At 42.7% G+C, this 225,383-nt stretch carries 186 protein-coding genes, 5 tRNA genes and 13 pseudogenes; 85 read left to right on the top strand and 119 right to left on the bottom strand.

The features are described 5' to 3' along the window. Positions 1-386 precede the first annotated feature (386 nt). From hemG to pepQ, 4 genes are read right to left on the bottom strand one after another with little or no spacing between them, the layout of a single operon-like run. The gene (gene hemG, locus C6H66_RS04340) at positions 387-923 is read right to left on the bottom strand and encodes a menaquinone-dependent protoporphyrinogen IX dehydrogenase (RefSeq protein WP_046397222.1); all 537 of its coding nucleotides are present in this window, start codon (positions 921-923) and stop codon (positions 387-389) included. A gap of 23 nt (positions 924-946) precedes the next feature. Continuing rightward, positions 947-2,398, bottom strand: a complete 1,452-nt coding sequence (trkH, locus tag C6H66_RS04335; RefSeq protein WP_046397221.1) for a Trk system potassium transporter TrkH — start codon at positions 2,396-2,398, stop codon at positions 947-949. Positions 2,399-2,435: 37 nt separating this feature from the next. Beyond that, a complete protein-coding gene (locus tag C6H66_RS04330) occupies positions 2,436-3,047 on the bottom strand; it encodes an IMPACT family protein (protein WP_105394886.1) in 612 nt (203 codons plus the stop codon). Beyond that, entirely contained in the window at positions 3,047-4,381 is a 1,335-nt protein-coding gene (gene pepQ, locus C6H66_RS04325; protein WP_046397219.1) for a Xaa-Pro dipeptidase, read from the bottom strand. Before pepQ ends, C6H66_RS04330 begins: the two co-directional genes overlap by 1 nt. Before the next feature lie 272 nt (positions 4,382-4,653). Between pepQ and fadB the strand changes: the two genes are divergently transcribed. Both fadB and fadA read left to right on the top strand, forming a co-directional pair. Next, entirely contained in the window at positions 4,654-6,840 is a 2,187-nt protein-coding gene (fadB, locus tag C6H66_RS04320) for a fatty acid oxidation complex subunit alpha FadB (RefSeq protein ID WP_105394885.1), read from the top strand. Between the two features lie 11 nt (positions 6,841-6,851). Then, on the top strand, positions 6,852-8,018 hold the full coding sequence (gene fadA / locus C6H66_RS04315; RefSeq protein WP_105394884.1) for an acetyl-CoA C-acyltransferase FadA: 1,167 nt from the start codon (positions 6,852-6,854) through the stop codon (positions 8,016-8,018). A gap of 80 nt (positions 8,019-8,098) precedes the next feature. Here fadA and fre read toward each other — a convergent pair whose 3' ends face one another. Together fre and ubiD are read right to left on the bottom strand one after the other, a co-directional pair. Then, positions 8,099-8,800 carry an NAD(P)H-flavin reductase gene (gene fre, locus C6H66_RS04310; protein WP_036778280.1) on the bottom strand — a complete coding sequence of 234 codons (702 nt, stop codon included), beginning with the start codon at positions 8,798-8,800 and terminating at the stop codon, positions 8,099-8,101. Positions 8,801-8,810: 10 nt separating this feature from the next. Further along, positions 8,811-10,283 carry a 4-hydroxy-3-polyprenylbenzoate decarboxylase gene (ubiD, locus tag C6H66_RS04305; protein ID WP_046397216.1) on the bottom strand — a complete coding sequence of 491 codons (1,473 nt, stop codon included), beginning with the start codon at positions 10,281-10,283 and terminating at the stop codon, positions 8,811-8,813. Between the two features lie 611 nt (positions 10,284-10,894). Between ubiD and rfaH the strand changes: the two genes are divergently transcribed. Further along, a complete protein-coding gene (rfaH, locus tag C6H66_RS04300; RefSeq protein WP_040153298.1) occupies positions 10,895-11,383 on the top strand; it encodes a transcription/translation regulatory transformer protein RfaH in 489 nt (162 codons plus the stop codon). Between the two features lie 49 nt (positions 11,384-11,432). On the opposite strand, the gene hemB is transcribed toward rfaH, so the two are convergent. From hemB to udp, 11 genes are all read right to left on the bottom strand, one after another. Beyond that, positions 11,433-12,446, bottom strand: coding sequence for a porphobilinogen synthase (gene hemB, locus C6H66_RS04295; protein ID WP_046397215.1), 1,014 nt, complete (start codon positions 12,444-12,446; stop codon positions 11,433-11,435). A gap of 109 nt (positions 12,447-12,555) precedes the next feature. Continuing rightward, complete coding sequence (gene tatC, locus C6H66_RS04290) at positions 12,556-13,338, bottom strand: Sec-independent protein translocase subunit TatC (RefSeq protein ID WP_036778273.1); 783 nt, start codon at positions 13,336-13,338, stop codon at positions 12,556-12,558. A 21-nt stretch (positions 13,339-13,359) separates the two neighbouring features. After that, positions 13,360-13,803, bottom strand: a complete 444-nt coding sequence (tatB, locus tag C6H66_RS04285) for a Sec-independent protein translocase protein TatB (protein WP_105394883.1) — start codon at positions 13,801-13,803, stop codon at positions 13,360-13,362. Between the two features lie 3 nt (positions 13,804-13,806). After that, the gene (tatA, locus tag C6H66_RS04280; RefSeq protein WP_036778270.1) at positions 13,807-14,067 is read right to left on the bottom strand and encodes a Sec-independent protein translocase subunit TatA; all 261 of its coding nucleotides are present in this window, start codon (positions 14,065-14,067) and stop codon (positions 13,807-13,809) included. 97 nt (positions 14,068-14,164) lie between these two features. Continuing rightward, positions 14,165-15,805, bottom strand: coding sequence for a ubiquinone biosynthesis regulatory protein kinase UbiB (gene ubiB, locus C6H66_RS04275; RefSeq protein ID WP_105394882.1), 1,641 nt, complete (start codon positions 15,803-15,805; stop codon positions 14,165-14,167). Beyond that, positions 15,792-16,442 (bottom strand): ubiquinone biosynthesis accessory factor UbiJ, encoded by a 651-nt coding sequence (locus C6H66_RS04270; protein ID WP_105394881.1) that lies wholly within the window; start codon positions 16,440-16,442, stop codon positions 15,792-15,794. Before C6H66_RS04270 ends, ubiB begins: the two co-directional genes overlap by 14 nt. Before the next feature lies 1 nt (position 16,443). Then, positions 16,444-17,199, bottom strand: a complete 756-nt coding sequence (gene ubiE, locus C6H66_RS04265; RefSeq protein ID WP_105394880.1) for a bifunctional demethylmenaquinone methyltransferase/2-methoxy-6-polyprenyl-1,4-benzoquinol methylase UbiE — start codon at positions 17,197-17,199, stop codon at positions 16,444-16,446. A 72-nt stretch (positions 17,200-17,271) separates the two neighbouring features. Next, on the bottom strand, positions 17,272-18,567 hold the full coding sequence (gene rmuC, locus C6H66_RS04260) for a DNA recombination protein RmuC (protein WP_422615633.1): 1,296 nt from the start codon (positions 18,565-18,567) through the stop codon (positions 17,272-17,274). Positions 18,568-18,732: 165 nt separating this feature from the next. Then, the gene (locus C6H66_RS04255) at positions 18,733-19,269 is read right to left on the bottom strand and encodes a DedA family protein (protein WP_377312254.1); all 537 of its coding nucleotides are present in this window, start codon (positions 19,267-19,269) and stop codon (positions 18,733-18,735) included. Between the two features lie 194 nt (positions 19,270-19,463). Beyond that, positions 19,464-20,246, bottom strand: a complete 783-nt coding sequence (locus C6H66_RS04250) for a tyrosine-protein phosphatase (protein ID WP_036778263.1) — start codon at positions 20,244-20,246, stop codon at positions 19,464-19,466. Between the two features lie 94 nt (positions 20,247-20,340). Next, positions 20,341-21,096: a uridine phosphorylase gene (udp, locus tag C6H66_RS04245; RefSeq protein ID WP_036810294.1), complete on the bottom strand. Its 756-nt coding sequence runs from the start codon at positions 21,094-21,096 to the stop codon at positions 20,341-20,343. Positions 21,097-21,801: 705 nt separating this feature from the next. On the opposite strand from udp, the gene pcp reads away from it, so the two are divergent. After that, positions 21,802-22,458 carry a pyroglutamyl-peptidase I gene (pcp, locus tag C6H66_RS04240; protein WP_105394878.1) on the top strand — a complete coding sequence of 219 codons (657 nt, stop codon included), beginning with the start codon at positions 21,802-21,804 and terminating at the stop codon, positions 22,456-22,458. 244 nt (positions 22,459-22,702) lie between these two features. On the opposite strand, the gene C6H66_RS04235 is transcribed toward pcp, so the two are convergent. Both C6H66_RS04235 and metE read right to left on the bottom strand, forming a co-directional pair. Beyond that, positions 22,703-23,536, bottom strand: coding sequence for an intradiol ring-cleavage dioxygenase (locus C6H66_RS04235; protein WP_105394877.1), 834 nt, complete (start codon positions 23,534-23,536; stop codon positions 22,703-22,705). A 244-nt stretch (positions 23,537-23,780) separates the two neighbouring features. Continuing rightward, positions 23,781-26,057: a 5-methyltetrahydropteroyltriglutamate--homocysteine S-methyltransferase gene (gene metE / locus C6H66_RS04230; RefSeq protein ID WP_105394876.1), complete on the bottom strand. Its 2,277-nt coding sequence runs from the start codon at positions 26,055-26,057 to the stop codon at positions 23,781-23,783. A 108-nt stretch (positions 26,058-26,165) separates the two neighbouring features. On the opposite strand from metE, the gene metR reads away from it, so the two are divergent. After that, positions 26,166-27,122, top strand: a complete 957-nt coding sequence (gene metR, locus C6H66_RS04225; RefSeq protein WP_105394875.1) for an HTH-type transcriptional regulator MetR — start codon at positions 26,166-26,168, stop codon at positions 27,120-27,122. Between the two features lie 194 nt (positions 27,123-27,316). Here the strand turns inward: metR and C6H66_RS04220 are convergent, their stop codons facing one another. Together C6H66_RS04220 and C6H66_RS04215 are read right to left on the bottom strand one after the other, a co-directional pair. Beyond that, complete coding sequence (locus C6H66_RS04220; RefSeq protein WP_046396333.1) at positions 27,317-28,966, bottom strand: Na+/H+ antiporter; 1,650 nt, start codon at positions 28,964-28,966, stop codon at positions 27,317-27,319. 273 nt (positions 28,967-29,239) lie between these two features. After that, positions 29,240-30,586: an NCS2 family permease gene (locus C6H66_RS04215; RefSeq protein WP_105394874.1), complete on the bottom strand. Its 1,347-nt coding sequence runs from the start codon at positions 30,584-30,586 to the stop codon at positions 29,240-29,242. 492 nt (positions 30,587-31,078) lie between these two features. On the opposite strand from C6H66_RS04215, the gene C6H66_RS04210 reads away from it, so the two are divergent. Both C6H66_RS04210 and C6H66_RS04205 read left to right on the top strand, forming a co-directional pair. Then, complete coding sequence (locus C6H66_RS04210; protein ID WP_046396331.1) at positions 31,079-31,315, top strand: type II toxin-antitoxin system CcdA family antitoxin; 237 nt, start codon at positions 31,079-31,081, stop codon at positions 31,313-31,315. 2 nt (positions 31,316-31,317) lie between these two features. Further along, positions 31,318-31,632, top strand: coding sequence for a CcdB family protein (locus C6H66_RS04205; protein ID WP_046396330.1), 315 nt, complete (start codon positions 31,318-31,320; stop codon positions 31,630-31,632). A gap of 50 nt (positions 31,633-31,682) precedes the next feature. Here C6H66_RS04205 and C6H66_RS04200 read toward each other — a convergent pair whose 3' ends face one another. The 4 genes from C6H66_RS04200 to C6H66_RS04190 all read right to left on the bottom strand — a co-directional run bounded on the left by C6H66_RS04200 (position 31,683) and on the right by C6H66_RS04190 (position 35,462). Next, positions 31,683-32,879, bottom strand: a complete 1,197-nt coding sequence (locus C6H66_RS04200; protein ID WP_046396329.1) for an MFS transporter — start codon at positions 32,877-32,879, stop codon at positions 31,683-31,685. 108 nt (positions 32,880-32,987) lie between these two features. Beyond that, positions 32,988-33,740 (bottom strand): sulfite exporter TauE/SafE family protein, encoded by a 753-nt coding sequence (locus C6H66_RS04195; protein WP_105394873.1) that lies wholly within the window; start codon positions 33,738-33,740, stop codon positions 32,988-32,990. 784 nt (positions 33,741-34,524) lie between these two features. Beyond that, positions 34,525-34,668 carry a hypothetical protein gene (locus C6H66_RS25790; protein ID WP_181150141.1) on the bottom strand — a complete coding sequence of 48 codons (144 nt, stop codon included), beginning with the start codon at positions 34,666-34,668 and terminating at the stop codon, positions 34,525-34,527. Positions 34,669-35,132: 464 nt separating this feature from the next. Next, positions 35,133-35,462 (bottom strand): hypothetical protein, encoded by a 330-nt coding sequence (locus C6H66_RS04190; RefSeq protein ID WP_105394872.1) that lies wholly within the window; start codon positions 35,460-35,462, stop codon positions 35,133-35,135. Between the two features lie 125 nt (positions 35,463-35,587). Here C6H66_RS04190 and C6H66_RS27580 point away from each other — a divergent pair. Further along, a pseudogene (locus C6H66_RS27580) lies at positions 35,588-35,812 on the top strand (IS4 family transposase); the annotation flags it as partial. 78 nt (positions 35,813-35,890) lie between these two features. Here C6H66_RS27580 and C6H66_RS04185 read toward each other — a convergent pair. Continuing rightward, on the bottom strand, positions 35,891-36,838 hold the full coding sequence (locus tag C6H66_RS04185) for a 2OG-Fe(II) oxygenase family protein (RefSeq protein ID WP_105394871.1): 948 nt from the start codon (positions 36,836-36,838) through the stop codon (positions 35,891-35,893). 211 nt (positions 36,839-37,049) lie between these two features. Between C6H66_RS04185 and C6H66_RS04180 the strand changes: the two are divergent. The 18 genes and pseudogenes from C6H66_RS04180 to C6H66_RS04090 form a co-directional block, all read left to right on the top strand. Continuing rightward, positions 37,050-37,227 (top strand): annotated as a pseudogene (locus tag C6H66_RS04180) (transposase); the annotation flags it as partial. A gap of 39 nt (positions 37,228-37,266) precedes the next feature. Further along, positions 37,267-37,377 (top strand): annotated as a pseudogene (locus tag C6H66_RS04175) (hypothetical protein); the annotation flags it as partial. 559 nt (positions 37,378-37,936) lie between these two features. Then, entirely contained in the window at positions 37,937-38,668 is a 732-nt protein-coding gene (locus C6H66_RS04170; protein WP_105394870.1) for a coiled-coil domain-containing protein, read from the top strand. A 2,010-nt stretch (positions 38,669-40,678) separates the two neighbouring features. Beyond that, on the top strand, positions 40,679-41,206 hold the full coding sequence (gene fecI, locus C6H66_RS04160; RefSeq protein WP_046395763.1) for a ferric citrate uptake sigma factor FecI: 528 nt from the start codon (positions 40,679-40,681) through the stop codon (positions 41,204-41,206). Position 41,207: 1 nt separating this feature from the next. After that, positions 41,208-42,173, top strand: coding sequence for a ferric citrate uptake sigma factor regulator FecR (gene fecR, locus C6H66_RS04155; protein WP_105394869.1), 966 nt, complete (start codon positions 41,208-41,210; stop codon positions 42,171-42,173). Positions 42,174-42,258: 85 nt separating this feature from the next. Continuing rightward, the gene (gene fecA, locus C6H66_RS04150; protein ID WP_105394868.1) at positions 42,259-44,619 is read left to right on the top strand and encodes a TonB-dependent Fe(3+) dicitrate receptor FecA; all 2,361 of its coding nucleotides are present in this window, start codon (positions 42,259-42,261) and stop codon (positions 44,617-44,619) included. Between the two features lie 59 nt (positions 44,620-44,678). Next, a complete protein-coding gene (locus C6H66_RS04145) occupies positions 44,679-45,587 on the top strand; it encodes a Fe(3+) dicitrate ABC transporter substrate-binding protein FecB (RefSeq protein ID WP_046395760.1) in 909 nt (302 codons plus the stop codon). After that, positions 45,584-46,582, top strand: coding sequence for an iron-dicitrate ABC transporter permease FecC (fecC, locus tag C6H66_RS04140; protein WP_105394867.1), 999 nt, complete (start codon positions 45,584-45,586; stop codon positions 46,580-46,582). The genes C6H66_RS04145 and fecC overlap by 4 nt, the downstream gene beginning before the upstream one ends. Beyond that, positions 46,579-47,535 (top strand): Fe(3+) dicitrate ABC transporter permease subunit FecD, encoded by a 957-nt coding sequence (fecD, locus tag C6H66_RS04135; protein ID WP_105394866.1) that lies wholly within the window; start codon positions 46,579-46,581, stop codon positions 47,533-47,535. Before fecC ends, fecD begins: the two co-directional genes overlap by 4 nt. Continuing rightward, a complete protein-coding gene (gene fecE / locus C6H66_RS04130; protein WP_105394865.1) occupies positions 47,536-48,303 on the top strand; it encodes a Fe(3+) dicitrate ABC transporter ATP-binding protein FecE in 768 nt (255 codons plus the stop codon). 528 nt (positions 48,304-48,831) lie between these two features. Beyond that, positions 48,832-52,140 carry a DEAD/DEAH box helicase gene (locus tag C6H66_RS04125; RefSeq protein WP_105394864.1) on the top strand — a complete coding sequence of 1,103 codons (3,309 nt, stop codon included), beginning with the start codon at positions 48,832-48,834 and terminating at the stop codon, positions 52,138-52,140. 155 nt (positions 52,141-52,295) lie between these two features. After that, a pseudogene (locus C6H66_RS04120) lies at positions 52,296-53,183 on the top strand (DEAD/DEAH box helicase); the annotation flags it as partial. A gap of 155 nt (positions 53,184-53,338) precedes the next feature. Further along, positions 53,339-53,545 carry a helix-turn-helix domain-containing protein gene (locus C6H66_RS04115; protein ID WP_105394863.1) on the top strand — a complete coding sequence of 69 codons (207 nt, stop codon included), beginning with the start codon at positions 53,339-53,341 and terminating at the stop codon, positions 53,543-53,545. Beyond that, positions 53,542-56,658 (top strand): type I restriction endonuclease subunit R, encoded by a 3,117-nt coding sequence (locus C6H66_RS04110; RefSeq protein WP_248000603.1) that lies wholly within the window; start codon positions 53,542-53,544, stop codon positions 56,656-56,658. Before C6H66_RS04115 ends, C6H66_RS04110 begins: the two co-directional genes overlap by 4 nt. Continuing rightward, positions 56,652-58,286 carry an HsdM family class I SAM-dependent methyltransferase gene (locus C6H66_RS04105; protein WP_105394862.1) on the top strand — a complete coding sequence of 545 codons (1,635 nt, stop codon included), beginning with the start codon at positions 56,652-56,654 and terminating at the stop codon, positions 58,284-58,286. The genes C6H66_RS04110 and C6H66_RS04105 overlap by 7 nt, the downstream gene beginning before the upstream one ends. Further along, positions 58,279-59,526, top strand: a complete 1,248-nt coding sequence (locus C6H66_RS04100; RefSeq protein ID WP_105394861.1) for a restriction endonuclease subunit S — start codon at positions 58,279-58,281, stop codon at positions 59,524-59,526. Before C6H66_RS04105 ends, C6H66_RS04100 begins: the two co-directional genes overlap by 8 nt. 2 nt (positions 59,527-59,528) lie before the next feature. Next, the gene (locus tag C6H66_RS04095) at positions 59,529-60,083 is read left to right on the top strand and encodes a hypothetical protein (protein WP_181150140.1); all 555 of its coding nucleotides are present in this window, start codon (positions 59,529-59,531) and stop codon (positions 60,081-60,083) included. 2 nt (positions 60,084-60,085) lie between these two features. After that, positions 60,086-60,919 (top strand): ATP F0F1 synthase synthase, encoded by an 834-nt coding sequence (locus C6H66_RS04090; protein ID WP_105394860.1) that lies wholly within the window; start codon positions 60,086-60,088, stop codon positions 60,917-60,919. Positions 60,920-61,119: 200 nt separating this feature from the next. Here the strand turns inward: C6H66_RS04090 and C6H66_RS04080 are convergent. The 4 pseudogenes from C6H66_RS04080 to C6H66_RS04065 form a co-directional block, all read right to left on the bottom strand. After that, positions 61,120-61,719: pseudogene (locus C6H66_RS04080) on the bottom strand (IS1634 family transposase); the annotation flags it as partial. Between the two features lie 15 nt (positions 61,720-61,734). After that, positions 61,735-62,904, bottom strand: a pseudogene (locus tag C6H66_RS04075) (IS3 family transposase). 70 nt (positions 62,905-62,974) lie between these two features. Beyond that, positions 62,975-63,997: pseudogene (locus tag C6H66_RS04070) on the bottom strand (IS1634 family transposase); the annotation flags it as partial. A gap of 131 nt (positions 63,998-64,128) precedes the next feature. Beyond that, positions 64,129-65,114: pseudogene (locus tag C6H66_RS04065) on the bottom strand (IS256 family transposase); the annotation flags it as partial. Positions 65,115-65,195: 81 nt separating this feature from the next. On the opposite strand from C6H66_RS04065, the gene C6H66_RS04060 reads away from it, so the two are divergent. Continuing rightward, positions 65,196-65,288, top strand: coding sequence for a helix-turn-helix domain-containing protein (locus C6H66_RS04060; RefSeq protein ID WP_422615632.1), 93 nt, complete (start codon positions 65,196-65,198; stop codon positions 65,286-65,288). A 126-nt stretch (positions 65,289-65,414) separates the two neighbouring features. Here the strand turns inward: C6H66_RS04060 and C6H66_RS04055 are convergent. Together C6H66_RS04055 and C6H66_RS04050 are read right to left on the bottom strand one after the other, a co-directional pair. After that, positions 65,415-66,666, bottom strand: a pseudogene (locus C6H66_RS04055) (tyrosine-type recombinase/integrase). 164 nt (positions 66,667-66,830) lie between these two features. Beyond that, positions 66,831-66,915: transfer RNA gene (locus tag C6H66_RS04050), tRNA-Leu, on the bottom strand. 490 nt (positions 66,916-67,405) lie between these two features. Between C6H66_RS04050 and ampH the strand changes: the two genes are divergently transcribed. After that, positions 67,406-68,623, top strand: a complete 1,218-nt coding sequence (gene ampH, locus C6H66_RS04045) for a D-alanyl-D-alanine-carboxypeptidase/endopeptidase AmpH (protein ID WP_105394858.1) — start codon at positions 67,406-67,408, stop codon at positions 68,621-68,623. An 85-nt stretch (positions 68,624-68,708) separates the two neighbouring features. On the opposite strand, the gene lptG is transcribed toward ampH, so the two are convergent. After that, positions 68,709-69,785, bottom strand: a complete 1,077-nt coding sequence (gene lptG, locus C6H66_RS04040) for an LPS export ABC transporter permease LptG (RefSeq protein WP_105394857.1) — start codon at positions 69,783-69,785, stop codon at positions 68,709-68,711. Continuing rightward, positions 69,785-70,885: an LPS export ABC transporter permease LptF gene (gene lptF / locus C6H66_RS04035; RefSeq protein WP_036782442.1), complete on the bottom strand. Its 1,101-nt coding sequence runs from the start codon at positions 70,883-70,885 to the stop codon at positions 69,785-69,787. Before lptF ends, lptG begins: the two co-directional genes overlap by 1 nt. 286 nt (positions 70,886-71,171) lie before the next feature. Here lptF and pepA point away from each other — a divergent pair, with 286 nt between their 5' ends. From pepA to C6H66_RS03990, 8 genes are all read left to right on the top strand, one after another. Then, complete coding sequence (pepA, locus tag C6H66_RS04030; protein WP_036782446.1) at positions 71,172-72,692, top strand: leucyl aminopeptidase; 1,521 nt, start codon at positions 71,172-71,174, stop codon at positions 72,690-72,692. A gap of 66 nt (positions 72,693-72,758) precedes the next feature. Next, positions 72,759-73,208, top strand: a complete 450-nt coding sequence (locus C6H66_RS04025) for a DNA polymerase III subunit chi (RefSeq protein WP_046395764.1) — start codon at positions 72,759-72,761, stop codon at positions 73,206-73,208. A gap of 13 nt (positions 73,209-73,221) precedes the next feature. Beyond that, positions 73,222-76,119 (top strand): valine--tRNA ligase, encoded by a 2,898-nt coding sequence (locus C6H66_RS04020; RefSeq protein WP_105394856.1) that lies wholly within the window; start codon positions 73,222-73,224, stop codon positions 76,117-76,119. Between the two features lie 428 nt (positions 76,120-76,547). Beyond that, a complete protein-coding gene (locus tag C6H66_RS04015; protein WP_046395746.1) occupies positions 76,548-77,321 on the top strand; it encodes an amino acid ABC transporter substrate-binding protein in 774 nt (257 codons plus the stop codon). A 399-nt stretch (positions 77,322-77,720) separates the two neighbouring features. Next, positions 77,721-78,422, top strand: coding sequence for an amino acid ABC transporter permease (locus C6H66_RS04005; RefSeq protein WP_046395625.1), 702 nt, complete (start codon positions 77,721-77,723; stop codon positions 78,420-78,422). After that, positions 78,400-79,164 carry an amino acid ABC transporter ATP-binding protein gene (locus tag C6H66_RS04000; protein ID WP_046395624.1) on the top strand — a complete coding sequence of 255 codons (765 nt, stop codon included), beginning with the start codon at positions 78,400-78,402 and terminating at the stop codon, positions 79,162-79,164. Before C6H66_RS04005 ends, C6H66_RS04000 begins: the two co-directional genes overlap by 23 nt. Positions 79,165-79,251: 87 nt before the next feature. After that, the gene (locus tag C6H66_RS03995) at positions 79,252-80,025 is read left to right on the top strand and encodes an amino acid ABC transporter substrate-binding protein (protein WP_105394855.1); all 774 of its coding nucleotides are present in this window, start codon (positions 79,252-79,254) and stop codon (positions 80,023-80,025) included. Between the two features lie 389 nt (positions 80,026-80,414). Then, a complete protein-coding gene (locus C6H66_RS03990) occupies positions 80,415-83,225 on the top strand; it encodes an RHS repeat domain-containing protein (protein WP_105394854.1) in 2,811 nt (936 codons plus the stop codon). A gap of 114 nt (positions 83,226-83,339) precedes the next feature. On the opposite strand, the gene rraB is transcribed toward C6H66_RS03990, so the two are convergent. Beyond that, positions 83,340-83,747, bottom strand: coding sequence for a ribonuclease E inhibitor RraB (gene rraB / locus C6H66_RS03985; protein WP_046395621.1), 408 nt, complete (start codon positions 83,745-83,747; stop codon positions 83,340-83,342). Positions 83,748-83,911: 164 nt separating this feature from the next. Here rraB and argF point away from each other — a divergent pair, with 164 nt between their 5' ends. Then, positions 83,912-84,928 carry an ornithine carbamoyltransferase gene (argF, locus tag C6H66_RS03980; protein ID WP_105394853.1) on the top strand — a complete coding sequence of 339 codons (1,017 nt, stop codon included), beginning with the start codon at positions 83,912-83,914 and terminating at the stop codon, positions 84,926-84,928. Between the two features lie 306 nt (positions 84,929-85,234). Further along, positions 85,235-86,158, top strand: coding sequence for an aspartate carbamoyltransferase (gene pyrB / locus C6H66_RS03970; protein ID WP_036810183.1), 924 nt, complete (start codon positions 85,235-85,237; stop codon positions 86,156-86,158). Between the two features lie 303 nt (positions 86,159-86,461). Here the strand turns inward: pyrB and C6H66_RS03965 are convergent, their stop codons facing one another. Beyond that, positions 86,462-87,682 (bottom strand): DUF819 family protein, encoded by a 1,221-nt coding sequence (locus C6H66_RS03965; RefSeq protein WP_105394852.1) that lies wholly within the window; start codon positions 87,680-87,682, stop codon positions 86,462-86,464. Positions 87,683-88,615: 933 nt separating this feature from the next. Here C6H66_RS03965 and pyrI point away from each other — a divergent pair. From pyrI to nrdG, 4 genes are all read left to right on the top strand, one after another. Beyond that, positions 88,616-89,080 (top strand): aspartate carbamoyltransferase regulatory subunit, encoded by a 465-nt coding sequence (gene pyrI, locus C6H66_RS03960; protein WP_036810179.1) that lies wholly within the window; start codon positions 88,616-88,618, stop codon positions 89,078-89,080. Between the two features lie 92 nt (positions 89,081-89,172). After that, entirely contained in the window at positions 89,173-89,559 is a 387-nt protein-coding gene (ridA, locus tag C6H66_RS03955; protein ID WP_036810177.1) for a 2-iminobutanoate/2-iminopropanoate deaminase, read from the top strand. Between the two features lie 249 nt (positions 89,560-89,808). Continuing rightward, positions 89,809-91,947 (top strand): anaerobic ribonucleoside-triphosphate reductase, encoded by a 2,139-nt coding sequence (gene nrdD, locus C6H66_RS03950; protein ID WP_036810175.1) that lies wholly within the window; start codon positions 89,809-89,811, stop codon positions 91,945-91,947. A gap of 18 nt (positions 91,948-91,965) precedes the next feature. After that, positions 91,966-92,430 carry an anaerobic ribonucleoside-triphosphate reductase-activating protein gene (gene nrdG, locus C6H66_RS03945; protein WP_105394851.1) on the top strand — a complete coding sequence of 155 codons (465 nt, stop codon included), beginning with the start codon at positions 91,966-91,968 and terminating at the stop codon, positions 92,428-92,430. A 2-nt stretch (positions 92,431-92,432) separates the two neighbouring features. On the opposite strand, the gene C6H66_RS03940 is transcribed toward nrdG, so the two are convergent. Beyond that, entirely contained in the window at positions 92,433-92,864 is a 432-nt protein-coding gene (locus tag C6H66_RS03940) for a YhbP family protein (RefSeq protein WP_105394850.1), read from the bottom strand. A 123-nt stretch (positions 92,865-92,987) separates the two neighbouring features. Further along, positions 92,988-93,239 carry a multiple stress resistance protein BhsA gene (gene bhsA / locus C6H66_RS03935; protein ID WP_036776459.1) on the bottom strand — a complete coding sequence of 84 codons (252 nt, stop codon included), beginning with the start codon at positions 93,237-93,239 and terminating at the stop codon, positions 92,988-92,990. A 274-nt stretch (positions 93,240-93,513) separates the two neighbouring features. Here bhsA and C6H66_RS03930 point away from each other — a divergent pair, with 274 nt between their 5' ends. Further along, positions 93,514-93,828, top strand: coding sequence for a GIY-YIG nuclease family protein (locus C6H66_RS03930; RefSeq protein WP_036776461.1), 315 nt, complete (start codon positions 93,514-93,516; stop codon positions 93,826-93,828). Here C6H66_RS03930 and C6H66_RS03925 read toward each other — a convergent pair. Together C6H66_RS03925 and C6H66_RS03920 are read right to left on the bottom strand one after the other, a co-directional pair. Further along, complete coding sequence (locus C6H66_RS03925) at positions 93,797-94,300, bottom strand: GNAT family N-acetyltransferase (RefSeq protein ID WP_036776462.1); 504 nt, start codon at positions 94,298-94,300, stop codon at positions 93,797-93,799. The two genes, C6H66_RS03930 and C6H66_RS03925, sit on opposite strands and share 32 nt — an antisense overlap. Beyond that, on the bottom strand, positions 94,294-94,590 hold the full coding sequence (locus C6H66_RS03920) for a hypothetical protein (RefSeq protein WP_051560659.1): 297 nt from the start codon (positions 94,588-94,590) through the stop codon (positions 94,294-94,296). The genes C6H66_RS03925 and C6H66_RS03920 overlap by 7 nt, the downstream gene beginning before the upstream one ends. A gap of 618 nt (positions 94,591-95,208) precedes the next feature. On the opposite strand from C6H66_RS03920, the gene C6H66_RS03915 reads away from it, so the two are divergent. The 8 genes and pseudogenes from C6H66_RS03915 (at position 95,209) to C6H66_RS03885 (ending at position 105,404) form a co-directional block, all read left to right on the top strand. Next, complete coding sequence (locus C6H66_RS03915) at positions 95,209-96,153, top strand: prenyltransferase (protein ID WP_036810167.1); 945 nt, start codon at positions 95,209-95,211, stop codon at positions 96,151-96,153. A gap of 20 nt (positions 96,154-96,173) precedes the next feature. After that, complete coding sequence (locus tag C6H66_RS03910; protein ID WP_105394849.1) at positions 96,174-98,699, top strand: phosphotransferase; 2,526 nt, start codon at positions 96,174-96,176, stop codon at positions 98,697-98,699. Between the two features lie 166 nt (positions 98,700-98,865). After that, positions 98,866-101,610, top strand: coding sequence for a phosphoenolpyruvate synthase (locus tag C6H66_RS03905; RefSeq protein WP_248000602.1), 2,745 nt, complete (start codon positions 98,866-98,868; stop codon positions 101,608-101,610). Beyond that, entirely contained in the window at positions 101,603-102,658 is a 1,056-nt protein-coding gene (locus tag C6H66_RS03900; protein ID WP_105394847.1) for a hypothetical protein, read from the top strand. Before C6H66_RS03905 ends, C6H66_RS03900 begins: the two co-directional genes overlap by 8 nt. Further along, positions 102,655-102,918 (top strand): hypothetical protein, encoded by a 264-nt coding sequence (locus tag C6H66_RS26600; protein WP_248000601.1) that lies wholly within the window; start codon positions 102,655-102,657, stop codon positions 102,916-102,918. The genes C6H66_RS03900 and C6H66_RS26600 overlap by 4 nt, the downstream gene beginning before the upstream one ends. Further along, a pseudogene (locus tag C6H66_RS03895) lies at positions 102,818-104,239 on the top strand (fatty acid CoA ligase family protein); the annotation flags it as partial. The gene C6H66_RS26600 and the pseudogene C6H66_RS03895, both read left to right, overlap by 101 nt. A gap of 9 nt (positions 104,240-104,248) precedes the next feature. Next, positions 104,249-104,872, top strand: a complete 624-nt coding sequence (locus C6H66_RS03890; RefSeq protein ID WP_105394846.1) for a CDP-alcohol phosphatidyltransferase family protein — start codon at positions 104,249-104,251, stop codon at positions 104,870-104,872. Then, on the top strand, positions 104,862-105,404 hold the full coding sequence (locus C6H66_RS03885) for a CDP-archaeol synthase (RefSeq protein WP_105394845.1): 543 nt from the start codon (positions 104,862-104,864) through the stop codon (positions 105,402-105,404). Before C6H66_RS03890 ends, C6H66_RS03885 begins: the two co-directional genes overlap by 11 nt. Positions 105,405-105,514: 110 nt before the next feature. Here C6H66_RS03885 and C6H66_RS03880 read toward each other — a convergent pair whose 3' ends face one another. The 4 genes from C6H66_RS03880 to C6H66_RS03865 all read right to left on the bottom strand — a co-directional run bounded on the left by C6H66_RS03880 (position 105,515) and on the right by C6H66_RS03865 (position 109,363). Next, on the bottom strand, positions 105,515-105,802 hold the full coding sequence (locus C6H66_RS03880) for a helix-turn-helix domain-containing protein (RefSeq protein WP_011148593.1): 288 nt from the start codon (positions 105,800-105,802) through the stop codon (positions 105,515-105,517). Between the two features lie 291 nt (positions 105,803-106,093). Next, positions 106,094-107,239, bottom strand: coding sequence for an ABC transporter permease (locus tag C6H66_RS03875; protein WP_105394844.1), 1,146 nt, complete (start codon positions 107,237-107,239; stop codon positions 106,094-106,096). Continuing rightward, positions 107,239-108,384, bottom strand: a complete 1,146-nt coding sequence (locus C6H66_RS03870) for an ABC transporter permease (protein WP_105394843.1) — start codon at positions 108,382-108,384, stop codon at positions 107,239-107,241. Before C6H66_RS03870 ends, C6H66_RS03875 begins: the two co-directional genes overlap by 1 nt. A gap of 7 nt (positions 108,385-108,391) precedes the next feature. Further along, positions 108,392-109,363: an HlyD family secretion protein gene (locus C6H66_RS03865; protein WP_105394842.1), complete on the bottom strand. Its 972-nt coding sequence runs from the start codon at positions 109,361-109,363 to the stop codon at positions 108,392-108,394. Positions 109,364-109,600: 237 nt separating this feature from the next. On the opposite strand from C6H66_RS03865, the gene C6H66_RS03860 reads away from it, so the two are divergent. The 3 genes from C6H66_RS03860 to C6H66_RS03850 all read left to right on the top strand — a co-directional run bounded on the left by C6H66_RS03860 (position 109,601) and on the right by C6H66_RS03850 (position 113,990). Beyond that, positions 109,601-111,298 (top strand): sensor histidine kinase, encoded by a 1,698-nt coding sequence (locus tag C6H66_RS03860; protein WP_105394841.1) that lies wholly within the window; start codon positions 109,601-109,603, stop codon positions 111,296-111,298. Positions 111,299-111,300: 2 nt separating this feature from the next. Beyond that, on the top strand, positions 111,301-112,017 hold the full coding sequence (btsR, locus tag C6H66_RS03855; RefSeq protein WP_105394840.1) for a two-component system response regulator BtsR: 717 nt from the start codon (positions 111,301-111,303) through the stop codon (positions 112,015-112,017). A gap of 170 nt (positions 112,018-112,187) precedes the next feature. Continuing rightward, entirely contained in the window at positions 112,188-113,990 is a 1,803-nt protein-coding gene (locus tag C6H66_RS03850) for a carbon starvation CstA family protein (RefSeq protein WP_105394839.1), read from the top strand. A gap of 138 nt (positions 113,991-114,128) precedes the next feature. Here the strand turns inward: C6H66_RS03850 and C6H66_RS03845 are convergent, their stop codons facing one another. The 17 genes from C6H66_RS03845 to rlmE all read right to left on the bottom strand — a co-directional run bounded on the left by C6H66_RS03845 (position 114,129) and on the right by rlmE (position 132,033). Continuing rightward, complete coding sequence (locus C6H66_RS03845; protein WP_105394838.1) at positions 114,129-116,030, bottom strand: DEAD/DEAH family ATP-dependent RNA helicase; 1,902 nt, start codon at positions 116,028-116,030, stop codon at positions 114,129-114,131. Beyond that, entirely contained in the window at positions 116,020-116,094 is a 75-nt protein-coding gene (gene yrbN, locus C6H66_RS27575) for a protein YrbN (RefSeq protein WP_350385507.1), read from the bottom strand. The genes C6H66_RS03845 and yrbN overlap by 11 nt, the downstream gene beginning before the upstream one ends. 107 nt (positions 116,095-116,201) lie before the next feature. Continuing rightward, entirely contained in the window at positions 116,202-117,086 is an 885-nt protein-coding gene (gene nlpI, locus C6H66_RS03835; RefSeq protein ID WP_036776503.1) for a lipoprotein NlpI, read from the bottom strand. A gap of 125 nt (positions 117,087-117,211) precedes the next feature. Then, positions 117,212-119,341: a polyribonucleotide nucleotidyltransferase gene (gene pnp / locus C6H66_RS03830; protein ID WP_105394836.1), complete on the bottom strand. Its 2,130-nt coding sequence runs from the start codon at positions 119,339-119,341 to the stop codon at positions 117,212-117,214. 247 nt (positions 119,342-119,588) lie between these two features. Continuing rightward, positions 119,589-119,858: a 30S ribosomal protein S15 gene (gene rpsO / locus C6H66_RS03825; protein ID WP_036776507.1), complete on the bottom strand. Its 270-nt coding sequence runs from the start codon at positions 119,856-119,858 to the stop codon at positions 119,589-119,591. A gap of 122 nt (positions 119,859-119,980) precedes the next feature. After that, positions 119,981-120,928 carry a tRNA pseudouridine(55) synthase TruB gene (gene truB / locus C6H66_RS03820; RefSeq protein WP_036776510.1) on the bottom strand — a complete coding sequence of 316 codons (948 nt, stop codon included), beginning with the start codon at positions 120,926-120,928 and terminating at the stop codon, positions 119,981-119,983. Further along, positions 120,928-121,338 carry a 30S ribosome-binding factor RbfA gene (rbfA, locus tag C6H66_RS03815; RefSeq protein ID WP_036776512.1) on the bottom strand — a complete coding sequence of 137 codons (411 nt, stop codon included), beginning with the start codon at positions 121,336-121,338 and terminating at the stop codon, positions 120,928-120,930. The genes truB and rbfA overlap by 1 nt, the downstream gene beginning before the upstream one ends. A 65-nt stretch (positions 121,339-121,403) precedes the next feature. Then, positions 121,404-124,115 (bottom strand): translation initiation factor IF-2, encoded by a 2,712-nt coding sequence (gene infB, locus C6H66_RS03810; protein WP_036776516.1) that lies wholly within the window; start codon positions 124,113-124,115, stop codon positions 121,404-121,406. A gap of 24 nt (positions 124,116-124,139) precedes the next feature. Further along, positions 124,140-125,648 carry a transcription termination factor NusA gene (gene nusA, locus C6H66_RS03805; RefSeq protein ID WP_011148606.1) on the bottom strand — a complete coding sequence of 503 codons (1,509 nt, stop codon included), beginning with the start codon at positions 125,646-125,648 and terminating at the stop codon, positions 124,140-124,142. A gap of 21 nt (positions 125,649-125,669) precedes the next feature. Beyond that, on the bottom strand, positions 125,670-126,122 hold the full coding sequence (gene rimP / locus C6H66_RS03800; RefSeq protein ID WP_023043415.1) for a ribosome maturation factor RimP: 453 nt from the start codon (positions 126,120-126,122) through the stop codon (positions 125,670-125,672). Positions 126,123-126,333: 211 nt separating this feature from the next. Next, a tRNA-Met gene (locus tag C6H66_RS03795) sits at positions 126,334-126,410 on the bottom strand. Between the two features lie 58 nt (positions 126,411-126,468). After that, positions 126,469-126,557, bottom strand: a tRNA-Leu gene (locus C6H66_RS03790). 56 nt (positions 126,558-126,613) lie between these two features. Further along, on the bottom strand, positions 126,614-126,952 hold the full coding sequence (gene secG / locus C6H66_RS03785; RefSeq protein ID WP_046395599.1) for a preprotein translocase subunit SecG: 339 nt from the start codon (positions 126,950-126,952) through the stop codon (positions 126,614-126,616). A 176-nt stretch (positions 126,953-127,128) separates the two neighbouring features. Then, positions 127,129-128,466: a phosphoglucosamine mutase gene (gene glmM / locus C6H66_RS03780; RefSeq protein WP_046395598.1), complete on the bottom strand. Its 1,338-nt coding sequence runs from the start codon at positions 128,464-128,466 to the stop codon at positions 127,129-127,131. Next, entirely contained in the window at positions 128,463-129,308 is an 846-nt protein-coding gene (folP, locus tag C6H66_RS03775) for a dihydropteroate synthase (RefSeq protein ID WP_046395597.1), read from the bottom strand. Before folP ends, glmM begins: the two co-directional genes overlap by 4 nt. An 85-nt stretch (positions 129,309-129,393) precedes the next feature. Further along, a complete protein-coding gene (gene ftsH, locus C6H66_RS03770) occupies positions 129,394-131,355 on the bottom strand; it encodes an ATP-dependent zinc metalloprotease FtsH (RefSeq protein ID WP_036810131.1) in 1,962 nt (653 codons plus the stop codon). 48 nt (positions 131,356-131,403) lie between these two features. Next, positions 131,404-132,033 (bottom strand): 23S rRNA (uridine(2552)-2'-O)-methyltransferase RlmE, encoded by a 630-nt coding sequence (rlmE, locus tag C6H66_RS03765; RefSeq protein ID WP_046395596.1) that lies wholly within the window; start codon positions 132,031-132,033, stop codon positions 131,404-131,406. Positions 132,034-132,173: 140 nt separating this feature from the next. Here rlmE and yhbY point away from each other — a divergent pair, with 140 nt between their 5' ends. Continuing rightward, a complete protein-coding gene (yhbY, locus tag C6H66_RS03760) occupies positions 132,174-132,467 on the top strand; it encodes a ribosome assembly RNA-binding protein YhbY (protein WP_036776529.1) in 294 nt (97 codons plus the stop codon). 133 nt (positions 132,468-132,600) lie between these two features. On the opposite strand, the gene greA is transcribed toward yhbY, so the two are convergent. After that, positions 132,601-133,077, bottom strand: a complete 477-nt coding sequence (gene greA, locus C6H66_RS03755) for a transcription elongation factor GreA (protein ID WP_036776530.1) — start codon at positions 133,075-133,077, stop codon at positions 132,601-132,603. 261 nt (positions 133,078-133,338) lie between these two features. On the opposite strand from greA, the gene dacB reads away from it, so the two are divergent. Then, positions 133,339-134,787 carry a serine-type D-Ala-D-Ala carboxypeptidase gene (gene dacB / locus C6H66_RS03750; RefSeq protein ID WP_105394835.1) on the top strand — a complete coding sequence of 483 codons (1,449 nt, stop codon included), beginning with the start codon at positions 133,339-133,341 and terminating at the stop codon, positions 134,785-134,787. Positions 134,788-134,841: 54 nt separating this feature from the next. Here dacB and cgtA read toward each other — a convergent pair whose 3' ends face one another. The 3 genes from cgtA to rplU form a co-directional block, all read right to left on the bottom strand. Next, positions 134,842-136,017 carry an Obg family GTPase CgtA gene (cgtA, locus tag C6H66_RS03745; RefSeq protein WP_105394834.1) on the bottom strand — a complete coding sequence of 392 codons (1,176 nt, stop codon included), beginning with the start codon at positions 136,015-136,017 and terminating at the stop codon, positions 134,842-134,844. 127 nt (positions 136,018-136,144) lie between these two features. After that, positions 136,145-136,402: a 50S ribosomal protein L27 gene (gene rpmA, locus C6H66_RS03740; protein ID WP_046396592.1), complete on the bottom strand. Its 258-nt coding sequence runs from the start codon at positions 136,400-136,402 to the stop codon at positions 136,145-136,147. Between the two features lie 19 nt (positions 136,403-136,421). Then, positions 136,422-136,730: a 50S ribosomal protein L21 gene (rplU, locus tag C6H66_RS03735; RefSeq protein WP_011148618.1), complete on the bottom strand. Its 309-nt coding sequence runs from the start codon at positions 136,728-136,730 to the stop codon at positions 136,422-136,424. A 251-nt stretch (positions 136,731-136,981) separates the two neighbouring features. Between rplU and ispB the strand changes: the two genes are divergently transcribed. Then, the gene (gene ispB, locus C6H66_RS03730; protein ID WP_046396593.1) at positions 136,982-137,953 is read left to right on the top strand and encodes an octaprenyl diphosphate synthase; all 972 of its coding nucleotides are present in this window, start codon (positions 136,982-136,984) and stop codon (positions 137,951-137,953) included. Between the two features lie 38 nt (positions 137,954-137,991). Here the strand turns inward: ispB and C6H66_RS03725 are convergent, their stop codons facing one another. Further along, on the bottom strand, positions 137,992-138,372 hold the full coding sequence (locus C6H66_RS03725) for a DNA-binding protein (RefSeq protein WP_036776545.1): 381 nt from the start codon (positions 138,370-138,372) through the stop codon (positions 137,992-137,994). A gap of 76 nt (positions 138,373-138,448) precedes the next feature. Beyond that, positions 138,449-138,796, bottom strand: coding sequence for a DNA-binding protein (locus C6H66_RS03720; RefSeq protein ID WP_036776546.1), 348 nt, complete (start codon positions 138,794-138,796; stop codon positions 138,449-138,451). 183 nt (positions 138,797-138,979) lie between these two features. Between C6H66_RS03720 and C6H66_RS03715 the strand changes: the two genes are divergently transcribed. Then, positions 138,980-139,246, top strand: a complete 267-nt coding sequence (locus C6H66_RS03715) for a helix-turn-helix domain-containing protein (RefSeq protein WP_011148622.1) — start codon at positions 138,980-138,982, stop codon at positions 139,244-139,246. Between the two features lie 101 nt (positions 139,247-139,347). On the opposite strand, the gene mdh is transcribed toward C6H66_RS03715, so the two are convergent. After that, positions 139,348-140,286, bottom strand: a complete 939-nt coding sequence (gene mdh, locus C6H66_RS03710) for a malate dehydrogenase (protein WP_040151153.1) — start codon at positions 140,284-140,286, stop codon at positions 139,348-139,350. Positions 140,287-140,743: 457 nt separating this feature from the next. Here mdh and argR point away from each other — a divergent pair, with 457 nt between their 5' ends. Next, the gene (argR, locus tag C6H66_RS03705; protein WP_036776550.1) at positions 140,744-141,214 is read left to right on the top strand and encodes a transcriptional regulator ArgR; all 471 of its coding nucleotides are present in this window, start codon (positions 140,744-140,746) and stop codon (positions 141,212-141,214) included. A gap of 45 nt (positions 141,215-141,259) precedes the next feature. Here argR and mpl read toward each other — a convergent pair whose 3' ends face one another. Further along, complete coding sequence (mpl, locus tag C6H66_RS03700) at positions 141,260-142,630, bottom strand: UDP-N-acetylmuramate:L-alanyl-gamma-D-glutamyl-meso-diaminopimelate ligase (RefSeq protein ID WP_046396594.1); 1,371 nt, start codon at positions 142,628-142,630, stop codon at positions 141,260-141,262. A gap of 165 nt (positions 142,631-142,795) precedes the next feature. Between mpl and fbp the strand changes: the two genes are divergently transcribed. Continuing rightward, positions 142,796-143,800, top strand: coding sequence for a class 1 fructose-bisphosphatase (gene fbp, locus C6H66_RS03695; RefSeq protein ID WP_105394833.1), 1,005 nt, complete (start codon positions 142,796-142,798; stop codon positions 143,798-143,800). Between the two features lie 161 nt (positions 143,801-143,961). Here the strand turns inward: fbp and C6H66_RS03690 are convergent, their stop codons facing one another. Together C6H66_RS03690 and C6H66_RS03685 are read right to left on the bottom strand one after the other, a co-directional pair. Then, positions 143,962-144,261 (bottom strand): helix-turn-helix domain-containing protein, encoded by a 300-nt coding sequence (locus C6H66_RS03690; RefSeq protein ID WP_046396596.1) that lies wholly within the window; start codon positions 144,259-144,261, stop codon positions 143,962-143,964. Continuing rightward, a pseudogene (locus tag C6H66_RS03685) lies at positions 144,248-144,629 on the bottom strand (type II toxin-antitoxin system RelE/ParE family toxin). The gene C6H66_RS03690 and the pseudogene C6H66_RS03685 overlap by 14 nt, the downstream one beginning before the upstream one ends. Positions 144,630-144,943: 314 nt before the next feature. Between C6H66_RS03685 and ppa the strand changes: the two are divergent. Continuing rightward, positions 144,944-145,474, top strand: a complete 531-nt coding sequence (gene ppa, locus C6H66_RS03680) for an inorganic diphosphatase (protein WP_036776561.1) — start codon at positions 144,944-144,946, stop codon at positions 145,472-145,474. A 100-nt stretch (positions 145,475-145,574) separates the two neighbouring features. Here ppa and C6H66_RS03675 read toward each other — a convergent pair whose 3' ends face one another. From C6H66_RS03675 to tamA, 3 genes are read right to left on the bottom strand one after another with little or no spacing between them, the layout of a single operon-like run. Beyond that, positions 145,575-145,922 carry a gamma-glutamylcyclotransferase family protein gene (locus C6H66_RS03675; protein ID WP_036776564.1) on the bottom strand — a complete coding sequence of 116 codons (348 nt, stop codon included), beginning with the start codon at positions 145,920-145,922 and terminating at the stop codon, positions 145,575-145,577. A gap of 2 nt (positions 145,923-145,924) precedes the next feature. Beyond that, positions 145,925-149,698: an autotransporter assembly complex protein TamB gene (gene tamB, locus C6H66_RS03670; protein WP_105394832.1), complete on the bottom strand. Its 3,774-nt coding sequence runs from the start codon at positions 149,696-149,698 to the stop codon at positions 145,925-145,927. Next, complete coding sequence (gene tamA, locus C6H66_RS03665) at positions 149,695-151,437, bottom strand: autotransporter assembly complex protein TamA (RefSeq protein WP_105394831.1); 1,743 nt, start codon at positions 151,435-151,437, stop codon at positions 149,695-149,697. Before tamA ends, tamB begins: the two co-directional genes overlap by 4 nt. Positions 151,438-151,548: 111 nt before the next feature. On the opposite strand from tamA, the gene msrA reads away from it, so the two are divergent. Next, complete coding sequence (msrA, locus tag C6H66_RS03660; protein ID WP_046396599.1) at positions 151,549-152,196, top strand: peptide-methionine (S)-S-oxide reductase MsrA; 648 nt, start codon at positions 151,549-151,551, stop codon at positions 152,194-152,196. 155 nt (positions 152,197-152,351) lie between these two features. Further along, entirely contained in the window at positions 152,352-153,683 is a 1,332-nt protein-coding gene (paeA, locus tag C6H66_RS03655) for a polyamine export protein PaeA (RefSeq protein WP_105394830.1), read from the top strand. Positions 153,684-153,797: 114 nt separating this feature from the next. On the opposite strand, the gene C6H66_RS03650 is transcribed toward paeA, so the two are convergent. Then, positions 153,798-154,004 carry a DUF1107 domain-containing protein gene (locus C6H66_RS03650; RefSeq protein ID WP_011148633.1) on the bottom strand — a complete coding sequence of 69 codons (207 nt, stop codon included), beginning with the start codon at positions 154,002-154,004 and terminating at the stop codon, positions 153,798-153,800. A gap of 290 nt (positions 154,005-154,294) precedes the next feature. Here C6H66_RS03650 and C6H66_RS03645 point away from each other — a divergent pair, with 290 nt between their 5' ends. Next, positions 154,295-154,849 (top strand): YtfJ family protein, encoded by a 555-nt coding sequence (locus tag C6H66_RS03645; RefSeq protein ID WP_105394829.1) that lies wholly within the window; start codon positions 154,295-154,297, stop codon positions 154,847-154,849. A gap of 109 nt (positions 154,850-154,958) precedes the next feature. Here C6H66_RS03645 and cysQ read toward each other — a convergent pair whose 3' ends face one another. The 4 genes from cysQ to bamJ form a co-directional block, all read right to left on the bottom strand. Then, positions 154,959-155,702: a 3'(2'),5'-bisphosphate nucleotidase CysQ gene (cysQ, locus tag C6H66_RS03640; RefSeq protein WP_036776574.1), complete on the bottom strand. Its 744-nt coding sequence runs from the start codon at positions 155,700-155,702 to the stop codon at positions 154,959-154,961. 258 nt (positions 155,703-155,960) lie between these two features. Then, positions 155,961-157,334 carry an MFS transporter gene (locus C6H66_RS03635; protein WP_036810100.1) on the bottom strand — a complete coding sequence of 458 codons (1,374 nt, stop codon included), beginning with the start codon at positions 157,332-157,334 and terminating at the stop codon, positions 155,961-155,963. A gap of 124 nt (positions 157,335-157,458) precedes the next feature. Then, positions 157,459-158,562 carry a hypothetical protein gene (locus C6H66_RS03630; protein WP_046396604.1) on the bottom strand — a complete coding sequence of 368 codons (1,104 nt, stop codon included), beginning with the start codon at positions 158,560-158,562 and terminating at the stop codon, positions 157,459-157,461. Between the two features lie 566 nt (positions 158,563-159,128). Continuing rightward, complete coding sequence (bamJ, locus tag C6H66_RS03625; RefSeq protein WP_040151139.1) at positions 159,129-159,749, bottom strand: BamJ family beta-barrel-assembly machinery protein; 621 nt, start codon at positions 159,747-159,749, stop codon at positions 159,129-159,131. Positions 159,750-160,019: 270 nt separating this feature from the next. On the opposite strand from bamJ, the gene C6H66_RS03620 reads away from it, so the two are divergent. After that, the gene (locus C6H66_RS03620) at positions 160,020-160,736 is read left to right on the top strand and encodes a helix-turn-helix domain-containing protein (protein ID WP_036776580.1); all 717 of its coding nucleotides are present in this window, start codon (positions 160,020-160,022) and stop codon (positions 160,734-160,736) included. 36 nt (positions 160,737-160,772) lie between these two features. Here C6H66_RS03620 and C6H66_RS03615 read toward each other — a convergent pair whose 3' ends face one another. From C6H66_RS03615 to tsaE, 22 genes are all read right to left on the bottom strand, one after another. Continuing rightward, positions 160,773-162,068, bottom strand: coding sequence for an ATP-grasp domain-containing protein (locus tag C6H66_RS03615; protein WP_105394828.1), 1,296 nt, complete (start codon positions 162,066-162,068; stop codon positions 160,773-160,775). A 10-nt stretch (positions 162,069-162,078) separates the two neighbouring features. Next, entirely contained in the window at positions 162,079-163,209 is a 1,131-nt protein-coding gene (locus C6H66_RS03610) for an MFS transporter (protein WP_248000600.1), read from the bottom strand. Between the two features lie 181 nt (positions 163,210-163,390). Further along, entirely contained in the window at positions 163,391-165,088 is a 1,698-nt protein-coding gene (locus tag C6H66_RS03605; protein ID WP_046396608.1) for a carbamoyltransferase family protein, read from the bottom strand. A 23-nt stretch (positions 165,089-165,111) separates the two neighbouring features. After that, entirely contained in the window at positions 165,112-165,915 is an 804-nt protein-coding gene (locus tag C6H66_RS03600; protein WP_046396609.1) for a dimethylarginine dimethylaminohydrolase family protein, read from the bottom strand. Next, complete coding sequence (argG, locus tag C6H66_RS03595; protein ID WP_046396610.1) at positions 165,912-167,102, bottom strand: argininosuccinate synthase; 1,191 nt, start codon at positions 167,100-167,102, stop codon at positions 165,912-165,914. The genes C6H66_RS03600 and argG overlap by 4 nt, the downstream gene beginning before the upstream one ends. Continuing rightward, positions 167,092-168,291, bottom strand: coding sequence for a PLP-dependent cysteine synthase family protein (locus tag C6H66_RS03590; protein WP_248000599.1), 1,200 nt, complete (start codon positions 168,289-168,291; stop codon positions 167,092-167,094). Before C6H66_RS03590 ends, argG begins: the two co-directional genes overlap by 11 nt. Before the next feature lie 666 nt (positions 168,292-168,957). Then, entirely contained in the window at positions 168,958-169,410 is a 453-nt protein-coding gene (gene rplI, locus C6H66_RS03585) for a 50S ribosomal protein L9 (RefSeq protein WP_105394827.1), read from the bottom strand. 38 nt (positions 169,411-169,448) lie between these two features. Continuing rightward, the gene (gene rpsR / locus C6H66_RS03580; protein WP_000135199.1) at positions 169,449-169,676 is read right to left on the bottom strand and encodes a 30S ribosomal protein S18; all 228 of its coding nucleotides are present in this window, start codon (positions 169,674-169,676) and stop codon (positions 169,449-169,451) included. Between the two features lie 4 nt (positions 169,677-169,680). Next, positions 169,681-169,998 (bottom strand): primosomal replication protein N, encoded by a 318-nt coding sequence (gene priB, locus C6H66_RS03575; RefSeq protein ID WP_011148645.1) that lies wholly within the window; start codon positions 169,996-169,998, stop codon positions 169,681-169,683. A gap of 5 nt (positions 169,999-170,003) precedes the next feature. Then, entirely contained in the window at positions 170,004-170,399 is a 396-nt protein-coding gene (rpsF, locus tag C6H66_RS03570) for a 30S ribosomal protein S6 (protein WP_036776597.1), read from the bottom strand. A 178-nt stretch (positions 170,400-170,577) separates the two neighbouring features. Further along, positions 170,578-171,306, bottom strand: coding sequence for a 23S rRNA (guanosine(2251)-2'-O)-methyltransferase RlmB (gene rlmB, locus C6H66_RS03565; RefSeq protein WP_181150143.1), 729 nt, complete (start codon positions 171,304-171,306; stop codon positions 170,578-170,580). A 130-nt stretch (positions 171,307-171,436) separates the two neighbouring features. Next, complete coding sequence (gene rnr / locus C6H66_RS03560; protein ID WP_105394888.1) at positions 171,437-173,881, bottom strand: ribonuclease R; 2,445 nt, start codon at positions 173,879-173,881, stop codon at positions 171,437-171,439. A gap of 44 nt (positions 173,882-173,925) precedes the next feature. Beyond that, a complete protein-coding gene (gene nsrR, locus C6H66_RS03555; RefSeq protein WP_046396614.1) occupies positions 173,926-174,351 on the bottom strand; it encodes a nitric oxide-sensing transcriptional repressor NsrR in 426 nt (141 codons plus the stop codon). A gap of 190 nt (positions 174,352-174,541) precedes the next feature. Next, the gene (locus C6H66_RS03550; protein ID WP_046396615.1) at positions 174,542-175,840 is read right to left on the bottom strand and encodes an adenylosuccinate synthase; all 1,299 of its coding nucleotides are present in this window, start codon (positions 175,838-175,840) and stop codon (positions 174,542-174,544) included. 142 nt (positions 175,841-175,982) lie between these two features. Beyond that, a complete protein-coding gene (gene hflC, locus C6H66_RS03545) occupies positions 175,983-176,993 on the bottom strand; it encodes a protease modulator HflC (protein WP_065392153.1) in 1,011 nt (336 codons plus the stop codon). A gap of 5 nt (positions 176,994-176,998) precedes the next feature. Further along, complete coding sequence (hflK, locus tag C6H66_RS03540) at positions 176,999-178,219, bottom strand: FtsH protease activity modulator HflK (protein ID WP_046396617.1); 1,221 nt, start codon at positions 178,217-178,219, stop codon at positions 176,999-177,001. 105 nt (positions 178,220-178,324) lie between these two features. Further along, a complete protein-coding gene (gene hflX / locus C6H66_RS03535; protein WP_049585057.1) occupies positions 178,325-179,605 on the bottom strand; it encodes a ribosome rescue GTPase HflX in 1,281 nt (426 codons plus the stop codon). A 96-nt stretch (positions 179,606-179,701) separates the two neighbouring features. Further along, the gene (hfq, locus tag C6H66_RS03530; RefSeq protein ID WP_011148654.1) at positions 179,702-180,010 is read right to left on the bottom strand and encodes an RNA chaperone Hfq; all 309 of its coding nucleotides are present in this window, start codon (positions 180,008-180,010) and stop codon (positions 179,702-179,704) included. Positions 180,011-180,120: 110 nt separating this feature from the next. Further along, positions 180,121-181,062 carry a tRNA (adenosine(37)-N6)-dimethylallyltransferase MiaA gene (gene miaA / locus C6H66_RS03525; RefSeq protein ID WP_105394825.1) on the bottom strand — a complete coding sequence of 314 codons (942 nt, stop codon included), beginning with the start codon at positions 181,060-181,062 and terminating at the stop codon, positions 180,121-180,123. Further along, complete coding sequence (gene mutL, locus C6H66_RS03520) at positions 181,055-182,956, bottom strand: DNA mismatch repair endonuclease MutL (protein ID WP_105394824.1); 1,902 nt, start codon at positions 182,954-182,956, stop codon at positions 181,055-181,057. Before mutL ends, miaA begins: the two co-directional genes overlap by 8 nt. Before the next feature lie 9 nt (positions 182,957-182,965). Next, a complete protein-coding gene (amiB, locus tag C6H66_RS03515; protein ID WP_046396621.1) occupies positions 182,966-184,249 on the bottom strand; it encodes an N-acetylmuramoyl-L-alanine amidase AmiB in 1,284 nt (427 codons plus the stop codon). 14 nt (positions 184,250-184,263) lie between these two features. After that, positions 184,264-184,728 carry a tRNA (adenosine(37)-N6)-threonylcarbamoyltransferase complex ATPase subunit type 1 TsaE gene (gene tsaE, locus C6H66_RS03510; RefSeq protein ID WP_046396622.1) on the bottom strand — a complete coding sequence of 155 codons (465 nt, stop codon included), beginning with the start codon at positions 184,726-184,728 and terminating at the stop codon, positions 184,264-184,266. Positions 184,729-184,899: 171 nt separating this feature from the next. Here tsaE and queG point away from each other — a divergent pair, with 171 nt between their 5' ends. Both queG and C6H66_RS03500 read left to right on the top strand, forming a co-directional pair. Further along, positions 184,900-186,057, top strand: coding sequence for a tRNA epoxyqueuosine(34) reductase QueG (queG, locus tag C6H66_RS03505; protein WP_046396623.1), 1,158 nt, complete (start codon positions 184,900-184,902; stop codon positions 186,055-186,057). A gap of 774 nt (positions 186,058-186,831) precedes the next feature. Further along, complete coding sequence (locus C6H66_RS03500) at positions 186,832-187,263, top strand: flagellar protein FlhE (protein ID WP_105394823.1); 432 nt, start codon at positions 186,832-186,834, stop codon at positions 187,261-187,263. Positions 187,264-187,404: 141 nt separating this feature from the next. Here C6H66_RS03500 and C6H66_RS03495 read toward each other — a convergent pair. Next, positions 187,405-187,799 (bottom strand): annotated as a pseudogene (locus C6H66_RS03495) (helix-turn-helix domain-containing protein). Positions 187,800-187,952: 153 nt separating this feature from the next. Between C6H66_RS03495 and C6H66_RS03490 the strand changes: the two are divergent. Both C6H66_RS03490 and C6H66_RS03485 read left to right on the top strand, forming a co-directional pair. Next, entirely contained in the window at positions 187,953-188,228 is a 276-nt protein-coding gene (locus C6H66_RS03490; RefSeq protein ID WP_036810053.1) for a type II toxin-antitoxin system Phd/YefM family antitoxin, read from the top strand. Then, positions 188,228-188,560 (top strand): type II toxin-antitoxin system RelE/ParE family toxin, encoded by a 333-nt coding sequence (locus C6H66_RS03485; protein ID WP_036810050.1) that lies wholly within the window; start codon positions 188,228-188,230, stop codon positions 188,558-188,560. Before C6H66_RS03490 ends, C6H66_RS03485 begins: the two co-directional genes overlap by 1 nt. Before the next feature lie 11 nt (positions 188,561-188,571). Here C6H66_RS03485 and C6H66_RS03480 read toward each other — a convergent pair. The 5 genes from C6H66_RS03480 to uvrY form a co-directional block, all read right to left on the bottom strand. Beyond that, positions 188,572-188,647, bottom strand: a tRNA-Gly gene (locus C6H66_RS03480). 65 nt (positions 188,648-188,712) lie between these two features. Then, positions 188,713-188,788: transfer RNA gene (locus C6H66_RS03475), tRNA-Gly, on the bottom strand. A gap of 144 nt (positions 188,789-188,932) precedes the next feature. Beyond that, positions 188,933-189,481, bottom strand: a complete 549-nt coding sequence (pgsA, locus tag C6H66_RS03470) for a CDP-diacylglycerol--glycerol-3-phosphate 3-phosphatidyltransferase (protein WP_036775416.1) — start codon at positions 189,479-189,481, stop codon at positions 188,933-188,935. Between the two features lie 57 nt (positions 189,482-189,538). Continuing rightward, a complete protein-coding gene (gene uvrC / locus C6H66_RS03465) occupies positions 189,539-191,371 on the bottom strand; it encodes an excinuclease ABC subunit UvrC (RefSeq protein ID WP_105394822.1) in 1,833 nt (610 codons plus the stop codon). Further along, on the bottom strand, positions 191,355-192,020 hold the full coding sequence (gene uvrY, locus C6H66_RS03460) for a UvrY/SirA/GacA family response regulator transcription factor (protein ID WP_036775516.1): 666 nt from the start codon (positions 192,018-192,020) through the stop codon (positions 191,355-191,357). Before uvrY ends, uvrC begins: the two co-directional genes overlap by 17 nt. Before the next feature lie 434 nt (positions 192,021-192,454). On the opposite strand from uvrY, the gene C6H66_RS03455 reads away from it, so the two are divergent. The 9 genes from C6H66_RS03455 to phoH all read left to right on the top strand — a co-directional run bounded on the left by C6H66_RS03455 (position 192,455) and on the right by phoH (position 201,406). Continuing rightward, complete coding sequence (locus tag C6H66_RS03455) at positions 192,455-192,679, top strand: DUF2594 family protein (protein WP_036775413.1); 225 nt, start codon at positions 192,455-192,457, stop codon at positions 192,677-192,679. 575 nt (positions 192,680-193,254) lie between these two features. After that, positions 193,255-193,683 (top strand): universal stress protein, encoded by a 429-nt coding sequence (locus C6H66_RS03450; protein ID WP_046395184.1) that lies wholly within the window; start codon positions 193,255-193,257, stop codon positions 193,681-193,683. 307 nt (positions 193,684-193,990) lie between these two features. After that, positions 193,991-194,428 carry a universal stress protein gene (locus C6H66_RS03445; RefSeq protein ID WP_046395185.1) on the top strand — a complete coding sequence of 146 codons (438 nt, stop codon included), beginning with the start codon at positions 193,991-193,993 and terminating at the stop codon, positions 194,426-194,428. Between the two features lie 366 nt (positions 194,429-194,794). After that, on the top strand, positions 194,795-195,490 hold the full coding sequence (aqpZ, locus tag C6H66_RS03440) for an aquaporin Z (RefSeq protein WP_105394821.1): 696 nt from the start codon (positions 194,795-194,797) through the stop codon (positions 195,488-195,490). Positions 195,491-195,823: 333 nt separating this feature from the next. Further along, a complete protein-coding gene (locus tag C6H66_RS03435; protein ID WP_046395186.1) occupies positions 195,824-196,543 on the top strand; it encodes a phage tail protein in 720 nt (239 codons plus the stop codon). Positions 196,544-196,564: 21 nt separating this feature from the next. Beyond that, positions 196,565-197,191 carry a tail fiber assembly protein gene (locus C6H66_RS03430; RefSeq protein WP_046395187.1) on the top strand — a complete coding sequence of 209 codons (627 nt, stop codon included), beginning with the start codon at positions 196,565-196,567 and terminating at the stop codon, positions 197,189-197,191. Between the two features lie 227 nt (positions 197,192-197,418). Beyond that, a complete protein-coding gene (locus C6H66_RS03425; protein WP_105394820.1) occupies positions 197,419-198,708 on the top strand; it encodes a phage tail fiber protein in 1,290 nt (429 codons plus the stop codon). 371 nt (positions 198,709-199,079) lie between these two features. Next, positions 199,080-200,081 carry an endonuclease gene (locus C6H66_RS03420; protein WP_105394819.1) on the top strand — a complete coding sequence of 334 codons (1,002 nt, stop codon included), beginning with the start codon at positions 199,080-199,082 and terminating at the stop codon, positions 200,079-200,081. 533 nt (positions 200,082-200,614) lie between these two features. Further along, complete coding sequence (phoH, locus tag C6H66_RS03415) at positions 200,615-201,406, top strand: phosphate starvation-inducible protein PhoH (RefSeq protein ID WP_046395189.1); 792 nt, start codon at positions 200,615-200,617, stop codon at positions 201,404-201,406. A gap of 374 nt (positions 201,407-201,780) precedes the next feature. Here the strand turns inward: phoH and C6H66_RS03410 are convergent, their stop codons facing one another. From C6H66_RS03410 to C6H66_RS03380, 7 genes are all read right to left on the bottom strand, one after another. Beyond that, a complete protein-coding gene (locus tag C6H66_RS03410; RefSeq protein ID WP_088776107.1) occupies positions 201,781-202,122 on the bottom strand; it encodes an addiction module antidote protein in 342 nt (113 codons plus the stop codon). Between the two features lie 7 nt (positions 202,123-202,129). After that, positions 202,130-202,471 (bottom strand): type II toxin-antitoxin system RelE/ParE family toxin, encoded by a 342-nt coding sequence (locus C6H66_RS03405; RefSeq protein ID WP_036814197.1) that lies wholly within the window; start codon positions 202,469-202,471, stop codon positions 202,130-202,132. A gap of 391 nt (positions 202,472-202,862) precedes the next feature. Further along, positions 202,863-203,696, bottom strand: a complete 834-nt coding sequence (locus C6H66_RS03400; protein WP_040152623.1) for a siderophore-interacting protein — start codon at positions 203,694-203,696, stop codon at positions 202,863-202,865. 138 nt (positions 203,697-203,834) lie between these two features. Then, positions 203,835-204,923: a histidine kinase gene (locus C6H66_RS03395; RefSeq protein WP_236548197.1), complete on the bottom strand. Its 1,089-nt coding sequence runs from the start codon at positions 204,921-204,923 to the stop codon at positions 203,835-203,837. Positions 204,924-205,131: 208 nt separating this feature from the next. Next, entirely contained in the window at positions 205,132-205,290 is a 159-nt protein-coding gene (locus C6H66_RS03390; protein WP_071647063.1) for a DUF2474 domain-containing protein, read from the bottom strand. After that, the gene (gene cydB / locus C6H66_RS03385; protein ID WP_046395192.1) at positions 205,271-206,278 is read right to left on the bottom strand and encodes a cytochrome d ubiquinol oxidase subunit II; all 1,008 of its coding nucleotides are present in this window, start codon (positions 206,276-206,278) and stop codon (positions 205,271-205,273) included. Before cydB ends, C6H66_RS03390 begins: the two co-directional genes overlap by 20 nt. Continuing rightward, positions 206,268-207,605: a cytochrome ubiquinol oxidase subunit I gene (locus tag C6H66_RS03380; RefSeq protein WP_046395193.1), complete on the bottom strand. Its 1,338-nt coding sequence runs from the start codon at positions 207,603-207,605 to the stop codon at positions 206,268-206,270. Before C6H66_RS03380 ends, cydB begins: the two co-directional genes overlap by 11 nt. 130 nt (positions 207,606-207,735) lie before the next feature. Between C6H66_RS03380 and C6H66_RS03375 the strand changes: the two genes are divergently transcribed. Both C6H66_RS03375 and C6H66_RS03370 read left to right on the top strand, forming a co-directional pair. Then, positions 207,736-209,157: an aminotransferase-like domain-containing protein gene (locus C6H66_RS03375; RefSeq protein ID WP_105394818.1), complete on the top strand. Its 1,422-nt coding sequence runs from the start codon at positions 207,736-207,738 to the stop codon at positions 209,155-209,157. 37 nt (positions 209,158-209,194) lie between these two features. Further along, positions 209,195-209,395 (top strand): AbrB/MazE/SpoVT family DNA-binding domain-containing protein, encoded by a 201-nt coding sequence (locus C6H66_RS03370; protein WP_046395195.1) that lies wholly within the window; start codon positions 209,195-209,197, stop codon positions 209,393-209,395. A 114-nt stretch (positions 209,396-209,509) separates the two neighbouring features. Here C6H66_RS03370 and C6H66_RS03365 read toward each other — a convergent pair whose 3' ends face one another. Together C6H66_RS03365 and C6H66_RS03360 are read right to left on the bottom strand one after the other, a co-directional pair. Beyond that, positions 209,510-210,352: a hypothetical protein gene (locus C6H66_RS03365; protein ID WP_105394817.1), complete on the bottom strand. Its 843-nt coding sequence runs from the start codon at positions 210,350-210,352 to the stop codon at positions 209,510-209,512. Positions 210,353-210,771: 419 nt separating this feature from the next. Continuing rightward, positions 210,772-211,578, bottom strand: a complete 807-nt coding sequence (locus C6H66_RS03360) for a hypothetical protein (RefSeq protein ID WP_105394816.1) — start codon at positions 211,576-211,578, stop codon at positions 210,772-210,774. Between the two features lie 592 nt (positions 211,579-212,170). On the opposite strand from C6H66_RS03360, the gene C6H66_RS03355 reads away from it, so the two are divergent. Continuing rightward, complete coding sequence (locus tag C6H66_RS03355; protein ID WP_105394815.1) at positions 212,171-213,367, top strand: phage tail protein; 1,197 nt, start codon at positions 212,171-212,173, stop codon at positions 213,365-213,367. A 165-nt stretch (positions 213,368-213,532) separates the two neighbouring features. Here C6H66_RS03355 and C6H66_RS03350 read toward each other — a convergent pair whose 3' ends face one another. Further along, the gene (locus C6H66_RS03350) at positions 213,533-214,105 is read right to left on the bottom strand and encodes a nuclear transport factor 2 family protein (RefSeq protein ID WP_105394814.1); all 573 of its coding nucleotides are present in this window, start codon (positions 214,103-214,105) and stop codon (positions 213,533-213,535) included. Positions 214,106-214,544: 439 nt separating this feature from the next. Here C6H66_RS03350 and C6H66_RS03345 point away from each other — a divergent pair. Both C6H66_RS03345 and C6H66_RS03340 read left to right on the top strand, forming a co-directional pair. After that, positions 214,545-214,726: pseudogene (locus C6H66_RS03345) on the top strand (IS1634 family transposase); the annotation flags it as partial. A 499-nt stretch (positions 214,727-215,225) separates the two neighbouring features. Then, entirely contained in the window at positions 215,226-215,648 is a 423-nt protein-coding gene (locus tag C6H66_RS03340) for a hypothetical protein (RefSeq protein WP_046395201.1), read from the top strand. Positions 215,649-215,910: 262 nt separating this feature from the next. On the opposite strand, the gene ychF is transcribed toward C6H66_RS03340, so the two are convergent. Both ychF and pth read right to left on the bottom strand, forming a co-directional pair. Beyond that, positions 215,911-217,002, bottom strand: a complete 1,092-nt coding sequence (gene ychF, locus C6H66_RS03335; protein WP_105394812.1) for a redox-regulated ATPase YchF — start codon at positions 217,000-217,002, stop codon at positions 215,911-215,913. Positions 217,003-217,136: 134 nt separating this feature from the next. Beyond that, positions 217,137-217,727 (bottom strand): aminoacyl-tRNA hydrolase, encoded by a 591-nt coding sequence (gene pth, locus C6H66_RS03330; RefSeq protein ID WP_046395203.1) that lies wholly within the window; start codon positions 217,725-217,727, stop codon positions 217,137-217,139. Positions 217,728-218,005: 278 nt separating this feature from the next. Between pth and C6H66_RS03325 the strand changes: the two genes are divergently transcribed. Continuing rightward, the gene (locus tag C6H66_RS03325; protein WP_105394811.1) at positions 218,006-219,949 is read left to right on the top strand and encodes a phage tail protein; all 1,944 of its coding nucleotides are present in this window, start codon (positions 218,006-218,008) and stop codon (positions 219,947-219,949) included. Positions 219,950-220,198: 249 nt separating this feature from the next. Next, positions 220,199-225,383 (top strand): inverse autotransporter beta domain-containing protein (locus tag C6H66_RS03320; protein ID WP_146111017.1); only part of this gene is annotated, 5,185 nt, incomplete at its 3' end.

Here is a 225,383-nt window from a genome sequence, read left to right as displayed (position 1 = left end):
TCAATTCAAAGCTTGATGCTCAAAGAATTCTGACTAATTAGTTCGTAATGAATTAACTGTTGTTCACTCTTCAAGACTTTAAAACGTATTTTTTTGTGATACGGTCTTGTGAGTGCCCACACAGATTGTCTGATTAATTGTTAAAGAGCAGGCTGAATCAAAAAATCACATTCTCGTTCAGCCGGGCTGCGTATACTACGCTGTTCGCCCGCAGAGTCAAGCGCTTATTGGCTTTTTCTCTGCCCGACCTCACAATGTTTATCAGCGTTGTGTCGGTCAGTGGTGGCGCATTATAGGGAGTTCTTTGACGTTGGCAAGTATTTATTGAAAAAAAACAGCCATTCGCGGATTTTTTCAACAAAACACTGACAAAAAGAACAAATCAGTTATTTTTCACTCACTATTTCAAGGAAATCATTAGCAAAATGATCGACTTGCTGCCAGTCGGTATATTCAATTTCTTTGGTTGTATCAGTTTCCCCACCGGTCATCTTCATAATCATCTTCACCATTATCCGATCCAACCAATGATAACGGGGATAAAGTAATGCACCAGCAAAAACACCACATAAATCTGGCTTCCAGGGAGTATTAAGCAGAAATTTACGAACATACACATTCGTTTCTGGTGTACGTTTCTCCGGCTTCCTTGCTGTCAGATTTACACCAAAAAACGCGGTTGGCATTTTATTAAGTTGTTGTTGATGACAGATTGCAAACTTTTTCAATGCCGAACTGAAATGACCATATCTGATCGAAGCTCCAATCATAACCTTGTCATAAGATTCCAAATTGATCGTTTTGGCTGTTGCTAAATCTCTGAGCTCGCATACCTCCCCTGATCTGCGTAGATTTTCAGCAATGCGGGTAACGATTTTCTTAGTCTGCCCATCCCGACTAGAATAAAGTAACAAACAATTCATAGCCATATTCCTCTCCCAATAGACTATTCACGCCAGAAGGTTGGTGTAAATAAAACTAATAAAGTGAATACTTCCAAGCGACCAAACAACATCGTTATAACTAATATCCATTTGGCTGCCGGATTCATTGCAGTGAAGTTATCCGCAACAACACCCAACCCAGGCCCTAGATTATTTAGTGTAGCGGCTATTGCAGAAAACGCAGAAAGTTCATCTACACCAGTTGCAATAAGTAATAACAAGCTAATGATAAATACCAAAGCATAAGCAGAGAAGAATCCCCAAACAGCTTCAATAATCCGTTCAGGTAATGCTCTTCGCCCTAGCTTGAGGGTATAAACCGCATTTGGATGAACCAATCTCTTCAATTCACGGGAACCTTGCAGGAATAGTAATAAGATACGAATGACTTTCAGTCCTCCTCCCGTTGAACCCGCACAACCACCAATAAACGCGGAACACAACAATAATATTGGCAAAAATGATGGCCAACGTGCAAAGCTATCTGTGCTGAATCCTGCCGTTGTCGCCATTGAAACAACCTGGAAAAAAGCTTGATTTAGTGTCTCCATCCCCGATTTATAAACAGAGTGATTCCATAAGATCAGAGTGCAAATAATAACAAGCACCAATTGAATGGAGATAAACATGCGGAATTCAGGGTCCCGCCAATATACTGTCAGGCTACGTCCCGTTAATACCGCGAAGTGCAAACCAAAGTTACAACCAGAAATCAGCAGAAAAATCGCAATAATGGTATTTATCGCGGGGCTATGGAAATAACCAATACTCGCGTCATGTGTAGAAAATCCACCAATTGCGATAGTTGAAAAACTATGAGAAATGGCATCAAAAACTGACATCCCCGCAGCCCATAATGACAAAGCACAGGCAATTGTCAGTAATACATAAATCAACCATAAGGTTTTTGCCGTTTCAGCAATTCGTGGGCGCATTTTATTATCTTTCAAAGGGCCAGGCATTTCAGCCCGATAGAGTTGCATTCCCCCAACCCCGAGTAGAGGCAATATTGCAACAGCCAGCACAATAATCCCCATACCACCTAACCATTGCAGCATCTGCCGGTAGAAAAGAATCGCTTTAGGCAAGGAATCAAGCCCAATCAGGGTCGTAGCACCCGTTGTTGTTAAACCGGAGAAAGACTCAAAAAATGCATCTGTAATAGAAAGGTTTGGCTGTTCAGAAAAGATGAAAGGTAAAGCCCCAACACTACCAAGTACAATCCAAAATAAAGCAACGATAAGAAACCCTTCTCGGGGCTTTAATTCATGTTTTTGCTCCCGATTTGGTATCCAAAGCATCAAACCAATAATTAAGGCAAAAATAAATGTCTGACTAAATGCACGCCCAGCGCCATCACGATAGATAAGTGCTACCAATCCTGGAATTATCATGGTGACAGAGAAAAGAATGACAAGCAGCCCAACAATACGGGTTATGGCACGAAAATGCATTTAGCTGGTTCCTTAGAAATCCAGTTACAGAGAATATTTACAGATCAGGTGTTAAATGCAGTACACCACGACTTAGATCACGTAATTTATCACCGACTTCCCCCACTAAGGTAGTTGGAAGTGAAATCCGCAAAGTAACATTCTCTGCATACTCACTGGAAATAATTTGCCCTGATGATTTCTGTAATAACTGTTCAATCATAGAGATATGGGCATATTCACACTGCAAGGAACAGAGTTTCTGTGGAACCTTATATTTTGTTTCCAGCAATTTCAGCGCCTGTTGAACACCACTTCCATATGCCCTTACTAACCCCCCGGTACCTAATTTTATTCCACCAAAATAACGAACAACGACCGCGGTTATTTCACCAACATTATTTCCCATAAGCTGGGATAGCATCGGTTTACCTGCGGTCCCTGAAGGCTCGCCGTCATCTGAAAAACCCAACTGTTGTGAATCATCCGGCGCGCCAGCAACAAACGCCCAGCAGTGATGGCGGGCATCAGGGTACTGAGCTTTGATTTGCTGGATAAACTCCTTGGCCTCATCCACCCCACAAGTATGCTTCAGCAAGGTAATAAAGCGACTTTTTTTAATCTCTTCAGTAAAATTCACTGAAGCTGCGGGTATCAAATAAGGCTTCATTATGGCAATTGAAGATCCCTAGTCATGTTTTCCACTTTATTTGCATGGATCACAATATTGTCTTCGATACGAATACCACCGAAAGGTTTAAGCATCCCAATTTTATTCCAGTCAAAATGTTTGTTGAATTCACTTTCACGCCAAGGTGCAAGCAGCGATTCGATGAAATAAAGGCCAGGCTCGATAGTCAGCACCATTCGGGGTTCCAGAATACGGGTACAACGCAGATAAGGATACATATCCGGAGCTGCTAAATATGCACCTGTATCATCCTGCATAAACCCTGCCGCATCATGGACTTGTAATCCAAGAGGATGACCAATACCATGTGGAAAGAATGGCGTTGTCAGCCCTTTCTCAACCATAACCTCTTCACTAATATCTTTCACAATACCATATTTTTTCAATAACTTAGCAATACGATGATGCATCTGAACATGATATTCGGTATAGCGAACTCCTGCTTTAATTGTACTGATTAGTGCTTTTTGTTCAGCATTCATATCTTTAATTAAAGAGGAAAATTCGTTATTGCTTTTTGCTGAATAAGTACGGGTGATATCTGCTGCATAACCATTATATTCAGCACCGGCATCAATCAGGAAACTACGTATCTCTGAAGGTACATTGTGCTGCAATACAGTGTAATGCAAAACAGCCGCATTCTCATTCATAGCAATAATATTGTCATAAGGTACATCTGTATCACGATGACCTGTTGCCGTAAGATAAGAGATATTAATATCAAATTCACTCATCCCAGCCTGAAATGCTTCATAAGCGGCCAAATGCCCGACAATAGCCGTTTTTTGTGCTTCACGCATACAAGCTAATTCATAATCTGTTTTGTATGAACGATAGAAATGCAAATAATCAAGGACAGGCTTTGGATTAATATTGTGTTCAGAGAAACCAATCTCTTTTGCTCTTTGTGGTGAACAACCAATGTAAGCAACATTCTGTTTCACATAAGTGCTTAACTCTGCATTGATATCTCCAGCATTTGCCAGATGGATCATTTCAACTTCTTTAGTCCAGTAGCTAGTCGGTAGCGGTTCTACGCTGTGCCAATAATCTACCGGTGAGTAAAACCATAATTTAGGCTTATTAATACCATCTACCCACAACCAGCAATTAGGCACTTTGGTTACTGGCACCCAAGCTTTGAAGTGAGCGTTAACTTTGAAAGGGTAGTCTCTATCATCAAGAAAAATACGCTGTAACTCACCAGAGTGAATCAGCAAAGCATCGAATTGATTACGGGCCAATGCTTCACAGGTACGTTGCTGCAATGTAGAGATATGTTCGTGGTACAGAGATGCCAACTTTTCCATTTCAATTGACCTTTTTTATTTTATGGCTAGACCATTAGCTTATCACAGCCATTGATATTTGCAGGTATCACGCAAAACCCTCTCAATTTATCGGCTCCCGCTAACACCTTATTTATCAAAATATAAAAACAATTATTGTCAATGAGATACAAATCTCACTTGTGATCACCCTTGCAAAAAACTAATCACTCATTTGCATTTACTTAACATAATAACCACAATCAAACCCATCTGGTCATACCAGATGGTATGCGCTCATTTAGGAGAACGACATGCTCTATCAAAGTGAAACAATTCAAGTAAGCTGGCTGAAAGATGGCATTGCTGAACTGGTTTTCAATGCCCCAGCCGCGATTAATAAACTAGATACCAAAACCGTTGCATCTCTCGATAAGGCTGTTGCTAGCCTGGAGCAACAAACTGGACTGAAAGGCGTTTTATTACGTTCTGAAAAAGCTGCATTTATTGTTGGTGCAGATATTACTGAATTCCTCTCTTTATTCGATTCACCTGTAGAAAAACTGCAAGAATGGCTTAACTTTTCAAATAGCATTTTAAACCGGATAGAAGATTTACCTGTACCAACCATTTCGGCAATAAACGGTTATGCTCTTGGTGGTGGTTGTGAATGTGTTCTATCTACAGATTTCCGTGTGGCCTCCCCGGATGTACGCATTGGGCTGCCAGAAACCAAACTTGGTATTATGCCTGGTTTTGGTGGCTCTGTTCGCCTTCCACGCTTGATCGGGACTGATAATGCTCTAGATATCATTGCAGCAGGTAAAGACATTGGTGCAGAAGATGCATTGAAAAACGGTTTGATTGACGCTGTTGTTCCCAAAGAAAAATTGGTTGACTCCGCAGTATCAATGCTGGAACAAGCAATTGCAGGGAACCTTGACTGGAAAGCCGCACGCCAGCCGAAATTAGAGCCTTTGAAACTCAATGAAATTGAACGAAGCATGAGTTTTAGTGTGGCAAAAGGTATGGTGATGAAAGTCGCCGGTCCTCATTATCCAGCTCCCATCGCCGCAGTTAAATCCATAGAAAAAGCCGCTACACTTGGTCGCGATGAAGCGTTGAAACAAGAAACCGCCAGCTTCATTCCTCTAGCACAGACAAATGTTGCCCGTGCCTTAGTGGGCATTTTTCTTAATGATCAGTATGTAAAAGGGCTGGCAAAAAAACATCTGAAAGAAGTCACAACACCTGAGTATGCCGCAGTTCTAGGTGCAGGAATTATGGGTGGTGGTATAGCCTATCAATCTGCCCGCAAAGGGATGCCTGTCATGATGAAAGACATCAGCCAGCAAGCCCTTGAATTAGGTATGAGTGAAGCCGCGAAACTTCTAAACAAGCAGTTTGAACGTGGCCGTCTAGATGCCATAAAAATGGCGAAAACCCTCTCTTCTATTCAACCTACCTTAAACTATGCCGGTATCGAACAGGCTCAAATCGTGGTTGAAGCTGTAGTAGAGAATCCTAAGATCAAAGCGGCTGTACTATCAGAAACTGAAACTCTGGTTAATGAAGATTGTGTCCTAGCTTCCAATACATCAACAATTCCGATTTCAGAATTGGCTAACTCCCTAAAACGCCCGGAAAACTTCTGTGGTATGCATTTCTTCAACCCGGTACACCGCATGCCGTTAGTTGAAGTAATTCGCGGTGAAAAAACGTCTGAAAAGACAATTTCAACCGTAGTCGCCTATGCCAGCAAAATGGGTAAAACTCCGATCGTCGTTAACGACTGTCCAGGGTTCTTTGTAAACCGGGTACTGCTTCCTTATCTCCTTGGCTTCGGTCTGCTATTGCGTGATGGTGGTGATTTCCGCCAAATAGACAAAATCATGGAGAAAGAATTTGGTTGGCCAATGGGTCCTGCCTATCTTATTGATGTTATTGGTCTTGATACTGCACATCATGCTCAATCAGTCATGGCCCAAGGGTTCCCAGATCGAATGGAGCGTGATTATAAAGATGCCATTGATGTTCTATATGACAATCAACGTTACGGGCAGAAAAACGGCCTTGGTTTCTACAAGTACACTCAAGATAAGAAAGGTAAGCCTAAAAAAGAGCAGGACGAGCAAACAGACCAACTGCTGGCAACTATCTGCCAACAGAAGAGTAATTTCTCCGGTGAAGAGATCATTGCTCGTACTATGATCCCGATGATCAACGAAGTTGTCCGTTGTCTGGAAGAAGGAGTCATTGCCAGCCCGGCAGAAGCAGATATGGCTCTGGTTTATGGCCTTGGTTTCCCTCCATTCCACGGTGGTGTTTTCCGTTATCTGGAAACAATGGGAACAGCAGCTTACGTAAAAATGGCTGAAAATTATGCTCACCTCGGTGCTCTTTATCAGGTACCACCTGGTCTGAAAGCCAAAGCTGAACGTAATGAAAGTTACTATCCTACAGCAGCAACGATTGCTGTCAGCACCGGAAAAACAGCGTGAGGTCTGGAAACATGGAAAATGTAGTCATTATTGATGGCATCCGCACCCCAATGGGGCGCTCAAAAGGTGGTGCATTCCGTCAGGTCCGGGCTGAAGATCTCTCCGCTCACCTGATGAAAGAGCTATTTAAACGTAATCCGGCAATACAGCAACATGAAATTGATGACATCTACTGGGGCTGTGTACAGCAAACTCTAGAACAAGGTTTCAACATTGCCCGTAATGCAGCTTTACTGGCTGATATCCCTCACTCTGTACCAGCCGTGACTGTTAACCGGCTATGTGGTTCATCAATGCAAGCGCTGCATGATGGCGCTCGTATGATCATGACCGGAGAAGCCAATGTCACACTGATCGGTGGTGTAGAGCACATGGGCCACGTTCCAATGACTCATGGCGTGGATTTCCACCCTAAAATGAGTCTGAGCGTTGCCAAAGCCGCAGGAGTCATGGGTTTAACCGCTGAAATGTTGGCGAAGATTCACCATATCAGCCGTGAAATGCAAGATGAATTTGCACTTCGTTCGCACCAACGTGCAACACAGGCAACACAATCAGGCGCATTCTCCAATGAGATATCAGCAAGTTATGGTCACGATGCCGATGGCATATTGAAGCTGTTTGATTACGATGAGGTAATTCGCCCGGATACTAATCTGAAAGATCTAGCCGCACTGCGTCCTGTATTCGATCCAGTAACAGGCTCAGTCACAGCAGGCAGCTCTTCTGCTTTATCCGATGGTGCGTCTGCAATGTTGATAACCAGTGAAAGTTATGCCAAGAATCTGGGGCTGAAACCTCGTGCCCGCATCCGTTCTATGGCAGCTGTTGGTTGTGATCCTTCCATTATGGGATATGGCCCGGTCCCTGCTACACAAATGGCGCTCAAGAAAGCAGGTTTAGAACTGGGTGATATTGGTGTGATGGAATTAAACGAAGCATTTGCTGCTCAGTCACTTGCCTGCCTGAAAGGTCTGAATTTGCTGGATAGTATGGATGACAAAGTTAACCTAAATGGTGGCGCAATTGCTCTCGGTCATCCTCTAGGCTGCTCAGGCGCTCGCATCACAACAACATTGTTGAACTTAATGGAACGCCGCGATGTTCAATTTGGGCTAGCAACCATGTGTATCGGTTTAGGTCAAGGTATCGCCACCATTATAGAAAGAATGGATTAAGAACGTATCTGTAAGAATTATTATAACTGAGTCGTTGTTGCCGTAATTCCCGCCTGTCAGGGGCGGGTTTTTTTATTATTTTAAATAAATTCGAAAGCATCACCATACATGTTGTCAGCAGAAGCATCACGCTCACCACAAAAGCGCTCACGAGCAATTTTTGCCATTTCAAATCGCCCTGCAATGTAAATATCATAATTGACCAAACTACCAAAATCCTCTAGTACTGCTTTAAGCACTGTTCCTGTACGTCCACACCAACCATTCTCTGACTGTTCAACAACCGGAACAACCTTCAAATTAGGATAGCGCTCTGTAAGTAACTGTAATTCAGCAAGATCATATAAATGTTGTAATTCTCTGCCTCCCCAATACATAGAGATCTGACGTTCAGGTTGTTCTTCTAACGCTGTCAGTAATATTGAACGGGTGTAAGAAAACCCCGTACCGCCGGCAATTAATAACAGAGGATTAGCACTGCTTTGACGGAACCAAGCTTTACCATGAGGGATATCAATATTGATCATTTTCTGATCCAGAATTCTATCCATCACAGCCATTGCATACAAATTCAGTTCAGAAGCGCCAATATGTAATTCAATAAATTCCTTTTCTGAAGGCGTTGATGCCATTGAAAACGGACGTTTATCTCTCTCATCCATTACCACCATCAGATACTGACCGGCGCGGAATGAGAACGGAGAATCGGGAAGTAACCGTACCCGATAAACCGTATCAGTAATAGCCTCTACAGAGGTTACTTTGCAGCTCAGTGTTGTCATGCGTTCCCTCTTATGGTCCTAAAATATCTAATTCATCCCAGATTTTGTCGACGCGGGTACGCACTTCTTCACTCATCACAATAGGACGTCCCCATTCCCTCTGCGTCTCTCCCGGCCACTTATTCGTTGCATCCATTCCCATTTTCGAACCTAATCCTGAAACTGGCGATGCAAAATCGAGATAATCTATCGGAGTATTCTCCATTAATACTGTATCTCTTGCCGGGTCCATTCGCGTAGTGATTGCCCAAATGACATCGTTCCAATCTCTGGCATTGATATCATCATCACAAACAATAACAAACTTTGTATACATAAATTGCCGTAGATATGACCAAACCCCCATCATGACCCGCTTGGCATGGCCCGGATATTGTTTCTTCATAGTCACGACGGCAAGACGATAGGAACAACCTTCAGGAGGCAGATAAAAATCGACAATTTCAGGAAACTGTTTTTGTAAAATCGGTACCAGCACCTCATTCAATGCAACCCCCAACACAGCAGGTTCATCTGGCGGGCGGCCAGTATAAGTCGAATGATAAATAGCATCATGACGCTGAGTAATATGTGTCACAGTGAACACCGGGAACATATCGACTTCATTATAATAGCCCGTATGATCACCATATGGCCCTTCTGGAGCTAACTCCCCAGGCTCAATATACCCCTCCAATACAATCTCAGCACTGGCTGGCACCTCCAAGTTACTTGAAAGACATTTCACAACTTCTGTTTTATATCCTCTTAATAACCCGGCAAATGCATATTCCGATAATGTATCAGGAACCGGCGTCACAGCCCCCAATATTGTCGCAGGATCAGCCCCCAAGGCAACAGCCACCGGGAAACGTTCTCCTGGATGTGCCTGACACCATTCCTGAAAATCAAGCGCACCACCACGATGAGATAACCAGCGCATAATGAGTTTATTTTTACCCAGTACCTGCTGGCGATAGATACCAAGATTTTGCCGCTCTTTATTCGGTCCACGAGTGACTGTCAGCCCCCAAGTAATCAATGGCGCAGCATCCTCTGGCCAACAGTGCATGATAGGAATACGGGTTAAATCTACATCGTCACCAACCAAAACATGTTCCTGACAAGGTGCAGTATTAAGTCGCTTAGTTGGCATATTAAGGACTTGCTTAAATTTCGGTAGCTTATCCAATAAATCACGAAAACCTTTCGGAGGATCGGGTTCTTTCAAAAAAGCTAATAGCTTACCTACATCATGCAAAGCTTTAACATCTTTCTGCCCCATCCCCATAGCAACACGTTCAGCAGTACCGAACAAATTACACAATACAGGCATCGAATAACCTTTGGGATTTTCAAACAACAAGGCAGGCCCACCAGCGCGAAGGGTACGATCTGCAATCTCAGTCATCTCCAAATAAGGATCAACTTCAACACTGATGCGTTTCAACTCACCTTTATGCTCCAATAAGGCTAGAAAATCTCTTAAATCACGGTATTTCATACTATTCATTTATGCCGGTTTTTAAGGGGGAAAACATTATAAGCCATCCCACTCAGCTTTTTTGTGTTTTTTTCAGAAGACTACAAAGTAAACCAATAAGTTACTAAAAAGCAACGGGGTTAATTCAACCTTGCGACCTTAAAGTCAAATACAAAGCAATGGAGCCTAATGAGTTAATATTTGAGCATCAAATTACTCAGTAAGATGCTTAGTTGGAACATCTTGCTCTGGTACATCTTGATACCTTCACTCTTACCACAGAAATAATGCTATAACTATCTCCTCTGGGTTCACAGCACAAAATATAGCCAGTCGTTCATCACAGATTTTCCATATGACGACTCAATAACTATCAAATTTTGCAATTACTCAACAGAAATACTGATATTTTTCTTTTATTAATATCTATTGAACAAATAACAATCGATTTTATATTAATTACTTTATCTGTCACTTATCAAAATATTACTTATCGCTTTTTTACTGAAAAACATAAGATCTACTCATAACAATAAATATGCATCATTAAACAATTATCACTAAGATAATGCCTGTAACGCCCTTTTCTATTTTGCTATGCTTAATAGTCATTGGATCAAGGTTAAATAAAGATGGAAAACTGGTACCTCATTTACTGTAAGCGTGGGCAAATTTCACGAGCAATAGAAAATCTGGAACGACAGGATGTTGCTTGCCTGACTCCTACCGCGAGAATTGAAAAAATAACCCGTGGTAAACGTACTGTGAATATAGAACCACTTTTTCCTAATTATCTGTTCGTTCAGTTTGACCCTGAAGTTATTCATACTACAACTATCAATTCAACACGCGGTGTTAGCCATTTTGTCCGTTTTGGCGTACACCCGGCTATCGTACCGGAAACGTTGATTAAAGAGATCGTATCAGCAACTGAGCAAGAATATGTCTCACCAGACACACCTGTGGCGGGCGATACCGTATTAATCACCGAAGGAATTTTTGAAGGATTGCAAGCTATCTACAATGAGCCAGATGGAGAAACCCGTTCTATTCTGTTACTTAATATTCTGAATAAACAATTACCTAAGGCACTTGATAATAAGCAGTTTGTGAAAATTTAACCAAATAAAAAACGGGCGGAATTTACATTCGCCCGTTTTTTATCAAATATTAACGTTTCTGTTCATATAACTGTTGAGCAACCTGTTTCGCAAAATAGGTCAGTACACCATCTGCTCCTGCGCGTTTGAAACATAGCAGAGACTCCACAATTACCTGTTCCTGTAACCAACCATTCTGAATAGCAGCCATGTGCATGGCATATTCGCCAGATACTTGATAAGCAAAGGTTGGTACACCGAATGTATCTTTTACCCTGCGGATAACATCCAGGTAGGGCATACCTGGTTTTACCATTACAGTGTCAGCGCCTTCCTGCAAATCCTGTGCAATCTCCTGCAATGCTTCATCACTATTCGCAGGGTCCATCTGATAGGTTTTTTTGTTACCCCCTTTCAGATTACGATTTGAACCGATTGCATCACGGAATGGACCGTAATAACCAGAAGCATACTTAGCGGAGTAAGCCATAATTTGAGTATTTACATGTCCTTCCGCTTCAAACAGTTCACGGATTGCACCAATACGCCCATCCATCATGTCGCTCGGCGCTACAATCTCAGCACCAGCTTCTGCATGTGACAATGCCTGTTTGACCAAGATCTCTTTGGTGACATCATTCATTACATAGCCATCCTGGTCGATGATCCCATCCTGACCATGTGTAGTGAATGGATCTAATGCCACATCAGTTAGCAACCCTAGTTCAGGAACAGCATCTTTCAACGCACGAACCGTACGTTGAATCAACCCATCAGGGCTATAAGCTTCTTCCGCACCCAGAGATTTTTTATCTGCTTCAATCACGGGGAACAGAGACAATACAGGAATCCCCAATCGGGCAATCTCTTCAGCTTCTTTCAGCAAAAGATCCATCGTCAGACGATACACCCCTGGCATAGAGGGCACTTCTTGACGACGATTAGTGCCTTCCATCACAAATACAGGGTAGATTAAATCATTAACAGTTAATTGGTTTTCAGCAACCAGACGGCGGGAAAAATCATGACAGCGCAACCGGCGCATACGTCGACCAGGGAAAGTTCCTGGAAATGCATAGCTCATATAGCTCTCCTAACTCAAACCCAGCGCACTCGCGCTGGGTTAATTAATATGCTATCGCTTCGTGTTAATTATCTTAGCACTACAAAACAACATGTTAAGATTACTATTATCACTTTTCCGTATTCACTTCTGGCGTTTCCTGTTCATCTTCCTCTGAACGATCTCCCAATTTCCGCTGTCCGGTATAAAAACGGGAGAGCAAAATCCCCAGTTCAAACAGCAGATACATAGGAATAGCCAACAAGGTTTGCGAGAAAACATCCGGCGGCGTTAACAACATGCCAACAACAAAAGCACCGACCAAAATATACGGACGCTTTTTCTTCAAGGACTCAGGAGTAACTACCCCACTCCAGCATAATAAAATAATGGCAACAGGTACTTCAAAAGAGACACCAAAGGCCATAAACAGTGCCATAACAAAGCTTAAGTAGTTGCTGATATCCGTTGCAATCAGCACCCCTTCTGGTGCCGTTTTAGCAAAGAATCCAAAAGCAATCGGAAATACAACAAAATAAGCAAATGCCATCCCTAAATAAAACAACAAGCTACTGGAAACAAGCAGAGGGATCATCAAGCGGCGTTCATGTTTATATAACGCAGGTGCAATAAATGCCCATACTTGATAGAGAACCATAGGCGCAGATACAAATATCGACACCATAATGGTCAGTTTTATTGGCGTAAAAAAGGGAGAAGCGACATCTGTCGCTATCATACTGGCACCTTGAGGCAATTGCTTAATCAAAGGAGCAGAAATCATTTGATAGATGTCGTTAGAAAAATAAACCAATGCTAAAAAAACCACTAATACAGTCAATAAACTGTTTAGAATTCGCTTACGCAGTTCAATAAGGTGACTGATAAGTGGTTGGGTATCATCAACAGCCATGTTTTAGTGTTCACCATTAACTTAATCAGAAGTTTTTTTCTTCGTTGCAGAAGCCGTTTGATCATCAACTGGAGCTGAAAGCTTAGATGAAGCCACAACCTGAGATGCTGCCGGCTTTTGTGCTGCCTCATTTATTCCTGATGCTTTCATATTCTCTGCGTCAGGTTCATTTTGGTATGCTTTTTTCAAAGACTCAGCAGCTTCTTTTAGCTCATCCATCGAAGCTTTTAGTTCCGGGGATAAATTCTGTAACCCCGCTTCTTCTTGAACTTTTTTCAGGCTTTCCTGGAGCTCCTGCAACTTCAACTCTTGTGCCAGCTCATTTTGGACGTTAGTAGCTAAAGAGCGCAGTGCCCTGATCCAACCAGCAACTGTTTTTACCGCCACCGGTAGCCGTTCTGGCCCCAAAACCACCAAGCCAATGACCATAACCAGCAGCAGCTCGCTAAAACCAATGTCAAACACGGTTTATACCTGCTCTTTGTTTTTGCTCTCAGATGTTTCAGACTGAGCTACAGATTGTTTTTCAGTAATATTTTTCGTCTCAAAATCGGCATCATTACTGGTTTTTTGAGCCTGTTGAGGCTGATTATCATCCCCTATCGCCTTTTTAAAACCTTTAATAGATGCTCCAAGATCAGAACCCAAAGTACGGAGTTTATTCGTGCCGAACAACAGCACCACAATGACCGCAATAATGAGTAATTGCCAAATGCTTATACCGCCCATTCTGATTTACCTCCATTAATAGGGATTATTTTAATAGCTCATTATACATACCACGAACTATAACCGACCTTCAAAAAAATCTGTCATAAGACAAATTTTACTCAATCTTACTCAGACGACACCAGCCAAACAACCATGAAACGGTACCCGCGCCTATAAACAACCAAGGAATATTTGCCAAGCCAGACAACAAAAACAAGCTGCCACAGAGAAACAATGTCGCACCAACACCAAGCAAATACTGAGACTGTCGCTGTTTTATCTGTTGCCCTTTCAAATGACCTGATAACTTCTCAATGCTCACTTGCAAATGTTTATGCTGCTGAAGACTGTCATACACTAATTCAGGTAGTTCTGGCAACTTTTCTGCCCAATAAGGCGCTTTTTCTTTCAACGCCCGAATAACAGCCGGTAATCCAACCTGGCTATGCAACCACTCCTCCAGAAACGGTTTTGCTGTTTTCCACAAATCAAGCTGCGGATAGAGCTGCCGTCCTAAGCCTTCTACATACAAAAGCGTCTTTTGTAGAAGAACTAACTGAGGCTGCACTGCCATATTAAAACGACGGGCAGTATTAAATAGATTCAGAAGTACATGACCAAATGAAATTTCAGCAAGTGGCTTCTCAAATATTGGCTCACAAACTGTACGGATTGCAAATTCAAAATCTTCAACATTGGTATCACTAGGAACCCAGCCTGAATCCACATGAAGTTCAGCAACTTTCCGGTAATCACGATTAAAGAAAGCAATAAAATTCTCAGCCAGATAACGTTTATCATCTTTATTAAGAGAACCAACAATACCGTAATCAATACCAATATAAAACGGATCTTCAGGACGTTCATAGCTGACAAAAATATTTCCCGGATGCATATCCGCATGGAAGAAACTATCGCGAAAAACCTGCGTAAAAAAGACCTGTACTCCCCGTTCGGCCAGCAATTTCATATTGGTATTCTGCGCTTCTAATGCTTCAATATCAGAGACAGGGATACCATAAACTCGCTCCATCACCAGAACATTTTCACGGCAATAATCAGAATAAATTTCCGGTACATACAGCGTTGAGCTATTTTCGAAATTACGGCGGAGTTGAATTGCATTAGCCGCTTCACGCAGCAAATTCAGTTCATCAATTAACGTCTTCTCGTATTCCCGCACAACTTCACGAGGACGTAAACGGTGTCCATCGGGCAATAACATTGGTACCCAATTAGCCAGACGGTACATTAACCGGATATCCGCTTTGATAATCGGCAGAATATCAGGACGAATGACTTTGATAACAATTTCCTGTCCATTCTCTTTTAACCGAGCTGTATGGACCTGAGCAATTGAAGCAGAGGCCAGAGCAATGGGTTCAAAATCATCAAACCAAGTTTCCAACGGTCCGCCTAAAGCAGTTTCAATATATTGACGCGCCAGAGCACCATCAAAAGAGGCAACTCGGTCTTGCAATAATGCCAGTTGATCCGCTATCGCGGGAGGAAACAGATCACGCCGCGTTGAAAGCATCTGTCCAAATTTAATCCAAACAGGCCCTAATTCCTGTAAGGCAAGTCGCAGTCTCTCTCCAAGTGATTTATCTTTATGTCTATTCGGGAGCCAAAACAATAAATAACGACCAAAACGAAGAGGCCAGGTTAAGCGAATCCGAGGAATGAGTTCATCCAATCCATAAGAAAGAAAAACCCGTATGATCAAATAAAGGCGCCTCAATTCACCTGGAGTCATATTTTCCCTCTAATACTGCCAATCGTTGTTCTATTTGCTCGATATCTTTGGCTAACATACTAACTTCTTCACTGAAATAAGCCACTTCAAGCTGATTTGGGGCCAATTTCCATTCTTCTGTTAACGCTTCCGCCAGACAATTTTTCTGGCATTCCATTGAACCAGAAACAAATTGAAATCCCTTTTTAAGGAGTTGACTAATACTTTCGGCAGCGATATCCCCGAAATAAGAGGAAAGATAATGGGCTAAATCCCATTCAACCATATCTAACAAAGCAGACCATTGCTGAACAACCTGCATATCCCCTTCAATAACCATTTCACCGCTATTGAGCAATTTGGAAATTTGTTGGCGATCCCGTAGTTTAAGCAAAGCAGCAAAGTGAGTTTTAACCGTGCAATCGGCAGATTCGCCCCATTGGCTTAATACGTCCACCTGTTTCTCACTGAACACCAATGTAAGTGGCGTGTTCATCTCTTTTAATTCGATCGACAAAACTTTGTCTACCAACCGCATACGGACTGGCCTTAACACCGGTTCACGGTACAACAGGTAATTCAACGATGTTTCCATCACTGCGGTTAAAACCGGCGTAAGTGTGGAATTAATGGCTGTACTCAGTGATGGTCTTTCCATCTCAGAATTTAAAACCTCTGTGTAGTGCAACAATGCCGCCAGTCATATTGGTATAAGTCACCTGTTCAAAGCCAGCCTCTTCCATCATCGTTTTAAGCGTTTCCTGATCAGGATGCATACGGATGGATTCCGCCAGATAACGATAACTGTCAGCATCCCGCACAAAAACCTGACCAATTTTTGGCAGCACATGGAAAGAATAAGCATCATACGCTTTGCTTAACGGTGCGAACAAAGGTTTAGAAAATTCAAGTACCAATAAACGCCCACCCGGCTTCAACACCCGAAACATAGAATGCAGGGCTTTTTCTTTTTCGGTAACATTGCGCAAACCAAAAGAGATAGTGATGCAATTAAAATAGTTATCAGGGAAAGGCAACGCTTCCGCATTGGCCTGCACATAGCTAACATTGCCAACAACACCAGCATCACGTAATTTTTCACGCCCAACTTTCAACATAGATTCATTGATATCAGCAAGAACAACTTCGCCTTTTTCACCAACTATACGAGAAAATTTAGCAGTCAGATCGCCGGTACCACCCGCTAAATCAAGTATCCTCTGACCTCTGCGCACACCACTGGCATCAATAGCCACACGCTTCCAGATACGATGGATGCCAAACGACATTAAATCATTCATTAAATCGTATTTTGTCGCAACAGAATGAAACACATCAGCCACCATGCCTGCTTTTTCATCCTTTGCTACAGTACGGAAACCAAAATGTGTGGTTTGTTTCGTGTGGTCTACCATGTTATTTGCCCATTTTTTATTCAAAGCGTTATAAAAGTGTATCAGCCTTTCAGGTAAAACCCTATCCTGGTATTAATCATTAGCACAGAATGGTTGGCTGGCCTTATCAACCAATTCGGGATCAATCGGCCGTTTCACCTCAACACCTAAATTACGAAAACTTTCTGCCTGACTTATCAGGTTGCCACGTCCCTCAATCAGCTTTTTCATTGCCAGTCGATAATTAAGTTGAGCCTTATCCAAACTTTGCCCCAAACCTTGCATGTCATCGACAAACAAACGCATTTTATCGTACATACGGGCAGCCTTATCGGCGATTAAACGCGCATTTTGGCTTTGATACTCATAGCGCCACAAGTTATTAATAGTACGTACAGCAACCAACAATGTTGATGGACTAACTAGCATAATATTGTATTTAAGTGCTTCATCAAGCAACTCAGGCGCCTTGTTAAGCGCAACCAGATAAGCGGGTTCAACCGGAATAAACATCAATACATAGTCCAACGATTTCAGCCCAGGCAACTGTTGGTAATCTTTGCGGCTCAAACCACGAATATGGCCTTTAATTGAGTCGATATGTTCTTGAAGGGCTAACTCCTGCTGATGCCGATCGCCACTGTTGAAATAACGCTCATAAGCGACCAGCGACATTTTGGCATCAATGACCACATCTTTCCCTTGTGGCAAATGAACAATAACATCGGGTTGGAAACGGCGGTTACCCTCTACCTTGATACTTACCTGAGTACAAAATTCATGCCCTTCTCGTAAACCAGAGGCTTCCAGAATACGGGATAACACAACTTCGCCCCAATCTCCCTGAATTTTATTATTACCTTTAAGGGCATTCGTCAGATTGATAGCTTCCTGCGCCATCTGGACATTCAGTTGCTGTAAATTACGGATTTCATGTGCAAGAGTATGACGTTCACGGGCTTCCTGACCAAAACTCTCCTGTACCTGCCGATGAAGGCCATCAAGCTGTTCGCGAAATGGCGCTAAAAGCGTATTGAGACTCTGCCGATTTTGTTCATCAGTACGGCGACCCGTTTGTTCAAAAATACGGTTAGCCAAATTCTCAAATTGCGTATTCAAACGTAGTTCACTGTTGATCAGCAACCGCTGTTTCTCTTCAGCCGCAAAGCGACTCTCTTCCAAGCGTGTCGTCACTTCCCGCAGTTCAGATTCTTGCACGCTATTGACTTCTCTCTGAGCCCGCAATTCCTGGTTCAATTGTTCACATTCAACCCGCCAATAAGCGGATTGTTCAAGTTTCTCATTAGCAACGGCAAGCTGGCTATCCAATTTCCGTAACTCCAGCTCTTGCTGTTGAATACGTTGATGAACGGAGAACCAAACAAGAATACCACCGCCCAACAGGCCGCCAAGTGTACCTATCAACGTATATAACAACTGGATACCCACCGGTACTTCCTCTATCTAATGCTTAGACCAGATAAACTAAATTGTCACTGTATAGATGTCCAGAATGATTTATACAGATGGTTCAGTCTGCGAAGCCGCTCCCAATTAACTCACCCATTTCACTAACCATTGCAAACCAAACGCGCCTGGAGCTAATACGCCAAAAGACCAGATAAGTGCGGAACAGATATTCGCTATCTGGAAATAACGCAATGGCATGGCACAAATACCCGCGACCAATGGCACAATTGCCCGGAATGGCCCAAAGAATCGCCCGAAGAAAATGCTCCAGATACCCCAACGTTCAAAGAAATGGTGTACTCGTGTCAGTAATTGCGGTTTACGGGAAATCGGCCAAATTTTACCAACATCACCTTTAAAATGGGCGCCTACAATATAAGATACCCAATCGCCCAAAAAAGCCCCCGCTGCGGCTGCCAACCAAATTGGCCAGAAATTAAGGCCACTTTCACCTATTAATGCCCCCAATCCAAGCAATATTATCGTTGCAGGTAATAACAAGGAGAAAAAAGCCAGAGACTCACCAAAAGCGAGCAAGAAAACAATCGGCATGATCCAAGTATCATGAGCTTTAACAAAAGCGATTACCAGATCAACTATTTCATGAAGACTCAAATTCATATTCCTATATTGATTAATATACCCTATGGATTTCAAGATGCATCGCAACGGCAAGGGAGTGAATCCCCGGGAGCATGGCGAACTATGTGACTGGGGTGAGCGAGCGCAGCCAACAAAGAGGCAACTTGAAAGATAACGGGTAATACCACATTCAATTTAACCACCACTGCATTAACCAGAATTAAACCAACTTTTTATTCAAGGAAATAACCTTGTAATTTCTTACGAGCAGCAAAATCAAGGCCAAGATCTTTCTCCAGCCATATATCTACACTGCCATAATGCTGATTAATACTGTTTAATGCCGTCATTAAAAACTCTTCTCTCACGGAATAAACATAAGCGAATTTATCCACCAGATCATCACTCATGGTTTTCGCATGCTCATTTAACAAATATTCACGGTAAGGAGCCAAAGTAGAGTGAGTCACTAAATAATCTTCCATTACCGTATCCAAATCAGCCCCCAATGCAAATAATACCAGAGCAGAGCCTACACCGGTTCTGTCTTTACCTACCGCACAATGCTGGACGATTCCCCCTTTTTCCGGTTGTTGCAGTAACTTAACCAATGTCTTATAGGCTGAGTTTTTTAGAGGCAATAATTCATAAAGACGGAACATAAATGCCTGAGGATTAAATTGTTCCAACATCTCGGACGCTAATTTTTCCAAATTCGCATTCACTTCATCAGATAAGGGGTTGGCTGGGGCGTGATAATAATTAGCGCCATTCCATATCAAATCAGGCTTATCCTCTACTTCACTGATATCACGATAATCTATGATTTGAAAGAGATTTTTATTTGCCAGAAAAGATTGATCTTTTTCTGTTAAGCGATCCAGAGAACCAGAACGGAAAAGTAAACCTGATTTGATTTTTCCACCATTCGCGACTTTTTTACCGCCTAAATCACGAAAATTAATCCCTCCATTGAGTGGAAGCACTGATGGATGCAATAAAGATGTTGTGATCATGATGACTCTTAATTAATTGTTAGGTGTTAAGACATTAACAGATTTCTCTTTAAAATAAGAGTGAGCCGGAATACTCCGGCCCAAAAAGTATGATTTACAACAAACGGCGAGCAGCTTCTACTACAATTCCTAATGCGTTACTTTCTGTTTTCTCAAGTAATTCAACATTAGGAATCTCCTGCTGAGTACGGTTAACAATAACACCGGCAACCATCCCCGCACGCAGTCCTTGGCTTGCACACATTGTTAATAAAGTTGCCGATTCCATTTCATAATTCATGACCCCCATCGCCTGCCATTCAGCCATTGAACCTTTGAAACGGCTCACAACACGGCCAGAATAGGTATCGTAACGTTCCTGACCAGGATAAAAAGTATCGGAAGAAGCCGTTACCCCCACATGTACTGTTGCACCTAAATCTTTTGCTGCTTCGTACAAAGCAGTCGTACATTCAAAATCGGCAACCGCCGGGAATTCCATCGGAGCAAAATGCAGACTAGCGCCATCCAAACGAACAGCCGCAGTAGTCACCAACACATCACCAACATTGATATTTTCTTGAATTGCACCTGTTGTGCCGATACGCAAAAAAGTACGCACACCCAATTGCGCTAATTCTTCAACAGCGATAGAAGTTGATGGGCCACCGATACCCGTAGAGCACACAATGACAGCTTTACCATCAATTTCTGCCCGCCATGACGTAAATTCACGTAAAGAGGCAAGATGAACTGGGTTATCCATCAATCTTGCGATTTTTTCCACACGTTTCGGATCACCCGGAACAATAGCTAAAGTTGCGCCTTGTAGGTCGTTTTTGGTCAGACCTAAGTGAAATACATCAGACATATCAGACTCCTCAGCAAGAAGAATTTATAATGAAATTAGTTGGGATCTACTGTATTGAGCATTTAGACATCTTTTAGTGATAAATGTCACTTCAAAGTAATATAAAAAAGAAAAACATACATTATTTTGAGATATAAATCACAAAATAGACATGAGATGGGTAAAAAACAGGGTGTTTTCTTCCACCCACAAACTAACTGGAATTAGGTTTGTATTATGGAAAAAACAATCTATTGTTTAGTTATTTTTATATATCAAACATGCTGAGAGAAATATATCACGGATTATCTCATTGAAATATTTTCTCCCTGAGAGTTAATAGAGGCTAATATCCATCCCATCAATAAAGAAAAAATTATCGTTTCACCACCCGGACATAAAAAAATACTTACAACAAACTATCAACTTAACCAAATATAAGTCACTGTCGTTATTAAAATATTCTCCTAACATTTATAAATCAACAACGCAATAATCTTGGATATTTTAAAAATAACTTTTTCTTATGATGAACATATTAAAAAATTAACTGTATTTTACTTCCATAACTAATAAAAAATTTTCTTGCTTATTTACCAATATATTACAATTATATTTTCAACAAAAATAAAACAATTACCAAATATAAATATCACAGTTATCTTTTTATAGAATGCATATTGTTTAGATATCTTAGACTCTTTCTATCATATAAGGGCACTATCGATGACGACACAAAAAACAGTTTTAATTACAGGTTTCGAGCCTTTCGACAAAGAAACGATTAATCCATCCTGGGAAGCAGCCAAACAATTACAGGGACGAGAATTATGTGGAGCCCGCGTTGAAGCGCGTCAGCTTCCATGTGTGTTCGACGTCTCCCTAGCCTGTCTGTATGCTGCTATTGATGATGTACAGCCTAATCTGGTCATTGCCGTGGGACAGGCAGGCGGTAGACCAAATATTACCGTGGAACGCGTGGCAATTAATATCAATGACGCTAGCATTCCTGATAATCAAGGCAATCAACCTATCAATACACCCATAGTCGCAACAGGTCCTGCCGCCTACTTCGCCACGTTACCGATCAATGCGATAGTCAAGGGTTTGCGTGAAGCAGGAATCCCTGCCTCCATTTCACAAACCGCAGGCACTTTTGTTTGTAACCACGCCATGTACGGCTTGTTGCATCATTTAGCATGCTCCAATCCTGAAATACGCGGTGGATTTATCCATATTCCTTATCTGCCTGAACAAGCAGTTCGGTATTCAGGTGCTCCGAGCATGGCCCTAGAAACAGTTATAACCGCACTGGAAATTGCTATCGATGAAGCATTAAAAAACAGTGAAGATATCACCGTTAATGGAGGCGCAACTCATTAATTTGATATTCCGCTTGTGGGACTGAAAGTTTTCCTCTGAGAAAATGACAGGCACAGACAGTATGCTCTACTGATAATATCAATCAAACAGTAAAGATAATCCTCTCTGTGCCTGCACAATATCCGTATGCAAATATCAAGTACCTGATACTTTATTAAATTATTAATCAGCACACCATTTACATAGGTTATTTTATAATTTCGACTGTTATTACATTGAAATTTAGTTTATTCAATAAAACCGGTCATACCGTATGGGAATATAAATCATCTTTAGTTATGAAATTAGATATATTATCCAAGTCTATTGATAGAATTATTTCACCTAGTATCCCACGGTTAATATCAGATTCGTCTATTTTTGTTACTTTTATTTCTGAAAGATGACCATTCATATTTTTAAAATATGTATCCTCATTATTTTTAGTTCTGATTACCCTCCGTTTTGAATACAGATCATATTTATAAACCTCTGTATTGATCTCTTCTGGAAAATACATCTGACCAACAAAAGCAAAATGCTCTTTGTCAGTTACATTTGTGCTCAATTTTCTAATTCCAATATGAATATGAGTTGCTCTACCAGCATAAAACCCAGGATAAATAGTCGTAAAATGAACTATCCCATTTTTATCCGATGGTTGAGCTCCTCTTAGAAAACTTTTATCATCAGTTCTATTGGCAGAAGCTATTCCCGCAACGTTAGGTACTACATCGGGGCTGATATAAGTCCAACCGGAATATTTCCCCCGACTATTACAATGCCAGATATCAACAAATAAATTATCAACGGGTTTACATGTTTTTTCATCCATGACAGTAATTTTCAATAAAAAAGGTATTCCTAATTCTGAATCAGTAATATCCCTTCTTACAATTTTGTCATTTCGGAAATATGGCCCTGATATCTGCTCTGGCGCAAGCGTACATATGCCTATTCCATGTTGTGATGATAATTTTGCTTCCGCACGAGCTAAACTCATCGGAGCAAGCGCAGCAGTCGCCGTAATAGCAGCGCTACTTTTCAAAAAATTTCTTCGAGAGCTACTTTTCTTACCTTGCAACTTATTAACATCCATATAATCCTCTCTTTAATTATTAAGTTTCTATTACAATGCTTCCATCTTGTTAATACCCGAGTTATTTTGTTAATAAAATGTACTTTTACAAATACCAATATGGCATATATAAGTTACTAAAAGTTTGGTAATAGAAAAGATCCCGGCTAAGCTCGCATCACTATGCACTACTGCAAGAAAAAAAGATTATTTTATGAAAAATGCCTATCACCAATTAAAGGTGACAGGCAAATTGTTGGATGAGTTATTTCACTGATTCACGAAGACGTTTCGCCGCTTGTACCATGTTTGCCAGTGACTGGCGAGTTTCAGTCCAACCTCGGGTTTTCAAACCACAATCCGGGTTAACCCACAAGCGTTCGACCGGAATACGATCAGCCGCTTTACGTAGCAGTGCTTCAATCCATTCAACACTAGGTACGTTAGGTGAATGAATGTCATAAACACCCGGCCCGATCTCATTCGGATAAGAGAAGTTTTCGAATGAATCCAACAACTCCATATCTGAACGGGAAGTTTCAATGGTAATCACGTCCGCATCTAATGCTGCGATGGAAGGCATGATGTCATTGAACTCGCAATAACACATATGAGTGTGAATCTGTGTGTCATCTTTAGCAATTGCAGCATTCAATTTAAATGCCTCTACTGCCCAATCAAGATAAGCCTGCCACTCTTCCCGGCGCAGTGGTAAACCTTCCCGCAATGCTGGCTCATCGATCTGGATGATACCAATACCCGCTTCTTGCAAATCGTCCACTTCATCACGCAGCGCCAATGCAATCTGCTTAGCAATCGTCTCGCGGCTGACATCCTCCCTTGGGAATGACCAGCAGAGAATTGTCACCGGACCGGTTAACATCCCTTTGACAGGTTTCTCCGTCAGTGATTGAGCATATTTAGCCCATTCTACCGTGATAGCTTCAGGACGGCTGACGTCACCAATAATCACCGGTGGCTTAACGCAGCGGGAACCATAGCTCTGAACCCAGCCATTTTGCGTAAAGACAAAACCGTCGAGGTGTTCACCGAAGTACTCCACCATGTCGTTACGTTCAGCTTCGCCATGAACCAATACATCTAATCCTAAACGTTCCTGTTCGTTAATTGCCTGCTTAATATGTTCACTGATATTGGTGCGATAGCTGGCGCCATCTACCCGGCCTTTTTTGAAATCCAAACGCAAGCCACGAATTTCCGTCGTTTGCGGGAACGATCCAATGGTTGTTGTCGGCCACAATGGCAAGTTATAGCGCTGACGCTGTATTTCCGCACGCTGTGGATATGGCTGATTACGCTCGCTGTCCTGTGGATTAATTGCTGCAAGGCGTTCAGTAACAGCCTGATTATTTACCCGTTTAGATTCACGACGGGCACGGATTGGCGCACTGTAAGCATCCAATTCCGCTTGTTTACCGCCTTCTGGCTGATTCAATGCCGCAGCCAGCAGGGCTAACTCTTCACATTTCTGCAATGCGAACGCAAACCAGCTTTTCACCTCGGCATCAAGCGCAGTCTCATCATTCAGATCAATAGGACTGTGCAGAAGAGAACAGGAAGAACCGATCCACAATGTACGGCTATCTACCAATGGCTTAATCAACTGATGTTTAGCGGTTAAATCAGCACGCCATACATTACGACCATTAATCACACCAAGGGAAAGCACCCACTCTTTTGGCAATGACTCATTCAGTTGCGCGATATCATCTTGACCAGCAACCAGATCCACATGCAGCCCTTGTACCGGCAAGGATTTGATCGTTTCTAGATTGTGACCAACGCTATCGAAATAGGTAGTCAGCAATAATTTAACCTGTCCTTGAAGCGCCTGATAAGCAACCGGATAAGCGGCTAACCACTCTGCTGGCAGTTCCAGTACCAACGCAGGTTCATCAATCTGAACCCACTCGATACCACGTCTAGCTAACTCAGCTAATACTTGCTGATAAACAGGAAGAATATCTTTCAATAAAGAGAGACGATCAAATACCTGACCTTTCACTTTACCCAGCCACAGGTAAGTTACCGGCCCCAGTAAAACTGGTTTCACTTGATGACCCAGAGCCAACGCTTCATCTACTTCTTCTAATAACTGAGTCCAACTCAGTTTAAATTCCTGCCCTTGCTGAAATTCCGGCACGATATAGTGGTAGTTAGTATTAAACCATTTAGTCATTTCCGCGGCGGCGGCAGGTTCACCCGTCGGCGCACGACCGCGAGCAATACGGAACAGTGTATCTAGATCAATCGTGCCATCTGGATTCTGGTGACGCGGCGGCACATTACCGAGCAGTAAACTAGTGGTTAGAACATGATCATACCAAGCGAAATCACCAACCGGCACTAAATCAACACCAGCCTGCTTTTGTTGTTCCCAGTGACGGGCACGTAACTCTCGGCCAGTTTCCAATAATTCTTGCTGAGAAATTTTCCCTGCCCAATAGTTCTCCTGAGCCTTTTTGAGTTCTCTTTTCAAACCGATACGTGGAAAGCCAAGTGTGTGATTAATAATCGTCATTTCATTATCCCGTCATTTTTAGCCGTCTAGATGTTTACACATCCATAATCAACAGGTAAGGTATAAACCACAAGCGCAATTTATTCATTATCATCCTGAAGGTTTCTCATGATCGAAATAAAACATCTAAAAACACTACAATCATTGAGTCATTGCGGTTCATTAGCAGCGGCAGCCAATCATCTGCATCAAACACAATCCGCTTTGTCTCATCAGTTCAGCGATCTTGAACATCGCCTTGGCTTCCGGCTGTTCATCCGTAAAAGTCAACCGCTTCGCTTCACGCCACAGGGTGAAATTTTATTACGACTAGCAGAACAAGTGCTTCCTCTGGTTCAAAATGCACTCCGCGAATGTAAAGAGCCGGGCCAAACAAATCTACGTATCGCCATTGAATGCCATAGTTGTATTCAATGGCTGACACCAGCACTCAAGCATTTCCGAGAAACCTGGCCCCAAGTCAATGTGGATTTCAAATCCGGCGTTACTTTTGATCCACAGCCATCATTACTGCAACGGGAATTGGATGTCGTTTTAACATCAGATATTCTCCCGGAGAGTCATTTGCACTACACACCGCTATTTGATTATGAGGTCAAACTGGTTGTCGCTCCGGATCACCCTCTGGCAAATAAATTGCACATTCAGCCAAAAGATTTAATTGATGAAACCTTGATGATCTACCCCGTTCAGCGTCAGCGATTCGATATCTGGCGGCGTTTCTTGCAACCTGCGGGGGTTGCCCCTACGTTGAAAAATGTGGATAACACGCTGTTACTGATCCAAATGGTCGCTGCCCGCATGGGAATCGCAGCCCTGCCACATTGGGTTGTTGAGACATTTGAAAGGCAAGGGTTAGTGGTAACTAAAACACTGGGAGAAGGTTTATGGAGCAGACTGTACGCTGCCGTTCGTGAAGGCGAGCAGTATCAGCCTGAAACTGATGCATTTATCCATTCCGCTCGTCAACACGCGATGGATAATCTGCCATTCGTAAAAGGAATTGCAAAACTAAACGTTGATGATCCCAGAACAACACAGCAACCAACCCCCCTCCAATGGTAAATTTTGCCAACCATTCCACCGGAACCAACGTATGATTCATTATTGCCAGGGGGTTCCGGTATCCATGATGGAAAAACTCATGCCACCAGCCAGACACGAGTAAACACCACAAATCAGCTATCAACCTGACAGGTGAGATATTCACCGATCAGGCTGAATAAAGTGATTCGCAAGATTGTCATGACAACCAAATATCAGTGCTCTTTCTGTACCAGTAGAGCTTCCAGTAAATCCAAATCATGCAGTAAGGTTTGCAGTGTCTCATTACTGATTTTTCTGGTTGCACGCAGATGATACAACTCACCACGCTCTGCCCTTAATGCAGTCAGACGAAAACGACGTTCCAAATCTTCCACTAGCAGATTATGTTCTATCTCATCCTGCCCCACAGTACGGCGACGCAAATAACCAATTACCCTGGAAGCAACTTCAGTAATAACCTCAGCATCCAATTGCTCTTCGGGACTAGCAGAAAGACGCTCTTCCATCTTATTCATACTGACAATCGCCACTTCTGCCATCGCTGCCCGCGCCATTCGTACCTCACTGACATCTGCCTCTTTATCAGAAGCTTGAATGCCCCGTAACAGGAATGGCAAAGAGAGAACTCCAATTAACAACGAGAACAGAATGACTCCCGCGGCAATAAAGATAAGCTGATAACGGGCCGGGAACGGCGTACCATCCGCCAGAAACAGAGGTACAGACAGTGCACCGGCAAGCGTGATTGCTCCACGAACTCCGGCAAAAGATGCCAGCCATAATTCACGAGTGGTATAAGTCGCAAAATTCAGTGGATTTTTTTTCATAAAAACTTTGCTGATATTCTTCATCAGCCATAACCAGCAGAAACGCAGCAGTAGAAGAGCGCCATAAATCACTGCGACCGCGGCGAACAGCATCCAGGTTTCAACGGTCGGATCAAGTTCTGCCTGTACAACGGAAGTTTGCCAGATCCCCGGCAATTGCAGGCCCAACATGATAAACACCAAACCGTTAAACACGAACGCCAGCATTGACCAGACACTATCAGCGCGTAAACGCATCGCTAATGGCGCATTACGGATAACCCCAGATTTACTGATAGTCATACCCGCGGCAACCGCAGCCAAGATACCGGAAACGCCAATATGTTCCGCAATCAAATAGGAAGCAAACGGCAACAGCAACATGAAAACAATTTGGGTTGCTGGATCGCCACCGCTCCAACGATTCATTAAACGCAGGGATTTACTGTACAACCAGGTTACTGCAATACCGGATAACAAACCGCCAATAGCAACCTTGACGAATTCTATGGTCATGCCAGTAACAGAAAATGCCATCGTTCCCATTGCTATCGCTACAGCGAACTTTAAGGCTACCAGGCCGGAAGCATCGTTCATTAACGCTTCCCCTTCCATCACATTCATCATGCGCTTAGGCATGCGCCTTTTTCCGACAATGGACGATAAAGCCACCGCATCCGTTGGCGATAGCACAGCAGCAAGGGCAAAAGCAGCAATTAACGGAATGCCTGGCATCAGCCAATAAATCAGATAACCAATACCGACAACAGTAACCAGCACTAATACCAGCATCAGTATGAAAATTTCCCGTCCGTACTGGAAAAACTCTCTGGTTGGCATTTTCCAGCCATCAACGAATAACAAAGGAGGAATTAGCAGAACGAGGAATAGCTCAGGATTAAAAGTAACATGTAAGCCAAAGTGTGGCCAAGCCAGCAATGCTCCCATTGCAATCTGCATTAACGGCAGAGGTATGCGGAACGGAATCACTTTAGTCAGAACACCAGAAACTGAAACCACCAAAATCAAGATCAGAATAGTAAAGAATATTTCCATGTTGCCCTTACAATTTACCTAAGAACCGTTGGTATACAGATTGAAACTCTCTTTCTTCCCGTTAACACAAAAACAGTGAGAATAAATCTTAAGACTAAAATAACTGAATCAATCGAAAAAGGTAGATACACACGGAGCCGTATCCGAAAGAATTGCAGGAATATTGTAAACTAATCAGATAAATAGCGGGGGAAATAATTGAGAATTTAAAAGTAATCGCAAGAAATGGCAAAGTGCGCAGGAGTGAACACCGCTTACGCACTTTTTAATCAATCAAATAGCCCAATCACCAGCATAAAATGCTACTAAAGCGATAGTAATTACCACTGTACCGATATTCAATTTGCGCCATTCACCGGAACAGACACGCCCAACAACCAGCGAACTGAAACCCAACATAATACCGGTTACAATATTGCAGGTCAGAACAATAAAGACCGCACAAAGCATACCGGACATCGCCCCAACAAAATCGTCGAAATCCAGCTTTCTGACATTACTCAGCATCAGCAAACCAACATACATCAGCGCTGGCGCAGTGGCATACGCCGGTACAAGATAGGAAAGTGGAGAAAAGAACAAAATTAACAGAAACAGGATACCGACAACTGTTGCAGTTAAACCTGTTTTACCGCCGGCTGCGGTACCCGCGGCTGATTCAATATATACCGCAGCCGGAGAAGCGCCGATAGCACCGGCAAAAATACTACTAACCGAATCGGCAGTTAGCGCTTTACTGCCATTAATAATCTGCCCGCCTTTATCCAACAGATTCCCTTGCCCTGCTACCGCACGGATGGTACCGGTGGCATCAAACACCGCAGTCATTACCAACGCCAACACACTAGGTAACACAATTGGCTGCAAAGCCCCGATAATATCCATACTAAAAATCAAGGACAGACCGTCATCGCCCAGACTTGGTACCTTAAAAAACCCTTGATATTTCACTGCCGGATCAAAAATCAGCCCAATAACAGAAATCACCACGATCACTAACAACACACCACCGGGAACTTTCAATTTTTCCAGGCCAAAAATAACAGCCAGCCCAAGCAGAGTCATCACAACCGGAAAAGAGGTGAACGATCCCAGAGCAACAGGCAGACCTTCCAGTGGATTCTTAATGACCAGACCAACACCATTTGACGCAATCAGTAACAAAAACAGCCCAATACCAATCCCTGCACCATGCGCAATACCCATTGGTATATTGCGTAAAATCCAAGAACGAATACCGGTAACAGAAATCACCGTAAACAAGCACCCCATCAGAAATACCGCACCGAGTGCAACCGGGATAGTGATTTGCTGCCCTAAAACCAAGCTAAAGGCAGTAAATGCAGTCAACGAAATTGCACAACCAATTGCCATTGGCAAGTTAACCCACAACCCCATTAACAAAGAACCAAAACCGGCAACCAGACAAGTCGCAATAAAGACAGCAGTATGGGGAAAACCAGCTTGCCCTAACATCCCCGGTACAACGATGACTGAATAAACCATCGCCAAGAAAGTTGTGATCCCTGCCAGAATTTCACGGCGTACCGTTGTGCCACGTTCGGTCAATTTAAAATACTTATCCAGTTTGCATTTAACTGGTGCCTGAATGCCTGACATGTCATTCCCCTGCATTATGTTCATAGTACTTCTTCTGCTTCCTAATCAAACGAAAACGATTACCTTGCTTAATAACGCAACACTTAATGAATATTGCACCAATCGGTTCAACAAAACATAAAAGCAATCGTTTGGCTTTCAGAATAGAAAACAGAGAGAGAATTTAAGGCGAAAGATTATCCAGTGATCATAGTGTCGAAATCAATAGCTAACAGTATTATTTCACCAAACATTAGAAGAACGACTTCTGGAGATTAAACTTTTTACGATAGTTAATCACAATGTTTCAGCCTTAGACGACAAGGAAGATCCAACAGTTTCACCATGAAATGAATTTCATTTGCAGTTATTGTGAGCCGGACGAAATGAAATGCGAGCCGTTACAAGTAACGAATGGTAACGCTGAACAAGCCGAAAAAACCGACATTCAGAACTACAATTCGTGTCCATATACGTGTAAACTACACGCACACTCAATACCGGAGATAAATCATGACAGTAAGACAACGCAACACACAGAGCGTCACAATGACTGTAGAACGAGGCTTACTGAACCGGGCGCGTGAAGCAGGTATTAACTTTAGTGCCACACTGACCGCCGCCTTGGATGCCGAATTACGCCATCGCGAGGCGCTGAAATGGCAGGAAGATAATAGGGAAGCTCTGGAGGTATTAAACCGTTTCCATGACGAACATGGTTGTTTCAGTGATGAATACAGGACATTTTAGCGATGCAATTCACCGTTTATCGTAATACTGGGAAAACTGTTGTTTATCCCCTGTTGCTGGACGTCACGAGTGACATTATCGGGCAGTTAAACCGCCGAATTGTGATCCCACTGCTGCCAATTGAAAAATATCCTGACAGCAGTCGCCCTGTTCGAATGATCCCTCTTATCAGGCTGATAGACGATAAAGAATATGCTGTCATGACTCACGAACTAGCCAGTATATCTGTTCATGCTTTGGGTGCTGAATTTTGCGATGCATCGCAATACTGTAATCAGGTAAAAGCGGCACTCGATTTCCTCTTTGACGGTATTTAAGTTGGATAAGTGCTGACTGCCATTCACAGCCAGCTTTTACACCGGTACAACTATCGACTGAACACTTCACTTTTATTACTTTTATCACTTTGTGGATTAAACCGATCCATCGTTGAAATCAGAAACAGTGCTGCAATGATGACAAGCAGAACAGGTAAACCTGATGACGTCATTGAACTCGCTATACCGGCAAGCAGCGGCCCAAACAAACTCCCAATCCCCCACAACATAGCCGCCGCCGCATTAGCCACTATCAGATCATTTCCTGAAAAATACTGACCAATTTGGACCAATGCAATGGTGTAGATAGCCCCCGCAGTTGCCCCTAAAGCAATCAACAGAGGCCAGATAAGATAGTGATGCGCCATAGCGAATGGCAGTAACGTACTTGCTCCGAGCGTTGCTACACCACAAATCTGGTACAAACGCATACGATTCATATGATCCGCCAGCCAACCAAACGGGAGCTGCATCAATGCATCGCCAGCAAGAACAACACTTATCATTAGTGCAGCTACGGCTTCGGCATACCCACAACTCATTCCGTAGATGGGTAGCATCGAAAGAATGGTCCCGTCGAAAAAGGAAAAAAACAGCACACCACCACAGATCGCCGGTGCAACCCTCACAAATTGCACAATAGAGAAATTGGATTGCTTACTGTGTTGCGGCAATTTATCGCCTTTCTTCTGATCTACCATGACAAAAAGCACCAGAGAGAAGATATGAATCAGAGTACAAATCAGTATCGGCGTTTTATCTGCAATACCATAAAAAGCAATGATAGAAGGGCCAAACAACTGACTGATAGTAAAAACCGTCGTATAAACAGCCAATACCCTGCCTCGTTTATTCTCTTCAGAGAGTTCATTAATCCAGGTTTCACCTAGACAGATCATTAACCCGTTAGCAGCGCCAGTCATTAGCCGCAGAGGAAAAAGCAACTCCATCGGCAACGAACCCAAAAGTGGGAGCAAACTGCCGGCAGAAACCCCTGTTGCAATCATCATGGCGTGTTTCTTACCTACCAGAGCTACAATTTTCTGGACTACCGGAGCACTCAAAAGAACCCCCAACGCCGGAGCCGCAGAAATTAAACCAATGTACAACTCATCAATACCTTGGCTATTCAAGCGTAACGCTATCATTGGGATCGTCAAACCAATGACAATGCCAATAACAGCGACACTCGTGGTAATAGTAAAAATGGCAAAAAAATTATTATTTCTATAATCACGACTGTTCATTTTATTTATGCCTATCCAGCAAAAATAGAAAGAATAAATATGAAATGAACTGAAAACAACAAATTAATAATATTATATTGAATATATTAATTCTGATTGGTTACTATTTCAAATAGTAAATATATAACGATATATCAGCATTAACCCCGAAGCCAGCACAATAATATTGATAAACTTCAAGAATGTTTCTCTGGAGATTTTCAATGTCACCTGGCGGCCAAAATAGATTCCCAACAACATGGCTGGAATAAATACCAGTATCAATAACAAAAATGAAGTGTCCAGATAGATACCCATGACAACAAAAATAATCACTCTCGTCAGAGTACTGAAACCAATTAAAGTTGTCTGAGTGATCCTGAAAATCTCCTTATCTGATATCCGCCCGGTTAGATAAATTGCATAAAGAAAACCCCCACTACCAAACAGCGCACTAAAAATACCGCCACTCAGGCCAAATGGAATAGCGGCTTTAGCGGGGAATTGACGGTAGGTTTTACTGAAAAATAGCGAATAAATTGAATAGAAAACAACAAATAACCCTAACACCAGAACTAAAACATTAGGTCGGGCCATCAATAAAATAGCGGCGCCAATCAAGCTACCGACAACCATTAATGGAATAACTAACTTGATCTCACTAAACTCTGATTTCTTACCCTCTCTGGTAATATTAATCACTGCGGCAGTCAAATCCACCAACGCAAGCATAGGAACAATTTTCGCTACAGGAATATAAAATGCCAGAATTGGGCTAGCAATAAGTGCAGAACCAAACCCGGCCATACCAAAAACCAGATAAGCAAAGAAAACGACAAAAATGCAAATAAGCAGATCAGGCCATGCCAGTAGATGTAACATTTCTATTTCTCTGAAAACGGTTTTCAAACTAAAGTGATCATTTTCCCAATACTAATAGTTTTTCCTGTCATTTGTCAGGCCAATCTACAAAAAATGGGACACACTAGTTAAAGATGTACTTCATGTACACATGATGCTGGTATGGTCCTGATGGAAAAATAACATATTGAAATTACAATCAATTAAAAATATTTACTAGCAATAAATCACTTACCGTATATTGGGAACATATAAGGGTATTGGCAAGATAAAAGCGATACCACCAACAAACCAGAGGGCGATCTTTAAAAGAATGGTATTTCGTTAGATTGGATTGATATTGTTATTAATACCATTCATACAACGATGGTGAAAGCTCCGACGGATTAACCCGTCAAGATTACAACGGTTTAACAGGTATTTAAGCGTTAATCGAGCGAGAAAATAGTTTTTAAAAACGACGACATAAACTGATTTTAGCATGTTAAAAACATAAAAAGAGATAAACGGTTTAAATCAAATCATAGCAAAGAAATGCTATTCAACGGGTTAAAACAGGGTAAAACAAGTTTAAACTGACGTATTTAAGAGTCTGTACATTATTCTGTTAAATCATTTATCTGGGGATTTTGTTATGCTGATTTTTTTCATCAACTATTTAACTGGTTTATAAAAAACTTTACCCTCCGATTAAAAACGTTATTAAAGCGCTTCATTTTTAAAAATAGATTAACGGATTAACGAACTCATATTATCATTTATCTTTTTCCCCGGAAACATAAATATAACCAAACCAGTTTTTTTCTCAGCTTCCATTAATGGCTTTATAATGGGCAGGTTTTAAACCATTATTAAAAGTCATTTTTTTAACCGCTGATTTTAAGTAGCATAAAACTTTAACAGTTGTTTTTACCACTTTTAACGCTTGCTTTTTACTAAGTTTAATCATTATGAAATATCTTATTTTACGTTTACCTAGTGCAGATTACCCCGGCTTTTTATCTTTAATGACACTATTTTATCGATAATTTAAATCAGTTTTTATAAGTCACCACCATTTATTTTTCTAAATAAATTAGCCGGTAAATAATCTGATGATATAAAGATACCCCTTTGTGTTTTTTTCAGATACTCACTTCTCTTTCAGAGCTTAAATCCTACCAGATTGACCATTTTATCCTTTCTTTATTGCATCATTTTTACAGTTTTCTTCATAAAATAATGGTGAGAAAATACTTTCATATCATTCTGTTCGAATAATATTATTTTACATGCTGGTTTCTTTTCAACTCTCTGTTAATAAACTTAGACTCAATCAATCATTCTTATTAAAAATTAACTTATTTAATAAATTAATTAATTAAAGTTACACCATCCCTGCATTTGTATTTTTAAATAGCCATAGCAGGTTAGTTAAAATATAAAATAATAGAATAACACCATTACCGACAAATACATTAAACATAGTAGTAAAAAGGTTTTCATTGGATAGTTCATGTAAATATAATCGTTTTTTCCATTTACCAACCTGTATTTAACCCCCTCCATTTTCATTAAATTAGCACTTGGGTTTTTATTTTTCCTGTATTTAATTTTTTTAGGTTTAAAATCAGATAGGATAATAGGTATGTTAATGATATTAAAATCAACGCCAATACGGTTAATGTGGTTAATCAATTTAAAACCCGTTTCCTCTGGTATTTTCTCTTTCAATATCAATATAACATCAAGTTTTTTATCCACTTTTAAAAATCCTTAATCACTTCTTTTTAACTTTTTTCTGGTATTTACGGCTGTAGTATTAGCCTACAACGTGGTGTATGCCCCGCGAAAGAAGGCGAAGCTCAAGACGTTGGCGCAGGTGGCGGGCCGGGGTATCTCCACTACCTATCAGTTTTATTCAGGCATGACGAGATATTCAGGATGAAGTTTTGTGGTGTGCGATTGCTGCTCCCGGCACCATTCCAAAAAACTCAGAGCACTGAGGGAAAGCGTTAAGCAGTATAATTTTGCCTGAAAAAAGAAAACGGCCCAAAAGCAGGACCGTTCGTATGTCGAAAACCCGCTACCCCATTCAAAACATGCTTAACTGAATGGTGTTATCCTTGCGATGGCTTCTCCTATCCCGCTTGCCCCGCCAGTTACAACCACTCGTTTACTTTCAAATCTCCTCACTTGGCGCTCTCCTCAAATACGGGGTTATAAGTTGCATTTATTTTGCTGCGAAGATATGGGAAATCCCGAGTCAGTTGTGAAATCAGATGATTACCAATATTAAAATCAGGTTCGCCTGGCCGTTTTAGATGTGTATCAGGGTTAAGGTTCATAAAGAATGCAAAACTATATCGTTCATCACCATTAGCCAACACCCGGTGAATAAGTGAGCGAATTTCTCCATTTGAAAGTACTTCCAGTACATCGCCCGCAATTAGTAATAGAGAGTTTTTCATTGCAGGTACGGCCTGCCAAGGCTCGTTATTATTCATTCTATAGAACAGTCCCGGAGAATCCTGCAATAAAAGAGTGAAAAACTCATAGTCTGTATGGGCACCCATGCTGGATGCCTGTTGGATTTCTTCTGGTTCATGCGAAAGATAATGAATCAGTCGGAGCTGGCTTGCTGGATTACAGGTTGCATCAACAATGTTGATTTCATGATGGCTGTAATGTGATATGAGCGCAGAAGTGATCAAACGCCCAAGTGAAAGCGAAAAATCAAAATACCTATCGATAACCTCGCTTGCATTTAAAACCTGTCTTGGATAGCGATTTTCTCCGCTCAGAATCCATTCAGGCGCACCACCTGCGGGGCCAATATCAAACGCCTCGTACACTCGATCCTTTTCATCTGCATATTGTCCTTTCTCAGTAACCGGAACGTATCCTCGATGACCGTCAGAGTTACCAATATAAAACTGCATTTTAATTTCGTCTGGCAAATCAAATAGTTGCTGAGCAACACGCTTTAGATGTACGGACCCAATGACAAAAGCTGGATCAGTAATATTAGTGATGTGAATATGTCCGAACTTTTTCAAAATTCTAATAAACTGGCTGACTTCAAAATGGCCAGTAGAAATATCCTTATACTCTATGACTGGTACTTGTTGAATCTTCATCTTGTGATACCCTATTTGGTAATTTCAAGGATTCGCTACTTTATTAGCAATATAATTAGCAATATACGCAGAAATCATGTTTGAAGTATTCATGATTCAAATTTTCCAACAGTCTCATATCCAGATCTATCTCTGTACCTATTTCGATTTATCCTCTGCTTGGCCTCCTGGAGCATATTTGAGTATATTCGAATTCAGCAAATGCCAACAGACCAGTATGGCGTTTATTGATTCCACCAAAATAGCGGTCTGCCATAACCTGCTCATCCCCCGAAATCGCGTCTTTGTTGGCGTAGCTCGTCGGGGAAAAACCAGCACAGTCTGGTTTTAAACTTCATTTAGTCATCAATGATTGTGGTGAACTTTTAGCGGTCAAATTCACGCCAGGCAAATAACAACTTGACACTTAGAAGGGCATCGCGGAATGTCGGTTTGATGCCAAACCCGCTGGAATCAGGGCATTGTTTAACAATCAGCTTGATCCGGTTCGCACGGCAGAGTTGCGCGACAGAATGTTGGCGGTTGGGCTATTAATATGATGAATTTCATTTGCAATTAATTTGAGCCGAAAAAACGGATAAATGCGAGTCCGCTGAATTTTAAACGCGAGCTGTTACACATAGTACCCTTGCCTCTTTTCCCAGATTCTAAAACCACATTGATAGACAAAAACGGCTTTTCTTAATAATACCTGTTTTACCACGTTCAGGATAAAGCATATTTACTTCTACTTGAATGAGAGAAAGTTTCTGTAACCCTTTGCTTTCAGATAGCACGAAGGCCAGACTCGAAAAAAAACAAAAAAATTTGTTAATTTTTAACTATAAAATTAATAAAAAAAAACCACATTGACTACCAAACAACCACCTACAAAGATCTTGGATTAAAAAAAAATTCATAAAGAATCTAAAAGAAGTATAGGTAATTCAATATAAGAAAATTGATTACATCTCAGACGTAAGATTAATATCTTACTTTACAAAGAATAATTTCGGAAAAGGAAAAAATTTTTTACTAGGAAAAAGTGAAGCACAACGTTTATCATAAGGCATTGAAGAATATGTTAATAAAAATAAAACAATAAGTAATAATGAAAGAATGACAAGATTGAGAAATTTGTTATCAGAATTTCTTGATAAAATTGATTACGGTAGTGAAATAATAAATGAATTCTTAACTGAAACTAGAGACGGAAGGCTGTTCTTAGATAAATATTTTGATAAAAATAGAGATTTTCTACTCAAAGAGAAAAACAAAGAATTAGAAGATCAATTCGAATCCAAAAAATCATCATTGAATAATGAATTAAAGGATCATGAACGATTAATTCTTCAAAAGAAAGAAGAGTTAAATAACGAAATAAAAAACATTGAAATAGAGAAAAAGAAAGCAAAAGAAAGAATAGATGAAATAAAAAATCAATCCGATGAAGATGCTCACCAAGTTCTTTTAGAAAAACAAAAGGAACTAACTGAGCAAAACTCAAAACTTGAGCACTCAATTCAAGAGAACGAAAAAATAATCGATAATTTTTTATCCACTCAAGAGCAAATCAATGAATTCAATACATTAGACAAAGAAATAGAATATTTAAAAAGACGAAAGCAAGAAATTGAAACCGAAAATAGAGTCATTGAGAATGCTTTAAAAACCCAAGAAGCCATGCTCGAATCACCTCAACTTCCTGACAAACTCGCTGAAATCAGCACATTGACCACTATCCTTCGAGGGGAGAAAAGAAAAAATGCCCTGGCTCTAAGTGAGCCTACGAAGATTAAACCCTCAGAACTTAAATTAGATAAAAGTAACAGAAGTGATTACACAATTTAAATTATAGTCTCGTATTCTGTTAAATCATTTATCTGAGGTGTTTTCATGCCGATTTTTTTCATCGACTATTTAACTGGTTTATAAAAAACTTTATCCTCCGATTGAAAACGTTATTAAAGCGTTTCATTTATAAAAATAGATTAACGGACTCATATTCTCATTTATTTTTTCCGAAAACATAACCAAACTAATTTTCATTTCCACGTTGCTATTAATGGCTTTATAATTGGCATGTTTTAAACCATTATTAAAAACCATTTTTTTAACCGCTGATTTTAATTAGCATAAAACTTTAACAATTGTTTTTACCACTTTTAACGCTTGCTTTTTACTAAGTTTAATCATTATGAAATATCTTATTTTACGTTTACCTAGTGCAGATTACCCCGGTTTTTTTATCTTTAATGACACTATTTTATCGATAATTTAAATCTGTTTTTATAGATCATAATCCTTTATTTTTTCACACAAATTAACCAGTAAATAACTTGATAATATTAAAGATACCCCTTTGTGTTTTCTCGGATAACCACCTCTTTTTCAGGGCTTAAACCCTGACAAATTAACCGTTTTATCCCTTTTTTATTACATTATTTTTTACAGCTTGCTTCACAAAATGACGGTAAGAAAATACTTTTATATCACCCTGTTAGGATAATATTATTTTACGTGCCAGTTTCTTTTTAACTCTTCGTTAATGGATTTAGATTAAATGCAAGCAACCATTACCATAAATGAAAATTTATTTACAAAATCAAAAAATTAAACAAAACACCCATATATTTTCGTTTTTAAATAGCCATAGCAAGTTAGTTAAATATAAAATAATAGAATAACACCATTGCTGATAAATACATTAAACATGGTAGTAAATAGGCCGTTTTTAGTCACCCTTCACATTTTAAAAACCTCGCATTAATGGAGCACCTGTTTTTTTAACTCTTAGCTGATTAATCACTGTTAAAAACAAGCGTATAACAAAGAAAAGAATACGCAGGTAAAAAGAGATAGTGAACCACGTTAATAAAGATGATAAACCTGTAAAGTAATTCCCATTCCGAGGTTTTTCATATTTTTAAATAAAAATTCATTTAACAAATGGTTTTCATTAGATAGTTTATGCAAATATAATAGTTTTTTTCATCTCCTAACGCGGTTTAAAACCAGAAAGGGTAAAAGGTATGTTAATGGTATTAAAATCAACGCCCATTTCTTTAATAAATTTTAATCCCGTTAATCCCGTTAATCCCGTTAATCCCGCTAATCCCGCTAATCCCGCTAATCCCGCTAATCCCGCTAATCCCGTTAATCCCGTTAAATGTTTTGATATAACATCGTATTATTGGGTTAACACTGTTATTTTATCACTTTGGTTAATCAATTTAAAACCTGTTTTCTCCGATGTTTTCTTTTTCAATGTCAATATAGCATCAGATTTTTACCCGCTTTTAAAAATCCTTAATCACTTCTTTTTACCTTTAATGATTTAAGTTTTTACCTATTTATTCATGATACGCTGGCCTCTTTTCCAGATTTTAAAACCACACTGATAGACAAAAGCGATTTTTCTTAATACCTGTTTTATCACGTTCAGGATAAGACGTATTTACTTTTACTTGAATGAGAGAAAATCTTTATAACCCTTTGCTTTCAGATAGCCGAAAAACGATAAACCACACAGTCTAACCCGAGCAAATCGGGATCTGCGGAGTAAGTAAAAAGCGCTCTTTAGGTTAATTAGCTCAGTGTATAAATCCACTTTCTGGTCGGTCATATCGACTTTCGCCTTTCTTTACCGCTCTTTTATGACAGGCTTCAGTTTTTTTCCAACCGTAGCTCAATCTTCATTAACCGCTTTCTCCAACATTTTAACAAAACAGAGATAGGTCTCCAGACTATGCTGACTTAAGTTACGTCAATATGAAATAAAAAACCTTCGTAATGATTGTAACGATAACTATTCTCACATTAAGATGATACCGTGATTATTGATTTTTGATGTTATAGGTTATGTCTGACCACATTGTTGTTTCCGCTAACGCTGAGCTAACCCTTGAATCGCTTTATGGCGCGCATCATGGCTGGCTGAAAAACTGGCTCACGCGCAAACTGCAATCGTCCTTTGACGCTGATGACGTAGCACAGGATACCTTCCTGCGCGTGATGGCCGGCGACTCGCTACAAACCATTCGCGACCAAAAATCTTTCCTCTGCACGATCGCCAAAAGGGTAATGATAGATCTGTTTCGCCGCAACGCGCTGGAAAAAGCCTATCTGGAACTGCTGGAGCAACGGCCCGAGGTGTTTATGCCCTCACCGGAAATCCGTCAGTGTCAACTTGAGACACTCCAGCAAATCGACCAGATGATCGATGGTCTTAGCAACAAAACGCGCCAAGCGTTTTTACTGTCTCAGCTTGAAAATCTGACTTACAGCGACATTGCTTCACGCCTCAATGTGTCCGTCAGTTCGGTGAAAAAATATATGGCCAAAGCCACTGAACACTGCCTGCTGTTTCGCCTGGAGCATGGACTCTGATATGAATACCATGTTGACCCATTCTCGCCGCCAGGCATTAAAATCGGCATCGCACTGGTATGCAGTACTGAGTAGCGATCAGGTAAGTCCGCTGCAAACTGAAAAATGGCAACGCTGGTACGAACAGCATCAAGATCATCAGTGGGCATGGCAACAAGTGGAAAATCTGCGCAACCAGATGCTTGTAGTACCAGGTAATGTGGCAAGCCACGCACTTCAGGAAACTCACCTGTCGCGACGCAGGGTGATGAAAGGCATATTGTTGTTACTAGGAGCCGGCGGTGGCTGGCAACTGTGGTATTCGGAAGTGGGAGAAGGTCTGCGGGCTGATTACCATACTGCTAAAGGGGATGTCCAGCATCATCGACTGAGCGATGGTACGCTGCTTACACTCAATACCGACAGTGCCGTAGATGTCCATTTTACCCCTCAACAACGTGTGGTACATCTCCGGTATGGCGAAATTGCTATCACTACCGGGCACGATACCGAGGCAAAACTGTTGCGTGTACAAACCCGCCATGCACAACTGACCGCGCTAGGCACCAAGTTTACGGTTCGTCAGGAAGCCAACACCACACTACTTAGCGTGCAGCAACATGCCGTAGAGGTGATACTGACCGGTACCGACCATAAATGTATTGTGCGTCAGGGTGAAAGCCTAAGATTCAGCGCCACCGATTTTGGTGAACTGACCGCGGCAACCGACGAAGACAACGCGTGGACGCAGGGTATACTAAGCTTCAGCGATAAGCCACTGAGTGAAGTGATAGCAACCCTCGCCCGCTATCGAAGCGGCATATTACGCTGCGACCCGGCCGTCGCCTCGCTACGGTTAAGCGGTACTTTCCCGATAAAAAATACCGATACGATATTATCCGTCATTGGGAAAACACTTCCCGTTAAAATTCAATATATTACGCGGTACTGGGTAAATGTTCTGCCTGTAGAAAAATCGTTAACGTAAAAAATAATCATTTTCAATTGTCCCTTTTTGTTTCCTCGTTCGACTTCATAAATGAATACAGCAACAAAATGATTATGGAGACGTTATGATGCCTTTACGTGCACAGCCACTGCGCGCGCTTCACAAAGCAACACCGCTGGTAATGGCGATTCGTTTGAGCCTGTTACCGGTGGCTTGCCTAACCTCAGGGATAACGTATGCTGCGGTAGAGCCAGCTAGCGTACACTATGACATTAATGCAGGAGAACTGGATAAAGTTCTTAATCAGTACTCCACCCACGCCGGTATTACCCTTTCAGTCGATGCCAGCTTAACCCACGGCAAACAGAGTAGTGGTCTACACGGCAATTACTCCATCACCGATGGGTTGAACACCTTGCTGGCCGGCACTGATTTGCAGGTAAAAACATTGGGCAATAACACGTTCACACTCGAATCCGTCCCTGCTGCGCAGGAAGACGTGCTGACCGTGGTAGGCGACTGGCTAGGTAGTGCGCGTGAAGCTGACGTGTTTGAACATGCAGGCGCACGTGATGTCATCCGCCGGGAAGATTTTGCGAAAACAGGCGCAACCACAATGCGTGAAGTGCTGAACCGCATTCCCGGCGTCAACGCACCGGAAAACAACGGTACCGGCAGCCACGATCTGGCGATGAACTTTGGCATTCGTGGCCTGAACCCACGTCTCGCTAGCCGCTCTACGGTTCTGATGGATGGCGTTCCGGTACCCTTCGCGCCTTACGGCCAGCCACAGCTATCGTTAGCGCCCGTATCTCTCGGCAACATGGACGCAATAGATGTGGTACGCGGCGGCGGCGCTGTGCGCTACGGGCCGCAAAGCGTAGGTGGTGTGGTGAATTTCGTGACCCGCGCTATCCCGCAGAATTTTGGTATTGACGCAAGCGTAGAAGGCCAGCTTAGTCCCACATCCTCACAAAATAATCCAAAAGAAACCCATAATCTGATGATTGGCGGTACGGCAGATAACGGTTTCGGCACAGCGCTTCTCTACTCCGGCACACGCGGCAGCGACTGGCGCGAGCACAGCGCCACGCACATTGACGACGTGATGCTCAAAAGCCGCTATGCACCCAATGAAGTACATACCTTCAACAGCCTACTGCAATATTATGATGGCAGCGCGGATATGCCCGGCGGCCTTTCACGCGCAGATTACGATGCCAATCGCTGGCAATCCACTCGCCCGTATGACCGCTTCTGGGGCCGCCGTCAGCTCGCAAGTCTCAGCTATCAGTATCAACCCGACCAACAGCACAAATTCAATATTCAGGGCTTATATACTCATACCTTGCGCAGCGGCTATCTTGAACAAGGCAAGCGCATTACCCTTTCCCCACGAGAATACTGGGTGCGCAGCATCGAACCTCGCTATAGCCAGCTCTTCAATTTAGGTCCTTCGGCCCACGAAGTAGGAATTGGCTACCGTTATGTGAATGAATCCAGTCACGAAATGCGTTACTACACCGCCACCCGCAGCGGCGAACTACCTAGCACATCTAGCCCTTATGACCGTAATACCCGCTCCGGCACCCAAGCACACGCTTGGTATATTGACGACCGCATTGATATCGGCAACTGGACCATCACGCCGGGGATACGATTCGAACATATCAAATCCTTCCAAAACAACAATGTGAAAGGCACCCGCCAAGAAGTAAGTTACGATGCGCCGTTGCCCGCACTCAATGTTCTTTATCATATTACTGATAGCTGGAATCTTTACGCCAATACGGAAGGTTCATTTGGCACCGTACAGTACAGCCAAATTGGCAAGGCGGTGAAAAGCGGCAATGTAGAACCGGAAAAGGCGCGAACTTGGGAAGTTGGAACTCGCTACGATGACGGCGCATTAGCAGCGGAAATGGGGCTGTTTCTGATTAACTTCAACAATCAGTATGACTCCAACCAAACTAACGATACCGTTACGGCACGTGGAAAAACCCGACACACAGGGCTGGAAACTCAGGCACGTTATGATCTTTCCGAACTTACTCCCAAACTGAATAACGTTTCGGTTTACGCCAGCTACACGTATGTCAACGCGGAAATTCGTGAAGAAGGTGACACCTACGGGAATCAAGTGCCATTCTCACCGAAACATAAAGGCGCATTTGGCATAGATTACAAACCGGGTAACTGGACCTTCAACCTCAACAGTACATCCCAATCCAGCCAGTTTGCTGATAACGCTAATACCGTGCAGGAAAGCGCGAATGGCAGCACTGGTCGCATTCCGGGCTTTATGTTGTGGGATACCCGCGTGGCGTATGACTTCGGTCCACAAATGGCTAATCTGAGTCTGGCCTTTGGGGTGAAAAACATCTTTGACCACGAGTATTACACCCGTTCCTATGATGATAATAACAAAGGCATCTACGCCGGGCAGCCACGTACGTTCTACATGCAGGGTTCTGTAAAATTCTAACGTTACATTAATCCGTTCGCCGGGCTATTGCCCGGCTTTGCTATTTCTGGAGCTAAATCATGCTTGCACCGATTCACGTTATGTTTATCGTTTTGCTCTTCTTCACCAGCCTGCCCCATGCCATTGCGATCACGGTACAGGATGAACAGGGCAGTTTTACCCTCGATACCGTTCCTCAGCGCGTAGTCGTGCTGGAATTGTCGTTTGCTGATGCGTTGGCCGCCATCAATATCAGCCCGGTGGGTATTGCCGATGATAACGATCCACAGCGTATCCTCTCGGATGTTCGCCAGCGTATTAAGCCCTGGCAATCAACGGGCACTCGCGCCCAGCCAAGCCTTGAAGCCATCAGCTCACTGAAACCTGATCTCATCATTGCAGACAGTCAACGTCATGCGGGGATCTATCGGGCACTCAAGAGCATCGCTCCCGTTTTGCTGCTAAAGTCCCGTAACGAAACCTATGAAGAAAACCTGCAATCCGCCGCGATCATCGGCAAAGTGATGGGGAAAGAGAGTGAAATGCAACAACGACTGGCAGAGCACCGTGAACGCATGAAAGGCTATGCCAGCCAGTTGCCACAAGGCGTCAGTGTGGTTTTTGGCACCTCGCGCGAACAGCAATTTAACCTGCACTCCAGCGATACCTATACCGGCAGCGTCTTAACAGCATTAGGGCTAAAAGTTCCCGCGTCAGTTAATCATGCTGCAATGACTTCTCTCAGCCTGGAACAGTTACTGGCGCTCAATCCTGACTGGCTTATCGTGGCCCACTATCGCCGGGAGAGCATCGTGAAGCGCTGGCAGCAAGATTCGCTGTGGCAGATGATGACGGCACAGCACAAACATCAGGTAGCAGCAGTAGACAGCAACACTTGGGCTCGTATGCGCGGGATATTTGCCGCTGAACGTATTGGCAGTGATGCGGTAAAAATCTTCCATCATCAGCCAGTTAATGAAACACCATGAGACGCCTCCGTCATCCGGTCTGGCTTTGGGGATTGCCGCTGGTTGCACTGTTTAGTGCGTTCTGGCTAAGCCTGTTTTGCTATTCCGCTATTCCCATTCCTGCCATCAGTGCGCTCAAAGCACTGGTGCCGGGTCATACACCAACACTGCCTGAAGCGCTGGTTATCAATCTGCGACTACCACGCAGTCTGGTTGCTATTCTGCTTGGTGCATCTCTGGCGCTGGCCGGCGCACTACTCCAGACGCTCACTCATAATCCGCTAGCCTCGCCCTCCTTACTGGGCATTAACAGTGGCGCAGCACTGGCAATGGCGCTGGTCAGCGCTTTCAGCCCAGCGCCGCTGGCCGGATATTCCATTTCCCTGGTGGCGGCTTGCGGCGGTGGAATTAGCTGGCTGATGGTGATGGCCGCAAGTGGTAGCTGGCAGCAAAAATACGATCGCAATCAGCTAATTCTGGCGGGCATTGCCTTATCTGCCTTATGTATGGCACTAATGCGTATTACGCTACTGCTTGCCGAAGATCATGCTTACGGCATTTTTTACTGGCTGGCGGGTGGAGTCTCCCATGTCCGCTGGCCTGAATTCTGGCAACTATTCCCTTTCGTGGTGGTTACTGTACCTACGGTTTTGTTATTGGCGAAATCGCTTAACCTGCTCAACGCTGGCGATGTCAGTGCCCATACACTTGGCGTGAATCTAACTCGCCTGCGTATCTTCGTCAGTTTGGCGGTACTGACTCTGGTGGGGGCTTGCGTCAGTGTGGCGGGGCCGATCGTGTTTATTGGCCTGCTCATGCCCCATCTGGCGCGTTTCTGGGTTGGCTATGATCTGCGCCGCACACTGCCAATGTGCATGTTACTGGGAACGGTGTTTATGCTACTTGCGGATTTACTGGCCCGTGCACTGGCCTGGCCAGGAGAACTCCCGGCAGGAGCGGTACTGGCTCTGATTGGCGCACCCTGCTTTGTCTGGCTGGCAAGGAGGCGAACATGAATCGTCAGGTTATCTCGCTGTTAGTAATGTTGCTGGTAGTTACGCTGGTGCTATCGCTACACATGGGTGCGCAACCACTTCCCTGGGAAGCACTAATAAACGGCTGGCAACCCAGTGACAAACACCACTTTGTGCTAACACAGTACCGCCTACCACGTATTTTACTCGCCATCACTGTAGGCGCAGCGCTGGCGCTTTCCGGCGTCTTGGTTCAGGGTATTGTCCGCAATCCACTGGCCTCCCCCGATGTACTGGGGGTAAATCATGCAGCAAGCCTGGCGTCGGTAAGCGCACTGATCCTCTTCCCTTCTCTGCCGGTACAGTGGCTTCCGCTACTCGCTTTTTGCGGTGGAATAGCCGCGCTAATCCTGCTGCGGGCGATTGCCGGCCCCTCTTCGCCGCTGCGCCTTGCACTAGTTGGCGTGGCACTTTCAGCTACCTGGACAAGCATCACCGATTACCTAATGCTCTCACGCCCACAAGATATCAATAACGCGCTTCTATGGTTGACCGGCAGTCTGTGGGGACGCGACTGGCAGTTTGTGGCTACAGCCCTGCCAGTATTGATGATACTGATACCGCTCAGCCTGCGCTTTTGTCGCGATTTAGATTTGCTGGCGCTCGGTGATGACAGCGCCAGCACACTGGGCGTTTCGCTTCTGCACGTACAATCCTGGGGATTAATGCTGGCAGTAGCGCTTGCCGCAACAGGCGTTGCCGTTTGCGGGCCGATTGGTTTTATCAGCCTCGTGGTACCCCATCTCGTTCGCAGACTTGTGGGAGGACGGCATCGCTGGCTTATACCAGCATCCATGCTTATGGGCGCACAGGTTCTGCTGCTAGCCGATTTGCTGGCAAGGACCATAGCACCACCAATGGAACTGCCTGCTGGCGTACTGACCGCCATCATTGGCGCCCCTTATTTCTTCTGGCTTTTAGTGAGGACACGTTAAATGCAACTGGCTACGGAAAAGTTATCTGCGGGCTACGGGGAGAAACGCATTCTAAATGATCTGTCGCTCACCCTTCCGACAGGGAAAATCACAGCGTTGCTCGGCCCCAACGGCTGTGGGAAATCGACATTACTGAAATGCTTTTCGCGGCTATTAACACCATTATCTGGAAAGATAACAATAGATAGTGAACCTTTAGCGCACTTTTCCTCACGCAAGCTCGCCAGACATCTGGCGCTCTTACCGCAACATCCTCTCACACCAGAGGGGATCGCCGTCCATGAACTGGTTGCATACGGACGCAGCCCCTGGCTTACATTCTGGGGGCGTTTAGCATCTCATGATCGTCACCTTGTACAACAAGCAATGGAAAAAACGCAGATTAGCCATCTTGCCGATAAACGCGTTACCGACCTTTCTGGCGGGCAACGCCAACGCGCTTTTCTGGCGATGGTTCTGGCCCAAAATACGCCGGTGGTGCTGCTCGACGAACCTACTACGTATCTTGACATCAACCATCAGGTGGAATTGATGAAGCTACTGCATGAACTGAACAACGAAGGAAAAACGGTCGTGACCGTACTTCATGACCTCAATCAGGCTAGCCGGTACTGTGACCACTTGGTGCTGCTTTCGCAGGGGCAGGTTGTCGCCCAAGGCTCGCCCGAAGAAGTTATGACACCGAAATTATTACAGCGGGTATTCAGCATTAAAGCGGAAATTCACCCCGAACCAGTTTCAGGTAAACCAATGTGTGTAGTGTGTTAGGAGGGGAACTAGTGTAGCGTGTTGGCTCTCTTCTCTAGTACGGCTTAATATGTTCGGCTTTTTGTTAGAGGTTGTGTTGGGATTCATTCCTTATACCGCCCAACACAAAAAGCCGAGCTTGAATTTATGTGATTCTAATAATTGCTGTTCTTAAGCAAAGCTGAGGTTATTAGGCTCTACAGCCTCGACTTGACGGGCATTGAGCTTTATTTTGGAACTCATTTTTTATCGAAGTGAAGATGCTCCGGCATCCGCAACATCAGGGAATAATTTTGTTAAATCATCCATTTAATTTGCTGTTCTCCTCTGGCTATTTCTTCATCATAGCAAACATACGACACTTAACCTATCTTGTAGCCAGCATTCCCGAATAGTGCTTCGTGATAAGGAAGATGAATAAAGTATGGGGGGCTTTGTTACCAAACTGTGACGTATGTCATAACGCTTAAGCCAAACGCCTACAAAACCCATATTGATTGCTGTACTCTTATCATTCAAGGCATTTGTTAGATAATTCAAAGAGCTATGATGGCCGCAACTTCCCTTTCGAATAATATTCTCCGTACCTGGCAACGTATAGAGTTCTTCCAACCTTATACACTTGAAAAAAAAGATAAAAGTTTACTAATTCCGCTTAAAACACTCTATCAGCTGGGAGATAAGGCACTACCCTGGCTTTCATCAGAACTCCGTCAACAACATGATATTCCCGATCAAAAAGTCTTATACAACTTGTACATCGGTTTGTTTGATAAAGGTATCGCTAACGCGATCAGCCAAACGGTGTTTGGTCCAGATGAAGGGTATTATGCAGAAGAATTTGAGCAACGGCTGGATAAAGAAGGAACAACCTGCTTTGCCAAAATTCCATTAGGCGCGGAAGGAAACCCTGCTCTGGATAAATTTTCAGTGAGTTCTCTTCCCTGGGCTTTAGGGCACCTGCGTGATGAACGTTTTGAACAGCTTAATACGAAGGTATTTTCAGCCAGTTGCGAGCATCTTAAAAATACCCTCGGCAACTTTAACGTCTCTCTGAGGCCAATACGAAAAAATGGCCCCGGTATTTTAAAAGCAAATGATATTTTAACACTGTTGACGACACATCTAGTGAGTTGGGCAGATTTTGAACCCCAATGGCAATATGCTTTACAAATAGACTGGATGGAGGGAAATGGCGACGGTACAGAAGCATCACAAGAAAATAGCGATGAAATTGAAGAAGAAGTCAGCGCTAATGATAAAACCTTTGCACTTCCTATTTTAAATAGTTTTTTCTTTGAGGACATTGAATACGCTATTACGGCCCTAAAACGAGGAGATAGATGCAAAGCTCTCAGAGCATATCTTTCTCATTATAGTGTCCCCAGGAATCCAGACCTTTATTCACAAGACGGGCTTGCCTCCATCATCAGTAAACTCCATCCAGCGAAGATGCCTCATGGACGCTGGCCTTCCGATCCCAAACATGCCATGTCGCTAATGCAACAATTTGCTATTAATACGGCGATAGAAGAGCTCGCTGACGGTGGACTGCTTTCCGTCAACGGACCTCCGGGAACTGGAAAAACGACACTTCTGCGCGATCTAGTAGCACATAATATTGTTGAACGAGCGAAGATACTTACGCGTTATCAAAAAGTTGATGACACGCTGGACAATTCCGGTTTTATTGTGAATGAGCTCACTGGTTTCGAAATAGTCATTGCATCATCCAACAACACCGCAGCAGAAAACATATCAAAAGAATTGCCGCAAAAGAAATCATTGGCTGAAGAATTCCAATCGCTTGACTATTTAGCACCAACCGCAAACCAGATAGCTGCCGAGAACCGCCCAAAGCGCGAACATAAAAAAAGTAAAAATAGTCAGGGAAAAGTTAAAACCTATCACCTCTATCGTCCATTGAAGAAAGAGAAACAATGCTGGGGGATCATTTCCGCTGCTCTGGGCAAAAAACCGAACCGGACTAAATTTTCTCAGCGCTTATTTTTTGATGAACATTTTTGGCGTGATACCCCAACTGAAGCCTCTCGCCCCGCTGAAGAAAATTTTCTCAGTCTTTGGCGCTGGAGGCATTATCACAACCCCATCTCTTTCGCCACCGCTAAAAAACGTTTCCTCATATGTCTGGAAAAGACAAAAAAACTTCAACAGCAACTAGAAATGTTTGTGCATCTGATAGAAAAACAGCATAACGATTCATTCGACACGTTATCACTAAAGTTGAAGCAAACAGAAGGACTGTACGAAACACAGCTTAACAGGCTGGAACAGGTGAAAACAGAACAGGATGTATTAGGAAAACAGCTCCAACATGCGGAACAGCAACAAAAAATTATCGAAAGTGATGCACCAGGATGGCTAATGCGTCTGATGAATCGCAAGCGAGTACATGTGTATAAAGAAACGTTGCAGTGTGCACAACACGAAGTATTAAGACTGATGAGATTGCAAGCCGAACAAGCCCAGCGTGTTGCGGAACAACGCAAGTCAGTTAATGACATAATTGAAAAAAAGCGAACCTTACAACAGGATATCGAAAAAATTATCCAACAACGGGAGAATGACCATCGTTCTCTGCAAACTTTGAAACAGCAGTTTCCTGATATCACATTGCCAGATATCAACCAACCTATCACTGATGCAACATTACAACGAACGGCCTTTTGGCAGAACGCACAGATAAATCGTCAACGTTCCGCATTATTTATCACAGCGATGGAACTTCATCAGGCATGGCTTTATGAAGCACTAGGAATACCTCGTTTTGGAGACTTCGTATTTAATCTCACGGCTTTTTTAGCACAGCCTCATTCCAAAATCACACCTATACGCTGGTGGCAAACGCTGTTTATGTTCGTGCCCGTATTATCCACAACTTTCGCATCTATGGGACGCATGTTCCAAGGAGTGGAAAGCGAAGAACTCGGCTGGTTAATGATCGATGAAGCCGGCCAGGCACCTCCACAACAAGCTGTCGGGGGACTCTGGCGTGCAAAACGGGTACTGGTCGTTGGAGACCCTTTGCAGATTGAGCCGGTATTTACGACCCCTCCACCGTTGGTTGAACGTCTTTGCCTGGATGCTCTGGATGGAAAGGCTAAAGACTGGAATCCGGGATTACTTTCAGTGCAGCAGGTTGCTGATCGCGTCAATCATTGGGGATGTGAATTAGAAGTCATGAACAACCTGATCTGGCTAGGTATTCCATTGTGGGTACACCGTCGTTGTATTGAACCGATGTTCAGTTTGGCTAATAAGATGGCCTACAATGGCCGCATGATTCATGGGCTTGATGCTGACAAGATTCGCTGCCAACCTGTGAACAACATTCTGGAAAACCATTGGCTAGCATCGGTTGGAGGGACAGGTGAAAAACAATATCGTGACAGCCACGGTAAAGATTTGCTCAAGTTATTGGACCAACTGCTTGTTGCAAATGTTTCTCTTCATTCGATTTATGTTATTACACCGTTCAAAGCAGTTAAATCAGCACTGTGTGAATTATTAGGAAAGCGTGATCTGGCTACCTGGCGGCAATCTATGCCATTGATAACACGAAAAGAACTCAACGTATGGCAAAAAAATTGTATTGGTACAGTACATACTTTTCAGGGCAAAGAAAACGATATTGTCATTTTTGTCCTAGGCTGCGACGAAAATAATGATGGCGGCGCAAAATGGGCTGCCAGCAAGCCTAATCTGTTAAACGTTGCGCTCACTCGAGCAAAAAAACACATTTTCATAATTGGCGATCCAGCGGTATGGCATGGTTTGCCTTGGTTTCGTGATGTAGCGAGAGAATTGCCAGTGGAGGAATATCATCATTTACAATAACTCCAAGGTGGAATTGTAACGAAATGAGTAAGCAGTCCTTATGCCGTTAGGTAATACTGCCTCATAGATTGCATTATTCGTAACATGAACCTGAAGGTGATTAGAGTTATCTAAGCTAATGAATGGCGAGCTAATTGTATAAACAAGGAGTGATAATGAATCGAGCTCAGGCCCAACAACTACTACAAACTGCGCTAGCCAATCCAAATGCTGAGTTTCGCGATGGTCAGTGGGAAGCTATTGATGCTTTAGTTAACCAACGGCAGAAATTGTTGGTAGTACAGCGTACTAGCTGGGGTAAAAGCTCAGTTTACTTTATCAGCACCAAAATTTTCCGTGATCGCGGCATGGGGCCGACGATTATTGTTTCTCCTTTGCTGGCTCTGATGCGTAACCAGATTGAGTCCGCCCAGCGCCTACGCATCATAGCCGAGACTATGAATTCCACCAATACAGCGGACTGGCAGACGGTGACACAAAGGATTATAAATAATCAAATAGATTGCCTGCTGATTTCTCCTGAGCGGCTCGCCAATGATAACTTCATTGAAACCGTGCTTCATCCTATCGCTGACCGTATTGTTCTGATGGTGATCGACGAAGCCCACTGCATCTCCGACTGGGGCCATGACTTCCGCCCAGACTATCGGCGTATAGTAAATATTTTGCGCCAGTTGCCACCGAATACACCGGTATTAGGCACAACGGCCACTGCCAATAACCGCGTGGTGGCTGATATCCAAACACAACTGGGTAATATCCAGATCCAGCGTGGTCCACTGATCCGTGAAAGCCTCTCGCTACAAACTATGGTGCTGCCTGATCAATCCTCTCGCCTAGCTTGGTTGGCGCAAGTGATTCCCACCTTGCATGGTACTGGCATTGTGTACACCTTAACAGTGCGTGATGCCGAACAGGTAGCAAATTGGTTGAACGTCAATGGCATAAATGCCAGAGCCTACCATAGCAGTATTGAGGCTGATGGTTTTGAAAACAGTAACGATTACCGACAGCATCTTGAAGAGTTATTGCTAACCAATCAACGCTTGTAGCCAGTCCACCATCACCTTGAAAGCTACCAACAAAACTCACCTAACCACGAAATTTTTAAGCTGAACTGAAAAAATGTTCGGTGAGAATTAAAAAAAGTCGTATAGTGATTCGATAACCATTAACACGTTTGCATAGCAGGACAACAATGATCCGTTGCCATCCAGCCCGATTAATGGGGGAGCATAAAATGCTCATTGCTGATGTAGTAAAAGAGACAGGCATCAGCCGTAATACCATAACGCTGATGTACAAAGAAACTACTCAGGAGGTTAATTTGGAGGCATTAGACAAACTTTGTGCTCTCTTCAAATGCAGCGTGAGCAAATTGCTTGAGAGGATACCTGAGGCATGATGATCACTGACAAAACAGGGAAGTTCACTGAAGATACTCGTGTAAAAATTCCAACGATTCTTCACCTTGTAAGATTAGGCTACACCTATCTGTCACTTAAAGGTCAAAATTGGGACAAGGAAACTAATATTTTCCCTGAGATCTTTAAGACTTCCATTGCAAAGATTAACCCCAATAAAAACCCGGATGATATTGGACGCCTTCTGAAAGACGTTAAACTCCTACTTGATAATGAAGATTTAGGACACGCATTTTTCGAAAAGCTCATTGATCGCTCTAATGCAAAATTGATTGATTTTGAAAACTTCAATAACAATAGTTTCCATGTTGTCACCGAGCTAACCTGTGAAAATGGTGATGAAGAGTTTCGTCCCGACATCACAATACTGATCAACGGGATGCCTCTGGTTTTTATTGAGGTAAAAAAACCCAATAATCGGGAAGGCATTCTGGCAGAACGGGAACGCATCAATAGACGTTTCCAGAACCCTAAGTTCAGGCGTTTCGCTAACATTACCCAGTTTATTATCTTCTCCAATAACATGGAGTACGACGATACCGATCCTGAACCACTCCAGGGGGCATTTTATGCCAGCAGTTCGTATCACAATGCCGAGTTCAACTACTTTCGGGAAGAAGAACTTTTTAACCTCACGGCGTTGCTAAAACCACTGACGGATAACGCTGAGCTGGCAGTGCTGAAAGACAATAACCTTGAAGTGATTCGTACCAGCCCAGAATATCAAACTAACAAAGATCATAACCGACCAACGAATCGTATCTGTACCTCCTTGCTGAGCCGGGATCGGCTGGCATTTATCCTGCGTTATGCACTGGCGTATGTTGTAGAGCCGGATGGAATACAGAAGCATATCATGCGTTACCCGCAGCTGTTCGCCACCAAAGCGATAGAACGCAAACTGAATGCAGACGTTAAAAAAGGGATTATCTGGCACACTCAAGGCAGCGGAAAAACGGCGCTCGCCTACTATAGCGTGCGTTTCCTGACCGACTATTTCCAGAAAAAGCAGGTGATCCCTAAGTTTTACTTCATTGTCGATCGACTGGATTTACTTCAACAGGCACACCGGGAATTTACTGCCCGTGGCTTAACGGTTCACCTTATTAACTCGCGTAGCGCCTTCGCCCAAGATATTAAAGCCACTCCGGTGATCCACAACCATCAGGGTAAGCCAGAAATCACCGTCGTCAACATCCAGAAATTTCGGGATGAGCCGGATGTTGTTTCGACTAAAGATTACGATGTCAACATTCAGAGGGTCTACTTCCTTGATGAAGTCCATCGTAGTTACAACCCTAAAGGCAGCTTTCTGGCTAACTTAAACCAGTCGGATATCCATGCCATCAAAATCGGCCTGACGGGCACTCCGTTACTGGGAACCGACTACAACTCCCGCGCTCTCTTTGGCGGATACTTTCACAAATACTATTACAACGCTTCCATTGCGGATGGTTACACACTGCGCCTGATCCGTGAAGAGATCGCCACCAATTACCGGATGGTCCTGCAACAGGCATTGCAGGACGCTGAAATCCAGATGGGCGAGGTGGATCGTAAACTTATTTATGCCCATCCGAATTTTGTAAAACCTATGCTGGATTACATCATCACAGATTTTGCCAAAAGTCAGGGGGCATTGGATGATAACACCATTGGCGGCATGGTGATCTGCGACAGTTCAGAACAGGCAAAACAAATGTTTGCTCTCTTCAATGCGCAGTATGCCGAAGCTCCAGCAGCGACAGAAATGGAAGAGGAATTCCCCCTTGCTCACGCAGCTGAACCTGAGGCAGTCTACCTTGCCACAGCGAGGAAAAAGCAAAGCATCAAACGCGCCGCTCTCATCCTGCACGATGTGGGGACCAAGCAGGAACGTAAAGAGTGGGTGGAAGATTTTAAAGCGGGTAACATTGACCTGCTGTTTGTCTACAACATGTTACTAACCGGTTTCGACGCAAAGCGCCTGAAAAAGCTCTACCTGGGACGCGTGATCCACAGGCATAACCTGTTACAGGCATTAACCCGTGTTAACCGTACCTATAAAGATTTCCGCTACGGTTATGTGGTAGATTTCGCCGATATCCGTCAGGAATTCGATGCCACTAATAAAGCCTACTTTGAAGAGCTTCAGTCCGAACTGGGCGATGAGATGGAGCATTACTCCCGACTATTCAAAACTCAGGAAGAAATCCGCCAGGAAATTGAACAGATTAAAGACGTCCTGTTCCATTTTAATATCCTCAACGCCGAAATTTTTGCTGACCAGATAAGCCAGATCGAAGATCGACAAACGATGCTGGCGTTGAAAAATGCGCTGGCCGATGCCAGAAGTCTGTACAACCTGATCCGATTCCAGGACAATGTTGAGTTCCTTCAGGAACTGGATTTCAACAAATTAAACATCCTCTATCGCGAAGCCAGCCATCGCCTGGATTTACTAAATCTGAAAGCAGATTTAGAGCAGGGTGTTGATATTTCTGGACTTCTTAACCGAGCGCTCGAAGAGGTCATCTTTGAATTTCACAAAATCAGCGAAGAAGAACTAATACTAGCCGACCAACTGAAAGATACCCTTCGCCGAACACGTGAAGCGCTAGCCAGCAATTTTGATCAGCAGGACCCGCAGTTCATCACCCTAAAGGAAGAGCTAGAACGTCTGTTCAAGAAAAAGAAACTCAGCGAAGTGACTCAGGACGAAATGGTTGCGAATATTGGCACACTCAATAAAATTCATAGCCGCATCAAAGAACTGAACCGCCAGAATAATCTGCTGCGCGACAAGTACCAGGGCGACGTCAAGTATGCACGAACTCATAAACGCCTGCGGGAGCAAGGAAGCTTCAGCGAGCCAGAGCGTAAAATCTACGAGGCGCTACTCGGCATCAAACTGGATGCGGATAATAAGGTGCTGAACAACAATCAGATTTTAAACAATGAAGGTTACTTTGAGCGACAAATGGTGTCATGCGTGATCGCCCACTTTGAAGATCAGCATCATATAAAACTGACGGCGCAAACTGCGAGCGATATCAACCGCCTGATCGTCGCAGAATACCTGAACGAATTTAATACCGGAGCACGTACGTGGTAGAACTGGAATTTAGAGACAAAACCAAAGCCCTAATCGACAGCCTGAAAAGTATCTGTGCCAACTACGGCCTTGGTAACGACGGTAACGAATTCAAAATTATTACTCAGGCATTTCTGTACAAATTCCTGAACGATAAATTCGCCTTTGAAGCAAAAAAGGTAGATAAATCTGTCGCCAGTGCAGAAAGCTGGGAAGCGATACTCAGCCAGATGAGTGAAGAACAGCTAGATAAGTTACAGCTGAAGATGAGCGCGGATACCGCGCGCCTGAAGCCACACCATTTTATTCGTTCTCTGTTTAGCCAACAAAACACAGCAGATTTTGCCAAAACCTTTGATGATACCCTGATAGATATCGCCATCACCAACAACGACGTCTTCGCAGTAAAAACTGACGGCGGCGCGAAAGTGGTGCTATTTGACCGTCTCAGCCAGTTTATAGCTGACGAATCAAAGCGCGATGACTTCTGCCGGGCAATCATCAACAAGTTGGTGGAATTCAGTTTCGAGCGTATTTTTAGCCAGAAATTCGATTTCTACGCCACCATCTTTGAATACCTGATCAAAGACTATAACAGCAATGCGGGTGGTAAATACGCGGAATACTATACCCCTCACGCCGTGGCGCGCATAATGGCCGCTATTCTGGTGCCTGAAGAACAACGGGGAGTCGTGCGTAACGTCAGCTGTTACGATCCATCTGCCGGTTCCGGTACGCTGCTGATGAACGTGGCGCACGCCATCGGCGAAGATCGTTGCAGCATCTTTACTCAGGATATCTCGCAAAAATCCTCCAGCCTGCTGCGTCTGAACCTGATCCTCAACAATCTGGTGCACTCCATTCCGAACGTCATTCAGGGCAACACCATTCTACACCCGTATCATAAAGATGGGCGGGAGCTGAAACGCTTTGACTACATCGTTTCTAACCCGCCGTTTAAGATGGATTTCAGCGATTTTCGCGACAATCTGGATACTAAAGAAAACCAGCTACGTTTCTTTGCCGGGATACCGAAAATTAAGGCCAAAGCCAGGGACAAAATGGAAATTTACCAGCTGTTCCTGCAACACATCATTTGGTCGCTGAAACCGGGCGGTAAAGCGGCAGTAGTGGTTCCGACAGGTTTTATTACTGCCCAATCCGGTATTGATAAAGGCATTCGCCAACATTTGGTTAAAAATAAGATGCTCGCGGGTGTGGTCTCGATGCCGTCGAATATTTTTGCCACAACCGGCACAAATGTCTCCATTCTGTTTATTGACGACAGCAACAAAGAGAAAGTTGTGCTGATTGACGCCTCAAATCTGGGGGAAAAGGTCAAAGATGGCAAAAACCAGAAAACAGTGCTGACAGAAGAGGAAGAACAACACATCTGCGAAGTATTTAATAAAAAATGGAGCGAAGAGGATTTCTCGGTGGTGGTCTCTTATGACGAGATTGCGGCGAAAAATTACTCACTCAGCGCCGGGCAGTATTTCGATGTCAAAATTGAGTATGTGGATATTACGCCAGAACAGTTTGCTGCGAAGATGAAAGGGTTTACTGACAATTTGGACAGATTGTTTAGCCAGTCTCGCAAGCTGGAAACGGAGATTAAGAAGCAACTGGCGGGGTTGAAGTATGAGTAATACTGTTTCTTTTTTAAAGTATCGTGATGTCGCTGATTTTCGAAATGGCTTGAACTTCAGTAAAGATAGTCATGGAAAAGGTTGTTTATTAATCGGCATTGCTGATTTTAAAGATTATTTTTCACCTCAATGGGCATCTATCGGCGAGATAAACCCATCTAATGTGGCGAAAAAAGAGGATTATCTTAAAAAAGGCGATATTATATTTGTGCGCTCTAACGGCAATAAGGCACTGGTAGGCCGTAGTCTTTATATAGATCGTGATGTGACATCGCTTTTTTCTGGTTTTTGTATTCGAGCAAGATTGAAAACAGATGATTTTCACCCTTTGTTTTTGGCTTATTTTTCTAAAACAGAGCGTTTTAGATCATCTATTACCAGCGTTGCCGGAACAAATATCAATAATTTAAATCAGGGCATTCTTGGCAATGTAAAAATTCCGCTTTATCCGAAGGACATTCAAAAATCAATAGTGGATGTACTGTCATCCATTGACAAAAAAATCGCCCTCAACAACAGCATCAACACCAAACTGGAAGCAATGGCAAAAACCCTCTATGACTACTGGTTTGTTCAGTTTGATTTCCCGGATGCCAATGGTAAACCGTATAAAACCTCTGGAGGAAAGATGGTATACAACACAACCCTAAAACGAGATATTCCAGTAGATTGGACTCCTCTTCGATTGAATGAATTATTATCTAATTGCTCAGAATCCATTTCTCCAAAAGATGTTGACGATGAATCAAAATATACTCCCATTGATGCTTTGCCAATGAAGAAAATGAGTTTTGGTAATGCCTATGCTGCAAGTGAGGCTAATAGCAGTCTTATAAAATACATGAAAGGTGATATTCTTATTGGCGCTATGCGAGTCTATTTCCATCGTGTTTGTATTGCTCCATTCAATGGTATTACCAGGACAACAAGTCTGGTGTTGAGGCCCAAAAAAGCGAGTTTCTTACCTTATATTTATCAAGTTTGTAACGAAGATAGATTTATTAATACTGCTGCAAAGATATCTGTTGGCACTCAGCAGCCTTATGTCAACTGGGATAATGCTTTAGAAAATATAATATTAGCATATCCCAGTGACGATTCTCTTATTTCCAAATATTCCTCAGCAATGCGTGATATCGTTAATGATATTATATTACGTGAAAAGGAAAATGCGTATCTGGAAAAACTCCGCAATTGGCTTCTACCACTGCTAATAAGCGGGCAGGTTACAGTGAGGTAATTATGAATACCGCATTCCGGGTGCTACTTACTTTTAATGCCACATCATTATTGGTGATTATTTTTCTTGTGCAAAAAGGATATGCTTTAGAATATTTTTTTGCCATGAATAGCGGTTTTAACTGGTTAAACTCAATGCCTAATGCGGTATCTTACTTACTTTATATACTTATTCCTGTATTACTCACTGGGTTAAGTCTTTCCCTAAGCTCTAAACTTGGAAAAGATGAATTCAAAAAAGGTGAGGTAGAGAGTATTGAGCATGCCAATAATAGTTTTCTACCCAGCTATCTGGGTTACTTCTTTGTTGCACTTAGCGTAGGAAATTGGGAAGCATTAGCATTCGTGTACGGTGTTTTATTTATTTTTACTTTTTTGTCTCAGGCTCTCTACTTCAACCCACTATTTCTCATCTTTGGTTACGAGTTTTACAATATTAAAACCAAGAATGGAACAGTAATTTTTTTGATTAGTCGTCACAAATACAAATCGCCAAGCAACATCAAAATTTCAACAGCCTACAGAGTTAACAATTACACATTTATTGAACGGAGCTAGCAATGGATCACGTATTGATTAAAGTGAAGGGTCTTCGTAAGAAGACATATCGTAAGTTAATCTCAGACTGCAAACTTTTCAAGACTGTTGATATCGATGTTAATCATTGTATTCTGTATAACCCTGACCACAATTTAGATGAGGATACATGGTTTAAAGTTGAGCAACTAAGTCAACAGCCATTTCATCTTGAATTCCTGAATCAGGACTTTGATTCAAAGGATTATGATGACGCAACTAAACATCATTTTTCGAAGATATCTTACCTTATATCTGTTCAGGACCACGATTTTTATTTTCAAAAAATCACACCATCGCTATTTATTCGAAAAAAAATGATTGTTTTTGGTGAGTCGGCAGAAGTTAAAGAAAGTGAAAATCGTTTAGTAATCAACTCAACGCCTGATGCAGTTTATATATCTGCTTCAGACACTTTGATTTTCCGTAACTTAGCAACTATCTCAAGTATCTTTCACGGAATTGATATGCTCTATAAAGAGGCGACAAAAGAAGAAGTCGAACACTTTTTAGATGAGCCTTTTATTGAACTCAATAATGACTATAATGCAGAAAAAGTATCAAAACCAAATAGAAAACGTGTAGCACTTGCGATGGCTACACTTTCCACAATGTCAGCAGAAGATAAAACTAATATGCTAACTTATATTGATGGTTATTGTGATCAAAAATTAACCTTCAATCAGGAAAGTAATAAATTTGAAATATCGACAGATGAAGAATTGAAACTTCTTCTCTATGGTATTGAGCAGCGTTTCTATACCACTCCTTTTGGAAAGGAAAAACGATTGGCTAACTCTATACAAACCTTACTTTAAGGGTAGATAGAATTTAATAAGAAACGGAGTCTGTACATTATTCTGTATAATTGCCACCGGATTATAAGTGACCGTCCAAACGATCACCGAACTCAATAATAAAACGGCTCATAGCCAGCCGCCAGTGATGGATTGGCATGCTCCATTTTTTCGAGGCTGCCTGTATCACCAGATAAATCACCCTTCATTCCGCACCTAATTCAGGAATAAACCGCTTTATATTGTGCGCCTAATAAACTCAAAAGCTCATGGTGGTAAGATTGCATTCCTGTCACCATTTTATGTTCTTGAAATTCAAAGGTGCTGATCCCTTCAAAGGCCAGAAACACCCAACGCGCGGTGGGGGATTGTGTCGGTTTGTTCTTCATATCGGGGAAAAACGGCACACGTTGTTTCAATTCATGGCGAATTTTATGTTCCAGCGCCGCATAAACCATGAGACAACATGTCATCACCATTAACAGCGCTTCTATCCGCTCCGGTTTTTTCAGGAAAATGGCAGACGTCAGGAATTCCGGGCTTTTCAGGAAGCGAAAACCCCGCTCCACCGTTTGTTGTGCCTTATAATTAGCCAGTAACGCCGCCATATCAAGCTGTCCTTCATCCCGTTCATTGGTCGCTAAAATAAACCTCCCGACCCGCAATCTGGCCTGTTTCACATTGTTTAACCGGGTATACACCTGACCGGCTAATTGATAATGAACCGATTTGGGGTGTTGATGCTTGCCGGGTTTCCCGCGCCCCGCATACGCGGTAATCGCCTGAATTTCCGGCGAGGCGATGCCGATAAACTGACATTGTTGTGGTCCACTAATTTAGGACACATTATTAGCCTTTTTCCAGAATTCCTCTTTCTCTACCGGGGTAGCGCCATTATTAAAGCGGTGAGGACGGCACTGATTGTAATAACCCATCAGCCATTGGCCATTGGCCGATATCACACCTTGCCGACATCTCATCCAGATAGCCCCCTTCCGGTATCCATTCACTCTTCAGACTTCTGAACAACCGTTCCATAGGGGCATTATCCCAACAGTTTCCGCGTCGGCTCATACTCTGTATGACCCCTTCTCTCCATAATAACTGCCGGTAACGCTTACTGCTGTATTGACTTCCCTGATCGGAATGAAATATCACTCGCTTTTCCGGCCTGCGTATCTCCAGTGCATGACGTAGTGCCCGACAAACCAGCTCTGCGTCTGCCGTTGATGACATCGCCCAACCGACGACACGACGTGAATACAAATCCATCACCACCGCCAGGTAACTCCCCCCTTTCCCCGTGCGGATATAGCTGATATCCCCGCACCAAAGGATGTTCGGTTCCCCGGGGATAAATTCACGTCTTACCCGGTTCGGTGACGCCACTGACTCCTCAGGGCAAATCCGATAACGATGTCCCCCCGGTTGGCGACTTATCAGACCGGACTCTTTCATCAGACGACGCACCTTCCAGCGACCTATCGGAATACCGGCTTTTCTCAATTGGTGCATTAACGTGCGACTCCCCGCCGCCCCACGGCTGGCCGAATGCAGTTCCCTGAGCCGCACCTTAATTTTCAGTCGGTTATCATCAATCCCTTTCCGGCTCCCGGCATAATAAGCACTACGAGAAACATTCAAGAGACGACAAAGGTCAGTGACCGGCCAACGCCGACTTAGCCGTGTGATTAAAGCGTAAACTTGCCGGGGGTTTCGCTCATCAACACGGCAGCCTGCTTTAAAATGGCTTTCTCCATTTCCAGACGCCTGACCTGGGTTTCCAGCGCTTTAATGCGCTGTTGTTCAGGTGTCAGCGCGATACCGGAAGGGGTAATCCCGTTCAGTTCGGCCTGATATTGTTTTATCCACTTGCGCAAGGTGCTGGGGTCGAGTTCAAGAGCCCGGGCCACATCAGGCACACGTTGCCGGTGTGTAATAGCTTGTGTAATCGCCTCCAGCTTGAATTCCGTGGAGAAGCGACGTTTAGTTTGATGATTGTTCATAGACTACACCTCAATTGACTGTTGTCACATTAACAGGCTTTTGATGTGTCCGGGAATATTAGACCACAACACATTGAGACTCAAAATCATGCAGGGCCTGTAAGGCATCTTCCCGGCAGGCAAAGGATTTTTTGCCCAGTTTGTCGAACTGTTTAGACTCGTTTTCTGTTTCCCTGAGTGTGTTTTTCCGGAAAGTCTGGTTTTCTCGTTTTTCTGCCGCTGTACTGTTCACCAGTAACCAACGCTGAGGAACACCGCCATACGATGACGTCATCCAGCAGCCTGAATAGCCCTCACTGATGGGGCTGAATTGCTCCGCTGTCACGTTCAGGAGATGCTGTTTAGCTTCCTTGATAGTCAAGGGAACGCGCGTAATAAATCGTTGTTTTTGCTGATGAAGCGAAGCGAGCGCGGCTTCAGTATAAAGTGCGGCATCGGCCACAAAGTAGCGGCTGTTTTGTGCCGCTTTCAGGCATTGAATATGGGTTTTGATCGTCTGGGCAAAGGCTTTGGCATCATTCGTATTCCCGCTCATGGCCTGCATGTAGACAGGGATACCTGCCTGATTTTCGCAAATCAGTTCAAGGACAACCTGGTTCAGCTCGGGCCGGTGATCCCGGCTATAACCCGGCACCAGCGCAATGCGTTTTGTGTCATCTCCCAACGCGCTGTCATAGTCACCATCGACATGAAAACTCGTGATATCCAAATGAACGGAATCGGGATTTAACCCTAATTTATCAAGCACTTGCTCAGCAAGCACCTGATAAACTTCCGACACCCCCGCTTCATATAAGGCATCCAGTGTACGGCCGAGCACATCATCATTAAGGTGTTCAGCTTCAATGTCAGCACCAATTAAACGCGCAATCGGCTTATGTTGAAAAAAGCCGGAAAACATGTGCAATGTTCGGCTGTGAAACCCCAGCCCGTTAAGGAGCATCGCCAGAAAAGCGTCGCCGTGCGAGACAGTATGCGATGAATATTTTGGGATAATAGCATCAATCATGCGGGGTAAACCGGCTTCATGACAAAAAGCGGCGATAAGGCCAAGATGATCGAGACGTTTAATGGCAGGTACAGGGGTGGACATATTCGCTTTCCGGCAAATAAAAGTAATAGATCAAAATTGGCGATTGCCGTCAATCCCACTGATGTCATCAATACAAAAAACCTGTGTAAGATCACATTATTTTTAAATCATAAATACGGTGCGGAATGACGGTTTAATGATTCGATCGCGTTTGTTGTATAGATGGCCTTACGGATATCGGGCGGGTACCCGAAGAATGTGTTGAGGTTTTCCCAGTGCGCACGCCAGCTTTTGCTAATTTGCGGATATTTATCATCCCAAATGACACCAAACGCGTCCAGAGCCATCAAGGCCGCCTTTCCGTGGGCGGGCTTTCAGTCCCCCCGTAATGGCTTTATAGTCTTTCCACGATACGTATTTCAGACTGTTACGTACCATGTGAATAATGCACAACTGGATATGGGTTTGCGGATAGACACTGTTTATCGCCTCCGAGAAGCCTTTCAGGCCGTCCACACAGGCAATGAGGTGTCTTGAAGCCCGCGGTTCTTCAGTTCTGTCAGGACGTTTAACCAAAACTTCGCGCCTTCGTTTTCTGCCAGCCACATCCCCAGCAGTTCCTTCTGGTCTTCCGTATTGATACCCAATGCGAGGAAAACCGCTTTGTTGATAACGGTGCCATTGTGACGAACTTTAACGACTATACAGTCAAGATAAACAATCGGATACAGGCTGTCTAATGGGCGATTCTGCCATTCGGTGACCTGTTCTTTAACCGCATCGGTCACTGTTGATATCAACGTGGGTGACACACCGGCGTCGTACATTTCTTTAAATGTAGCCTCGATTTCCCGGGTCGTCATGCCTTTGGCATAGAGGGATAAAATTTGGCTGTCCATCTGCGTGATGCTTTCTAATCAGCTGTGGCGAAGGTGCCTTCTCGATCTGAGCTCAATCTCCCCTTCATCACTGAGTCACGTTTCAAATGAGTAACCATTACGGGTATTAGAACTGGATTTTGGCGTGTTTTTCTCATAGCCAGGATGGTCAGTTCAGCATTCAGCGCCGCTTCGACGGTCAGCTTAGCGAGCATGCGGGAAAACTGATTAAGATCGGCTTCAGTTTTGAGGACCTTAGCCCATTCGGCAGCGAGAGCTTTAAGTTTCTTTTCGTCCATAATTTGCCTGTCTCCGTTGTCGGAAGGAATATATCAAAAACAGGCAATTACACAATTTAAATTACAGTCTCTCTACACGCATTGACATGCCACTGGCCTAAAGGAGAAAGAATTATTTCTAATGCATTGGGAGTTGCACCTGAAATTATCTGGCCTTCCCGTTATGAAAAATAACGGCATTAAAATATCCATACCAGAGAGACTTTATAATTCTTAAAAAACATTATTAACTCAAGACATCTATTGCCCACTATTCAAAGTGGGCTTTCTTACACAGTGAATTAATATGTTTTTATATGACTATTTACTATTTTTATTTGAGAAAACGTAAGGAGCAATAAATTCTTTTTTACATTGATCCAAATAATCCGCCCACCATTGGATCATTAATCGCCGTTCCTCCAAATGTTCAGATGTATGGATATAAGCAGCTCGGACACCATTACGCTCTGTGTGGCTCATTTGTCTTTCAACTGCATCTTTTGACCATAGCCCTGATTCAACTAAAGCGCTACAAGCCATCGCTCTGAAACCATGCCCGCATACTTCCGTTTTTGTATCATATCCCATCACTCGTAATGCATTATTTACCGTATTTTCACTCATAACTTTATTAGGATCATGGTCGCCGGGAAAAAGCCGTTCATTGTCCCCACTAAGCTCTTTAAGTTGCTGTAAGATATCTATTGCCTGATTACTCAACGGCACAATATGGGCTGATTTCATTTTCATGCCACGGTAAGAATAACGAACTCCTTCGATTGGATTTCGTTCACCAGGTATTTCCCACACTGAACTATTAAAGTCAATTTCATCCCATCGTGCAAAACGTAACTCACTAGAACGTACAAAAGTGAGTAAAGTCAGTACCACCGCTAAACGTGTAATTTTCCTGCCACGGTAATGACTTATACGTTCCAATAATTCAGGAAAGCAATTGGATGACAATGCAGGATAATGTTTAATTTTAGGCATGGTCAGCGCCCCGGCCATATCTATAGCCGGATTACTGTCGATAATGTCATTTTGTACGGCATAGCGCATGATAGCAGTTACCCGCTGTTGGAGCCGTTGAACTACATCATGCTTTCCTGCATCATCCACCATTCGGATAGGTACTAATAGATGACTAGTCTTTAACTGACGGATATCAATTTTACCAATATGAGGAAAGATGTATTGTTCAAGGCTGCGCAGTACACGCGCCCGGTTATAGTCACCCCACCGCTTATTACTGGAGTGCCATTTCCTCAAAATTGAATTCACCTGATGCCTCAGCTTGTGTCTTTTTCTGTGTTGCTTTGGGATCTATACCACTAGCTATCAGTTTTTTAGCCTCATCACGTTTAGCTCTGGCATCAGCAAGAGAAATTACCGGGTAAACCCCAAATGCTAACCTGTCTTCTTTTTTATCAGTAGGTCGGCGGTATTTCATACGCCAGTATTTTGAACCTCTCGGAGTAATTTCCAGATACAACCCGCCACCATCAGCGAGTTTATAGGCTTTATCTTTTGGCTTTGCTGCCTCTATTTGCCTGGCATTGAGTTTCATGTTGGGGGCACATTATTAATCGAATCGGAAGATGCCCCCAATTATGCCCCCACAGATATGTGGATTGCAACGGACGATAATAGACCTTGATAGACTATTTTATTTGATTTATAAGGAGTTTTCTTGGATAAGTGGACTTTGGTGAACTGCTATGAACATAGTCATGGTGCCGAAGGCCGGACTCGAACCGGCACACCCGAAGGCGGTTGATTTTGAATCAACTGCGTCTACCGATTTCGCCACTTCGGCACTGAAGTAGTATGCGGAAAACGAGGGCCATTATACCTGTCAGCGATCTGTTAGCAACTGTTATCCTTCTAACTTTGGTTTAAGTGTTGAAAAAAAGATCAAACCCATCTCTCAACACAAATGTATGTTCAATTACTGAACATAAAAGCTCTAAATAAACACACACAGCAATATCTTTTCCACCTGAAATAGCTCCTTCTCTACAATAACAGAGAAAAAACAACTCCCCCCGAGACAGTTTTTACAATCATCGTTAGCCGAACCACCTGACGCTGATAGACAACCTATAATCAACTTATATAATCTCAGCATGATAATTCGCTATGAGGTAAATGGTTATGACGATTATTAGCTGGATTGGTGCCGGGATCTTTTTGGGCATTGTCATTGGTGCGTTGATGGCATTGTTTAAGAAGAATAAGTAGCCGTTTCTGGTCTCTCTATTCTGTTCCTATATTCACTGGAAATATGCCTGATTGGTCAATTCAAAATGAATAAACAGTTTTTTAAGATCTTCTCTGTTTCTACCATGATGTTGGCTCTCGCAGCCTGTTCTTCTTCTGATAAAACATATTCGGCAAAGTTTCTGCAACCGAAGAAACAACCATTGAAATGGGAAGTGTTCGAAGGAAATGCGAGAACTAAAAAACTAGCTTCACAGTTGGTTGATCAGTATGCACAGGATATTTTCAGCGGCAGCAATGCGCAAGGCATGGCGATGGTGGTGATTGATAATAATCAGACGGTTTACCGCAGTTTCGGTGAAACCCGTCCGGGAAGCGGCATCCGTCCGAAGCCTGATTCAATCATTCGTATTGCCTCGCTAACTAAGTTGATGACCAGTGAAATTATGATCAAGATTGAAGAGGATGAGGTTTTGCGCTCCACCGATCCATTGCAGGATTATAGTTATTATGGCGTGAAAGTGCCTCTGTACAGCCCTCTTCAACCTATCCGGTTATTCCACCTGGCAAGCCATACCAGTGGTTTACCTCGTGAGCAGCCGGGAGGTAGATGGGGGCGTCCTGTTTTTGTCTGGCCTACACAAGCCAACCGCTGGACTTGGTTAAAGACAGCTCAATTAGACTCCGCACCAGGCACAACAGCATCTTATTCCAATCTGGCTTATGATTTATTGGCAGATGCGCTCTCTAAGGCTACAGGTAAGCCATACACCCGTTTGTTATACGATAAGATTACCGGCCCTTATTACATGAAAGACACTACACTGACACCAAACCGTTCTCAGTGTGCTCGTTTGATGGAAAGTTATAAGCCGAGTCCGTGTCTTAATACGATTGCAGCAGCAGGCAGTGGTGGAATTTATTCAACGCCAAAAGATATGCAGCGCTGGATGCAGCAGTTTTTATCATCAGACAGTCAGTTACGTAAACAAACTGCGAGTCGCGAACAAGGTATTTATTTTAAGCGTTCCGCTTTGGCTTCAATTAAAGGGATGGATGTTGCCGGTCAGGCAGATGGTGTTGGCCTTGGGTGGGTTTACATGAATGGCCGTGGCGATGTACCGGGTATTTATCAGAAAACCGGCGGCGGCGGGGGGTTTAATACGTATATGGCAATGATCCCCGAACAAAATATCGGGGTGTTTGTGGTAATTACTCGTAAACAACGCAGCCAGTTCAGTAGCGTAACAACGGGGGTTAATCAACTGGTAACCGCATTGTCAAGGAATCACCATCAAGCTTGAGCCTTTTACGTCTTAAAATCGAGATGCTCAGGATAGGGTTTCTTAGCCAAAAACCCTATCCCTATGGTTCCCCGATTTCTAAAAACTACTGCCTCTTAAGGAGTAAGTAAATACTCACAATAAGAAACGATAAGCTTGGTAACAGTGCCGCCAAAACCGCTGGCATGTTGTACACCAAGCTCAGTGGGCCAAAGATCTCATTAAGTACATAAAATAGGAAGCCAAAGGTTATCCCTGTTACTATCCTCACTCCCATCGGCACGCTACGCAGTGGCCCGAAGATGAATGAGAGTGCCATCAACATCATGACTGCAACTGAAAGTGGGGCAAATATCTTTTTCCACATATTCAGTTGATAACGTCCTGATTCCTGCTCACTCTGCTTAAGGTATTTGATGTACTGATATAAGCCACTAATGGAAAGTGCTTCAGGCTCAAGTGCTACCACATTCAACTGTTCTGGCGTCAGGAGAATTTTCCAGTCAGCGGAAATACGTTGTGAGCCAGTGATTTTTTTGCTGTCTGTCAGATCAGATTCTTCCACCTGAGAAAGCTTCCACAGGTCGCTATCTTCATCATAAACCGCACTGGCTGCATACTTTACAGAGAGTAGTTTTTTATCATCACTAAAATGATAGATATTGACGCCTTTAATCTCTGTATCACTCACAATCCGCTGGATGTAGATAAAATCGTCCCCATCTTTCGCCCACATACCTTTAGTTGTTGAAACCAGAGAACCACCAAGCATCTTCTGAGCCCGGTAATTACGCGCCATCTGTTCACCTTGTGGCGCGACCCATTCACCAATAACCATTGTCAGGATCACCAACGGAATAGCCGTTTTCATCACTGAACCAGCAATTTGCATACGGGTAAATCCAGCAGCCTGCATGACCACCAACTCACTACGGGTTGCCAGCGTACCAAGCCCCAATAAAGCGCCAAGCAAAGCGGCCATAGGGAAAAATATCTGAATATCTTTCGGTACACTTAACAAAGCATAAAGACCCGCGGAAATAGTGGTATATTCCCCCTGCCCCACTTTTCTTAGCTGATCAACAAACTTAATAATGCCGGAAAGGGATACCAGCATAAACAGCGTCATCAGAATAGTCTGTAGAATAGTCCGCCCGATATAACGATCCAATACACCAAACATCAGGCTACTCCTCTGTCTTTGAAACGAGCCCGAATCCTACGCATCGGCAAGGTATCCCAAATGTTGAGAACCAACGCCAGCGTCAAATAAGCCCCGTTGACTAACCACATCCAGATAAGGGGGTCCAATTTACCTTTACTACCGTTAGAACGCAGGGAACTTTGTAGTAAGAAGAAAATGAGATACAGCAGCATCGCTGGCAACATGCTTAGTACCCGACCTTGACGCGGGTTTACCACACTCAAGGGTACAACCATCATGGCCATAATCAGTACCGAAAGCACCAGAGTCAGACGCCAATGGAACTCTGCGCGGGAATCTTTATCATCATCCTGCCATAACTGAACAATAGACTTCTGTTCAACTTTATTACTATCTACGATTGATGTCTGATGCCCAACAATTGCTTGATAATCACGGAATTCAGTGATCCTAAAATTACGCAACATGGCAGTACCTTCATAACGGGTGCCATGATTAAGGATAACTACCTGTTTGCCATCAGGCCGCTCCACCATATGACCACCATCAGAGATCACCACGGAAGGACGCTGGTTATCAACGGGACGAAGTTGAGCAAGGAATACGTTTTCAAATTTATTGCCGTGCACGTTGCCAATATAGAGCACCAAATTACCATCGTCGGAAGGTTTGAACCTCCCTTCCATGATCGCCGCTAAACTTGGATTAGCTTTAGCATCAGCCACCACATGTTCTTGATATTTCGAGGACCACGGCATGAGCCAAATGACATTCACTGCCGCTAACGCGGAAGTTAACAACGCCAGAATAAGCGCCGAAACCACCAGCACACGCTTGCCTAAGCCACACGCATGCATAACAGTTATTTCACTTTCAGTATAGAGTTTACTGAAAGTCATCAATACCCCAAGAAACAGACTCAGGGGCAAAATCAACTGCGCCATTTCAGGCACACCTAATCCTAATAAGGATAAAACTAAGTTTGCCGGGACGTCCCCTTCCACTGCGGCACCCAAAACTTCTACTAACTTTTGACAGAAAAAGATGAGTAAAAGGATAAAAAGTATCGCAACTTGGCTTTTCAGGGTTTCCCGTACTAGATATCTAATGATGATCACGCTTATTACGCCTGTGAAAACTTGTCTTTTTGCAGGAAAATCGCTAACTTCATTGTATATATACCATTTATTATGTGCATCAGTTTGGCTTCCTCACTGCTAAAATGATATCGAAGCATTCCATATTCAGGTTCCCAATCAGAACATACTTATATAGTTAGCTAAACAATAACAAATAGTGGGTTTAGCTTAACATAAATAGTTAATTTTCTATGGGGTAGATTAATGCGGAACGCTATATTTTAGCGATAGCATCCGTCTTTGTCTTTAAGATTCAGGAGAACGCATGGAGTTTAGTGTAAAAAGCGGTAGCCCGGAGAAACAACGTAGTGCATGTATCATTGTCGGCGTTTTCGAACCTCGTCGCCTTTCCTCTATCGCTGAACAACTCGATAAAATAAGTGACGGTTACATCAGTGCATTGCTGCGTCGCGGTGAACTAGAAGGCAAAGTTGGTCAATCACTGCTGCTGCATCATGTTCCCAATGTGTTATCTGAGCGTATTCTGCTTATCGGCTGTGGTAAAGAGCGCGAATTGGATGAACGCCAGTATAAACAGATTATTCAGAAAACTATCAATACCCTCAATGAAACGGGTTCAATGGAAGCAGTTTGCTTCTTAACAGAACTGCATGTTAAAGGCCGCAATAATTATTGGAAGGTACGCCAAGCGGTGGAAACAGCGAAAGAGTCTCTCTATGTTTTCAACCAGCTAAAAAGTAATAAAAATGAGTTGCGCCGCCCACTGCGTAAGATGGTTTTCAATGTTCCGACCCGTCGGGAGCTAACCAGCGGTGAACGTGCAATCCAACACGGCCTTGCCATTGCTGCCGGTATCAAAGCGACCAAAGATCTTGGTAATATGCCACCCAATATCTGTAATGCAGCTTATCTGGCTTCTCAGGCACGCCAGCTCGCAGATTCTGCCAATAGCCATATTACAACAAAAGTGATTGGTGAAGAGCAGATGAAAGAGCTAGGCATGCATGCCTATCTGGCGGTTGGTCAAGGCTCTCAGAATGAATCTCTGATGTCAGTCATGGAATATAAAGGCAGTTCTGATAAAAATGCCAAACCCATCATTCTGGTTGGCAAGGGCCTGACTTTTGACTCCGGCGGTATTTCAATCAAATCTGCTGGCGGCATGGATGAGATGAAATATGATATGTGTGGAGCGGCAACGGTTTATGGCGTAATGCGTGTGGTTTCTGAGCTACAATTACCACTCAATGTCATCGGCGTCATGGCAGGCTGCGAGAATATGCCAGGGGGTCGCGCTTACCGACCTGGAGATATTTTAACCACCCTATCTGGTCAGACTGTCGAAGTACTCAACACCGATGCCGAAGGCCGTCTGGTTCTGTGCGATGCGTTAACTTACGTTGAACGTTTTGATCCAGAATTGGTCATTGATATCGCTACACTAACCGGGGCTTGCATAACGGCGCTTGGTAACCATTACAGTGGATTGTTATCCAACCATAATCCACTGGCCCATGAGTTACTCAATGCCTCAGAACAATCCGGTGATCGCGCATGGCGTCTGCCAATGACTGACGAGTTCCTCGAGCAAATCGATTCTAACTTTGCCGATCTGGCGAATACCGGCGGCAGTGCGGGTGGTGCGATTACCGCAGCCTGTTTCCTGTCTCGCTTCGCAACAAAATATCACTGGGCGCATCTGGATATCGCGGGTACGGCCTGGCGTTCAGGTAAAGCAAAAGGCGCAACAGGTCGCCCGGTTGCACTGCTGTCACAATTCCTGTTAAATCGGGCAGGAAGTGCCGGTATCAATAACGACGATTGATTTGATTCCTCTCTTAGTTTATCAAAAGGGCATTTGACAATGCCCTTTCTCCGTAACAGAGACATTATGAAAAGTGCCACGTTTTATTTACTGGAACAGCCACCACCTCAGGCAGATTTGCAAGCTCACGAATGGCTGGCATGTCAATTTGCGGCCGACCAATGGCGAGCAGGAAAACGGGTGCTAATTGCCTGTGAAAACCAGCTACAGGCAGAAAAGTTAGATGAAGCCTTATGGCAACGGGAGCCTCATCAGTTCGTCCCACATAATCTTGCTGGTGAAGGGCCAAGATATGGCGCGCCGGTTGAGTTATGTTGGCCGCAAAAACGGGGAAATGCCCCTCGTGATATCTTAATAAATCTGTTGCCGCAATTTGCAGACTTTGCCACCGCTTTCCATGAAGTGATAGACTTCGTTCCTATAGATGAAAATTTGAAACAGTTAGCGCGTGAACGATATAAATCATATCGCAGCGTCGGCTTTAATTTGACCACGGCAACGCCGCCAACATACTAAGTATCAAGATAAAATGGAAAAAACACCCGCAACTCAAACGCAAGCCGAGCCATCTCTCGATAAAACGTACAATCCTAAAGAAATTGAACAGCCTCTTTATAACCATTGGGAGAAAAGTGGTTACTTCAAGCCGAACGGCGATACCAGCCGTGAGAGTTTCTGTATTGTTATCCCGCCGCCAAACGTGACCGGCAGCCTGCATATGGGCCACGCGTTTCAGCAAACCATTATGGATACCATGATCCGCTATCAGCGGATGCAGGGTAAAAATACGTTGTGGCAGTCCGGTACTGACCACGCAGGTATTGCCACTCAAATGGTGGTTGAGCGCAAGATCGCAGCAGAAGAAGGCAAAACCCGCCACGATTATGGCCGTGATGCGTTTATCGATAAGATCTGGCAGTGGAAAGCAGAATCCGGTGGCACGATTACCAATCAGATGCGTCGTCTGGGTAACTCCGTTGACTGGGAGCGCGAGCGTTTCACTATGGATGAAGGTCTGTCCAACGCCGTAAAAGAAGCCTTTGTCCGTCTGTATCAAGAGAATCTCATTTATCGGGGGAAACGGCTGGTTAACTGGGACCCGAAATTGCACACTGCAATTTCCGATCTGGAAGTTGAGAACCGTGAAGTGAAAGGTTCTATGTGGCATCTGCGTTATCCATTGGCCGATGGTGTCACGACCGCAGAAGGGAAAGATTATCTGATCGTTGCAACTACCCGGCCTGAAACGATGCTAGGCGATACCGGCGTAGCAGTTAACCCGGAAGATCCGCGTTACAAGGATTTAATCGGCAAAGAAATTATTCTGCCATTAGTTAACCGCCGCATTCCTATTGTCGGTGATGAACATGCGGATATGGAAAAAGGCACCGGTTGCGTAAAAATCACACCAGCCCATGACTTCAATGACTATGAAGTCGGTAAGCGCCATGCCCTGCCGATGATCAATATCATGACCCTTGATGGCAACATCCGTCATGCAGCCGAAGTTTTCGATACCAATGGCGAAATTTCTGATGTTTACAGCTCTGATATTCCGGTTGAATACCAAGGCATGGAACGTTTTGCGGCTCGTAAAGCGATGGTTGCTGAGTTCGAAAGACTGGGCCTATTGGTTGAAATTAAACCTCATGATCTGACTGTTCCTTATGGCGACCGCGGCGGTGTGGTTATTGAACCCATGCTGACTGATCAATGGTATGTCCGTACCGCGCCTCTGGCGAAAGTGGCTATCGAAGCCGTTGAAAATGGCGATATCCAGTTTGTACCTAAGCAGTATGAAAATATGTATTACTCCTGGATGCGTGATATTCAGGATTGGTGTATCTCTCGTCAATTATGGTGGGGCCACCGTATTCCGGCATGGTATGACGCCAACGGTAATGTTTATGTTGGTCGCAGTGAAGAAGAAGTCCGCCGTGAAAACAATCTGGGCGAAGACATCGCTTTAAACCAGGATGAAGATGTACTGGATACCTGGTTCTCTTCCGGTTTATGGACTTTCTCTACCCTTGGTTGGCCTGAACAAACCGAGGCGCTGAAAACTTTCCACCCAACCGATGTGTTGGTGAGCGGTTTTGATATCATCTTTTTCTGGATTGCTCGCATGATCATGATGACCATGCATTTCATCAAAGATGAAAATGGCAAACCTCAGGTTCCCTTTAAGACTGTCTACATGACCGGTCTTATCCGAGATGAAGAAGGCCAGAAGATGTCCAAATCCAAAGGGAATGTCATTGACCCACTGGACATGGTTGACGGTATTTCTCTGGAAGATCTGCTAGAAAAACGTACCGGCAATATGATGCAGCCACAGTTGGCCGAAAAAATCCGCAAACGTACCGAGAAGCAGTTCCCGGCAGGTATTGAAGCGCATGGTACCGATGCCCTACGCTTTACGTTAGCTGCGCTGGCCTCAACAGGTCGTGATATCAACTGGGATATGAAACGCCTGCAAGGCTACCGTAATTTCTGTAACAAATTGTGGAATGCCAGCCGCTTTGTTCTAATGAATACAGAAGGTCAGGATTGCGGCCAAAATGGCGGTGAAATGGCGCTATCACTGGCTGATCGTTGGATTCTGGCTGAATTTAACCAGACAGTAAAAGCTTACCGTGAAGCACTGGATACATATCGTTTTGATATGGCTGCCAATATTCTTTATGAATTCACCTGGAACCAGTTCTGTGACTGGTATCTGGAGCTTTCTAAACCGGCAATTAACAAAGGTTCAGAGGCAGAAGTTCGTGGCGCCCGTCATACTCTGATCGAGGTTCTGGAAGGATTATTGCGCCTGGCTCACCCAATTATTCCATTTATCACTGAAACCATCTGGCAACGGGTGAAAGTGGTTAAAGGAATTGAAGCAGATACCATTATGCTGCAACCATTCCCTGAATTTGATCTAACGAAAACTGATGAGTTGGCGCTGAACGATTTGGAATGGATTAAGGAAGCGATTATTGCAGTACGTAATATCCGTGCTGAAATGAATATCGCACCAGGCAAACCACTGGAAGTTTTGCTACGTAATGCCGATGCTGATGCACAACGTCGTGTAGCGGAAAACCTGAATTTCATTCAAGCAATGGGCCGATTATCTTCTGTCACGCTTCTCTCTGCGGGTGAAGAAGCGCCGATTTCTGTCACTAAACTGATTAATGGCGCAGAAGTATTAATTCCAATGGCTGGCTTAGTGGATAAAGAGGCCGAACTAAGCCGTTTGAATAAAGAGATTGAGAAACTGGATAAAGAGATTGGCAGCATTGAAGGCAAGCTGTCAAACGAAGGTTTCGTCAGCCGTGCGCCCGAAGCTGTTGTCGCCAAAGAGCGTGAACGTCTGGCAAGCTGCAATACATCAAAAGAGAAGCTGCTGGCTCAGAAAGAAACGATTGCCGCGTTGTAATCTTTTCAAAAAGTAAATTCTCACTAAAGCCACTGCAATTCATTGTCAGTGGCTTTTTAATTTAAATAGTAAACGATAAAATTAATAATAAGATGTAAATTGCATCTATTCTATATCAATACCATCAAGAATATTGAAAATAACCATACCTATTTCCTTAACATGAGTGAATATTAATTTTTAAATTTACATATCTTAAATGACAATATGATATAATTTTATTTTATATATAAATCATTATAGTTAGCATATTATAGAGAGAATAAAATCATATAAATACATTATTACAAGCAAAAAGGTAAACAATAATGCAATTTTAGTCTAATTTAATATTCAATTATTTATTATTATGAATAATTTATTTCATTAAGCACTATCAAGGTAGCAATAAATTAATTTACTCATTTATAACAACCCGGAGAAATAGAATGAGAACAATTCTTACCCTATTATTGGCAAGTACTCTCCAATTTGGCCTCGTACATTCCGCTAATGCAGAATCAACCCTTGATAAGATTAAATCCACCGGCACATTCAGAATAGCGACGGAAGGAGCTTATCCACCATTCACTTATCACGATGCCTCCGGTACTTTAACTGGCTTCGACGTCGACATTGGCCGTGAAATTGCACGCCGATTGAATGTCAAACCAACATTTATTGAGGGAAAATGGGACGGACTGATTGCCGGGTTAAATGCGGGACGTTCTGATGCGGTAATTAATCAAATTGCGATTACACCTGAGCGCAAGAAAAAATATGACTTCTCCATCCCCTATACCACATCGCAAGCGGTACTTATCATTAATAAAGATAACAATAACATAAGAAAATTCAGCGATTTACAAGGCAAAACCTCAGCACATACTCTAACCAACAACTTCGCTCAAATAGCCAGAGATAACGGCGCGGAAATTATCGGCACGAATGGATTTAGTCAGGAAATAGAATTGGTTAGTACCGGCAGAGCCGATGCCACTATTAATGATAACTTATCTTATCTGGACTATAAGAAGCACAAACCAAACGCACCAGTAAAAATTGTCGCAACTAGCCCCGATGCAGGGCAGACAGCCGTTTTACTTCGTCAGGGAGAGTCAGAACTAAAAATTGCTATTGATAAAGCAATAACTGACATCAAAGCCGATGGTACCTATCAGCGTATCTGGGCTAACTATTTTGGTGATAATCCTTCCGAATAAGTGAAAATATCTCCTTAATTCAGATATACAGTTCCCTGGAAGTTAACGAAAAATTTTCGTCCAAGGGACTTTATTATTAACCTTGTTGAATTAAGTAATTAGAAAATATTTTAACCAAATATTAGATATATTAATTTATATAAATCACTTTATATATCTAAAATGACAATATGATATAACTATATCTTATATATGTAAGTTGACAGCTTGCCATATGATATTTAAAAAAATTACTATAAATATATATACCCTATGGATTTCAAGATACATCGCGACGGCAAGGGAGCGAATCCTCGGGAGCATAGAAAACTATGTGACCGGGGTGAGTGAGTGCAGCCAACAAAGAGGCAACTTGAAAGATGACGGGTATAGTTATATTACACACAATAGGGAAAATATATGGAACCCTCCTGGTTCAATTTAGTACTCGATTCTTTTTGGCCCATGCTTTATGCGGGCTTTACTTTCACTATTCCACTAACCCTCATTACTTTTACTCTCGGTATCATACTGGGTTTTATCGTGGCGCTCATCCGGCTTTACGGGCCAAAACCGCTTATTGCCGTCGCCAAATTCTACGTCTGGTTGATCCGCGGTACGCCGTTGCTGGTACAACTGTTTCTTATTTTTTACGCCTTACCTAGCATCGGCATTACGTTAGGCGCATTCACCTCAGCGGTGATTGGTTTCACTTTGAATATTGGCGCCTATACCTCAGAGGTAATTCGCGCTACTTTATTGTCTGTACCAAAAGGGCAGTGGGAAGCGGCTTATTCTATCGGTATGAGCTGGACACAATCATTACGTCGGATCATTCTACCTCAAGCCGCAAGAATCGCGATTCCACCACTCTCAAACACATTTATTTCACTGGTGAAAGATACTTCACTAGCCTCAGTTATCACCGTACCGGAGCTTTTCCTTGCCGCACAACGTATTGCTGCGGTGACTTATCAACCTCTCATTCTTTATACTGAAGCGGCAATACTTTATCTGATAATCAGTTCAGTGTTGTCATCACTACAAGCCCGTCTGGAAAAGAAGTTTTCGCAAAAGAGTGACACACAGGAATTAAAAGATGATCCAACTCTCCGGCATTGAAAAAAGTTTTGACGGGCACAAGGTCCTGACAAAAATCGATCTCACCATTGAGGAAGGCAGCCTGACCGCACTGATTGGCCCATCCGGAAGTGGCAAAAGCACGCTATTACGCTGCATCAACTTATTAGAAATTCCCCAAGCCGGGAAACTACAAATCGGCAATGAAAGCATGACTTTCACCGGCAAAGGTCGGATTGCTCACAAGGATATACAACGGATTCGCCAACAAACCGGTATGGTATTCCAAAACTTCCAGCTTTTTCCTCACCTCACAGTCATTGAAAACATTATGGAAGGATTAATCTGGGTTCAGAAATGGTCACGTGAACAAGCTAAACAGCGAGCGCTTGAACTACTGGAAAAGGTTGACATGTCACATAAGGCCGATGTCTTTCCAACCACGCTATCCGGTGGTCAGCAACAGCGCGTAGCCATTGCCCGGGCACTGGCGCCTTCGCCCAAGGTGTTATTGTGCGACGAGCCAACTTCCGCGCTTGATCCAGAATTATCGCAGGAAGTTGTTACCGTATTGAAACAGTTGGCTAAAGAAGGAACCACGATGTTAATGGCTACCCATGATCTGCGTCTGGCAGCCAATCTTGCCCACGACGTCATATTTTTAGAATCCGGGGAAATTGTCGAATCGGGAACGTCGAAAACGATTTTCACCCGAGCCGTTAAGCAACGTACTGTGGAATTTGTTTCAACCTTAACCAATACTTTACCGGATTGGGAGATATAACCCACCGTTAAAATAACCTTGCCGTAATTGATCCAAGAATCAGTTAATGACCATCAAATAAATTTTTTAACAGTTTGGAGAAAGAAAATGAAAACGTTGTTCACCGCATTATTAGCGGGTGTTATTCAATTCGGCATTGCATATTCTGCACATGCAGAGTCTGGCCTTGATAATATTAAATCAACAGGGGTATTCAAAATCGCTACCGAAGGAACTTACCCGCCATTTACCTATCACGATGCCTCAGGAGCTTTAACTGGATTTGATATTGATATTGGCCGCGAAATCGCACGACGTCTGAATGTCAAAGCCGAGTTTACCGAAGGCAAATGGGATGGGCTTATTGCCGGGCTGGATGCTAAACGCTATGACGCGGTACTCAATCAGGTCGCTATTACGCCAGAACGCAAAAAGAAATATGACTTTTCCGCGCCGTATATCATATCTAAAGCCGTACTTATCACCCGGAAAAATAATGACAATATAAAAACGTTTAGCGATCTGAAAGGTAAAACCTCAAGCCATAGCTTAACCAGCAATTATGCCCGGTTGGCAAAACGTTTCGGTGCGGAAATCGTCCCAACCGAAGGATTTAATCAGGCAATTGATTTGGTTGCTACAGGTAGGGCTGATGCCACTATCAACGATAATCTGTCCTATCTTGATTTTAGGAAACACAAACCCAATGCACCGGTAAAAGTTGTCGCGTCTGAACCCAATGGCGATCCAGTCGGTGTGCTAATCCGTAAAGGCGAACCAGAACTACAAGCCGCTATCGATAAGGCACTAGCCGATATCAAAGCCGATGGCACCTATCTACGCATTTCCACTCAGTATTTCGGTACCGATGTTTCCAAATAAGAAAATAACCGCCTCTGCTTGCAAGAGGTGGTTATTTATCAATTAATTATTTCTCTTTTTACATTCAAAAAATTTCAATTATTATTAAATTAATATCCTCTCGTTAATAATTATTTTAAACATATATTCAAGATAGTTATTAATTAATTTTCATTTAATCACAATTAAATAACTAAAATAGTTATTTCAGTGTAAAAACATCATTTAATAAAAATAATCTCTTTCCTCTTTACCATTTTATCCCTATCTATTGAAATACTAATTCTCATACTGTCAATTTCAAAAATTACCATACTGTTCTGTTAAAGGTTTTATTCATTCCATAGTAAAGTCTCGGTTCGTTACTATTAAACCAGCCAACAGACTAAAACAGCATAAGGAGCTGCAATATGAGTCGTGACAATTCTGCAATTAACCGAAATACTCCATCTGTCAGCGTACGAGATAATCGAGGGTTGAATATCCGTACGCTGGAATATCTGCGTACTCAAACCGATGAAACCAATAGCGACGAATTGATCACTCGCTATGAATTTAATATTCAAGGATTTCAAGTAAAAAGCACAGACCCACGTAGATATAAAAATCAGAGTGGTTCAAACTTCACCCGTACCTTTAGTCTTGCTGGTAATACACTGCGTGAAGAAAGTATCGATGCCGGCCGAACAGTTACATTAAACGATATCGAAGGACGCCCAGTACTGACTATCAATGCAATTGGCGCTCGTCAGACCCATCACTATGAAGGTAATACCTTGCCCGGCCGCTTACTGGCTATTACCGAGTCAATACAAAAGAACGAGAAAACCACAGAGCGCTTTATTTGGGCAAGTAATACCGATGCAGAGAAAAACCAGAACCTAGCCGGGCAATGTATACGCCATTATGACACTGCGGGGCTGGTACAACTAGAAAGCCAATCCTTAACAGGATCGGTTTTATCGCAATCCCGTCAATTAATAGCCGACGATCAGGAAATTGATTGGCGCAGTGATGATGAAAATAGTTGGCGTACAAAACTGAATGACAACATATTCACTACTCAAAATAAAACTGATGCCATTGGTGCTCTGCTAACCCAAATCGATGCCAAAGGAAATATACAGCGGCTGGCCTATGATGTAGCAGGTCAATTGAAAGGTAGCTGGTTAACATTAAAAGGCCAATCCGAAAAAGTTATTGTGCAATCTATTACCTGGTCAGCAGCCGGACAGAAATTACGAGAAGAACATGGTAATGGCGTTATTACGGAATATACCTATGAACCAGAGACTCAACGATTAATTAACATTAAAACTCGCCGGACTAAAGATAGTACAAAACCACTACAGGATTTACGTTATGAATACGATCCGGTTGGCAATGTGATCAATATTCGTAATGATGCAGAAGCAACTCGATTCTGGCGTAATCAGAAAATAGTACCGGAAAATGCGTATACCTATGATTCTCTGTACCAACTCATCAAAGCAACCGGCCGCGAAATGGCTAACATTAGTCAGCAAGGAAGCCAGCTCCCTCCTTTAATTACCCCTCTTCCTACCGATGACAATACCTATACTAACTATACTCGCACTTATACCTACGACGATAGCGGCAACCTGACACAAATCCGGCATAGCGCTCCGGCAAGTAACAATAACTACACCACAGATATCACCATTTCAAACCGCAATAACCGTGGTGTCCTCAGTACCCTCACCAACGATCCCAATCTCGTTGATACATTCTTTGATGCAGGTGGTCATCAAACCAGTCTGTTATCAGGGCAATCCTTAAACTGGACACCACGGGGAGAACTACAACAAGTGAACCAAAGTGGTAACAGCGCGCGCGAATGGTACCGCTATGACAGTGATGGAATGCGGCTATTGAAAATAAATGAACAGCAAACACCCAATGCCACGCAACAACAACGAGTCACTTACCTGCCAGGGTTGGAATTACATACCACTCAAAGCGGCGCCAATATCACCGAAGACTTGCAAGTTATTGCTGTCGGACAAGCAGGAAGAGCACAAGTACGCGTTCTACACTGGGAAAAAGGCCAACCCACTGGCATAGATAACGATCAAGTCAGATACAGCTACGATAATCTTACACACAGCAGCGAATTAGAACTGGATATGCACGGGGAAATTATCAGTTGGGAAGAGTATTACCCCTATGGCGGCACCGCAATATGGGCGGCAAGAAATCAGGTTGAAGCTGGTTACAAAACCATTCGTTATTCAGGCAAAGAGCGTGATGCAACAGGACTGTACTATTACGGCTACCGTTATTATCAACCGTGGGCCGGTAGATGGTTAAGCGCTGACCCGGCTGGAACAGTAGATGGCCTGAATTTATACCGTATGGTAAGAAATAATCCAATGACTGGCATAGATGAAGATGGACGTATATTTAAAACCGTAGCAACAGGCGCATTAGGCGTTGGCGGTATAGCATACGAACTTTACAAACATAAAAATCAACAAGCTGAAAGACCTCAGATGCCATCTCCTGCTTCTGAATCCTATGGTGATCAACAAGTCAGCAAAATCACCCAAAAAGCGAGTGCTTTAAAAGCAAACTATGACCCGATGAAGCAGATGGCCCATAACATAGCGGGACGCAAAGAAGCCGCAGAACATCTCGCGCAGGGACAAGTCCCTGGCGCTCAAGCAATAAAAGAAGGGGCAAGTTTAGTCGCGGCTGCCGGAGAATTTGCCGCGGCTGGCAATATAGGTGAACTAAACAAAACTGAGCTAACAAAAGCCGCTGGCACCGACGCAATTAATAATTTTAGCCTCACCTTCGACGGTATAAAAAAGGTATTTAAGGCAGGTGCTGCTACTGCTACCGTCACCCCAGAAAAATTGGAAGAGCTGCAAAAAGCAACTGATGATTTAAAAGAGGTCGCAACAGATACGCTAATTACCGGGGCATCGCTGGGTGCGACGGTCGGCGCCACGCTGGATACAGCCGCCGCAGTCGTACCACACCCGGTAGCCAAAGTGGCGTTCAAAGGTCTGTCATTGGCGTGGAAAGTGACCGGCGTTGTTCACACCGCAGAAGAATTAAGCAATCTCGCAGAAAAACATAAGGATCTGGTTTCTAATGAGCTAGGGCAAGAACTAAAAAGGGAAATCACCGAGGCAAACCAAATTAGGAGGGGAACCATTCTTTCAAAAGTCAGAGAACACGGTTTGATAAAATAGTCTATTAAATGCAATAGTCCTTATTCGCCAAAGCAGATAAGGACTATTTTGTTTTGAATCACATGTATCAATCACGACCAGAGCTAATACAGGATTCTTAACATATTGATCATACTAATGAAGTCTACTCTCACCCTGCTCCGGCAAATCATCTTCATCTTGCTCATCAGGATCTTCGAAGTAAGTGCCCCAACCATCATAATTAATGCCAATTTTTTCAGCCAGATTCACCAACTGTTCAACCTGGGCATCAATCAATTCTGCATTCAATCCACACTCACTGATAACATCACAACACATCAGAATCGTACCATCTTCGACTTCCAATTCTTCCGCGTCAGTCACTTCATAACCCAGTTTAAAGGCTTCAAGCGCCGCCTTTTCCAACAGGCTAAAGTCCTCAGCGGAAAAGTGATGCTCAATGGCATAAAGTGCATCAGGATCACTACCATCTTCCAGTAATTCTTCAATAATAAGGCGCGTTTCTTCGCGTTGTTCTTCTAAGTCTCTTTGATTTGCCATACCAAATATCCTCAAGCAGTTGGCCGTCCCAACGCTCATTCTCCCACACCATAGACAGGCTAACCACTGTTTACATCAAAGAAATCTAATACGGAGTTGAAATTGCATTTTTATAGATATAGATTGAATTTAAATGCAAACAATAAATACGGAGACACCAAACAATGAATCCGTTCCACCAGCGTCATTTCCTAAGGTTACTTGATTTTTCCTCGGCAGAAATTCACGCCTTGTTAAAGCTAGCTGCTGAATTAAAATCGACTAAAAAATCTGGTACAGAAAAAGCCCTGTTAACAGGCAAAAACATCGTGCTGATTTTTGAAAAAGATTCCACCCGTACCCGCTGTTCATTTGAAGTGGCAGCTTACGATCAAGGAGCAAATATCACCTACCTCGGTTCCAGTGGCAACCAGATTGGTCATAAAGAATCGATCAAAGATACCGCTCGTATACTTGGTCGTATGTATGACGGTATTCAATATCGCGGCTATGCCCAGACAATCGTTGAATCGCTGGCAAAATATGCAGGTGTTCCAGTATGGAATGGACTAACAGACGAATTTCACCCTACTCAACTACTGGCCGATCTGCTAACTATTCAGGAACATCAACCAGAAAAACCATTGTCAGAAATCAAATTCTCCTACTTAGGGGATGCCCGTAACAATATGGGTAATACCATGCTAGAAGCCGCAGCACTAACGGGCATGGATGTTCGGTTGATCGCCCCTGAAAAGTACTGGCCCAATACCGTGCTGGTTACTGAATGTCAAAAACTGGCTGAAAAAACAGGAGGTAAAATTACTCTGACGGAAAATATCGCCGAAGGGGTTAAAAATACTGATTTTCTTTATACCGATGTCTGGGTTTCTATGGGCGAGCCAAAAGAAGTTTGGCAACAACGAATTAACCTCTTGAAACCTTATCAAGTGAATATGGATGTGGTGAACATGACAGGCAATCCACAGGTAAAATTCCTGCATTGTCTGCCAGCATTTCATGATGAAGAAACGATATTAGGCAAACAGCTCGCGGCTGAATTTAATATGTATGGCGGGCTGGAAGTTACCAATGAAGTTTTTGAATCAGAGCACAGTATTGTGTTTGATCAAGGAGAAAATCGTCTGCATACCATTAAAGCGGTAATGGTGGCAACATTAGCAAATGATCTTAAAATTTAATTAGTTGAGATATCGGCAGGATTATGTCTTTAAAGATATGATCCTGCCAATCTTATTTTTCTTCGGTCAAATAGTTGCTGTAAGATTTTTCACGAGTATAATGCGCCACAATTTGCCGGGAGAAATCATGAAAGACAGCGCTTATTTTTGTCATCAAGCACAACTGCCTGAAAGAGGGCAGCTAGCCGTCATTGTTTTCCCGTTGCTAAACCAATCATTTAACGCCCCTCAATGAGGGGCTTTTTTTTGCCCGGTAATCGATTCATGATCGCCACCCCGGATGTCAGCATTAGAGGAGAGTGAAAAATGGCTAATCCGTTATATCGCAAACATATCATCTCAATAAATGATCTGAGTCGCGAAGATCTGGAATTGGTGTTGCAGACTGCTGCTGCACTGAAAGCCAGACCACAACCTGAATTGCTGAAACCCAAGGTCATCGCTAGTTGTTTCTTCGAAGCTTCCACCCGTACTCGCCTCTCTTTTGAAACAGCAATCCATCGCCTTGGCGCTTCAGTTGTCGGTTTCTCAGACAGCAGCAACACCTCTCTAGGTAAGAAAGGTGAAACGCTAGCCGATACTATTTCCGTTATCAGCCAATATGTTGACGCCATCGTGATACGCCATCCACAGGAAGGCGCCCCACGTCTGGCTTCTGAGTTTTCCGGTCACACTCCGATTATCAATGCCGGTGACGGCGCTAACCAACATCCGACTCAGACCTTGCTAGATCTGTTCACGATTCAGGAAACTCAGCAACGGCTGGATAGTCTGAATATCGCGATGGTTGGTGATCTGAAATATGGCCGCACGGTCCATTCGCTATCACAAGCGCTAGCGAAATTTAATGGCAATCACTTTTATTTTATCGCCCCGGAAGCATTGGCAATGCCAAACCATATTCTTCATATGCTGAATGAAAAAGGTGCAACCTACAGCCAACACGCGAATATTGAAGAAGTATTACCGGAACTAGATATTCTTTATATGACTCGTGTACAGAAAGAACGCCTTGATCCATCCGAATATGCCAACGTAAAAGCACAATTTGTTCTACGCGCCTCCGATCTGCTCGGAGCGAAAGAGAACCTCAAAGTTCTGCATCCGTTGCCACGTATTGATGAAATTACTGTCGATGTAGATAAAACGCCCTATGCTTATTATTTCCAACAGGCAGAGAATGGTATTTATGCTCGTCAGGCTCTATTATCTTTAGTTTTAAATGAATGATTAAAATAGAGAAAGTACTTTTTTATCCACAAATATAATGGGTTATTATTTTCTTCTGGAATAGCGATTAATCAGTCTGTTTACCACCTTCGGTATCGAAAACAAACTCGATGTGGCGCCAAAATACGTCTTGACCATTCAGTGAGCAAGACAGCATCTCCGGGCAGTAAAGTACACACAAAAACCGTCACTTTTATCTGCATGCTGCCCGACTCCCTCCTTTTGACGACAAAGGAGGGAAAATAATCTAATGAAATAAAATTATAATTTTTTAATATTCACCTGAGAATATTATGATTAATTTCACAAAATCTCTGTAACAATAAAATAAACAATCGTCCCAATATAGTTGCCAATCACATATCCTACCGTTCCAATAACCATAATAGGCCCAACCAAGCCTATCCAACCTCGGCTAATCGCTAACGCTGCGGCAGTTGTTGGGCCACCAATATTTGCATTACATGCAAGTATAATTTCCTCAAGGTTAAATTTGAATAACTTACCAAAACCAAGAGTTAATAATAAGTTAATCATTACTATAATGAATACAAATAAAAACAACAAAGGCGCATTGCTAATAATAAGCCCTATTGAAGCAGGAATACCTATTACAACAAAGAATATATAAATTGCGTAAGTTCCCAATTCCTGACTGCCATTTAAATTATTAAAAGTTTTTTTGAATATCGAAACCACAGCAAAAGTTACGGTTGTTAAGATAAGATATTTATCTGATATCAAGCTAAAAAGCAATTCCTGATAAATATTCCCAGTCTGTCGTGAAATTGTTTTTATCCAAGTCGAGAATTGAAATGAAGTTGCTACAATAAAAATTGCCCATGCTAAAGATAACGCAATATCCTTTAAAGAGATATTTTTAGGTTGCCAATAAGATGCAGCAAGATATTTTGATTTATCTAAACTAGAATCATTCACCATAGCGTTAGAATAAGGACTTCCCCAAAACTTTCTTGCCAATGACCAACCCGCTAATGTTATTAATATTATGCAAAAGCAGACCATCATGAGATTATCAGCAACGATCGTGGATGCAGTCATATCTTGAGTGGGCTTCAATTTGGCAACCATTGCCGCAAAATTCACGCCCCCACCAGTATATGACGCGGCAATCATAGCGCTTATTTTATCCAGCTCCGGTATATAGTTTTTTAAAATTTTAAAAGCCAAGACTGCACCCACCATCGTCGCTATAGAAGAGAATAAGAACAGTATAAGTAGTCTCCAACTTTCTTTAATAATGCTATGTAAATTAATTTTAAATAATAATAAAGGTATCGCCAACGGAACAATATATTGCCAAACTGCATCGTATACTACTGATTGAGTAGGAATTATTTTTAAATTGGATGCTAAGAGGGCAATAATTAATGCTATCACCGCACCAGGTACTTTCGATGCCCACCTATATTTTTGTTCCATTATAATCGCTAACGTAGCTGCAATCATTACAAAAGCCCAAAGGGCTAAGATATTATCAGGGTTAATTAATGTATTATTCATTATTTCTTCCTAACATGTGCCAAGTTAATATTATAGAATTCACATTCTCTATTTAAAATAACCTTACCATAGATTGATTTATTATAACTATTATAAAACAACAGAGCCAGATTACCATAACCATAATACCACCATTTAGTCGGAAAATGAGTAAAACCAGCTAGATCGGTTCATTATATAATAAAGCGATCAACGCTATAAGGTAGTCGACATATTTTTACCAGATTTACGTATTAAAGTAACTGTATAAAATAAACTACTCATTTTATTAAATCCTCATAAACAACCTTTTATCTGATGTAACAATTCATTTTTCAACAATAATTTTCTCATCACATGTAATTTAATAAACCTGTTTACTCTAAGATTAAAAATTTGATTATTGCTTCAATCTATACATTATTAAAACAATGTCTAAAAGTTCATAAAAATAGTAAGAAATGCATTTTCCATTTTATTATTTAAATAAACATTTAAAAATTTCATTCTTCATTTTATTTGATTAAATAATATTGTTAATAATGATTTATTACAATAAACATATTAATTTAAAACTAAATTTCTGACATAAATAATCTATTAACCCTTATATTCCCAACAAACATTAATTAAATCAATTTTTGAATCAATCTATTTTAACCATTGGTTTTAAGATATTAAAATACCTTTTAATTTAAAAACAGTAGCTTTCAATAAGATAAACAATTCAAACAAAATAGCCAAAATAAATAAATTCAACATAGTGCCCTTATAACAATGACGGCTAAAGCTAAGTATATGGAATAACAACAGTAAGATAATATTGATTTGTCTACGTCTTATCTGGATAAACAGGGTGACACCGCCTAAAATGGAAGTCGTGTCGATTCTTAACAATATCTCTGGAGGATGAATACAGAAAGTTGTCACTAAAATGTATTCATACAAAACACGATGACCCAAGATCATAAACTACAAGTCGAAGCTATTAGATGCGGTACGGTGATTGACCATATCCCGGCTCAGGTCGGCTTCAAACTACTCTCCCTGTTTAAACTAACTGAAACCGATCAACGCATTACCATCGGCCTGAACTTGCCTTCCAATCGACTAGGTAAAAAAGATATCATTAAAATCGAAAATACATTCCTGACAGAACAACAAGCTAACCAACTTGCTATGTATGCGCCGAACGCAACGGTGAACTGTATTGAAGACTACGAAGTTGTGAAGAAACTTCCCATTAACTTGCCTGAGCGTATCGATAGCGTATTAGTCTGCCCTAACAGCAACTGCATCAGCCACAATGAGCCAGTAGAAAGCAGTTTTCGAGTCAAAGTGACAGCGGAAGATGTGGTGCTAACCTGCAAATACTGCGAGAAAGAGTTCGACCGCGATGTGGTGATACGCAACGATTGAACGATCTATGTCAGTTGCTGAGGTAGAAGCGGACACTATAATAGTACCTTCAATGAAATATTCACTTAGTTATCACATTAACAGGAGAACCTATGTCATACGAGATTAATACTAATAAAGCCCCTGCTGCAATTGGTCCCTATGTTCAGGGTGTTGATCTTGGCAATATGGTCATCACTTCCGGCCAGATCCCAGTCAATCCAGAAACAGGTGATGTCGCAGAAGATATCGCCGCTCAAGCTCGTCAATCACTGGAAAATGTTAAAGCTATCGTTGAGAAAGCAGGTCTCACTGTCGGTGACATTGTTAAAACAACTGTCTTCGTTAAAGACCTGAATGACTTCGGTACCGTTAACGCAACTTATGAAGCATTCTTCAAAGAACACAATGCGTCTTTCCCGGCCCGTTCTTGTGTTGAAGTAGCCCGCCTGCCAAAAGACGTTAAAATCGAAATCGAAGCTATCGCGATTCGTAAATAATCCCTGCCCTGTTTTCTACAACCCCTTGGTTAGTTACTGACCAAAGGGTTGTACCTCTCACTGGACCTTAAATATAAGTCTTCATTCTTTGTTTCAGATCAAATGAGAACGTGATTATCTCACTTCAAGTTACTATATATCGTGCTTAAATATGGAAATAAAACTATATATAGCGACATCTATCTTTAAGCTGAATATCAAAACGAGAATCGTTTGCACTTTTAAGCAACATTCTCAAGGAGCCATATTGTGAAAACTGTTGTGATAAAACGGGATGGTCGACAGGTACCATTTGATGAAACACGCATCAAAGATGCCATAAAACGGGCCGCTTCTGCCGTTGGCGTGACGGATGATGAGTATTGTATCCAAGTTGCATCCACAGTAACGCAATTAATCGCTGACTACAGGCAAGTTAATGCACAAGATATTCAGAATGCAGTAGAAAATCAGTTAATGGCTGGCAGATATAAGCACCTTGCCCGTCTTTATATCGAATATCGTCACAATAGGGATATTACCCGAGAGTTACATAGCCGACTTAATCAAGAAATCCGTGGTTTAATTGAACAGAGTAACGTTTCCCTGCTCAATGAGAACGCCAATAAAGATAGTAAAGTGATTCCCACTCAACGGGATCTGTTGGCCGGGATTGTTGCTAAAAGTTATGCCAAACAACATATTCTGCCGCGCAATGTGGTATTGGCTCACGAAAGAGGCGAAATACACTACCATGATCTCGATTATTCCCCCTTTTTCCCAATGTTTAACTGTATGTTAATCGACCTAAAAGGCATGCTAATCAATGGTTTTAAAATGGGTAATACTGAAATAGAACCGCCAAAATCCATTTCAACCGCAACAGCGGTAACCGCTCAAATTATCGCTCAGGTTGCCAGCCATATTTATGGCGGTACCACCATCAATCGTATAGATGAAGTATTAGCCCCCTTCGTTAAAGCCAGCTATGACAAACACTTGGCGATTGCCGAAAAGTGGAATATCAGCGATAAAAAATCCTATGCCGAAGCACGAACAGAAAAAGAGTGTTATGACGCTTTCCAATCACTGGAATATGAAGTTAATACACTGCATACCGCCAATGGGCAGACTCCTTTTGTCACTTTTGGCTTTGGTCTGGGTACGTCAAAAGAATCCCGCTTAATTCAGCAATCTATTCTGCGTAACCGCATTGCTGGTTTGGGTAAGAATCACAAAACAGCGGTATTCCCCAAACTGGTATTTGCTATCCGTGATGGCCTGAATCACAAACTCGGTGATCCTAACTACGATATCAAGCAACTGGCTCTCAAATGTGCCAGTAAGCGTATGTACCCAGATATTCTTAACTATGATCAAGTGGTTAAGGTCACAGGCTCCTTTAAAACCCCGATGGGTTGTCGCAGTTTCCTCGGTGTTTATGAGGAAAAGGGTGAACAAATTCATGAAGGACGCAATAACTTAGGGGTTATCAGTTTGAACCTGCCTCGGATAGCTATCGAAGCCAAAGGCGATGAAAAACATTTCTGGCAATTACTGGACAAACGGCTGGCACTGGCGAAGCAAGCATTGATGACCCGTATTACCCGCCTGGAAGGCATTAAAGCACGAGTTGCGCCAATCCTTTATATAGAAGGCGCCTGCGGGGTTCGCTTGAAAGCCGATGATAATATCGCTGAAATCTTTAAACATGGTCGGGCTTCTATCTCTCTGGGCTATATTGGTATTCATGAAACCATTAACGCATTGTATGGCAATCAGGTTCATCTATTTGATGATCAACAATTACGTGTAAAAGCGCTCTCAATTGTTGATCATCTGCGAAAAGCCACTGATCAATGGAAAAAAGAGACAGGTTATGGTTTCAGTTTATACAGCACTCCAAGCGAAAATCTATGTGACCGTTTCTGCCGCCTTGATGCCGCTGAGTTTGGTGTGATTAAAGGGGTGACAGATAAAGGCTATTACACCAACAGTTTCCATCTCGACGTTGAAAAGCAGGTCAATCCTTATGACAAATTGGATTTTGAAGCTCCTTATCCACCACTAACAAACGGCGGTTTTATCTGCTACGGCGAATATCCTAATCTGCAACATAATCTGAAAGCACTGGAAGATGTATGGGATTACAGCTACTCACGTGTCCCTTATTACGGTACCAATACCCCTATCGACGAGTGCTATGAGTGTGGATTCACCGGTGAATTCTCCTGTACCAGTAAAGGGTTTACCTGCCCACGTTGTGGCAATCATGAACCTTCCAGAGTATCAGTCATCCGCCGCGTCTGTGGTTATCTGGGAAGCCCCGATGCCCGCCCATTCAATGCTGGCAAACAGGAAGAGGTGAAACGCAGAGTAAAACATCTGGCAAATGGGCAATTAGGCTAATGAAGGCAGGCTGACAAAGTGAATTATCACCAATACTACCCTGTTGATGTGGTTAACGGCCCCGGAACCCGCTGCACACTGTTTGTCACCGGGTGCGAACATCAATGCCCCGGTTGTTATAACAAAAGTACCTGGCGAGTGAACTCCGGCCAGCCATTTACGCAGGAAATGGAAGACCGTGTAATTTTTGATTTACAAGACAAACGCATTAAACGACAAGGGCTATCTTTATCTGGCGGAGATCCCCTACATCCACACAATGCACTCGCGATCCTGAAATTGGTAAAACGGGTTAAAACAGAGTGCCCAGACAAGGACATTTGGCTTTGGACAGGTTATCTGCTAAAGGAACTTAGCGAAATTCAACGGGAAATTGTCAGCTATATTAATGTGCTAGTGGATGGCAAATTTATACAAGATCTTTATGAACCCGGTTTACTATGGCGTGGTAGCCGCAACCAGATTATTTATAGATTAAGATAATTTTATCGCTGCCAGCAGATTTTCTTACCAAATCCAAGCGTATTATCAGTCATCTTTATTTCATTGAGATTCAATTGCCAAATAGGTGTTTTAGCAGCAATTGCCACAGGAAAACGGCGGCAATAACGTGCTCTGGCCGCTTTATCTTGTTCACCTTCAAGACGAATGACTTCCCCTTTGAATTGAATACCCTTTATCTGTGCAATATTTCGAATCTGCCCAGCAATGGTACCTGCAACCTGCGGGTTTACCTGCATCATTTCACCGTGGCGAGTATGCAGTTCAGTCATAAACCAGAAAGCGATCTCATCGGCATTGAAAACATAGAAGCAATTTGCACACCAAATATCATCACCGGTTGCTGTACAAAGCGTTAGGACATGCTGTCTTGCGAGGTATCTATGGATAATCTGAAAGTTTTCAGGAGCGTTCACACTCTCTCCAATAGCAGGATTATATCTGCCTGGAAGCCCAGAACCACGCCGGGATAAACATCATCCTACGGCGTGTTCTGACATCTCCTGACAGGGCCAGGGTTCAGTATGTTCTACTATAAATTAGTTATAGATTTCAGCAACACCTGATAATTGATTCTTACCGCCAGCAGAGATAATGCGGAAAGAAGATGCCCCTGCTTTGTCAGCTTTTTTGGACAACTCGGCACTTAGGGTTTCCAAAGTATCAGCCCCCGTGACAGAAACTACGCCAACTTTAGAAGAGGAAGCAGTTTGAACTTCTGTTGCCGCCATACTACCAAAAGAGATAGCACTTAAAGCTAAAGCAGCAGCGATATATTTTACGTTTTTCATACTATGATCCTTGATCAATTTTTAGTTGAATGAGTTACTCTCTGTGATGTGGATCATAGTATGCTCTAAAGGCCGGAATAAAAATTAGCAATTATTGCTATTCTATTTCAATTTTTTTGAATAAATAATGCGACGTATAGCAAATTGATATGTAACGGGTCTTATAAAACTGTTATATTATAATAACTTAAACTAAATTATTCAGAAAAATGATATAGAAAAGCGTTCGAGTAAAATATAAATATCAAAAATAGAAAATTCAGAAAAAAATTATATGGCCGAAAATCAATGGGTTCTTTACTTACTGAAAACAAAATCTGGCATGCTTTACACCGGGATAACGACAAATATTCATCGCCGTTTTGCACAACATGAAAACGGGAAAGGGGCAAAATCACTGAGAGGGAAAGGACCGTTACAGCTGGTTTTCAGCAGTCATGCCGGAGACCGCTCCAGTGCCTCACGGCTGGAATATCAAGTAAAACAATTAAGTAAACAGCAAAAAGAGAGGCTGGTTATTTGCCAGCCCGTCTGTATATCAGAATATTTAGCATCAATTAGAAACGGCCAAAGTGTGGGGAATAAGTAACCAGTCCCTGATGGTCAGCCAAAAAACTATCAGCTAATTCATATACCTGAAAATAAGATTCATACGTTGGCCACTGGCAATACAATTGGTGCTCACTAGCAAGCGTAAAACCAAACCGGTGATAATAGTGTGGATCACCTAAAACAACGACGACGCCATAACCAAATTCATTCAGGCTATCCAAACCTTCATACACCAACTTTTCACCAATTCCCTGCCGACGATATTCTTCAGCAACCGCTAACGGCGCCAGACCAACCCATTGGTGATCTTCACCATTAATATCCACCGGACTAAAAGCCACGTAACCGATTACCTGGCCTTCGTCATCTGTGGCAACCACGCCTAACGTCAATAGTCCATCTTCCCGCAATCGTTGAACCAATTCCGCTTCCGACGAGGTATCAAAAGATTTCCGTAATAACCGATCTATTCCCGCAGCATCTACCGGAATTTCTACCCTGATCAACATGATAATCGCGCCAGATCGTGCTGATCCGCGCCCTCCGGCAAACTCGTTTTTACACACTCAGCCAATTGCAACAAACCTGCACAGAAAACAGTAAGCATGAATTTCAACGCTATCGCATCTACCAAATTTTTAACACACAACCCTAATTCTGTACGGATAATTATCAGAATCAGATCATTGGCTTCGTCGCTGAAACTAACCTCTTCCTGCTTATACTGGTTGACAACTAAATGACTAGCGCAGACAGTAGTAAACCAGCACAGAGTAAGATTGTGGATTTTTCCTAACACAGCTCAGACTCCTTACTTGATAAAGTAACGTAGCTATTTAGCCAAAATATATCGGCATTCCCCGATCCTACATCAAGAATCCAACACAGACCTAACTGTAAATATTACCTTTTAATTATTGTGGCAATATCTGACTATAAACTGCGCTAAATCAAAACATCTCATCACTCATTCAATTACAATAACTAATCATTTATTGTTTTATTCCGGTATTTTATATGGAGTAACTTTGTCCTACTAAAAATTTATTTGCGTGAAAAGTTATACAGATAACGAAACAGATACTCATTTATATTTGTCTGAAATATGATATCGAAGCCCGTTATCCCTCAATCTGAGGATGAAATAAAATATCGTATAAACATACAGTTATGGAAAAATTTGTAAACATAAGTTGCATACTAAAATTAAAATTTACACATACTGATTATAGCCGATGACAAACTTTTGGCTTAATGTATGGCTCCAGTCTATACGTATTTTGGAAGTTATTTAGAGAAATAATGTAAAAAAACACTCATAGACTTTATTAAGATTCTCTTCTGGATTGATTATCCTCGAGCTGAATTTTCACAAATGTATATAGTTTAGTCTTTATACAATAAATAGGAATGATGTATGGAAGGCCAAGATATTTATTCAAAATTCATTGGTAAGAGGATAAAACTATGGATGGATGAGCGTTTCCCGCTGCAAAATGCGCCGCTTTTCTTTCTCTTTTATATCATCAGCTATTCCGTAGCTTTTTATTCAATAAGGGAAAAACCCGTTTTATCATGGGAAATCCTGCTCGGTTGCCTGATGTCCTTCTCCTATTTTTTACTATTACGGATATTCGACGAGCATAAGGATTATCAACTGGATTGTGAACATCACCCACAGAGGATTTTACAACGCGGTATTATTACGCTGAAAAATCTACGGGCGCTTGGTATCTGTTGTATCGCATTACAATTAGGTGGAAGTCTATTCTTTGATCGGGGAATTGGTTCAGTTACTTTTGCCTGGTTATTGGTCTTTATCTGGACCTGTCTTATGGGCAAAGAGTTCTTTATCGGTGATTGGTTAAACCAACACCTTACTTGGTATGCCATTTCCCATATGCTGGTAATGCCACTCATTATCTGGTGGTTGGGCAATATCGCCAGCCCTAATCTCACATTCACTTTCCCAATATGGGTCTTAATGGGGTTGTGCTTCTTCTCTGGATTCAGTTTTGAAATTACACGCAAGTGTAAAGGTCCAGATGAAGAGCGCCTGGAAATACCGACCTATTCATCTATTTTCGGCAGAAAAGGGGCTGTCGCTATTATCGCGGCATTACTCACCGTAATGTTGATATTACAGATTTGGCTAATCCGTATCACCACTGATGGTATAGCGTTATGGGCGTTAATTATCTTGGTCGTTTGTTATGCATTGTGTCTATGGCAATTAAGTAAATTCCTCCGTAACCCCACTATCCAAAATCGCAAACGCGATGAAGCTGTCGTGGGAATATTTATGGTGCTGGGTTACTCGGTTTGCACTGCCAGCATCTTAATAAAGCTTGGGTTTGCTTAGGTATTAAAGGAAATATAATTATGTTGCAAAAGAATATCCAATCATATGTAAGTGATGCATCAGATAATACCACTGATCACATAGAAAACTGTGCGCGAGGTTCTATTCTAGAATTGTCACGTGACATATTTAGCATCAAAAAACACCAAGGAGCATCTGCCGTCCGTACAGAAACAACTCAAGTAAAATTATTGCCCCGCCGCCACCTCTACACCTACACCGAAGAAGCGCGACAAAAACGTCTGGATTATTTGGCAAAACATACCGGGCATACATTGGAACACGTGGCAAATACCCATCTGGATGCGACCAAACTGGCAAAAACCATTGAAGGATTTATTGGTTCAATAGAAATCCCCGTGGGGATCGCCGGCCCTCTCTTGATAAAGGGACAATACGCTCAAGGGATATATTATGCTCCACTTGCTACCACAGAGGGCGCTTTAATTGCTTCGGTATCCCGTGGTTCTTCCGCCATTACGCAATCAGGAGGGACGACCGCGCGTGTACTTGGTCAACGCATGATACGAGCCCCGCGTTTTGAATTTCATAGCGTCTCGCATAGCATTATGTTCAGTGATTGGATCAAAGAACATATCAGCGAATTACGGTATGAAATAGGACGCCATTCCAAACATGCGCAATTGTTGGAAATAAATCCACATATCATCGGTCGCAGCGTCCATTTGCAATTTATCTACAATACCGCCGCCGCCGCGGGTCAAAACATGACCACCATTTGCACTTGGTACGCATGTCAATGGATCCAACAACAGTTAGCCAAAATGGCGTTTATACCACTACGTCACTTTATGATCGATGGTAATACATCTAGTGATAAAAAGGTGTCTTATCAACCTTTCATCGAAGGTCGTGGAACTCGTGTAGTGGCTGAGGTTTATTTAGATGCTGAATCCTGCCAGCAAATATTGCGAGTCACGCCACAACAACTTGTCACGGCTTATCATCATGTCTGCGAAGGCGCTATTGCCTCAGGGATGATCGGCATGAATATTAATGCGGCCAATGTGATTGCCGGGATGTTTACCGCTCTAGGGCAGGATATCGCCTGCGTACATGAATCGTCAGTCGCTCATCTGCACATGACATTAACTGCCGATAACCGCGTCTATTGCAGTATTACACTGCCTTCTCTGATCATCGGTACTATCGGTGGCGGAACTTATTTACCACACCAACGTGAATGTCTGAACATGTTGGGCTGCACCGATGAAAACGGCACCGCCCGTCTGGCGGAGATCATCGCCAGCTATTGTCTGGCCCTTGATATTTCAACACTATCAGCTATTGCTGCGGATGAGTTCGCTCAATCACATGAAAGACTTGGCCGCTATCGCCCTGTCACCACCAGCAATATTATTGCGCATACCCCACAGGACCTTGATCTCTCTTTCTTCCAGCAAGCAGATTTTAACCCTGTGTTACAAGGCGCCCATTTAACCACGATCAATCCTAAATTTTCTGGCGGTGATGAGCACAGCATGCTGACAAGTCTGAGCTCAAATTATGCGGAACGTTTAATTGGCTTATTTCCTTTTTCTATGACGACATCCGCACAGAACAATTTACCCGTGATGCTGAAACTGAAACCTCTGGGGAGTGAGGTCGTCAATATGGTACTGGATATCGCCAAACACTGTTCTCCTGAGTTGTTTGCTGTTTTCCAGGACTTTGAACATCAGCTTGAATTTAATCAAAGCCATAGCCGTGAGCTGGCTATTATGAATCAGCAAGATCCACGGTTGATGCGTTATATTCCAATTATTTATGGTGTGATTGAAAACGAAGCAACCGGAACTTATGCCCTGATTGAAGAATTGCTCCACGATATGGTGTTAATGAACAACATTAATCTGGAAACACCTTGGGAGCAGCGCCACCTTGAAGCTGCCATCCGAGGAATAGCAGATATTCACGCTATCTGGTTGGGACGAGAAGAAGAGCTCACGTTGAAGTTCCCACAACTGCAAATTGCGAATGCCGATACGGTTTCACAGATGAAGCCCCTGTGGCAAAAACTGGGCAATTTTATTCACCAAACGTTCCCTGAGTTGTTTACCGTCGAAGAACGAGACGATTTCCAGTACTGGGTAAACAACACCGCAACTTGGTGGAAGGAAATCGAACAGATGCCAAGGACATTGATTCACGGTGATTTCAACCCACGCAATATTGCCTTCCGGCAACAGGAAACTGAGTTACGTTTATGCGCTTGGGATTGGGAGTTGTCTACTTTACATCTACCACAACGCGACCTGGCAGAACTTCTGGCCTTTAGCTTAGACCCACAAAGCGACGCGGATAAGGTGGCCTATTATATTGAACTACACCGGGTTGAACTTGAGCAAAAATCGGGGCTCTCTCTTGATCCAATAAATTGGCGTCGTGGCTATGAATTAGCACTGCGTGATTTATGGATGAGAAGAATTCCACTTTATATGATGGCCCACAATGTTGTTGGCTATCCATTTATGGAGCGCACAATGAAAACTCTCCGCTGGCTTATTTCATTAACACGGAATTAATAATCAACCGAATAAACTATTTAATTTTACTCTTCCTCTAAAATAAGGGTGCAGCAATAGCTTGTAATACATTCATATCTTATTGATCTATTCACGCCAACAATATTACGTGCAAATAAGACCATGATGTAAGCAAAGTATACTATTGCTGCATTGGTGGAATAATATGAAATATCTCTACACTCAAGATAACGCTATTGAATTGGCGGAACACTCCTTAGGTGGCAAAGCGGCTAATTTATTATGGCTTACGCAAAACGGTTTTCCTGTACCTAATTATTGGGTCATCAGCAGCGAGGTACTAAATAGCCTGCTTATCAAAGATACATTTGCAAACAATATTATAGAACAGTTGGCTGCCGTACCACGTGATATCAGCCAGGAAAAACTCGATACTATTGCTGCGCCATTGCGTCAGTGGATACAGTCGATTCCACTGCCTACCGAATTAGAAGAAGAATTGGCTCTCTTATCGGAGAATCACCCAGATACATTTTTCGCTGTTCGCTCATCAGCCATTGGCGAGGACGCCGCCAATGCCTCTTTCGCCGGGCAGATGGACAGCTACCTATTTCAACGAGGTAAATCAGCGCTGGTCAATAGCTTACGCGCTGTGATGGCCTCAGCTTTTAACACACGTGCATTACAATATCGCCTACACAAACAGCTACCGATGGGCAATATAAGTAGTGCTGTAATCATTCAGAACATGGTTGCCGGTGAGGTTTCTGGTGTCATGTTTACTGCCCACCCAGTGACAGGCAGCAGGCAACACTGCCTCATCTCATCCGCCTGGGGCACCGGAGAAGGTGTGGTTTCCGGCGAATGCGATACCGACGAATTCTCAGTTCACCTCACTACACCTGAGATTGAACGCCATATCACACAAAAAGAGACAGCAAGTGTTTTCGATACCACCAATGGCAACGGTACAATAACAATACCCGTCGCAGAAGAAAAACAGTGGAAACCGACCTTACTCGATAATGAAATCTATGCATTACGAAATATTGGCAAAAAAATCGCGGCAGAACGGGGATGCCCACAAGATATCGAATGGACAATTCAAAACCATAAAATCTTTATTCTACAGACCCGGCCAATAACCCGATTGCCACGTCAGGATGATAAAAGCGAGCGCCATATTATCTTTGATAATTCCAATATTCAGGAATCTTATTGCGGCATAACAACACCACTGACCTTCTCTTTTGCTCGTGCCGGTTATGCCACCGTTTATGAACAGACAATACGTGCCTTAGGTTGCTCGGATAAACAAGTTAACCAGCATCGTTCCATGTTGGAGAACATGCTCGGTTTAATTAAAGGCAGGATCTATTACAACATCAACAATTGGTATAAAGGGCTATTATTACTCCCCTCTTTCCAAACCAATAAAAAAGATATGGAAAGAATGATGGGACTAGAAGACCCAGTTGATTTTGTTGAGGATAAAACGCTTTCACCAGGCGATAAAATAAAGAAACTGCCAAAAATGGGGTGGGCACTCCTGCGCCTGTTATATGCCTTTAGGACTATGGATCAACGGGTAGAACTATTTTTAGAACAGTTCAAATGGCATGACGCCGCCATAAAACAAACAGAACCGCATACTTGTAACAGCGGCCAACTAATCGAGAAACTGAAATATCTGGATGAACATCTGCTACGACGCTGGACGACGCCGATCCTGAACGACTTCTATGTAATGATGTTTAATGGACGGGTAAATCGGGAGCTAATTGCTGCCGATATTGAGAATTCATCTGCATTATTAGGTGATCTTCTCTCTGGGGATGAAGATATTGAAAGCACCCAACCGACCAAAGTGCTGTTAAAGATGTGCCAATATGCGCGCCAGCATCCTGAATTGTGCAACCTTCTGACCCACGGTGACGCCCGTACCCTGCTGACCCAAGTGCGCCAACTCGATGAATCATTCCACCAGCAATGCATCGACTATATTAAAAAATATGGCGATCGCACGATGGGTGAATTGAAGCTGGAAACCATCACGTTAAAACAAGATCCCAGCTTTCTATTTCTGATACTAAAAAACTACCTTGCTATCGATACTCTCACCCCAGAGACGTTATCCAGCCGGGAAAGAAAATTGCGCACTCAGGCCGAAAATACGGCATTTCAGCAAATACACGAGCGACTTGGCTCCAGACGTATGAACGCCTTCAAAAAGAATTTGCAGAAATTGCGTCAGGCAATACGCCACCGGGAAAATATGCGCTTCACCCGGACCCGTATGTTTGGGTTATATCGGGATATTTTCATACAACTTGGTCAAGCCTATGCACTAGAAGGCATTCTCGCTGAACCCCGCGATATTTTTTATCTCACGTTAGAGGAGATCTACAGCAGCTACGAAGGAACAGCAATACAAACCCAACTTAAGCCTTTAGTTGCTATCCGCAAGCAAGAATATGCCAGCTACGAAACCGAGGATGAACCCGCTCATCACCTTTTCATTAGAGGCTCACTGTATCAACAGCAAGATTACAGTTATCCCTATCGGGAAAAACAAGCCCCAACTGATAGCAATGTGCTACAAGGTATAGGTTGTTACCCAGGGCAGGTTGAAACAACTATCCGATTAATTAAAAACCCACAAGATGAAATGTCGCTGGCAGGTCAGATCCTGTGTACTGTGCGTACCGATCCCGGTTGGGCGCCATTATTCCCTACCGCCGGTGGGTTATTAATCGAACGCGGTTCGACTCTCTCACATTCCGCCGTTGTCGCCCGTGAACTGGGTATCCCCGCAATTGTTGGCATTCCTGCCGTCACACAAATTTTGCAAGATGGCGATCGAGTACGCATGGATGGCGCAACTGGAAGTGTTGTCCGCTTGCACGACACCACAACAGAAGAACAGGCATCAAGGAGTGAACATGTCTAATATCTTCATGGGAGAATGGTCTCCGGCCAATCCACTGCCTGAAGGTTTTCTTGACCTTCCGCCAATGATTTATCGCGATTGGCCACTCTGGTCTGGCGAAGACCGGGAAAAAGTGCAACAACAGTTCAGCCCGAAGAATTCCTGGTTTAATCACAGTAAAGCTTGGATTGGTTGTATTCCGGGGAAAGCCCGTCTTGTCGGCTTTTTAGTACCTCATATGGTTGATGGCCGCTCTGCCGCATTTTTCGGTTTTTGGGAAACCGATAATGACATAGCAAGCAACACTATGCTGTTTAACGCCCTGGAACAATGGGCCAAAGAAAATGGTGCGCGTAATCTCTACGGACCCATTAATTTCTCAACTTTTGGCGATTACCGCGTTCGACTTGATCATTTTGAGGTCCCTCCCTTTGAGCATGAGCCTTATAACCCCCCTTACTATCCTCTTTTGTTAAAAGAGTTAGGGTTTGATATCCGTTATCGCTATATCTCACTATTCGACGATACTCAGGCAATAGCAGGCAACTTTCAGCAAGCTCATCAACGCGCGCAAAAACTTCCTGATATTCAAGCAACATTATTGCCGTTAACACCGGAATTATGGATGCAAGAACAGGTTAAACTTTATTCTTTTATCGACTCAGTATTTGGCGAAAATTTCGCTTATACCACGCCATCTTGGTCCGCCTTTCAACAGCATTGTGGTGAGGAGTTTATTAAACCTTTTTGCCGTTATCCTGCGTCATTTCTGGCTAAAACCACCAACGGCGAAATTGCCGGGTTACTTCTGAGTCTATCAGTCCTACAAAAAGGTCAGCCCACTATCGGATTGTTGAAAACCGTAGCAGTTGCACCGCAATACCGAGGCAGCCGGCTGTACAACACGCTGTATTACTCATTTGAACAGAGCTCCAGGCGTATTCATCCTCGTCTGGGAGGCGCTCTGATGCGTGAAGATAATACATCGCTCAAGACCGCAGGACGGCTTTTTAATACACCGGCTTCCACCAAGCATCAATATGCGCTTTATTACAGGAGGATCGCATGACAAATATTTGTCAACCAATTGTCAATGCAGCCCAAAAACACCCTGAGCATTTAGCCCTGCAAGTGCCACATTCATTGGAGCACAGTAGCGGCTTAAGCTTTCAGGCGTTTTTTTTCTCATGCCTCCCATTTCCAGCGTCTATTAACCCAAGCCGGCTTCGTCGCTGGCGATCGCTTGTTGGTGATTATTCAACCAGGCTTAGTCCTTTATCCATTGCTTATCGCCATTCTGGGGCTAGGGCTCGTTCCAGTTATGCTTGAACGCGGGCTTTCCAAAAAGCAACTGAGAGAGATACTGCGCCGCAGTAAATTATCAGCGGTGATCACCCAACCTACGTTAGGAAAATTCTGGTTTTTGATCCCTGAACTGTGGCGACTGCGACGTTTTGTCATCGGCCAACGTATCTGGGGCATGAAAGCACTGGAAACACCCAGTCAACATCTACCTCTGAATAGCTTTATCTGCCGAGACTTACCGCCAGATACAACCGGATTAATTACCTTTACCTCAGGTTCCACCGGCATACCCAAAGGCGCAAACCGCACTCATGACAGCCTGCTAGCACAACTCTATGCCATAACAGCGCTTTTTCCTGAGGGAAAAAGTGAGATTGACCTACACAGTTTCCCCGTTATGGTGCTGCACTCATTGTGCTGCGGCAACAGCAGTATTCTGCCTGATTTTGACTTTGCCCATCCGGCAACCGTCGATCCGCAGAAGATCGCCAGACAAGTGCAAGACAAAGGTATTACATGCCTCAGCGGCGCTCCCGCCTATATGAGCAAAATTACCGGTTATGCTAAGAGCAAAGGGTTGTCATTCCCCAACGTGCGAACAATCATTGTAGGTGGTGCGCCTGCCAACAAGGCTCTGCTTGAAAACTGCCTGACCGTCTTTCCACATGCTCGGCATTTAGTGGTCTATGGTTCCACCGAGGTTGAACCGATCAGTACCGTCGAAATGACGACTCAATTAAACCACTGGACAACTCATGATGGTTATCTGGTCGGAAAACCGGTGACACAAGCAGAAATATGTATCCGGGAAATAACGGCTAATCCCCAAAAAATTACCCCGCTGCCCGCCAGTAATGTGGGTGAAATCTTGGTTGCCGGGCCTCATGTGCTCAAAGACTATATTGATAATCCTCAAGCAACGAAAGAAAACAAACTCCCACGTAAACAGGGAGGCATTTGGCACTGTACCGGTGACGTTGGCTATCTGGACACCACAGGACAGCTCTGGCTACTTGGACGGGTAAAAGACAAAGTGGTGTTAGATGATGGTCGTATCATTCATCCCTACATACTGGAAAAAAGGATCAATGAACTACCAGAGGTTACTCAAAGCGCGTTTGTGCTACATCCTTTAGGCGGAGCCGCTCTGATACTGGAAAGCGCCACTCTACCGACAGGTTTACCCGCTATTTTAGACCAGTTGGCGCTCACGCTAGTTACCCGTATTTATTATGTGAATTCTATTCCGGTCGATATTCGTCATAACAGCAAAATAAACCGCATTGCGCTGACAAATATGCTCAGAAAAGGCCAATTGTCCTCCGTTCCATACAAGGAAAAATAAGGAAAAGTTATGAACAATAATCATTTTATTATCCAGTTAAACAGAGCGGACTATATTACTATTGGTGGGGCGGTATTTAGCGCTCTTGCCGTGGCAGCCGCATTACAACATTGGTATTACTTAGCCATTGCGTTTTTATATCTTGCCATGCTTGGCGACGCGCTCGATGGCATGCTAGCCAGAAACTTAAATATTACGCGCCCATTTGGTCGTTATCTTGATGGATTTATGGATCAACTTATTTACTTGATCTCTCCAGCCATTATTCTCTACCTTTCCGGTTATCAATCTTGGTATTCCCTGTTTATTATCTTAATGATCATTAGTGGTTGCCTGCGATTATCTGTATTTAATGAAGTCGGGAATATTAAGAATGAAAACCAACTCTCCTATCTCGGTATGCCCGTATTCTGGAGCTTATTTATTATCAGTGGTTACGCTTTGGTAAGCTTAGTCGTCGAGCCGTGGTTAAGCCATCTCTTACTGACATTAGCGCTCTTTACATTCAGTATCGCTATGTTATGGGATCGCCCGTTTTATAAATTCAAGAGTCTCAATACTATCATCAGTACAACACTTGCAGGGTTTGTTTTATTTACCGGTCTTCATTTCTGGAGTCTTTATGCTCAATAGTTTTTATCATGGATGGATTTTAATGATCCCCGTCATCCTTGGTGGTTGTTTACATATGGTGATTGTGACGAAAAACTATTTTGCCCGCTGGGCTATTCCAATACATCAACGTTATTTCGGTCGCAACAAGACCTGGCGCGGTTTTATTGTTGTACCCATTATTACCGCGCTATTTTCGCTATTGTGGTTAGTTCCCGGCACCGGAACACAGGACACTGTTATTCCTCAGACTATTTCCTCCTGCTTATTTGCTGGTTTTCTGGCGGGTTTCGGCTATGTTCTTTTCGAACTGCCAAACTCTTGGCTAAAAAGGAGACTCGGCGCACCTCCGGGAAAACACCCGAAACAAAATAAGCGATTGTTTATTTTATTCGATCAACTTGATTCTGCTATTGGCGTCACAATAGCCTATTTTATTTATCTTAATCTTACTTATGTCGATGCATTTTCTGTTTTCTTCTGTTTTTTAATCAGCGCCTTTGTCGTTAAAAATATATTGTTTTTGCTTTCGCTGAAAAAAACGAGATTTTAAGCGAAGAAATCAGATAGAAATATTGCAGGAAAATGGCTTCCTTTAACGGAAGCCTCTTAGAACAAGCAGATCTTAAGTATCACCACCAACGGAACACACATTCTGTAGTATTACTTCGCAGTTAAAGATAACTCAACACCACATGCAGCAGCATAACGTTTAAGTGTGTGCCAACTAGCTTTCGTTACATTCTTCTCAATACGGGTAACCGCAGACGGATTAATTCCCATCCGTTTAGCTATATCTATTTTCTTTAGACCCGCCTTTTCCCGCCACTCAGTGAGTTGCTCCAGCAGCTCATATTCTTCTGTAGCCTCAACATAAGCTTGTATAGCTTCCGGTGTATTAAGAAGACGCTTTCTCACTTCTGAATGTGAGATAGGAGTTACTTTAGCCATATGTCATATCCTCCAATCGTTTTTCCATCTCATATCGGTGAAATTGACCGTTCTTGGCAGCACACCGAAACTATTATTGGTTCTGTTATATGATTCTAAAAAAACAATACATAGAGAGATATCTAATGGTAAGTACTAATCATTAATGTGATTACCATAACTTTATCTATCCAACTGAATTACATAAATAAAAAATCATAATGAGTATAAAAATAGAACATATATACACCTCTCTATCTGGTCATTTTTCTATCGCACTAGAATAAATCACGAATTAGGAAACATAAATCATCACTTAAACACCCTACGCAAATAATAGGTTATTTTCCTGAATCCACCACTACGTACCATACCTATCAAAATTCCTAACAGAGTATAACCAATGCCAAGAACCAGCATCATCGCGATATCTCCCAGTACATTCTGTACTGGCAATCCCATCTGGTTAACACCGGCAATCGCTTTTGTTGCCCAAGTCGATGGTAAAGCAGAAGAGATTATTCTCACCCAATCAGGCATTGCCTGTACCGGCCAGACTGTGCCGGAAATATAGAACACAGGTGTGGTAAGCAAGGCGATCGTTAAATAGATCATTTCTACACTGCGCATACATTCTGTCACCAATTTCCCTAATCCGAGTACCGCCAACATAAACAAGAACGTCAGCATTAATAGCAAAAGAATAGACGCCTCCTGTCGGTATCCCAATACCCACGGCCAAAGTACAAAAAAGATGATGGAGAGAAAAAGCCAAATCGGTAATAACGCCGACAACGCTCCCAAATAGACAGGCAATGGAGGTTTACCTTTCGGTGTACCACGTATTGTAATACTGACCCGCACACAAGATATCAATAACGAGTGTTGTAATAACATCACCAACAAACCGGGAAAAACAATTGCGGCAAAACTAACACCAGGATTAAATAGCCCAACAGTTTCACTACGAATCGGCATCAGTAATAATTCTGTCTGTTCAGGGCTAAAACCATATTTCAATAATAATTTACTGTTATATTCGTTTAGCAATTGCCGGTGGGCTGAGGTTAACTCTTGCTGAATTTGTCCATTGGCAAGACGACTTGTTGCATCGCCATAAATCGGAAAAGTGATATTTTTTCCATTAAGAATATTTTTCTCCAGATCCGCCGGAATAATAATAATCGCAAAAATTTCACGTAGCAGTAGATCATGGCGGGCATCAGCTAAATTGTCATAGCTATGGACAGCAATTTTAGCCGTAGAATTAAGCTGGCGTATCAAAGAGCGACTAGCAGAGCTGTGATCCTGGTCGATCACAGCAACCGGTAGATCCCATACTGTTGGCCGGACATATACCAAACTCATCATACACAAGGAAACCAACATCAACATCCACATGGGCTTTTCCAACATTCCCATTAATACCCGGCGAAAAGTTTGCCAATACATCTGCATTATTCATCACCCTGTGGCAAACCAAGTCGTTTAAATAACCGGTTTCGTACTAACAGAAAGCAAACGACCGGATAAATAAGTAATAAAGCACAAACAGATAAAATACCCAGCAAAGAAACCTCTCGCAGAAAAATATCAAACATCGCATTTAGCGCATGCGTCAAAGGCTCAATATTGGCAATTATTCGTGCCGGCAATATCATTGATAATTCTGGCACTGACATACCTGAAAAAGTCGTCGCAATACTGACTAACACCCCGATTAAACTGTAAGCCGTCAGTGCGCTATTAGTGAAAGTAAACAGCAACAGGCCAATACTTTGAGCGGCAATAACGTAGAAAAAACCCACTATCACCATATATATTGGGTTGCCATTCACTTTTGCATCAAATATACCAATCAGAGCAGCTAGTTCAACAATCAATAACAGAGTAAAAAACAGGGTATAAGGCGCCAATTTTCCCAACAGGGCGAAAGTAAATGGTTTCATTGTCATCAATGTCTTACTGCGTGCCATGCTATAAATCGTGCAGGTTACAACAAAAAGCTGTAACAAATGAATTGTAGCCGCAAACTGCTGATAATAGATGTAACTACCGCTGGCATTAAAAAGGCTGTCATAAACGAGCGTAACATTGGCTAATGGCGGTAACTGATGGCCCATTTCTGTCGCCAATATGGAACGATATTTCGCATTAATCTCTGCCATTAATCCACTGAGATCTTGAATAGAATAACTTCCGGCACCATAAAACAATGCGTTGTAATACATACGCACTGTTGGCTGGTATCCTCTGAGTGCATTAGCTTCAAAATCGTGCGGGATATAAAGTAAAGAGTAATCCTTAGCACTGCCAAGCCGTTCAAGAGATTCCTGCAATCCGCCATCATAAGATTTAATCTGCGCATGAGAAGCCGCATCTAGGTTACGTATTAGATGACGTGACAGCGGACTCTGATCATTATCAACCACCGATACTGGCAGATTGAGCAACGTCCCTTCTGAGAAATTAGCGCTGATCAGCACAAATAACATCAACGGAAATAACCAGCTTAGCCAGTGAAAAACTGGGCTACGAATCACAGCCCGGATTTCTTGGCTAAAAGCGCGTTCGAAACCACGCCATACAACCTTGCTTCGCATCAGTCACCTACTTATCCCAACGCCACAAGGCACTCATACCAGGACGTAAACCTTCAATAGGCTGTAAGGAATACAAGCGCACTTCAAAGGTTCTTAAATCGAAATCACCAGTGGCGCGAGTGGCACGTTTAGTCGCGTAATTACCCATCGGAGAGATATAACGAACTTCGGCTTCAACCTCTTTATCACCTAGCGCAGGAATACGAAGTTTGACTTTATCCCCTTTGTGTACCTTTGCCAGAATGTCTTCCCGCAGGTTATAAATAAAATAAGCTTCTGGTACACGGATTAATGTCACTAAAGGACTATTAGCACTAAATAATTCACCAACTTCTGCCGGAATTGGCCCAACTTCCCCTGCGACAGGCGCTTTAACTTGCAAATCATCACTCTGGGTTCGCAACTCAATCAGTTGCTGTTCAGCCTGACGTAAAGCTGCTGCGTATTTCTGGCGCAATTCAATCCTGTCACCATGCCTGCCTTCATCCAATGCTGCTTTTGCGCTCTGCATTTTCTGATAAGCAACATCCCTACTTCTGTGAGCATTATCTAGATCGTTTCGTGAAACATAACCTTTAGATGCTACATTCTGAATGCGCTCATATTCACGTACCGCATTATCATATTCGGCCTGAGCTTGTGCCAAACCCGCTTCCAAATTCCGAATACTTTCTTCACGGGTTCCATGAAGAGATTGTTCCAACTGCGCTTTGGCTTGATCACGAGCAGCTTCTAATGAAGCAACCTGGGCCAGTAATTCAGGGCTTTCAAGTGTAATCAGCAACTGGCCTGCTTTAACATCATCTCCCCGTTCAATGTGACGTTTGATCACTCGTCCCTTAGCTTTAGACGCCACAATCACTTCCGGCGCATCAACTTCACCTTGCAACAATAAATATTGGTTATGAGAATGAAACAACACAGCCATTGCTGTGAGCAAAATCACCAGTAAAATCGTAAAAAGTGTTCTTTTTTTCATGATGTCTTACACATCCAAAATTACCCGACTCGAAACTAACGTTATAGCTTCGCATTGTTCTACGGAAAATTTCTTATATATTCGTGCGTATAATCACTGACAGAAAGGAAGACGCTTTATAATAGTGTAGTGGTTTATGATTGTTGTCAAATATTAACCTACTTAAACTAAACTTTTAATAATATTATTAGCTGTTTCTGTAAACTAATAACATCCATAAATCCTCTCGGAAAATCTATGTACGAATTTAATCTTGTGTTGTTATTACTACAACAGATGTGTGTTTATTTGGTGATCGCCTGGCTACTAAGTAAAACACCACTATTTATTCCACTGTTACAAGTCACTGTGCGTTTACCTCATAAACTGCTGTGTTATGTCACTTTTTCCATTTTCTGTATTATGGGAACCTATTTTGGTCTGCATGTAGGTGATTCCATTGCCAATACCCGTGCTATTGGCGCAGTCCTTGGCGGGCTTCTGGGTGGGCCAAGTGTCGGCGCACTGGTGGGATTAACCGGTGGACTGCACCGCTACTCCCTTGGTGGGATAACCGCTTTCAGTTGCATGATATCGACCATTATTGAAGGTTTAATCGGTGGCATTATTCACAGCTATCTGACGAAACGTGGTCAGATAAACCGACTGATTAATCCCTGGACAGCCGCTGTCGTCACGTTTTGTGCTGAAATAATACAGATGGGCATTTTACTACTGCTCGCTCGTCCATACAGTGAAGCATTAGCGTTGGTCAAAAATATCGCCATCCCCATGATCATCACCAATAGTATCGGCTCAGCAATGTTTATACGTATCCTACTTGACCGACGCGCGATATTTGAAAAATACACTAGTGCATTTTCTGCTCAAGCCCTGAAAATCGCTGTCTATACAGAGGGTATTCTACGAAAAGGATTTAATGAAAATAACAGTATGAAGGTAGCAAAAGTTATTTATCAACAACTGGAAATAGGCGCAGTGGCTATTACAGATAGAGAAAAACTCTTGGCGTTTATTGGTATCGGTTCAGATCATCACCTCCCTGGAACACCTATTGCTTCAGAACAATCCCGTCGAGCAATTGAAAATAATGAAGTGGTTTATGCCGATGGCAATGAAATACCTTACCGTTGTTCAATCAATCCAACCTGCAAGCTCGGTTCAACTCTGGTCATCCCGCTACAGGGAGAAAATCAGCAAGTTATCGGCGCAATCAAACTTTATGAAGCCAAAAACCGTCTGTTCAGCTCAATCAACCGCCCTCTAGGGGAAGGTATTGCCAGTTTGTTATCCGCCCAAATCCTCGCAGGACAATATGAACGTAACAAACAATCACTGCTTCAATCCGAGATTAAGCTGCTTCACGCGCAAGTGAATCCTCACTTTTTATTTAATGCCTTAAATACCTTGCAAGCCGTGATCCGACGGGACAGTTATCAAGCGGGTCAATTAGTACAATATCTCTCAACTTTTTTCCGTAAAAACTTAAAACGGTCAGAGGAGATTGTCACGCTGTCTGATGAAATAGAGCATGTGAATGCTTACTTACAAATTGAGAAGGCGCGTTTCCGTGATCATCTGCAAATAAGCATTGAACTACCGGAATCCCTGCTTCACGCCAAATTACCCGCTTTTTCTCTCCAGCCAATAGTAGAAAATGCGATCAAACACGGCACATCACAGTTATTAGAAACCGGTAGGGTTACTATTCGTGCTCATCAGCAAAATCAATTGTTGATACTGGAAGTGGAAGATAATGCCGGTCTTTATAAATCGGTCTCTATGGGAGATGGACTAGGAATGAGTCTGGTAGATAAACGGCTACGACTTCGCTATGGTGAAAATTATGGTGTGCAAATAGATTGCCAACCAGAAAAATTTACTCGCGTAATTTTACACTTGCCACTCATTAAAGAGGCTAATAAAACTGTGTGAATATGAATATATTAATTGTTGATGACGAGCCGCTTGCACGAGAAAATCTACGTTGTTTGCTAGAAGCAGAACATGATATTCAAATTATTGGCGAATGTGCCAATGCCGTTGAAGCCATTGGCGCCATATATCATCTAAAACCTGATGTTGTATTTTTGGATATCCAAATGCCACGTATCACCGGATTAGAAATGGTTGGTATGCTCGATCCAGAACATCGTCCCTATATTGTTTTTCTGACCGCATTTGATGAATATGCAATACAAGCGTTTGAGGAGCACGCATTTGACTATTTATTAAAACCTCTGGAAAAAAGCCGTCTAACTAAAACCCTACAACGATTACGGCAAGGGCATCAGAAACAGGATATTTCCATCCTTAAAGTAGAAGAGCCGCTGAAATATATCCCATGCACCGGCCACAGCCGAATCTGGCTTGTGCAACTGGATGAAATACTTTATGTCACCTCCCGTCCAAGCGGAGTGTATGTTATGTGTACCAACGGGCAGGAAGGATTTACTGAACTGACACTTCGCACATTGGAAACCCGCACACCATTGATGAGAAATCATCGTCAATATTTGGTCAATATGACCCATCTACGCGAAATCTTATTTGGTGATCACGGACAGGCCGAACTGATTCTACGCAATGGTAAAACTATTCCTGTCAGCCGCCGTTATTTGAAGCCATTGAAAGAGGCACTAGGATTGAAGTAATCGTGACACTTATCACATTTTCAGCAGGTTAGTCAGTTCTTACTCACCGCTCACCTGCTGAATCTGACCACTTAACCCGCCATACAACCACTCACTCAGACACTCCCTTATAGCTTCCTTTACCCATGACAAGATACGAGTAAAAATTTATAACTCTCAGGAGAAGAGAAATGCAACACGCTCTCACATTTGTCATTGCAACGTTGTGTATTCTGGTTATCTGCTACCGCTTATACGGCGTATTCTTCGTTAAAAAGGTCCTGAAAGCAGATGACAGCGAGGTTACACCTTCCCATTTACTGGAAGACGGTAAGGATTATGTACCCACGAAAAAATGGGTCAATTTTGGTAGCCACTTCGCAGCAATCGCAGCCGCAGGACCTCTGGTTGGCCCAGTGTTAGCAGCCCAATACGGTTATCTGCCAAGTATGTTATGGCTGTTAATCGGCTGTGTTATCGGCGGTGCCGTGCATGATACGGTTGTTTTATTCGCTTCAATGAAACATAGCGGTAAATCTCTGTCAGAAGTTGCTAAAACAGAACTTGGCCCAATTGCTGGTTGGTGCACCGGCCTTGCAATGCTGTTCATCATTACGATTACTATGGCAGGTCTATCCCTGGTGGTCGTTCACGCGCTAGAACGTAACCCTTGGGGGACATTTGCAGTATTTATGACCATTCCGGTCGCAATTGGTGTCGGTCTGTGGGAACGCTTCACTGGTAACATGCGAGGAGCAACTTGGGTAGGTATTATCACCATCATGGCTTGTGTGATTGTCGGCCCTTACATTCAAGCATCCGCCTTCGGTGAATGGTTGAGTCTACGTACATCAACTGTTAGTTTGGCACTGCCAATCTATGCGTTTTTTGCAACCGCTCTGCCAGTATGGATGCTACTGACTCCCCGCGGTTATCTTTCCAGTTTTATGAAAATCGGCGTATTCGGCGCGTTAGTCGTGGGAGTCATCTTTATTAACCCAGAGATCCAATTCCCGGCAGTCACTGAATTTATTCATGGCAATGGCCCTGTACTGGCAGGTCCGGTGTGGCCGTTTATCTCCATCACCATTGCGTGTGGCGCTATTTCTGGTTTTCATGCATTTATCGGCTCTGGCACAACACCAAAACAGATCGATAAGTGGAGTGATATTCTGCCAGTTGGTTTCGGTGCAATGCTGGCAGAATGTGTCGTTGGTGTCATGGCGTTGATCGCTGCTACTTCTCTATATCCTGCTGACTATTTCGCAATTAACTCCTCCCCAGAGGTCTTTGCTACACTGGGTATGGATGTTATCCATCTACCACAACTGAGTCAGGAAATTGGTCTGGATCTGTATGGCCGTACCGGAGGGGCAGTCACATTGGCGGTTGGTATGGCGGATATCTTCACCCGCGTCCCTTGGTTCAGCCAGCTAACATCCTACTTCTTCCAGTTCGTCGTCATGTTCGAAGCCGTATTTATTCTGACAGCTGTTGATTCCGGTACACGCGTTGCCCGTTACCTACTGCAAGATTTCCTGGGCGATATTTGGGCGCCCCTGAAACGTATTAACTGGTTACCAGGTTCCATTGGTTGCAGTATCATTGCCTGTTTACTGTGGGGCTATCTGCTGAATTCCGGCGATATCAATTCAGTCTGGGCGCTATTCGGGGTATCCAATCAACTGATGGCCTCCATCGGCCTGATGATTGGTGCGACAATTATCCTGCGTCTGTCTGAAAAACGCTGGTATATACTGACTTGCCTGATACCACTGGTTTACCTGTATGTTACTGTGAACTACGCTGCTTACTGGATGGTGAAGAATGTTTACTTCAACTCCACAGCAAAAGGTTTCAACATCTTCAACGGAACGATCTCCATTGTGATGGTTATCCTCGGCGTTGTGATTACGGTTTCTTCCATTATGCAATGGCTGAAACTGTGGCGCGCCCGCAGTGCAGGTAATTCAGTTGAGGTACTGACTCACTGATCTCTTTCTCATATCAAAAGCTGCCCTTTGTATAAAGAGCAGCTTTTTTATTATAAAAAACATTAAATAAATTAACTGATAACAAAAACGGCTCCTGTAAAAAGAGCCGCTTTATTATTTAAATATCAGTTCAGATGATTACTGTGCGTTACTATTGTTATGACGACGGCGTGGAGCAGATGAACCATGATCATCACCACGACCACGGAAATTGCTACGGCTCTGGCCTTCACCACGACCTTCTCCACCGCGGCGTTCACCATTGAAACGACGACCACCACCATTAAAACTCTCACGATCACGGCGAGGGCCACTACTATTACCGTTACGCCCACCACCGCGACGTTCACGGCGTTCAAATGGCTGTGCATCACCCAATAACTGCATATTCATTGGTTTGTTCAGAATGCGGGTACGGGTAAAGTGGGACAATAAATCACCTGGCATACCTTTTGGCAATTCAATTGTGGAATGCGTTGCAAACAATTTGATATTGCCAATATAACGACTGCTGATATCACCTTCGTTAGCAATCGCACCAACGATATGACGAACTTCAACACCATCATCACGTCCCACTTCAATACGATACAACTCCATTTCACCGGCATCACGGCGCTCACGACGAGGACGATCACCGCGTTCGCTACGATCATCAAAGCCATTACGACGACGATCATCACGTTCATTGAATTCACGGCGAGGACGACGCGCCGGATCTGGAGGCAGAATCAATGGACGCTCACCTTGCGCCATTTTCAATAATGCTGCGGCCAGCGTTTCTATATCCAGATCTTCCGCAGGTTGCAATTTAGACAACAGAGTACGGTACTGATCCAGATCGCTGCTTTCCAATTGCTGTTGTACATTAGCGGCAAATTTTTCCAGACGACGCTGACTCAGCAATTCAGCATTTGGCAATTCAACTTCCGGGATAGTCAGCTTCATTGTACGTTCAACGTTACGTAACAAGCGACGTTCACGGTTTTCTACAAACAGCAACGCTCGACCAGCACGCCCTGCACGACCAGTACGGCCAATACGGTGAACATAAGATTCGGCATCCATTGGAATGTCATAGTTAACAACCAGACTGATGCGCTCAACATCCAGACCACGCGCTGCAACATCAGTTGCAATCAAAATATCCAAACGGCCATCTTTCAGACGTTCCAATGTCTGCTCACGCAGTGCCTGGTTCATATCACCGTTTAGCGCCGCACTGTTGTAGCCATTACGCTCCAGTGCTTCTGCCACTTCCAGCGTTGCGTTTTTGGTGCGCACAAAAATAATCGCGGCATCAAAATCCTCTGCTTCAAGGAAACGCACCAAAGCTTCATTTTTACGCATACCGTAAACAGACCAATAGCTCTGGCTGATGTCAGGACGAGTCGTTACACTCGCTTGGATACGCACTTCTTGCGGATCGTTCATAAAACGACGAGTAATGCGACGGATAGCTTCTGGCATAGTTGCAGAGAACAGCGCAGTCTGATGCTCTGCGGGGATCTGGCTCATGATGTTTTCAACATCTTCGATAAAGCCCATACGCAGCATTTCGTCTGCTTCATCCAAAACTAAGCCGCTCAGGTTAGACAGATCTAACGTACCACGCTTCAAGTGGTCCAGAAGACGCCCAGGTGTACCCACAACAATTTGTGGTCCTTGACGCAAAGCGCGTAACTGAACGTCATAACGTTGCCCGCCATACAGCGCAACAACATTCACGTTACGCATATGTTTAGAAAAATCTGCGCACGCTTCGGCTACCTGTACCGCCAGTTCACGGGTCGGCGCCAACACAAGGATCTGCGGAGCTTTCAACTCAGCATTGATGTTATGCAGTAAAGGCAGACTGAATGCCGCAGTTTTACCACTCCCCGTCTGCGCCATACCTAGTACGTCACGACCATTTAATAAATGGGGAATACATTGTTGCTGAATTGGAGATGGCTTTTCATAGCCAAGATCTTCCAGTGCAGAAAGGATAGGTGCTGATAAACCCAGATCAGCAAAAGAGATTTCAGTCTCAGTGGTCATGTAATGGTGCCTCGTTAGTTATGGCGGCCAGTCTACATAACGCATCGAAAAAAATTTCGGTCATTTTCATTTAAAATGTGAACTGGCTCAAAGTATTTAATTAAACGAACAAATAAGCCCTCATCGGTCAAGATGATGGACTTTGTTAATCGATCTCGAAATGTTCGTCAGCTATTGCTGGTCCGATTCTGATAGGTCATCTTGTTCCTGGCCTAACAGCGCCAATTCCAACAATGCATAGCGGTGCTCAACAAAGTTATGTGCGTTGTTAGCTACCGTCAGCTTGAATAACGCAGATGCGCTATCCTTGTCCCCCAGACTTAGGTAATGTTTACCTAAATAGAAGTCAGTTTCACTGAGATGCTCAGCGAGCGAAGTGTTATCCGTTGCATTCTCTTTCAAGCGGTTCATCAATGTATATTCACTAATTTTGCCTAAATAGAATTCAACTATATTCCAGCCCCATTGCCCCCGGTTCGCTTTTTCGTAGTGCTGCGACAAGTTCAACATCGCCCCTTTAGGATAAAATTCTTTTTCCACCAGGTACAACCACAGCGAACGGAAAGGATCATTTGGATCGTCTTGATAAAACGCCTGCAGATCATCCTGCGCTAACTTATACCGACCACCGTAATACAACGCGATGCCACGGTTAAGACGCGCGTAATTGTAAGTTGGATCAAGCTCTAATACAGAATCAAACGCTTCATAGGCGGCATCAAAATTGCCAGCCTGTGTGAAGTAAATTCCCAGATAATTAAAAATCTCTGGAATATTAGGCCGAATAGATAAGGCAACAGAAAAATCATTCCGTGCCAAAGCTCTCAGCCCGAGACTATCATACAGCACACCTCTCTCATATAAAAGCTGTGCGTACTCATCTTCTGTCAATGACCGACTCGCAAGAATCTGTTCCATGCGAGCCAGAATGACTTCTTGTTGCAATGAAGGTTGTAACGGAATAGCAAAAACTTCGTTTTTACGCCAATCCTTGCTGCTGCATCCTGCCAAAAGAAGTATTGCTACAGCATAACACCAGCGCAGAAAAAGATTCATTTCCTACTCCCGAAAGTCAGACATTAATTAAGAATGCCCTATCACCCATATTGCATTTATTGGGCCTCCTGCCCTGAGTCTATAAACGGCGCTTTTTTACAAGACGCCGGTTTATAACATCAAATTTATTCTGCTGATTGTGGTGCTACTGGTGTATCCTCGACAATTACACCGGCTGTCGCTTCTTTAATGCTCAGGCGAACACGACCCTGGCGATCAATTTCCAGAACTTTAACTGAAACTTCTTGACCGACCTGCAAATAGTCAGCCACTTTCTCAACACGCTTATCCGCAATCTGAGAAATATGTACCAGACCTTCTTTACCACCACCGATAGCAACAAATGCGCCAAAATCAACGATGCGAGTTACTTTACCAGTGTAAACGCGGGCAACTTCGATCTCAGCAGTGATTTCTTCAATACGACTGATGGCATGTTTTGCTTTTTCACCATCAGTTGCAGCAATTTTCACTGTGCCATCATCTTCGATCTCTATGGTAGTACCGGTTTCTTCTGTCAGTGCACGGATAACTGAACCACCTTTACCGATAACATCTTTGATCTTATCAGGGTTGATCTTAATAGTGTGAATGCGTGGTGCAAATTCTGAAATTTCATTACGTGGGCTGTTAATTGCCTGTTCCATTACACTCAGGATATGCAAACGAGCACCTTTTGCCTGATTCAGAGCAATTTGCATAATTTCACGGGTAATGCCTTCAATTTTGATGTCCATTTGCAGTGCGCTGATACCTTCACAGCTACCCGCAACTTTAAAGTCCATGTCTCCCAAATGATCTTCATCACCCAAGATGTCAGACAGAACAACAAAATTATCGTCTTCTTTCACTAATCCCATTGCAATACCAGCAACAGCAGCTTTAATCGGCACACCTGCATCCATCAACGCAAGAGATGCGCCACAAACAGACGCCATTGAAGATGAGCCGTTTGATTCCGTGATTTCAGAAACTACACGAACGGTATATGGGAATTCATGAGCTTTTGGCATGACTGCCGCCACACCACGTTTAGCCAGACGACCATGACCAATTTCACGACGTTTTGGCGAACCCATCATACCTGTTTCACCAACAGAATATGGTGGGAAGTTGTAGTGCAATAGGAAACGATCTGTGCGTTCTCCCATCAACTCGTCAATGATCTGTGCATCACGTTCTGTACCCAAAGTTGCAGTAACTAAAGCCTGAGTTTCACCACGGGTAAACAATGCAGAGCCATGCGTACGAGGCAGAACTCCAGTACGTACGTCCAATGCACGAACCATATCTTTTTCACGGCCATCAATACGTGGCTCGCCACACAAAACACGACTACGGACAACTTTTTTCTCTAAGCTACCCAGAATCTCATGGATTTCGGCTTCCTCTAGAGCTTCATCCTGTTCCAACAGCACAGCCGTCACTTCCTCTTTGATAGCATCAACCTGAGCATAACGCTCCTGCTTCTCAGTGATACGGTAAGCATCACCCAAACGGCTTTCTGCCAATTCAGCTACACGGTCATGCAACGCTTGATTAACAGGTTCCGGCACCCAATCCCATTTTTCTTTACCTGCTTCCGCAGCTAATGCATTGATGTTTTCAATAACCACCTGTTGTTGATCATGGCCGAATACTACCGCACCTAACATTTGCTCTTCAGTTAGAATGTCGGCTTCAGATTCAACCATCAAAACAGCACCAGCAGTACCTGAAACCACCAGATCCAAACGGCTGTTTTTCAGCTCATCACTGGTTGGGTTAAGCACATACTGATCATTAATATAACCAACGCGAGCCGCGCCAATTGGACCGTTGAACGGAATACCAGATAATGCCAACGCAGCAGAAGCACCGATCATTGCAACAATATCTGGGTTAACTTGCGGGTTAACAGAAACAACTGTCGCTACAATCTGTACCTCGTTCAGAAAACCTTCCGGGAACAGAGGACGCAAAGGACGATCAATTAAACGAGCGACTAATGTTTCGCCTTCACCAGGGCGACCTTCACGACGAAAGAAACTGCCTGGAATACGACCAGCAGCATAAGTACGCTCCTGATAGTTAACAGTAAGTGGAAAGAAATCCTGACCTTCTTTTACTTTTTTCTGACCAACAACGGTAACAAATACAGCCGTGTCATCCATATTGACCATGACAGCAGCAGTAGCCTGGCGAGCCATCATACCTGTTTCGATAGTAACGGTATGTTGACCATATTGAAATTTACGAACAATCGGATTAAGCAAAATAATATCCTTTCGTTAACATTGTCTTTTATATTCAGCAGACAACAATGAATAATCTCTTCATGCCACATCCTCGCGACTAACGACAGGTCTTACTCCCTTAAGCACTCTCATTAGCCGCGCGAACCTCTGTAACTGAAGAGCCTTAACAAAAACCATCACCAACATTTTTCGTGCTGTTACCTAATGATGGCTTCTCAGAAGAAAAGGGGCCATATATGGCCCCTTTCCACTGAAACTTGCTTGATTAGCGACGCAGGCCAAGACGCCCAATCAGCGCAGTGTAACTTGTTACATTTTTACGCTTCAGATAGTCCAACAGTTTACGACGCTGAGAAACCATGCGCAGCAGACCACGACGGCTGTGGTGATCTTTTTTGTGCTCTGAAAAGTGGCCTTGCAAGTGGTTAATTTGTGCAGTTAACAAAGCAATCTGTACTTCACTAGAACCACTGTCATTCGTATCACGACCAAATTCAGCAATAATTTGCGCTTTTGCTTCAGTACTTAGAGACATATTACAACTCCAAAAACATATAAACTAAAATTACAGGTGCCGATCTCTAATTCAGCTACCCAACATATAACTGCGCCATTCTACGCTGCAAATAAGTTAAGCGCAAGATAGCCCCAAATACCCTAATCCCGGCTTTCAACAACTAAACGGCGGGGAGCAACAAGCCCATCGTCATTGATAACAGCAATGCCAATGAATTTCCGTTCATCACCTTCAGTTACACGTACCATACTTTCAACCAAAGTCGGCGATTTGGCACTGCGTACCGCCTGACCTTGTTTAAAATAAGCCGCAACTACTGGAATCAAATTAACCTCTGGGAAATGAACAATTGCACTATCCATTGGTAATAGTAATGAATCAATTAATTCACCCACAGGTATTTCCTGATCTTTAGCCTGCTTTTGCAATTCATATAATTGCTCAAGTGTTACCATGCGATCATTTGGATAATTCGCTACCTGTAAACGCCTTAAATAAATAACATGAGCACCACAGCCTAATAATTCACCTAAGTCATCAATAATAGTGCGAATATAAGTTCCTTTCGAACAGTGTATTTCCAATTCCAGTTCATCATCTTCCCAACGGATAAACTGTAATTCATAGACTGTAATTGGTCGTGCTTCGCGCTCTACTTCAATACCCTGACGAGCATACTCATACAACGGTTTTCCCTGATGTTTCAGTGCGGAATACATGGAAGGAATTTGCATGGTATCCCCACGGAATTTATCCAAAGCTGCATCAAGTTGAGCCTGATTTAGCAGGATTGCCCTTTCACTGATGATTTGCCCGTGTGAATCAGATGTGTCAGTTCGCTGACCAAGACGAGCTATCACTCGATAACGCTTGTCAGAATCAAGTAAGAACTGGGAAAACTTCGTGGCTTCACCAAGGCAAACTGGTAGCATACCCGTTGCCAGTGGATCCAACGCGCCAGTGTGACCCGCTTTGCTGGCATTGAAAATACGTTTTACTTTTTGTAACGCATCATTAGAAGAAATATCCTGCGGCTTATCCAGTAACAACACACCATGTATATCACGACCGCGACGACGACGCCCCATTACTTCTCCTCTTTGTGATCCGCAGAAGCCCGGCGCTGTTCGTCATTCTTCACAACATTAGTAACCAGATTGGACATTCTCATCCCTTCTACCAGGGAATTATCGTAGGAGAAAGTCAGTTCTGGTACGACACGCAAACGCATTGCTTTACCCAGCAGAGAACGAATAAAACCAGAAGCTTCATTCAATGCCTTAATACCATTCTTTACCACTTCGGAATCATGTTCTTCAGTCAACACATTCAGAAAGGTGACGAATACTTTGGCATAAGCCAAATCACGGGAAACTTCAACACCAGAAACAGTCGCCATACCGATTCGGGGATCTTTCACTTCTCGCTGTAAAATGATGGCAATCTCTTTTTGCATTTCCTGTGCAACACGCTGAGTACGACTAAATTCTCTTGCCATTGTTATATCTCCTGACATTTGGGGGGCAAAAGCCCCCCAATAATGAAATTAACCAGTGGTAGGAATTAAGCGATAGATCGTTTAACTTCAATAACTTCAAATACTTCGATCATGTCACCAACACGAACATCGTTGTAGTTCTTAACACCGATACCACATTCCATACCATTACGGACTTCGTTAACGTCATCTTTAAAGCGGCGAAGGGATTCCAATTCACCTTCGTAAATCACTACGTTATCACGCAACACGCGAATTGGATTATTGCGTTTAATCGTACCTTCAGTCACCATACAACCTGCAATCGCACCAAATTTCGGTGACTTAAACACATCACGAACTTCTGCTAGCCCCATGATCTGCTGTTTATATTCAGGTGCCAGCATACCACTCATTGCCTGTTTAACTTCATCAATCAGGCTATAAATAACAGAGTAATAACGCAGATCCAAGTTTTCATTTTCAACAACTCGGCGTGCGGAAGCATCGGCACGAACATTGAAGCCCAAAATAATTGCATTAGAAGCAGCAGCCAGTGTTGCATCAGTCTCAGTAATACCACCTACGCCAGAGCCGATGATTTTCACTTTCACTTCATTGGTAGACAATTGTTCCAATGCCTCGCGGATCGCTTCACATGATCCCTGAACGTCAGATTTCAGAACGATATTCAATTCAGAAACTTCACCTTCTTCCATGTTAGCGAACATGTTTTCCAGTTTAGATTTCTGCTGGCGAGCCAGTTTGACCTCACGGAATTTACCCTGACGGTACAGAGCAACCTCACGAGCTTTCTTCTCGTCACGTACAACAGTTGCTTCATCACCAGCCGCAGGTACGTTGGACAGGCCAAGGATTTCCACTGGAATAGATGGGCCCGCGGAGAACACTTCACGGCCTAGCTCGTCACGCATTGCACGAACTCGTCCATATTCAAAGCCACAAAGTACGATATCACCTTTGTTCAAAGTACCTTCCTGAACCAGTACTGTTGCGACCGGACCACGGCCTTTGTCCAAGAATGATTCGATTACAACGCCGCTTGCCATACCAGAATGGACTGCTTTTAGTTCAAGAACTTCAGCTTGAAGTAAGATTGCATCCAGCAATTCATCGATACCAATACCAGCTTTAGCAGATACATTGATAAACTGAGTTTCACCGCCCCACTCTTCAGGCTGAACACCGTGCTGAGAAAGCTCATTCTTCACACGATCCGGATCAGCTTCTGGTTTGTCGATCTTGTTAACCGCAACAACCACAGGCACATTCGCTGCTTTTGCATGCTGAATAGCTTCGATAGTCTGAGGCATCACACCATCATCGGCAGCAACAACCAAGACCACGATGTCGGTAGCTTTTGCACCACGTGCACGCATTGAAGTAAATGCAGCATGCCCTGGGGTATCCAAGAAAGTAATCATGCCACTTTCAGTTTCAACATGGTAAGCACCGATATGCTGGGTAATACCACCCGCTTCACCAGAAGCGACTTTCGTAGAACGAATGTAATCCAGCAAAGAAGTTTTACCGTGGTCAACGTGCCCCATGATCGTCACAACCGGCGCACGAGGTTCAGCAACCGCTTCACCTGTATCGCGGTCGCTCATCAGCGCTTCTTCCAACTCATTCTCACGACGCAGGATAACCTTATGACCCATCTCTTCAGCAACTAGCTGCGCTGTTTCCTGATCGATCACTTGGTTGATGGTTGCCATTGCGCCCATTTTCATCATGGCTTTGATGACCTGAGAACCTTTAACAGCCATTTTATTAGCCAACTCAGCAACAGTAATGGTTTCACCGATCACAACATCACGGTTAACAGCCGCTACAGGCTTATTAAAACTTTGTTGCAATGTGCTGGTTTTACGTTGCTTGCCTTTTGTACGACCAACTGCGCGGGCTTCTTCACGATCTGCTTTAGATTCAGAATGCTTATTATTTTTCTTCTGGCGAGTAGCCTTACCGCTACGACCACGAGCACGGCGATCACCTTCAACTTTAGCATCGTTTTCGTCTTCTGCCGCGCGGGCATGACGGGAGGTAGTGACATGATAATCGTCGTTATCAATAGAATCTGAATCACTTGACCATTTATCCTGATTCTCTTCAGCCATACGGCGAGCTTCCTCAGCAACGCGTCTAGCTTCTTCCTCTACCTTACGACGCATCTCTTCTTCTGCTTTGCGCTTAAGATCAGCAGCTTCTGCTTCACGACGTGCTTTTTCACTCTGGACTGGTTTTTGTTTATGTTCGGTATGTTGATTGGTCACTTTTTCATTTTCCGCTGCCTGACGCTTAGCTTTTTCAGCTGCTTCACGTTTGGCTTTTTCTTCTGCCTCACGTTTAGCCTGCTCTTCAGCGAGTTTCTTCGCTGCTGCTTCGGCTTCGCGTTGCGCTTTTTCTTCTGCTTCGCGCCGTGCTTGCTCTTCCGCTTCACGCTTCGCCTGTTCTTCCGCTTTAGCCTGTTCAATTGCATCACGGTTCACATATGTACGCTTTTTGCGGACCTCAACGGCTACCGGTTTGCTTTTACCATCGGTGCCTGAAACATTCAGCGTACTACGTGTCTTACGCTGCAATGTTAATTTATCGGGTTTACCAGCCGAACCGCCTTGTTCGCGGTTCAAATGTGCCAGTAAAGCTTCTTTTTCTTTCTGGGAGACAAAATCAGTTTCGGTTTTTTTAATCCCTGCATCAGCAAATTGCTGTACTAAGCGATCAACCGAAGTCTGGATCTCTTCTGCCAGTGATTTTACGGTTACATCTGTCATGCTGTTCCTTCCTGCTACGGTTTATTACGCATCATCGCCAAACCAACAGATATTTCTGGCAGCCATGATGAGCTCGCCTGTCTTCTCATCATTCAAACCTTCAATATCAGATAGGTCGTCGATACCCTGCTCGGCAAGATCTTCCAGCGTACAGATGCCACGGGCAGCCAGGTCAAATGCCAGAGTACGGTTCATACCAGTCAGATTTAACAACTCTTCGGTTGGTTGTTTATCACTGAGACTCTCTTTCTGAGCCAGTTCCAGAGTAGTTAAAGCAGCTTTCGCACGTTCACGCAGGACTTCGATAGTTTCTTCATCAAGGCCCTCAATTTCCAGGAGTTCCTTAATTGGTACATAGGCCAATTCTTCCAGAGTTGAGAACCCTTCTTCGACTAGAACAGTAGCGAATTCTTCATCAATATCGAGATGCTTAGTGAATGTATCAATAGAAGCATGAGCTTCTGCCTGATGTTTTGCTTGTAGCTCTTCAGCAGTCATGACATTTAATTCCCATTTGTCATCACCACGGTGCTTTTTCAACAATTGCGCAGCGAGGCGCACATTTTGACCATTACGGCCGATAGCCTGCGCTAAGTTGTTGCTTTCAACGGCAACATCCATCGTGCACTTATCTTCGTCAACAACAATGGATGCAACATCAGCCGGAGCCATAGCATTAATGACAAACTGAGCAGGATTATCATCCCACAGTACGATATCGATTCGTTCGCCGCCCAGTTCGCTGGAAACAGCCTGTACTCGCGCACCACGCATGCCAACGCAAGCACCAACAGGATCAATACGCTTGTCATTCGTTTTTACTGCAATTTTGGCGCGAGATCCCGGATCACGGGCTGCCGCTTTAATTTCAATTAGCTCCTCGCCAATTTCCGGAACCTCAATACGGAACAGTTCAACCAGCATTTCCGGACGGGAACGGCTGACAAACAGTTGCGCGCCTCGTGCTTCAGGGCGAACATCATACAGTACGCCACGCACACGGTCACCTGGGCGGAAATTTTCCCTTGGTAACATATCTTCGCGAAGAATAACTGCTTCAGCATTATTGCCCAAATCAAGGGTGATATTCTCACGATTGACTTTCTTAACCACACTGGTGATGATCTCACCTTGCTGTTCGCGGAACTGGTCAACAACCATAGCGCGTTCAGCCTCACGTACTTTTTGTACAATAACCTGTTTAGCGGTCTGAGTTGTAATACGATCAAAAGTCACTGATTCAATTTGATCTTCGGTATAGCTACCCAAATCAATTTCAGGCTCTTCAAACCTAGCCGCTTCCAACGTAATTTCACGAGTCGGCTGAGTCACTTCTTCAACAACTAACCAACGACGGAAGGTGTCAAAATCGCCAGATTTACGGTCAATGCTGACACGAACATCAATATCTTGTTCATATTTTTTCTTGGTGGCTGTGGCCAATGCTGTTTCCAGCGCCTCGAAGATCTTTTCGCGTGGAAGGGATTTTTCGTTGGAAACCGCTTCCACAACAGCCAGAATTTCTTTATTCATCCTAGTTGCCTCATCCGAACTTTAAAAGTGGGGTACCAGGTTCGCTTTCTGGATGTTGCTCAGTGCGAACACTTCATCTTTTCCATCCACCGTAACCGTGATCATTTCGCCGTCGACAGTTTTGATAATGCCCAGCCATTTCCGACGGTTTTGCATTGCTATACGTAAGACCAGACTGACTTCTTCACCAATAAAACGCTGGTAATGTTCAGCCGTGAACAATGGACGCTCTAAGCCAGGTGAAGAAATTTCCAGGTTATAAAGCACTGAGATAGGATCTTCGACATCCAATACCGCACTGACCTGGTGGCTAACATCAGCACAATCATCAACAGTGATGCCATTCTCACTATCAATATAAATCCGCAGTGTAGAAACACGTGCACGAATAAACTCTAAGCCGACTAACTCAAAGCCTAAAGCTTCAACTGGTGCTGAAATCATCGCTGTTAATTTTTGCTCTAATGTGGACAAGCCCACCCCCAAGACATAAAAAAAGGGCTAATTAGCCCAGTAGTTCTGTTGTCAAATAACAAAAAACCCCGAAATTCGGGGCTTTATGCAACTGGACCCTATTTGCTGCCAGTGGCTTCAACCACTCACTTCATGCCCTTTTAAATCAGAATCAATATTTCAAATATTGCTGAATTATTTCGTTCAAAAAGGTGCATCTTAATTTAAGAAGTGGTTGCGGGAGCCGGATTTGAACCGACGACCTTCGGGTTATGAGCCCGACGAGCTACCATGCTGCTCCATCCCGCGTTCGAAAACGTGGCAAATATTACGCCGATAACTGCGAAAACGCAAGCTATCCGAATAATGGTACCGAGGACGGGACTTGAACCCGTAAGCCCTAGTGTGGGCACTACCACCTCAAGGTAGCGTGTCTACCAATTTCACCACCTCGGCACTACATGAGGCCATCGCTGATTAAACAGCCCCATCTTAATTCTTTCTTGTGATGATTACTGCGGAATATCACTATTTGGTGCTGCTGGCGCCGCCGGAATCTCCGTTGATTTCTCGACTTTAGCAGGCTCGCCAATATTTTCCCACTTGCTGCTTGTACCGGTTTGGTTACTGGTCAGATTACCAAGCACCAAACTAATAATGAAAAACAGAGTAGCGAAAATCGCGGTCATACGGGTCATAAAGTTACCAGAACCCGATGAACCAAACAACGTCGCAGAGGCACCCGCACCAAAGGAAGCACCCATATCAGCACCTTTACCCTGCTGTAGCATAACCAAGGCAACTAGCCCGATAGCAACCAGCAAGAAAACAACTAAAAGAGCTTCATACATATGTCGTACCTATGTCCTCGTGGGGTTTACCACAATCTATGTGGTTACCTTATACCGCATCACCCACTCAAACAGGCTAATCACCTGACCGAGTGGGTCTGAATACTAACCAAACCACATCTGATACGCAAGGTTAATTTCAATAATCAGAATCACTTGAGGAAAAAAACAACAAATTAACCCGCGTGTTTCACCGCATCAGCAATACGATGAGCCAAAGCAGTAACTTGTACATCATCTTCACCCTCTACCATGACACGAATCAATGGCTCAGTACCAGATTTACGTAACAATACCCGTCCACGACCATTTAATTCAGCTTCAACAGATTTAGTAATATTAATTACATTTTCCGATTTAAGTGGATCGTGTGAACCGGAGAAACGAACATTCACCAGTACCTGTGGCAAAAGTTTCATACCACTACACAAATCGTGCAAACTCATATGGTTACGTACCATAGCACTCAGAACCTGAAGGCCAGCAACAATGCCGTCACCCGTAGTTGTTTTATCCAGTAAGATAACATGACCAGAATTTTCAGCACCTAAACGCCAGCCTTCTTCCTGCAATTTTTCCAGCACATAACGGTCACCCACTTTAGCACGCAAGAACGGGATACCAAGCTGCTTCAATGCCAGCTCCAATCCCATATTACTCATCAGCGTACCAACAACACCACCTCGCAGTTGCCCTTGTCTCAATGCTTCACGGGCAATGATATAAAGGATCTGGTCGCCATCAACTTTCTGTCCCAAATGATCAACCATAATAACGCGATCACCATCACCATCGAATGCCAGACCAACATCAGCCTTTTCTTCTACAACGCGTTGCTGCAATAAACGAACATCGGTAGCACCACATTTTTCATTAATATTGATACCGTTCGGCTCACAGCCAATCGTCACAACATCAGCCCCCAGTTCTCTGAGTACGTTTGGGGCAATGTGGTAAGTCGCACCGTTAGCGCAATCAAGTACAATTTTCAAGCCATTAAGACTTTGCTCACTTGGGAATGTACCTTTGCAGAATTCAATATAACGACCCGCAGCATCCACAATACGATTTGCACGTCCCAACTCTGCGGACTCCACGCAAGTCAGCGGCTTTTCCATTTCAGCCTCAATTGCCTCTTCCACATCATCCGGCAGTTTCGTACCGTCAATAGAGAAGAATTTAATACCATTATCATAATAAGGATTATGAGAAGCAGAGATAACAATTCCAGCTTCAGCACGGAAGGTACGAGTCAAATAAGCAACAGCAGGTGTTGGCATAGGACCAGTGAACAAAGCGGATAAACCAGCCGCAGCTAAACCTGCTTCTAAAGAAGATTCCAGCATATAGCCAGAAATACGGGTATCTTTACCGATAATGATCTTACGAGAACCGTGACGAGCCAGTACCTTACCCGCAGCCCAACCAAGCTTTAACACAAAATCTGGCGTAATTGGGCTATTGCCCACTTTGCCACGGATACCATCAGTACCAAAGTATTTGCGGTTACTCATAATTTCTTTTCTTCCTTTGCTGAAAGTGTTGCTTCGACAATTTGCATTGCCTGCACGGTTTCTTTGACATCATGTACCCGGATAATTTGCGCTCCTTGCATAGCAGCGATAACAGCGCAAGCTACACTACCGACAACCCTTTCTTGTGGCGGTACATGAAGCAACTGACCTATCATAGATTTACGTGACATTCCTGCTAGCACAGGTAAACCAAATTGATGAAATTGGTTTAAATGTGCCAGTAACTGATAATTATGCGTCAAGTTCTTACCAAAACCGAAGCCTGGATCAAGAACAAGTTTATCTTTTGCTATCCCTGCCATCACACAACGTTCAATTTGCTCAGTAAAAAATTGTTTCACTTCACTTAACAAATTTTCATAATGTGGCGCATCCTGCATTGTCCGTGGCTGGCCCTTCATATGCATCAAACAAACGGGTAAACCAGATTTAGCCACGCTTTCCAAAGCACCAGGCTCTTGCAATGCACGAATATCATTAATCAAATGGGCGCCAGCCTTTGCTGACTCACTCATCACCAATGCTTTCGAGGTATCAACAGAAATCCAAATATTAAATCGTTGAACTAAAGCCTCAACAACCGGAACAACACGCTCTACTTCTTCCTGTTCACTGACTTCATCAGCTCCCGGACGGGTAGACTCCCCACCGATATCAATGATCGCAGCTCCTTCATTAACCATCTTTTCAGCATGTCGTAAAGCCATATCCAGAGTATTATGAGCACCACCATCAGAAAATGAATCTGGAGTCACATTCAAAATACCCATTATTTGTGGGCGAAAAAGGTTGAGAACATTATCTCTGGCTCTGAGTTTCATGTTTGGGCTACCTTCAATGTCAAAACCCCAGGACTTACCTGGGGTTTCATAAATATATCAATCAGACTACGAAAAAATGGAACAATTACTGATCTTTATTTCCTGACTGCCCTACTTGTTCACCACCTTGCGCCAATGTATTGATATCACCAGTTGGTTTTGTAGCCTGCGGAGGAGGTGTATTACCTGTTGGGCGACTGTTATTATTGCTGCCATTATCGCTTTCCCATCCAGCTGGTGGACGCACATTCGTACGATTCATTAAGTCATCAATCTGGGGGGCATCAATAGTTTCGTACTTCATCAATGCATCTTTCATCGAATGTAGAATATCAAGGTTGTCCATCAGAATCTGACGAGCACGTTGATAGTTATGATCGATAATTGCCTTTACTTCCTGATCGATAAGACGAGCCGTTTCATCAGACATGTGCTTAGCTTTAGCAACTGAACGGCCAAGGAACACTTCTCCTTCTTCCTCTGCATAGAGTAATGGGCCGAGTTTTTCTGAGAAACCCCACTGCGTTACCATGTTACGAGCAATTGATGTCGCCACTTTGATATCGTTAGATGCGCCAGTAGAAACGCTGTCTGGACCGTAAATAATCTCTTCCGCCAGACGACCGCCATATAAGGTTGAAATCTGGCTTTCCAACTTCTGACGACTAGCGCTGATCTGATCGCCTTCCGGTAGGAAAAAAGTCACACCCAAGGCGCGACCACGCGGAATAATGGTAACTTTATGAACAGGATCATGCTCAGGAACCAAGCGGCCAATAATGGCATGGCCTGCTTCATGATAAGCAGTTGATTCTTTTTGCTCTTCCGTCATCACCATAGAGCGGCGTTCTGCGCCCATCATGATTTTGTCTTTCGCTTTTTCGAATTCAACCATAGAAACTACGCGTCTGTTACCACGAGCCGCAAACAAAGCAGCTTCGTTCACCAGGTTAGCCAAATCAGCGCCAGAGAATCCCGGAGTACCGCGAGCAATGACAGAAGCATCAACATCAGTATCCAGAGGAACCCGGCGCATATGAACTTTCAGAATCTGCTCGCGGCCACGTACGTCTGGCAAACCAACAACAACCTGACGGTCAAAACGGCCAGGACGCAACAAGGCAGGATCAAGTACGTCGGGGCGGTTAGTCGCGGCAATAACGATAATACCTTCGTTGCCTTCAAAACCATCCATCTCAACCAGCATCTGGTTCAGAGTCTGCTCACGTTCATCGTGACCGCCACCCAAACCAGCACCACGCTGACGGCCCACCGCATCAATCTCATCAATAAAGATGATACAAGGTGCTGCTTTCTTCGCCTGCTCAAACATATCACGAACACGGGATGCACCAACACCAACAAACATTTCAACGAAGTCAGAACCAGAGATAGTAAAGAATGGTACCTTCGCTTCACCCGCAATCGCTTTTGCCAGCAAAGTCTTACCCGTACCCGGAGGCCCGACCATTAGAATACCTTTCGGGATTTTTCCACCCAACTTCTGGAAGCGGCCTGGCTCTCGCAGATATTCCACCAGTTCACCAACTTCTTCTTTCGCTTCGTCACAACCAGCAACATCAGCAAAAGTGGTTTTAATCTGATCTTCTGTCAGCATACGGGCCTTGCTTTTACCGAAAGACATTGCCCCTTTACCGCCGCCGCCCTGCATCTGACGCATGAAGAAAATCCAGACCCCAATAAGCAATAACATCGGGAACCAGGAAATGAAAATAGAAGTTAGCAGACTTGGCTCCTCTGGAGGTTCACCAACCACTTTTACGTTTTTATTCAGTAACGTATCTAACAGTTTTTCATCCTGTACTGGTAGGTAAGTGGTGTATCTGCTGTTATCTTTCCTACTAACATTAATTTCACGACCTGTGATACGAACTTCGCGCACCTGATCCTGGGCTAATTCATTGATGAAGGTAGAATAATCCACCCTACGACTATTGGAATCGCTGGGACCAAAACTCTGGAATAACGACATCAGCACAACTGCGATAACTAACCAGAGAATCAGGTTTTTCGCCATGTCACTCAAGGGATTAACCTCATATTACAACTGTGTTAACAAATAGCATTCAGGGTACTATAGTTTCCGCCCTGTCGCTACAATGTATACTTCACGTGATCGTGCCCGCGAAGCGTCCGGCTTACGAATTTTCACGTTCGTAAATAGGGAGCGAATTTCCCTCAGGTATTCATCAAAGCCTTCTCCCTGAAACACTTTGACAATAAAACTCCCCCCGGGGGCCAGCACATCACGACACATATCTAACGCCAATTCAACCAGATACATGGATCGAGGAATATCGACCGCAGGTGTTCCGCTCATATTGGGCGCCATATCCGACATGACGACCTGGACTTTGTTATCACCAACTCGCTCAAGCAATGTTTTCAATACAAGTTCATCACGAAAATCACCCTGAAGGAAATCGACACCAACAATGGGATCCATCGGCAAAAGATCACAGGCAATCACTCGCCCATTATCATTAATTTGACTCACTGCATACTGAGACCATCCACCAGGAGCTGCGCCTAAATCGACAACGGTCATGCCAGGCTTAAAAACTTTGTCACTTTGTTGAATTTCATCAAGTTTAAACCAAGCGCGAGAACGAAGCCCTTTTTTCTGTGCTTGCAGAACATATTTATCACTAAAGTGTTCTTGTAACCAGCGACTGGAGCTTGCCGAACGTTTTTTATTGGCCATTGTCCTTTCCAACTATACTACGAATAAAGAGCCAGATATCTATTGCTCCATACACCAAAACCACAACACACTATTTATGGTGATAGAGATGAGATGGCGGTAGAATGTCCCGTTTTCAATCCTAACTAAGCAAAAAAACAATGACCCTTAACAAAAAACAAGTACAGCACCTGAGAAGTCTCGCTCACCCGCTAAAACCTGTCGTCATGATTGGTAATAACGGCCTGACCGAGGGTGTGTTGGCCGAAATTGAGCAAACACTGTCACACCATGAGCTTATCAAAGTCAAAATCGCAGGCGAAGATCGTGAAACCAAAAATTTGATCGCCGATGCAATTGTCCGCGAGACCGGTGCATATAATGTGCAAATTATCGGTAAAATCCTAGTTCTTTACCGCCAATCGGAAGAACGCAAAATTATTTTACCTAAATAATCAAACCTCATTTATATAAAATTCCGTGCATATACTATGATAAAAAAGGCCATATCCGGCCTTTTTTACTTTCTCCACGATCCTTGTGCAACTTTACCTAACGTAAATCAATAGCAACAGGCCAATCCTGAAGTTAAATATATTCAACTTTCAGGATTTCATATTCAACTTCACCACCCGGTGTTTTGATAATAACAACGTCATCAACTTCTTTACCTATCAAACCTCGGGCAATTGGTGAATTCACTGAGATTAAATTTTCTTTAATATCTGCTTCATCGTCACCCACAATCCGGTAAGTCTGCTCTTCATCAGTATTAACATTCAAAACCGTAACTGTAGTCCCAAAAATAACACGTCCAGTCTTGGGCATTTTCGTGACATCAATCACCTGTGCATTAGAAAGCTTAGCTTCGATTTCCTGAATACGGCCTTCGCAGAAACCTTGTTGTTCACGAGCAGCATGATATTCAGCGTTTTCTTTCAGATCACCATGTTCACGTGCTTCAGCAATGTCTGAAATAATTTTTGGACGGCGTACGTTCTTTAGATAATCTAACTCTTCGCGCAACTTATCCGCGCCACGTACCGTCATTGGAATCTGTTTCATTTATTAATCCTCTAAATCTTTCCTGAGCAAAAAACAAGCATCATCCTGATGTTTTCAGATAACAGCACAATGAGCACACCTTGTCGGGCGGGCTTACAGACAATAAACAATAGTGCAAACCACAGGGCTACCCGGAGGTTCACAATCATATTTTACATGTTAATATATCATTCTAACGTAGACTTGGTGATGGGTCATCGTTTACTTTTCCCCACTTTGCGCCTTAGTATTGTGGTACGTCTACATCCATATGCGAAATTTATGTCCTTCTTTAAAATTGCCAGCAGATTAGTTTGCGTTACCACTCTGTATTTAATTACACCCAACGCAAACGCCACACCCGTTGAGGAATATACGCAATATCTGCCTGATGGTACTAATCTGGCATTAATCGCTCAAAAAGTTGGTGCCAATACCCCGTTAATTGATTATCACGGGCAGCAAATGGCTCTACCAGCGAGTACGCTGAAAGTTGTCACAGCTCTTGCAGCTTTGTTACAACTGGGTAAAGATTATCGCTTTATCACCACGCTGGAAAGCCACGGAAAAATTTCAAACGGCGTCCTGAGAGGGAATTTGATCGCCCGTTTTGTCGGAGATCCAACACTGACCCGTCAACAACTTCGCAATATGGTCACTGTTTTGAAACAATCTGGCGTGGAAAAAATTGACGGCAACCTTCTGATAGATGTTTCCGCCTTTGCCAGCCACGATAAAGCTCCCGGCTGGGTATGGAATGACATGACCCAATGTTTCAGTGCTCCCCCTGCTGCCGCAATTGTAGATCGAAACTGTTTCTCAGTTTCGCTATATAGTGCTGAACATCCCGGTGATACTGCATTTATCCGCGTAGCATCTTTTTATCCCGTAAATATGTTCAGTGAAGTTAAGACGTTGGCAAAAGGCTCTCCTGAAAGCCAATACTGCGAACTGGACATCGTTCCCGGAGAACTGAACCGTTTTACTCTTACCGGATGCCTTACTCAACGCAGTGAACCGTTGCCACTGGCTTTCGCGATTCAAAATGGCACCAGCTATGCAGGGGCAATTCTCAAAAATGAATTGCAAGTTGCAGGAATTGAAATCACAGGTAATCTCAAACGCCAAAGTTTACCAACTGAACCGGGAAAAGTTCTGGCTAAAAATCAATCGGCACCATTACATGATCTGCTGAAAGTCATGCTAAAAAAGTCTGACAATATGATTGCTGATACCGTATTTCGGACAATAGGCCGGGAACACTTTGATATACCAGGAACCTGGCGTTCAGGTTCTGATGCGGTACGGCAAGTGTTAAAACAAAAAGCAGGCATCGACCTAGGAAATACGGTGATGGTAGATGGCTCAGGATTATCCCGCCATAATCTGATTACTCCAGCAACCATGATAGAAGTATTACAGTTTATTGCTCAACATGATCAAGAATTAGATTTTATTTCCATGCTGCCATTGGCGGGTCATGACGGCACATTAAGATACCGGGGAGGACTGGATGAAGCAGGAGTAAACGGAAAAGTTTCGGCTAAAACCGGTGCCCTGCAAGGAGTTTATAACTTGGCTGGCTTTATAACCACTGCTAGCGGTCAACAAGTTGCTTTCGTGCAATTTATTTCTGCTTACGCCGTACCGCCAAAAGAACATCGCAACCGTCGGGCTCCTTTGATTCGATTCGAAAGCAGACTGTATAAAGATTTATACCAAAGCAACTGATAAAATTGGCGCCACAAATATGGCGCCCTTAATTATGATGAGAAAATAAAAGAATCAGCGTTTATAAATAACCTCAACGCCTTCGTCGTCATCTTCATCCCAATCGTCATCCCAGTCATCGTCTACTTCCGAAACCTGTTCCAATTGCTTCTTATGATAGTCATCCCACAGAAATTCAACTTTCTCAGGCTGAGATTCACCGTCTGCTGTACTCATATTACGAGGCTGAGTTTTCATAAACTCCATAATATCCCAGCAAAGCGCTTTAACCCCTAGGTGATTTATCGCTGAGATCATATAAAAGTCGCCTTCCCACCCCAATTCATCAGCAATAGCTTGGGCTCGCTGTTTAGCTTCTTCTGAATCCAACAGATCAACTTTATTAAATACCAACCAACGTGGTTTTTCTGCCAATTTTTCACTGTATTGCTGTAGCTCGTTGACAATAATTCTAGCATTTTCAACAGGATCTGATTCATCAATAGGACAAATATCAATTAAATGCAGCAGTACCCGGCAACGTTCCAAATGTTTCAAGAAACGAATACCTAAACCAGCGCCATCGGAAGCACCTTCAATGAGTCCTGGAATATCAGCCACAACGAAACTTTGTTCGTTATCCATCCTTACTACACCCAAGCTTGGTACCAGAGTAGTAAATGGATAATCTGCAACTTTTGGTTTAGCAGCAGAAACGGCTCGGATAAACGTGGATTTTCCCGCATTTGGCATCCCCAGCATACCAACATCTGCCAACAGCATCAGTTCCAACATCAATTCGCGGGTTTCACCTGAAGTTCCCATTGTTTTTTGACGAGGAGCCCGGTTAACAGAAGATTTAAAGCGGGTATTGCCAAGCCCGTGGAATCCACCTTTCGCAACCATTAAACGCTGTTCATGACGAATCATATCGCCAAGAACCTCACCGGTTACCGCATCACGGACACGCGTCCCAACAGGGACTTTAATCGTGATATCCTGACCACGCTTGCCAGTACAATCACGGCTTTGACCATTTTGTCCACGCTCCGCTCGAAAGGATTTTTCAAAACGATAGTCAATCAGTGTATTGAGATTTTCATCTGCTAGCAGATAGACATCTCCACCATCTCCACCATCCCCACCGTCTGGCCCACCTTTCGGAATATATTTTTCACGACGGAAGCTGACACAACCATTGCCACCATCCCCCGCAACAACCAGTATTCTGGCTTCATCTACAAATTTCATATTTTTTCTCCGTATGATAGCCATTACAGTGCTGGATGGCCGTGTTACCCAGAGATGGCGTACTTTAGAATATAAAAAGCCCCGCAACACATGCAGGGCTTCTGATTCGGTTTATAACTCGAAAAACTTATTCAGATTCGATGCTGATAAATTTGCGGTTTTTCGGGCCTTTAACTTCGAATTTAACTTTCCCGTCAGCTAATGCGAACAGAGTGTGATCGCGACCACAACCAACGTTATTGCCAGCGTGGAATTTAGTGCCACGTTGACGAACAATGATGCTGCCTGCTAACACAGACTCGCCACCAAAACGTTTTACACCCAGACGTTTGCTTTCAGAATCGCGGCCATTACGAGTTGAGCCGCCAGCCTTTTTGTGTGCCATTAATCTGCTCTCCTAAATCTTAAGCGATGCCAGTGATTTTAACATCGGTGAACCACTGACGGTGGCCTTGCTGCTTACGGCTGTGTTTACGACGACGAAACTTAACGATTTTAATTTTCTCGCCACGACCGTGGGCAACGACTTCAGCTTTGATTTTAACGCCTTCAACGACAGGAGCGCCGATTTTAATGTCATCACCATTAGCGACCATCAGAACCTGGTCAAACTCAACAGTTTCACCTGTTGCGATGTCCAGTTTTTCCAGGCGAATAGTTTGACCTTCGCTGACTCGGTGTTGTTTACCACCACTTTGGAAAACCGCGTACATATAAACTCCGCTTTCCGCACGCCCCCTTAAATATCATTCCAGAGCGCGCTATAAATATTCATAATAGGGCGCGAATTCTACGCAAAAAAGCCTAAGAAGACAAGTGCAGAATTAGAGCAGATGATAAAAAAACATAGTTGCTGAATTGTCATTTATTTAGACTGTTTTTCGAGTACAATCAAGACACAGCAATAACTATTTTAATGTTAATATGAACACAGCCCTGCATTAAAACCCATAGCCGAAAAAATATGAATTTAGAATCTATTATCAAGCTAACCGCTGATGATATGGCAGCGGTAAATGAAACCATTCTTAGTCAGTTGAATTCTGACGTTACTCTTATCAATCAGTTGGGCTACTACATAATCAGTGGCGGTGGAAAACGCCTCCGCCCAATCATTGCCATCCTGGCTAGCAAAGCATTGGGTTATCAGGGTGATAAGCATATTACTGTTGCCGCATTAATTGAATTTATCCACACAGCAACTTTGTTACATGATGATGTTGTGGATGAATCAGACATGCGACGTGGCAAAGCGACCGCCAATGCCATGTTTGGTAATGCAGCAAGCGTACTGGTTGGTGACTTTATATACACCCGTTCTTTCCAGATGATGACCGCTCTTAACTCTATGCGAGTTCTTAAATTGATGTCAGCAGCAACCAATGTTATCGCTGAAGGTGAAGTTTTACAGTTGATGAACTGCAATGATCCAAATATTTCTGAAAATGATTATATGCGGGTGATTTACAGTAAAACAGCACGATTATTTGAAGTCGCCGCACATGCTTCTGCAATTCTTTCTAACGCCACCTCAGAGCAAGAAACAGCTTTACAAAATTACGGACGTTATTTAGGCACTGCATTCCAGTTAATAGATGACTTACTAGATTATGATGCCGATAGCGATACATTAGGCAAAAACACCGGTGATGACCTTAACGAAGGTAAACCGACATTACCTTTACTGCACGCCATGAATCATGGTACTCCAGAACAATCAGCACTCATTCGTGAAGCAATTGAAAAAGGTAATGGCCGCCATTTACTCGAAACCGTACTGGTAACCATGAAACAGTGCGGCTCACTGGGATATACCCGTAAACGAGCAGAGGAAGAAGCAGATAAAGCAATAGCTGCTTTGCAGGCGCTGGAAAACTCCCCATACAAGCAAGCACTCGTGGGGTTAGCCCATATTGCCGTACAACGCCTTTCTTAATCGATAGAACAAACTTAATCGATAAATAAAACCTGGGATTAATCTGACTCCAGGTTTTTCTCTGCGTCTTCAGCACCTACATCAATATAACCAATAAGTTTTGCCAGCCCCTCTCGAAGGATAAATTTCACAATTTTTTCCCGCTCAACTTTAGTTAGTTGATAGTAAGCCTCAATCCAAATTAAGAATGGGTCTTGCCGTTTGTTTGCATAATCAACAGTGCTTTCCCCTACAGATAGCACATTAAGTACATCCTCAGGCAAGCTATTTATATGATATTCAAGAGCCTTGCCCTGAACACCCCGTTTACGTCTATATTCCCATCCTTCCCGCCTTGCCATCAGATTTATTCCCTGAGGCGAAGAAGGAAGTCCGGCAATACCAACCAGCTCTTTAGCTGAGTACCATTCTTTTTTCATACTTTTCTTCTCACTTTGCACCGGGATAATGAAGAAGAATCCAAGTTAGTTGGCATTTTTAATTTCCAAAAATAGGTCAAATAACAGAAAGTTTTTCTAAAAAACTTCTGATACCATCCCGTAAGATCATGGCTGTCACAGCCTGTTTCTCAGATTCTGATAACTGATGGAAAGCACCAACCCAAATCGATAAAGGATCTTGCTTCTGCACCTGATACTCAGAAGATGATTCATGAAGCTCCAGTGCTGCAATGGTCGTTTCCGGGAAACAGGAGTAGTGATACTCTACCGCTTTACCCTGTTTACCTCGTCTTTTCTGACGTAACCACTCCTCGCGTTTTGCTCTGGCATTAACTCCTTGTGGTGATCCAGGTAACTCACCCACGCCGATTAACTCCTTGGCCGAATACCACTCTTTTTTCATCGCGTTTCTCTATTTTTGTAACCAAGTTCAAAAAAGAAGTTTTTAAGAAAAAATTTGGAAATATTTTCAGAAAAATAATGCTATTTTATTTCTCAATAACAGGTTTAAGTTCGTTATTAATCTCATGCGTACCTGTTATTTATACCACTAATGGCATCAAATTTAATAAAAAAAGGATTAAAAATGATTTCAAGGAAATCTGATTGGCATCCTGCCGATATAATTGCAGCTTTACGCAAGCGGGGAACAACCTTAGCTGAAGTATCACGCAGAGCGGGGCTTAGCTCGTCGACCCTAGCCAATGCGCTGTCTCGGCCGTGGCCAAAGGGGGAATGGATAATTGCGAATTATCTGGAAATACATCCTTCAGAAATTTGGCCAAGTCGTTATTTTGATCCAAATACTGGAGAATTATTAGAAAGGAAAGTACGCGAACAAACAAATAATTAGCTAACGAATTATATTCGTTGAATAAAAACCGCCGGTAATTCGCTATACCAGCGGTTTTATTATTTCATAGATATATATTTTTTACTTATAAAATATATAAATTAGTTATTAATAAATTTTTCGCCTAATTCTATATCTTTTCTCAATACATCTAGCATGCCTTCCAGCGCTTTCTGCTCAAAATCACTCAACTGACCAATGTCCAAGCGCTCTTCTACGCCATTTTTACCCAAACGAACCGGCTGAGCGAAGAAGCGAGCATATTCGCCATCACCTTCAACATAAGCACACTCTACAACATCACTTTCGCCTTGTAAGCCGCGGACCAAAGAGAGCCCCAAACGAGCCGCAGCTTGCCCCATAGACAGAGTTGCAGATCCTCCACCCGCTTTAGCTTCAACCACTTCAGTACCGGCATTTTGAATACGTTTAGTTAAGGCAACCAACTCTTCATCAGTAAAGCTTACACCTGGGATCTGCGACAACAGAGGTAATATTGTCACACCGGAATGACCACCGATGACGGGCACTTCGATTTCCTGTGGTTTTTTATCTTTCAATTCAGCAACAAAAGTATTAGAACGAATAACATCTAGAGTTGTGATGCCAAACAGGCGGTTTTTGTCATATACACCCGCTTTTTTCAGCACTTCGGCTGCAATAGCTACAGTTGTGTTGACTGGGTTAGTAATAATCCCAATCAGTGCTTTCGGACAAGTTTTAGCCACTTGCTCTACCAGGTTACGAACGATACCCGCGTTAACATTAAACAGATCTGAACGATCCATGCCAGGTTTACGGGCAACACCCGCAGAAATCAATACAACATCTGCTCCCTCTAACGCAGGAGTGGCATCTTCACCGGCAAAGCCTTTAATTTTCACTTCCGTTGGAATGTGGCTCAGATCAACAGCCACCCCAGGTGTCACTGGAGCGATATCATATAAAGAGAGTTCTGAACCTGAAGGAAGCTGGGTTTTTAGTAGAAGAGCAAGAGCCTGACCAATACCACCGGCTGCACCGAGAACTGCAACTTTCATCCTGATACTCCTTAAATCGTTTATACTTTAAAATGCTGTGAATTCATCTGGTTAAGAACCATAGATTACTACGTTTTTGAAAACAATCTATTAACAGCCAAATTGTGGACTTACGCTCTAATAGTGGGACGCAAAAGTCGCCGTATTCTAGGCAAAATGCTTATCTGTTAATGAGATAACGGACACTATTTTGAGAATTTCCCTATGATTTTACGAAATAATCGGCTAAATACCTTACACCCAACAACAACGCCAAACAATATCATTTGATTAACAATATATTTACCTGAATAACCAACTAAAAAAAGCAAATTTTCATATTCATGTTTTATGAATTTCTATATAACATAAGGCCAATTTTGCTCGGTTCAAACTGGCTATAAAATCATTATTATTGCATAAAAATGCATTTATATGCATAATATCAAGCTTCATAGCTGACTGAATATGGTGAAATATGCGTACTCCCTCTAAACAGGAAGATTTAGTAAAAGCTTTCAAGGCGTTATTGAAAGAAGAAAAATTTAGCTCTCAAGGTGAAATTGTCACCGCTTTACTGGAAGAAGGTTTTGAGAACATTAATCAATCCAAAGTTTCCAGAATGCTCACTAAATTTGGCGCTGTTCGCACCCGGAATGCCAAAATGGAGATGGTCTACTGTCTGCCTGCTGAACTTGGCGTCCCAACAGCCACTAGCCCACTAAAAAACTTGGTACTGGACGTTGATCACAACCATTCAATTGTTGTCATTCGCACAAGTCCCGGTGCTGCACAGCTTATTGCACGTCTGCTAGATTCTCTTGGTAAAGCAGAAGGTATACTTGGCAGTATCGCTGGCGATGACACCATTTTTACCACACCAGCTAGAGGTTTTACGGCAGAACAGTTACGTGAAGCAATTCTTGGGTTATTCGAACAAGAACTTTAAATGAACGCGCCAACAATGGCGCGATTCATTTTCCCTTGGTTATTTTCAGGATCGACAAACTTTTTTATTCAGTGCAAATAGCAATTTTTCATGAATACCACCAAACCCACCATTACTCATAACCAGAATATGATCACCCTGTTGTGCCTTATCAACAATCATATTTACCAGTGAATCGATATCGGCACTCCAGTAAGCAGGCTGAACACAGCGATCTGCAATTTCTGATACATGCCATTTAATATTAGCTGGCTGAAATAAGAACACTTCGTCAGCACGTCCTAGTGCTGGCGCGATCTCATTCTTACTGATACCCATTCTCATGGTATTTGAACGCGGTTCCAACACAGTAATAATACGCGCAGTTCCACCAACCTTACTACGCAGAGCTTCTAAAGTTGCCAACATTGCTGTCGGGTGATGTGCAAAATCATCATAAACAGTGATGCCATTCTCTTCACCACGTAGCTCAAGGCGACGACGTGCATTAATAAATTCACTTATAGCACAACAGGCATCTGCTGGCTGGACACCAACATGATGTGCAGCGGCAATTGCAATCAGCCCGTTGCGCATATTATGTTCACCCACCAGCGACCAGTTCACTTCTCCAACAACTTTACCATCATAAAACACCTGATAATTACGGCTGTCTGTGCTGATCTTTTTTGCCTGCCAGTTACCAGTTTCACCCACTAGCTCCAATTTACTCCAACAGCCCATAGACAAAACCTGTTTCAGGTTAATATCGTTATCCGGGACAAGGATCTTACCACTACCCGGAACGATCCTAACAAGATGATGGAACTGTCTCTGAATAGCTGCCAGATCGCCAAAAATATCGCCATGATCGAATTCCAGATTGTTCATGATCAGCGTACGTGGGCTGTAATGCACAAACTTAGATCGTTTATCAAAAAAAGCACTGTCATATTCATCAGCTTCTATTACGAAAAACGGGCTTTCCCCGATCTGAGCTGATGTTTCAAAATTCCCCGGAACACCACCAATTAAGAAACCTGGTTTATAACCACAAGCTTCCAAAATCCAGGCTAACATACCCGCAGTCGTTGTCTTGCCATGCGTCCCTGCAACCGCCAGCACCCAACGTTCAGGCAAAACATAATCATGCAGCCATTGTGGGCCAGAAGTATAAGGGAGCCCACGCTCCAACACAGCTTCTACACAAGAATTCCCACGGCTCATAATATTACCGATGATGACCATATCTGGCGCAGAATCCAACTGTGCCGGGTCATATCCCTGAATCAGATTAATCCCATGTTTTTCCAGTAAGGTACTCATTGGTGGATAAACATTGGCATCAGAACCAGTCACTTCATGGCCAAGAGAACGTGCCAAAATTGCCAGTCCACCCATAAAAGTGCCGCAGATACCAAGAATATGAATACGCATTGATTTCCTATTCCATAGCATGAAGTTAGCCACTATTCTAACCATCAATAGCAAGATAAGAAATGGAATAGCCTATGAATCATCCCTTTCTTTGGCTAAACTGCCCGCGTAAGAGTGCAATGGTCACTCTAAAACCACTATCAAATCACATTCAGGACTTTCGTCATGAAAACATTAGGCGAATTCATCGTCGAAAAGCAGCACGATTTTTCTCACGCTACGGGTGAACTCACGGCATTGCTTTCCGCTATTAAGCTCGGAGCGAAAATCATTCACCGTGATATCAACAAAGCCGGTTTAGTGGATATTTTAGGGACCAGCGGTGTGTCCAATATCCAAGGCGAGGTGCAGATGAAACTGGACCTGTATGCTAATGAAAAACTCAAAGCAGCACTGAAAGCACGCGGTGAAGTTGCGGGGATCGCTTCAGAAGAAGAAGATAATATCGTTATTTTCGAAGGAGACCGCGCAGAAAACGCAAAATATGTTGTTTTGATGGACCCATTGGATGGTTCTTCAAATATTGATGTAAACGTTTCCGTCGGTACTATCTTCTCTATCTACCGCCGTATTACCCCCATCGGCCAGCCAGTGACTGAAAAAGATTTCCTGCAACCAGGCCATCGTCAGGTTGCCGCCGGATATGTTGTTTACGGTTCTTCAACTATGCTGGTCTACACCACCGGCTGTGGGGTACACGCCTTTACTTACGATCCTTCTTTGGGAGTATTTTGTCTTTCCCATGAGAAAGTTCAGTTCCCACCCAATGGCAATATGTATTCCATCAACGAAGGAAATTACATCAAATTCCCTATGGGGGTAAAGAAATACATCAAATATTGCCAGGAACAAGATGAAGCCACTCAGCGCCCTTATACTACCCGTTATATTGGTTCGCTGGTTGCTGATTTCCACCGTAATTTACTGAAAGGCGGTATCTACATTTACCCAAGCACCGCCAATCATCCATCAGGAAAATTACGCCTGCTGTATGAATGTAACCCAATGGCATTCCTGGCTGAACAAGCCGGCGGTAAAGCGAGTGATGGAGTTAATCGCATTCTAGATATCATCCCATCCAAACTGCATCAGCGCGTCCCTTTCTTTGTGGGTAGTAAATCAATGGTGGAGAAAGCAGAGAGTTTTATGGCTGAGTTCCCAGATGAGTAATTTCATCGGTTAATTACGGATAAGCGGCGGGATTTTTCGTCGCTTTTTTGATTTTAACTAGTTACTTTATTACTGATTGGTGACCACCTAACAGATCACCTTCAATAAAATGGCGACTACACAAAATCGTGCACAAGCTAAAGGAGTAGTCACCACTTCTGTCAGATATGAAAAATTCGCCCATCTCCAGTTGGGAGTTCTACGGTTAGGCTAAGTTTGCCTCCCATAGCTTCAACATAACGCTTTAACGTAGCCAGTTTTATATCGTTACCCCGTTGTTCTATTTGCGTAATTGCAGGCTGACTAACACCTAAACTATCCGCCAGTTTTTTCTGAGAGATATTCAGCTCTTCTCTCATCAGTTGCAAACCAGTTTCTAAAATCATTTCATCAGCCATCTGTTTTATATCTGTTCGATCTTCAACAGAAAATTCTCGTATCTTATCTTTAAGAGTTTTCATTTTTACCCTCCAAACTCGCTAAGTGAGCTTCATACTCAGCATCAGCCACCGAGATCATTTCTTTGTAAAAATGCTTTTCGTTCCCTGTCTTATCACCAGCACATAGAACAATAGCTCGTCTTAATGGGTCAAAGGCAAAAAATGCTCTTATTGGCCTCCCCTTACACTGAATTCTTAGCTCTTTCATATTGTTAAATTTTGAACCATACAAAGAGTCAACAACAGGACGGCCTTAGTTGAGGACCAAACACTTCTAACACACTAAGGTCTGCCAATATTTTTTTCTGGGTACTGATATCTTGTTCATCAAACCAATCTTCAAATCGACCGGTTAAAATTATAGTCCACACAACAACCTCATAAGTCATGACTTATGACAACATAATATAATCCACAACTTATATATCAATATGTAAATACAAAAAATGCCCTATACAGAAGCTAACTGCACCTTTGTCATGTGTGGTAATGAGCATGTCACTGCTTATTATGCTCTCGCCAGTAGCAGTGTTAAACGACCTTCTGTTCTAGGTTTTATAGTGACTGCACCACGGGGCCATCATCAAACTTAGAGACAACATTTACCAACAAGCTACTTGTCAGAAAAATGGAGAGTACTTTAAAAAATGTTTTGGCTATAATACTCCCCACTCTATTCTGGTTTGAAATAAAGGAAACTTTCATGAGCCTGAACTTAGTACCGGCAGGAAAAGAACTGCCTGAAGATATCTATGTCATTATTGAGATCCCTGCAAATGCCGATCCGATTAAATATGAAATTGATAAAGAATCCGGTGCACTGTTTGTAGACCGTTTCATGTCTACCGCGATGTTCTATCCATGCAACTATGGTTACATCAACAACACTTTATCTCTGGATGGTGACCCGGTTGATGTTCTGGTTCCGACGCCATACCCACTACAACCAGGCTCTGTGATTCGTTGCCGTCCGGTTGGCGTTCTGAAAATGACTGATGAATCAGGTGAAGACGCGAAACTGGTTGCAGTTCCACATAGCAAACTAACCAAAGAGTATGATCACATTAAAGATGTGAACGATCTACCAGAACTACTGCGCGCTCAGATCACTCACTTCTTTGAGCGCTATAAAGATCTGGAAAAAGGTAAGTGGGTTAAAGTGGATGGTTGGGATAATGCCGAAGCTGCTAAAGCAGAAATTATCTCCTCTTTCGAACGTGCCGCTAAGAAATAGTTTTTTCCTGTTTGAATAATTAAAAAACCTCTGGGGAACATCACCAACAGAGGTTTTTTAATACCATACTCCCTTTTTATTACAAAAAAAGGCTTTTTATTTACTCTTCCGCATGACGCTTCAACCAGTCACCGCTTTTTATCCGCCGTAAACCAGTTATTGGAAACTGATAAAGATATATCCATGCATTGCCATACGGTGTCTGAATCAATTCCCTTAGATACTCCCGCGAATTATCTTTCAAATCGTCTAATTCTGTCAGGATAGTAGAATTGATTCGATATACCTCACATTCAATACTTCCGTCACCACGGACAACCGCAGGATAATGCCCAAGGTCATATAGCTCATAGCCTTCCAGCCGATGATCACCTAACCATTGAGCATCGGTCATCCAGTGATGATTGCCCTGTTTGCGCCGTAAGCTGCCATAAACAATAATTCGCATTTTTAAAACTCAAACTGATAGAGCAAATCCAATGTCTGATCAATACCAGACACCGCTTCCAGATACAATCTAGGCATTAACCTATAACGTAAGGTTAATGTTGCCAGTGAATCAAATATACCAACACCATACTTAACTTGCAGATCTTTTGTAATCTTTCCGCTAACAACTACCTGTGATTTATCACCAACCCCCTGAGTATCCAGTGCTAAGTCAGAAACACCAAATATTTCACCGATCTTACCTACCAACTGACCACTCTGTGCAACCCCCAAACCTATTAATATTGCCGTCATCTGTGAGTTGTCCGAGTTACTATTCTCTAACCCTTCACCACGCAACAGATAAGAAAGTGCTTCCAATTGTGATCTAACAGGCTCTGAGAAAATTTCTACTTTTGGCTGATCCGCCAAACCGGTCACCCTTACCCCTGCAATAACCTGTCCATCGGTAGAATCTGGATTACGAATAGCTTCAATATTCAGCAATGGCTGATCAGGTGGACCGGAGAACATAATCAGCCCTTTACGAACAATCAGATCCTGCCCATAAGTATGGAAACGACCATCAAGAATATCAACTTGACCATTCAAACCCAGTCCCTGTTTATCTTGAACAACCTTCAAATCACCTTTAAGTTGCGCTTTAAGGCCGAAAGCACTGAGACGAACATCGTCTCCTATATGAATCGTCAAATTACTTTGAATTGGGATCGACGCTTTTTTCTCTTGTAATGGCTGAAGATTCTCATTCAATATAATTTCATCCGGTGAAGCTTCAACTGTCGATTCTGGTAGCTCCTTCACAGTAATACGCGCCCAAGGAATACCAACGCTACCATCCAATTTCAGCAACTGAGGAGAAGCCTCAAACACCAGAGCAGGGCTAACATCAATTTTCAACATTGGTGGAAAAACCACTCTTAACTTATCACCATTAGCCGCCACTCTCGCATGCCATGCATCCACATTGCGCCAGTCTGCATCACCATTCAGGTTAAGTTGTCCTTTCGGGGTTTTGATAACCCCCTCAAGAACAGAGTGTACTCCATCAAAATTCACACCGATTTGCCCTTGAGTAATATCAAATGGTATCCAGTGACCTGAAACTTGCAATGCACCCAAGTTCAACCGACCAAATAATAATGGATTTTTGATATTACCACCCAGACGCAGGTTAGCATTCAAATGACCTTCCGCCTTATCACCGTTCCCTAGAATCGGCTTGATTAACGCCAATGAAATATCCTGAACATCGACATTACCCGACAGCTTACGGCTCCCTGCAAGATCAGCAATCTGAACGTCACCGTTAAACTGACCATTTCCCATAATCTTAAACAACCAATTCAGCTTTGCCGTGCCATTCTTCAAGCCTGCATTGAGTGTCAGCGTCTGGAAATCTACCGGTAACACAGTACCATCAACCATCTGCTTAACCTGCACCCCATCACCACGCAAAATAACATTGGCCTGAGGTAATCCGCCGTCCGCACTCCATTTAACGTCAGCATTGCCACTGAATATCCCTTTCAAATGTGTTTCAGGTCCCAGTAATGGCTGAATCATAGCAAGATCAAAGCGTTCAAGAATAAGGGATGCGCTACCGCTGGCGCCTGCTTCAATGAGTTTAGGTACGCAGAGCCGCGCATGTGGATTCAGCCAACAATGCGTGCCCACAGTGACTTTCTGTTGCTGATTAAGATAATCGAGAGTTATTGCTTTAGTTAAACGCCATTCTCCAACCGGGGTGTCAAAACGGGTATTGTCGATGCTGCCTTTCCATCGCTGTTGCTTACGATCAAAACTACCATTAAGCGAAAGTTGACCGGCAATCGGCTCACCGTCGACCTTCAATTGCAAGTTGTGCTGTTTCTCATTGCCCTTTGCATCCAACGTCAAATTACGGACAATCAAATCCGCCTGTTTTAACTGACTGACTTTAACAGCAAGATCCCCGTGGATCTGTTCATCAGAACGTACATTCCCCTTTACACTCACACGATCAATGCGCAAATCCTGCCACTTCAATCCACTGGCATTGAGATCAGCCAAAAGCTGAGGCGCTTGTATATTACCGCGCAGTTTCAGCGTCCCATTCACGACACCGCCAAGCCCCGGTAATATGCCATCCAGCTTCGGTGCATTGATATCGCCATCCAGTTTCCACTGTTTGGACAACTGGCCCTGGAGATTCATTTTATTGCGCCCTAAAGCCAGCTCAAATTGAGGAATATTCCACTGACCAACCGCGTTACCAGAAATCTTACCTTTGGCTTTTACTAAGTTCTGTTTTACGTTGCCGTCCAACGTGATTTCCGGGATCTGGAGCTGCCAACTACCACCGTGTAAACTACCACGGGTCACTATTTTCCCCTCTATTTTTGCAGGCCATTCCGGCCACTGTTTAGCGGTATTGATCCCGGAGAGTATCAGCACCGTATTCCAACTTATAGCTTTGCTCCAATCCGCCACACCTGCCAATTCAGCCTTTCCCTGCAAAGCAGATAGGCGTAGGCGAGTCAACTTAAACTGCTCTTCATTGCCTTTAGCATCTAACACAAGTAATGCCGGTGGAATTTCATTTCCCTTAATACCGGAACGCAATGACAAATCATAGCCACTGGCCTTACCATTCAGGCGCATTTTTATGCCATCAAGCTGATATTCAGGCGTCCCCGTTAAAGGCCAACTCAGTTGCTGGCTTTCAAACGTCATCCGCACTGGTAAACCTGTCTTCGCCAGTTCCGCTTGAGCATCAAGTTTAGCGCTGACAGGACCAGACAAATTCAGCCCTAGACTGAGCTGCTCCAGTAAAGCGCCATTAAGTTTTACATTAACCTTCTGCCCTTGGATCTCTTGTCGACTTAATTCACCCTTTATTAGCAGTTTTATCGGCCACTGCTGCGCCAGAGTCGCGGAACCATTAACGGCAAGAGAACCTTCCGGCATTTTAACATTCAATTTATTGAGCTGAATCTGCTGTCCCTGATTGCTGAGTTGCAGTAAAAACTCATTGATTGTGATATTGGTATCACCCGTCAGCCGTAATTGCTTACCACTGATCCCTTCAACAGTCATATCCAGTGGAATAGGCACTTCTGGCAACGTTGCCAATAGCGGCTGGGAGAACAATTTTTTCAGGATTTCCGCCAACGATTTTTCCGGTTCACTCCCTCGTTTCGCTTTCTCCTCTGCTTCCGCCGTTTTCAGCCGTTCAGGGGGAGTTTTTGGCAGTCCCACCAGCAATCCATTAATTTTCGTTGGCTTAAGCGTTAATGCTTTTTGCTGCCACTGAGCTGCGGTCCTAAATTCATCAAGGGCAAATACCGTATCATTTACGGTGACAGTGACATTTTTAACAGATAGCAAATCAAGTGAGACTGGATACGGCGTCCTCAGTTCAGTCAAAGGCTCTGACTTTGATGATGGTTCTCCCGCAGGGGACAATTGGCTAGTATTAATCGCCACTTTTACACCCTCCGTCGTCAATGCATTAACACATAACTGACTATTTTTCAGACAAGAAAGACGCAATGAAAGGTGGAGTTGATTGACACTGACATTCACACCGGGCATTTGATACTTAACGCCTTTCAGAGTCAAATCACGCCAACCACCACTGACGCTGGCTATATCTAGCCCCGGAACCCAACGGGCAGCACTGTTAATCATAAAATGCAGGCCAGATTGCGTTCCTACCAACCCGGCAACAGCAATAACCAACAAAGCCACCATCAGCAGAAAAGCAATACTGACCTTTTTAATCCATCTCATAATTCAGATCCTAACCCGATGTAAAACTGGATATTACGGGATTCTGAATCCCCTATTGGTCTGGCAAGGTCAAATTTAATGGGCCCGACTGGAGAAGCCCAACGCACACCAACACCTACGCCGGTTTTAAAATTGCTTTTTCTAATGTCATTAATGGCCTCACCGGTATCAACAAAAACAGCACTCCACCAATTACCCGTTACGTTATATTGGTACTCAAGAGAACCCACAACCAGTGCGGATGCACCGGTCAATTTTCCTTTGTCGTCTTTAGGAGAAATTTTCTGATATCTGTAACCACGGACACTATGATCACCGCCAGCGAAAAAGCGTAAGTCAGGGGGAACCTTCTCGAATGCATTGGTTTCTATCCAACCCAAATTACCCCGAGCAACAAAACGGTGATTATCCCAATAAGTTCTGATCCAAACGTTTTGCGCCTGTAACACCAAGAAATCGACATCGGAACCCCAGAGGGTATCGGAGATATCAATAGAATAGCGCTGGCTATCGCCCCAATAAGGCATCGTCCCCCCACGCTGGCGAATACGGCTAACATTTGCTCCTGGGTACAATAACATTGCCGTATTGGTGACATTAGCCTGAGTAAAGTGGCTGAGACTCCAACGCATATTGATCCCATACTGCCACCCCGTTGAAAGATCCCAATTACGGGAAAGATTTACTGTCGCGGTATCTGATACGGTATCATTGATATCTTTACGCTTATAACCCGTCTGCAATGCGTAATATTGCTCTAACGGGTTTACTTTCAGCGGCATTTTATAGGTGGCATCAACAACCTGTTCAGGTGCAGAAAGGTTGATGCTGGTGCTAAGGCTGTGTCCGCGGGAATTAAGCCAGGGTTTTGTCCATTTCGCCTTTACCCGTGGTCCTACATCAGATCCATAACCCCCACCCAGTTCAACATAGTTTTTGGAACGTGGAGTTAATACCGCTTCAAGAGGAAGCATCCCGTCACCGTTTTTTCTCGCGGTATTAAAATCCGGTGTAACTACCGCTGAGTTAAACCAGCCAGTTTCTGCTAACCGCCGATTCAATTCGGCCAATTGTTCTGAGGTATAAAAATCCCCTTCTTTGAACGGAACCAGAGGATTCAGATAATCTTCGCGGATCTGTGAACCACGATAACGTATCTGACCAAAGTGATAACGCTCACCGCTATTAAAAACAAAGTCCCAGAATGCCTCATGCCGCATTTTGGAAACACCCAATTGGCTCTTTTTCATAACAGCGTCAAAATAACCTTTCCTAATAGCAAGCCCGGTCAGAGAACCTTTAAGGCTTTCATATTCATCATGATTAAGAACCGTTCCTTTCTTTGGGCTTTTGCTTTTTACCAGTTTGGCATAATCTCCATCTGTCTTTGCCCCACCTTCCAAAACAACATTAACACCGGCGATTCGCACAGGTTCACCTGCGGTAACTTTTGCCGTTAATACCGAGCGAGCAGGCGGTTTATTTTCCTGATAGGTAAACTCGATAATAGGTTCATAATAACCAAGCGGGCGCAAGCCTTCACGAATCGCTTTATCTACACGAGATCGGAAACGGCCATCTGGCGCAACTTCATCTGTGCTGATAGTGGAGAGATGAATTCGGGCATTTTTCTCTAAACTGCCTGTTAGTCCCTCTATTTTCAGACGAAGATTAGCGCTATAAGCAATGGGAGAGGCGATAGACACACAAAGAAAGCATAAAACGGGGTATCTTGACACGCGAACTCCTAACCTGATCGGAATAATTTGACTATAATAAATTTATCTTGAGTAAAGTTTATAATATATACAATCTATTAATGTCTGAAAACTTAATAATTACGGGAGTGAATTGTGCCAACAGCTAATAAAAGCCTATCTATTGATCCTCAAAGCGCATTACCAGGCAGAACCGAGCCACTTAAGGTTTCACCTAACCATGCTGTTACCGATCATGCGATAGAACCTGTCCCAGAAAATATGGAAGTTGCCTATTTTGGTATGGGATGCTTCTGGGGCGTAGAACGCCTATTCTGGCAACAACCTGATATTTACACCACCTCCGCAGGTTATAGCGGCGGTACAACAGAGAATCCAACTTACGAAGAAGTTTGTAGCGGCCTGACCGGACATGCTGAGGTTGTTAGAATTGTTTACGATCCAGCAAAAAACAGCTACGAAAACTTATTAAGACTTTTCTGGGAAAACCACGATCCCGCTCAAGGAATGCGCCAGGGCGGGGATATTGGTACTCAGTATCGCTCCACGATTTATACCGTGTCACCTCAGCAACATGAACTGGCATTAGCCAGCCTTGAACGTTTCCAACAAGCAATGCAACAGAAAGGGGATAACCGCCCTATTACAACGGAGATCACAGAAGCGGGGCCATTCTATTTCGCTGAAGACTATCATCAACAATATCTATTTAAAAATCCTGAGGGGTATTGTGGACTAGGCGGTATTGGTGTTTGCTTGCCCCAAATGAACAAAAACTAGTCGTTGCATTTTATTGATGTTATAATTACCACACTAATTAGTGGTTTTCTAAGTGATTGTTATCGCTTTTTATTTTATATGATTTTTATTGTTTCCTCCGGTGCTCTTCTAAATGACAGCCTACCCTACCACCGGAGGTAAAACACGGACCCCATATGCTAAATAGTCTCTTAATAGTGTTTCTATTGTGCGCGATAAGCGCCTTTTTTTCGTTATCTGAAATCTCTCTTGCTGCCTCCAGACGAATCAAACTAAAACTGATGGTCGATGAGGGTAATGTCAACGCAGCCCATGTCCTCAAATTACAAGAAACACCGGGAATGTTTTTTACCGTGGTGCAAATCGGCCTAAATGCAGTGGCAATTTTGGCAGGTGTTGTCGGTGAATCCGCATTCTCCCCTTCACTGAAAGCTTTTTTCATGAAATTTATGCGTCCTGAATGGGCGGAACAGTTGGGCTTTATCTGCTCATTTACCATTGTAACCAGTATATTCATTTTACTCGCAGACTTGACGCCAAAACGTATCGGCATGATCAAGCCTGAAGCCGTCGCAGTGAAAATCGTAAACCCAATGCGTTTCTGTCTGACAGTTTTCCGCCCATTAGTTTGGCTATTTAATGGCTTGTCTGATCTTATCTTTAAGATCTTTAAAATTCCGACCGCACGTAATGAAGACATCACATCTGATGATATTTTTGCGGTTGTGGAAGCAGGCGCTGTTGCTGGTGTGCTGCGTAAACAAGAGCATGAACTGATTGAAAACGTGTTCGAACTCGAATCCCGCACAGTGCCCTCTGCCATGACCTCAAGGGAAAGTATCATCTACTTCGATAAGAATGAAAGTGAAGAAAGTATCAAACAACAGGTTTCTAGCCAGCCACACTCCAAATACCTGATATGTGATGGAGATATTGACCACGTTATCGGTTATGTGGATTCCAAAGACCTACTCAACCGTGTTCTGAGTGGTCAAAACCTAAGCTTCAACAAAGGTGTCCAAATCCGCAACGCGCTGATCATTCCAGATACTTTGACGCTTTCCGATGCTTTAGAAAGCTTTAAAGCGGCGGGTGAAGACTTTGCCATTATCCTGAATGAATATGCGCTGGTAATGGGTGTGATTACCCTTAATGATGTTATGACCACCCTGATGGGTGATTTAGTCGGTCAAGGACAAGAAGAGCAGATTATCATCCGTGACGAAAATTCATGGTTAGTAGAAGGGGGAACACCTATCGATGATGTACAGCGGGTACTGGATATTGATGACTTTCCTGATTCAAGTAACTATGAAACCATTGCAGGTTTCATGATGTTCCGGCTGCGCAAAATTCCAAAGCGTACCGATTCAGTCAAATTTGCTGGTTACAAGTTTGAAGTTGTCGATATTGATAACTACAAAATCGATCAGCTACTAGTCACAAAAGTCACTGATATTCCCACCGTGACGCCAACACAAAACCTACTTATCAGTGATGATAGATAAATAAAAACGGCCTATTCTTGAACTAAGGCCGTTTAATATTCTCGTGTCAAGCGCCACTTATTTTTATTTGTGGCGCTGATTACATCAGTATGCAACCCGACTCTTTTTCGTTATCTATCCTATTTCGGCCTGCAAACGTAGCACTTGCTGATTGACTTCGCTCATTACACTAAAATGGCGCTTATCTCTCACCTTCGGTGGTAAAATTTTGCCACAGTCGAATTCAAAAGCCCCCATATCTTTAATGTATAAACGTCCACGGAATAAAGTTTTAACGTAGAGAGCAATTTTCAGTGGGTTATATCGGTGAAAAATTTTCATCTCTGCTTTTTTCCTCCTAAGTGCTTCTTACGGTTACGTTTGGTGAACCAACTCCATACACGATACCGTTATGTAGAATAATAGACTGAATTTATCCGATTTTGTTCCCTCCATTTTTAGTTTTATGCACCGAATTTACATAAAATGACAGATATTTAGATATACATAACTATGTAACTTTATCTCTTACTTAATGTTAAAAATTTGATCTTCTTTAAAGAGATAAATCAGTTAATACCCGCTATGCTAGAGATCCATGTATTGTCACATTAACCTACAAAGGAAAAATTATGATAAAGAACTTTATGCTATATGCCGTGCTACTTTGTTCTCCTGCTTTAGCATTCGCTCACAACATCAATTTGGAACAACAAGTTCCTGCGATCAGCGTTTCTGATAAAGGTGAATTGCTACTCAACAATAACAAGTTTAGCTACCAAAATTGGGATAGTGGAAAACTGATTGGTAAAGTGAGAGTCATACAACATATTGCAGGTCGTAGTGCCGCTAAAGAGATAAATGCTCCACTGATAGAAGAGATAAAACGCGCTGATTTTTCAAAAGAAAAATACCAAACAACCACCATCATCAATGTCAGTGATGCCATATTCGGTACTGGACCATTTGTCCGCAGCAGTATTGAAGATAGCAAAAAAGAGTTTCCGTGGTCTCAGTTTATCGCTGACAGCAACGGTGTGGTCAAAAAAGCTTGGCAGTTGGAAGCGAAAAGTTCTGCCATTATTGTCCTGGACAAAAATGGCGCAGCGAAGTTTGCTAAAGAAGGTAAGCTAAACAGTAGCGAAATCAAACAAGTCATTGAATTAGTTCGTAAAGAACTACAGTAAAAACATCCGTGGTGATAACGACTTGCAGGTATGTTTTCGTTTGCCCTTATCACCACCATTCTGCTAAAAAACAAATCTGAAAAACAAATCTGCTAGAAAACAACCACGATTAAAAAATCGTTACTCTAAATCCCGGATTTAGGAATGATTCACGAGGCGTATAATCTAGAGTCTGACCTTTCCAATTCGTCACGTGAGCACCAGCAGCAATGGCTATAGCGTGACCCGCCGCAGTATCCCAGATATGAGTGGGTCCAAAACGAGGATAAAGTTGCGCTTTTCCTTCAGCCACCAAACAAAACTTCAGTGAAGACCCCACAGAAACCGTCTGATGTTCACCTAACTGATTGAGATAATCTTCTAATTCTGTATCCATATGAGAACGGCTAACGACTACCATTGGTGGATTAGCATCACGAATTTTAATCGGCAAGCATTGACCACCACCGGCTTTTTTCCATGCCTGCCTCCCTTGCCCGGAATAAAGCGTATCCTGCACAGGAGCATATATGACCCCCATCACAGGAACGCCCTCGTCAATCAAGGCGATATTAACCGTAAATTCACCGTTACGATTAATAAATTCCTTAGTACCATCCAGAGGATCAACTAACCAATAGCGCTTCCAATCACGCCTCTCTTCCCAAGAGGGAAGCTCTTCTTCCGACAACAGTGGAATTTCCGGAGCGATACGGGATAATCCGGCTTTAATGATTTTATGAGCTACAATATCAGCCATAGTAACCGGTGAATCATCTTGCTTATGATCAACTTTCAGAGGATGTTCATCCTGATAAATTGTCATAATAGCCGCACCAGCTTCCTGAGCCAGTTGGCAGATTTGTTCTAGCATCATACACCTCTGCGGTTAGTCATCTGTTATCATTTTAGACTATATTACCAATTGATCTTTTATTGGAACGGTAAGAATTTTATTACCCCTCTTAAAATAAAAACAACTGGATATGCCTGCTCAAGTTACTGACAATCTGATGCAATCGCTATTATCTTCATGTTCTCACCAAGCACTTTTGCCCAATATGATGCCGTCATCTAACCCGTTGTACCACCAACAATTCATTCATTTAAGTTAAGCATTAAAAACCTTGTGTTAATATCCGCGACTTCGTTGTAAACCCTGGCACACCGCAAGCGCCACTAAAGACAACATGGCGGCTATCAGTAACGCCATAGCTTCCGAGATATGGATGACAGACTCCTCGCTGTGTTGCGTCAACAATGAAAAAAAAGCGACTCCTGCGGCAAACCCGACTTGACGCAACGTGCTGGTAAGAGCTGCCGCCAATCCTGAATTCTCAGGAGCAACATTGTCCATCACCAGCCTTGCCATCAATGGGTTAAGTACTGCCGCTCCCGTACCTAACAACAACAATCCAACCGCCAACAACCAAACATTCCCATCAACAACCGGACTAAAGATACCAGCCAACAGCACCAATCCAACCGTTAACATCAGGAATCCCTCGGTAGCTTGAAGATTGAAACGCTCGGCAATCCTCAATAAAGGTACCAAGGTTAACGGCAAAGAAAGCAATAGCATTGTCATAGCCAGATACAATGCATCAAAGCCCAATTTCACCGCGAAATATTGCGGTAACACCACAAATAAGCTCCAATAGGCGATAGAAAAAATAATCGGCAGAACCAATGAGATAACAAAGGCACCATTTTTAAGCTCAGGTAAACGTGTGAAACTACGCACAGAAAAATGGTGACACAGCCAAACGCTTATTCCCCCCAGAATAAGCAGCGTTGCCTTGATGATAGTGCCATTCTGACCCGGAAGCACTTGATCGATATATTGATACATGGTGACCAACAACAGAATCGCCGTCACTGGTAAGGTACTAAACAGAGAAACACGGCTTAACGCCCCACCGGCAGACAAAGTGCGGCCTTTTCTTTTCAACATCAAGAATACAACCAGCCCCCCTAAGGGCAAATTGAGTAACAATATCCATGACCAATCCAGCATCCTGATTATCAAGCCCCCTAAAGGCGGCCCCAAAGAAAAACTCAGCCCAAGTATCATTGACCAGGTTTTGAAAACCTGTGAACGGTTACTACTTCCCACGGGAAATAGAAGATTCAACAACGCCATCGCCGCTGTATTCAAAAAAGCGGCGGCAATGCCTTGAATTAAACGAACAAAGATAAAACTGCCAAGAGAAACACAACTAACGGACATATAAGAAGCAACAACGAACACCAACAAGGCGGAAATCAGTGTTCTCATGGCTCCCAGACGATCAGTGATTATTCCGGCGGGTAATAGGAAAGCAGCAAAGCCTGCTGTATAAGAAATGCTGAGCCATGCTCCTTCTTTAACACCAAAACCAAGTTCAGTCGCGATCACTGGGATAGCAACCCCTAAGCCAGTTGTATCAAAACCAATCATAAAGGTGACGATCATGATGGCGATAAATATAGCTCTGTATTTCGTATCTTGATTAGAAGAATTCATATAGTCCTATAATGTAAGAGGGTGAATAATAGCCACGCTTTTCCATACATAATTAATGTTTCAGACAACAATAATTCAGGGATCACTATCATCTGAAACATATGACAATATCGTGTCAATTTACCTAAGCAAGAATTGAACCTTCAAGATATTTGACCACATTGCGATCAATAAGGCATTCACACTGTTCATCCATCACACCAAGCGCCGTTATCCACATTTCCTCCATACGTGCCCTTGCCATTTCAGGACCCTTTTCATGCGCCAATAGTGCTAACATGTAAGTTGTGCCAGAAACCGTATAACCAGCCATTTTGATTCGGGAACACTTCAACGACAGCTCAAGAGGAGATGCATTCATTTCCGCCAAGCTTTTGGCAACAAAGGCGTTTTTCTGGGCCATATCCTTAACATCAGGAGAATTCAAAAATTGTTCGCGGGCAGTTTCATTCTCAATCAGGTAACGTAACGAGCTCATCAGATGGAAGCTTTCCATCGGTTTAATCACCGAGACATCGGTGCCATGCCAAATATCGAGGAGTGCCCACAGATCCATCTCTTTGACATTACCTGGCATGATTTTCTGACCGGTATTATGGCCTACAGCATCCAAATAAACATAGGCAGTGCTGGTCTCACTATTTTGGGAGAACGAATAAATTTTCGTATAATCCCCCGCCTTACTGATCCCTTTTTTCGTCAACATCACTTCCTCTGGTAAACGTCCCAACGTAACCACTCCATGAACATGATTACGCGAAAGGATAAAACCCACTTTTTCCAGTAAATTATGAGTCTGTTCCTTATCAAAATTACCGTTATTATCCCGCACACCCCATTGCCCATCCTCTGTTAACGCCAGACCAAAAGGATCGACAATCATCTTCACTGGCACGGAACCAATTGAAGTCAATATATTTTGCAGTGTTTCTTCAAATAATATTAAGCCCGCTTCAATATTATTATTTCTATTTGCCGACGAGATAAATCTCAGAGAAATATATTCTACTCCGAGTGTATTAGCGTGAATTATTCGGTTGGCAGCGCTACGCCAACCATAAGCAAAATAACCAGGCATCCCCTTTGTCGGATTACGTTCTTCTTCTCCCAGATCAATACTAACATCAATAGCCTGCGCCATTTTTTTCGGAGAAATTCGGTATAGACTTTCAGAATTAATACGACGAGAAAAATAGGGTATTAATGGCGATATTTCAATTGCATTCATTTTCATTTCCTTTATATCAAGATAACATTCCTGGCTTATTAATCCGCCAGACCTTTCATAATCGTTGATGCAATGAATTAGCCATACTATTCTTCAATATATTTAATAAATCAACATTATCTTTATAATAAAAACAAACAAAACATTGTTTATTTGTCATTAAAGTTATTAGAAATAAAAAATACTTTAAAATGCTGACACTCAAACAAAGGTAAAAGTAAACAAGTACTAACAAGAGAAAGGAGAAAGTGGAACCTAGGCTTGCCAGTGCGAAACAGCACTATGATCACGATTAAGATCAGAAAGAACCCAAATGCTGGTGGCAACAGCACGGAATATCAGGAAAATAGCATTACCATCTACTTTTTAGGTAAAAGCAAAAACTGACCAGCCCAAAAAACCTATTTTAAAGAAACAACTGGGACATTGAGAAAAAGCCAGTTAATCGGCAACATACTAGCTGAAATTTTCGATAGTCTGAAAACACCGCCCACTCTATTGAATGGGTTTATCAGTAGTCTGAGGCGAATATACCGGCTATTTTTAATCCTACTTCTGGATAAAACTTACAGAATATCCAATAATTCCACCTCAAAAATCAGAGTGCTATATGGAGGAATCGATGCACCAGCGCCTCGCTCACCATAAGCCAAATTATAAGGGATATAAAGCTCCCATTTAGAACCGACAGGCATCAACGTCAATGCTTCAATCCATCCAGCAATCACACCATTCACCGGAAATTCAGCAGGTTCGCCACGCTGTACTGAGCTGTCAAACACGGCGCCATCAATCAGACGTCCGGTATAATGAACACGCACGCTATCAGTACGAGCAGGAATTGCACCATCCCCTTGTTTTAGAACAGAAAACTGTAAACCGGATTCAGTGATGCTTATACCATCACGCTGAGCGTTTTCTGCCAGAAACTTCTGACCCTCTTCTGCCATAACTTGCTGACGTTCACGACGCACACCATCCGCACGTTCATGCATTTCACGTAAGGCACGATGTAATATATCAACCGGCACCGCTGGAGAATGATTTTCCAGCGCATCACACAACCCTGCTAACAGCGCTTCAGGTTCCAGACCTTGCAGGCCAGACTCCAGTAATTGCTGACCAACTTGCAAGCCAACTCCATAACTTGCTTGTGCCTCGATAGAATCAAAAGAAAGTTTTGCCATGAAAATACCTGTGATCAAATTAAATTAGGTTCGTAAGCATAACAGCGCTATGCAGCAGGGTAAACCGAAGATATCACTAGAAAAATACATGTCGACAAAATATATAAGAGCTAATAATCGATATAATTCTAAGTAGCATATTCATTCCTTAAAGGTTACAATATAAAAATTCAATTTTTATATATTTTTACTTATAATTGATTATATGAATGAAATATTTTTTATATAAAATTAATTTTATTGCAAATATTATACGACGAGGAAAATCTTATGAATACATTATTTAATGAGATTTCATCTGAAATTAAAAAATCCAAAACCATGCCAGAATTAGAAAAGAAGCTGTTAAACGCGATAAATTATCTGGGTTTTGAATTCTACTCAATTTATCAGGAAGAAAAATACCCATTCACGACTAAAAAATATGTCCTAATAACCAACTTAAATATAGAAAATGCAAATAATTATAATCAAGATAATAATCACGACAGCGACCAGTTAATGAATGGCGATTACACTTTCTCTATTCCGTCAATTTGTAATGATAAAATATCAGAAAACGCTGATTTTATGATTGAAAAATCAAATCCAAATAAAAATGAAGTTAAAAATAGTCTTTCAATCAAAATTAAAGGTTATCATGGAGAAAGGTCAATTTTTTCAGTCGCCAGAAAAGAAGGCACCATTTCCCACAATGAAATACTTAATAAAGCAGGAATGTTAGGCATATTGGCGAATGAATGCATAAAAACATTCAATAATCTAAAAAACAAAAAGGATAAGATCATTGTTCCAACTCTCTCTACCAGAGAGGTTGAAGTCATAAGATGGACTTGTGAAGGAAAAACTTCTGCTGAAATAGCCGATATACTGGATATTTCGACAAGAACAGTTAATTTCCACATTAACAATATCATGGAGAAATTAGTGGTTCCCAATAAAGTCGCGGCAGTTGCTAAAGCAATAGCATATAATCTAATTATATAACAATTAGAGCCGAAATAAGGCTCTACCCATACGAAATTACAAAATATAATTAGACAATATATCCCTCCATGCATCATTAATTTCATTCATCAGGGATTCACATTTGACGTGCTCATCATTAATATGCACACAAACGTAACCACAGAAATCATTATTGCTTTTTGGTGTTTCGTAAACTAATGAATTCTTCTCTAAATTAATTTTTATTGCAATAATTTCGTAATATAATTTACTTAGAATATTATCAATAGATGCTAGTAATATTTCATTAATTTCTGTTTTATCGAATTTATCATTAATCTTTCCATCTTTACCTGCCAGCAAATTAATCAAAAATGCTCTCCCCTTCGCTTCAGGCAATATCATCCGATCACTAAATCCTTTGACTAAATGGTCAACCCAAATTTCCTGTAAATTTATACCATATACCCGGTTAGCCATATCCCAAATACGCATACCCGCAGGTCTACGATTAGTTTCAACCAGAAAAATTTCTCCCGTTTTACTCTCCTGCTTAATCTCATTATGGAATGCACCAAGAGTTTGCCCTGAGATCAGATTCATTGCCTGCCCTGCTTTATGTAATGCAATCGTATTTCCGCCATCACATTGCGCCGGTACTATTTGCCCTATTTCAACAGGATATTCCCCTTTCTGAGAAACTTTTTGCGTTAAAAACGCCATACAGCCAATACCATCATAAGAATATTCTGTATCGAAAATAATAAGCTCTTCTGCAAGAACTTGATTACCGCCTGATTGCTCAACAGATTGAACAAAAGCCGTTGGGATTTTACTTCTATCTTTAACCGCAACCACTCCTATATTTGCTCGACCACAATTAGGCTTAATAATCACACCATACGGAACAGAGTCATAAAATTCTTCTAATTCTTTAATCTCATTAATAAAAGTATATCGAGGTGTCTTAATATGTTGTGCCGCAAGCAGTGGTAATATCCGAGTTTCTTGTTGGCGGAATTGATATTTTTCAATACCCGCAAAACTTAATTCGGGATCATCACCATAAACATTTAATTTTTTCGCGATAATAGCAGCATACCCAGATACCGCATCCATAAAGGGGAGAATAGCTGCACATGTCATATTAAGTTCACCAAGAACTGCCATCACACTATCAACATAATTTTCTGCTCGTACAGGAATATGATAGACAAATGGTGTGATATTTTTCTCCTCACCGGACAACATATCGCTAATAATCACCAATTCAAGGGAGTAATGAGATCGAATATAATCGCGAATATTAACGATTTCACTCAGCCTTGCCGGAAGATAATCAAGCACTAACAAATATTTTTTTGAACTCATATTTCCTCCATTATTGACTATTATGCAGATTAAATTTAAGCGAACGATAAGGATTAATAATGACAAACATCAATAAAACGAATGCAGAGAATATCAGATAAATACTATTGTAGGAAAAATGGTTCAGTAAATTAGCACAAATGAAACTAGTTAAAGGTGTCGCTAACTGATTCAAAACCAACACCACACCAAGATACTGAGAAAAACGCTGCTTCGGAATAAGACTCGCCCGATAAGAGCGAGAAAAAAGATTAAAACAACCTTCCGCACCAATGACCAGTAAGAAACCTAATGTGTAAACCACAAATAACGGCCCGGTAGCAAATAGTGTCAAACCACATAACGCAATCAAAAAAGCGGTTACACCAACGATACGCACATCAAAAACTCGGCATAATTTTGGCGCAATAAAAAATACACAACAATTTACCAGACCCGCATAAGCCAAAAGCTGAGCATAACTCCCTTCTGGCTGCGAAAAAACGCTGGTAATAACATAAACTGCCGTTGACAGAATAGCGCCTTGCATCACATTCATCAGAAATGTCAGGCTAATGACGCGTAACAAGGATGGGTTTCCCATCAAGAATTTAAAAATGGCCGGCAGATTATAACCTTCTCTATTAGCGTGTTCTTCAATCTGGTTTTTCCTTTGTAGCTGAAACCATATCAAGCTACTAATCAGAAAAGGAAAAAATGCAAATGCAAATACCGCATAAACACTAAATTTATAAACCAGCAAACCGACAACCGCCGGGGCTGCAATATAGGTAAACTGTTCAACAAACTGTAAACGAGAGTTAACAGAAGGTAATTCTATTGCACTTATGTTTTTAGAGACAAAACCTTCAAGGTTGACATATCCCGCCCCACTAAAAAAGGATAAAACACATGAGAGAGGAATAATGATATATACGATGCTATTATCAGAATATATAAATGAAAGAATAAAAAGAAATAAGCAAACTAATGATCGAAGAATATCACTCAGGAATAACATAACCAACGTATGCATCCTGTCGCCCATCCAACCAGAAATAGGGAGTGAAATCACCCTGAATAGCCGCTCAAGCCCAAAAGCAAAAGATGAAAGTGAAGCACTATTAGTTGAGGTATATACTAATACAGGCACAGCGAACATAACAAATGCTTCTGAAAAAACAGAAAAAAAAGCGAGCCAGTATGATCCTATGTATCATTAATATTACCTCAACCTTATTATCTATCCCAATAGGCCATTTTATTTATCAATTTGGCTCTGAGCAAGACTTAAACTGATTCCATCAATTATGCCTACTGGGATAGATTTTTACTTGCAATAATTAATGAACAGATTTAATCAAATAATTCCCCAGAACTAAATAATCAATATTTGTTTTCATGAAAGTTTTAATGGCATCATCAGGAGAACAAACGATCGGCTCGCTATCGTTATAAGAGGTGTTCAGCAGCAAAGGCACACCAGTTTTCAGATAAAATGCCTCAATCAACTGGGCATAATCTGGATTTGATGCACTATCTACCACCTGCACTCTGGCAGTGCCATCTACGTGAACCACAGCCGGAATTTCCGATGCTTTATCCACTTTAGCATCCATCGCTAACAACATATATTTTGCAGCTTCCGGTAATTCTTTTCGAACATGGAACCAGTCAGCAACATGTTGACGCAATACGCTAGGCGCAAATGGTCTAAACATTTCACGATGTTTAACTTTACGATTCATTAAATCCCGAATGTCTTCATTTCTCGGATCGGCCAACAGACTACGATTACCTAATGCCCTCGGCCCAAATTCCATCCTCCCCTGGAACCAACCAACGACATTATTTTCAGCTAATAAGTCTGCAACGACTTCATGAATATTCTCTTCATACGTCCAGTCCAAACCATGAGCCTTCAAACTACGTTGGTAATCATCTTCACTATATTCCAGACCCCAATAGGTATGAGTCAGAGGATAGCGTTGATTATTCCCAAGAATCTGATGCCAAATAAATAGTGCGGCACCGGTAGCCGTCCCGCCGTCATGTGCGGCAGGCTGAACAAAGATATCTTCGATATCCAACTCTTCATATAGTCGCTTATTCGTGATGCAGTTTAATGCCACACCACCCGCAAGACAGAGCTTATTCGTTGCTGTTTCCTGCAAATAATGACGAGCCATATTTAACACGATTTCATCAGTTATTTGCTGGAGAGAAGCAGCGATATCATAATATTCCTGCGCAACTTCACCGCCAGGCACTCTCTTCGCAATACCAAACAGAGATTCTAATTGAGCAAAATCTTGGCTGCGGAAATTGAGAATGGAATTATCAATGGTAAACTCACCTTTCTCATAAATTTTGACGAATTGTTGGAACGCCGACATAAAACCCTCAGGCTTACCATAAGCAGACATTCCCATTACCTTGCAGGCATCGTATACAGAGAAACCTAGGAATTCTGCTAATTTCTCCCACATAAAACCAATTGAATGAGGGTATTCAATAGTTTTAATTTTTTCCAGACTATTACCATTGCCCAGATATACCCCTGCGGTATTATCCTCTCCAACACCATCAAGCGATAAGGTTAACGCTTTATCAAATGGCGAAACAAAATAAGCAGATGCCGCATGTGCTGTGTGATGCGGAACCCAATGAAATTGACCACGGAATCCCATTGATTGTAAAATTTCTGGTACTGAAGTAGTTTTACGATAGAAAATAGATTCACCCGAGACACTTCCCCAACTTCCTTCATGGGTGGCTTCATCAATAAAGATTGATTTTCTTCGTTCTATCGGATCGATAGAAAACCCAATATGACTCACATCTTCCAAACTAATACCCGCAAAGTCTAATGCAACTTCAATAGAAGCCAATGGCAATTCATCGGGATTATCAATATTTGCTGGTTTTCCGTGTTTTCTTCTATTTAAACGCTCTTCTTCAATGGCAAAAATAGTTTCTCCATCTTTTAATAAGCAAACTGCTGACTCATGATAAACTGAATTTATACCTAAAATATACATGGCTAATTATCCTCCCATTATAATTATTTAATTTTTAATACTAAGCAGCGCAGACTACCACCACTCTTTAAGAATTCACTCATATCACATTTAACCACATTGTAACCATAATTATCTAATTGACGCTCAACCTCTATAGAACAATCATGCATGAAAATATCTTTACCTATTGGAATATTATTACAAGCAAATAATTTCTTAGCATCATGTTCTGATATTGAGATCCGGCGCTCAAATGTTTCAATAATATAATTTTGGCTCTCTTTAGTAAATGCTTCTGGATAGTAAACAACCGTATCTTTGTCAATAAATGAGAATGCCAGAGCTACATGAAAGAAAGTTTTATCCTGAATGTGCAACTCACCTTTAACTTTAAGTTCTGGATAGACTTTCTGAATCTTATTTATTGCTTCTTTATCTGAGCGAGGACCATAACCAAATATGATATCATTTTCCCAATAGATAACATCTCCAAGCCCTTCAAAATAGATACCCTCATCAACACGATGTATCTCATAACCTAAATTTTCCAGGTAATCAATATAATATTGGCTTTCCCCTTGGCGTTCAGCGTGCCGGAAATTACTAGCAAGGAATTTATTATTATGCACCATACCGCAATCACCTGAGAAAGTCATATCAGGCAAACCCTTAACAGGATCAATAGTGCGAATAGTGATGCCACGTTCAGTCAACCGTTCATAAAGAAAATCCCATTGCTTCTGTGCCAATTTTTTATTGACTCTATTATTAGGATCCATCCAATCATTAATGACGTATTCAATATCGTAAAAGTCAGGTTTACACATTAATAATTCTTTAATCATGATATTTGCCTCATCTTAGATTTAGCACTTTGCTTAGTATGGATATTAAATATTTTTGCAAATCCCTCCGCATCGTTTTGGCTATACAAATGACCACAGTTATATATCGCTAAACTATCATCATAGATAGTATTCTTGGAAGTACGGGAACAAACGTTGGCATATTTATAGCCTAACTCAAGCTTAATCTCACCATTGACATGTTGATTCATACTATCAATAAAATGGTTTAAATGAGTTAATAAAGGATCATACCAAAGCCCAGAATAAACTAATTCAACCCATTTTTTATCGATTATCTCTTTAAACCAATTCTCGTTACGATTACTACAGTAACATTCCAAATCACGATGAGCGGTAATTAAGATATGTGCGGCAGGTGATTGATAAATTGCGCGTGTTTTCAAACCGACAATGCCATCTTCAACAATATCAAAAATGCCAATTGACTGTTTTTTACCAATTTTATTTAATATTTCAATAATTTCATATAATGATTTTTTCTCGCCGTCGATCGATATCGGTATGCCATTCTCAAAACCTAATGACAAAAATATTGGCTCAGTGGCTGATAGTGCATCCTCAAATAATTTCCCTTTGACATCTTCAGGAATTAACATTTCTGGCTCTGCCAATGGTCCACATTCGACACTGAATCCCCATATATTTTCACTGGTAGAATAAGGGTTATTACAACCAAATTCTTGAGGAATACCATAATTCATAGCATAACTATTTACGACACTTTCGTCGTATTTAAAATCTCTCAACGAAGCAATAGGTATTTTATTCAGAATTTCTATATTCATATCCATTCTGACTTGATCATTACCTCTGAATTGATGAGCAATATAATCAATATTGAGCTCATTAGCTACTTCAACTGCCGCCTCCGCAATCGCAGGCCGGGAAAGTGCAGCACTGAGAAAATAACCATTTTGATAAATAGCATTCGCTTTTATCGCTTTTGTCAGGAAGTGTTCAGCATATTGCGCCCGATAATCTTTATAGATAAATTTATCAGCGCCCGCAACCATGCATTCCAGTTCAATATCTTCAATGTCTCTTACCTGTCCTTCATCAATATAAAGAGCAATCACCTCTTTATACTTAGATTTAAGACTTTTTATGATAAGAGGATTATAGAGGCGATTATAGTAAATCACCAAAACACGATCAGAACTCATTTAATACGCACCCCATGTTTGTAATAATTTCTTCTAGCTGAGGTTCTGTTTTACTTTCCTCAACTAATTCTGAGAAATTATTTTCAAATAACCAAGTATCATTATAAATTGTGTCGATATAACGTTCTCCACTATCAGGAATAATGACAACAATATTATCTCCAGGTTTAAAATCATCCAAGTGATTTAATGCTGCGCTTACCGCACAACCTCCCGTTCCACCAATTAAAATACCTTCATTTCTGGCTAATTTTCTTGCTATCCGAAATGCATCAATATCTGCAACCTTCAAGGTAATATCGATGTTGCTACGATCCAGAATAGAAGGTATAAACGTCAGTCCCGCGCCCTGTACTAGATATTTCCCTTGTTCACCACCGAAAATAACTGATCCAACCGGTTCAACACCATAAATTCGCACCTGTGGATTTTTCTCTTTCAAATAACGGGAAATCCCGGTAAGTGTTCCACAACTGCCTGCCGTCGCAAAACAAGCAGTCAAATTATTGCCAAAAGTTTCATACAACTCACGCCCCGTGGAATGATAATGCTCATCAGGATTAACCTGATTTTCAAATTGCATGGGGCTAAACGCATTCGGATAGGCTTTTATAATCTCTCTAGTTAAATCAATACGATATTTGACAGTATCCGTTCCCGCTTCAAATTCTGGCAGGAAAATGATTTCCGCACCAAATGCTTTTATTTTATCGCGCTTCGCTGCCGGTACCATACGGTCCAAGACAGCAATAAATCGATAACCTTTAACAGCACACGCCATTGCCAAACCAATTGCCGTATTGCCCGATGATGGTTCAATAACCACCATGCCTGGTCTTAATTCTCCCTGAGCCTCTGCCCTTTCCAGCATAGCAGCCGCAATGCGATCTTTAATACTCCCACTGGGGTTAACATTCTCCATTTTGAGAAAGACATTAATACCTTTAGTGTATCTACCATTCAACATAACTACTGGAGTATTACCTATAGTTTGTAATATGTTTTTACCAAGTTTCATACCCGCTTTATCCCTTATGTCTGGGTTAATATGAAGAACATGTAATGATGATAAGGTATTTTTATTAACAGATAAGTAAATCAATTCAATATCTAATGTATCTATTAATTTATTAATGAAACCATTCACTTTATAAATAAATATGGAGAATAACTTCATGCCTATTAACAACAAGCATATTCATTTGTGTTCTCACACAAGGGTTAATTAACAAAAATGATAATTATAAAATTACACTTAAAAGTCTACTGTCAACTCTGACAGTTATATCAATAAAACCCCATATAAATTTTTGATATTACCGTTCAATAATAAGGATATATATTATCATCATTAAATATTCTTATATAAACTCATATGAAATAAATTATTATAATGACAAATAACCGTGACTATATAAGAATATATTTCTAATTATTATGAAATAATCATGCATGTAATTAACCAGATTTATACGTATATATATAAATATTCAGTAAAATATTTCCACACCACAACAGAATTAACAATACCGATATTATCTGATAATAAGAAATACGAATTAGATTATTTATAGATAATAATCTGATAATGAACAATATTTTCAATATAAAAAATGCAAAATCAACAATGATAAAAACAGAAAAAAGACAATATTATAGAAGAATAAGCAGAGAAACTATGATTCTATAAACGACAAAATAAGGGAAATAAATGTAAAATAAATCAGATTAATACCCAATTACTGGGAATTATCGACAAAAATCTTATGGACTAGCGAGAGAATAGTCAGTCGAGGCAATAAAAAACGCCGGCATTGCCAGCGTTTTTTACTTGTTAGCATCAGTTAATCAGGGATTAAGCTTCAGCAACAATGTTAACGTTCAATTTAGCGAATACATCGCTGTGTACCTGGAAGTTAACTTCGTGTTCACCAGTAGTACGCAGAACGCCATTAGGCAGACGCACTTCGCTCTTAGAGACTTCAACGCCTGCGGCAGTAACTGCATCAGCGATATCACGAGTACCGACAGAACCAAACAGTTTACCTTCGTCACCAGCTTTAGAAGCGATAGTAACAGAACCCAGTGCATTGATTTTCTCAGCGCGAGCTTCTGCTGTTGCCAGAACGTCAGCCAGTTTAGCTTCCAGTTCAGCACGGCGAGCTTCGAAAAATTCGATGTTTTTCTTAGTTGCAGGAACAGCTTTGCCCTGTGGTACTAAGTAGTTACGGGCATAACCCGGTTTAACGTTAACTTGATCACCCAGGCTACCCAGGTTTGCTACTTTATCAAGCAGAATAATTTGCATTACCTTATCCTCTCAGAGTCGTTAATGGACTGTGCCGATTACTGATGACGATCAGTGTAAGGCAACAAAGACAGGTAGCGCGCGCGCTTGATAGCACGAGCGAGCTGACGCTGGTATTTTGCACGGGTGCCGGTGATACGGCTTGGTACAATTTTACCGCTCTCGGTGATGTAGTTTTTCAGCGTAGCGATGTCTTTATAATCAATCTCTTGAACGCCTTCCGCGGTGAAACGGCAGAACTTGCGACGACGGAAATAACGTGCCATTTGGCTAGTCTCCAGAATCTATCAATTCAATCTGCTCGGCATGAAGAACCAGTTTGTTAAGACCATTGCGACCTTGATGGCAACTAATGAATCCTGAAACGGTTAATCGACTGCCGACCGTTATACTGTGAGTTAAAACTTGTAACAATTGTCCGCTGGCAATAACTGGCATTCTGCACCATGCTTGCCTGCTCAGACCGGCTTCCTGTTGCTGTGAACGGTGCTCAAGCACAAACTGGCAATGAGGAATGCCGGCAGGACTGACTTTTCGAATGGGGACTTTGCACACTGTGCCAGAAAGCACCAAACGATTCGTTGTCACAGTTATTACTCTTCAGAATCCCCAGCTTCTTCAGCATCCATATTGGCGTCTTCCAGAGAGTAGTCACGGCTGCGACGTTCATCTTTGGCTTTAACCATTGGAGATGCTTCAGTTACCGCGTGCTTAACGCGCATAATCATGCTGCGGATAACGGCATCGTTGAAGCGGAAGTTAGTTTCCAGCTCATCAATCACTTCCTGCGGCGCTTCAACGTTCATCAGAACATAGTGAGCTTTGTGCAGTTTGTTGATTGGGTAAGCCAGTTGACGGCGGCCCCAGTCTTCCAGACGGTGAATCTGACCTTGCGCGTTAGCGATAGTCGCACTGTAACGCTCGATCATGCCCGGAACCTGTTCGCTTTGGTCAGGATGGACCATAAAAACGATTTCGTAATGACGCATTAGAATTGCTCCTTACGGATTATTCAGCCTCCTGTCAGGGTCAACCGCGGCCCGTGGAGGCAAGGAACTTGTTTAAGTGCGGCTGAAAAATTGACGCGTAACTATACCTACCCTACATCAAAAACTCAAGGAATGAACAATGCAAAAATACTTTTGTTTCAAATGTCAGATAGGTGAGTTACAACGAGCCGCGCTGACGCACAGCTTCAAACAGGCAAACTCCCGTGGCAACGGACACATTCAACGATGAGACAGAACCCACCATTGGGATGCTAATCAATTCATCACAGTGTTCGCGAGTCAGGCGACGCATACCTTCCCCCTCCGCCCCCATCACCAATGCCATAGGACCCGTTAGTTTGCTCTGATACAATGTATGATCAGCTTCTCCCGCTGTACCTACCACCCAAATATTGTTCTCCTGCAATAAACGCAAAGTACGGGCAAGGTTGGTGACACGAATAAGTGGTACGTTCTCCGCAGCACCACATGCCACTTTCTTTGCCGTGGCATTAAGCTGAGCGGAACGGTCACGAGGAACAATAACAGCATGTACACCTGTTGCATCAGCACTACGTAAACAAGCCCCCAGATTATGGGGATCTGTCACACCATCAAGCACCAACAAGAAAGGGGTTTCCACTTGTGCCAGTAAATCCGGCAGGTCGTTTTCTTGGTACTGACGCCCCGGCTTCACTTTAGCAATAATTCCCTGATGTACCGCACCTTCCGTTTGATTATCCAGCCACTGACGATTTGCCAGTTGGATAGTCATTCCGATGCTTTCCAGCGCATGAATCAATGGTGTCAGGCGGCGATCTTCTCGTCCTTTCAGGACATAAATTTCGATAAAACGCTGGGGATCACGCTCCAGTAAAGCTTTAACGGCATGAATGCCGTAGATAATTTCACTCATAATCTTCTTATTTTCACTGTCATACAGCACTGACGAATACTGTGAGCCTATGCGGTAAGCTCCATCTATTCAGTGGGAGATTAAAATATTTAGGCTATCCCGCAACAGGATAGCCCTTTGATTATTTATCTGCGCTTTTCTTAGCCCGTTTAGCTTTGAATTTAGCGGCAATTTTCTGAGTCTTGGCAGAAAGCGTCTTACCCTTTTTCTTTTCCCCTTTAGGCTTATCCGCCGATCGCTTTTTACGAACAGCGCTGCCATCAGGCTCAAAGTGGGTCTCTTTACGGTAACCACGCCCTTTTTTATTACTGCTTTCGCGACCAAGTTCTACTTTTTTCGCTTTATCGCGTGCTGTTTTGCCTACATTCCGGGCTTTTCTGGCGGTAGAAAGCAGCTTAAAGTCAATATTACGTTCATCCATATGAACCGCTTCCACACGAATTTCAACTTCATCCCCTAACCGGAAAGTTTTACCCGAGTATTCACCCACTAAACGCTGGCCAACATTATCGAAATGATAATAATCATTACTCAATGTGGAAACATGCACCAAGCCGTCAATAAACAGATCATTCAAGCGAACAAAGAAACCAAAACCTGTCACACTGGTGATAATCCCAGTAAAAATATTGCCCACCTGATCCTGCATAAAATCACACTTAAGCCAATCGGCAACGTCTCTCGTCGCTTCATCTGCGCGGCGCTCTGTCATAGAGCAGTGTTGACCCAGTTGCAGCATCTGTTCCACATCGCTGTGCCACCCCCCAGTCAGTGTTCCACCTTGCTCAACAATGCCTTGCTGTTTCGCCAGCAGATATTTAATCGCCCGATGCAATACCAGATCCGGGTAACGGCGGATAGGTGAAGTAAAATGCGCATAAGAATTTAATGACAGACCGAAGTGACCCCGGTTTTCCGGATCATAAATTGCCTGTTTCATTGAACGAAGTAATAAGGTTTGCAATAGCTCATGATCCGGGCGCTCAGCCACTTGATGCATCAGTTGCGCATAATCCTTTGGTGTTGGTTGCATGCCACCAGGCAGTGTCAATCCTAATTCGCCGAAAACCGAGCGCAGGTTAACAATGCTCTCTTCTTTTGGCCGATCATGAATACGGTAAAGCACCGGCTCGCCATTTTTTTCCACGAAACGCGCCGCAGCAATATTCGCCAGAATCATGCACTCTTCAATCAGCTTATGAGCATCATTGCGAACAATCGGTTCAATTCGCTCGATACGACGTTCAGCATTAAAGATAAATTTCGCCTCTTCTGACTCAAACGAGATTGCGCCACGTTGCTCTCGGGCATTTTCCAATGCCTGATACAACTCATGTAAATGCTCAATATGCTGAACCAGTGGCCTGTAGTGCTCACCCAGCTCTTCATCGCCCTGCAACATACGCCATACTTTGGTATATGTCAGACGGGCGTGAGAATTCATGACTGCTTCGTAAAATTTATAAGATGATAATCGCCCCTGCGCTGAAACCGTCATTTCACACACCATACAAAGGCGATCAACCTGCGGGTTCAGAGAACAGAGACCATTAGAAAGCACCTCCGGCAACATGGGGACAACCTGAGACGGGAAGTAAACCGAGTTACTCCGGTTACGTGCTTCGGTATCTAATGCGGTTTGTGGGCGAACATAATAACTGACATCAGCAATAGCAACCCATAAACGCCAACCACCACTTCGCTTCCTTTCACAATAAACGGCATCATCAAAATCACGGGCATCTTCACCATCGATTGTCACCAACGGCAGAGCACGCAGATCAACACGGCCTTTTTTCGCCGATTCTGGTACCTGCTCATCCAAAGAAGCAATCTGGTTTTCCACCTGTGGCGGCCAATTGTGGGGAATTTCATGAGTACGTAGGGCAATTTCTACTGCCATATTCGTTCCCATTTTTTCACCCAACACTTCAACTATTTTACCGACAGCTTTTGTGCGGCGCGCCGGGCGTGTAATCAACTCGACCACCACCACATTTCCCATGCGAGCACCACCGTTTTCATCCTTCGGGATCAGGATATCAAAGCTCAAACGACTATCATCCGGCACGACAAATCCCATACCAGAGTCAAGAAAATAGCGGCCGACAATCTGGCTGGTCTTAGGCTCCAATACACGAACGATACGCGCTTCATTACGCCCTTTGCGATTCTGAGGCAATGGTTGTGCCAATACAACATCACCATGAATAGCCATTTTTAACTGCTCAGCAGAGAGATAAAAATCATCTTTGTAGCCTTCTACTCGCAGAAAACCATAACCATCTCTATGCCCAATAACCGTACCTTTCAATAAATCCAATCTTTCCGGCAAGGCATAGCATTGGCGACGGGTGAAAACCAGTTGACCATCCCGTTCCATAGCTCGTAAACGACGACGTAACGCTTCAATATCTTCATCGTTAATCAGATTCAGTTCCTGCGCCAGTTCCTGGCGACTTACTGGTACAGTATGTTTAGCAATAATGTCTAAGATGTACTCGCGGCTTGGAATAGGTGATTCGTATTTTTCTGCTTCGCGTCCCAAAAAAGGATCTTGTGACATGGCTGTTCCTCCGTTGTCATCAGCAGGCTGTTTGCGCCATTTCTTCATTCGGTCAGAAGCAGCTTATAAAGGGGAATATTATCTTCAATCATATCAGCTAAAGTATGCTTATCCAGCTCTTCTAAAAACCTGTCTATTGCCTGATTTAAGACTACCTTCAGACGACACGCAGACGTGATATGGCAAGATTCCTGACTACAGTTAACCAATGATAATGGTTCGAGAGCGCGAACAACATCGCCAATTCTGATATCCTTCGCTGGCTTACCTAAACGGATACCGCCGTTTTTACCACGAACCGCCGCCACAAATCCTAAGTGGCTCAATTGGTTAATAATTTTTACCATGTGGTTACGAGAAACACCATAAATATCAGTGACTTCAGAAATACTGGTCATCCGGCTTTGCGGTAAAGAAGCCATATAAATTAGTGCGCGCAAGCCATAATCTGTAAAACTCGTTAACTGCACATCAACCTCTGGATAATAAGATATAAATTAATATATCCGAGAACAAACTGAAAAAATAAGCACTTGTTCAAGTTATATGCCATGAATCGGCCAAAATCATGTTGATCCCCTAATCATTAAGCAAAAAAGGCCACAATAAATAGCAAAAAACCGGGCTGAAAAGCCCGGCTTTACCTGATCATAGGTACTATCAGGCATCAAACGGATCACGCAGAATGATAGTTTCTGAACGATCTGGGCCCGTAGAAATAATATCAACCGGAACGCCGGTCAGCTCTTCTACACGTTTGATATAGTTCAATGCTGCCTGAGGCAATTTGCTATGCTCTTTCACGCCGAAAGTGCTTTCACTCCAGCCAGGCATGGTCTCATAAACAGGCTCAATACCTTCCCAGTCATCCGCAGCCATAGGTGTCGTTTCAATCACACTGCCATCAGGCATACGGTAACCAACACAGATTTTTACTTCTTTCAAACCATCCAGTACGTCCAATTTGGTCATACAGAAACCTGACAGTGAGTTGATCTGTACTGCACGACGGATGGCAATGATATCCAGCCAACCAGTACGGCGGCTACGCCCCGTAGTCGCACCAAACTCTTGGCCTTTTTCGCGCAAGTAACTACCAGTTTCATCAAATAGTTCAGTTGGGAATGGACCCGCGCCGACACGAGTAGAGTATGCTTTGATGATCCCCAAAACATAATCAACATAACATGGACCTAAACCAGAACCTGTTGCAACGCCACCCGCAGTCGTGTTGGAAGAGGTCACATATGGGTAGGTACCGTGGTCAATATCCAACAACGTGCCCTGTGCACCTTCGAACATAACCAATTCACCTTTCTGAGTTGCTTTATACAACAAATCAGAAACATCGACGACCATACCCGTCAAAATATCGGCAACCGCCATGATTTCATCCAGGGTTTTCTGGTAATCAACCGCCGGTTCTTTGTAGTAGTTAACCAGTTGGAAATTGTGATATTCGATAATTTCTTTCAGCTTAACTGCGAACGTTTCCTTATCAAATAAATCACCAACCCGCAGACCACGACGAGCAACTTTGTCTTCATACGCAGGACCAATACCACGACCAGTTGTACCAATTGCTTTTGCACCACGCGCTTTCTCGCGGGCATTATCCAATGCAACATGGTATGGCAGAATAAGTGGACAAGCTTCTGAAATGAGCAGACGCTCGCGAACAGGAATACCACGGGACTCTAACGCGTTCATCTCTTTCATCAGCGCATCAGGCGCTAATACGACGCCGTTTGCAATGATACTGATAACATTTTCACGCAAGATCCCTGATGGGATTAAGTGGAGAACGGTTTTTTCACCGTTGATAACCAGTGTATGACCAGCATTATGGCCCCCTTGATAACGAACAACATACTTAGCTCGTTCAGTCAGCAAGTCGACGATCTTGCCCTTGCCCTCGTCACCCCATTGGGTGCCCAATACGACAACGTTCTTACCCATTTCAAAATTCACTCGGTTGCTTAAAAATGGATTCTAACATCTCATCCCACACCTTTCAGTAATTTTTATCACATCCGTTATTTTTGTTAGACACCAGACATGATAAGGCCCGCCGGATGCGGGCCTATAGATTCAGCCTCTATTAGTGCTGAACTGCACGCTTTTCAGGTGCTTTCATATAGCGGAAGAAATCAGCTTCTGGACTCAACACCAGAACATCTTTCCCGTCTTCACTAAAGCTTTTCTCGTAAGCACGTAAGCTACGGATAAAGGCATAGAAATCTGGCGCTTGACTGAATGTATCAGCAAACAGTTTAGCCGCTTCCGCGTCGCCAGAACCACGCAATGTAAGCGCTTCACGCTCCGCTTCTGCCCGTATTTCAATAACTTGCTTATCTGCTGCTGCACGCAGTTTTTCTGCTTCTTCCAAACCTTGAGAACGGTGACGACGAGCTACCGCTTCACGTTCAGCACGCATACGCTGGTAAATCGCTTCTGAAACTTCCAATGGTAAATTGATCTGTTTGATACGCACATCAACAACTTCAATACCCAATGCCGCCATGCTATTCGGATTGATAGCAGGTTGTTTATCTGCCGTTTCCCTCTCTACACGAGCCGCCGCCGATGCAATAGCATCATCCGCTTCAGTTGCACTCGCTATTTCCTTATCCGTTGTGCCTTTATTAAGCGCATCACGAACATCTGTGGTCAATTGACCTCGGGAATCCGTCACGATCCCACGTACATCCTTACGGCCAATTTCAGAACGCAGACGGTCACTGAATTTACGCTTTAACAATACTTCTGCTTGAGAAATATCACCATTACCGGTTGCCAGATAATAACGACTGAAATCGTTAATCCGCCATTTCAGGTAAGAATCAACGATCAAGTCTTTATTTTCACTGGTCAAGAAACGGTCGGCCTGAATATCCATAGTCTGAATACGAGCATCCAGAGTTTTCACCGCTTCAACAAAAGGTATTTTGAAATGTAACCCCGGCTCATAAACAATCGGTTTATTTCCAGCATCACGCAGAACCTTGCCAAAACGTAGTACGATACCACGCTGCCCTTCCTGCACAATAAATATAGAGGCATAGAGGACAACTAACGCCGCGGCAACAACAAAGATTAATGACTTACGCATGATTATTATCTCCCTACCCTGATAATGTCATTACGCAGATTATCTGTTCGGCTATAATTCGCTCCTCGGCCTGAATTTGAAGGCAAAGTTGGACGAGTAACCCGCGGTTCAGAAGCGACTATATTGTCTGATTGAGCTGTCCCCTCTTTTTTAACACCAGAAGCATCGCCACGTAACATCTGCTCTAATGGCAATACCAACAAATTGTTGTTGTGATCATTAACAATAACTTTGCGGGTACGACTCAACACTTTTTCCATCGTTTCAATGTACAGACGTTCACGGGTAATTTCAGGCGCCTCTTTATACCTAGGCAGCATTTTGGCAAAACCTGCCACTTCCCCCTGCGCTTCTAATACTACGCGAGCCTTATAAGCTTTCGCCTCTTCAATAATACGTTGAGCATCACCTTTCGCACGTGGCAAGACCTCGTTCGAATAAGCCTCCGCTTCACGAATAGACTGCTGTTCATTTTCACGGGCAGCAATAACATCGTCAAAGGCGGCCTTAACTTCTTCCGGCGGACGAGCTGCCTGGAAGTTAACATCCAACAAGGTTATTCCCATTCGGTACGGAAGAATCGTCTTTTCCAACTCACGCTGAGTATCATCACGGACAACCATACGGTTTGCCGTCAAGATTTTATCCATCGTATATTTACCAACAACACCACGTACCGCGCTATCCGTCGCCTGACGCAGACTATTATCAGGACTTGTCACGCTGTAAAGATAAGCGGCAGGATCAGTCACACGATACTGTACGTTCATCTCCACGCGAACAACACTTTCATCTGATGTCAGCATCACGCCGGCGGTTGCCAATTCACGAACAGATTCCACGTTAACTGGAACAACTTCATCAATGAATGTGGGTTTCCAGTTCAGACCAGGCTGCACAATATGGTTAAATTTACCCAAACGGGTAACAACGCCACGTTCTGTTTCTTTAATCGTATAAAAACCGCTAGCGGCCCAGATCACGACGACAGCAGCAGCGACAAGGCTAATAATACGCCCGCCAAATTTTGCCCCTTGGTCAGAACCATTACCGCCCTTGTTCCCACCAAAACCCCCGAGTTTACTGCTCAGCTTACGGAACAGATCGTCGAGATCAGATGCCCCACGGTTTCGACCACTTTTGTTCCCGCCGGAATTGCCGCTATTATTGCTGCTCCCCCACGGGTCGCGGTCTTGTCCGTTGTTCCCGGGCTGATTCCACGCCATGTTTTAGCTCCATTCTTTTATGATTGGTTTTTCAGGCCAAGAGCCTCTTATAAACAAGCCGACTCTCAATCACATAAGTTTTCTGATATTCACCTGACAGGCACATCAGACAACATAATCAAACAAATCCTGTTCTTGTTTGCATAGACGGCGCCAGTCAACAATCGGCATTCTCACTTCGATACCAACTTTACCGTCCTCTTCTATCCACTCTTTCTCTATTGCTTGCAGTTGATAGAAGCGGCTGCGTAAACGACCAGCTTCCGGCGGCAAACGCAATTCGTAGTGTGCAATTTCACCCGAAAGACGCTCCGTTAACGCTTGTAACAATAACGGGATACCTTCACCGGTTTGCGCAGACAGCCAAACTCTCACCGGTAAGTTATCTTCGTTGCGATCAATACGCGGTGTGAAGCTTTCCAGCATATCAATCTTATTCATCACCAACAGTACCGGAATTTGGTGCGCTTCAATTTCTTCCAGTACGCTGTCAACAGCGGCAATATTTTCATCGATGCGGCTATCCGCAGCATCAACAATATGCAGCAACAATGTTGCTTGCCGGGTTTCTTGCAATGTCGCTTTAAATGCCGCTACCAGATCATGAGGCAGATGACGAATAAAGCCAACCGTATCAGCCAGTACCACCGTACCAACATCATTAACTTCAATCCGTCGCAACGTTGGGTCCAGAGTAGCGAACAATTGATCAGCAGCATAAACCTCAGCAGCCGTCATGCGGTTAAACAAGCTCGATTTACCGGCGTTGGTATATCCCACCAGTGAAACCGTCGGTATATCCGCTTTATTTCGCGCTTGACGCCCCTGTTCACGCTGTTTCTCAACCCGGCTCAGACGACTCAGGATCTGACGGATTTTATCCCGTAATAAACGCCGGTCCGTCTCAAGCTGCGTTTCCCCCGGCCCTCTCAGACCAATCCCACCTTTTTGACGTTCAAGGTGAGTCCATCCCCGGACAAGACGGGTAGAAAGATGACGTAACTGCGCCAACTCTACCTGTAACTTCCCTTCGTGAGTCCGCGCCCGTTGGGCAAAAATATCCAGAATCACGCCGGTACGGTCAATAACTCGACACTGACAGAGCCGCTCAAGATTGCGCTCCTGCGCAGGACTGAGTGCATGATTAAACAACACAACATCAGCACCACTAGCCTGCACCGCCTCAGCAATCTCTTCCGCCTTACCTTCTCCAACAAAATATTTTGGATGAGGGGCTTTCCTGCTCCCCGTGACAATTTGCACAGGAACTACACCAGCAGAAGTTACCAGTGATTCAAACTCACTGAGATTATCTGTGTCTTTATCCTGCGAGAAAAAAACATGCACCACAACGGCTTGTTCGCCGCCTTCATAACGTTCAAACAAAGGTGCGACCTCTCAGGCTGAGTAAAAAGCTACAGGAAAAAACATAGGTAAAACCCCCTACCTATGTTTTTCTTCATTCTATTACCGCTCTCAAGCTTATTCAGTGCCATCACTTTCCTGTTGTGCTGCCGGAGCAGAAACGCCACCAGAATGATAATTACCTACGCTCGCCCCTACACTCGTATTGCTACTGTGATGAGAAACTGGGCGGGAAGGTACAACAGTAGAGATGGCATGTTTATAAACCATCTGGCTAACCGTATTTTTCAGTAAAATGACAAACTGGTCAAAAGATTCAATCTGACCCTGCAATTTGATGCCGTTGACCAAATAAATAGAAACCGGGACCCTTTCACGCCGCAATGCGTTCAGGAACGGATCTTGCAAAGATTGCCCCTTAGCCATTCTATATTTTCCTTATTTTGTTGTTTTTAACTAAGAACCTAAAGGTTCGAAAAAATGAACTACTCAAAAATTGCGCTTTGGTACTCATCAATTGTACACAATCAATAAACCTATGCACTAACAACCTGCATAACTGTGCTTAAAGCTTGCTCTGGTTGAGAACTATCCAACCAATGAACCGGCTTCCAACCTCTGAGCCAAGTTATCTGACGCTTTGCCAACTGGCGCGTCGCACAAATACCGCGATAAATCATTTCATCGTAGTCAACTTCGCCGGAAAGATAAGACCACATCTGACGATAACCAACACAACGAATAGAAGGTAAATCCACATGCAAATCATGACGAGCATAAAGTGCTTTAACTTCCTCTTCAAACCCTGATTCAAGCATTTGATGAAAACGCGCTTCAATGCGTTGATGAAGAACCTCACGTTCCACCGGTGCAATAGCAAATTGATGAACATGATAAGGCAGCGATTCTCCTGACAATTCAGTCAGTTCAGTGAGAGTCTTACCCGAAATAAGAAAAACTTCCAGTGCCCGAGAAAGCCTCTGTGGATCATTAGGATGAATTCTTAACGCCGCCACCGGATCAATCTTCTGTAATTGCTGATGCAATGCATCCCATCCCTGTTCTGCCGCCTGTTGCTCTATTTGCGCCCGAATAACTGGATCAGCAGAAGGCAAAGGCGATAAACCTTCAAGTAACGCCTTGAAATAGAGCATCGTTCCTCCAACCAACAGAGGAATACGGCCAGAGGCGGTAATTTCTGCCATTTCCTTCAATGCATCGCGACGGAAATCAGCAGCAGAATAAGGTTGAGAAGGGTCCAGAATATCGATTAAACGATGAGGCGCCAACGCTTGCTCTTCGGTTGTTGGTTTGGCGGTGCCAATATCCATTCCACGATAAATCAGCGCAGAATCAACGCTGATCAACTCCACTGGAAGATGCTGGCGTAAAGCGATAGATAAAGCTGTTTTGCCTGAGGCCGTCGGGCCCATAACAAAAATTGCCGTTGGTAGATGTTGAGTCTTCTGATCACTCATGAGTAAGAGATGCCACCACTGCTTGTAAATCAATTAATTGTAATAACCCATCTGGTGGAGATTTTACCAGTTGTGGGCAAAGACGCTCAACATCAGCTAATAACTGTACCGCCTGCGCAACATTCCACGTTTCATATTCACTGCCGATATGACAAGCAAGCCAAGTTACAATCTGTTCTGCCGATGCTGATGGCTGTTGTGCTAAATAACCTAGCAACTCAGGAATTAATTTAGGCAGATTTTGTTGACGTAATGGTAACGATACCGCACGTAGTGTTGCTTTTCCATGAGATATAGAGGCATCAATACCAAAATAACCTAATAAGTCACTATAACGATTTAAAGCATCAGCTTCCTCTTTACTAAGAACGAGTTTCAGCGGTATCAACAGTGGCTGTGATTTCAGCCCTTGCTCTGTTGGTGTTAACTGTGCTCGCCTTAACCAGCGTTCAGCTACCGGCAAAGATAACAATCCAATTCCCAATGGGGATTCAATCAGAGCATAGCACGATGAATATATACTCAATACCTTACCAAAACTATGGCTGCTATTTTTAACCTGAACAGGAGCCGAAGTAACCTTTTCTGCCATAACCGGAGCGATTCTCGCCGGAAACAGCTCTCTTTTGCCTTCAGGTTCAGGGACAGACTGCATCAGCTTCTGATACACCTCACCCTGACGTTTCTGATAATGATCTCCATGATATTGGCGATTTTCACCACCGCGAAAGCCCCCAACACTCCCTTTACTTGACAATACCTCTTTTGGTGACGATGTTGCCGCGGGTGTAGTATTGTTTTGCCGGGAAAAATGATTTTCCCCTGCTGACGGACGGTTTTCCGGCTCCCATGCCGGCGCAGGCTCACAGCAAGCTATATCCAATTCAGCGCCGCTTCCGCGCTGTTTTAATACGGCGGTTACACCCTGATAGATAAAATCATGTACCAAACGGGCTTGATGGAAGCGAACTTCATGCTTCGCAGGATGCACATTCACATCCACCTGATGCGGATCAACCTCCAAATATAAAACATAAGCAGGCTGTTGTTCTCCTCGGAGCAAATCTTGATAAGCTTGACGGATAGCATGATTAATTAAGCGATCACGCATCATACGCCCGTTTACATAACAATATTGAATATCTCCACTCACTTCAGCATTCATCGGGTCAACAACCCATCCTTTGATCGATAAATCATCATGCTGCCAGGAAAGAGAAAGCGCCCGTTGCATAAAAGCGGTGCCACAAATGGAAGCCAACCGTCGTTCATACTGTGATTCATCTTTCGCTGGCCGGTATTGGCGCACCAACTTACCGTTATGATGTAAATTGATCAATACATCCAAGCGCGCCAGTGCAATACGTCTGACAACTTCATCAATATGACCAAATTCTGTCTTTTCTGTTCGCAGAAATTTGCGCCGTGCGGGGGTGTTATAAAACAGATCCAGCACTTCGACAGTACTGCCTACCGGATGTGCCGCCGGCTTCACTGTCACCGCCATATCCCGCCCTTCCGCGTAGGCTTGCCAAGCTTCGTGCTGTTCTTCCGTACGGGAAGTCAATGTCAGACGCGAAACTGAGCTGATACTCGCCAACGCCTCCCCACGGAATCCCATACTGATAATGGCCTCCAAATCATCAAGTGTGGCGATCTTACTGGTGGCATGACGAGCCAACGCTAGCGCAAGATCTTGATGGTTAATGCCACAGCCATTATCACGGACACGAATCAGTTTTACTCCACCACGCTCAATTTCAATATCAATACGGCTAGCGCCAGCATCAAGGCTATTCTCCACCAACTCTTTTACAACTGATGCAGGGCGTTCTACGACTTCGCCAGCCGCTATTTGGTTTGCTAATTGAGGAGGTAGGATCTTGATTGCCATACTTAACCTTTACTTCTTGGCTGTTTTAGGTGCCGCTTGTAATGGATTCGCTAGAAAATAGTTGCGCAATCCTCGATGGATAGCACTTGCCAGCTTATCCTGAAAATCATTGGAACCAAGCAGTGTTTCTTCTGCTGAGTTACTGATAAATCCCGTTTCCACTAAAATTGAAGGAATATCCGGAGAACGTAACACACCTAAGCTAGCATGTTCTGGTGAACGTTTATGTAATAAACCGACTTTACGCAACTCACTTAAAACCTGTACTGCAACGTTATAACCCACCCGTTGGGAGTGACCGAATTGCAGATCCAGCACCGCCTGGCTTAGGTAGGGATCGGTACCATTTGCCAATGCATCTCCTGCGCCACCCAGTAACTCAGACTGTTTCTCATGCTGCTCAAGCCAATTACCCAATTCACTGTTTGCACGCTTGTTTGACAACACCCAGACAGAAGCACCACGCGCACTACGATTAGGGGCTGCATCTGCATGAATAGAAACCAACATATTCGCGCTATGTTTACGCGCAACCTCAGAACGACCAGCAACAGAAATAAAATAGTCTCCGTTACGGGTCAAAACGGGTTTGAACATCGGATCATTGCGTAACAATGCTTCAAGTTTGCGCGCTACACTGATAGTCACATTCTTCTCTTTCAATCCACGTTGCCCAATCGCACCGGGGTCTTGGCCACCATGTCCTGCATCAATAGCGACAACGACTCGCTGACTGCCCTTAGAAGTTGCTTGCAAAGCAGCCTGTTTTGTCGTCTGCAATTTGTTGTTAGTAAGTGATGGCTTACTCGTAGCTGCTTGTGAACTCTCTCTAAAAACAGACTTACCAGTCGATACCCCAGAAACCCGCAGAGTAAAAATCACCCGATATTCACTACCCGACTGCTGTACTATAGAATTGACTTTAACTTTATTATTTAGTTCAAATACAATGCGTTTTTTTTGTCGATCAGGTGCCTGGCTGGAACGGATTTTCCTCACTAAATCCTGCCCCGGTAGATTCATCGGTAAACCAACAATTTTTTCTGATTGATGGATATCTACCACTAAACGCTCTGGCGAATGCAATGGAAAAACACTGTAATTAGGGCGACCACCTGAAAAAACCATCGTCACTTTAGATTCATTTATGCTGTTACTGACATGAATATTGGATAAAGTCGCCGCTGTTGCAGTTGTTACCACTAAACTGTTTATCATAATAAACAGCCAGCCCATTACCATAAAACTGACTTGCCATTTCTTTATCATTTTTACGACTAAAGGACGCGTCATAGTCAGGTGATCTCTTATAAATATTTCAAATTATCTAACAGGCTCTCGCCATATTTAGACAAAGCAATAAAATGTGCCTGTCGCCCTTCTGGCTGGTAACTCAAATGTAATTCAATATCTGCATCCGGTAATACGCCTTCTCCTTGCTGAGGCCATTCCACCAGACAAATGGCATCTTGATGGAAATAGTCACGTATTCCCATAAATTCCAGCTCTTCCGGATCTGCCAATCGGTAAAGATCGAAATGGTAAACCGGCCTCGGTATTAAAGCATAAGGCTCAACCAAAGTATAAGTTGGGCTTTTTACATGCCCTTTATGACCTAAGGACTGCAAAAAACCGCGGCTAAACGTAGTCTTACCAGCCCCCAAATCACCATATAAATAAATTACACTACCACTATTACAGGCAGCAGCAACCGCGCTTCCAAGAGAAACTGTCGCATCTTCATCTTTAAGTGATAAAACAAGTTCTTTCATCGAATAATATCTGTTGTTTTATTAATTCATCAGCCAAAACGATAACCCTAACACACCTCTATTATCAACATTTAACATCTTCTGCTCAGTTTCATTATCAAACCCACTATTTTTGGCTTGAAACAAATTATGCTAGACTGCGACGCCTTGTAGTATAAACCGATTTCCATCATGACAACGCCTCTCGATCTTAATCTTTTAGCCGCCAATATCAAACAATGGGGTCTTTCTCTTGGTTTCCAACAAGTTGGCATTTGTGATACTGATTTATCGGTAGAAGAGACAAAACTTCAGGAATGGCTAGATAAACAATATCACGGGGAGATGGCATGGATGAAACGCCACGGCATGATGCGTGCTCGCCCGGATGAACTTTTACCAGGGACACTGAGAGTTATTAGTGTAAGAATGAATTACCTCCCTGCTAAAGCTTCTTTTGCCAGCACGCTAAACGACGCTGAACTCGGTTATATCAGCCGTTATGCTCTAGGAAGAGATTATCACAAACTATTGCGCCAACGTCTTAAGAAACTAGGGGAACAAATCCAAAACTACTGCCATGACTTCGAATATCAGGGAGTCCTTAATTTTCGACCTTTTGTTGATTCAGCACCCATAATGGAACGCCCACTCGCCGCCAAAGCCGGATTAGGCTGGGTCGGTAAACACTCACTTATTCTTAATAGAGAAGCTGGTTCATGGTTTTTCCTCGGTGAGTTGCTGATTAATCTTCCCCTGCCGATAGATCTTCCACAAAAAGAGCAATGTGGACGCTGTGTCGCCTGCATGACAACCTGCCCAACCGGTGCAATTATCGCCCCTTATACTATTGATGCCCGCCGTTGTATTTCCTACCTCACAATTGAATTAGAGGGTATTATTCCTGAGGAATTTCGTCCACTGATGGGAAATCGTATTTACGGTTGTGATGACTGCCAGATTATTTGTCCTTGGAACCGCTTTTCCCAATTGACAGATGAAGATGATTTCAGCCCTCGTGCAATATTACATACACCAAAGCTATTGGATTTATTCAATTGGAGTGAAGAGAAATTCTTACGGATAACGGAAGGTTCTGCAATTCGCCGCATTGGTTACTTACGCTGGCTACGCAATATTACTGTTGCTTTAGGAAACGCACCTTATCAGTACGATATCGTTCTGGCTCTGCAACAAAAACTTGGATTAAACACCATGCTAGATGAACATATTCATTGGGCTATTGAACAGCAAATCATTCGCCGTAAAACGAATACTATTAATGTACAAACACCACAACAGAAACGACTTATTAGAGCGATAACCAAGGGCTTGCCCAGAGATGCTTAATTATTAGCCATCTCTATAACGCATAAAAAGATTCAGATAATTTTCCTGTGAATAAAATAAAAACCCCTTGCTGATCAATGCTCAAAAAAAGCGCAAGTGATCAATATGACATTTCTTAACAAAGAATCATTCTGAAAAACTATCAATGAGTTACAAAATAAATACTCATTTTATGACATTCAAAATTAGAAAAATTCAGACGCAACAGCCTGTGGATAAGTCTGTGTGATAATTTTAAAGCATCATACTTATTTGCCGGGAAACCAGCTTCCGGGCTGTGGATAAAAAATAGAAATCTGTACTATGAGGATATAATCCAAAAACCAAATCTAAAACAAGCGAGCACAACTATTGAGGAAGAAGCTTGAAGCGGGAGATAAATTCTATGAATATCAGCTAATTCATTGATTCGACTGATATTTTTCCCATGCCTCATTGCCGAAAGGAGTGCATTATGTACTACCTCAAAACGTTTGGCAAGCAGAAGTTGAAAAAATATTTGGCAATGAAAGAATAATACTTTCTTTACCCCTTTAGACATAAACATCACACAATATTAGTCAAACCAACGCACAGATTCAGACATTCAGCTAAAGCCTTCGCTTGATCCACGGTTATTACGGTGAGATTCTTTTTACTTGATCAAGGAGGATCTGAACAATCATGAGGAATCAATAAGCAAGCAATTTTCATGGGCGCCAATCATATTGGATATCGCCCTGCTATTGCATGCAAATAACAGTAAGATAACTCACTAGCAATGAGGATTAAAGAATGAAAAGATTTACCAAAATTGCAGTAGGTTTTCTAGCGTTCACCACAGCTCAAATCGCCTTTGCCGCTACCAGCACTTGGTCACAAACGAACCGTGCCCCAAATGTTTATGCTGCCGGCTACACCAACTCAAATTTCTTTACCACACCCTCTTCGGTACCGACAAGGGCAACTATTACGACAGTATCTTGGAATATCGGTTTATATAGCAATGGTGCGACAACTCAGACTTTCAACGTTTGTTATACCCCTCGATATTCATCCACCCCATCGCAATGCCTGGATGTCTCCGGCGCCCTAAATAGCACCACAAATGCCTTTAGCGGCCATGACGCCAAAGGTTCCTTTAGAATTAGTGGGATTCTCAACGGAGGTACTTACCCCGTTTACCCGTCCCATTACAATATGATCAAAGTTGATTATCAGTATTAAGCAACCGGACCTGAAGCCTCATGGCTTCAGGTCAGATGTTTGGAATATTAACCCAGAGCTTAACTGATATTAGCTGATAAGGGTTAACTTTTGCGACACCCTCGCGCTAGGCGAGGGTTTACGGCGGATTTTGCTAAATCATCAGAGAAACAGATCTGGCCTTACATTGAAACGTTCAGAAAACGCTTTAATGTGCGCAATCGTCAATGAGCGTGTACCAGAGAAAATCTGGCTGATAAGCGACTTAGAACCAATTCCTCTTTCAGGTCTGAGTAAGAGAGGCCGTGTTGATCCATCAACACGCGCAGTGCCGCAACACCGGTAGGAATATCATCTACAGCTTTATTAAATGCAGCAAAGCGCTCATTGCTGTTTTCATAGTCAGCGATTTTAGCGGACAGAAAGTCAATCAGCGGGCTTTCATCATCGTGTTCGATGAGGTAATCCACCATTGCCAGAGCATCATTATAAGCATCCTCATCATTTGGGAAATCGCGTGCAGCTTTCTCAAATGGATCCTTGGAAATAACGGGCATATCACTCACTCCGTTTACATCATGTAAACAACAAAAATCTATAGTCACCCTCTTTTCTAAAATCAGCATTTGCTTAATTGGAAAGGTGATTTTATAATCAACCAATTGACTTTTTATAGTCTCTATTTAGTCCTTTTTAATGTGAGGAATTCTATGCGTTATTCAGAACAGATCAAACCCATTAGCTACCTAAAAGCCAATGCAGCTACGGTGATGACGACACTCACTGAGTCCCGTTCACCGATGATTATTACACAAAATGGCGAAGCAAAAGCGGTGATTCAAGATATTGCCTCTTATGAGCAGACTCAAGAAACTATAGCGTTGTTAAAGATTTTAGCTTTAGGGCAACAACAAGTTAAAGCAGGTGAAGTCACACCGGTAAAGGATGTGGTTCAACGCTTAAAAAATAAAGGGAAGTTCGCCTAATGCCATATCATGTCATGCTGACTAAAAATGCCGAAGCAGATTTAGAGGACATTTACGATTACATTGTCGAAAATGACAGTTCAGAGAAAGCTGATTATGTATTGGATCAATTGCTGAAAACAGCAGACAGTCTGGCTAACTTTCCTGAAAAAGGCAATTATCCCAAGGAGTTGCAGGAGTTAGGGATCCGCGACTTCCGCCAAACATTTTTTAAACCTTACCGGGTTATTTACCAGATCACAGGTAAACAGGTGGTAATTTTTGTGATTGCCGATGGTCGGCGAGATATGCAAACCCTGCTTACGCACCGGTTATTAAGTGTATCTGCATGATAAGGAAGACTTGGAGCGGGAAACGAGACTCGAACTCGCGACCCCGACCTTGGCAAGGTCGTGCTCTACCAACTGAGCTATTCCCGCATTACTGACTGGCGATCACCTGAAATAATAGACTAATCCCAAGAAATCAATTGCTAACCTAAACTTGGAGCGGGAAACGAGACTCGAACTCGCGACCCCAACCTTGGCAAGGTTGTGCTCTACCAACTGAGCTATTCCCGCACCGCTTTGAACTGGCTGATTTACTTATTTGTTTTCGTAAATCTCATGTGCCGTTCGATGCGTTGCATTCTACTTACTTCACGTATCGAGTCAACACAATTATTGTTACGCTGTGTTTGTTCGATGGTTTTTACGTCATTTCGATCAAGCTTCACGCAAATCAGACCAGGCCGCGTTTACATATTGAAACATTGACCAAAATGTCATCACCGTGGCAACATAAAGTAATATGAATCCGCCCAATTCGAATTCAAAATTAGGGCGCCATAATAAAGCAACTAACGCCGCCATCTGCGCTGTCGTTTTTACCTTACCCATCCAAGAAACGGCAATACTACTGCGTTTGCCTAATTCGGCCATCCATTCTCTGAGAGAAGAGATGATAATTTCACGCGCTATCATGGTTGCTGCGGGGAGGGTTATCCACCACGTATGATAATGCTCGGAAACTAAGACTAATGCGGCAGCAACCATGATTTTGTCCGCGACAGGATCAAGAAATGCGCCAAAGCGGGTTGTCTGTTTCCAAAGGCGGGCGAGAAAGCCGTCAAACCAGTCTGTCGCCGCAGCGACAATAAAAATTGTGGCACAAACCATCGGCGCCCATGTAAATGGCAAATAGAATGCCAGGACAAAAAATGGGATCAGGGCGATACGAAATAGAGTGAGCCATGTTGGTATATTTAATTGCATAGTGCTTCTTAACTATCTGGCTATAGTGGAATTTATAAGTATGGTGCATCAATGTACTTAGTGTTTCAATGCATTATAAATTTTTTCTGCTAATGCATAAGAAATAGTCGGTACTTTTGCGATCTCTTCGACACTTGCGTTGCGTAAAGGCTGCAAACCTCCCATATATTTCAGTAACATTTGTCGGCGTTTGGGGCCGACTCCTTCAATAGATTCCAGTGTACTGGTGTTTCTAACTTTAGCTCTGCGCTGGCGGTGCCCGGTTATTGCATGATTATGTGATTCGTCACGAATATGCTGAATTACATGCAGAGTGGGAGAGTCCGGCGGTAATGCGATACCTTTATCCTCCGTCGTGAAAAATAGTGTTTCAAGCCCAGCTTTGCGATCACTGCCTTTGGCAACGCCTATCAATTGAGGGCGCGTTTTATCCCATCCAACATCAAGAGATTGAAAGACATCTATTGCCTGAGCTAATTGCCCTTTACCTCCATCGATGAAAATAATGTCGGGAATTTTTGACTCATCTAATGCTTTTCCATATCGACGGCGTAATACTTGATTCATGGCAGCGTAATCATCACCGGGAGTAATACCACTGATATTATAGCGCCGATATTCGGAACGTAGTGGGCCATTGCTATCAAAAACGACACAGGATGCAACAGTTTGTTCCCCCATAGTGTGACTAATATCAAAACATTCCATTCTCTGAATTTTTGCCAGCTTAACCAATTTGGCGAGAGAGTCTAATCTTTGATGAATGGTTGATTGTTGCGATAAGCGGGTAGTTAGGGCGGTGGTTGCATTTGTGCGAGCAAGTTTCAGATAACGGGCTTTGTCTCCACGAGGGCGGGTTTGAATATGAATTTTCCGCCCGGATATTTCAGATAAAGAATCAGACAAAATATCTTTTTCCGGCAGAGTGAAATCCAGCAAAATTTCTGAGGGCAAAGTCCGATTCTGGCTGCCCTGTAAATAAAATTGGCCAAGGAATGTTTGTACAATCTCATCAAGCTTTGTCCCTATCGGGATTTTAGGGTAATAACTCCGGCTGCCCAGTACTTTGCCTTGACGTATAAACAGTACGTGTAGACAAGCCATACCCGCTTCAAAGGCAACACTGATAACATCCAGGTCATCGTCTGTTCCTGAAACAAATTGTCTTTCAGTGACCTGACGAACGGCCTGGATTTGATCACGATATCTTGCAGCATCTTCAAATTTCAGTTGCTGGCTGGCTTGTTCCATTCGGTTAATTAATCTGGTTAAAACTTGCTGATCTTTGCCTAAAAGGAACAGACGAATATAATCAACTTGTTGCTGATACTCTTCTTCACTTACCAGCCCGTTAACGCAAGGCCCAAGGCAGCGGCCAATTTGATATTGCAGGCATGGCCGCGAGCGATTGCGGTAGACACTATCCTCACATTGTCGGATAGGAAAAAGTTTTTGCAGTAAGATTAATGATTCTCGTACTGCATGAGTATTTGGAAACGGGCCGAAATATTCACCTTTAGAATGTTTAGCTCCCCGATGCATTGCCAGCCGTGGGTGTTTATCCGCGCTGAGAAAAATGTAAGGGTAGGATTTGTCATCTCGTAGTAAAACGTTATATCGGGGCTGATAGAGCTTAATGTAATTATGCTCCAATAGCAGTGCTTCTGTTTCGGTATGCGTGACAGTAACATCTATTTGAACAATATTTTTAACCAGAGATTCGGTTTTACGACTGGCGACCTGCGCACGAAAGTAACTGGCAAGCCGTTTTTTTAAATCTTTGGCTTTACCAACATAAATAACCGTACCTGAGGCGTCATACATACGATAAACACCAGGCTGACTGGTTACTGTTTGTAAAAATGTTTTTGAATCAAATTGTTCCGTCACTATTTAATAGACTCTCTGTGTCAAATAGCCCATAACGTATTGCCATATGTGTTAATTCTACATCGCCGCTGATATTGAGTTTACTAAACATTCGGTAGCGATAGCTATTGACGGTTTTTGGGCTAAGATTAAGTTGTTCGGAGATATCACTCACTTTTTGTCCTTTCGTGATCATCAGCATAATCTGTAATTCACGATCAGACAGACAACTTAATGGATTGTCTTTCTGTGGACTAATTTGGCTAAGGGCCATCTGTTGAGCAATATCGGGAGCGATATAACGCTGGCCGGCATTAACTGCGCGGATTGCATTAATCATGTCCTGAGGGGTAGAAGCTTTACTGAGATATCCTCTGGCGCCGGCCTGCATCACTTTCATTGGCAAAGGATTTTCAGTATAGATAGTCAACATGATGACTCGGACATCGGGACAATAACGCAGGATTCTTTTTGTTGCCTCCAGGCCGCCCATGCCTGGCATGTTCATATCCATTAACACGATATCTACTTTATTAGCCCGGCACCACTTTATCGCTTCTTCACCACAGTTAGCTTCTCCTGTTACTGTTATCCCTTTTACGTCATCAAGAATACGTTTTACACCAACCCTGATCAGCTCGTGATCATCGACTAACAAAACATTTATCAAAAAAGTATCTCCAACTGGCTCTATGCTCATACATGAGCTTCATTGACATTGCTTGTGTATTGAATTTGTTTCAAAAGAGTTAACTTCAATTGTCTATTTTTTGACTTTTAGTAAAGATTATATAAAACAATAGAATAGATAAATTATCCTAAAAGTTCATCAGGAATGTGAATATTATACTTATCTCTTCCAAAGACAAAAGAGAATTATTTTATACGATGACAAGTACTGTTTATTTGTAATGGGAATATTCTGCCTATTCTGATTATGATGAAATTAATAACTAAATAAATATTTATAAAATAAATGGTTTTAACAATAATTTAACGCTTTTTGGCGTAGATCTATTTGGAAAATGTATAAAAATAGGGGATGAATTATGTGGTATAATTATTATTTTCATAACGTAATTAATACGTAAACGGGTAACGACTATGAATAAAATCGTTTTAATTCCTTCATCCGATACTGAAACTCTGGCAACAGAGGTGACATGTTTGAAAGTTCTGTTGGCTTCCATTCTTAAAACTATGGGGCAAGCTCATGCAGGGAAAGTTGTACTGAATTTGGAGCGTGTTATTGCAGAAATGGGAGATGAAAAACAGGCTAAGATATTTGAAAATACGGTTCATCAAATAAAAGCGTTATATCGGCAGTGAGGTAGGTTTCAGGGGTTAATGTTATTGCCCCTGTACATCCCACTTTTGCTACAGGTTGAAATGAACAGTATTTATTTTCATAATGTTTTTTTGTAAAATATATTATTATGCGCATTAAATTAGTATAACTATATGAAACTAAAGATGTAATATAAACAAATTAAAAATAATATTAATTGTCCAGTTATAGATAAAGGTGCGCTAAGGAGAATGATTTGTGAAAAATCTTTAAATTATAATTGTTATTTTATCGTTATATACAGAATGATATATTGAAAAAAGGTATCAATTAACTTTTTCTTTTGCAGATAAGTAATGTAATCATCATTGATGACAAACAATAATAGATTCATTGTTATGATAATGATTAGTTTTTACTTTTATAAATGTTAATTCTATGTGAATGGTATGGGTGATGTCTTTATATCGATATGAAATATAAGTGATTTTCTTGATTTTTATCATTGCATCTATATGGTTGAATAACTCATAGTAATTAACAGGATATGGAGTATACTAAATGTAGTAGTCTGGTTTGGTATGTAAATGTGGTATGTAAATATAGGAGCGTGCGTATGTACAAAACTATTTTAGTACCGGTAGATATTTCAGAAGATGAACTAACGAGTAAAGCTGTTAAGCATGCACTGTCTTTGGCGAAAAAAACAGGTGCGAGGCTCCATATTCTTCATGTACTGCCAATTTCATCAGCAATTGTTAATGCATATTCGTTGGGATATGATGAAATTAAGGATAAAGCGACAATTAAAGCCGAAGATGATTTGAAAACGCTGCTTGATACCATCGATTTTCCTGATGGCAGGTTATCCTATTCCATTGCATTTGGGTCGCCAAGAGATGAAATAACAGCAACAGCGACAGAAATTAATGCTGATCTTATTGTTATTGGCTCTAGAAGGCCCAATATTACAACGCACTTGCTAGGATCTAATGCATCTGGTGTTGTTAAATATTCGACAACATCTGTTTTGGTTATCAGATAAGGTAATTAAACGTAATGGGAGAGATTGGCTAGCCATCTTCGGATGGCTTGCTAGATAACTTATCCGGTAAATATTTTATTGCGATATATGGGGTATTTTTGGAAAGTGTGTTCTTTATTACCTTGGGGCTTGTTGTAACGCCTTTCATTCATCGAATATTGCATAAGTGGCATCTTGACTCTGAGTGATTGAAAATAGAGCTATACCGTAATTTATTTGATTTAGTTAAACAACTCACAACAAATAATGGAATATTTTATATACTCATTAAAGTAGTTAGGTTTGGTATATAAATATAGGAGTGCGTATGTACAAAACGATTTTAGTACCGGTAGATATTTCAGAAGATGAATTGACCGATAAAGCGATTTCACATGCAGAGTATTTAGCGAAGTTATCTGATGCTAATATACATCTTTTCCATGCCGTTCCTGATATATCAAGATTTTCAATTAGTTATAGTTACCAATATGACTTGCTCAACTCTTTTGCCAAGAAATCTATTGCAAGATCAGAAGAGGAATTGTCAAAAGTGGCTGAGAAAATAGATTTGCCAAAAGAGCGAGTCTCTTTCTCCGTAGCCTTTGGATCACCGAGGGATAAAGTATTATCGACAGCAGATGAGATTAAAGCAGATTTAATTGTTATTGGTTCCCGGCGACCTAATATTTCCACCCATTTATTAGGTTCAAACGCTTCAGGGATTGTCGGATATGCAAATATTTCAGTTTTGGTAGTCAGGTGAATGACTTGTTCAGCAGTGAAAAAAACAGTTTTCACATAGTACTCGTTACTTAATAGGTATTATGTTATTCAATACTGACGTGATAATCCGGTGCAGGTATTTTGCATCGGATTTTTCTATTGTTAAAACAGAATATTGAACTTATTTTGGCGATAATTGATTTTAAGTTATCCATTTTTCACCGAAAAGTTGATCTGTACAGGATAGATGTTGCTTTAAATCACGGTTTAAAGTGAATATCAGGCAAAGATACCACAAGAATCAGTGACTTATACGGTTATAGTAAAAATAAGCATGATTTTAATTTATTGGCTATAGTTAATTTCAGCAAGGTGACTCGTTTTGATAACTGGATGAGGACAAAACATGTTAAGAAAATTAGCAGCTGAATTGCTTGGAACTTTTGTTCTGGTTTTTGGGGGATGTGGTAGTGTTGTATTCTCTGCGGCATTTCCTGAATTAGGGATTGGTTTTGTCGGTGTATCTTTGGCATTTGGTTTAACAGTATTAACGATGATATATGCTGTTGGGCATATTTCTGGCGGGCATTTTAACCCCGCTGTAACAATTGGTCTTTGGGCTGGTGGTCGTTTCAAGGCAGTAGAAATTATTCCTTACATTATTTCTCAAGTTATCGGTGGTATTCTTGCCGCGGCAGTACTGTATGTTATTGCCAGTGGGCAGGCGGGTTTTGATGCGACCACGAGTGGCTTTGCATCAAATGGTTTTGGCGAGCATTCACCGGGTGGATTTTCACTACAATCTGCTATTGTGGCCGAAATTGTTTTAACGGCTATTTTCTTAATTGTCATTATTGGTGTGACAGATAGACGAGCACCTCCGGGTTTTGCACCATTAGCAATCGGCTTGGCGCTGGTTTTAATTAATTTGATTAGCATTCCTATTACCAACACATCAGTCAATCCAGCACGAAGCACAGCTGTTGCTATATTCCAGAATACCTGGGCTTTAGAGCAGTTATGGTTCTTCTGGGTGATGCCGATTATTGGTGGAATTATTGGTGGAGGAATCTACAGGTTACTGTTTGCTGAAAAACAATAATTTTTACTGGTGAGTTACCTTGCTTAAGGCCACGCTGTAGTGTGGTCTTTTTTGTCATTGTTATTTTTTCATCTGTTTTAATAAAGGCAGGAAACATTATCATGAAGATTTGCAGTTATCAATGGTAAATAATTCGGATGTATTTTATTGCAATGTGTTGGATGATTTATTATTGCCAATTATACAAAAATAATTAACCCTATAAGTTATAAAATAAATTTCATTATTCTTTTCCTGAACTAGACTATAATTAGCACCAATTGAGAGAGGTTATCTGTACGATTATTTAATATATTGATTACTGAATGATATTATTGAATTTAAGAGGAGTATATGAGCCAGAAAAATGATTTTAAAGCCTTTTCTGTTAGTGATAATGCTAATGTGGTCAGCCAAGAAAAATATGAAGAAAGTCAGAATTTAAAGACGGGATTTCCTCCCGAGAATGTTTCTACTCATGTATTGAATAAGGTATTACGCCAATCCTCAACAATAGCATCTGTCGTGGCTAATTTTATTGCGACACAATCTGGTGAGGATGTTTTGGATGATGGTGATATAGCTAAACTTACTGTGCGATTCAATAGGGCTTTAGATAAAGCTTTAGAGCAAAAAGTTTCAAGTATTTCCAGCACCCCCGTTGGTTCGCCTATTCCCTGGCCGTTGCCTCATCCACCTTCCGGTTATTTCACTTGTAATGGCTCCGCTTTTAGTAGGTCACAGTATCCGAAGTTAGCAGAAGCTTATCCTGATGGTAGATTACCTGATTTAAGAGGCGAGTTTATTCGTGGCTGGGATGATGGGCGTGGTGTTGATAGTGGCCGTGTTATTTTAAGTGCGCAGACTGACAACACAAAAAGAATACAACTAACGAAAGGTCTTCCTGATGATAGATTTCTTTCTAGTTATCAAGGCCCTTTCGATAAATACCAGTTCCCGTTGGGGCGTGATGTACTTGATAGCGCTACGGCTACATCTATTGCTAACAATACAAGCGGCTATGAAACCCGCCCCCGCAATATCGCATTTAACTATATCGTAAAAGCAGAATAATATTGTAAAGGCAGAATAATAATGACACAAGAAAATATCTTAGATACTGAAACCGCTGTATTAGGTGAAGACGGATTAGCAATTCAAGCCGGCTGGATAAAAGTTTATCATGTTAATCCCTATTCGAGAGAATTCTCTGGCTCTGATTTCGAATATGTTGCGGAAGGTGTAGGTGTGTCAGCGCACTCTTATTTAGACGCACCAGACCTGCCCGATTCTGATGATATGGCTGTGCGTCGCAGTGAGGACGGAAGTTATTGGGAAATTGTTCCTGACCACCGTGGAAAAATAGCTTACAACACGCAAGCGGGTGCACAGGAAGAAGTGACGGCACTGGGTGAATTACCAGAGATATTAACATTCGAGCAACCGTCCACCAATTTTGATCAATGGGATGGTGAAAAATGGGTAACGGACTTTGAAGCTCAAAAAGTCAGTCAAATTGAACAGGCAGAACAACAACGTGCTATTTTCCGTCGGCAAGCCGATGAAGCCATCACTGTATTGCAATATGCGGTTGAAACTGAAATGGCATCGGAAGCGGAAAATGCGCTATTGTTAGATTGGAAAAAGTATTTGGTGTTACTGCGTCGGGTTGATGCTTCATCGGCGCCAGATATTGATTGGCCTGAACAGCCGCAGGAATAATATCATTAAAGTTTTATAATCCTCAGATATTAGCAAAGCACTGGTTTTTAATCAGTGCTTTGATTCGTATAAAAGTCCATATAAAAATGAACTCTGATTCATAAAGTTGATTTAATTATCGATTTTAAATTTATTTGCGATAAAAGAGGAGGGAGGTTAATAAGGATATTTTAAGATGTTGAATATTTTTGACTATAAATAAACATTATTTAATTTGGGGAAGGTATATGAGTCAAAAAAATGATTTTAAAGCGTTTTCTATTAGTAATAATGCTAATGTGGTGAGTCAAGAAAGATATGAAGAGAGCAAGGATTTACTAAGTGGGTTTCCACCAAATGATGTTCCCACTCATGTGTTAAATAAAGTATTACGCCAGGCGTCAACAATAACATCGGTTGTAGCTGATTTTATTGCGACACAATCTGGTAATGCTGTCTTGGATGATGGTGATATAGCTAAACTCACTGCGCAATTAAATCGAGCATTAGAACAAAAAATCACAGCAGGAATTCCCAATGCCTCATTAACACAAAAGGGTATTGTTCAACTGACCAATGAGATGGGTAATAATGACACACTGGCTGTGACGCAAAAGCTGGTTCAGGAAATAGTCAATTCATTGCGTGAGAATATTAATGCCAAGGTACCTAATAGCCGGAAAATAAACGGTAAGGCGTTGACTGGAGATATCAATTTGACTACGGGGGATGTGGGCGCAGTATCAATTAATGATGCAATGCATTCAATGGGTTTTGCTCGTTTGTATGGATCGGAAAATCTATACGATGGTTGTGCCGGGTATGGACCCAACTCGCCATTCCTTATTAAATATGGATTGCCATCTGATTGGTATGGTGTTCAGTTAAGATTTAGTAATGTAAATGGTTTATCAAGTGAAGGCGTAGATGGTGTATGGAGCCACAGGCTGGTTTTCATGCATGAAGGCAGTACATATCGTACAGATAGCATAAATAGCGATAGCAAAAGACAAGTCACACGTAAGTTTTGGGACGATAAGAACGCTACACCAGATACCAACGGATATCTCAAGACTGCCTCCCCGGTAATAGAAATCTCCTCTGATGGCACATTCTCGACTAATGATGAATCCGAAGGTGCAGAAGTAATAAAAGAGGGAACCGGCATATATCGTGTATTAAATATCCTGGGCTATAACGCTGATGGTGGTTGGGGTGTGCATGGCGGTATTTCCGTTCCCTGCGACAACAATAATCTCGAACTGATTTTTGTTGATGACCACGTTCAGCCTGATGGTTCTATTATCATTGAAACTTTCCATCGCCAACACGCGCATTTACCGGAGAGATTTCAAAATTGGCGACTCAAATCTATTGATGGCAATGGCAACCAGATCTTCTATCAAGATGGGGAACCCTGTGATATTCCTGATTCTTGCCGCTTAGATATTCGGGTCCAAATGCCAGAAGATTCACTCTGGAACTTGAATCGCAAGAAATTACAGGAAGAAATGGAGAGTACTAGCGCTTCTAAGTAATAAATGCTTCTGGTAGTAAATTGCAGTAAGACGGGGCCGTGTATCGGCCCTGTACCTTATTTGGACTTCAATATCGGAAGCTGATATTGAGCACCATTCTCTATTTTTTCATGCCAGTGGTGAGTGATATAACTACTCGTTTTTAAAGCATATAGTTTATATATCGAACTCATCATACCCGATTAATCATTCCACAATAATGGGATAACTGCCATTTTGTGATATCTCAACCTGTTCATTGAATAGCCTTTCTTTTTAAAATAAACGCTAAGAAGAAATGCAAAGAAACAATGTTTGTCTTATAGGTCGATTATGAGGCAATATAAAAGAGTAAAATCAGAATGATATTTTTGCATAAGTAGGGTTTATCATTGAAACGTAAAGTTATTTTTTGGGCAATTCATATTGGGTGTTTCAGCTTAATTGCTCCTTTATCATCTTCTTTTGCCGCTCCGGCGACCTTTGAACAAGCTAAAGTTGAATTGCGTAAACGCATTTACCATGATCAATTTAAGTCAGGGGAAGGGACATTTTATTGTGGTTGCAATTGGCAATGGACGGGTAAGAGCGGTGGACGCGCAATTCTTTCTTCGTGTGGCTATCAAGTCAGATCGCAACAGAATCGAGCTGAACGAATTGAATGGGAACATATTGTTCCTGCCTGGGTTTTTGGGCATCAGCGGCAATGTTGGCAAAATGGGGGGAGGAAGAATTGTGTCTCTTCCGATCCTGTTTTCAGGGCAATGGAATCCGATATGCATAATTTGGCCCCATCAATTGGCGAGGTTAATGGCGATCGTAGTAATTTTGGTTATGGAATGTTACCGAAAAATATGCCAAATGATTATGGTCGTTGTACCAGTAAAGTCGATTTTAAATCTCGTACATTCGAGCCTAGAAATGAAGTAAAAGGGCAGGTTGCGCGGATCAATTTTTATATGCACGATCGTTACAATCTTTCCATGTCCCGTCAACAACAGCAATTATTTATCGCTTGGGATCGTCAATATCCACCGAGTAAATGGGAACGGGAGAGAGATAATCGAATTGCCGGTGTTATGGGGCATCATAACCCTTTTGTTACCGGTGAACAGAAATGGCAATTGTGGCATAAAAACTCCGCCGCGGGCATTCCAAAAAACGAGCAGAGAACAGGGCAAAGCAATAATCAAACAGATATCCAGAGACAGCGGGTGTTGCCTGATGCGTCCTCTACGGGATTAATTAAAGGAAATAACAATAGCAAAATCTATCATTTTTCTCATTGTTCAGGTTATAAGGTGATTCAGGAGAAGAATGCTGTCTATTTTAAAACAGAAACGGAAGCAAAAAATGCGGGTTTTCGATTGGCTGGAAACTGTAAGGGTACTTAACAAAACAGATAATTAACTATTTACTCTGTTGTCATCAGTAATAATATTGTTGCCATCTGGTGGGGAAGAGCGCTTTTAGATAGTGACTTCTTTGTCGGATGGTAACGGAATGTATCAATTATGGTGTTAAGTCATTAGCTTATATTAATAAATACTTATCACTGAAAATATTAAATCATATTATTCAATGAATTAAATTTATCGCAAAAATAAATAAGCGATACTGTCGATGATTTTTAATCAAGAGTTCCTGGCTTGTTTGCCATAACTTAGGAATTGTCATTATACTGTCATAATGATTCGTTAGTTTTCACTAAATAGAAATAATGGTGAGTAACGTTAATGATTGATATTCCGATGATATGCGAACCTATGGGAGTATCAAAGTCATTAATATATGTGACGGTTCTACCACCGTTTTTCTATGGGGCTAAATAAGCGGACAGGAGGCGCCTATCTGTTTGAAATAAAGTAGTTATTATATCGGTGATATAACACCGGATGGGTGAAAACAACGATAAGGTGATACTGCTATGAGTAGACAGAAAGCAGTGATTAAATCACGTCGAGAGGCAAAGCGGATGATGAAAAGGGATTTGCGTCATCATCAATGTTATCAGGATGATAATGTAACCTCTCTGGTACAACTCGGTGGCGTAGAAGCCATTGGTATGGCACGTGATAACCGGGATACTTCGGAAATTTTGCCACGGACTGAAACGCAATGGCGTTATATGCGTGCAATAAACTATAAAAAATTGATTATTGCCAGTGGGGAGGCGGGCTGCGGTAAGACGTTTATCAGTGCCGCAATGGCTGCGGATGCGTTGATTAATAAGGAAATTGATAGGATCATCGTCACCCGACCTGTATTACAGGCAGATGAAGATCTCGGTTTTTTGCCCGGAGATATGGCTGAAAAATTTGCACCCTATTTCCGCCCAGTTTATGACGTTTTATTAAAACGCATGGGAGCATCATTTCTGCAATATTGCTTACGGCCTGAAATTGGCAAAGTGGAAATTGCGCCTTTTGCCTATATGCGGGGTAGAACATTTGAAAACGCATTTGTGATTCTGGATGAAGCCCAGAATGTCACTGTTAATCAAATGAAAATGTTTCTGACCCGGCTTGGGGAAAATGTTACTGTGATTGTAAATGGTGATATAAGCCAATGCGATTTGCCGGTTGGAGTCGTATCAGGATTGCGTGATGCACTGAAAAGATTTTCAGATGATGAAATCGTCAGTGTTATCCATTTTAATCAAGAGGATTGCGTTCGTTCTCAATTGTGCCAGAAAACGTTATTGGCTTATTGTGAATAAATTGCGGAAATACGCCGTTGAGGGCTTTTGTAACAGCGACTCACGGCGTGATCCTTGATTGTTCTGCCTATTTTAAATCCTTTACCTTTATTGTTTAATTCTGGATATAGATAAACTGGTGATATGACCTTAGTGGCGCTACTTTATTTTCCAGTAATGTGGTTCGGAGCGCTTGAACAGGGGAGCTAAACGGGCGTGTAATGTATGCAGCTCCTGTGTCCACAGGGTCAACGGTATTTGCATCGAATCTTTCGCTATGTTGGCGTGAAAACTTGGCGTATTATTACACAACATCTACGGCTGTAGTACTAGGCCGATTTGTGGGGCTGAGGAATGAACCCCCCACAAATCGGCGCTAATAAACCAGCACCATATTAGGAATAGTGGACCGGGGTTAATCTAACTCCCGCTGCACGTGTTATTTCAGTAATAGTGCTCAATGTCGGGTTGCCATTAGCGGATAACGCGCGGTAAATATGCTGTCGGGCAAGACCGGATTTTTTGGCTATCTCACCAACGCCGCCACGAGCCTCAATGATCTGGCGTAATGCAATAAGGAACGCACCAACGCCACCCGGCTCGTAAATGTCTTCTAACGCCGTCTGTAAATAGATTTCAGCGTATGCAGGATCGGCGCGCAACTCTTCAATCATTGCAGTATCGTGATCGATTGAAGCTGGGATATTAGAGTCACCTGCTTCGCAGGCTACTTTCATTTTGATTTTATCTGTCATTTTTTATCCTCACATGAAAATCTTTAAGGTAATTAACGGCTTTGTCTATATCCGTTTGTTGTGATCCTTTGTTGCCTCCGATGAGTAAGAGGATTATTTGTCCAGCTTCCATCGAATAATAAACGCGGTAGCCTTGCCCGTAATCAATTCGTAATGCCCAGACACCATCCCTTTCAAATTTGTGATCCCCGAAATTTCCGGCACATGCGCGGGATACTTGAGTGTCAACCTTAGCGGCAGCGCGGGGATCTTTTTTTCTAAGTTTTCTTATCCATTCAGTATAAGGAACTTTCTTGTTACCGTCCTGATAACGTAGTGTTGTATAAGGCATTCAGCTGCCCTCATCACAATGACTTATACTTATTGTCTCTTATAAGTTACATCTCATCAAGCATCCATCATGAATTTTTATATTTTATTCCCCGCAGCAGTTGACCGCGTGGCTTGACTGGAAGCTGAATTGGCGGTACTGCGTGAAATCGTGGGTGAACATGCCCGCCGCGAATAGCAAGAGAAAATTTTCATTTTTTTAATTCACGAAAAAATAAATTTGTAACAAAATGTTACAAACTCAAGAGAAATTGAATTATCGTCAATCGCATTTCTTCGATTTTAAAAACCTCGTTTTAAGTGATGTTGCGGATAATATCCGTATCGTTGATTCCCTCACCTTCTAATTTCAGTAAGTGAGGGGATCAAGCGAATATAAATATACAAGATTCTTAATCGTCGCTATCCATCACTTCATGACGCAGGACATGATAACCTTCCTCATCAAAGCCATGTCTCCAGTAAGGAATGGCATATAGCTGGTGGCGTTCATAGCCTTTTTCTCGGCGAATATAGCGACGAATTTCTTTTACCAGCTTATCTTCACCGGCAAGCCAGAAAGTGACATCTTCTGTTGGTAATGACCAAGATTTGAATTCAGATACGATTTTGTCAGTTATTTCAACATCACCGGTGATCCAGTGAACCGCTATTCCAGCCGGTTTTTTTAATTCCTGAATATCTTGCTCACTTTCGATACGAATAATGATCTGCCCGGTCGCGTCTGGTTTTACTGTTTCTAAGAGCGCGGCAATAGCAGGCAGGGAACTTGGGTCGCCAGCCATATAGTAGTGGCTGACTTTTGGTAGTAATGGATCTGGGCCGCCGGGGTTAGTGATACCGATCCAGTCACCGATTTTAGCGCTATAAGCAAATTCCACTGCCGGGCCGCCATTGTGGTGTAATGCAAACTCAATATCGATCTCTTTTTGTTCGGTGCGGATGGCGCGAACCGAGTAAGTACGGACAATGGGACGCAGTTCACTCGGTGGCCATATTGGGCCTTCTGGGGATAAAGTCGGTAATACCGGTTTGGTCTGCCCCGGAAGCGGTAAGAATATTTTTAGGTGCCCGCCTTCACATTCAGTGGGATAACTATCCAGACACTCGCTGGTGAAAGTAATGCTGCGCATATTAGGTGTTACATCGAAAATATTTTTTACCTGAACAAGCCTCGGTGGTGCAGGACGGTAAATATTTTTTTCTTCAATTGTGCTATTAGTCACGTAAAATTCCTCTGGAAAATTTACCGAAGGTTATTATCTGATAAAGCCAAAGTTAGTGTAACAGCAATTAGAGAAAATGATAATTATTATCATTCAACAAATTGCGTTGCTATCGATAATGGGATTTATCCGCCTTTTTCAATCTAGTGAAAATTGAATTTCTACCTCTGTACCGCCATGTTTTCGATTCTTTATCTGTAATTGTCCACCCAGGATAGAAACTCTATCTTGCATAATAGCCATGCCAAATTTGTTTTTATTAGCGGAGTCCAGATTGATACCCTGACCGTTATCACTAACAACTGTAATAATTTTGTCATCAATAGGGTAAATGCGGACACTGATCCAATTGGCATCGGCGTGCTTATAGCAGTTGTTTAAACATTCCCTAATGATTTGTATCAAATGCTTGCTGTAACTGTCAGGAATGTGCTGATGTGTCAGGCGATAATTGAATTCAATGTTGAAGCCTAGACGGTGGTTAAATTCATTAATCAAGTCCTGTAAAGATTCTTGTAGATTACATTGGGGTTGTTCATTCCTGAAAGTTGCCAGTAATTCTCTTAGCTGGCGATAGGCAATATTCAACTCATCTTTAATCATATTCAGCGAGGTTAAACTTTGCTTGGGTAAATTATCACTGCCGATATATAGGCAATTAACTTGAATCTTAAGAAAAGAGAGGGATTGAGCAATGGAATCGTGGAGTTCACGGGAAATAGAGGCTCTCTCTGCGGCTAACACACTCTGGTGTTGGCATTGGAGCTGATTTTCCCGTAATAGTTTATTTGTCATTAAAGTTACCACATCTTGAACCAGACTTTTTTCATCGGGAGTAAGATCACTATTTCTGTGTGTTTTTATCCAGAGTGTCCCATAGTTATCAATATTGTCATCTAAATTCCATCTCGTAATAAGCGGCATATCGAAATAGGGGCATTGATGAGGATTACGGAAGGAATATTCTTGTTGTGATGGATAAAAGATGATTTTGGCTTCACAGAAAGGGATCAGGCGATTGAGGTGGGAAAAAATCTCCTGAAGCTTTTCAGGTAGCAGTTTACAATTTTGCAGTTTGAAATGGCTTTGACAGAGAAAATCCAAATAGCCATTTTTTTGTTTCAGGGCGTTAATTTCTGCTTTGTATCTTGCATGTTGCCATTCTTTAATAGGAGCAGAATTATGTACCACTTTTATCAGGAAGTAGACATTTGTAATGCTTAACATTATCAATAACGGTAAAATTAAATCTGGGATCGACGGTTTGTTAATCAATAACAGTATAAAAAGTAAAAATAAATTTATAATAGAGTTGATTACAAACAGTTTTTGATTTTTGAAGATGGAGTTATTTGAGCTTGTTTTCATCAGGCTAAGATTCCGTTCTGCAATACTGATGAAAACTTTAGCTCAATTTATTAAATAGTGTTAATAATTACTTCAATTTCATACCGGCTGCTGTCATTAACAGGCGAAATAGTGTGGAAACAGCAAAAAGAGCCATCACACTGCATAACCAGATCATTGCCATCCAACCTATCCGTTTCCATACAGAAGGGCGTGGCGTGTTTTGATTAATGGTAGCCTTGTTCATGATTAACTTTCCCCCGAAAAACGTAGTAGCTCCAATAGGTGTAAACCAGGATCACTGGGATGATAAGTAGAGCGCCGACCAGCATAAAACCTAAACTTTGTTGTGGCGCCGCCGCCGCTTCGTAGCTAATTGCCGGTGGGATCAAGTTAGGCCAGATACTGATGCCTAATCCACTGTAGCCAAGGAAAACTAACAATAGCGCTGATAGAAACGGTGTGTAATGAGTCTGACGTTTGATTGAATGTAGTAGTTTCCAGCCCGCCCAGACCACTAATAGTGGCACAGGGAGGAAGAACAACAGGTTAGGCAGACTGAACCAACGTGCAGCGATGGTCGGATGAATGAATGGTGTCCATAAACTGATAATGGCGATAACTGTCAGCATCAGAAAAATGAGCGGACGGGCGATACGGTACATCTCTTGTTGTAAGTGACCTTCGGTTTTCATAATTAACCAGCCACAGCCTAACAAGGCGTAAGCAACTACCAGCCCAAAACCACAAAATAAGGGGAAGGGTGAGAACCAATCAAAATAGCCGCCGGCGTAAGCTCGGTTTTCCACCGGGAATCCTTGAATAAAGGCGCCCACCACCACGCCTTGAACAAACGTCGCCATCACAGAGCCGCCGATAAAAGCTTTATCCCAGATATGACGATGCTCAGGCGCGCTTTTGAAACGAAATTCAAAGGCGACGCCACGGAAGATCAGGCCAAATAACATTAATGTCAGGGGAATTGTTAATGCATCAAGTATAACGGCATAAGCCAAAGGGAAAGCACCGAATAAACCTGCGCCGCCAAGCACCAGCCAGGTTTCGTTGCCATCCCACACCGGCGCAACGCTGTTCATCATTAAATCACGATCCTTATCGCTTTTAACCGTGGGATAGAGCAACCCAATCCCAAGATCAAAACCATCCATGACAATGTACATCATGATGCTGAACACAATGATGATGAACCAGATTAACGGCAGATCAATACCCATTGTTTAACTCCTTTTTGGGACCTTTACGGATAAGTTTCATCATGTAAGCGTAACCCACACCAAATACCGAGCTGTAAACCGCGATGAAAAGCAACAAACTGATGCTCATATGGATTTCACCGTGTGCGGATACCGCATCTTTGGTGCGTAGCAAACCATAAACGACCCACGGTTGACGGCCGATTTCGGTAGTAAACCAACCGGCAAGAATGGCGATCAGGCCGGAAGGCGCCATCAAGAATATAAAACGCAGGAAGGCTTTTGACTGATAAAGTCGTTTCTTATAGCGCAACCAAAGCCCCCAAAAGCCGGCAACTATCATCAACATACCGAGGCCGACCATCACTCTAAATGACCAGAAAACCATAAGGGCGTTTGGTCTGTCTTCCGGCGGAAACTCCTTAAGAGCAGGAACCTGCTTATCTATACTGTGAGTCAGAATCAGACTGGCGAGATAAGGAATTTCGACGGCATAACGCGTCTCTTCCCGTTCCATATCCGGAATACCAAACAGGATCAGCGGAGTCGCTTCGCCGGGAAGATTTTCCCAGTGGCCTTCCATTGCCGCGACTTTGGCGGGTTGATGCTTGAGTGTGTTAAGACCGTGAGCATCCCCAATCAATGCCTGTAAAGGCGCAATAATCAGGATCATCCACATCGACATGGATAGCATTTTTTTCATTGCTGTCGAGTCATTGCCTTTTAATAAATGCCATGCCGCCGAAGCTGCAACAAAGAATGCTGAGGCGAGGAAAGCCGCAGTAGACATATGAGCCAGGCGATATGGAAAGGAGGGATTAAATATCACGGCCAGCCAATCGACGGGGACGACCTGATTATTGACAATTTCGTGACCTTGCGGGGTTTGCATCCAACTATTGGAGGCCAGTATCCAAAAAGTGGATATCAGAGTACCTAGCGCAACCATAAGGGTGGCGAAGAAATGTAATTTTTCACCTACACGATTCCAGCCAAATAACATCACGCCGAGAAAGCCCGCTTCAAGAAAGAACGCGGTCAGTACTTCGTAAGTCAGTAACGGGCCGGTGATCGAACCAGCAAAATCAGAGAAAAAACTCCAGTTGGTGCCGAATTGGTAAGCCATAACCAGACCAGAAACCACGCCCATTCCGAAGTTAACGGCAAAAATTTTCGACCAAAAATGATATAGCGCTTTGTAATCAGTATTCCGAGTTTTCAGCCATAATCCTTCCAGTACGGCTAAAAAACTGGCCAACCCGATAGTAATCGCCGGAAAGATAATGTGAAACGAGACGGTAAACGCGAATTGAATTCTGGCCAGTTCCAAGGCGCTTAAACCAAACATAGTGACCTCTTATTTTTAGTTTGAATAAAGGCAGGAAATGTATACGGGTAAGTAAAGCATGAAAAAAATAACTATAATAGTGACAGTTTTCTGTATATTAACTATAACAGTTCGCGGAGAGGTCTAATTGATGAAGCGTTATGAACAATTTGCCAGGCAAATTCTTCAACATATCGAAGATGGCACCTGGCTGGTGGGAGATAGATTACCTTCACTGAGAGAGTCAGTGAAGTTATCAGGTTTGAGTTTGATGACCGTTGTTCAATCTTATCAATTATTAGAGAGTCAGGGGTGGATCGTTTCTCGTCCTCAATCGGGTTATTACGTTGCTAAACGTTTACAACCCTTTGCCGCCGCAAAAGGGGGAAAGCGATTACATTTAAGTGAAAGCGTGGAAATAAGCGCTTCTATTTTTGATGTATTACAGGCGTGTAAAGATCCTGCGATTATTCCGTTTGGTTCAGCATTTCCGGACCCATCCTTATTGATTCAACCTAAACTTTCCAAAGCGTTAGCGGCTGCTGCCAGGCGAATAGCGCCGCATAGCGCTTTAGCCAATTTACCGCCGGGAAATGATAAGTTACGCCGTAACATATCACGCCGTTATGCAATGCATGGTATTCATGTCTCTCCTGATGAAATTGTCATTACCGCTGGTGCGATGGAATCACTGAGCTTCAGTTTACAGTCGGTGACGGAGCCGGGTGATTGGGTGGTGATTGAATCACCGGCTTTTTACGGCGCTTTACAGGCCATTGAACGTTTGCGCTTGAAAGCGGTAGCCATCAAAACTGATCCACAAAACGGTATTGATTTGGATGCGCTGGAGGAGGTGATTCAGAAATACCCGATAAAAGCTTGTTGGTTAATGACTCACTTTCAGAACCCGCTAGGGGGAACGATGTCCGCTGACAGTAAATTACGGCTGGTGCATATCCTGAACTGTAATCAGGTGGCGCTGATTGAAGATGATGTTTATGGTGAACTCTATTTCGAGCAACAACGGCCTGTACCGGCGAAAGGGTTGGACAGTGAAAACAACTTTATGCATTGCTCCTCGTTTTCTAAATGTCTGGCGCCGGGATTTCGGGTAGGTTGGGTTGCAGCAGGAAAACATGCCAAAAAAATCCAACAGCTACAAATGATGAGTACCGTTTCTGCCAGCATGCCGACGCAATTGGCAATTGCTGATTATCTTGCGGAGGGGGGATATGACAACCACTTACGCCGCCTTCGTCGCACATTGGAGCAACGTCAACACCTGATGTTACGAGCGATTGGTGACTATATGCCTGCGTCAGTAAAAGTAAATTGCCCTAAAGGCGGCTATTTTCTCTGGTTGGAATTTGAGCCATCGTTCAGTGCGCAGCGGCTTTATCAACTGGCATTGGCGGAAGGGATCAGCATTGCTCCGGGCAGTATGTTTTGTACTAGCGAACAGTTTAACCATGCCTTTCGTCTGAATGCCTCTTTTGATTGGGATCAGAAAATGGAACATGCTATGCAGACTTTAGGCAATATTTGTCATACATTATTGGCTGAAATGGCCTGATCTCAGGCTGATATTAATCTCTATCAAGGAGAATCTCGTGGAGAAAGCAACGGTATTTAAAAGTAACCGTTCTCAAGTAAGTAGTCCGACCTTCCAAAGTTGTGGTTTTCCCGAAGATGTGAAACAGGTTGATGTGGTTGGTGAATCTTGGGATAGTTGGTTTGATGGTCTTGGTGTTACGGCAGATTTCTTGATAGAACGTGACCAGCTTCCAGTGCAAGAACGTGAGGGATTCTGATACTGAGACACTATGCTTGATACCAGGAATACTCTGTGGTTTATCGCTGATTCAATGAACTTTATGGTGTCCACGACCTTTTTGCAGACACCATTTTGGGATTATTTCACCGCATTATTCTATACAAAACGCTCTTACATTACTTCCTTTCTTTCTCCGAGTGGTCATACTGTTAATCCAATCTTCTAATGATACCTTCTGTGCTTTCTCGAATGCAGGTCTTACATTTACCCATGATTCGTATCTTAGGTTATATTCTGCTTGTGGCAGGAAGTAATGAGATTTGAATTCGATAAGACCTTTATCATCTTCGTAAGCGACGATTGAAAACTCAGACCAATATAAGAAGAATGAAACGCCACCTCTTGGTGATGTAGCAAGAACACTTTGAACGAAATTGGATTGAGTTTGTCTCCTGCCTGCATAGGATAATGCTGCGATAGCTAATTGTCTCAGAGGGGTTTTCATCTGCTCTTTCTCTTGACTAGATAATCCTAAGAAGTTTTCCAGGAAAGAGTTGATCAAAACATCTGCATCATGACTTTTTTGAATAACATTTTGTACGCTTGTTGACAGCAAAGAAAGGAATGGAACGCCAGATAACTCTTCTGTAAATGAGAAGAAATTCTTTTTATTACCTTGGCCTTGAGGATCTAAAGGATTATAGCCTGAGACCGCACGGCACATATTAATAACAGTTTGCAAGCCTTCGGTAATGCTTAACGGATTTTTAGATGATGTGGAAGAGTCTTTTGCAAGCTGTGTATAATCTCCTGTAGCTGCGCCATTAGCCGGGCTCTGTACATCGGAATAATCGCCAGCATCAGGAGAATCCATAATAATATTGCCTGAGCGTTCCCAATCGTTAAGGAGTCTTGTTCCTCCTCTTTCAATATGTTCTATCCATTCTTGGGCTTTTTTAACTGCATAATCAGGATTATTTAAGATATGTTCCATGATTTTTATCCTTAATAGATTTATTAAGTTAGGGATTGAATGTTAGGGTACTGTTGAAAATAGGGAACAATGTTTAACCCTATTATTAACAGTGAGATAAATCGATAATCATGTACTTAATATTACTGCTTTTTTAGCTTGGTAATTTTTGTTTTAAATTTTTGTTAACGAATGTTAAATATATTTTTTGCAAACTAAGTATATCCATAAATGGATATTTTTCACTATCAAATATTAAGGGTATGTAATTTAACTTATTCCTCACGGATAAATGGTTGTTTGTGTGATATTTTCATATATTGTATTTTTATTGAGTTTAATAGTTTTATTGAATAACTATAATGAGAATAATCTCAGAACATATTGGTAATGATGTCATTGATATAAATCAATTAATCTACTTATAGAAAGCTTTCAGTTTATGCTTTCGTTTTGGTTGTCATACAATCGATTAAATATTCTATGGTTATCTTATCTTCTTTCTCCAATACCGATCTTGTCATTTCCCATATTTTCTGGCTGAGATTATATTCTGCCTGGCAAAGATTATAATGAGATGTAAATTTAATCGTACCTTTGTTATCTACTTTCTTTATTGTCAATACAAAAGAATAGAGTAAGAGTGACACTCCATTTGGGGTTTTAGCCAGAGCATATTGTACCAGGTTGGATTTTTTTTCCTTCTGATCGGCATATGATAAAGCGGTATCAATCAACTTTTTCAAATAAATCTTAAGGGTAATTTTATCTTGAGGAGATAATCCTTGAAAGACTTTAATAAAAGAATCGATCAAGACATCTGTGTCATGGCTTTGTTGAGTGACCGTACTTTTGTCTGCCCATAGTAAAGAGAGAAAGGGAACCTTTTCTATTTCTTCGGTGAATGCTATGAATTTCTCCGTATTGCCATCACCTTCTGGTTCCAATGGATCATAGCCTGATGCGACTCGACATAAATTGATGATAGTTTGCAGCCCCTCAGTGACACTGACTGGATATTTATTTGATGTAGCTGATTTCTTTGCGAATAGTGTGTATGCATTTGTCGTTGCTACACTGGCTGGACTTTGTATATCAGAAAGATTCTCAATTGCGGAGAAGTGAGTAAAAATATTATCTGAATGTGGCTGTGTTTTAGAATATTTTTCTCCTTTGTGTTTAATGTATTCTATCCACTCTTGAACATCTTTAAATTTATGATCAATATTTGTGAATATATCTTTCATAGTTTTTTCCTTATATGGATTTATTAGATAAGTAATTGATTTCTATTTTTTACTCAACATAATTTCCAGATTCAGAAACGATAATTTATTTTATATCAATAACAATATTTTAATAATAGTGTAAAAATGTAATATGTAAAGTCTATTTCAATAAAATTTGTGCGGTTTTTATTGAATAATCTTACATTATACTATTCTGCTATTTATTTTTTATTTTATAATAATGCATTTTATTATTAATTATTTGTCGATTTGTTTTGATTCATATTTATTAGGTGAAAATAATTACAAGTGAAAATTACGATCAATTATATTAACTTATTGGTTGAGTTTTTTGTTGTATAGTTTGTCTTATTTATTCTATTGCTCGGTGAGTAGCACTGTCTAAAGAATGTAATGTGGATTTGTTGTGTGAGAAATTTTTTATTTTTATTTTTATCAATTATAAGAATAGTTGTAAATTTAAGTTGTAAGAATGTTTCATTATTCTTTTTCTAAGCTAGACTATGATTGAAATGAATTTTTAGGAATGGTTTATACAGTATTTCAATATGTTGTTTATAAAATAATATTATTTGATTTTGGAGGATGTATGAGTCCAAAGAGTGATTTTAAAGCTTTTTCTATTAGTAACAATGCTAATGTAGTGAGTCAAGGAGAATATGAACAAAGTCCAAATTTAAAGACTGGATTTCCACCGGATAATATTACTATTCATTTACTTAATAAGGTATTACGTCAGTCGTCGGCAATAGCCTCTGTTGTGGCTAATTTTATCGCGACATATTCCGGCAATGATGTTTTGGATGATGGGGATATCGTTAAACTCGCTGCCCAATTAAATAGCGCGTTAGAACAAAAAATTGCAACCGAAGTACCAAATTCCTCATTAACACAAAAAGGTGTCACTCAGCTCACCGATAAAACCGGCAATAGTAATACCCTTGCGGTAACACAGAAGCTAGTTTCTGATGTAAATGATAATGCTAATAACCGATTGGCAAAAGATCAAAACGGTGCAGATATTCCTGATAAAAAAGCATTTGTGGAAAATCTCGGTTTAGAAGTTATTAGTACAAAACCGGTTGTTGTTGGGAATAATACAGCTTCTACAATCGATAATTTTGATAACATTCCTCAGAATTCGACATATTTTGCATATCCAGAAGGGCTAAACGGCCCAGGGATATATGGTCCAGGAATGAGACTTTCAGGAGGGTATGGAGGCTTTAAGGGTTATGAGCTGATGATTCAAGCCACATATGCGCAGAAGAGCGAATTATATTTTAGAATGCGCAATGGTGACATTAATAGATGGAATCCGTGGTACAAAGTCTGGTCAACAAGCAACGCCAAGCCGGATACTAATGGCAACCTTAAAGTTTCCAGCCCAGTAGTAGATATTCATCCAGATGGAACTTATCAGTTAACTCGCGAAGCGGAAGGGGTGACGGTCAAACGGATAGAGACAGGGAAATATCGTATCAGCGGCTGCAATGGTTTTGCAAAAGATGGAGAGTGGGGAATTCACGGTGGTACCATTGTTCCGGCAGACAGCAACGGGTTAAATCTGATTTGGGTTTGTGAATTGGTAGATCCATCTAGCGGCGATATAACCATCGAATGTTATCATCGTCAAAATGGAGATGCGCCGATATTTGCGCAAAATAAGCGTGTTAAGAGTATTAACGATGACGGGGAAGTTATTTATTACCATGATGGTGAGTTATGCGACATTCCTGATGGTCGAGTAATTAATGTTCGAGTGCAACTGCCGGAAAAACCATAGGAATAATACAATTGTAAATAGGCGGTTTTTTCTGACTAGCCGGTTTTGTAAAGAATTGCGCATACAAGTTATCATGCTCACCACCACTATTGGGGCGGACCCAAACATATAACATTGCAACATTTACGGACTCGCTCTTAAGCAAGTCCGTACGAAATTGTTGAATCAATTACTAATACCTACCTGTTTCATAAGCACAGAATCGTCCCAGAAGAGATACTCTTCATCCATAACCCCTTGTTTGTTCCAGTGTCCGAGTGTCGCCATAGGGAGGTGATACGCCTTACCTGTAGGTTTAATAACCTTACCATCTGGGAGAACCATAGGTTTCGTAAATGTTCCATCTGTAAATCCCGTAACAGCGGTCCATTCCGCGTCAGCAGTACCAAACCGTACCGGGTGCTCCGTGATTCGGTTATCAGGGGCAAATGTCCACATATACTTCAGATCGTCAAGATGCTGTCGAATACCCTTCGTAGTATGACCATCAGGGTAGTGAACAATAATGTTCATGGCATGGCTCTTATGTAGATCCCACCATCTTTGGTGTGTATAGACACGGAAATCAAGATCATCAAAGTTAGCCAAATTTTTTGCCAGGGCTTCGGGCATCCCTTTGATTTTGGGGGTTGGTTGCTCTGCTTTCGTGCCGGGCCAGTTGTTTTGCACCGCAAGTGCTACTGGGCTGGCAGTAAGCAGTAAAAGCGTGAATAACGATAACCTCTTGTGACTTTTCATGGTCTTTCCTCTTTGTGAGTACTAAAGGAACTAAAAGATTGTTTTATAAAGATTTAAGTATTGATGGACTCCTTAATGAGATAAATTAAAAATGATTGTTCATCGGCTTGTTTGAACTTTGACTAGATAGAGAAGAACCACCCAAAACAACGTAATTTGATTAGAGTAAGTAACTAAACGGACTTACATCGGATAACTATCGTATAGAAAGTCGTCAGGTAAAACATACTACGCCTAATAGAAAAGGCTGTAAATAGTCACATTAAGTAATTATAACCATAAAAAATCAACTGGCTCGGATTTGCCGTTTCTACATCAAAACCGTCTTCCATTAAAAACAAAAATCCATTCAACTATTTGTATTTTAATGTTTTTTTTTAAGTTTTGGAGATATCTTGCGATGATGTTAGAGATGAAAAATAAATTAGACATTGCGATGATCCTCAACGGACTGAAACAAAACGTCACCTTTTACCCGGATATGAAAAACCAGCAGATAGTCTCCCTAGCGCGTTGGGTGTTTTTAAGCTTGGAAGGAATAAATACCTTTGAATTTCAGGGACACTGGATGGTGACAGGGGGCCGCCATACCAGAATGCATTGTTGAAAATGTTAGGTTAATTATATGAGTCTTTTTATTCTTGAATAGGATGCGGAATATCGAATATATAGATACTATACAGTTTTTAATCTTGGCGGATATATATCGGTGAATTCTATATTTTATTGAGTGAGAAAGAATCTGTTTCAATAATTACATCTGTTAAAGCGCATGAGGATAGTTTAAAAAATACAATATAGTTCATCATCATAATAGATGCGGATGTTATTCACGGTTGGTTAAATGATTTGTATGATTTTCACGTTACTCTTAGATAAAATAATGAATGTAGGCTATTACGTCACGCTATAATGATGTGGATGCAATAGTAGTAGAAAATTATTTGCAATCATTCATAATAACCGTGAGTGATATTAATTTTCTAAAACGCTGTGAATATAGAGAATAATCTGTATATTTTTGTTTATATTATTTTAATAAAATATATATTGAGAGAGTTCAGTTGAAAAGCTGAGCGAGGAGATAGAAAGAAACCCTTAATCAAGAAAGGAGTTGATTATGAAAAAATTGTTTTTCTCGTTATTTGTATTGCTGTTGTTGAGTACCAGTAATATTGCTTCCGCCGCTTGTGCTTACATGAATGTACATAACAGTGGGGCAAGCTTGGCAGTTAACGGGTCCAGCGATGTGTATGGTCCATTCTCTATTTCTTGTTTGGGAGTGGTTTCGTTCACGTTCCAAGATCTGTCCGGTAATAACCCTACAAGCACCATCAATCACCTCATTGAAAAGATGGTCGGTGGATCGTGGCAGGTCGTTTCCCAAACTACCAGTTACGGTGAACGTTCCGTTACTCGTAGTTTTTTCCCGACTGCGACAGGTTCATATCGTTATCGAATCGTAAACAGCGGCCAGAGTGTTGTACGTAACTGGCGAATGGAAGGGCGAATACCATTGTTTACGATTCCTGGCACTCGTTGATAAATAACTAGCTGCTATGGCCGGAGATTGTGCCCCATTCTCCGGTTTTATTAAGTAAAGGGTTGCCAGGCTATCCGATCTTGGATTCTTTCGTGCGGTTGGATATACCAAGATCTGTCTGAATTGACAGCAGATGAGATAGAACGCTTGCTAGCATTGTTGCTCGATGAAAAAATCCACACAGATGCGTGGATTTTATGAGGTTTACCGTGTTTTCTGAACCGCCGTCAGACATTGAGATGTTACGGGGCAGCAGAAAGTATTAAACATTAAACAAGAAGTTCATCACATCGCCATCTTTAACGACATAATCCTTACCTTCTGAACGCATTTTACCGGCCTCTTTTGCACCTTGTTCACCTTTGTAAGTGATGAAATCTTCAAAAGAGATGGTTTGTGCGCGGATAAAACCTTTTTCGAAATCAGTATGGATCTTACCGGCTGCTTGTGGTGCGGTTGCGCCAACTGGGATAGTCCATGCCCGAACCTCTTTCACGCCGGCAGTGAAGTAAGTTTGCAGATTCAGTAACTGATAACCAGCGCGGATAACGCGATTTAAACCGGGTTCTTCTAGGCCAAGTTCAGCCATAAACTCTTCGCGTTCATCATCTTCCAGCTCCGCGATATCCGCTTCTACCGCGGCACAAACCGGAACGACCACCGAACCCTCTTTTTCTGCGATCGCACGAACAGCATCCAAATGTGGGTTATTTTCAAAACCCTCTTCGTTGACGTTAGCGATGTACATGGTGGGTTTCAGCGTCAGGAAACTCAGATAACGGATAGCCGCTTTCTCTTCGGTGCTGAGATCCAACGCCCGCAACATACCCGCTTGTTCCAGATGAGGCAGACATTTTTCCAGTACGGCCAATTCTGCTTTGGCATCTTTATCGCCGCCTTTGGCTCTTTTCTGGACACGATGAATGGCTCGTTCGCAGGTGTCCAGATCGGAAAGGGCTAGTTCGGTATTGATGATCTCAATATCCGCAGCAGGGTCAACTTGACCGGAAACGTGAATGATGTTGTCGTTGACGAAACAACGCACAACATGGCCGATAGCTTCTGTTTCACGAATGTTGGTCAGAAACTGGTTGCCCAAACCTTCACCTTTTGATGCGCCTTTTACCAGACCCGCAATATCGACGAATTCCATTGTGGTCGGTAGGATTCGCTGAGGTTTCACAATTTCCGCCAGTTGTTCAAGCCGTGGATCTGGCATAGGGACTACACCGGTATTGGGTTCAATGGTGCAGAACGGGAAGTTTGCCGCTTCGATACCTGCTTTAGTCAGCGCATTGAATAGTGTTGATTTTCCGACGTTAGGCAGGCCAACGATACCGCATTTGAATCCCATGATTTTCACCTTAAATTACTTATAAATCAAAAGGCTGTGTTAGCCTGTTCGATGAGTCAAAAAAATTGGCGCTATTATACACGGAATGGCGGGCTATCACGATCTTACAGACAAGATTTATCGATTCCATGTCATTAAGCGCCGGCTTTGAAGCTATGTAAACGATTGATTGCCTTATTCATATCTTGTTTCATCAGAATATCCGTACAACGCAGTGCTTCATCAATTGCATCATCGATCAGCTTTTGTTCACTGGCTGGTGGTCTGCCTAGCACAAAGCCAACCACTTTATTTTTATCGCCGGGATGGCCGATACCGATACGTAAGCGGTGAAAGTTAGGATTATTGCCAAATTTATTCTGAATATCTTTCAAGCCATTATGGCCGCCATGACTGCCACCCAGTTTCATTTTTGCCACTCCTGGCGGTAAATCGAGTTCATCATGGGCCACCAGAACTTCATCCGGTTGGATACGGTAGAAAGAGGCGAGGGCAGCGACAGATTTACCACTGAGATTCATAAATGTCGTCGGAACTAACAGACGAACATCGTGACCGCAGATATTAATCCGGGCGGTATAACCGAAAAATTTACTCTCTTCTTTCAGTGACTGATTGTGGCTTTGAGCGAGCAGGTCAACATACCAGGCTCCGGCATTGTGTCTGGTTTGGGCATATTCAGCACCGGGATTAGCCAGACCGACGATTAATTTTATGTTACTCACTATTTTTCTTCACTTTTAGCATGAAACAAAAAGGAGGCTAGTTTACCTGTCGGGTGCGACGAGTACAAAGTTCAGTTTGATGACTCGTTCCTTTAAGTGATTACCGATGGTTATCGAACAATAAGTTATTTTTAGGATGTGAAATTGTAAGGAATAATTATAAAAAATAGTTGTCAACTTAAGTTTTAAGAATGTTTCATTATTCTTCTTCTAAGCTAGAATATAATTGAAATAACTTATTGATTATAAATTGATATTATTTAATTTGAGGAGAATATATGAAACTCAAGAACGATTTTAAAGCTTTTTCCATTAGTAATAATGCCAATGTAGTCAGTCAAGAAGGATATGAAGATAGCCCGAGTTTAAAAACAGGATTTCCCCCGGAAAATATTACCACTCATTTACTCAACAAGGTATTACGTCAGTCGTCGACAATAACATCTGTTGTAGCTAATTTTATTGCGACATATTCTGACAATGATGTTCTGGATGATGGGGATATAGCTAAACTGATTGTCCAATTAAATAAAGCGTTAGAGCAAAAAATCGCAATACAAGTACCAAATGCTTCATTAACACAAAAAGGTGTTACTCAGCTCACAGATAAAATAGGTAATAGTAATACTCTCGCCGTCACTCAGAAGCTGGTTTCTGATGTAAATGATAATGCTAATAACCGATTGGCAAAAAATCAAAATGGCGCAGATATTCCTGATAAAAACGCATTTGTGAAAAACATCGGCTTATCGGAAACTGTGGAATTGGCGAAAAATGCAGTATCGGCCAATGGGGGAAACTATCCACAGTATTTTAGATTTAAACAGGTTGAAACGCTTCCCACCGAACGTAATGCGACGATGTTAGTTTCTTTACAGGGGGCTAAACCGACAAATGAGATAGTCGGGTTTACGCTTTACAATTGGTATGACAATTATATTAAAACGGGGATTGTGCGTGGTGGTAGCGTCGATACCTACGGATATACGATAGATATTAATGGCAGACGGGTTTTTTCTGTTTCTCCTGCCGGTCAGATTGAAGCTGCATCAGCGAATATAAATGGGAACGCTAGGTTTAAACAAGTCGAGACAATTCCCACCGAACGTAATGCGGTTGTGTTAGCTTCTGAATCTGGTGGAAGACCGGCGGGTACAATAGTCTCGTATACACTTTACAATTGGTATGACAATTATGCTAAAGCCGGTATTGTGCGTGGTGGTAGTGTAGATACCTATGGATATTCTATAGATATTAATGGTAGACGGGTTTTCTCTGTTTCTCCTGCGGGTTTAATTGAAGCAGCGTCAGCGAATATACGAGGGAATGCGGGGACTTTTAACATAATGCATGATATTGGTAAACATGCCTATTTTCAGTTTATTGAGGGAGCAAAAAGAACGGCCTACGTTGGATTTCCGGGTGACGGGTCACCGGATTTTGATATTTGTAATGAAAAAAAATCTAGCAAATTGACAATCGGTGGAGAATTGGCCGCATATATTAATAACAATCGGGTTTTCTCTGTTTCTCCTGAGGGGCGGATTAATGCCGGGTCGGCAAATTTAAAGGGGGCTGGAGGTGTTTTTAATATAACATATGACGCAGGTAGACACGCATATTTTCAGTTTTTTGAGGGGGGAAAAAGAACCGCCTACATTGGGGTTCCAGGTGATGGGTTACAGGATTTTGATATTTGCAATGAAAAAAGATACGGCAGATTGACAATTGGCGGCGATAAATTGCAATATAACGGTAATCCTATTGCCATCCTGAATAATAACTGTATCGCTGACACTAACGGCAATCTCAAAGTATCCAGCCCCGTAGTAAGTATTTATCCAGACGGAACTTATGAGCTAACTCGTGAAGCGGAGGGTATGATTGTCGAGCGGATAGAGACAGGGAAATATCGCATCAGCGGCTGCGACGGTTTTGCTAAAGATGGGGCATGGGGAATTCATGGTGGTACCATTGTTCCGGCAGACAGTAACGGGTTAAATCTGATTTGGGTTAATGAATCAGTAGATATACCTAGTGGCGATATAACCATTGAATGTTATCATCGTCAAAATAGAGATGCGCCGATATTTGCTCAAAATAAACGTGTTAAGAGTATTAGCGATGGCGGGGAAGTCGTTTATTACCATGATGGTGAACTATGTGATATCCCCGATGGCCGAGTGATTAATGTTAGAGTTCAACGGCCTGAAAAATCATAATAATTAAGTGCTAACTCATAATCACCAATAAGCAGAAAACCCGTTGAACTATTTGCACAACGGGTTTTTTCTGAAAATTGCGTAGGTACTTAATGTCGCATTGGATAAGAATTTACGATGGTTTTGCTAAGTGATTACTAATAGTTATCGGCTGATAATTTATTTTCATTATACAAAGCTATAAAAAGTCATTTAATGTGCTCAGTAGCTATAAATGAATATAACGGCGGAAACTTTATGGTAATACTGATGAACATCAATCGTATTTTTCGTAACGTAATAAGTTATAAAGTAAATAAGCGTGTACTCATGGCCTGTTTTTTATTTGCCGCGTTTATGCCACTGAAAAGTTATACTGCGTTACCTGAATTAGGAAACTCTTTGATTGGTGTTGAAAATTGTCAGGATTACCCAGAATCCGCCATGAAGCAAAATCAGGTTAGTAAGAAATTACACGAAAACGTTATTCATAAAGAGAAAAGGCGATCAGAGCAGAGGCGGTGCGGTAAATTTTTATCAAAGAAAAGCATAATAGGAAAAAACGATAGCGGTGAAAAACCAAAAATACCCCAGTTACATGAAAATGATCCTAAAGATGATAATCAAAATCTCCCGCCTTTAATCCTCTCTCGTGGCCCTGAACTCTTAGGGTTATTAAATCAAGATCCAAAAAAATTGGCGCAAGATTATATTGTCAACAAGTTAAATAATCAGATAACAAGTAATACCCAGAAGTGGTTATCACAGTTTGGCACAGCTAAAATTAATTTAAATGTTGATCATCATGGGCGCCTGGATGAAAGTTCCGTAGACTTACTCGTCCCTTTCTATGATGATAAAGATCACTGGCTTGTTTATAGCCAATATGGATATCGTCATAAAGATAGCCGTGACACTGTGAATTTAGGCATTGGAACCCGTTTATTCATAAACAATTGGATGTATGGGGCGAACACTTTTTACGATAATGATTTAACCGGTAATAACAGCCGATTTAGCCTGGGCGGTGAATTGTGGACTAACTACCTAAAAATGTCTGCTAACGCATATTTTCGCTTGAGTGATTGGCATAACTCTCGTGATTTAACCAATTATTATGAGCGCCCTGCAAATGGTTATGACCTTATTGCCGACATGTATTTACCTGCAATGCCGTCACTCGGCGCCAAAATAAAATATGAACAATATTTTGGTGATAATGTTGCGTTATTCGGAAAGGACAATAGGCAAAAAGATCCCTATGCAGCAACTATTGGGGTAAATTATACCCCGATTCCACTGATCACTGCGGGAGTTGACTATAAATTAGGGAAAGATGGAAAGAGTGATGGCATATTTTCATTCAATGTGAACTATCGATTTGGTGTTCCGTTATCAGAACAACTATCACCAGAAAATGTTTCTTCACTACGAAGTTTGGCTGGAAATCGTTACGACTTAGTTGAAAGAAATAATAATATTATTTTGAATTATCTGAAAAAACCGCAACGTTTTAGGTTACTGGTTCCTGTATTAGAAATTAGTGGTTACGGTGGTGAAGTTAAACCAATACAAATTCAATCAGATACTTCATTAAAAGATATTACCTGGGAAATGCCTGAATTATTCCAGAAGCATGGCGGGATTATAAACATAGAAAGTACTAATGGTTATACTATTCAGTTACCGGAATATCAGCCTGATGGAAAAAATGACTATACCATAACAGGTACAAGTAAAGATGGGCAGCAGGGAGTACAGATACAAACCCATGTATTACAACGTAATATTTCTTTGAGTGTTAATACAACCGATCCTTTAATTGCTGATGGCAATGCGAAATATGTCTACACAGCTACTCTGCTTGGCGCTGACAAAAAAACACCGATCGAAAATGCTAAATTGATTTGGGATACGGATAAAAAAGATCCTGGATTGAAATTAAAGCCTGATTCAGAGGCAACAGATAAAAATGGACAACAGACTGCAACATTAACCAGTACAACGCCATTATCCGATATACAAGTCAGTGTCAGTATTAATGGTGAACGTGTTACGACGGATAAAAAAGTCAGCTTTACTGAGTCCAGCAGCAGCTATCGAGTCTCTAGCGTGACGGTGGATGTGGATAAAGACCAGGTGCGCTACAACAACGGCAGTGACAGTTATACCTTCACGGCGACGGTGGTGGACGCGCATGGCAAGCCGGTAGCGGATAAACCGATCGACATTGACTGGCAGACCAATCCAAAGACTGACGGGTTAAAACTAACGAAACAGAGTAATTCGGTGAGTAATGCGCAGGGACAGGTCACGGCGACCTTAACCAGCACGGCGGCGGTGAAGGATGTGCAGGTATCGGCGAAAACGACTACCCAGCAGACGGCGGAGAACGCGAACGGGAAAGTCAGTTTTACGGAATACAGCGCCAGCTATTATGTCGCCAGCGTGACGGTGGATGCGGATAAAGACAAGGAACACTACAACAACGGCACTGACAGTTATACCTTCACGGCGACAGTGAAGGACGGGCACGGTAATCTGGTGGTGGGTAAACCGGTCGACATTGACTGGCAGACCAATCCAAAGACTGACGGGCTAAAACTGACGAAACAGAGCAATGCGGTGAGTAACGCGCAGGGGCAGGTTACCGCGACCTTAACCAGCACGGCGGCGGTATCTGATGTGCAGGTGTCGGCGAAAACGGCTACCCAGCAGACGGCGGAGAACGCGAACGGGAAAGTCAGTTTTACGGAGTACAGCGCCAGCTATTATGTCGCCAGCGTGACGGTGGATGCGGATAAAGACCAGGCGCACTACAACAACGGCAGTGACAGTTATACCTTCACGGCGACGGTGAAGGACGGGTACGGTAATCTGGTGGTGGGTAAACCGGTCGACATTGACTGGCAGACCAATCCAACGGTTGACGGGTTAAAACTGACGAAACAGAGCAATGCGGTGAGTAACGCGCAGGGACAGGTGACGGCGACCTTAACCAGCACGGCGGCGGTATCTGATGTACAGGTATCGGCGAAGACGGCTGCCCAGAAGACGGCGGAAAACGCGAATGGAAAAGTCAGTTTTACGGAGTACAGCGCCAGCTATTATGTCGCCAGCGTGACGGTGGATGCGGATGATAAAGACAAGGCGCATTACAACAACGGCACTGACAGTTATACCTTCACGGCGACGGTGAAGGACGGGCACGGCAATCTGGTGGTGGGTAAGCCGGTCGACATTGACTGGCAGACCAATCCAACGGTTGACGGGTTAAAACTGACAAAACAGAGCAATGCGGTGAGTAACGCGCAGGGACAGGTGACGGCGACCTTAACCAGCACGGCGGCGGTGAAGGATGTGCAGGTATCGGCGAAGACGGCTGCCCAGCAGACGGCGGAGAACGCGAATAGAAAAGTCAGTTTTACGGAGTACAGCGCCAGCTATTATGTCGCCAGCGTGACGGTGGATGCGGATAAAGACAAAGTACGCTACAACAACGGCAGGGACAGTTATACCTTCACGGCGACGGTGAAGGACGGACACGGCAATCTGGTGGTGGGTAAGCCGGTCGATATTGACTGGCAGACAGATCCAACGGTTGACGGGTTAAAACTGACAAAACAGAGCAATGCGGTGAGTAACGCGCAGGGACAGGTGACGGCAACCTTAACCAGCACGGCGGCGGTGAAGGATGTGCAGGTATCGGCGAAAACGGCGGCGAATCCGTCGTGGATAGAGGTTGATCAAAAGGTCAGCTTTGAGGAACTGAGTCTCAGTTATCAAGTCACCGGCGTGACGGTGGAAGTGGATAAAGACGAGAAGCGCTATAACAACGGTACCGACAGTTATACCTTCACGGCGACGGTAGTGGATGCGCATGGCAAGCCGGTAGCGGATAAGCCAATCGACATTGACTGGCAGACAAACCCAAAGGCTGATGGGTTAACCCTGACGAAACAAAGCAATCCGGTGAGTAACGCGCAGGGACAGGTGACGGCGACGTTAACCAGCACGGCGGCGGTGAAGGATGTGCAGGTATCGGCGAAGGCGGCGGCGAACCCGTCGTGGGTTGACGCTGATCAAAAGGTCAGCTTTGAGGAGCTGAGTCACAGTTATCGGGTCACCGGCGTGACGGTGGATGCGGATAAAGACAAGGCGCATTACAACAACGGCAGTGACAGTTATACCTTCACGGCGACGGTGAAGGACGGGCACGGCAATCTGGTGGTGGGTAAACCGGTCGACATTGACTGGCAGACAAATCCAACGGTTGACGGACTAAAACTGACGAAACAGAGCGATTCGGTGAGTAACGCGCAGGGACAGGTGACGGCGACCTTAACCAGCACGGCGGCGGTGAAGGATGTGCAGGTATCGGCGAAAACGGCGGCGAATCCGTCGTGGATAGAGGCTGATCAAAAGGTCAGCTTTGAGGAGCTGAGTCACAGTTATCGGGTCACCGGCGTAACGGTGGATGTGGATAAAGGCAAAGTACGCTACAACAACGGCAGGGACAGTTATACCTTCACGGCGACGGTGAAGGACGGGCACGGCAATCTGGTGGTGGGTAAACCGGTCGACATTGACTGGCAGACCGATTCAAAAGCTGACGGGTTAAAACTGACGAAACAGAGCAATTCGGTGAGTAACGCGCAGGGACAGGTGACGGCGACCTTAACCAGCACGGCGAAGGTTTCTGATGTGCAGGTATCGGTGAAGGCGGCGGCGAACCCGTCGTGGGTTGACGCTGATCAAAAGGTCAGCTTTGAGGAACTGAGTCTCAGTTATCGGGTCACCGGCGTAACGGTGGATGTGGATAAAGACAAAGTACGCTACAACAACGGCAGTGACAGTTATACCTTCACGGCGACGGTGAAGGACGGGCACGGCAATCTGGTGGTGGGTAAACCGGTCGACATTGACTGGCAGACCGATTCAAAAGCTGACGGGTTAAAACTGACGAAACAGAGCAATTCGGTGAGTAACGCGCAGGGACAGGTGACGGCGACCTTAACCAGCACGGCGAAGGTTTCTGATGTGCAGGTATCGGCGAAGGCGGCGGCGAACCCGTCGTGGGTTGACGCTGATCAAAAGGTCAGCTTTGAGGAACTGAGTCTCAGTTATCGGGTCACCGGCGTAACGGTGGAAGTGGATAAAGACAAAGTACGCTACAACAACGGCACTGACAGCTATACCTTCACGGCGACAGTGGTGGATGGGCATGGCAAGCCGGTAGCGGATAAAGCGATCGACATTGACTGGCAGACAAATCCAACGGTTGACGGGTTAAAACTGACGAAACAGAGCGATTCGGTGAGTAACGCGCAGGGGCAGGTGACGGCGACCTTAACCAGCACGGCTGTGGTGAAGGATGTGCAGGTATCGGCGAAAACGGCTACCCAGCAGACGGCGGAAAACGCGAATGGAAAAGTCAGTTTTACGGAGTACAGCG

Source organism: Photorhabdus hindustanensis, assembly GCF_002968995.1.
GTDB lineage: Bacteria > Pseudomonadota > Gammaproteobacteria > Enterobacterales > Enterobacteriaceae > Photorhabdus > Photorhabdus akhurstii.
This window is presented reverse-complemented; position numbering and strand designations above follow the sequence as displayed.

Excerpts from the sequence above, each read along its gene's own strand:
- C6H66_RS04210 (WP_046396331.1), top strand. The coding sequence starts at position 31,079 with ATGACAGTAAGACAACGCAACACACAGAGCGTCACAATGACTGTAGAA.
- miaA (WP_105394825.1), bottom strand. The coding sequence starts at position 181,062 with ATGAGTGATCAGAAGACTCAACATCTACCAACGGCAATTTTTGTTATG.
- C6H66_RS03450 (WP_046395184.1), top strand. The coding sequence starts at position 193,255 with ATGTACAAAACTATTTTAGTACCGGTAGATATTTCAGAAGATGAACTA.
- nusA (WP_011148606.1), bottom strand. The coding sequence starts at position 125,648 with ATGAATAAAGAAATTCTGGCTGTTGTGGAAGCGGTTTCCAACGAAAAA.
- pepQ (WP_046397219.1), bottom strand. The coding sequence starts at position 4,381 with ATGGAAAAGTTGGCATCTCTGTACCACGAACATATCTCTACATTGCAG.
- fecI (WP_046395763.1), top strand. The coding sequence starts at position 40,679 with ATGTCTGACCACATTGTTGTTTCCGCTAACGCTGAGCTAACCCTTGAA.
- rfaH (WP_040153298.1), top strand. The coding sequence starts at position 10,895 with ATGGAAAACTGGTACCTCATTTACTGTAAGCGTGGGCAAATTTCACGA.
- rlmE (WP_046395596.1), bottom strand. The coding sequence starts at position 132,033 with ATGGCCAATAAAAAACGTTCGGCAAGCTCCAGTCGCTGGTTACAAGAA.
- nlpI (WP_036776503.1), bottom strand. The coding sequence starts at position 117,086 with ATGAATCTTTTTCTGCGCTGGTGTTATGCTGTAGCAATACTTCTTTTG.
- fadB (WP_105394885.1), top strand. The coding sequence starts at position 4,654 with ATGCTCTATCAAAGTGAAACAATTCAAGTAAGCTGGCTGAAAGATGGC.
- aqpZ (WP_105394821.1), top strand. The coding sequence starts at position 194,795 with ATGTTAAGAAAATTAGCAGCTGAATTGCTTGGAACTTTTGTTCTGGTT.
- C6H66_RS03355 (WP_105394815.1), top strand. The coding sequence starts at position 212,171 with ATGAGTCCAAAGAGTGATTTTAAAGCTTTTTCTATTAGTAACAATGCT.
- C6H66_RS03690 (WP_046396596.1), bottom strand. The coding sequence starts at position 144,261 with ATGAAAACTCTTAAAGATAAGATACGAGAATTTTCTGTTGAAGATCGA.
- C6H66_RS03390 (WP_071647063.1), bottom strand. The coding sequence starts at position 205,290 with ATGAACAAGGCTACCATTAATCAAAACACGCCACGCCCTTCTGTATGG.
- C6H66_RS04200 (WP_046396329.1), bottom strand. The coding sequence starts at position 32,879 with ATGAACAGTCGTGATTATAGAAATAATAATTTTTTTGCCATTTTTACT.
- fecR (WP_105394869.1), top strand. The coding sequence starts at position 41,208 with ATGAATACCATGTTGACCCATTCTCGCCGCCAGGCATTAAAATCGGCA.
- C6H66_RS03630 (WP_046396604.1), bottom strand. The coding sequence starts at position 158,562 with ATGAATGCAATTGAAATATCGCCATTAATACCCTATTTTTCTCGTCGT.
- mpl (WP_046396594.1), bottom strand. The coding sequence starts at position 142,630 with ATGCGTATTCATATTCTTGGTATCTGCGGCACTTTTATGGGTGGACTG.
- C6H66_RS03605 (WP_046396608.1), bottom strand. The coding sequence starts at position 165,088 with ATGTATATTTTAGGTATAAATTCAGTTTATCATGAGTCAGCAGTTTGC.
- cydB (WP_046395192.1), bottom strand. The coding sequence starts at position 206,278 with ATGGGTATTGATCTGCCGTTAATCTGGTTCATCATCATTGTGTTCAGC.
- rbfA (WP_036776512.1), bottom strand. The coding sequence starts at position 121,338 with ATGGCAAGAGAATTTAGTCGTACTCAGCGTGTTGCACAGGAAATGCAA.
- cysQ (WP_036776574.1), bottom strand. The coding sequence starts at position 155,702 with ATGCTAGAACAAATCTGCCAACTGGCTCAGGAAGCTGGTGCGGCTATT.
- mdh (WP_040151153.1), bottom strand. The coding sequence starts at position 140,286 with ATGAAAGTTGCAGTTCTCGGTGCAGCCGGTGGTATTGGTCAGGCTCTT.
- C6H66_RS04215 (WP_105394874.1), bottom strand. The coding sequence starts at position 30,586 with ATGTCAGGCATTCAGGCACCAGTTAAATGCAAACTGGATAAGTATTTT.
- C6H66_RS03995 (WP_105394855.1), top strand. The coding sequence starts at position 79,252 with ATGAAAACGTTGTTCACCGCATTATTAGCGGGTGTTATTCAATTCGGC.
- C6H66_RS04000 (WP_046395624.1), top strand. The coding sequence starts at position 78,400 with ATGATCCAACTCTCCGGCATTGAAAAAAGTTTTGACGGGCACAAGGTC.
- rpsF (WP_036776597.1), bottom strand. The coding sequence starts at position 170,399 with ATGCGTCATTACGAAATCGTTTTTATGGTCCATCCTGACCAAAGCGAA.
- C6H66_RS03915 (WP_036810167.1), top strand. The coding sequence starts at position 95,209 with ATGGAAGGCCAAGATATTTATTCAAAATTCATTGGTAAGAGGATAAAA.
- amiB (WP_046396621.1), bottom strand. The coding sequence starts at position 184,249 with ATGACGCGTCCTTTAGTCGTAAAAATGATAAAGAAATGGCAAGTCAGT.
- fecA (WP_105394868.1), top strand. The coding sequence starts at position 42,259 with ATGATGCCTTTACGTGCACAGCCACTGCGCGCGCTTCACAAAGCAACA.
- C6H66_RS03850 (WP_105394839.1), top strand. The coding sequence starts at position 112,188 with ATGCAACACGCTCTCACATTTGTCATTGCAACGTTGTGTATTCTGGTT.
- C6H66_RS03720 (WP_036776546.1), bottom strand. The coding sequence starts at position 138,796 with ATGAAAAAAGAGTGGTATTCGGCCAAGGAGTTAATCGGCGTGGGTGAG.
- hemB (WP_046397215.1), bottom strand. The coding sequence starts at position 12,446 with ATGAGCTATGCATTTCCAGGAACTTTCCCTGGTCGACGTATGCGCCGG.
- C6H66_RS03875 (WP_105394844.1), bottom strand. The coding sequence starts at position 107,239 with ATGCAGATGTATTGGCAAACTTTTCGCCGGGTATTAATGGGAATGTTG.
- C6H66_RS04205 (WP_046396330.1), top strand. The coding sequence starts at position 31,318 with ATGCAATTCACCGTTTATCGTAATACTGGGAAAACTGTTGTTTATCCC.
- ubiD (WP_046397216.1), bottom strand. The coding sequence starts at position 10,283 with ATGAAATACCGTGATTTAAGAGATTTTCTAGCCTTATTGGAGCATAAA.
- ispB (WP_046396593.1), top strand. The coding sequence starts at position 136,982 with ATGAATTTAGAATCTATTATCAAGCTAACCGCTGATGATATGGCAGCG.
- fecE (WP_105394865.1), top strand. The coding sequence starts at position 47,536 with ATGCAACTGGCTACGGAAAAGTTATCTGCGGGCTACGGGGAGAAACGC.
- dacB (WP_105394835.1), top strand. The coding sequence starts at position 133,339 with ATGTCCTTCTTTAAAATTGCCAGCAGATTAGTTTGCGTTACCACTCTG.
- C6H66_RS03865 (WP_105394842.1), bottom strand. The coding sequence starts at position 109,363 with ATGAAAAAAAGAACACTTTTTACGATTTTACTGGTGATTTTGCTCACA.
- hfq (WP_011148654.1), bottom strand. The coding sequence starts at position 180,010 with ATGGCTAAGGGGCAATCTTTGCAAGATCCGTTCCTGAACGCATTGCGG.
- cgtA (WP_105394834.1), bottom strand. The coding sequence starts at position 136,017 with ATGAAATTTGTAGATGAAGCCAGAATACTGGTTGTTGCGGGGGATGGT.
- C6H66_RS04115 (WP_105394863.1), top strand. The coding sequence starts at position 53,339 with ATGATCCGTTGCCATCCAGCCCGATTAATGGGGGAGCATAAAATGCTC.
- greA (WP_036776530.1), bottom strand. The coding sequence starts at position 133,077 with ATGAAACAGATTCCAATGACGGTACGTGGCGCGGATAAGTTGCGCGAA.
- C6H66_RS03445 (WP_046395185.1), top strand. The coding sequence starts at position 193,991 with ATGTACAAAACGATTTTAGTACCGGTAGATATTTCAGAAGATGAATTG.
- C6H66_RS04005 (WP_046395625.1), top strand. The coding sequence starts at position 77,721 with ATGGAACCCTCCTGGTTCAATTTAGTACTCGATTCTTTTTGGCCCATG.
- C6H66_RS03395 (WP_236548197.1), bottom strand. The coding sequence starts at position 204,923 with ATGTTAAGCATTACAAATGTCTACTTCCTGATAAAAGTGGTACATAAT.
- rpsO (WP_036776507.1), bottom strand. The coding sequence starts at position 119,858 with ATGTCTCTAAGTACTGAAGCAAAAGCGCAAATTATTGCTGAATTTGGT.
- C6H66_RS03930 (WP_036776461.1), top strand. The coding sequence starts at position 93,514 with ATGGCCGAAAATCAATGGGTTCTTTACTTACTGAAAACAAAATCTGGC.
- rplI (WP_105394827.1), bottom strand. The coding sequence starts at position 169,410 with ATGCAAATTATTCTGCTTGATAAAGTAGCAAACCTGGGTAGCCTGGGT.
- C6H66_RS04145 (WP_046395760.1), top strand. The coding sequence starts at position 44,679 with ATGCTTGCACCGATTCACGTTATGTTTATCGTTTTGCTCTTCTTCACC.
- C6H66_RS03650 (WP_011148633.1), bottom strand. The coding sequence starts at position 154,004 with ATGAAAATTTTTCACCGATATAACCCACTGAAAATTGCTCTCTACGTT.
- C6H66_RS04125 (WP_105394864.1), top strand. The coding sequence starts at position 48,832 with ATGGCCGCAACTTCCCTTTCGAATAATATTCTCCGTACCTGGCAACGT.
- tsaE (WP_046396622.1), bottom strand. The coding sequence starts at position 184,728 with ATGAAAGAACTTGTTTTATCACTTAAAGATGAAGATGCGACAGTTTCT.
- C6H66_RS04095 (WP_181150140.1), top strand. The coding sequence starts at position 59,529 with ATGAATACCGCATTCCGGGTGCTACTTACTTTTAATGCCACATCATTA.
- ubiE (WP_105394880.1), bottom strand. The coding sequence starts at position 17,199 with ATGGTAGACCACACGAAACAAACCACACATTTTGGTTTCCGTACTGTA.
- ampH (WP_105394858.1), top strand. The coding sequence starts at position 67,406 with ATGAATAAACAGTTTTTTAAGATCTTCTCTGTTTCTACCATGATGTTG.
- btsR (WP_105394840.1), top strand. The coding sequence starts at position 111,301 with ATGAATATATTAATTGTTGATGACGAGCCGCTTGCACGAGAAAATCTA.
- C6H66_RS03615 (WP_105394828.1), bottom strand. The coding sequence starts at position 162,068 with ATGAGTTCAAAAAAATATTTGTTAGTGCTTGATTATCTTCCGGCAAGG.
- argF (WP_105394853.1), top strand. The coding sequence starts at position 83,912 with ATGAATCCGTTCCACCAGCGTCATTTCCTAAGGTTACTTGATTTTTCC.
- C6H66_RS03455 (WP_036775413.1), top strand. The coding sequence starts at position 192,455 with ATGAATAAAATCGTTTTAATTCCTTCATCCGATACTGAAACTCTGGCA.
- C6H66_RS03860 (WP_105394841.1), top strand. The coding sequence starts at position 109,601 with ATGTACGAATTTAATCTTGTGTTGTTATTACTACAACAGATGTGTGTT.
- C6H66_RS03340 (WP_046395201.1), top strand. The coding sequence starts at position 215,226 with ATGAAAAAATTGTTTTTCTCGTTATTTGTATTGCTGTTGTTGAGTACC.
- metR (WP_105394875.1), top strand. The coding sequence starts at position 26,166 with ATGATCGAAATAAAACATCTAAAAACACTACAATCATTGAGTCATTGC.
- C6H66_RS03550 (WP_046396615.1), bottom strand. The coding sequence starts at position 175,840 with ATGGGTAAGAACGTTGTCGTATTGGGCACCCAATGGGGTGACGAGGGC.
- C6H66_RS03405 (WP_036814197.1), bottom strand. The coding sequence starts at position 202,471 with ATGCCTTATACAACACTACGTTATCAGGACGGTAACAAGAAAGTTCCT.
- C6H66_RS03890 (WP_105394846.1), top strand. The coding sequence starts at position 104,249 with ATGAACAATAATCATTTTATTATCCAGTTAAACAGAGCGGACTATATT.
- C6H66_RS03485 (WP_036810050.1), top strand. The coding sequence starts at position 188,228 with ATGCCATATCATGTCATGCTGACTAAAAATGCCGAAGCAGATTTAGAG.
- yhbY (WP_036776529.1), top strand. The coding sequence starts at position 132,174 with ATGACCCTTAACAAAAAACAAGTACAGCACCTGAGAAGTCTCGCTCAC.
- rraB (WP_046395621.1), bottom strand. The coding sequence starts at position 83,747 with ATGGCAAATCAAAGAGACTTAGAAGAACAACGCGAAGAAACGCGCCTT.
- mutL (WP_105394824.1), bottom strand. The coding sequence starts at position 182,956 with ATGGCAATCAAGATCCTACCTCCTCAATTAGCAAACCAAATAGCGGCT.
- hflC (WP_065392153.1), bottom strand. The coding sequence starts at position 176,993 with ATGCGTAAGTCATTAATCTTTGTTGTTGCCGCGGCGTTAGTTGTCCTC.
- fecC (WP_105394867.1), top strand. The coding sequence starts at position 45,584 with ATGAGACGCCTCCGTCATCCGGTCTGGCTTTGGGGATTGCCGCTGGTT.
- folP (WP_046395597.1), bottom strand. The coding sequence starts at position 129,308 with ATGAAACTCAGAGCCAGAGATAATGTTCTCAACCTTTTTCGCCCACAA.
- C6H66_RS03905 (WP_248000602.1), top strand. The coding sequence starts at position 98,866 with ATGAAATATCTCTACACTCAAGATAACGCTATTGAATTGGCGGAACAC.
- ychF (WP_105394812.1), bottom strand. The coding sequence starts at position 217,002 with ATGGGATTCAAATGCGGTATCGTTGGCCTGCCTAACGTCGGAAAATCA.
- ridA (WP_036810177.1), top strand. The coding sequence starts at position 89,173 with ATGTCATACGAGATTAATACTAATAAAGCCCCTGCTGCAATTGGTCCC.
- rplU (WP_011148618.1), bottom strand. The coding sequence starts at position 136,730 with ATGTACGCGGTTTTCCAAAGTGGTGGTAAACAACACCGAGTCAGCGAA.
- truB (WP_036776510.1), bottom strand. The coding sequence starts at position 120,928 with ATGGGGCGTCGTCGTCGCGGTCGTGATATACATGGTGTGTTGTTACTG.
- C6H66_RS03500 (WP_105394823.1), top strand. The coding sequence starts at position 186,832 with ATGAAAAGATTTACCAAAATTGCAGTAGGTTTTCTAGCGTTCACCACA.
- secG (WP_046395599.1), bottom strand. The coding sequence starts at position 126,952 with ATGTATGAAGCTCTTTTAGTTGTTTTCTTGCTGGTTGCTATCGGGCTA.
- C6H66_RS04255 (WP_377312254.1), bottom strand. The coding sequence starts at position 19,269 with ATGAATTTGAGTCTTCATGAAATAGTTGATCTGGTAATCGCTTTTGTT.
- C6H66_RS03410 (WP_088776107.1), bottom strand. The coding sequence starts at position 202,122 with ATGAAAGTAGCCTGCGAAGCAGGTGACTCTAATATCCCAGCTTCAATC.
- C6H66_RS04220 (WP_046396333.1), bottom strand. The coding sequence starts at position 28,966 with ATGGAAATATTCTTTACTATTCTGATCTTGATTTTGGTGGTTTCAGTT.
- C6H66_RS03600 (WP_046396609.1), bottom strand. The coding sequence starts at position 165,915 with ATGATTAAAGAATTATTAATGTGTAAACCTGACTTTTACGATATTGAA.
- C6H66_RS04250 (WP_036778263.1), bottom strand. The coding sequence starts at position 20,246 with ATGATCACAACATCTTTATTGCATCCATCAGTGCTTCCACTCAATGGA.
- C6H66_RS03900 (WP_105394847.1), top strand. The coding sequence starts at position 101,603 with ATGTCTAATATCTTCATGGGAGAATGGTCTCCGGCCAATCCACTGCCT.
- phoH (WP_046395189.1), top strand. The coding sequence starts at position 200,615 with ATGAGTAGACAGAAAGCAGTGATTAAATCACGTCGAGAGGCAAAGCGG.
- C6H66_RS03610 (WP_248000600.1), bottom strand. The coding sequence starts at position 163,209 with ATGTTCGCTGTGCCTGTATTAGTATATACCTCAACTAATAGTGCTTCA.
- C6H66_RS26600 (WP_248000601.1), top strand. The coding sequence starts at position 102,655 with ATGACAAATATTTGTCAACCAATTGTCAATGCAGCCCAAAAACACCCT.
- glmM (WP_046395598.1), bottom strand. The coding sequence starts at position 128,466 with ATGAGTAACCGCAAATACTTTGGTACTGATGGTATCCGTGGCAAAGTG.
- pgsA (WP_036775416.1), bottom strand. The coding sequence starts at position 189,481 with ATGCAATTAAATATACCAACATGGCTCACTCTATTTCGTATCGCCCTG.
- hemG (WP_046397222.1), bottom strand. The coding sequence starts at position 923 with ATGAATTGTTTGTTACTTTATTCTAGTCGGGATGGGCAGACTAAGAAA.
- tamB (WP_105394832.1), bottom strand. The coding sequence starts at position 149,698 with ATGAGATGGATTAAAAAGGTCAGTATTGCTTTTCTGCTGATGGTGGCT.
- C6H66_RS03880 (WP_011148593.1), bottom strand. The coding sequence starts at position 105,802 with ATGGCTAAAGTAACTCCTATCTCACATTCAGAAGTGAGAAAGCGTCTT.
- C6H66_RS03725 (WP_036776545.1), bottom strand. The coding sequence starts at position 138,372 with ATGAAAAAAGAATGGTACTCAGCTAAAGAGCTGGTTGGTATTGCCGGA.
- C6H66_RS03620 (WP_036776580.1), top strand. The coding sequence starts at position 160,020 with ATGAATACATTATTTAATGAGATTTCATCTGAAATTAAAAAATCCAAA.
- rpsR (WP_000135199.1), bottom strand. The coding sequence starts at position 169,676 with ATGGCACGTTATTTCCGTCGTCGCAAGTTCTGCCGTTTCACCGCGGAA.
- C6H66_RS04170 (WP_105394870.1), top strand. The coding sequence starts at position 37,937 with ATGACAAGATTGAGAAATTTGTTATCAGAATTTCTTGATAAAATTGAT.
- udp (WP_036810294.1), bottom strand. The coding sequence starts at position 21,096 with ATGTCTGATGTATTTCACTTAGGTCTGACCAAAAACGACCTACAAGGC.
- C6H66_RS04330 (WP_105394886.1), bottom strand. The coding sequence starts at position 3,047 with ATGAAGCCTTATTTGATACCCGCAGCTTCAGTGAATTTTACTGAAGAG.
- ppa (WP_036776561.1), top strand. The coding sequence starts at position 144,944 with ATGAGCCTGAACTTAGTACCGGCAGGAAAAGAACTGCCTGAAGATATC.
- C6H66_RS03870 (WP_105394843.1), bottom strand. The coding sequence starts at position 108,384 with ATGCGAAGCAAGGTTGTATGGCGTGGTTTCGAACGCGCTTTTAGCCAA.
- C6H66_RS03325 (WP_105394811.1), top strand. The coding sequence starts at position 218,006 with ATGAAACTCAAGAACGATTTTAAAGCTTTTTCCATTAGTAATAATGCC.
- pepA (WP_036782446.1), top strand. The coding sequence starts at position 71,172 with ATGGAGTTTAGTGTAAAAAGCGGTAGCCCGGAGAAACAACGTAGTGCA.
- trkH (WP_046397221.1), bottom strand. The coding sequence starts at position 2,398 with ATGCATTTTCGTGCCATAACCCGTATTGTTGGGCTGCTTGTCATTCTT.
- C6H66_RS03365 (WP_105394817.1), bottom strand. The coding sequence starts at position 210,352 with ATGGAACATATCTTAAATAATCCTGATTATGCAGTTAAAAAAGCCCAA.
- queG (WP_046396623.1), top strand. The coding sequence starts at position 184,900 with ATGACAACGCCTCTCGATCTTAATCTTTTAGCCGCCAATATCAAACAA.
- C6H66_RS03910 (WP_105394849.1), top strand. The coding sequence starts at position 96,174 with ATGTTGCAAAAGAATATCCAATCATATGTAAGTGATGCATCAGATAAT.
- bhsA (WP_036776459.1), bottom strand. The coding sequence starts at position 93,239 with ATGAAAAACGTAAAATATATCGCTGCTGCTTTAGCTTTAAGTGCTATC.
- C6H66_RS03490 (WP_036810053.1), top strand. The coding sequence starts at position 187,953 with ATGCGTTATTCAGAACAGATCAAACCCATTAGCTACCTAAAAGCCAAT.
- pyrI (WP_036810179.1), top strand. The coding sequence starts at position 88,616 with ATGACCCAAGATCATAAACTACAAGTCGAAGCTATTAGATGCGGTACG.
- lptG (WP_105394857.1), bottom strand. The coding sequence starts at position 69,785 with ATGTTTGGTGTATTGGATCGTTATATCGGGCGGACTATTCTACAGACT.
- hflK (WP_046396617.1), bottom strand. The coding sequence starts at position 178,219 with ATGGCGTGGAATCAGCCCGGGAACAACGGACAAGACCGCGACCCGTGG.
- C6H66_RS04110 (WP_248000603.1), top strand. The coding sequence starts at position 53,542 with ATGATGATCACTGACAAAACAGGGAAGTTCACTGAAGATACTCGTGTA.
- argR (WP_036776550.1), top strand. The coding sequence starts at position 140,744 with ATGCGTACTCCCTCTAAACAGGAAGATTTAGTAAAAGCTTTCAAGGCG.
- pcp (WP_105394878.1), top strand. The coding sequence starts at position 21,802 with ATGACGACACAAAAAACAGTTTTAATTACAGGTTTCGAGCCTTTCGAC.
- C6H66_RS04270 (WP_105394881.1), bottom strand. The coding sequence starts at position 16,442 with ATGGAAAGACCATCACTGAGTACAGCCATTAATTCCACACTTACGCCG.
- C6H66_RS04195 (WP_105394873.1), bottom strand. The coding sequence starts at position 33,740 with ATGTTACATCTACTGGCATGGCCTGATCTGCTTATTTGCATTTTTGTC.
- C6H66_RS03645 (WP_105394829.1), top strand. The coding sequence starts at position 154,295 with ATGATAAAGAACTTTATGCTATATGCCGTGCTACTTTGTTCTCCTGCT.
- C6H66_RS03675 (WP_036776564.1), bottom strand. The coding sequence starts at position 145,922 with ATGCGAATTATTGTTTATGGCAGCTTACGGCGCAAACAGGGCAATCAT.
- C6H66_RS03360 (WP_105394816.1), bottom strand. The coding sequence starts at position 211,578 with ATGAAAGATATATTCACAAATATTGATCATAAATTTAAAGATGTTCAA.
- infB (WP_036776516.1), bottom strand. The coding sequence starts at position 124,115 with ATGACAGATGTAACCGTAAAATCACTGGCAGAAGAGATCCAGACTTCG.
- C6H66_RS03375 (WP_105394818.1), top strand. The coding sequence starts at position 207,736 with ATGAAGCGTTATGAACAATTTGCCAGGCAAATTCTTCAACATATCGAA.
- C6H66_RS03990 (WP_105394854.1), top strand. The coding sequence starts at position 80,415 with ATGAGTCGTGACAATTCTGCAATTAACCGAAATACTCCATCTGTCAGC.
- paeA (WP_105394830.1), top strand. The coding sequence starts at position 152,352 with ATGCTAAATAGTCTCTTAATAGTGTTTCTATTGTGCGCGATAAGCGCC.
- fecD (WP_105394866.1), top strand. The coding sequence starts at position 46,579 with ATGAATCGTCAGGTTATCTCGCTGTTAGTAATGTTGCTGGTAGTTACG.
- rpmA (WP_046396592.1), bottom strand. The coding sequence starts at position 136,402 with ATGGCACACAAAAAGGCTGGCGGCTCAACTCGTAATGGCCGCGATTCT.
- rnr (WP_105394888.1), bottom strand. The coding sequence starts at position 173,881 with ATGTCACAAGATCCTTTTTTGGGACGCGAAGCAGAAAAATACGAATCA.
- metE (WP_105394876.1), bottom strand. The coding sequence starts at position 26,057 with ATGACGATTATTAATCACACACTTGGCTTTCCACGTATCGGTTTGAAA.
- C6H66_RS03965 (WP_105394852.1), bottom strand. The coding sequence starts at position 87,682 with ATGAATAATACATTAATTAACCCTGATAATATCTTAGCCCTTTGGGCT.
- C6H66_RS04235 (WP_105394877.1), bottom strand. The coding sequence starts at position 23,536 with ATGGATGTTAATAAGTTGCAAGGTAAGAAAAGTAGCTCTCGAAGAAAT.
- C6H66_RS04015 (WP_046395746.1), top strand. The coding sequence starts at position 76,548 with ATGAGAACAATTCTTACCCTATTATTGGCAAGTACTCTCCAATTTGGC.
- tatA (WP_036778270.1), bottom strand. The coding sequence starts at position 14,067 with ATGGGCGGTATAAGCATTTGGCAATTACTCATTATTGCGGTCATTGTG.
- fbp (WP_105394833.1), top strand. The coding sequence starts at position 142,796 with ATGAAAACATTAGGCGAATTCATCGTCGAAAAGCAGCACGATTTTTCT.
- C6H66_RS03635 (WP_036810100.1), bottom strand. The coding sequence starts at position 157,334 with ATGAATTCTTCTAATCAAGATACGAAATACAGAGCTATATTTATCGCC.
- C6H66_RS04185 (WP_105394871.1), bottom strand. The coding sequence starts at position 36,838 with ATGAAGATTCAACAAGTACCAGTCATAGAGTATAAGGATATTTCTACT.
- C6H66_RS25790 (WP_181150141.1), bottom strand. The coding sequence starts at position 34,668 with ATGATTAAACTTAGTAAAAAGCAAGCGTTAAAAGTGGTAAAAACAACT.
- C6H66_RS03715 (WP_011148622.1), top strand. The coding sequence starts at position 138,980 with ATGATTTCAAGGAAATCTGATTGGCATCCTGCCGATATAATTGCAGCT.
- tatC (WP_036778273.1), bottom strand. The coding sequence starts at position 13,338 with ATGGCTGTTGATGATACCCAACCACTTATCAGTCACCTTATTGAACTG.
- C6H66_RS03380 (WP_046395193.1), bottom strand. The coding sequence starts at position 207,605 with ATGTTTGGTTTAAGCGCCTTGGAACTGGCCAGAATTCAATTCGCGTTT.
- pyrB (WP_036810183.1), top strand. The coding sequence starts at position 85,235 with ATGGCTAATCCGTTATATCGCAAACATATCATCTCAATAAATGATCTG.
- C6H66_RS03435 (WP_046395186.1), top strand. The coding sequence starts at position 195,824 with ATGAGCCAGAAAAATGATTTTAAAGCCTTTTCTGTTAGTGATAATGCT.
- fre (WP_036778280.1), bottom strand. The coding sequence starts at position 8,800 with ATGACAACACTGAGCTGCAAAGTAACCTCTGTAGAGGCTATTACTGAT.
- C6H66_RS03350 (WP_105394814.1), bottom strand. The coding sequence starts at position 214,105 with ATGAAAAGTCACAAGAGGTTATCGTTATTCACGCTTTTACTGCTTACT.
- C6H66_RS03430 (WP_046395187.1), top strand. The coding sequence starts at position 196,565 with ATGACACAAGAAAATATCTTAGATACTGAAACCGCTGTATTAGGTGAA.
- C6H66_RS04020 (WP_105394856.1), top strand. The coding sequence starts at position 73,222 with ATGGAAAAAACACCCGCAACTCAAACGCAAGCCGAGCCATCTCTCGAT.
- bamJ (WP_040151139.1), bottom strand. The coding sequence starts at position 159,749 with ATGGCAAAACTTTCTTTTGATTCTATCGAGGCACAAGCAAGTTATGGA.
- fadA (WP_105394884.1), top strand. The coding sequence starts at position 6,852 with ATGGAAAATGTAGTCATTATTGATGGCATCCGCACCCCAATGGGGCGC.
- argG (WP_046396610.1), bottom strand. The coding sequence starts at position 167,102 with ATGAGTTCTGATCGTGTTTTGGTGATTTACTATAATCGCCTCTATAAT.
- C6H66_RS04025 (WP_046395764.1), top strand. The coding sequence starts at position 72,759 with ATGAAAAGTGCCACGTTTTATTTACTGGAACAGCCACCACCTCAGGCA.
- C6H66_RS04090 (WP_105394860.1), top strand. The coding sequence starts at position 60,086 with ATGGATCACGTATTGATTAAAGTGAAGGGTCTTCGTAAGAAGACATAT.
- C6H66_RS03925 (WP_036776462.1), bottom strand. The coding sequence starts at position 94,300 with ATGTTGATCAGGGTAGAAATTCCGGTAGATGCTGCGGGAATAGATCGG.
- ubiB (WP_105394882.1), bottom strand. The coding sequence starts at position 15,805 with ATGACTCCAGGTGAATTGAGGCGCCTTTATTTGATCATACGGGTTTTT.
- C6H66_RS03885 (WP_105394845.1), top strand. The coding sequence starts at position 104,862 with ATGCTCAATAGTTTTTATCATGGATGGATTTTAATGATCCCCGTCATC.
- C6H66_RS03845 (WP_105394838.1), bottom strand. The coding sequence starts at position 116,030 with ATGACCACTGAGACTGAAATCTCTTTTGCTGATCTGGGTTTATCAGCA.
- C6H66_RS03425 (WP_105394820.1), top strand. The coding sequence starts at position 197,419 with ATGAGTCAAAAAAATGATTTTAAAGCGTTTTCTATTAGTAATAATGCT.
- C6H66_RS04100 (WP_105394861.1), top strand. The coding sequence starts at position 58,279 with ATGAGTAATACTGTTTCTTTTTTAAAGTATCGTGATGTCGCTGATTTT.